Origin of the sequence: Streptomyces sp. NBC_01283, assembly GCF_041435335.1 — a bacterium.
Taxonomy (GTDB): Bacteria; Actinomycetota; Actinomycetes; order Streptomycetales; family Streptomycetaceae; genus Streptomyces.
In genome coordinates this window covers 9,036,851-9,262,891 of record NZ_CP108430.1, presented here as the reverse complement: position 1 = coordinate 9,262,891, position 226,041 = coordinate 9,036,851, and the positions used below count along the sequence as shown (strand labels likewise).

The 226,041-nt window shown below is 68.5% G+C and carries 216 protein-coding genes and 14 pseudogenes (1 of these 230 running past the window's edge); 114 read left to right on the top strand and 116 right to left on the bottom strand.

Going from position 1 to position 226,041, the window contains the following annotated elements:
- Positions 1 to 319: 319 nt before the first annotated feature.
- Both OG302_RS41990 and OG302_RS41985 read right to left on the bottom strand, forming a co-directional pair.
- The gene (locus OG302_RS41990; protein ID WP_371524699.1) at positions 320 to 922 is read right to left on the bottom strand and encodes a response regulator transcription factor; all 603 of its coding nucleotides are present in this window, start codon (positions 920 to 922) and stop codon (positions 320 to 322) included.
- 219 nt (positions 923 to 1,141) lie between these two features.
- Positions 1,142 to 2,590 (bottom strand): MFS transporter, encoded by a 1,449-nt coding sequence (locus OG302_RS41985; protein ID WP_371524701.1) that lies wholly within the window; start codon positions 2,588 to 2,590, stop codon positions 1,142 to 1,144.
- A gap of 130 nt (positions 2,591 to 2,720) precedes the next feature.
- Between OG302_RS41985 and OG302_RS41980 the strand changes: the two genes are divergently transcribed.
- The 8 genes and pseudogenes from OG302_RS41980 to OG302_RS41945 all read left to right on the top strand — a co-directional run bounded on the left by OG302_RS41980 (position 2,721) and on the right by OG302_RS41945 (position 12,360).
- A complete protein-coding gene (locus tag OG302_RS41980; RefSeq protein ID WP_371524703.1) occupies positions 2,721 to 3,443 on the top strand; it encodes a TetR/AcrR family transcriptional regulator in 723 nt (240 codons plus the stop codon).
- A gap of 218 nt (positions 3,444 to 3,661) precedes the next feature.
- Complete coding sequence (locus OG302_RS41975) at positions 3,662 to 5,263, top strand: acyl-CoA carboxylase subunit beta (RefSeq protein WP_371524705.1); 1,602 nt, start codon at positions 3,662 to 3,664, stop codon at positions 5,261 to 5,263.
- A gap of 185 nt (positions 5,264 to 5,448) precedes the next feature.
- On the top strand, positions 5,449 to 6,516 hold the full coding sequence (locus tag OG302_RS41970; protein ID WP_371524707.1) for a ketoacyl-ACP synthase III family protein: 1,068 nt from the start codon (positions 5,449 to 5,451) through the stop codon (positions 6,514 to 6,516).
- Between the two features lie 8 nt (positions 6,517 to 6,524).
- Complete coding sequence (locus OG302_RS41965; protein ID WP_371524709.1) at positions 6,525 to 7,520, top strand: 3-oxoacyl-ACP synthase III family protein; 996 nt, start codon at positions 6,525 to 6,527, stop codon at positions 7,518 to 7,520.
- Between the two features lie 28 nt (positions 7,521 to 7,548).
- Entirely contained in the window at positions 7,549 to 8,583 is a 1,035-nt protein-coding gene (locus OG302_RS41960) for an aldo/keto reductase (protein WP_371524711.1), read from the top strand.
- 93 nt (positions 8,584 to 8,676) lie between these two features.
- The gene (locus tag OG302_RS41955; RefSeq protein ID WP_371749976.1) at positions 8,677 to 9,534 is read left to right on the top strand and encodes an alpha/beta hydrolase; all 858 of its coding nucleotides are present in this window, start codon (positions 8,677 to 8,679) and stop codon (positions 9,532 to 9,534) included.
- 54 nt (positions 9,535 to 9,588) lie between these two features.
- Positions 9,589 to 11,361 carry a fatty acyl-AMP ligase gene (locus OG302_RS41950; protein ID WP_371524715.1) on the top strand — a complete coding sequence of 591 codons (1,773 nt, stop codon included), beginning with the start codon at positions 9,589 to 9,591 and terminating at the stop codon, positions 11,359 to 11,361.
- A pseudogene (locus OG302_RS41945) lies at positions 11,361 to 12,360 on the top strand (beta-ketoacyl-ACP synthase III). Before OG302_RS41950 ends, OG302_RS41945 begins: the two are co-directional and overlap by 1 nt.
- A gap of 5 nt (positions 12,361 to 12,365) precedes the next feature.
- On the opposite strand, the gene OG302_RS41940 reads toward OG302_RS41945, so the two are convergent.
- The 19 genes from OG302_RS41940 to OG302_RS41850 form a co-directional block, all read right to left on the bottom strand.
- A complete protein-coding gene (locus tag OG302_RS41940) occupies positions 12,366 to 13,322 on the bottom strand; it encodes a chlorinating enzyme (protein WP_371524717.1) in 957 nt (318 codons plus the stop codon).
- A 68-nt stretch (positions 13,323 to 13,390) separates the two neighbouring features.
- Entirely contained in the window at positions 13,391 to 15,076 is a 1,686-nt protein-coding gene (locus tag OG302_RS41935; protein ID WP_371524719.1) for a pyridoxal-dependent decarboxylase, read from the bottom strand.
- A 44-nt stretch (positions 15,077 to 15,120) separates the two neighbouring features.
- The gene (locus tag OG302_RS41930; RefSeq protein ID WP_371524721.1) at positions 15,121 to 16,659 is read right to left on the bottom strand and encodes an APC family permease; all 1,539 of its coding nucleotides are present in this window, start codon (positions 16,657 to 16,659) and stop codon (positions 15,121 to 15,123) included.
- Between the two features lie 100 nt (positions 16,660 to 16,759).
- Entirely contained in the window at positions 16,760 to 17,278 is a 519-nt protein-coding gene (locus OG302_RS41925; protein ID WP_371524723.1) for a 4'-phosphopantetheinyl transferase superfamily protein, read from the bottom strand.
- A 58-nt stretch (positions 17,279 to 17,336) separates the two neighbouring features.
- Positions 17,337 to 17,591, bottom strand: a complete 255-nt coding sequence (locus tag OG302_RS41920) for a hypothetical protein (RefSeq protein ID WP_371524725.1) — start codon at positions 17,589 to 17,591, stop codon at positions 17,337 to 17,339.
- Positions 17,584 to 18,453 carry an alpha/beta fold hydrolase gene (locus tag OG302_RS41915; protein ID WP_371524727.1) on the bottom strand — a complete coding sequence of 290 codons (870 nt, stop codon included), beginning with the start codon at positions 18,451 to 18,453 and terminating at the stop codon, positions 17,584 to 17,586. Before OG302_RS41915 ends, OG302_RS41920 begins: the two co-directional genes overlap by 8 nt.
- Positions 18,443 to 19,444 carry an NAD(P)H-dependent flavin oxidoreductase gene (locus OG302_RS41910; RefSeq protein WP_371524729.1) on the bottom strand — a complete coding sequence of 334 codons (1,002 nt, stop codon included), beginning with the start codon at positions 19,442 to 19,444 and terminating at the stop codon, positions 18,443 to 18,445. The genes OG302_RS41915 and OG302_RS41910 overlap by 11 nt, the downstream gene beginning before the upstream one ends.
- On the bottom strand, positions 19,444 to 20,274 hold the full coding sequence (locus tag OG302_RS41905) for a hypothetical protein (RefSeq protein ID WP_371524731.1): 831 nt from the start codon (positions 20,272 to 20,274) through the stop codon (positions 19,444 to 19,446). The genes OG302_RS41910 and OG302_RS41905 overlap by 1 nt, the downstream gene beginning before the upstream one ends.
- A complete protein-coding gene (locus tag OG302_RS41900; RefSeq protein ID WP_371524733.1) occupies positions 20,268 to 20,513 on the bottom strand; it encodes a phosphopantetheine-binding protein in 246 nt (81 codons plus the stop codon). Before OG302_RS41900 ends, OG302_RS41905 begins: the two co-directional genes overlap by 7 nt.
- Positions 20,513 to 21,391 (bottom strand): diiron oxygenase, encoded by an 879-nt coding sequence (locus tag OG302_RS41895; protein WP_371524735.1) that lies wholly within the window; start codon positions 21,389 to 21,391, stop codon positions 20,513 to 20,515. Before OG302_RS41895 ends, OG302_RS41900 begins: the two co-directional genes overlap by 1 nt.
- Before the next feature lie 41 nt (positions 21,392 to 21,432).
- A complete protein-coding gene (locus OG302_RS41890) occupies positions 21,433 to 22,395 on the bottom strand; it encodes a hypothetical protein (protein WP_371524737.1) in 963 nt (320 codons plus the stop codon).
- Between the two features lie 471 nt (positions 22,396 to 22,866).
- Positions 22,867 to 22,995, bottom strand: a complete 129-nt coding sequence (locus OG302_RS41885) for a hypothetical protein (RefSeq protein WP_371524738.1) — start codon at positions 22,993 to 22,995, stop codon at positions 22,867 to 22,869.
- A gap of 42 nt (positions 22,996 to 23,037) precedes the next feature.
- Positions 23,038 to 23,919: a 3-oxoacyl-[acyl-carrier-protein] synthase III C-terminal domain-containing protein gene (locus OG302_RS41880; protein WP_371524740.1), complete on the bottom strand. Its 882-nt coding sequence runs from the start codon at positions 23,917 to 23,919 to the stop codon at positions 23,038 to 23,040.
- Between the two features lie 303 nt (positions 23,920 to 24,222).
- Entirely contained in the window at positions 24,223 to 25,056 is an 834-nt protein-coding gene (locus OG302_RS41875; protein ID WP_371524742.1) for a BTAD domain-containing putative transcriptional regulator, read from the bottom strand.
- Positions 25,057 to 25,326: 270 nt separating this feature from the next.
- The gene (locus OG302_RS41870; protein ID WP_371524744.1) at positions 25,327 to 25,947 is read right to left on the bottom strand and encodes a ScbR family autoregulator-binding transcription factor; all 621 of its coding nucleotides are present in this window, start codon (positions 25,945 to 25,947) and stop codon (positions 25,327 to 25,329) included.
- A gap of 240 nt (positions 25,948 to 26,187) precedes the next feature.
- Positions 26,188 to 27,672, bottom strand: a complete 1,485-nt coding sequence (locus OG302_RS41865) for an FAD-dependent monooxygenase (RefSeq protein WP_371524746.1) — start codon at positions 27,670 to 27,672, stop codon at positions 26,188 to 26,190.
- 41 nt (positions 27,673 to 27,713) lie between these two features.
- Positions 27,714 to 28,550, bottom strand: coding sequence for an NAD(P)H-binding protein (locus tag OG302_RS41860; RefSeq protein ID WP_371749975.1), 837 nt, complete (start codon positions 28,548 to 28,550; stop codon positions 27,714 to 27,716).
- 5 nt (positions 28,551 to 28,555) lie between these two features.
- Complete coding sequence (locus OG302_RS41855) at positions 28,556 to 29,800, bottom strand: cytochrome P450 (RefSeq protein WP_371524750.1); 1,245 nt, start codon at positions 29,798 to 29,800, stop codon at positions 28,556 to 28,558.
- Positions 29,801 to 29,912: 112 nt separating this feature from the next.
- Positions 29,913 to 30,632 carry a ScbR family autoregulator-binding transcription factor gene (locus tag OG302_RS41850; RefSeq protein ID WP_371524753.1) on the bottom strand — a complete coding sequence of 240 codons (720 nt, stop codon included), beginning with the start codon at positions 30,630 to 30,632 and terminating at the stop codon, positions 29,913 to 29,915.
- Positions 30,633 to 30,927: 295 nt separating this feature from the next.
- Between OG302_RS41850 and OG302_RS41845 the strand changes: the two genes are divergently transcribed.
- The gene (locus OG302_RS41845) at positions 30,928 to 31,890 is read left to right on the top strand and encodes a ScbA/BarX family gamma-butyrolactone biosynthesis protein (RefSeq protein ID WP_371524755.1); all 963 of its coding nucleotides are present in this window, start codon (positions 30,928 to 30,930) and stop codon (positions 31,888 to 31,890) included.
- 1,058 nt (positions 31,891 to 32,948) lie between these two features.
- On the opposite strand, the gene OG302_RS41840 is transcribed toward OG302_RS41845, so the two are convergent.
- Positions 32,949 to 33,326 carry a nuclear transport factor 2 family protein gene (locus tag OG302_RS41840; RefSeq protein ID WP_371524757.1) on the bottom strand — a complete coding sequence of 126 codons (378 nt, stop codon included), beginning with the start codon at positions 33,324 to 33,326 and terminating at the stop codon, positions 32,949 to 32,951.
- Positions 33,327 to 33,429: 103 nt separating this feature from the next.
- On the opposite strand from OG302_RS41840, the gene OG302_RS41835 reads away from it, so the two are divergent.
- A complete protein-coding gene (locus tag OG302_RS41835) occupies positions 33,430 to 33,774 on the top strand; it encodes a DUF6009 family protein (protein ID WP_371750391.1) in 345 nt (114 codons plus the stop codon).
- A 51-nt stretch (positions 33,775 to 33,825) separates the two neighbouring features.
- Here OG302_RS41835 and OG302_RS41830 read toward each other — a convergent pair whose 3' ends face one another.
- The 3 genes from OG302_RS41830 to OG302_RS41820 form a co-directional block, all read right to left on the bottom strand.
- Positions 33,826 to 34,026, bottom strand: a complete 201-nt coding sequence (locus tag OG302_RS41830) for a ferredoxin (RefSeq protein WP_371524759.1) — start codon at positions 34,024 to 34,026, stop codon at positions 33,826 to 33,828.
- Between the two features lie 5 nt (positions 34,027 to 34,031).
- Complete coding sequence (locus OG302_RS41825) at positions 34,032 to 35,261, bottom strand: cytochrome P450 (RefSeq protein WP_371524761.1); 1,230 nt, start codon at positions 35,259 to 35,261, stop codon at positions 34,032 to 34,034.
- 603 nt (positions 35,262 to 35,864) lie between these two features.
- Positions 35,865 to 36,536, bottom strand: a complete 672-nt coding sequence (locus OG302_RS41820; protein WP_371524763.1) for an HNH endonuclease family protein — start codon at positions 36,534 to 36,536, stop codon at positions 35,865 to 35,867.
- A 613-nt stretch (positions 36,537 to 37,149) separates the two neighbouring features.
- On the opposite strand from OG302_RS41820, the gene OG302_RS41815 reads away from it, so the two are divergent.
- On the top strand, positions 37,150 to 37,557 hold the full coding sequence (locus OG302_RS41815; RefSeq protein WP_371524765.1) for an NUDIX domain-containing protein: 408 nt from the start codon (positions 37,150 to 37,152) through the stop codon (positions 37,555 to 37,557).
- A 276-nt stretch (positions 37,558 to 37,833) separates the two neighbouring features.
- Here OG302_RS41815 and OG302_RS41810 read toward each other — a convergent pair whose 3' ends face one another.
- The gene (locus tag OG302_RS41810) at positions 37,834 to 38,811 is read right to left on the bottom strand and encodes a TetR/AcrR family transcriptional regulator C-terminal domain-containing protein (protein ID WP_371524767.1); all 978 of its coding nucleotides are present in this window, start codon (positions 38,809 to 38,811) and stop codon (positions 37,834 to 37,836) included.
- 164 nt (positions 38,812 to 38,975) lie between these two features.
- On the opposite strand from OG302_RS41810, the gene OG302_RS41805 reads away from it, so the two are divergent.
- Complete coding sequence (locus OG302_RS41805) at positions 38,976 to 39,341, top strand: FAD-dependent monooxygenase (protein ID WP_371749974.1); 366 nt, start codon at positions 38,976 to 38,978, stop codon at positions 39,339 to 39,341.
- A gap of 21 nt (positions 39,342 to 39,362) precedes the next feature.
- Here the strand turns inward: OG302_RS41805 and OG302_RS41800 are convergent, their stop codons facing one another.
- Positions 39,363 to 40,607, bottom strand: a complete 1,245-nt coding sequence (locus tag OG302_RS41800; protein ID WP_371749973.1) for a pentapeptide repeat-containing protein — start codon at positions 40,605 to 40,607, stop codon at positions 39,363 to 39,365.
- Positions 40,608 to 40,722: 115 nt separating this feature from the next.
- Here OG302_RS41800 and OG302_RS41795 point away from each other — a divergent pair, with 115 nt between their 5' ends.
- The 3 genes from OG302_RS41795 (at position 40,723) to OG302_RS41785 (ending at position 43,363) form a co-directional block, all read left to right on the top strand.
- On the top strand, positions 40,723 to 40,848 hold the full coding sequence (locus OG302_RS41795) for a hypothetical protein (protein ID WP_371749972.1): 126 nt from the start codon (positions 40,723 to 40,725) through the stop codon (positions 40,846 to 40,848).
- A gap of 107 nt (positions 40,849 to 40,955) precedes the next feature.
- On the top strand, positions 40,956 to 41,987 hold the full coding sequence (locus OG302_RS41790; protein ID WP_371749971.1) for an IS481 family transposase: 1,032 nt from the start codon (positions 40,956 to 40,958) through the stop codon (positions 41,985 to 41,987).
- 767 nt (positions 41,988 to 42,754) lie between these two features.
- On the top strand, positions 42,755 to 43,363 hold the full coding sequence (locus OG302_RS41785) for a hypothetical protein (RefSeq protein ID WP_371749970.1): 609 nt from the start codon (positions 42,755 to 42,757) through the stop codon (positions 43,361 to 43,363).
- A gap of 99 nt (positions 43,364 to 43,462) precedes the next feature.
- On the opposite strand, the gene OG302_RS41780 is transcribed toward OG302_RS41785, so the two are convergent.
- The 12 genes and pseudogenes from OG302_RS41780 to mobF form a co-directional block, all read right to left on the bottom strand.
- A complete protein-coding gene (locus OG302_RS41780; RefSeq protein ID WP_371749969.1) occupies positions 43,463 to 44,212 on the bottom strand; it encodes a transposase family protein in 750 nt (249 codons plus the stop codon).
- 125 nt (positions 44,213 to 44,337) lie between these two features.
- Entirely contained in the window at positions 44,338 to 45,714 is a 1,377-nt protein-coding gene (locus tag OG302_RS41775) for a PQQ-binding-like beta-propeller repeat protein (protein ID WP_371749968.1), read from the bottom strand.
- Positions 45,711 to 46,262 (bottom strand): SigE family RNA polymerase sigma factor, encoded by a 552-nt coding sequence (locus tag OG302_RS41770; protein ID WP_371749967.1) that lies wholly within the window; start codon positions 46,260 to 46,262, stop codon positions 45,711 to 45,713. The genes OG302_RS41775 and OG302_RS41770 overlap by 4 nt, the downstream gene beginning before the upstream one ends.
- 235 nt (positions 46,263 to 46,497) lie before the next feature.
- Positions 46,498 to 47,019 (bottom strand): HAD domain-containing protein, encoded by a 522-nt coding sequence (locus OG302_RS41765; RefSeq protein ID WP_371749966.1) that lies wholly within the window; start codon positions 47,017 to 47,019, stop codon positions 46,498 to 46,500.
- A gap of 37 nt (positions 47,020 to 47,056) precedes the next feature.
- Entirely contained in the window at positions 47,057 to 47,995 is a 939-nt protein-coding gene (locus OG302_RS41760) for an IS630 family transposase (protein WP_371749965.1), read from the bottom strand.
- A 669-nt stretch (positions 47,996 to 48,664) separates the two neighbouring features.
- Positions 48,665 to 48,786, bottom strand: a pseudogene (locus OG302_RS41755) (ATP-binding protein); the annotation flags it as partial.
- 99 nt (positions 48,787 to 48,885) lie between these two features.
- Positions 48,886 to 49,284 (bottom strand): DUF3592 domain-containing protein, encoded by a 399-nt coding sequence (locus OG302_RS41750; RefSeq protein ID WP_371749964.1) that lies wholly within the window; start codon positions 49,282 to 49,284, stop codon positions 48,886 to 48,888.
- 405 nt (positions 49,285 to 49,689) lie between these two features.
- Positions 49,690 to 50,067 (bottom strand): toxin Doc, encoded by a 378-nt coding sequence (locus OG302_RS41745; protein WP_371749963.1) that lies wholly within the window; start codon positions 50,065 to 50,067, stop codon positions 49,690 to 49,692.
- 3 nt (positions 50,068 to 50,070) lie between these two features.
- Positions 50,071 to 50,322 carry a ribbon-helix-helix protein, CopG family gene (locus OG302_RS41740; RefSeq protein ID WP_371749962.1) on the bottom strand — a complete coding sequence of 84 codons (252 nt, stop codon included), beginning with the start codon at positions 50,320 to 50,322 and terminating at the stop codon, positions 50,071 to 50,073.
- A gap of 389 nt (positions 50,323 to 50,711) precedes the next feature.
- Complete coding sequence (locus OG302_RS41735) at positions 50,712 to 52,298, bottom strand: oxidoreductase (RefSeq protein WP_371749961.1); 1,587 nt, start codon at positions 52,296 to 52,298, stop codon at positions 50,712 to 50,714.
- A 272-nt stretch (positions 52,299 to 52,570) separates the two neighbouring features.
- On the bottom strand, positions 52,571 to 53,245 hold the full coding sequence (locus OG302_RS41730; protein ID WP_371749960.1) for a hypothetical protein: 675 nt from the start codon (positions 53,243 to 53,245) through the stop codon (positions 52,571 to 52,573).
- Positions 53,242 to 54,087: a MobF family relaxase gene (gene mobF / locus OG302_RS41725; protein ID WP_371749959.1), complete on the bottom strand. Its 846-nt coding sequence runs from the start codon at positions 54,085 to 54,087 to the stop codon at positions 53,242 to 53,244. The genes OG302_RS41730 and mobF overlap by 4 nt, the downstream gene beginning before the upstream one ends.
- A gap of 307 nt (positions 54,088 to 54,394) precedes the next feature.
- Here mobF and OG302_RS41720 point away from each other — a divergent pair, with 307 nt between their 5' ends.
- The 14 genes from OG302_RS41720 to OG302_RS41655 all read left to right on the top strand — a co-directional run bounded on the left by OG302_RS41720 (position 54,395) and on the right by OG302_RS41655 (position 72,152).
- A complete protein-coding gene (locus OG302_RS41720; RefSeq protein ID WP_371749958.1) occupies positions 54,395 to 54,985 on the top strand; it encodes a carbonic anhydrase in 591 nt (196 codons plus the stop codon).
- Complete coding sequence (locus tag OG302_RS41715; protein WP_371749957.1) at positions 54,982 to 56,481, top strand: SulP family inorganic anion transporter; 1,500 nt, start codon at positions 54,982 to 54,984, stop codon at positions 56,479 to 56,481. Before OG302_RS41720 ends, OG302_RS41715 begins: the two co-directional genes overlap by 4 nt.
- 2,304 nt (positions 56,482 to 58,785) lie before the next feature.
- On the top strand, positions 58,786 to 59,943 hold the full coding sequence (locus OG302_RS41710; RefSeq protein WP_371749956.1) for a pyridoxal-phosphate dependent enzyme: 1,158 nt from the start codon (positions 58,786 to 58,788) through the stop codon (positions 59,941 to 59,943).
- A 25-nt stretch (positions 59,944 to 59,968) separates the two neighbouring features.
- A complete protein-coding gene (locus OG302_RS41705) occupies positions 59,969 to 60,655 on the top strand; it encodes a transcriptional regulator (RefSeq protein WP_371749955.1) in 687 nt (228 codons plus the stop codon).
- Between the two features lie 714 nt (positions 60,656 to 61,369).
- Entirely contained in the window at positions 61,370 to 62,569 is a 1,200-nt protein-coding gene (locus OG302_RS41700; RefSeq protein WP_371749954.1) for an ATP-binding protein, read from the top strand.
- Positions 62,566 to 62,964, top strand: coding sequence for a roadblock/LC7 domain-containing protein (locus tag OG302_RS41695; RefSeq protein ID WP_371749953.1), 399 nt, complete (start codon positions 62,566 to 62,568; stop codon positions 62,962 to 62,964). The genes OG302_RS41700 and OG302_RS41695 overlap by 4 nt, the downstream gene beginning before the upstream one ends.
- Positions 62,961 to 63,350, top strand: a complete 390-nt coding sequence (locus tag OG302_RS41690; protein WP_371749952.1) for a DUF742 domain-containing protein — start codon at positions 62,961 to 62,963, stop codon at positions 63,348 to 63,350. The genes OG302_RS41695 and OG302_RS41690 overlap by 4 nt, the downstream gene beginning before the upstream one ends.
- Positions 63,325 to 63,930, top strand: coding sequence for an ATP/GTP-binding protein (locus tag OG302_RS41685; protein ID WP_363213270.1), 606 nt, complete (start codon positions 63,325 to 63,327; stop codon positions 63,928 to 63,930). Before OG302_RS41690 ends, OG302_RS41685 begins: the two co-directional genes overlap by 26 nt.
- Positions 63,927 to 65,279: a cytochrome P450 gene (locus OG302_RS41680; protein WP_371749951.1), complete on the top strand. Its 1,353-nt coding sequence runs from the start codon at positions 63,927 to 63,929 to the stop codon at positions 65,277 to 65,279. The genes OG302_RS41685 and OG302_RS41680 overlap by 4 nt, the downstream gene beginning before the upstream one ends.
- Before the next feature lie 348 nt (positions 65,280 to 65,627).
- Complete coding sequence (locus OG302_RS41675) at positions 65,628 to 66,884, top strand: tryptophan dimethylallyltransferase family protein (protein WP_371749950.1); 1,257 nt, start codon at positions 65,628 to 65,630, stop codon at positions 66,882 to 66,884.
- Positions 66,857 to 68,230 carry a tryptophanase gene (locus OG302_RS41670; protein WP_371749949.1) on the top strand — a complete coding sequence of 458 codons (1,374 nt, stop codon included), beginning with the start codon at positions 66,857 to 66,859 and terminating at the stop codon, positions 68,228 to 68,230. The genes OG302_RS41675 and OG302_RS41670 overlap by 28 nt, the downstream gene beginning before the upstream one ends.
- 1,326 nt (positions 68,231 to 69,556) lie before the next feature.
- The gene (locus tag OG302_RS41665) at positions 69,557 to 69,835 is read left to right on the top strand and encodes a polyprenyl synthetase (RefSeq protein WP_371749948.1); all 279 of its coding nucleotides are present in this window, start codon (positions 69,557 to 69,559) and stop codon (positions 69,833 to 69,835) included.
- Positions 69,825 to 70,880, top strand: coding sequence for a polyprenyl synthetase family protein (locus tag OG302_RS41660; RefSeq protein WP_371749947.1), 1,056 nt, complete (start codon positions 69,825 to 69,827; stop codon positions 70,878 to 70,880). The genes OG302_RS41665 and OG302_RS41660 overlap by 11 nt, the downstream gene beginning before the upstream one ends.
- A 111-nt stretch (positions 70,881 to 70,991) precedes the next feature.
- On the top strand, positions 70,992 to 72,152 hold the full coding sequence (locus OG302_RS41655) for an oxygenase MpaB family protein (protein WP_371749946.1): 1,161 nt from the start codon (positions 70,992 to 70,994) through the stop codon (positions 72,150 to 72,152).
- Between the two features lie 408 nt (positions 72,153 to 72,560).
- On the opposite strand, the gene OG302_RS41650 is transcribed toward OG302_RS41655, so the two are convergent.
- Positions 72,561 to 73,613, bottom strand: a complete 1,053-nt coding sequence (locus OG302_RS41650) for a hypothetical protein (RefSeq protein WP_371749945.1) — start codon at positions 73,611 to 73,613, stop codon at positions 72,561 to 72,563.
- A 561-nt stretch (positions 73,614 to 74,174) separates the two neighbouring features.
- Complete coding sequence (locus tag OG302_RS41645) at positions 74,175 to 74,753, bottom strand: TetR/AcrR family transcriptional regulator (protein WP_371749944.1); 579 nt, start codon at positions 74,751 to 74,753, stop codon at positions 74,175 to 74,177.
- A 90-nt stretch (positions 74,754 to 74,843) separates the two neighbouring features.
- On the opposite strand from OG302_RS41645, the gene OG302_RS41640 reads away from it, so the two are divergent.
- Positions 74,844 to 75,725 carry an SDR family oxidoreductase gene (locus OG302_RS41640; RefSeq protein WP_371749943.1) on the top strand — a complete coding sequence of 294 codons (882 nt, stop codon included), beginning with the start codon at positions 74,844 to 74,846 and terminating at the stop codon, positions 75,723 to 75,725.
- A 528-nt stretch (positions 75,726 to 76,253) separates the two neighbouring features.
- On the opposite strand, the pseudogene OG302_RS41635 reads toward OG302_RS41640, so the two are convergent.
- Positions 76,254 to 76,619 (bottom strand): annotated as a pseudogene (locus OG302_RS41635) (transposase); the annotation flags it as partial.
- Positions 76,620 to 77,056: 437 nt separating this feature from the next.
- Here OG302_RS41635 and OG302_RS41630 point away from each other — a divergent pair.
- Genes OG302_RS41630 through OG302_RS41620 form a run of 3 tightly spaced genes read left to right on the top strand, consistent with a single transcriptional unit; the run spans position 77,057 to position 80,288 of the window.
- Positions 77,057 to 77,806, top strand: coding sequence for a methyltransferase (locus tag OG302_RS41630; RefSeq protein WP_371749942.1), 750 nt, complete (start codon positions 77,057 to 77,059; stop codon positions 77,804 to 77,806).
- Positions 77,803 to 78,765 carry a UbiA family prenyltransferase gene (locus OG302_RS41625; RefSeq protein WP_371749941.1) on the top strand — a complete coding sequence of 321 codons (963 nt, stop codon included), beginning with the start codon at positions 77,803 to 77,805 and terminating at the stop codon, positions 78,763 to 78,765. Before OG302_RS41630 ends, OG302_RS41625 begins: the two co-directional genes overlap by 4 nt.
- Positions 78,762 to 80,288: an NAD(P)/FAD-dependent oxidoreductase gene (locus OG302_RS41620; protein WP_371749940.1), complete on the top strand. Its 1,527-nt coding sequence runs from the start codon at positions 78,762 to 78,764 to the stop codon at positions 80,286 to 80,288. Before OG302_RS41625 ends, OG302_RS41620 begins: the two co-directional genes overlap by 4 nt.
- Positions 80,289 to 80,681: 393 nt before the next feature.
- On the opposite strand, the gene OG302_RS41615 is transcribed toward OG302_RS41620, so the two are convergent.
- Positions 80,682 to 81,428, bottom strand: a complete 747-nt coding sequence (locus tag OG302_RS41615; protein WP_371749939.1) for an SDR family oxidoreductase — start codon at positions 81,426 to 81,428, stop codon at positions 80,682 to 80,684.
- A 98-nt stretch (positions 81,429 to 81,526) separates the two neighbouring features.
- Here OG302_RS41615 and OG302_RS41610 point away from each other — a divergent pair, with 98 nt between their 5' ends.
- Positions 81,527 to 82,429: a LysR family transcriptional regulator gene (locus OG302_RS41610; RefSeq protein WP_371749938.1), complete on the top strand. Its 903-nt coding sequence runs from the start codon at positions 81,527 to 81,529 to the stop codon at positions 82,427 to 82,429.
- Between the two features lie 332 nt (positions 82,430 to 82,761).
- Here OG302_RS41610 and OG302_RS41605 read toward each other — a convergent pair whose 3' ends face one another.
- The 3 genes and pseudogenes from OG302_RS41605 to OG302_RS41595 all read right to left on the bottom strand — a co-directional run bounded on the left by OG302_RS41605 (position 82,762) and on the right by OG302_RS41595 (position 84,807).
- Positions 82,762 to 83,211, bottom strand: coding sequence for a spore-associated protein (locus tag OG302_RS41605; RefSeq protein ID WP_371524866.1), 450 nt, complete (start codon positions 83,209 to 83,211; stop codon positions 82,762 to 82,764).
- Positions 83,212 to 83,471: 260 nt separating this feature from the next.
- Positions 83,472 to 83,846 (bottom strand): annotated as a pseudogene (locus tag OG302_RS41600) (transposase); the annotation flags it as partial.
- Between the two features lie 367 nt (positions 83,847 to 84,213).
- Entirely contained in the window at positions 84,214 to 84,807 is a 594-nt protein-coding gene (locus tag OG302_RS41595; protein WP_371749937.1) for a dihydrofolate reductase family protein, read from the bottom strand.
- Between the two features lie 194 nt (positions 84,808 to 85,001).
- On the opposite strand from OG302_RS41595, the gene OG302_RS41590 reads away from it, so the two are divergent.
- Complete coding sequence (locus tag OG302_RS41590) at positions 85,002 to 85,586, top strand: TetR/AcrR family transcriptional regulator (protein WP_371749936.1); 585 nt, start codon at positions 85,002 to 85,004, stop codon at positions 85,584 to 85,586.
- A 1,346-nt stretch (positions 85,587 to 86,932) separates the two neighbouring features.
- On the opposite strand, the gene OG302_RS41585 is transcribed toward OG302_RS41590, so the two are convergent.
- Positions 86,933 to 88,162 carry a glycosyltransferase gene (locus tag OG302_RS41585; RefSeq protein ID WP_371749935.1) on the bottom strand — a complete coding sequence of 410 codons (1,230 nt, stop codon included), beginning with the start codon at positions 88,160 to 88,162 and terminating at the stop codon, positions 86,933 to 86,935.
- Between the two features lie 154 nt (positions 88,163 to 88,316).
- Between OG302_RS41585 and OG302_RS41580 the strand changes: the two genes are divergently transcribed.
- The 8 genes and pseudogenes from OG302_RS41580 (at position 88,317) to OG302_RS41545 (ending at position 96,266) form a co-directional block, all read left to right on the top strand.
- The gene (locus OG302_RS41580) at positions 88,317 to 89,210 is read left to right on the top strand and encodes an alpha/beta fold hydrolase (protein ID WP_371749934.1); all 894 of its coding nucleotides are present in this window, start codon (positions 88,317 to 88,319) and stop codon (positions 89,208 to 89,210) included.
- Between the two features lie 66 nt (positions 89,211 to 89,276).
- Entirely contained in the window at positions 89,277 to 89,696 is a 420-nt protein-coding gene (locus tag OG302_RS41575) for a hypothetical protein (protein WP_371749933.1), read from the top strand.
- Positions 89,693 to 90,349, top strand: a complete 657-nt coding sequence (locus tag OG302_RS41570; protein ID WP_371749932.1) for a TetR/AcrR family transcriptional regulator — start codon at positions 89,693 to 89,695, stop codon at positions 90,347 to 90,349. Before OG302_RS41575 ends, OG302_RS41570 begins: the two co-directional genes overlap by 4 nt.
- Positions 90,346 to 91,773, top strand: a complete 1,428-nt coding sequence (locus tag OG302_RS41565; RefSeq protein WP_371749931.1) for an MFS transporter — start codon at positions 90,346 to 90,348, stop codon at positions 91,771 to 91,773. The genes OG302_RS41570 and OG302_RS41565 overlap by 4 nt, the downstream gene beginning before the upstream one ends.
- Before the next feature lie 155 nt (positions 91,774 to 91,928).
- Positions 91,929 to 92,099 (top strand): annotated as a pseudogene (locus OG302_RS41560) (recombinase family protein); the annotation flags it as partial.
- A gap of 405 nt (positions 92,100 to 92,504) precedes the next feature.
- Positions 92,505 to 93,935: a non-reducing end alpha-L-arabinofuranosidase family hydrolase gene (locus tag OG302_RS41555; protein ID WP_371750390.1), complete on the top strand. Its 1,431-nt coding sequence runs from the start codon at positions 92,505 to 92,507 to the stop codon at positions 93,933 to 93,935.
- A gap of 144 nt (positions 93,936 to 94,079) precedes the next feature.
- Positions 94,080 to 94,370: a hypothetical protein gene (locus tag OG302_RS41550; protein ID WP_371749930.1), complete on the top strand. Its 291-nt coding sequence runs from the start codon at positions 94,080 to 94,082 to the stop codon at positions 94,368 to 94,370.
- A gap of 177 nt (positions 94,371 to 94,547) precedes the next feature.
- Positions 94,548 to 96,266, top strand: coding sequence for a cellulose-binding protein (locus OG302_RS41545; protein ID WP_371749929.1), 1,719 nt, complete (start codon positions 94,548 to 94,550; stop codon positions 96,264 to 96,266).
- An 82-nt stretch (positions 96,267 to 96,348) separates the two neighbouring features.
- On the opposite strand, the gene OG302_RS41540 is transcribed toward OG302_RS41545, so the two are convergent.
- The 7 genes and pseudogenes from OG302_RS41540 to OG302_RS41510 all read right to left on the bottom strand — a co-directional run bounded on the left by OG302_RS41540 (position 96,349) and on the right by OG302_RS41510 (position 104,097).
- A complete protein-coding gene (locus tag OG302_RS41540; RefSeq protein ID WP_371749928.1) occupies positions 96,349 to 96,579 on the bottom strand; it encodes a hypothetical protein in 231 nt (76 codons plus the stop codon).
- Positions 96,580 to 96,789: 210 nt separating this feature from the next.
- Positions 96,790 to 97,092 (bottom strand): RICIN domain-containing protein, encoded by a 303-nt coding sequence (locus tag OG302_RS41535; protein ID WP_371749927.1) that lies wholly within the window; start codon positions 97,090 to 97,092, stop codon positions 96,790 to 96,792.
- Between the two features lie 1,430 nt (positions 97,093 to 98,522).
- Positions 98,523 to 98,942 (bottom strand): annotated as a pseudogene (locus OG302_RS41530) (putative PEP-binding protein); the annotation flags it as partial.
- 119 nt (positions 98,943 to 99,061) lie between these two features.
- Positions 99,062 to 100,540: an amidase gene (locus tag OG302_RS41525; protein ID WP_371749926.1), complete on the bottom strand. Its 1,479-nt coding sequence runs from the start codon at positions 100,538 to 100,540 to the stop codon at positions 99,062 to 99,064.
- A 53-nt stretch (positions 100,541 to 100,593) separates the two neighbouring features.
- A complete protein-coding gene (locus tag OG302_RS41520; protein WP_371749925.1) occupies positions 100,594 to 101,541 on the bottom strand; it encodes an alpha/beta hydrolase in 948 nt (315 codons plus the stop codon).
- Between the two features lies 1 nt (position 101,542).
- Positions 101,543 to 102,850 carry an amidohydrolase gene (locus OG302_RS41515; protein WP_371749924.1) on the bottom strand — a complete coding sequence of 436 codons (1,308 nt, stop codon included), beginning with the start codon at positions 102,848 to 102,850 and terminating at the stop codon, positions 101,543 to 101,545.
- Positions 102,847 to 104,097, bottom strand: a complete 1,251-nt coding sequence (locus OG302_RS41510) for an MFS transporter (protein ID WP_371749923.1) — start codon at positions 104,095 to 104,097, stop codon at positions 102,847 to 102,849. Before OG302_RS41510 ends, OG302_RS41515 begins: the two co-directional genes overlap by 4 nt.
- A 95-nt stretch (positions 104,098 to 104,192) precedes the next feature.
- Between OG302_RS41510 and OG302_RS41505 the strand changes: the two genes are divergently transcribed.
- Positions 104,193 to 105,263 (top strand): Lrp/AsnC family transcriptional regulator, encoded by a 1,071-nt coding sequence (locus OG302_RS41505; RefSeq protein WP_371749922.1) that lies wholly within the window; start codon positions 104,193 to 104,195, stop codon positions 105,261 to 105,263.
- Between the two features lie 319 nt (positions 105,264 to 105,582).
- On the opposite strand, the gene OG302_RS41500 is transcribed toward OG302_RS41505, so the two are convergent.
- The 4 genes from OG302_RS41500 to OG302_RS41485 form a co-directional block, all read right to left on the bottom strand.
- Positions 105,583 to 107,109 carry an FAD/NAD(P)-binding protein gene (locus OG302_RS41500; protein ID WP_371749921.1) on the bottom strand — a complete coding sequence of 509 codons (1,527 nt, stop codon included), beginning with the start codon at positions 107,107 to 107,109 and terminating at the stop codon, positions 105,583 to 105,585.
- Positions 107,110 to 107,118: 9 nt separating this feature from the next.
- Positions 107,119 to 107,946, bottom strand: a complete 828-nt coding sequence (locus OG302_RS41495) for a methyltransferase domain-containing protein (protein WP_371749920.1) — start codon at positions 107,944 to 107,946, stop codon at positions 107,119 to 107,121.
- Positions 107,943 to 109,193 carry an ATP-grasp domain-containing protein gene (locus OG302_RS41490; protein ID WP_371749919.1) on the bottom strand — a complete coding sequence of 417 codons (1,251 nt, stop codon included), beginning with the start codon at positions 109,191 to 109,193 and terminating at the stop codon, positions 107,943 to 107,945. Before OG302_RS41490 ends, OG302_RS41495 begins: the two co-directional genes overlap by 4 nt.
- A gap of 289 nt (positions 109,194 to 109,482) precedes the next feature.
- Positions 109,483 to 110,034 carry a hypothetical protein gene (locus tag OG302_RS41485; protein ID WP_371749918.1) on the bottom strand — a complete coding sequence of 184 codons (552 nt, stop codon included), beginning with the start codon at positions 110,032 to 110,034 and terminating at the stop codon, positions 109,483 to 109,485.
- Between the two features lie 553 nt (positions 110,035 to 110,587).
- Between OG302_RS41485 and OG302_RS41480 the strand changes: the two genes are divergently transcribed.
- Both OG302_RS41480 and OG302_RS41475 read left to right on the top strand, forming a co-directional pair.
- Positions 110,588 to 110,818 (top strand): hypothetical protein, encoded by a 231-nt coding sequence (locus tag OG302_RS41480; protein WP_371749917.1) that lies wholly within the window; start codon positions 110,588 to 110,590, stop codon positions 110,816 to 110,818.
- 153 nt (positions 110,819 to 110,971) lie between these two features.
- Positions 110,972 to 111,133, top strand: a pseudogene (locus OG302_RS41475) (zinc-binding dehydrogenase); the annotation flags it as partial.
- Between the two features lie 465 nt (positions 111,134 to 111,598).
- On the opposite strand, the gene OG302_RS41470 reads toward OG302_RS41475, so the two are convergent.
- Both OG302_RS41470 and OG302_RS41465 read right to left on the bottom strand, forming a co-directional pair.
- The gene (locus OG302_RS41470) at positions 111,599 to 113,134 is read right to left on the bottom strand and encodes an aldehyde dehydrogenase family protein (RefSeq protein WP_371749916.1); all 1,536 of its coding nucleotides are present in this window, start codon (positions 113,132 to 113,134) and stop codon (positions 111,599 to 111,601) included.
- Positions 113,135 to 113,422: 288 nt separating this feature from the next.
- Positions 113,423 to 114,214: an SDR family NAD(P)-dependent oxidoreductase gene (locus OG302_RS41465; protein WP_371749915.1), complete on the bottom strand. Its 792-nt coding sequence runs from the start codon at positions 114,212 to 114,214 to the stop codon at positions 113,423 to 113,425.
- Positions 114,215 to 114,286: 72 nt separating this feature from the next.
- Between OG302_RS41465 and OG302_RS41460 the strand changes: the two genes are divergently transcribed.
- Entirely contained in the window at positions 114,287 to 114,742 is a 456-nt protein-coding gene (locus OG302_RS41460; protein WP_371749914.1) for a MarR family winged helix-turn-helix transcriptional regulator, read from the top strand.
- Positions 114,743 to 115,103: 361 nt separating this feature from the next.
- Here the strand turns inward: OG302_RS41460 and OG302_RS41455 are convergent, their stop codons facing one another.
- The 4 genes from OG302_RS41455 to OG302_RS41440 form a co-directional block, all read right to left on the bottom strand.
- Positions 115,104 to 115,418: a zinc-binding dehydrogenase gene (locus OG302_RS41455; RefSeq protein WP_371749913.1), complete on the bottom strand. Its 315-nt coding sequence runs from the start codon at positions 115,416 to 115,418 to the stop codon at positions 115,104 to 115,106.
- A gap of 2 nt (positions 115,419 to 115,420) precedes the next feature.
- Positions 115,421 to 115,639, bottom strand: a complete 219-nt coding sequence (locus OG302_RS41450) for a hypothetical protein (protein ID WP_371749912.1) — start codon at positions 115,637 to 115,639, stop codon at positions 115,421 to 115,423.
- A 1,515-nt stretch (positions 115,640 to 117,154) separates the two neighbouring features.
- Complete coding sequence (locus tag OG302_RS41445) at positions 117,155 to 117,550, bottom strand: MBL fold metallo-hydrolase (protein ID WP_371749911.1); 396 nt, start codon at positions 117,548 to 117,550, stop codon at positions 117,155 to 117,157.
- The gene (locus OG302_RS41440; protein ID WP_371749910.1) at positions 117,433 to 118,812 is read right to left on the bottom strand and encodes an MATE family efflux transporter; all 1,380 of its coding nucleotides are present in this window, start codon (positions 118,810 to 118,812) and stop codon (positions 117,433 to 117,435) included. The genes OG302_RS41445 and OG302_RS41440 overlap by 118 nt, the downstream gene beginning before the upstream one ends.
- 109 nt (positions 118,813 to 118,921) lie before the next feature.
- Between OG302_RS41440 and OG302_RS41435 the strand changes: the two genes are divergently transcribed.
- Together OG302_RS41435 and OG302_RS41430 are read left to right on the top strand one after the other, a co-directional pair.
- A complete protein-coding gene (locus OG302_RS41435) occupies positions 118,922 to 119,446 on the top strand; it encodes a PadR family transcriptional regulator (RefSeq protein ID WP_371749909.1) in 525 nt (174 codons plus the stop codon).
- A 195-nt stretch (positions 119,447 to 119,641) separates the two neighbouring features.
- Positions 119,642 to 119,971 (top strand): annotated as a pseudogene (locus tag OG302_RS41430) (transposase); the annotation flags it as partial.
- A 27-nt stretch (positions 119,972 to 119,998) separates the two neighbouring features.
- On the opposite strand, the gene OG302_RS41425 reads toward OG302_RS41430, so the two are convergent.
- Positions 119,999 to 120,568 carry a TetR/AcrR family transcriptional regulator gene (locus OG302_RS41425; protein ID WP_371749908.1) on the bottom strand — a complete coding sequence of 190 codons (570 nt, stop codon included), beginning with the start codon at positions 120,566 to 120,568 and terminating at the stop codon, positions 119,999 to 120,001.
- Between the two features lie 83 nt (positions 120,569 to 120,651).
- Here OG302_RS41425 and OG302_RS41420 point away from each other — a divergent pair, with 83 nt between their 5' ends.
- Positions 120,652 to 121,572, top strand: a complete 921-nt coding sequence (locus OG302_RS41420; RefSeq protein ID WP_371749907.1) for an NADP-dependent oxidoreductase — start codon at positions 120,652 to 120,654, stop codon at positions 121,570 to 121,572.
- A gap of 101 nt (positions 121,573 to 121,673) precedes the next feature.
- Here OG302_RS41420 and OG302_RS41415 read toward each other — a convergent pair whose 3' ends face one another.
- The gene (locus tag OG302_RS41415; protein WP_371750389.1) at positions 121,674 to 122,003 is read right to left on the bottom strand and encodes an SH3 domain-containing protein; all 330 of its coding nucleotides are present in this window, start codon (positions 122,001 to 122,003) and stop codon (positions 121,674 to 121,676) included.
- Between the two features lie 217 nt (positions 122,004 to 122,220).
- Here OG302_RS41415 and OG302_RS41410 point away from each other — a divergent pair, with 217 nt between their 5' ends.
- Positions 122,221 to 122,505 carry an ATP-binding protein gene (locus tag OG302_RS41410; RefSeq protein ID WP_371749906.1) on the top strand — a complete coding sequence of 95 codons (285 nt, stop codon included), beginning with the start codon at positions 122,221 to 122,223 and terminating at the stop codon, positions 122,503 to 122,505.
- Positions 122,506 to 123,145: 640 nt separating this feature from the next.
- On the opposite strand, the gene OG302_RS41405 is transcribed toward OG302_RS41410, so the two are convergent.
- The 5 genes from OG302_RS41405 to OG302_RS41385 form a co-directional block, all read right to left on the bottom strand.
- The gene (locus tag OG302_RS41405; RefSeq protein ID WP_371749905.1) at positions 123,146 to 123,493 is read right to left on the bottom strand and encodes an STAS domain-containing protein; all 348 of its coding nucleotides are present in this window, start codon (positions 123,491 to 123,493) and stop codon (positions 123,146 to 123,148) included.
- A gap of 316 nt (positions 123,494 to 123,809) precedes the next feature.
- Positions 123,810 to 124,646 (bottom strand): DUF1206 domain-containing protein, encoded by an 837-nt coding sequence (locus tag OG302_RS41400; RefSeq protein WP_371750388.1) that lies wholly within the window; start codon positions 124,644 to 124,646, stop codon positions 123,810 to 123,812.
- Between the two features lie 67 nt (positions 124,647 to 124,713).
- Entirely contained in the window at positions 124,714 to 125,070 is a 357-nt protein-coding gene (locus OG302_RS41395; RefSeq protein WP_371749904.1) for a PRC-barrel domain-containing protein, read from the bottom strand.
- Between the two features lie 41 nt (positions 125,071 to 125,111).
- Positions 125,112 to 125,453, bottom strand: a complete 342-nt coding sequence (locus OG302_RS41390) for an ANTAR domain-containing protein (protein ID WP_371749903.1) — start codon at positions 125,451 to 125,453, stop codon at positions 125,112 to 125,114.
- 47 nt (positions 125,454 to 125,500) lie between these two features.
- Positions 125,501 to 125,767 (bottom strand): hypothetical protein, encoded by a 267-nt coding sequence (locus OG302_RS41385; protein ID WP_371749902.1) that lies wholly within the window; start codon positions 125,765 to 125,767, stop codon positions 125,501 to 125,503.
- A gap of 402 nt (positions 125,768 to 126,169) precedes the next feature.
- On the opposite strand from OG302_RS41385, the gene OG302_RS41380 reads away from it, so the two are divergent.
- From OG302_RS41380 to OG302_RS41360, 5 genes are all read left to right on the top strand, one after another.
- Positions 126,170 to 126,349: a hypothetical protein gene (locus tag OG302_RS41380; RefSeq protein WP_371749901.1), complete on the top strand. Its 180-nt coding sequence runs from the start codon at positions 126,170 to 126,172 to the stop codon at positions 126,347 to 126,349.
- Positions 126,350 to 126,492: 143 nt separating this feature from the next.
- The gene (locus OG302_RS41375; RefSeq protein WP_371749900.1) at positions 126,493 to 126,663 is read left to right on the top strand and encodes a hydrophobic protein; all 171 of its coding nucleotides are present in this window, start codon (positions 126,493 to 126,495) and stop codon (positions 126,661 to 126,663) included.
- Positions 126,664 to 126,701: 38 nt separating this feature from the next.
- Positions 126,702 to 126,875 carry a CsbD family protein gene (locus tag OG302_RS41370; protein WP_371749899.1) on the top strand — a complete coding sequence of 58 codons (174 nt, stop codon included), beginning with the start codon at positions 126,702 to 126,704 and terminating at the stop codon, positions 126,873 to 126,875.
- A 131-nt stretch (positions 126,876 to 127,006) separates the two neighbouring features.
- Positions 127,007 to 127,633, top strand: coding sequence for a hypothetical protein (locus tag OG302_RS41365; RefSeq protein ID WP_371749898.1), 627 nt, complete (start codon positions 127,007 to 127,009; stop codon positions 127,631 to 127,633).
- Between the two features lie 35 nt (positions 127,634 to 127,668).
- Complete coding sequence (locus tag OG302_RS41360; RefSeq protein ID WP_371749897.1) at positions 127,669 to 128,049, top strand: hypothetical protein; 381 nt, start codon at positions 127,669 to 127,671, stop codon at positions 128,047 to 128,049.
- Positions 128,050 to 128,107: 58 nt separating this feature from the next.
- Here the strand turns inward: OG302_RS41360 and OG302_RS41355 are convergent, their stop codons facing one another.
- A complete protein-coding gene (locus OG302_RS41355; RefSeq protein ID WP_371749896.1) occupies positions 128,108 to 128,533 on the bottom strand; it encodes a hypothetical protein in 426 nt (141 codons plus the stop codon).
- Between the two features lie 385 nt (positions 128,534 to 128,918).
- On the opposite strand from OG302_RS41355, the gene OG302_RS41350 reads away from it, so the two are divergent.
- Positions 128,919 to 129,101, top strand: a complete 183-nt coding sequence (locus OG302_RS41350; RefSeq protein ID WP_160502375.1) for a hypothetical protein — start codon at positions 128,919 to 128,921, stop codon at positions 129,099 to 129,101.
- A gap of 113 nt (positions 129,102 to 129,214) precedes the next feature.
- Here the strand turns inward: OG302_RS41350 and OG302_RS41345 are convergent, their stop codons facing one another.
- Positions 129,215 to 129,688: an Asp23/Gls24 family envelope stress response protein gene (locus OG302_RS41345; RefSeq protein WP_371750387.1), complete on the bottom strand. Its 474-nt coding sequence runs from the start codon at positions 129,686 to 129,688 to the stop codon at positions 129,215 to 129,217.
- 460 nt (positions 129,689 to 130,148) lie between these two features.
- On the opposite strand from OG302_RS41345, the gene OG302_RS41340 reads away from it, so the two are divergent.
- The 6 genes from OG302_RS41340 to OG302_RS41315 all read left to right on the top strand — a co-directional run bounded on the left by OG302_RS41340 (position 130,149) and on the right by OG302_RS41315 (position 134,374).
- A complete protein-coding gene (locus OG302_RS41340; RefSeq protein ID WP_371749895.1) occupies positions 130,149 to 130,586 on the top strand; it encodes an STAS domain-containing protein in 438 nt (145 codons plus the stop codon).
- Complete coding sequence (locus OG302_RS41335; RefSeq protein WP_371749894.1) at positions 130,583 to 131,248, top strand: hypothetical protein; 666 nt, start codon at positions 130,583 to 130,585, stop codon at positions 131,246 to 131,248. The genes OG302_RS41340 and OG302_RS41335 overlap by 4 nt, the downstream gene beginning before the upstream one ends.
- The gene (locus OG302_RS41330; protein ID WP_371749893.1) at positions 131,245 to 132,006 is read left to right on the top strand and encodes an ANTAR domain-containing protein; all 762 of its coding nucleotides are present in this window, start codon (positions 131,245 to 131,247) and stop codon (positions 132,004 to 132,006) included. Before OG302_RS41335 ends, OG302_RS41330 begins: the two co-directional genes overlap by 4 nt.
- 85 nt (positions 132,007 to 132,091) lie before the next feature.
- Entirely contained in the window at positions 132,092 to 132,808 is a 717-nt protein-coding gene (locus OG302_RS41325) for an ANTAR domain-containing protein (RefSeq protein ID WP_371749892.1), read from the top strand.
- Between the two features lie 209 nt (positions 132,809 to 133,017).
- Complete coding sequence (locus tag OG302_RS41320; RefSeq protein WP_371749891.1) at positions 133,018 to 133,707, top strand: hypothetical protein; 690 nt, start codon at positions 133,018 to 133,020, stop codon at positions 133,705 to 133,707.
- 64 nt (positions 133,708 to 133,771) lie between these two features.
- A complete protein-coding gene (locus OG302_RS41315) occupies positions 133,772 to 134,374 on the top strand; it encodes a hypothetical protein (RefSeq protein WP_371749890.1) in 603 nt (200 codons plus the stop codon).
- Between the two features lie 210 nt (positions 134,375 to 134,584).
- Here OG302_RS41315 and OG302_RS41310 read toward each other — a convergent pair whose 3' ends face one another.
- The 5 genes from OG302_RS41310 to OG302_RS41290 form a co-directional block, all read right to left on the bottom strand.
- Entirely contained in the window at positions 134,585 to 134,752 is a 168-nt protein-coding gene (locus tag OG302_RS41310; protein WP_371749889.1) for an ANTAR domain-containing protein, read from the bottom strand.
- A 207-nt stretch (positions 134,753 to 134,959) separates the two neighbouring features.
- Positions 134,960 to 135,415 carry a GNAT family N-acetyltransferase gene (locus OG302_RS41305; protein WP_371749888.1) on the bottom strand — a complete coding sequence of 152 codons (456 nt, stop codon included), beginning with the start codon at positions 135,413 to 135,415 and terminating at the stop codon, positions 134,960 to 134,962.
- Between the two features lie 537 nt (positions 135,416 to 135,952).
- Positions 135,953 to 136,840, bottom strand: coding sequence for a slipin family protein (locus OG302_RS41300; RefSeq protein ID WP_371749887.1), 888 nt, complete (start codon positions 136,838 to 136,840; stop codon positions 135,953 to 135,955).
- Between the two features lie 72 nt (positions 136,841 to 136,912).
- Positions 136,913 to 137,197 carry a hypothetical protein gene (locus OG302_RS41295; RefSeq protein ID WP_371749886.1) on the bottom strand — a complete coding sequence of 95 codons (285 nt, stop codon included), beginning with the start codon at positions 137,195 to 137,197 and terminating at the stop codon, positions 136,913 to 136,915.
- Positions 137,194 to 137,772 (bottom strand): DUF5994 family protein, encoded by a 579-nt coding sequence (locus tag OG302_RS41290; protein WP_371749885.1) that lies wholly within the window; start codon positions 137,770 to 137,772, stop codon positions 137,194 to 137,196. The genes OG302_RS41295 and OG302_RS41290 overlap by 4 nt, the downstream gene beginning before the upstream one ends.
- A 440-nt stretch (positions 137,773 to 138,212) precedes the next feature.
- On the opposite strand from OG302_RS41290, the gene OG302_RS41285 reads away from it, so the two are divergent.
- Positions 138,213 to 138,464, top strand: a complete 252-nt coding sequence (locus tag OG302_RS41285) for a DUF6233 domain-containing protein (protein ID WP_371749884.1) — start codon at positions 138,213 to 138,215, stop codon at positions 138,462 to 138,464.
- Between the two features lie 15 nt (positions 138,465 to 138,479).
- On the opposite strand, the gene OG302_RS41280 is transcribed toward OG302_RS41285, so the two are convergent.
- The 3 genes from OG302_RS41280 to OG302_RS41270 form a co-directional block, all read right to left on the bottom strand.
- Complete coding sequence (locus OG302_RS41280; protein ID WP_371749883.1) at positions 138,480 to 138,782, bottom strand: hypothetical protein; 303 nt, start codon at positions 138,780 to 138,782, stop codon at positions 138,480 to 138,482.
- A gap of 255 nt (positions 138,783 to 139,037) precedes the next feature.
- On the bottom strand, positions 139,038 to 139,901 hold the full coding sequence (locus tag OG302_RS41275) for a hypothetical protein (RefSeq protein ID WP_371749882.1): 864 nt from the start codon (positions 139,899 to 139,901) through the stop codon (positions 139,038 to 139,040).
- Entirely contained in the window at positions 139,898 to 140,614 is a 717-nt protein-coding gene (locus tag OG302_RS41270) for a GntR family transcriptional regulator (protein WP_371749881.1), read from the bottom strand. The genes OG302_RS41275 and OG302_RS41270 overlap by 4 nt, the downstream gene beginning before the upstream one ends.
- Positions 140,615 to 140,775: 161 nt before the next feature.
- Here OG302_RS41270 and OG302_RS41265 point away from each other — a divergent pair, with 161 nt between their 5' ends.
- The 4 genes from OG302_RS41265 (at position 140,776) to OG302_RS41250 (ending at position 144,422) form a co-directional block, all read left to right on the top strand.
- A complete protein-coding gene (locus OG302_RS41265; protein ID WP_371749880.1) occupies positions 140,776 to 141,315 on the top strand; it encodes a YbhB/YbcL family Raf kinase inhibitor-like protein in 540 nt (179 codons plus the stop codon).
- An 830-nt stretch (positions 141,316 to 142,145) separates the two neighbouring features.
- On the top strand, positions 142,146 to 143,135 hold the full coding sequence (locus OG302_RS41260) for a hypothetical protein (RefSeq protein WP_371749879.1): 990 nt from the start codon (positions 142,146 to 142,148) through the stop codon (positions 143,133 to 143,135).
- A gap of 41 nt (positions 143,136 to 143,176) precedes the next feature.
- Positions 143,177 to 144,187: a TauD/TfdA family dioxygenase gene (locus OG302_RS41255; RefSeq protein ID WP_371749878.1), complete on the top strand. Its 1,011-nt coding sequence runs from the start codon at positions 143,177 to 143,179 to the stop codon at positions 144,185 to 144,187.
- A gap of 106 nt (positions 144,188 to 144,293) precedes the next feature.
- Positions 144,294 to 144,422, top strand: coding sequence for a hypothetical protein (locus OG302_RS41250; RefSeq protein WP_371749877.1), 129 nt, complete (start codon positions 144,294 to 144,296; stop codon positions 144,420 to 144,422).
- Between the two features lie 246 nt (positions 144,423 to 144,668).
- Here the strand turns inward: OG302_RS41250 and OG302_RS41245 are convergent.
- Positions 144,669 to 145,019: pseudogene (locus OG302_RS41245) on the bottom strand (ester cyclase); the annotation flags it as partial.
- Positions 145,020 to 145,218: 199 nt separating this feature from the next.
- Positions 145,219 to 146,010 (bottom strand): MBL fold metallo-hydrolase, encoded by a 792-nt coding sequence (locus OG302_RS41240; protein WP_371749876.1) that lies wholly within the window; start codon positions 146,008 to 146,010, stop codon positions 145,219 to 145,221.
- Positions 146,011 to 146,103: 93 nt separating this feature from the next.
- On the opposite strand from OG302_RS41240, the gene OG302_RS41235 reads away from it, so the two are divergent.
- The 3 genes from OG302_RS41235 to OG302_RS41225 all read left to right on the top strand — a co-directional run bounded on the left by OG302_RS41235 (position 146,104) and on the right by OG302_RS41225 (position 147,809).
- Positions 146,104 to 146,712 carry an ABATE domain-containing protein gene (locus OG302_RS41235; protein WP_371749875.1) on the top strand — a complete coding sequence of 203 codons (609 nt, stop codon included), beginning with the start codon at positions 146,104 to 146,106 and terminating at the stop codon, positions 146,710 to 146,712.
- Positions 146,713 to 147,276: 564 nt separating this feature from the next.
- Complete coding sequence (locus OG302_RS41230; RefSeq protein WP_371749874.1) at positions 147,277 to 147,672, top strand: hypothetical protein; 396 nt, start codon at positions 147,277 to 147,279, stop codon at positions 147,670 to 147,672.
- Positions 147,597 to 147,809 carry a hypothetical protein gene (locus OG302_RS41225; protein WP_371750405.1) on the top strand — a complete coding sequence of 71 codons (213 nt, stop codon included), beginning with the start codon at positions 147,597 to 147,599 and terminating at the stop codon, positions 147,807 to 147,809. Before OG302_RS41230 ends, OG302_RS41225 begins: the two co-directional genes overlap by 76 nt.
- Here the strand turns inward: OG302_RS41225 and OG302_RS41220 are convergent, their stop codons facing one another.
- The gene (locus tag OG302_RS41220) at positions 147,810 to 148,352 is read right to left on the bottom strand and encodes a hypothetical protein (RefSeq protein ID WP_371749873.1); all 543 of its coding nucleotides are present in this window, start codon (positions 148,350 to 148,352) and stop codon (positions 147,810 to 147,812) included.
- Between the two features lie 208 nt (positions 148,353 to 148,560).
- Here OG302_RS41220 and OG302_RS41215 point away from each other — a divergent pair, with 208 nt between their 5' ends.
- Positions 148,561 to 148,878, top strand: a complete 318-nt coding sequence (locus OG302_RS41215) for a hypothetical protein (protein WP_371749872.1) — start codon at positions 148,561 to 148,563, stop codon at positions 148,876 to 148,878.
- Positions 148,879 to 149,125: 247 nt separating this feature from the next.
- Here OG302_RS41215 and OG302_RS41210 read toward each other — a convergent pair whose 3' ends face one another.
- Positions 149,126 to 149,962 (bottom strand): hypothetical protein, encoded by an 837-nt coding sequence (locus tag OG302_RS41210; protein ID WP_371749871.1) that lies wholly within the window; start codon positions 149,960 to 149,962, stop codon positions 149,126 to 149,128.
- A gap of 77 nt (positions 149,963 to 150,039) precedes the next feature.
- On the bottom strand, positions 150,040 to 150,684 hold the full coding sequence (locus OG302_RS41205; protein WP_371749870.1) for an RNA polymerase sigma factor: 645 nt from the start codon (positions 150,682 to 150,684) through the stop codon (positions 150,040 to 150,042).
- Between the two features lie 296 nt (positions 150,685 to 150,980).
- Between OG302_RS41205 and OG302_RS41200 the strand changes: the two genes are divergently transcribed.
- Positions 150,981 to 151,565 (top strand): GNAT family N-acetyltransferase, encoded by a 585-nt coding sequence (locus OG302_RS41200; RefSeq protein ID WP_371749869.1) that lies wholly within the window; start codon positions 150,981 to 150,983, stop codon positions 151,563 to 151,565.
- Positions 151,566 to 152,474: 909 nt separating this feature from the next.
- Complete coding sequence (locus tag OG302_RS41195) at positions 152,475 to 152,891, top strand: hypothetical protein (protein ID WP_371749868.1); 417 nt, start codon at positions 152,475 to 152,477, stop codon at positions 152,889 to 152,891.
- 7 nt (positions 152,892 to 152,898) lie between these two features.
- Here OG302_RS41195 and OG302_RS41190 read toward each other — a convergent pair whose 3' ends face one another.
- On the bottom strand, positions 152,899 to 153,165 hold the full coding sequence (locus OG302_RS41190) for a pentapeptide repeat-containing protein (RefSeq protein WP_371749867.1): 267 nt from the start codon (positions 153,163 to 153,165) through the stop codon (positions 152,899 to 152,901).
- A 375-nt stretch (positions 153,166 to 153,540) separates the two neighbouring features.
- Here OG302_RS41190 and OG302_RS41185 point away from each other — a divergent pair, with 375 nt between their 5' ends.
- Both OG302_RS41185 and OG302_RS41180 read left to right on the top strand, forming a co-directional pair.
- On the top strand, positions 153,541 to 154,176 hold the full coding sequence (locus OG302_RS41185; protein WP_371749866.1) for a DUF4386 domain-containing protein: 636 nt from the start codon (positions 153,541 to 153,543) through the stop codon (positions 154,174 to 154,176).
- A complete protein-coding gene (locus tag OG302_RS41180) occupies positions 154,173 to 154,895 on the top strand; it encodes a DUF4386 domain-containing protein (RefSeq protein ID WP_371749865.1) in 723 nt (240 codons plus the stop codon). Before OG302_RS41185 ends, OG302_RS41180 begins: the two co-directional genes overlap by 4 nt.
- A gap of 28 nt (positions 154,896 to 154,923) precedes the next feature.
- On the opposite strand, the gene OG302_RS41175 is transcribed toward OG302_RS41180, so the two are convergent.
- Complete coding sequence (locus OG302_RS41175; RefSeq protein ID WP_371750386.1) at positions 154,924 to 155,586, bottom strand: Type 1 glutamine amidotransferase-like domain-containing protein; 663 nt, start codon at positions 155,584 to 155,586, stop codon at positions 154,924 to 154,926.
- 115 nt (positions 155,587 to 155,701) lie between these two features.
- Positions 155,702 to 155,878 (bottom strand): hypothetical protein, encoded by a 177-nt coding sequence (locus OG302_RS41170; protein ID WP_371749864.1) that lies wholly within the window; start codon positions 155,876 to 155,878, stop codon positions 155,702 to 155,704.
- Between the two features lie 335 nt (positions 155,879 to 156,213).
- Here OG302_RS41170 and OG302_RS41165 point away from each other — a divergent pair, with 335 nt between their 5' ends.
- Positions 156,214 to 156,594 carry a hypothetical protein gene (locus OG302_RS41165; protein ID WP_371749863.1) on the top strand — a complete coding sequence of 127 codons (381 nt, stop codon included), beginning with the start codon at positions 156,214 to 156,216 and terminating at the stop codon, positions 156,592 to 156,594.
- 216 nt (positions 156,595 to 156,810) lie between these two features.
- Here the strand turns inward: OG302_RS41165 and OG302_RS41160 are convergent, their stop codons facing one another.
- The 3 genes and pseudogenes from OG302_RS41160 to OG302_RS41150 form a co-directional block, all read right to left on the bottom strand.
- On the bottom strand, positions 156,811 to 158,076 hold the full coding sequence (locus tag OG302_RS41160; RefSeq protein ID WP_371749862.1) for an IS110 family transposase: 1,266 nt from the start codon (positions 158,074 to 158,076) through the stop codon (positions 156,811 to 156,813).
- Positions 158,077 to 158,390: 314 nt separating this feature from the next.
- Positions 158,391 to 158,595, bottom strand: a pseudogene (locus tag OG302_RS41155) (transposase); the annotation flags it as partial.
- A gap of 87 nt (positions 158,596 to 158,682) precedes the next feature.
- The gene (locus tag OG302_RS41150) at positions 158,683 to 158,886 is read right to left on the bottom strand and encodes a CGNR zinc finger domain-containing protein (protein WP_371750385.1); all 204 of its coding nucleotides are present in this window, start codon (positions 158,884 to 158,886) and stop codon (positions 158,683 to 158,685) included.
- 426 nt (positions 158,887 to 159,312) lie between these two features.
- Between OG302_RS41150 and OG302_RS41145 the strand changes: the two genes are divergently transcribed.
- The 3 genes from OG302_RS41145 to OG302_RS41135 all read left to right on the top strand — a co-directional run bounded on the left by OG302_RS41145 (position 159,313) and on the right by OG302_RS41135 (position 161,077).
- Complete coding sequence (locus OG302_RS41145; RefSeq protein ID WP_371749861.1) at positions 159,313 to 159,510, top strand: hypothetical protein; 198 nt, start codon at positions 159,313 to 159,315, stop codon at positions 159,508 to 159,510.
- The gene (locus tag OG302_RS41140; protein ID WP_371749860.1) at positions 159,511 to 160,302 is read left to right on the top strand and encodes a teichoic acid biosynthesis protein C; all 792 of its coding nucleotides are present in this window, start codon (positions 159,511 to 159,513) and stop codon (positions 160,300 to 160,302) included.
- A 508-nt stretch (positions 160,303 to 160,810) separates the two neighbouring features.
- On the top strand, positions 160,811 to 161,077 hold the full coding sequence (locus OG302_RS41135) for a hypothetical protein (protein WP_371749859.1): 267 nt from the start codon (positions 160,811 to 160,813) through the stop codon (positions 161,075 to 161,077).
- Positions 161,078 to 161,424: 347 nt separating this feature from the next.
- On the opposite strand, the gene OG302_RS41130 is transcribed toward OG302_RS41135, so the two are convergent.
- Together OG302_RS41130 and OG302_RS41125 are read right to left on the bottom strand one after the other, a co-directional pair.
- On the bottom strand, positions 161,425 to 161,823 hold the full coding sequence (locus OG302_RS41130) for a hypothetical protein (RefSeq protein ID WP_371749858.1): 399 nt from the start codon (positions 161,821 to 161,823) through the stop codon (positions 161,425 to 161,427).
- A gap of 396 nt (positions 161,824 to 162,219) precedes the next feature.
- Positions 162,220 to 162,612 (bottom strand): hypothetical protein, encoded by a 393-nt coding sequence (locus OG302_RS41125; protein WP_371749857.1) that lies wholly within the window; start codon positions 162,610 to 162,612, stop codon positions 162,220 to 162,222.
- Between the two features lie 243 nt (positions 162,613 to 162,855).
- On the opposite strand from OG302_RS41125, the gene OG302_RS41120 reads away from it, so the two are divergent.
- From OG302_RS41120 to OG302_RS41105, 4 genes are all read left to right on the top strand, one after another.
- Complete coding sequence (locus OG302_RS41120) at positions 162,856 to 163,839, top strand: winged helix-turn-helix domain-containing protein (RefSeq protein WP_371749856.1); 984 nt, start codon at positions 162,856 to 162,858, stop codon at positions 163,837 to 163,839.
- 523 nt (positions 163,840 to 164,362) lie between these two features.
- Positions 164,363 to 165,397, top strand: a complete 1,035-nt coding sequence (locus OG302_RS41115) for a LacI family DNA-binding transcriptional regulator (protein ID WP_371749855.1) — start codon at positions 164,363 to 164,365, stop codon at positions 165,395 to 165,397.
- Positions 165,398 to 165,746: 349 nt separating this feature from the next.
- Entirely contained in the window at positions 165,747 to 166,403 is a 657-nt protein-coding gene (locus OG302_RS41110; RefSeq protein ID WP_371750384.1) for a glycoside hydrolase family 11 protein, read from the top strand.
- 133 nt (positions 166,404 to 166,536) lie between these two features.
- Positions 166,537 to 167,223, top strand: a complete 687-nt coding sequence (locus tag OG302_RS41105) for a polysaccharide deacetylase family protein (RefSeq protein WP_371749854.1) — start codon at positions 166,537 to 166,539, stop codon at positions 167,221 to 167,223.
- A gap of 44 nt (positions 167,224 to 167,267) precedes the next feature.
- Here OG302_RS41105 and OG302_RS41100 read toward each other — a convergent pair whose 3' ends face one another.
- Positions 167,268 to 168,386 carry a Gfo/Idh/MocA family protein gene (locus OG302_RS41100; protein ID WP_371749853.1) on the bottom strand — a complete coding sequence of 373 codons (1,119 nt, stop codon included), beginning with the start codon at positions 168,384 to 168,386 and terminating at the stop codon, positions 167,268 to 167,270.
- Positions 168,371 to 169,048: a ThuA domain-containing protein gene (locus tag OG302_RS41095; RefSeq protein WP_371749852.1), complete on the bottom strand. Its 678-nt coding sequence runs from the start codon at positions 169,046 to 169,048 to the stop codon at positions 168,371 to 168,373. Before OG302_RS41095 ends, OG302_RS41100 begins: the two co-directional genes overlap by 16 nt.
- A 476-nt stretch (positions 169,049 to 169,524) precedes the next feature.
- Here OG302_RS41095 and OG302_RS41090 point away from each other — a divergent pair, with 476 nt between their 5' ends.
- From OG302_RS41090 to OG302_RS41050, 9 genes and pseudogenes are all read left to right on the top strand, one after another.
- Complete coding sequence (locus tag OG302_RS41090; RefSeq protein ID WP_371749851.1) at positions 169,525 to 170,583, top strand: LacI family DNA-binding transcriptional regulator; 1,059 nt, start codon at positions 169,525 to 169,527, stop codon at positions 170,581 to 170,583.
- Positions 170,584 to 170,711: 128 nt separating this feature from the next.
- Positions 170,712 to 172,010 (top strand): extracellular solute-binding protein, encoded by a 1,299-nt coding sequence (locus OG302_RS41085; RefSeq protein ID WP_371749850.1) that lies wholly within the window; start codon positions 170,712 to 170,714, stop codon positions 172,008 to 172,010.
- Between the two features lie 6 nt (positions 172,011 to 172,016).
- The gene (locus OG302_RS41080; protein ID WP_371749849.1) at positions 172,017 to 173,006 is read left to right on the top strand and encodes a carbohydrate ABC transporter permease; all 990 of its coding nucleotides are present in this window, start codon (positions 172,017 to 172,019) and stop codon (positions 173,004 to 173,006) included.
- The gene (locus tag OG302_RS41075; RefSeq protein WP_371749848.1) at positions 173,003 to 173,848 is read left to right on the top strand and encodes a carbohydrate ABC transporter permease; all 846 of its coding nucleotides are present in this window, start codon (positions 173,003 to 173,005) and stop codon (positions 173,846 to 173,848) included. The genes OG302_RS41080 and OG302_RS41075 overlap by 4 nt, the downstream gene beginning before the upstream one ends.
- Before the next feature lie 91 nt (positions 173,849 to 173,939).
- Complete coding sequence (locus OG302_RS41070; protein WP_371749847.1) at positions 173,940 to 176,207, top strand: glycoside hydrolase family 3 N-terminal domain-containing protein; 2,268 nt, start codon at positions 173,940 to 173,942, stop codon at positions 176,205 to 176,207.
- A gap of 69 nt (positions 176,208 to 176,276) precedes the next feature.
- The gene (locus OG302_RS41065) at positions 176,277 to 177,410 is read left to right on the top strand and encodes an endo-1,4-beta-xylanase (protein WP_371749846.1); all 1,134 of its coding nucleotides are present in this window, start codon (positions 176,277 to 176,279) and stop codon (positions 177,408 to 177,410) included.
- A gap of 374 nt (positions 177,411 to 177,784) precedes the next feature.
- Positions 177,785 to 178,750, top strand: coding sequence for a glycoside hydrolase family 6 protein (locus OG302_RS41060; RefSeq protein WP_371749845.1), 966 nt, complete (start codon positions 177,785 to 177,787; stop codon positions 178,748 to 178,750).
- A gap of 138 nt (positions 178,751 to 178,888) precedes the next feature.
- The gene (locus OG302_RS41055) at positions 178,889 to 180,199 is read left to right on the top strand and encodes a glycoside hydrolase family 6 protein (protein ID WP_371749844.1); all 1,311 of its coding nucleotides are present in this window, start codon (positions 178,889 to 178,891) and stop codon (positions 180,197 to 180,199) included.
- 75 nt (positions 180,200 to 180,274) lie between these two features.
- A pseudogene (locus OG302_RS41050) lies at positions 180,275 to 180,466 on the top strand (LacI family DNA-binding transcriptional regulator); the annotation flags it as partial.
- A 195-nt stretch (positions 180,467 to 180,661) separates the two neighbouring features.
- Here the strand turns inward: OG302_RS41050 and OG302_RS41045 are convergent.
- Positions 180,662 to 181,978: a hypothetical protein gene (locus tag OG302_RS41045; RefSeq protein ID WP_371749843.1), complete on the bottom strand. Its 1,317-nt coding sequence runs from the start codon at positions 181,976 to 181,978 to the stop codon at positions 180,662 to 180,664.
- A 639-nt stretch (positions 181,979 to 182,617) separates the two neighbouring features.
- Entirely contained in the window at positions 182,618 to 183,571 is a 954-nt protein-coding gene (locus OG302_RS41040) for a threonine/serine dehydratase (protein ID WP_371749842.1), read from the bottom strand.
- A gap of 247 nt (positions 183,572 to 183,818) precedes the next feature.
- On the opposite strand from OG302_RS41040, the gene OG302_RS41035 reads away from it, so the two are divergent.
- On the top strand, positions 183,819 to 184,685 hold the full coding sequence (locus OG302_RS41035) for a GNAT family N-acetyltransferase (RefSeq protein WP_371749841.1): 867 nt from the start codon (positions 183,819 to 183,821) through the stop codon (positions 184,683 to 184,685).
- A gap of 102 nt (positions 184,686 to 184,787) precedes the next feature.
- Positions 184,788 to 185,188 (top strand): annotated as a pseudogene (locus OG302_RS41030) (IS5 family transposase); the annotation flags it as partial.
- Positions 185,189 to 185,283: 95 nt separating this feature from the next.
- On the opposite strand, the gene OG302_RS41025 reads toward OG302_RS41030, so the two are convergent.
- From OG302_RS41025 to OG302_RS41005, 5 genes are all read right to left on the bottom strand, one after another.
- Positions 185,284 to 185,919: a maleylpyruvate isomerase N-terminal domain-containing protein gene (locus OG302_RS41025; protein WP_371749840.1), complete on the bottom strand. Its 636-nt coding sequence runs from the start codon at positions 185,917 to 185,919 to the stop codon at positions 185,284 to 185,286.
- A 215-nt stretch (positions 185,920 to 186,134) separates the two neighbouring features.
- Positions 186,135 to 186,533: a hypothetical protein gene (locus OG302_RS41020; RefSeq protein WP_371749839.1), complete on the bottom strand. Its 399-nt coding sequence runs from the start codon at positions 186,531 to 186,533 to the stop codon at positions 186,135 to 186,137.
- Between the two features lie 293 nt (positions 186,534 to 186,826).
- Positions 186,827 to 187,486, bottom strand: coding sequence for a TetR/AcrR family transcriptional regulator (locus OG302_RS41015; protein ID WP_371749838.1), 660 nt, complete (start codon positions 187,484 to 187,486; stop codon positions 186,827 to 186,829).
- 4 nt (positions 187,487 to 187,490) lie between these two features.
- The gene (locus tag OG302_RS41010; RefSeq protein ID WP_371749837.1) at positions 187,491 to 188,618 is read right to left on the bottom strand and encodes a hypothetical protein; all 1,128 of its coding nucleotides are present in this window, start codon (positions 188,616 to 188,618) and stop codon (positions 187,491 to 187,493) included.
- A 15-nt stretch (positions 188,619 to 188,633) separates the two neighbouring features.
- The gene (locus OG302_RS41005) at positions 188,634 to 190,142 is read right to left on the bottom strand and encodes an FAD-dependent oxidoreductase (RefSeq protein ID WP_371749836.1); all 1,509 of its coding nucleotides are present in this window, start codon (positions 190,140 to 190,142) and stop codon (positions 188,634 to 188,636) included.
- Positions 190,143 to 190,645: 503 nt separating this feature from the next.
- On the opposite strand from OG302_RS41005, the gene OG302_RS41000 reads away from it, so the two are divergent.
- From OG302_RS41000 to OG302_RS40990, 3 genes are all read left to right on the top strand, one after another.
- The gene (locus OG302_RS41000; RefSeq protein WP_371749835.1) at positions 190,646 to 191,863 is read left to right on the top strand and encodes a hypothetical protein; all 1,218 of its coding nucleotides are present in this window, start codon (positions 190,646 to 190,648) and stop codon (positions 191,861 to 191,863) included.
- 190 nt (positions 191,864 to 192,053) lie between these two features.
- The gene (locus tag OG302_RS40995; RefSeq protein WP_371749834.1) at positions 192,054 to 192,791 is read left to right on the top strand and encodes a dienelactone hydrolase family protein; all 738 of its coding nucleotides are present in this window, start codon (positions 192,054 to 192,056) and stop codon (positions 192,789 to 192,791) included.
- Between the two features lie 282 nt (positions 192,792 to 193,073).
- A complete protein-coding gene (locus tag OG302_RS40990) occupies positions 193,074 to 193,502 on the top strand; it encodes an FKBP-type peptidyl-prolyl cis-trans isomerase (RefSeq protein WP_371749833.1) in 429 nt (142 codons plus the stop codon).
- A gap of 339 nt (positions 193,503 to 193,841) precedes the next feature.
- On the opposite strand, the gene snpA is transcribed toward OG302_RS40990, so the two are convergent.
- The 3 genes from snpA to OG302_RS40975 form a co-directional block, all read right to left on the bottom strand.
- Positions 193,842 to 194,522 carry a snapalysin gene (gene snpA / locus OG302_RS40985; protein ID WP_371749832.1) on the bottom strand — a complete coding sequence of 227 codons (681 nt, stop codon included), beginning with the start codon at positions 194,520 to 194,522 and terminating at the stop codon, positions 193,842 to 193,844.
- A 1,395-nt stretch (positions 194,523 to 195,917) separates the two neighbouring features.
- Positions 195,918 to 196,904, bottom strand: coding sequence for a CU044_5270 family protein (locus tag OG302_RS40980; RefSeq protein WP_371749831.1), 987 nt, complete (start codon positions 196,902 to 196,904; stop codon positions 195,918 to 195,920).
- Entirely contained in the window at positions 196,897 to 197,514 is a 618-nt protein-coding gene (locus OG302_RS40975; RefSeq protein ID WP_371749830.1) for an RNA polymerase sigma factor, read from the bottom strand. Before OG302_RS40975 ends, OG302_RS40980 begins: the two co-directional genes overlap by 8 nt.
- Positions 197,515 to 197,884: 370 nt before the next feature.
- Between OG302_RS40975 and OG302_RS40970 the strand changes: the two genes are divergently transcribed.
- Positions 197,885 to 198,277: a hypothetical protein gene (locus OG302_RS40970; protein WP_371749829.1), complete on the top strand. Its 393-nt coding sequence runs from the start codon at positions 197,885 to 197,887 to the stop codon at positions 198,275 to 198,277.
- Between the two features lie 28 nt (positions 198,278 to 198,305).
- Entirely contained in the window at positions 198,306 to 198,917 is a 612-nt protein-coding gene (locus tag OG302_RS40965) for a VanZ family protein (protein WP_371749828.1), read from the top strand.
- A 132-nt stretch (positions 198,918 to 199,049) separates the two neighbouring features.
- On the opposite strand, the pseudogene OG302_RS40960 reads toward OG302_RS40965, so the two are convergent.
- Positions 199,050 to 199,384, bottom strand: a pseudogene (locus OG302_RS40960) (transposase); the annotation flags it as partial.
- A gap of 502 nt (positions 199,385 to 199,886) precedes the next feature.
- Positions 199,887 to 200,528, bottom strand: coding sequence for a peptidase inhibitor family I36 protein (locus OG302_RS40955; protein ID WP_371749827.1), 642 nt, complete (start codon positions 200,526 to 200,528; stop codon positions 199,887 to 199,889).
- A 511-nt stretch (positions 200,529 to 201,039) separates the two neighbouring features.
- Between OG302_RS40955 and OG302_RS40950 the strand changes: the two are divergent.
- Positions 201,040 to 201,723 (top strand): annotated as a pseudogene (locus OG302_RS40950) (substrate-binding domain-containing protein); the annotation flags it as partial.
- Between the two features lie 246 nt (positions 201,724 to 201,969).
- On the opposite strand, the gene OG302_RS40945 reads toward OG302_RS40950, so the two are convergent.
- Both OG302_RS40945 and OG302_RS40940 read right to left on the bottom strand, forming a co-directional pair.
- Positions 201,970 to 202,917 (bottom strand): hypothetical protein, encoded by a 948-nt coding sequence (locus tag OG302_RS40945; protein WP_371749826.1) that lies wholly within the window; start codon positions 202,915 to 202,917, stop codon positions 201,970 to 201,972.
- Positions 202,917 to 203,351, bottom strand: coding sequence for a peptidase inhibitor family I36 protein (locus OG302_RS40940; RefSeq protein WP_371749825.1), 435 nt, complete (start codon positions 203,349 to 203,351; stop codon positions 202,917 to 202,919). Before OG302_RS40940 ends, OG302_RS40945 begins: the two co-directional genes overlap by 1 nt.
- A gap of 528 nt (positions 203,352 to 203,879) precedes the next feature.
- On the opposite strand from OG302_RS40940, the gene OG302_RS40935 reads away from it, so the two are divergent.
- Positions 203,880 to 204,854 carry an ArsR/SmtB family transcription factor gene (locus tag OG302_RS40935; RefSeq protein ID WP_371749824.1) on the top strand — a complete coding sequence of 325 codons (975 nt, stop codon included), beginning with the start codon at positions 203,880 to 203,882 and terminating at the stop codon, positions 204,852 to 204,854.
- Between the two features lie 109 nt (positions 204,855 to 204,963).
- Here OG302_RS40935 and OG302_RS40930 read toward each other — a convergent pair whose 3' ends face one another.
- From OG302_RS40930 to OG302_RS40920, 3 genes are all read right to left on the bottom strand, one after another.
- Positions 204,964 to 205,263 carry a hypothetical protein gene (locus OG302_RS40930; protein WP_371750383.1) on the bottom strand — a complete coding sequence of 100 codons (300 nt, stop codon included), beginning with the start codon at positions 205,261 to 205,263 and terminating at the stop codon, positions 204,964 to 204,966.
- 173 nt (positions 205,264 to 205,436) lie between these two features.
- A complete protein-coding gene (locus OG302_RS40925) occupies positions 205,437 to 206,912 on the bottom strand; it encodes an FG-GAP and VCBS repeat-containing protein (RefSeq protein WP_371749823.1) in 1,476 nt (491 codons plus the stop codon).
- A 64-nt stretch (positions 206,913 to 206,976) separates the two neighbouring features.
- Positions 206,977 to 208,413 carry an FG-GAP repeat protein gene (locus OG302_RS40920; protein WP_371749822.1) on the bottom strand — a complete coding sequence of 479 codons (1,437 nt, stop codon included), beginning with the start codon at positions 208,411 to 208,413 and terminating at the stop codon, positions 206,977 to 206,979.
- Positions 208,414 to 208,955: 542 nt separating this feature from the next.
- On the opposite strand from OG302_RS40920, the gene OG302_RS40915 reads away from it, so the two are divergent.
- The 8 genes from OG302_RS40915 (at position 208,956) to OG302_RS40880 (ending at position 219,135) form a co-directional block, all read left to right on the top strand.
- Positions 208,956 to 210,932, top strand: a complete 1,977-nt coding sequence (locus OG302_RS40915) for a hypothetical protein (RefSeq protein ID WP_371749821.1) — start codon at positions 208,956 to 208,958, stop codon at positions 210,930 to 210,932.
- A 1,340-nt stretch (positions 210,933 to 212,272) separates the two neighbouring features.
- Entirely contained in the window at positions 212,273 to 212,707 is a 435-nt protein-coding gene (locus tag OG302_RS40910; protein WP_371749820.1) for an SMI1/KNR4 family protein, read from the top strand.
- A gap of 572 nt (positions 212,708 to 213,279) precedes the next feature.
- Positions 213,280 to 214,062 carry an MHYT domain-containing protein gene (locus OG302_RS40905; RefSeq protein ID WP_371749819.1) on the top strand — a complete coding sequence of 261 codons (783 nt, stop codon included), beginning with the start codon at positions 213,280 to 213,282 and terminating at the stop codon, positions 214,060 to 214,062.
- A gap of 167 nt (positions 214,063 to 214,229) precedes the next feature.
- Positions 214,230 to 216,692 carry a nitrate- and nitrite sensing domain-containing protein gene (locus OG302_RS40900; protein ID WP_371749818.1) on the top strand — a complete coding sequence of 821 codons (2,463 nt, stop codon included), beginning with the start codon at positions 214,230 to 214,232 and terminating at the stop codon, positions 216,690 to 216,692.
- Positions 216,689 to 217,156 (top strand): roadblock/LC7 domain-containing protein, encoded by a 468-nt coding sequence (locus tag OG302_RS40895; protein WP_371749817.1) that lies wholly within the window; start codon positions 216,689 to 216,691, stop codon positions 217,154 to 217,156. Before OG302_RS40900 ends, OG302_RS40895 begins: the two co-directional genes overlap by 4 nt.
- On the top strand, positions 217,153 to 217,611 hold the full coding sequence (locus OG302_RS40890; RefSeq protein ID WP_371749816.1) for a DUF742 domain-containing protein: 459 nt from the start codon (positions 217,153 to 217,155) through the stop codon (positions 217,609 to 217,611). Before OG302_RS40895 ends, OG302_RS40890 begins: the two co-directional genes overlap by 4 nt.
- A complete protein-coding gene (locus tag OG302_RS40885; RefSeq protein WP_371749815.1) occupies positions 217,592 to 218,188 on the top strand; it encodes an ATP/GTP-binding protein in 597 nt (198 codons plus the stop codon). The genes OG302_RS40890 and OG302_RS40885 overlap by 20 nt, the downstream gene beginning before the upstream one ends.
- Before the next feature lie 149 nt (positions 218,189 to 218,337).
- On the top strand, positions 218,338 to 219,135 hold the full coding sequence (locus OG302_RS40880; RefSeq protein WP_371749814.1) for an SDR family oxidoreductase: 798 nt from the start codon (positions 218,338 to 218,340) through the stop codon (positions 219,133 to 219,135).
- Positions 219,136 to 219,180: 45 nt separating this feature from the next.
- On the opposite strand, the gene OG302_RS40875 is transcribed toward OG302_RS40880, so the two are convergent.
- Genes OG302_RS40875 through OG302_RS40865 form a run of 3 tightly spaced genes read right to left on the bottom strand, consistent with a single transcriptional unit; the run spans position 219,181 to position 223,351 of the window.
- On the bottom strand, positions 219,181 to 220,323 hold the full coding sequence (locus OG302_RS40875; RefSeq protein ID WP_371749813.1) for a M20 family metallopeptidase: 1,143 nt from the start codon (positions 220,321 to 220,323) through the stop codon (positions 219,181 to 219,183).
- A complete protein-coding gene (locus OG302_RS40870; protein WP_371749812.1) occupies positions 220,323 to 221,741 on the bottom strand; it encodes an aldehyde dehydrogenase in 1,419 nt (472 codons plus the stop codon). The genes OG302_RS40875 and OG302_RS40870 overlap by 1 nt, the downstream gene beginning before the upstream one ends.
- 47 nt (positions 221,742 to 221,788) lie before the next feature.
- Entirely contained in the window at positions 221,789 to 223,351 is a 1,563-nt protein-coding gene (locus tag OG302_RS40865; protein ID WP_371749811.1) for a GMC family oxidoreductase, read from the bottom strand.
- 158 nt (positions 223,352 to 223,509) lie between these two features.
- On the opposite strand from OG302_RS40865, the gene OG302_RS40860 reads away from it, so the two are divergent.
- From OG302_RS40860 to OG302_RS40845, 4 genes are all read left to right on the top strand, one after another.
- A complete protein-coding gene (locus tag OG302_RS40860; protein ID WP_371749810.1) occupies positions 223,510 to 224,022 on the top strand; it encodes a GbsR/MarR family transcriptional regulator in 513 nt (170 codons plus the stop codon).
- Positions 224,023 to 224,108: 86 nt separating this feature from the next.
- Entirely contained in the window at positions 224,109 to 224,834 is a 726-nt protein-coding gene (locus tag OG302_RS40855) for a pentapeptide repeat-containing protein (RefSeq protein WP_371749809.1), read from the top strand.
- Positions 224,810 to 225,475 carry a D-alanyl-D-alanine carboxypeptidase family protein gene (locus tag OG302_RS40850; protein WP_371749808.1) on the top strand — a complete coding sequence of 222 codons (666 nt, stop codon included), beginning with the start codon at positions 224,810 to 224,812 and terminating at the stop codon, positions 225,473 to 225,475. Before OG302_RS40855 ends, OG302_RS40850 begins: the two co-directional genes overlap by 25 nt.
- Before the next feature lie 323 nt (positions 225,476 to 225,798).
- On the top strand, positions 225,799 to 226,041 hold the 5' portion of the coding sequence (locus tag OG302_RS40845; protein WP_371749807.1) for a YeeE/YedE family protein. 1,038 nt of this gene lie beyond the right edge of the window; only the first 243 of its 1,281 coding nucleotides appear in the window; its start codon is at positions 225,799 to 225,801; the stop codon falls past the right edge of the window.

The following is a 226,041-nucleotide window of genomic DNA, read 5'->3' as shown; positions in this document are numbered from 1 at the left end:
AATGCGTCGCAGGGGTCGGGGAGCCGTACGAGTCGATTCACCGAGCCGGCGCGCATTCAGCAGGAAATCGCCCTGCGCGGCGCGGTCCCCCGGGATTAACAAACCGGTTCGGCGCTATGTTTTTGCCGCCGTGTCTCTGTAAAGTGCGCACCCATTAGAAACACACACCACGTGGCTTCAACCAGCCCCCTCGCACGGGCCGTAAGAGGGCGGACGTTCAACTGCTTCTTCATGAGCAGTTGAACGTCCATGGGATTCAACAGAGCGCGAGTCAGGGGGAGTTGTCATCCATCCCGGCACCCGGTTTTCTTTCTGTTGGTCAGATCCAGCGCGAGTCCCGTGCGATGCGCAACGCGTCGATTCGGTTGCGTGCCCCCAGCTTTGTCACCATGGAGGAGAGGTAGTTGCGCACGGTGCCTTGCGAGAGATGCATCCGGGCCGCTATCTCGGGGACCGTGTCCCCCCGGGCGACGTGCTCGAGCACGGAGAACTCGCGCGCGCTGAGCGGGCAGTCGCTGTTGCTCAGCGCCGCCACGGTCAGCTCCGCGTCGAAGACCCTCTCGCCCTGATGCACGCGGTGGATGGCATCGACGAACTGGCGTGGTGACACGCTGCGCTCGACGATGCCGGCGATGCCGCCCGCGAAGGCCTGGCGGACGATCGACCGCGTCACCGCCGTGGCCAGCAGCATGCTCCGACAGCCCAGATTCGCGATCTTCTCGGCGACAGAGACCGCGTCGCTGTCCTCACCCTCGAAGCTGATGACCGCCACATCCGGCCGATAGGTCTCGGCGAACTGCAGCGCGGCAAAGTTGCTTTCCACCGGGCCGACGACGCGGACTTCCTCGTCCCGGTCGAGCAGTGCGGCCAGCGCGAAGCCGGACAGATGCAGGTCATCAGACACCAGAACATCGATTCCCATGCAAGCCCCCTGAGTAGTTCCTCGGACAACTCGTCATTGTGGGCAGCGCGACTGGGTGAACTCTGCATGCCGTCTATAGAGACGCCTGGATTCCTTTCGGCAAGGCACGAAAACGGCCCCTGTTCACGATCGGGGCGGGGAAGAACCCGATCGCCAGGGGCCGCGTTCACCGTATTCATCGAGCAAGTACCGGACGAGTGGCGCTCGCTGGTCGTCACGTCACGACTTCTGCGCTCCCGCGGCGGTGGTTTGGCCGGGCCGTGGCAGGACGAAGACCGCGATGAGGACGGCGCAGACGAGGAGGCCGGCGCCTGCGAACATGCCGAGCGCGTACCCGTCGGTGAGGCTGGCGGGCGTGACCACTTCTCCGGTGCGGGCATTGGCCGCGGTTCCGAGGGCAGCGAGGCCCAGCGAGGCACCGATCTGGCGTGTGCTGTTCAGCACGCCGGAGGCGGCACCCGCCTCGTGGGGCGCGACGCCACCGGTGGCGATGGAGACAGCCGGCGCGAGGCACAGCCCGATGCCGACACTGGCGAGGATCGACGGACCGAGGGCGTCGACCAGGAACGAACCGTCCGCGCGGAACAGGCCGAACCAGGCGAAGCCCAGCGCGGCCAGCGTGCCGCCGGTGATCAGGACGGACCGCGGGGCGAACTTGTAGCCCAGCTTCACCGCGAGGGTGGAGCCGACGACGACGCCCAGCGTGAACGGCAGGAACTCGACTCCGGTCCGGGCCGGGCTGCTGGAGAGCACCCGCTGGAGATAGAGGGAGACGAAGTACAGGGCCGAGGCCATGGCGCCGCCGAACAGGAGCGCGTAGAGGTTGGCGCCCGCCACCGAGCGGTTGGCGAGCAGGCCGAGGCGGATCAGCGGGTCACGCTTGGTGGTCCGCTCGACCTGGACGAACGCGGCCAGGAGGGCGACGGCGATCGTCAGGGTGGTCAGGGTGGTCGCCGAGGTCCACGCGTTCTGATCGGTGCGGACCACACCGAACACGAGCAGGGCCGCCCCCGAGGTGGCCAGCACGGCGCCCAGCACGTCCGGACGGCCGCGGCGCCCGGCCGGGCCGTCCTGGGCGATGCCGCGCCAGGCCAGGGCCAGCGCGAGGGCGGCGATCGGCAGGTTGATGTACATCACCCACTGCCAGCCCGCGTACTGGGTGAGCAGGCCGCCGGCCAGGACGCCGACGGCGCCGCCGGCGGCGTTCACCGCGCTCCAGATGCCGAAGGCCTTCACCCGCTCCTTGCCACCGGGGAAGGTCGAGGCCAGCAGCGCCAGCGCGGCCGGCGCCAGTGCGGCGGCACCGACGCCCTGCGCGGCACGGGCGGCCACCAGCTGGCCGGGGGCCTGCGCGAGGCCGCCGACGAGCGAGGCGAGGCCGAACAGGCCGAGCCCGAACAGCATCACGCGCTTGTGCCCGTACCGGTCGGCGATCTTGCCGCCCAGCAGGAGCAGGCCACCGAAGGTCAGGGCGTAGGCGTGGATCACCCAGGTCAGGCCCACCTCGCTGAAGCCGAGCCCGCTGCCGATGCGAGGGAGCCCGACGTTCACCACCGTCAGGTCCAGCGACACCATGAACTGCACGACGGAGACGGCGGCGAGGGTGGTCCCCGGCCGCGCGCCGCTCGCGACGATTGTCTTCCCACTCGCTACTTGCGTACTTGCCACCGCACCCAGCCCCTCTTTGTCCGGTCGTGCCAGTCGAATTTCCGAATGCGTTCTGAAATTAGCAGCGGTGGCCGCTGGGTGTCGACCGCGCAGGTCATACACGGGGTGTCGCGGCGGGCATGATGGGGCGATGCCCCGATCGAACGAACCACGCCGGCCCGTCGGCCGCCCCCCGCTGACCTCCCGCAAGCAGATCCTGGCCGCGGCGCGTGGGCTCATCGACGAGTACGGCTGGGAGAAGCTCACGATCCGCCGGCTCTCGGCCGAGATCGGTGTCGCGCCGACGACCCTGTACTCGCATGTGCGGGCCAAGGACGACCTGCTGTTCCTGCTGATCCACGAGTACGCGGAGCAGATTCCGCATCCCGAGATGCCGAGCGAACCGCGGGAGCGGATCATCACGGCCGGCGTCGCGATCCACGACGGTCTGGCGGCGTGGCCCTGGGCGGCGGAGGTTCTCACCACCGACGGGTTCATCGCCCGGCTCGGCGACTCGTTCCTGTCGCTGGTCGAGGCGGTCCTGGCCGGAGTCGTCGACGCCGGATGCACCCCCGAGCAGTCCGTCCAGATCTTTCGCAGCATCTGGTACTACACGGTCGGCGAGATCCTGGTGCGCACGCACACCCGCCACCGCGAGATGGACGAGCGGGACCCTGCCGGCCTCAACGCCTACTTCGGCAACACCGACAGCCCGGCCCGGCTCCCGCACCTGGCCGCCATCGCCGACCGGTGGGGGGCGCTGGCCGGACAGGACACCTTCGCGCAGGGGCTTCGGGCCTTCGTCGACGGCCTGCTCGCACAGGCCCTGGAGACATCGGGAACACCGAAAACATCGGATGCGGAGCCGAACTGACCGTTCAACTGTTTTTCAATGGGCAGTTGAACGTCCGAGCACGGCCGTCGCGAGCGTAACGAATCCACTCCTCGAATTCCGCCCGCCCGCACCCCGCATGCATCCTGCACAGAATTTTATGAATTCCTCAGACATCTGTATTGGTAATTCATTTTCGCGTGCCCGCGCCCGACCCCGAGATATATCATCCAAATCCCCATCAGGACCGGGGGCCATTGATGAACCGGTGGAGGGCCAAAATGGGCAGCATGCGGGATGCGATCGACGACCTGCATCGACGCCGTGAAGCCATTGCCGCACGCTCGGTCCGGATGGCCGAGAAGCAGCATTCAAAGGGGAGGCTGACCGCTCAGGAGCGCATAGATCTCCTCATGGATCCCGGTTCCTTCGTCGAGATCGACCGGTTCGCCCGCCCCGAGTCCGAGGCGGACACGGACGGCGAGTACGGCGACGGCGTCATCACCGGATACGGGGACGTCGACGGCCGCACCGTCTGTGTCTTCAGCCAGGACGCGAGCTACAAGGGAGGCTCGCTCGGCAAGGTGCACGGCCGCCGGATCCTGAAGATCATGGAACTGGCGATGAAGTCGGGACGGCCGCTCATCGGCATCAACGACGGGGGCGGTGCCCGCATCCAGGAGGGTGTGGAGTCCCAGGCGATGTACGGGGAGATCTTCCAGCGCAACGTGCAGGCGTCGGGCCAGATCCCGCAGATCTCGCTGATCATGGGGTACTGCGCGGGCGGCGCCTCGTACTCCCCCGCGCTCACCGACTTCGTGGTCATGGTCGACCAGACCTCGCACATGTTCATCACGGGCCCCGACGTGGTGAAGACGGTCACCGGCGAGGACGTCGGCTTCGAGGACCTCGGCGGCGGCAGGACGCACAGCACGAAGTCGGGAAACGTGCACTACCTGGGCGAGGACGAGGAGGACGCCATCTCCTACGTCAGGGTGCTGCTGTCCCACCTGCCCGACAACAACGCCACCGAGGCCCCGGTCTTCGACGCCATGGACAGGACGGGCAAGCCGCTGGTCGACCGCGCGCCGCAGGACCTCGAGAAGAGGCTGAACTCGCTGATCCCGGACTCCCCCACCGAGCCGTACGACATGCACGAGGCGATCGAAGGCGTGGTGGACGACGGTGAGTTCCTGGAGGTCCAGGAGCTGTTCGCGCGCAACATCCTCGTGGGCTTCGCCCGCATCGAGGGGCGTAGCGTCGGCGTCGTCGCCAACCAGCCGCTGCACTTCGCCGGCTGCCTGGACATCGACGCCGCCGAGAAGGCGGCGCGCTTCGTGCGGACCTGCAACGCGTTCAACGTGCCGATCCTGACGTTCGTGGACGTGCCCGGTTTCCTGCCCGGCACCACCCAGGAGTGGAGCGGGATCATCCGGCGCGGCGCAAAGCTGATCTACGCCTATGCGGAGGCGACGGTCCCCATGGTCACCGTGATCACGCGCAAGGCGTACGGCGCCGGGTACGACGTGCTGGGCTCCAAGCACCTCGGCGCCGACGTCAACCTGGCCTGGCCCACCGCGGAGATCGCGATCATGGGGGCGCAGGGCGCGACGAGCATCGTGCACCGCCGCCACCTCGCACAGGTGCAGGCCGAGGGCGGCGACATCGAGGCGGTCCGCGCGGAGCTGGAGCGGGAGTACCAGGACCGCTACTGCACGCCGTACGTGGCGGCCGACCTCGGCTTCATCGACGCGGTCATCACCCCTTCGTCCACGCGCACGCACATCGCCGGGGCTCTGCGCGCGCTGCGCAACGAATCGGCTCTCGCCCCGCGGACGCTGCGGGGCAACATCCCCCTGTGATCCGCCCGGCGAGATCAATTGCTCACCCATCGATAACGCGGTCGGCCGCCATATCACGACTGTGCAATATCGAGCACAAGGCGTGAGGATTTAATATGCGGACCATCGGGGCGGCGCTGGTAGCGTGAATTTCATTCCGGCGGAGGAATTCTATCCGCGGGCATCGAACTCGGAGGAAGTGAAGAATGACCGCTCCTGTCTACATCGCGTCGGCAGCCGCCTGGATTCCGCCCGCCGAATCGGCAAGGGAAGCAGTGGCCGCAGGCAAGTACGCTGCCGAGGATTTCGAAGAGAACAAGATGGTCTGTCTGCCCGTCGTCGCGGACGAGACCTCGGTCCCCGACATGGCGGCATTCGCGGCGCGGCGCGCGCTCGACCGTGCCGCGCACGTGGCCGGCGGCCGGCTCGACGTGCTCGTACACGCGTCGGTGTATCACCAGGGCCGTGACTACTGCTGGACCTCCGCCCCCTACATCCAGCGGGAGCTGGGCGTCACCAACGCCTTCGCGGTGAACGTGCAGCAGTTGTCGAACGGCGGCATGGTCGCGATGGACCTGGCCATGTCGCAGCTCCAGGCCGGCCGCGGCACGAGCGCCATGATCACCACGTCGGACCGGTTCTGCCTGCCCGGCATGGACCGGTGGCGGGGCGCGTACGGCATCGTCGTCGGTGACGGGGCCACGGCCATGGTTCTGTCCACCGCCGGCGGTTTCGCCCGCATCCACGCCGTCGAGTCGTACACCGACGCCTCGCTGGAGCCGCTGCACCGCGGGAACCATCCCTTCACCACTGCCCCGCAGCCCAAGGTCGACGATCTGCGCGCGCCCAAGAAGTCCTACCTGGCCAAGGTCGGCAAGGAGTCGGTGATGCAGCGCGCCGAGGTGGCGCTGCAGGACATCGTCCGCTCGGTGCTCGACAAGACCGGGCACAAGCTGGACGACTTCGCCAAGATCCTGATGCCCAACATGGGGCACGGCCTGATGGACGCCCAGTTCCTCCAGCCGCTGGGCATCACGGCCGACCGCTCGCTGATGGACTGGGGCCGCTACACCGGGCACCTGGGCGCGGGCGACCTGCTCGCGGGCGTGGCACGGCTCGTGGAGAAGAAGCACGTCCATGAGGGCGATCTGGTGCTCCTGGTCAGTGCCGGCGGCGGCTACTCGCTGACTGTGGCGGTGCTGGAGATCGATTCGGTACCCGAGTGGCCCGAGGCCACCACGGACTTCGCCCTGCCCGCCGACGTCACGGAATGAGTTCGCCCATGCCTGTGCCTTCAGCACCTGTCGCGATACTCGGCACCGGGTCGTACGTCCCGGACCGTGTGGTGTCCAACACCGAGGTCGGTACGCCCGCCGGGGTCGACGACGCCTGGATCGTACGGAAGACCGCCATCCACGAGCGCCGCTGGGCCGAACCGGGGCAGGCCACCTCCGACCTGGCCACCGGCGCCGCGCGCAGAGCCCTAGAGGCCGCGGGAATCACGGCTGACCAGCTGTCCACCATCGTCGTCGCCACCTCGACCCCGGACCACAAGCAGCCGGCCACCGCGGTGTTCGTGCACCAGAACCTGGGCGGGGCCACGCCCGGCGTCTCGGCTTTCGACGTCAACGCGGTCTGCGCCGGCTTCTCCTTCGCCCTGGACGTGGCCCACGGGATCATCGCCAAGTCCGGCGGCTACGGTCTGGTCATCGGCGCCGACCTGTACTCGCAGATCCTCGACCCGGCGGACAAGAAGACCGTGATCCTCTTCGGCGACGGCGCCGGCGCCGCGGTCATCGGGCCGGGCGATGGTGACCGTGCGATCCGTACAACGGCGTTCCACATGTACAGCGACATGTCCGACCTCGTCGTCGTACCGGCGGGCGGCAGCCGGCAGCCCTACGATCCGGCAGCGCACGACGCGGGTCTGCAGTACTTCTCGATGGAGGGACGCACCGTCCGGGACTTCATCATCAATACGGTGCCCGGCCTCGTGAAGCAGTTCCTGCACGACTGTGAGGTGCTGCCTGCCGACATCGCCCATGTCGTCCCGCACCAGGCCAACGGAGTCATGCTCGACGACCTGTGGTCGAAGCTCGACCTGCCGGGCGCCACGCTGCACCGCACGGTCGGCGAGTTCGGCAACGTCGGTTCCGCGTCGGTCCCGCTCACCCTCGACCAGGCGGCCCGCTCCGGGGCGCTGCGCCGGGGCGATCGCGTCCTGATGCTCGGCATGGGCGGCGGGTTCGCCGTCTCCCTCACGCTGATCGACTGGTGACCGCGGAGTCGCTGGAGAGGAGACGGTCATGGAATACCGACGGCTCGGAGCCTCCGGACTGCACGTCCCGGTACTGAGTCTGGGCGCGGCCACCTTCGGCGGCCGCGGCAGCCTGTTCAGCGCCTGGGGCGACACCGACGAGCAGCAGGCGCGGGGCATGGTCGACATCTGTCTGGACGCCGGTGTGACGATGTTCGACACCGCGGACGTGTACTCGGAGGGCAAGTCGGAGGAGTTGCTCGGTGCGGCGATCGCCGGGCGCCGGGACCGGGTGCTGCTGTCGACCAAGACGGGCACGCCCACCGGCTCCGGTCCCCATGAGATGGGTACGGGGCGGTCTCGGCTGATCAAGGCGGTCGAGGGTTCGCTGCGCAGGCTGCGCGTCGACCACATCGACCTGTTCCAGTTGCACGTCTTCGACTCCGGCACCCCGGTCGAGGAGACACTCGCGGCGCTGGACGACCTGGTCCGCTCGGGCAAGATCCGCTACGTGGGGGCGTCGAACTTCGCCGGCTGGCAGCTGATGAAATCGCTGGCCGCCGCCGACCGGCACGGATTCTCCAAGTACGTCGCGCACCAGGTCTTCTACTCGCTCGCCGGCCGTGACTACGAGTGGGAGCTCATGCCGCTCGCCCACGACCAGGGCATCGGCGCGGTGGTCTGGAGCCCGCTGGGCTGGGGCCGCCTGACCGGGAAGATCCGCCGGGGCCAGCCGCTGCCGGAGGCAAGCCGGCTGCATCGGACCGCCGCGGCCGCTCCGCCCATCGACGACGAACGGCTCTACGACCTGGTCGACGTGCTCGATGACATCGCCGCCGAGACGGACCGGACCGTTCCTCAAGTGGCTCTGAACTGGCTGCTGACCCGGCCGACAGTGGCGACGGTCATCATCGGTGCGCGCAACGAACAGCAGCTGCGGGACAACCTGGGCGCGATCGGCTGGCAGTTGGACGCCGAGCAGTTGTCCCGGCTCGACAAGGTCAGCTCGGTCACCGCGCCGTACCCGTACCACATGTACAGCCGGCTACGCGGATTCAAACCGTTGAATCCTCCGCTGGTGTGACTCAAGGAGAGCCCTCTTGGCCATGGACCGTTTCGTCCGCGCCTTGATCCAATGGCAGGCCGGCAGCCGACCCGAACCGGCGAGCGCGCTCCCTTGGCACAGCTGCGCGAGCGCTATGCCGCGCAGGCGGCGCATGTGCGCCGCGCGACCGCGCGGCATGCGGGCATCGAGACGAAGGACCAGCTGATCGACGCCGGCGACGGTGAGTTCGGCGTCCGGACGTATCTGCCGCCCACCGACCGGGGGCGTCTGGTGACGTACCTGCACGGGGGCGGCTGGACGGTCGGTGACGTCGACACGCACGACCCGGTGTGCCGTGCCATCGCCTCCGTCCTCGGCGCGGTCGTCGTCTCCGTCGACTACCGGCGCGCGCCCGAGCATCCCCACCCCGGTCCACTGCGGGACGGCATCGCCGCGTCCGAGTGGGCGGAGCGCGCCTTCCCCGGCCGCCACCATGTGATCGCCGGGGACAGCGCGGGCGGGGCCCTGGCCATGGGGATCGCCATGCACCACCGTGACCACGGCGGCATCGGTTTCGCCGCTCAGCTGCTGGTGTACCCGCCGGCCGATCCTCAGCTGCGGTCGGAGTCCGCCCGCAAGTACGGCTCGGGGTACCTCTCGCAGGTCGAGGACCTGCACTGGTACTACGACCAGTACGTGCCGGACCCGGCGCACCGCACCGATCCGGAGATCGATCTGCTCAGTGCCGATCACCGCGGGCTGCCGCCCGCGGTGATCGGCACGGCCGAGTTCGACCCGCTGCACGACGAGGGTGTCGAGCTTGCGGTGCGGCTGGCTGCCGACGGCGTCGAGGTGCACCATGTGCCCGCTCCGGGCCTGGTGCACGGATATCTCCTCATGGCCGACATCGTCCCGGCAGCCGCGGTGGCGACGAGGAATGTGCTGGCGGCGGTGGAACACATGCTGGCCTCGATGCCCATGGCGCAGTAGCCCCGACGACCTCACCCCGCTCGAAGTCCCTGCACGCATGAGGAGATCTGACCCGTGACCAGCACAGGACCGTATTCGACCGTGGACGTGCACACCTTGGCGGACGCCCTGCGATTGCGCGGCGAGAAGCAGCCCGACCGGACCGCTTATGTCTTCCTGCTCAACGGCGAGGACCCCCAGGAGACCTTGACCTACGGCCGCCTGCACGGCGATGCCCGCATGCGAGCGGCTGCGTTCGCGGCCGAGGGCCTCTCGGGAGCCAGCGCCGTGCTGCTCTACCCCTCCGGCCTGGAGTTCGTCCGGACACTGCTGGGGTGCATGTACGCGCGCATGGCCAGCGCTCCGGTGCAGGTGCCCCGGCGGCGCGAGGAGGTCGAGCGGCTGCGCCGGATCGCCGACGACGCCGGGACCTCGACCGTCCTGACCACCGCGGAGGTCGCGCGCGAGATGCGTGAACGCTTCGGTGACATGGCGGAGTTGAGCGGTCTGAGGCTCATCGCCACCGACGCGCTGCACTATGACCCGGACGCCGTCGGGCCGACCCTTCCGGGCCCCGAGGACATCGCGCTGCTGCAGTACACGTCCGGCTCCACCGGCGACCCCAAGGGCGTCATGGTCACTCACGCCAACTTCCTTGCCAATGTGGTGGAGAGCGACGAGCTGTGGCCGTGCGAGCCGGGCGGCACCGTCGTCAACTGGCTGCCGCTCTTCCATGACATGGGCATGCTGTTCGGCGTCGTCATGCCGCTGTGGGCGGGCATACCCTCGTACCTGATGGCCCCGGAGTCATTCATCCGCCGCCCGGCCCGCTGGCTGGAGGCCCTGGCCCGGTTCGGCGGCACGCACGCCGCCGCGCCCAGCTTCGCCTACGAGTTGTGCGTACGGGCGGCCGCGGAGGGCAAGACCGCTGCCGTGGGCGATCTCTCCCGCTGGCGCGTGGCCGCCAACGGCGCCGAGCCGGTGCGCTGGACCACCCTGCGCGCGTTCACCGACGCGTTCGCGCCGCACGGCTTCGACCCGCGTGCCATGTGCCCCGGTTACGGCCTGGCGGAGAACACCCTCAAGGCCACCGGCTCCCGCCAGGACCAGGAGCCCACCGTCCTGTGGCTGTCCGCCGAGGCGCTGCGCAACGGCACCGCGCAGCCCGTCGGTGACGGCGCCGCCGACGCCGTCCCCTTGGTCGGCAGCGGCAGCGTGGTCGGCCGCACCCGGGTGGGCATCGTCGACCCCGCCACGCACCGCCTCCTGGCCGACGGGCAGGTCGGCGAGATCTGGATCAACGGCCCCTGTGTGGCGCGGGGTTACCACGGGCGCGCCGAGGCGACCGAGGAGACGTTCCAGGCCCGGGTCACCAACCCGGAGCTGTCCGGCATACCCCAGCTGCGCACCGGGGACCTCGGGTTTCTGCACGAGGGGGAACTGTTTGTGACCGGGCGCCTGAAAGACGTCATCATCCGCAAGGGACGCAACCACTATCCGCAGGACATCGAGCTCTCCGCCGAGCTGGCGATCCCGGGCGCCCATCCCAACTGCGCGGCCGCCTTCTCCAGCGAGGACGGTGAGCGTGAGCGGCTCGTCGTGCTCGTCGAGGCCGATGGCCGGCTGCTGAACTCCCTGGGCGCCGAGGAGATATGCCGGCGGGTGCACGAGGCCGTACGGGGGCGCAATCGGATCACCCCGGACGAGGTGCTCGTCGTGCGGCGCGGGACCGTGCCGAAGACCTCCAGCGGGAAAGTACAGCGCCGGGCGTGCAAGCGGCGCTACGAGAACGGCGACCTGCCCGTCGTGAGCGTGCCCGCAGCGGCGGCCGCCGGGGCGGGAACGTGATGGGCGCCCTGCGTCCGGCCGAGCGCCCGCCCGGGGCGCGCATCCTGGGTGTCGGCGTGTACCGGCCGACCCGCGTGGTGGGCAACGACGAGATCTGCGCCCGCATCGACTCCAGCGACGAGTGGATCCGCCGCCGTTGCGGGATCACTTCCCGGCGGTTCGCGGGACCGGACGAGACAGTCGTCACGATGGCCGCGGAGGCGGCCCGCAAGGCGGTGGCCCAGGCGGGCATCCAGCCCGCCGAGGTCGGCATGGTGCTGGTGGCGACCATGTCCTTCCTGGAGCAGGCGCCGGCCGCCGCGCCCCGAGTGGCCGGGCTGTTGGGCGCCCGCGGCGCAGGCAGCCTGGATGTCAGTGCCGCCTGCTCGGGCTTCTCCTACGCTCTGGGGCTGGCCGATGCGCTGGTGCGCTCCGGCGATGCGCGCCACGTCGTGGTGGTCGGCTCCGAGAAGATGAGCGACATCGTCGATCCGAGGGACCGCGGCACCGCGTTCCTCTTCGGGGACGGCGCGGGCGCGGTCGTGGTGGGCCCGTCCGGCTCCCCCGGCTTCGGCCCGGTGGTCTGGGGGGGCGGACGGCGAGCGGCACCACATGATCGCCCACGACCGCAGCTGGCTGGATGTCCGCAGCGCGCGGGCCCCGTGGCCGTATCTGCGGATGGCCGGTCCCGAGGTGTTCCGCTGGGCGACCCGGACCGTGCCGGAAATCTCCCGGCAGGCCCTCGATGAAGCGGGTGTGGAGGTCGCCGACCTCGACGCGTTCGTCCCCCACCAGGCCAATGGCCGCATCATCGACGCCGCCGCCACGTCGTTGGGCCTCGCCCCGCACACGGTCGTCGCCAAGGATGTCGTCACCGCCGGGAACACCTCGGCCGCGTCGATCCCGCTGGCCCTCGACCAGCTGATGTCCCAGGGGGCCGTCCCCAGCGGCGGCCTGGCCCTGCTCGTCGGATTCGGCGCGGGCCTGACCCACGCCGCCCAGGTCGTGGTCCTGCCCTGACGGCCTCAGCTGACGGGCACGCCACGGCGGCGGAAGGCACGGCCGGTGGTGGTGCTCGCGGCGATGCGGTTGTGGCCGAAGCGGTCCTCGCCGCTGACCAGGACCGTCCCATACCGTTCGAGGCTCGCCCGTCCGCCGTACTCCTCGACCTCCGAGGCGCCGGGGTAGACCCGTACGGACGTGGGGACATAGCGCGCCGAGAAGCCCATGCGCATCCGCCTGGTCCGGCCGCTGTGCGGGTGGGAGGCGTGCAGGAGACGCGACGAGAAGATGACGAACTGCCCGGCCCGCATGTCCACGGACACGGCCCTGGACTCGTCCGGCTGCCAGGCCGGGTCGATCTGGAGTTCGCGGTAGTCGTAGCCGAAGAAGCCGCGCCGGACCCCGTGCTTGAGCACGGAGATGTTCCGGTCGGGGTCGTAGCGCATCGGCTTGGTCTCGTCGTAGTACATGGTGCGGTGCGTGCCGGGGATGAACTGCAGGCCGCCCATGTCGGCGGTGGCGTCGCTGAACGCGCACCACACGGTGAGCGAGCCGCCCGGCTCGGATCCCTGCGGCCACTGGACCTGGGGCCGGCCGCAGGCGTTGGCGAAGGTGGCGGCCTGGTGCCAGTCCGTGCCCTCGTTCCCCGGGTACTTGGGGAAGAAGTCCGAGCGCCAGCACAGCACGTCCGGGCCGAGCACGGAGGCGACCCGGTCCACGATGTGCGGCTGGGTGATGTGGTCGGCGAGGAAGGCGTTGTCGAGGTGCCGGTCGTAGTTGGACAGGTTCGCCGTCCCCGGGCCATCGGATTCCTCCCGGTACACCGCGCCGCTGCGGTCGGTGAGGTCCTGGCGGGTTTGGGCCCACTCCCGCTCGATCTCCTCGGGTGCGTAGAGGGTGAAGGGGCCCGCGTATCCGTTGCGGTGGAACTGCGCCACCTCGTCGGCGGTGAGCCGGAAGTCGTGCTGTTGAGCGGACATGTTCCTCCTCGGTGTGGGCTCAAGACACGCTCCGGGGCCGGGCGCTCAGGCCCGTCCCCGTCTCGAGGTCATTGCGGCAGTCGTTGGCCGGCGGTGCTGTCCGCGGGCGGGGCCAGGGGGAAGGCGCCCGGCTGGCGCAGCTCGCCGATGAGCTCGTCGACGCGTTGCCTGGTGAGGTGGCGCATCGCGTACAGGTGGACGTAGGCGCGTGCGGCGCCCTGGACGTGCACGGTTTCGCTGGAAAGGGAGTAGCGGCGGACGATGTCCGCGTGCGGCTGGCGAAACCGCACCGTCAGCGACTGCGGGCTGCGGGCCACCCATAGGTCGTGGCCCAACTGCTGTTGCAGCAGCAGTAGTTGCTCATGCGTGTAGGCGGCGAGGCCGTCGCACTCGGCCGCCAGCCGGGCCTGGTCGTCGTAGGAGTGACGGGCCAGATAGTCCCACATCAGCAGCGAGGAGAAGCCGTTGCGGGAGCCCGCGAAGGTGGTGTCGGCCGCGCCGATGTACTCCGATGACCTCGGCGGGGCCATCTGCAGTCCGGTGCGGGTCATGAACACTCCGCACGCCCACGGTGTCCCCATCCATTTGTGGCCGCTCATGGTCAGTGAGTGCACGTCGGGGATCCTGAAGTCGAAAGCCGGCGGTGCCTGCTCCACCATGCCGGCGTCCCGGGCCATCTCCAGGTAGGGCGCGTAGCCGGCCCCCAGTGCCCCGTCGACGTGCAGCCAGAACCCCGACCGCTGGTCACCGTCGCTGTCCGTGCCGCGGTCGCGGTCGCGGGGGACGCTGCGGTTGTCCAGCCCGTATTCGGCGCAGATGGCGCGCACCGTGTCGGCCACCGTCTCGACGTCGTCGTACGCGCCCTTGAAGGTGGACCCGTAGTTGAGGCTGACCAGGATCGGGTAGCCACGGCTGGCGAAGAACCGCACCAGGAGGGCGAGCTGCTCGATGTCGATGGCGCCGTGCTCGGTGGAGGGCACCTCCCGCGGCCAGGGGGTTCCTGGTGCGAGGGGGTTCTCGTCGGGGTAGCGCGTGGAGCCCAGGGCGTGGAAGGTGTCGATGTCCAGCGCGCGTACGGCTTTGGTCAGCGAGTAGTGGGTGTCTTCGGAGAAGAACGCCACCGGATGGTAGGCATGCGGGCCTTCGCCGCGCCGTGCCTGCTCGAAGGCCGCCCGGTCGGGCCGGCCGGGGTGCGTGCGCAGGGGCTTGCCCGACAGGTAGTCCCGTGCGTTCCACAGGCCGTACAGGTTCCCTTCGCTGGAGCCCATGGTCAGGACGTAGCCCCAGTACGACTCGGGGTCCTGTGGATCGTGCGGCCACTTCGCGTGCCACAGTGAGGCGAAGTAGTCGAGTACGGCCCGCTCCAGGACCTTGGAGTTGAGCGTGTACGAGCTGGACTGGTAGGGGTCTCCGACGTTGTTCAGGTGCCGGTTGAGGTAGTGCCCCAGGCGTGCTTCGTAGTCGAGGGCGCTGGTGACCTGGTAGCCGGCGAAGTTGCGCGTCTGGGTGTCTATGTGGCGGCGGAACAGCTCCTCGGCTTCGGTGTACTGCTCCGGGTCCAGTCCGGTGGGCGGCAACTGCACCTTGTGGTGCGGCACTTCGGGAACGCCGATGTAGGCCGTACGGGGGTCGGAGGACGGGGGCGTGCCGTAGGGGCGGCCGCCGACGACCCGCAGGCCGCTGAAGGTCTTTTGCCACGGCGTGTCTTCGGGACCGAAGGGGATGTCTGCATGCGTCTCGGTTTCACGAGGCATTGGAGCTGGTCCTTTCACTGCGCGGCTCCCCGATCCGGTGGGAGTCACGGCGCGGCTTGGGAGAGGCTGCCGGAAGGGTCCCCGGCCGGGGCGGTGGGGGCCGGGGCGGTGGGGGCCGGGGCGGTGGGGGCCGGGACGGCGGTGGGGGGCGCCGCCGGCTCGGCTGCGCCGCCCAGGCGTGCGTACCGGTCCGGGTGGGCCCGGCGCAGCCAGGAGGCATGGGCGACGCCGAGGCCGCCGGCCACCAGCAGGAGCCACGGCAGGGCGGTGACGGCGGGTTCGGTGGTGCCGGTCAGCACGTCGAAGTTCGACACCACCAGAACCGCTGCGGTGATCAGCCCCAGGGCCCCCAGGGCGGGCGCGATGACCGTCGCCCAGCGTCCCTCACGCCGATTGCGGAAGTAGCCGATCACGGCCACCGAGGCCACGGCCTGCAGCAGGATGATGCCGAGGGTGCCAAGGCCCAGCATGCTGGTCGACATGTTCACGTACGGGTCGAGACCCGCGAGCGCGAACAAGGCGACCACCACGGCACTGATGAGGGACTGGACCAGACTGGCCCGGTGCACGGAGCCGTGCCCCGCGTGCGTGGAGTGGAGGGCGGAGGGCAGCAGCCCGTCGCGGCTGAGGGCGTACATGTACCGGTTGGCGGCGTTGTGCAGCGCCAGCCAGGCGGCGAACAGGCTGGTGCACAGCAGGACCTGCATGGTGACGGTGGCCGGATGGCCCAGGTAGCTGTCGCTGAGCAGGAAGAACAGGTCGCCGAGGTGTCCCTGGGCCTGGGCGGCCACCCGCTCGGGTCCCAGAGCGCCGACTGCGACCCAGCTGGTCAGGGCGTAGAACGAGGCGACCGTCAGCACGGCGATGACGGTGGCGCGGGGCACGCTGCGGTGCGGCGCCTTGGCCTCCTCGCCGTACAGGGCGGCCGATTCGAAGCCGAGGAACGAAGCGAAGCCGAACATCACGGAGACCCCGAGCCCGGGGGCGAACACCTCGTGCGGGACGAAGGAGGCGGAAGGCAGAGCCGCGCCGCCGTGACGGACCAGGACGGCGATGTCCAGTGCGACCAGGATGGCGATCTCGCACACCATGCAGATGGACAGCAGCCGGGCGCTGAGGTTGGCCTCGCGGTGGCCGAGCATGGCGACCAGGAGCAAGCCGAGTCCCGCCCACAGCTGCCAGGGCAGGTCGAGGCCGTGCGCCGCGGCCACGCTCTGGGTGAAGTAGGCGAAGGCGCCGAGCACCCCGACCGTGGCGGCGTTGTAGGCGAGGACCGCGAGCAGTCCCGACCCGGCCGCCGCCCGGCGGCCGAGGCCGTGCGCGATATGGGTGTAGAAGCCGCCCATGTGGCTGATCCGCCGTGCGATGGCGGCATATCCGGCGGAGAAGCACAGCAGGGTCAGGCCCGCGAAGAGGAACATGGCCGGCACACCGGGGCCGGTGCCGATGGCGAAGGCGAGCGGGACGGTGAACACCATCGCGGCCAGGGGGGCGGCCGCGGCGATGATGATGAACACGATCTTCGGAGTGGTCAGCGTGCGCTGAAAGCGTGCGCCCCCCTCGGGCAGAGGTGTGCTGGTCATGAAGGTCTCCAGATGAGGACAACGGCATGGAACCGAGCGGAGGATCACGCTCGTAGGAGGATCACGCGCGTATGAGGGCGAGTGGGCAGATCCATGGGCTTCAGCGCCGTATCGCCACGGCGAACGAGAGATCCGCCTCCGCGCGCGTCCACAGGGGCACCGATTCGCCGCGGTACGTCGCGATCAACGCGCCGTCGGACTGCTTGAGGTCGATCTGCCAGAACAGGAACTCCTCCAGCGTGTCGATGCCGTTCATCGCCTTGAAGGCGGCCTCCTTGGCGGCGAACAGGTCGCGCGCGGTGTAGGGCCCGATCGGGGCGAGCAGCAGACGCCGCTCCTGTTCCCGCAGGAGGAACGCGGCCATGCGCGGGGTGATGACCGCGGACTCGATGTCGACGCCGACGGCCTCGGCACCGGGGACCACCGCGGCGATCGCGAGCCGGTCGGTGTGGGAGATCGAACCGGCGAACCCCCGGGGGAAGAGTGGTCTGCCGTCTCGGGCCCGTGGCACCGTCCGCTGGAGCGATCCGGCTGCGGCCAGTGCCGCGGCGGCCGCACGACGTCCGGCCACGAACTGCTCGGCCGGTCCGTGGGGCGCCGGCACCGGAGACGTCTCCATTGACATCTCCGGTGCCACGCCCCGGGGCACGGCCGGCTCAACGGTCACCGTGTGGCCCTCAGTTGCGCAGCGCCACGACGTGGCCTGCCAGCGAGTCGATCGAACGCAACGCTTCCGGCCGGACGTCGTCGTCCCATTCAAAACCGAACGCGTCCTCCATCGCGACCAGCAGGGCGACCAGCGCGGTGGAGGGGACCCCCGCCTCGCGGAGCGACACGGCGTCGTGCACTCCGCTGACGAAGGAGGGGCCGCCGAACACGTCGACCAGCAGCTCGCGAATCCGCTGCCGTACCTCCACCGCCGTATCAGACATGCGCTTCCGCTTCGCCGATGAACTTCCGGACGAGCTCCTGGAAGCCCACCGGGTCGTCGAGGAAGGGCACATGGCCGGCCTTCGGCATGATCGCGCAGCGGCCGTTGGGGAACATGGCGGCCAGCTCGTGGCCCGCCGTCGGGCCCAGCAGGATGTCGTCGTCGCCGAGGGCGATCAGCGTGGGCGCCTGAATGCGGGTCAGCAACTCGGAACTGGCGTCGCCCTGCTGAGCGAGCGTCAGGCCGTTGTTGAGCTCCTCGGGCGTCGACATGGCCAGGAAACTCTCCCGCAGGCCGAGGAAGCCCGGAACGCCGTACTCCTCGATCATCTCCGTGCTGACGAACTCGGGGTACATGTGGGCGAACAGCACGGGGATGTCGTGGCTGTTCAGCGTCCGCAGCCAGGCCCGCTGGAGCATCCGGTGGCGCCGCATCTGCGGGCCGATGACGGGTCCGGCGAGCACGAGGCCCCGGACCCGGTCCGGGTAGGCCAGGGCCACGTCACGGGCGAGCTGGGTGGAGGCCGACGAGGCGAGCAGATACGTCGAGTCGATCTCCAGCGCGTCGAGCAGCCCGACCAGGTCGGCCGCGTGCTCCTCCCAGGTCGGTTCCTCCGGCATCCGTGTGGAGTGGCCGTGGTTGCAGAGGTCGTAGCTCACCACGCGGTGGTGCTTGGCGAGTTCGTCGGTGTAGTCCCGCCAGAACGGAGCGGTGAAGAAGAAGTTGTTGAGCGTCGTGATGGCAATGCCCTCACCTGTGGACTCGCAGTAGAGTTCCACGCCCTCCCTGGTGGGTATCGGTGCTGTGTCCTCGCGGTAACTCAGGTCGTGGTAGTAGTCGCCCTGCGCTGCGTCAGCCGACATGACTTTCCGCCCTCTCTTTGGTCTTGACGAATGCGGCCCCCGAAAGGACCTGTGCGAATGTGGCGACGACACCGGCCGCCGGGACTTCGCCGGAGATCGCGCCGCAGGATTGGCCGCAGTACAGCGCCATCTCTTCGATACGACCGCTGGTCGCCTCTGTGGGCACCGCCGAGCTGAAGCGCGGCACCAGGTACGGCTTGCCCTCGACCACCGTTTTGCCGATGAACTTCGTGGGCTGCTCCGGATCGGCGGTGACGCTCGTGGCGAGCACGCGGTGCCGTCGGCCCGGCCATCCGATCTCGTACACATCGGTGATCACGGTGTCGGCCTCGTCGGCACCGGTCACCGCCGACTTGAACCGGGCGTGGGCCCGCGATTCGTGGGCGACGACGAAGGCGGTGCCGAGCAGCACCCCGTCGGCGCCGGCGGCCAGGGCCCGTTCGGCCTCCTCGGGCGAGCCGATCCCGCCCGAGGCGACCAGGCAGGCGTCGGGCACCAGTGCGCGCAGCGTGCCCACCAGGTCGTCGCGTCGCGACGTGCCAAGGAGGTGACCGCCCGCCTCGGTTCCCTGGACCACCACCACCGCGCCCCGGGCGGCCGCGTGCATTCCGTCGTCGGCGGTCCCGATCTGGACCACCGTCTGCCGCCCCGCCGCGGCGACCCGGTCCAGGACCGCGTCGTCGGGCATTCCGAAGAAGGACAGGTGTACGCGCTGCGGTGTCTCCTCGAGCACCTGCGCCACCTGCCGGTCGAGCTCGGCCGGCCCGACCACCTCCGGGATCAGGTTCACGCCGACCGGCCGGTCGGTGCCCGTGACCAACCGGTCGAGCATGGCCGACAGCGCGCCGCCGGCCAGTTTGTAGCCGCCCACGCAGCCGGCCGCCCCGGCGTTGGACACCGCGCAGGCCAGTTCCGTGCCTGCGACGCCGCCCATGCCCGACTGCAGCAGGCTCACCTCCAGGCCGAGCACCCCGGCCGCGGTGGCACGCATCAATTCAGGCTCTCGACCACGGACGCCGCGGCGTCCGCGCCGCCGAACCGGTCCGTCAGGGCGTGCACCCAGCGCTCCAGGCCGAAGGCCAGGCAGCTCGTGTGCGCGGTGTCGTCGCCGGCCCTGATGCCGCACCGGTCACCGAAGAAGTTCCGGTGGTAGTTGACGGAGCCGATCGCCAGGCCGCCCACGACGAACTCCTCCTTCACCGGGAAGAGCCGCTGCATCTTGGCCTTGCCGCTGTTCTTGTCGAAGAACGGGTCGGTGGCGACCTCGATGCGAAGGTCGAGCCCGAGCTCGCTGCACAGGGCCACCACGGCTTCCTTCGCACGGATCAGATGGCTCTTGGCCGCCTCCTCCGGTCCGACACAGACGATCTCGCGCATGGAGAAGCCGAGCAGGCGCTGCAGGCCCTCGTAGTGGTCCTCGTTGCGAAAGCACGTGCCGACCGTGGTGCGCAGTACGCCGTCGGCGGGCAGTACGGACCCGGCCAGGTCTACGTAGATGGAGTAGCAGGAAGCCGAGGGAAGGGCGAAGGCGGTCGACTCCATCACCTCGGCCGGCATCCGCTCGACCGGTCGCGAGGTGGTGGCCAGCTCGCCGGCCAGGAGCCCGGGATCGAGCCGGGTCGCGGCGAGACCCAGATGCGGGAAGTTGTCGTAGTAGTCGAAGGTGTCGAGGTCCTGGCACCGCATCAGGAACGGGAACCGGAACTCGGGAGCCTGCCAGTCTGCGGCCAGGCGCAGGAACACCGCGTCGATGGCCCGCAGCAACCTGAGCTGGCTGCCGTCGAGAACTCCCAGGCCGTTGTCGGTTGTTGTCGTCAGCATGCCGCTTCCTTCATGAAGAATCGGGTTTCGAGTGCCTTGAGGGTGCGGAAGTCGTCGAGGTTCAGGTCCTCCGGGTCGATCGGTTCACCGGTCAGCTCTTCGAGCAGGAAGATGAACTCGACGAACGCGAGCGAGTCGATGGCGCGGCTGTCGATCAGGTCCAGGTCTTCGGTGAGCGGCCCGATCTTGGAGTTGCGGCCCTGGATGAATGCGCGGATGGCCTGCATCGGTTCCGACATCACGCGATCACTTCCCGTCCCACGCCGGCCTTGGTGAGGAACTTCCTGGTGCGCTTGAGTACCTGGTCGTGTGCCTCCACCCGGGCGGGGTGCTCCAGGGCCTTGCGCCGCAGGGCCAGCGCGTCCGGGATGCCCGCGTCGCGGTAGGCGGCCGGGTTGTAGAGGGTGCCGATGCTGTACTGCAGGTAGTTCTCGAGGTACTCGGCGACCAACGGCACCTCGTCCGGGTCCCGCTTGGCCACCTGGCCGAGGAGATGGGTGAAGATCATCCGGCCGAACGCGACGTGCCGGCTCTCGTCCTGGTGATGCACCCGGTTGATCTCGCGGGCGATGTGCGGCAGCGACTGATCCGTGGCCATGCTCGCGTTGAAGTAGTCGACGAGCTCCTCGAATATCAGGATCCGCGCGAACACGATCAGCTCACGGGCCACCGATGAGAGGTGCTCCACCGAGTCGGCCTTCAGCGTCGGCTGGGCCGGGTAGAGCTTTCCGCCGTAGCGCAGGCAGAACTGCGCGAAGAACCACATGTGCTCGTTCTCTTCACCGATGAAGTGGTGCAAGAACTCCGAGACGTCCGCGTACGTTCGCTCGTGGATACGCATCACGACTTCACTCATCAGTTCACGGATACCGTGAATATTGAGGCTGAAGAAATTGATCGCCTCGTACCGGGTGAGGGCGATCTGCTGTTCCCTGGTGAGTTCGTCCCACATCGGGGTACCGGCGAGCGTGGTCAGCCCCTCGGACATCCACGGCAGATCCGGCTCGATGGATTCAGGCCAGTCGAACATCGTGTACGGGTTGTAGTAGCCGGTTTCGGCGAGATTCTCCAAACGATCCAGGTCCAGTACGACCGGTTCTATCTCACGTACCGCCATTACACTCGTCCTCCCAAACTGAATGGCGCGGGAAATTGATGTCAGCGCAGCGAGCGGATGTCCGCGCGCACGTGCACCGGCATCCGCGATCCGCATTCGTGGGTTGCAAAGGGCGCGTTTCCGGACGCGGTGGACGGGATCACCTTGTTGTAGATCGAGCCGAGGCACAGCTCCTGGAAGGCCTTGGTGTCCGACGACAGGCGGGCGGCGAGTTGCGCCTTGGCGATGTCCACCGTCTTGAGCACACCGTCGTCGTCCTCGACCTCCACGCTGGCGTGCGGGAGGTCGAGCGCGCCGCCGAGGACACCGCAGAACCAGCCGCGTTTCGCCTCGGCCCGGTGGCCGGCCGCACGAAAGCGCTCGGCCAGCAGCAGGCTCGCCGCGATGCAGCTGGTCGATCCCAGCCTGTGCACCAGCTGGTAGTCGGCCTGCATGGCGACCGGGATCATCTGCCAGCGGTATCCGGCCTCGAGGTAGTCGCGGGTGAGGCGCCTCAGTTCGGTGGAGACCAGGGGGGTGCGCACGCCCGTCGTGGTGACGGTGGCCGTGTACTCGGCTGTTCCCTCGCTCACTCGCGTCGGCGCCACCACATCGGTGACGGCCCCTCCGAACCGGACGGCATCGGGTGCCTCGAAGTGCCAGGGCGCTGCTCCGCCGCACTCGGCGCAGTCCAACCGGACCTGGAAGTCCCATGACTTGGGGTGCAGCAGGTCCTCGACCGGGCGGCCCGCGAAGCGGAACAGCATCCGAAAGGCGAGCTCAGGCTGCGTGTTTGACCTACCGGAATACATTCCGAGGTTGTACAGATCGTTCACGTCGAAGTGCCGCACGCCCGACTGCACATCGAACGGCAGACCTGCGGCGACCAGCGTCTCGATATCACCCGGACCGCACCTCAGCATTTCCTGCGCCGCTGACTCCGGCCGGGTCTTGCTTGAGTACGCGGCAGGAACGAATTCGATGGAATCCGCTACTTCTTCCCAGGCGCGAGCATCTATTTTCACGGCTTGAGGTGACACAGACCGTCCTTTCAAGCAAATACCGAGCCGACTGCCCGGCGCCGACTGTCCCGAAGTTAGCAGTCGTGGATTGCGATGAGGAACGGTGTTTCCACATGGATGCTCGTGCATTTCCCATGGGTGGCCTGGAGGAATCAAGCCCCGGTCATTAACAATCTCCCGTGGCGGCGCGGAGCGAAGAACCCGCCCCCGCCCGGCGACGTGCGGTGACCCGTGGCCGGGCGGGCGCCCGCCGCGATCGGGCCGAAGTGCGGGGCGGTGCCGGGCTGTTCAGCGGCCGGCGGACGCGCGGCGACCGGGGCGGGCCGCGCCCAGCGGCGTGGATGAGCGGCGCGGCGCGGTGCGTCTGTCGGGCCTCGGCCCGCCTTTGCGGGCCCGGGCGGCCGTTGGCCGGCTGCCCGGGCCCGCCCGGCGAGCGCCGCTCCGTACTGTGCTGTGCTGTGCTGTGCTGTGCTGTCAGTCCATTCCTCGCACGAGCTGGGGTTCGTCGTTGCTTTCGTCCTCCTCACCAGGCAGCAGCAGTGGGGGCGCGATCAGGGCGTCGTGGTGCAGCGTGTACACCTCTTGCTCGTCGATCACATCCATGCGGTCGCTCCTCTTCATAGGGTTCACGGTTCGCAGGTTCTGTCAGGGGAGGCGGACCACCTGGGCCGCGAGGCTGAGTTCGGCGCCGAAGCCGACCAGGAGGGCCAACTCGCCCGACAGCGCGGGAAACTCGGCCAGCAGCGTCGCGATGGCCATGGGGATCGATGCGATCGAGGCGCTGCCCGACAGGCAGGCGTCATGGGCCACCGTCACATCGCGCGCCAGCGACAGGAGGGTTGCCGCCTCCCGGCGTACGCGTCCGTCAGGATGACGGTGCGAGACGAGCGCGCGGATGTCCTGCGTGCGCAGCCCCGCACGCTTCACCGCCGCCCTTGCCACCTGAGCCGGCGTCGCGCCCTCACCCCAGGCGGGAGTGCAGATACCGGGCTCGTCGCCGGCCTCCAGGAGGACGGCTCCCCCGCCGGCGGCGCTGTGGAGTCCCGTGGTGCCGGCCGCCTCGGCGGTGCCCGTGTCGTGCGCGCGCTCGGCGCCGACGACAAGGACACGGTCGTAGGTGCTCGCCGATACCAGGCAGCGCCCCAGTTCCAGTGCCGAGCAAAACCCCCCGGAGGTGGCATCCACGTCAAGTGCGGCGCGCGGGGTGCCCTCGAGCCGGTCGGCGACGGCATGCGCCAGGTGCTGGCGCTGGTCGCGCTTGCTCAGCGAGGCAACGAGCACGCAGTCCACGTCGTCGGTGTCGACACCGACGCGGGCAGCCGCGTCGGCGGCCGCGCGGGCGCCCATGGATGCCAGGCTCTCCTCGGTGCCGGGCGGGGGCCCATCGGTGCCGGCCGCGGGCCGGCGTGCCTGATCGCCTTGGGCGGCGTAGGCACCGCTCAGGGCGGCGGGGACGATCGCACGGTGGGGGTGGTATCCGGCGACCGACCGGATCTGGGCATGGCGTGATCCCCATCCCACGAACATGTCTCCCCCTAGGGCATGCGAGGTCGTGAGCCGACTGTTGCGCGGCCGCTTCGCACGAGGACGCTGCTGACACGCGTCAGGAGTGCGAATCTAGGTTCGCCTCGTGCAGGGGAGCAAGGGTCGCGCACCGGTCTGCACTGCCCTGCGAGTCACCTTCGAGAGGATGTGGATGCAGACTTCAACGAAAATGAAGTCGCGCTGGGGCAGGAAGAGTGTCGTGCCTGGTGGGGCGTGGTGCCGCCACGGTGAGTACTCGTGGTGCATGGCCGGCCGTGGTGGTGGACCGGCCGGCCACGGCTGCGCTCAGCTGACCGGTGCGGGCGCCGTGCGGCCGTCGAGCAGTGCGTCCTGCGTGATGTCGGAGGACGCCTTGAGGATCGAGCGCTGCAGCCGTCGCACCGGAGCGCTGGGCTCGAGCCCGAGGTTGCGTACCAGAGTGCCGCGCAGCCGCTGGTAGACGTTCAGCGCGTCGCCGCCCCGGCCCGAGCGGTACAGCGCGAGCATGAACTGGCTGTGCAGGCTCTCGTGCATGCTGTGGCGCTCGACCAGGACGGTGAGCTCGGGGAGCAGTTCGCGGTAGCGTCCCAGGCAGAGGTCGGCCTCGATGCGCTGGTCGAGGGCGCACAGGCGGGCTTCTTCCAGCCTGCGCGTCTCCATGTCGAGGTGGCTTCCCGCGTTCACATCGGCCAGCGCGGGCCCCTGCCACAGGGCGAGCGCGTCGCGCAGGGTGCGTGCCGCGCCCGCGTAGTCCTCGTTGTCCATGGCCCGGTAGCCCTCGTTGCTCAGGCGCGCGAACTCGCTGTAGTCGCGGGTGCCGCCGCCGGTCTCAAGCCGGTAGCCGCCCGGCGAAGTGACCAGTAAGTCCTTGCCGGTGCGGCCCTCGGACCGAAGGCCGTCGACGCCGATGAGGGCCTCGCCGATGAGTTCACGCAGCTGAAGGATGTAGGTCTGCAGCGTGGCTCGCGAGCTGCGCGGCGGCTGCGCGCCCCACAGCTCCTCGGCCAGGGTGCGCGTGGGCACGGCCCGGCCGGCGTTGAGGGCCAGGAGAGCCAGGACCTGGCGCGGCTTGGGGGCTGTGGGAACTACCTGCATGCCGTTCAGTCGTACGGTAAAACCGCCGAGCACTTCAATGTCCATGTCCGTCTCCCGGTCCGCACAGAGCCTGCACGCGCTGCTTCCTGACGTGCCGCCGGGTGTGGGATCCGACGCAAGGCCCCCGAATACAAACAGCATAGTCGGTTTCTTAGTGGGTGCCAAGGGAGTCTGGAGCGGGGCGCGACGGCGGGAAGGCTGCACCTGGAGGGCCCATCCAGGAAGGCCCAGCTCACAGGGCACGAAAAAAACCGCCTGACTGGTACTTTCCGGGGGATGGTGCACCAGCCAGGCGGCGTACAGGTGGCGGAGGTGTCAGGAGCCCGCGAACTGCAGTGGAACGCTCGTCCCCGCGGGGGCCACCTGCGGCAGCACCAGGCGCCAGAACGTGGTGAGAGTGGGGTGCGCCAGCCACCGGGGGTCCCGCCGGCCGAGTTCCTCCAGGCCCGCGGTCACCGCGACCACGAGGCCGGCCACGTGGCCGGGCACCACCTCCGAGCGCAGCCCTCCGGCCCCCTGGGCATGCTCGAGCACCGAGGCGACCCAGCGCTGCCACAGATCGCAGACTCTTCCGCTGCTGCCCATTTCCACGGTATGGCCTCCCAGTTCGAAGCCGGCCCGCAGCACAGGGTCGGCCGCCAACTGTTCGACCACCTGGTAGCTGGCGTCCACCACCAGCCGTATGGGCCCTTCCGGCTGCTCGAATTTTTCGCAGCGCTCGACGATGACGCGCAGGCGGTCGGCGGCCGCTTCCTCCACCGCCAGGGCGAGCGCCGACTTGGTCGGGAAGTGGAAGTGCAGTGCCCCACTACTGACTCCCGCAAGCCGGCTGATCACCGTGAGTGAGGCCGTGCGGTACCCCTCCCGGCTGAAGACCTCAGCGGCAGCGGTGATCAGGGCCTTGCGAGTGCGTACAGCGCGTTCCTGTTTGGCCATCGAGGTGCTCCATCGCTCCAGGCGGCCGTCGCTCGCGAGATGACGCGGGCGACGGAGACGACACCCCCGTCATCGGCACACCCCAAAGGGGGAACCGACGCCCATGCGAAGAACACTAACAAACCGCACAGGCGGTTTGTACCGCCTGAGGGCTACGCGCTGTCTATTTGGCGCAAAGAAGCCGCACCTCAGAAGGGTGCGCCTCTCACTTGTACCACCTCGCCGAGAGCGACAGAGACCTCAGCGCGGATCACCGAACCATTGCCGCAGGACTCCCCCGAGATCCCCATCATCGGATACCCACAGCACATAGCCGTCAGGCCGGATCACCGCGGATTCTGTTATTCCGCTAGGGAGTTGGCCTGCGGCGCGGGCGGTGTGCAGGACATGCGCCCACCCTTGGGCGGGGCGGGGAGGCCGCAGGGCGCCGCTGCTGAGCAGCAGCACGGCACGGCCCCTGGCCAGCAGCCCCACGAGGTCTGCCTCTTGCTGTCCGGCCAGTGCGATATTTGGCAGAAACCGGCCCCGCCAGCCGGAGTCCCTCCGCGCCGTGTCGCCGTCGCCGTAACGGGTGTCCTGCGCGCTGAGCATGCCGCCGAGGTAGGCACCGACATCGGGCAACGGCAGCAGATCGGCCATCAGGGCGCGCAGGGGATCGAGTTGCGGGTCCGGGCGCATGAGAGCCAGCTGGGCTCGGGTGTTGTCGAGGACTCGCTGTCCCGACGGTCTGCGCTCCTGGTCGTAGGTGTCCAGCAGGTCCTTTCCTGCCGTGCCGCGCAGGGTGTGAGCGAGTTTCCACCCCAGGTTCAGGGCATCGAGCAGACCGGTGTTGAGCCCCTGGCCCCCGACGGGGAAGTGCACGTGCGCGCTGTCGCCGGCGAGGAAGACCCTGCCCTGGCGGTAGTTGCCGACCAGCCGGGAGAAGTCGTTGAACCGGGACAGGTGCGTAGGTTCGGCCAGAGGGACGGGGTGGCCGACGATCCGCGCGGCCTCCAGACTCAGTTCCTCGACGGTGAGCGGGCTGCCGCGGTCGGGGTGCGGGCCCCGGCAGTCCAGCGTCATCAGCCTGCCGTACCCGTGCGCGTCGAACCTGGCGGTGGTCCAGCCGCGCTCGGTGCGCTGCCAGCCCGGCGCCAGCGCCGCCGGGTCCATCAGACGCACCTGCCCCATCAGGGCGGAGACGGTCGCGGGATGGACTTTCGCGACGAACCCGCACAGGTCGCGCACCGTGCTGCGGGCGCCGTCCGCCCCGATGAGGTACTCGGCGCGCACCTGCCCAGGACCTTGCGGACTCTTCGTCGTCACCTCGACGCCGTCCGGGTCCTGGGCGATCCGCACGGCCTGGCTGTCACGCAGGACGGTGACACCGCGGCTTTGTGCGACAGCCTCGAACTGCCTTTCCAGATCAGCCTGGGGGCACTTGACCAGGATGGGAGGTTCGGTGGCCGGGGCGGTGATGCTCAGATGCGGCAGACCGGCGAAGTGAAACGGTTCGCGATCGTGGCCCGCACGCTGCGCGCGGCCCGCTTGGACCTGCATGAGGCCTCGGCGGGCCAGACTCTGCACAGTCCGGGCGTGCAGGGTTCCTGCCCTGGGCTCGTCGGTCGTCCGCGGCTTCGACTCGACGACACAGGCCTCGACGCCGTACGCCCCCAGTTCGGCGGCCAGCAACATGCCGACCGGGCCCCCTCCGACAATCACCACTTCGGCGTGCCGTGTCAGCACGTCCGCCCCCCTTTCGATGTCCCGGGCCCTGGCCCGGGCAGTCAGCTGAAGCGATGTGCGTGATCTGTGGCCCAGGCCCGGTACGTGGTGGCCGGGCGCCCCAGAAGTCTGGCAAGGGTGGGGTCCACACCTTGCTTGGCCCCATCACCCTGGCGGCGGGCGCTGTCCAGCAGGGCCCGCGCGATGGGCTGGGGGTAGTGCTGTGCCCAGGCGGTGTAGGCACGCTCCAAAGAGATCTCGACACAGCGCACGGGACGTGCCAGGACCTGGGCGAGGTGCTCGCACTGCTCGGCAGGCGAGATCGCTTGAGGGCCGGTGAGGGCGTACTCCTGCTGCTCGTGACCGGCAGTGGTGAGGGCGATGACGGCGGCTTCGGCGACGTCGCGGGGATCGACCGATGCGTTGCGGGACTGCGGCTGTGGCGTCGCGACGGTGTGGTGGGCGCGGACCGAGCGGGCCCAGGAGAGGGTGTTGGACATGAAGGAGCGAGGACGGAGCAGCGTCCAGGCAAGGCCGCTGGCACGGACCCGGTCCTCGTTCTCGCGCTGCCAGTTGGTGATCAGGTCGTCGGCCCGGTCGTCGGTGACCGCGAGCGCGGAGAGTTTCACCACGTGCTGAACGCCTGCCGTGCGGGCGGCCGCGAGCAGATGTGCGTCGTGGGCGGGCTCCAACGGGTTCGCAGTGACCGCGAACAGGGCCCGGGCGCCCTCCAGGGCGCGCTCCAGCGAGCTCTGGTCGGCGAAATCGGCGGTGACGACGTCGGCGGCGGGTACCACTGCGCGCAGCCGGGAGAGGGAGCGGCCCAGCAGTCTTGTGGGGTGATCGGCGCACAGAAGGCGCGCCACGTGGCCCCCTACGGTGCCCGTGGCACCCGTCACGACAATCACCGGGCGCTCTCCGGGTCCAGCAGTATGGGGATCTCGCGGAAACCGTTGGTGATGAAGGACGGCGTCGGATCGAGATCTTGGACCGCGCGCGCCAGGCGCATCCGGGGAAAGCGGGCGAACAACGCGGGCAGGGCCACCGCCGCCTCCAGCCTCGCGAGCGAGGCCCCGGGGCAGTGGTGCACGCCGTGCCCGAAGGCCAGGTGGTCGTGGCGGTTCGGGCGGTCGGCCTTGAACTCGTGTGCGTCCGGGCCGTGCTGCTGCGGATCGAGGCCGGCCGCGGCGAAGGAGATGAGCACCGGATCGCCCTGGCGGATGACGACGTGCTCCCCCAGGTCGATGTCCCGCACGGCGAACCTCAGCGGCACGTAGGCCGCGGGGCCACGTGCCCTGAGGGTCTCTTCGATCACGGCGTCCCACCCGGTGGCGCCGTTGCTGACCTGCTCCAGCTGCTCTGGATGGGACAAGAGTTCCACGATGGCGTTCCCCAGCAGGTTCACGGTCGTTTCGTGCCCCGCGCCGATCATCAGCAGCAGGGTGTCGACCAGCTCCTGCTCGGTCAGCCGTGCGCCGTCGGTCTCCCGGGTCCAGACGAGGGCGGACGCGAGGTCGTCGGCCGGCGCCAGGCGTTTGGCCGCCACGAGTTCGGCGAGCACCTGGTGCAGGCTCTCCTGGGCCGCACGGACCTCATCGGCCGTGGCAGAGGTGCGGAAGGACTCACTGAGCCCGTGCCTGAGCAGGGGGCGTTCGGCCTGCGAGACACCGAACAGTTCACAGATCACCTGGATCGGCAGCTCCAGTGCGAAGTGTGCGATGAGGTCCACGGGCTCGTCACCGGGGCGCTGCGCCAGGGACTTGAGGAGGGTGGTGGTGTACTGCACCACCTGCGGGCGCAGGGCCTCGCTGCGCCGGTGGGTGAAAGCCCCCGCGATGAGGCGACGCAGCCGGCTGTGTTCGCCGCCGTAGGCGGAGAGCATGTTCTTGGCCGTGACCCAGTGGTGGAGCGGCCAGGCGTCGTCGATGCGGCCCTCTTGCAGCGACGGCCAGTGCTGGAAGGCGTCCTTGGACACGGCCGGGTCGCTCAGCAGCCGCTTCGCGGTGTCGTGCCGCGTGATGGCCCAGGCCATGACCCCGCCGGGAAGCAGCACCCGGCAGGCGGGGCCGTCCCCTCGCAGCAGGGCCGCTTCGCCGGCGAGGTCGCTGCCCGTCAGGTCTATCGCATAAGGGCATACAGAAGTGGCCATGTGGTGCACTCCGTCCTGGGGGGGTGACGTCTGCTGGGTACGTGGCTGTACGTTCCGGCATGCGGCGGGGCTTCACATACTCGTGGGCCGCACCTTGCGGTGCGGCCCACGTTCAGCCCTGGCCTACGAGAAAGGGCCGGTCGCCCCGCGGGTCTGGCGCCTCCCGCTGTGGCTCTGGTGTCTCCCGCAGGAGCTGATCGACCAGTGCCTGGACTTTGGCCCCTCGGTCGGCGGTGACGTCCAGTTGGACCAGCGCACTGGGCACGGCGGCACCTGCCATCAAAACGCGGTACAGCACGGCGATGCGGTCGCACAGGTCCTGCCGGTCGGTCATGGCCTGGGACATCAGCTGAACACCGGCGAACGCCCCGACGAACACCCCGGCCAGCTCTTTGGTGTCCACGTGCGGCTGCAGCTCGCCTGCCAGCCGGGCCTGTTCGAGGAGGCCTTCGCTCTCGCGCGTCCACGCCTCGAAGGGGATCTTGCGGTCCAGGTTGTCGTTGCCCGACCTCTCCAGGGCCAGCCGCACACTGCCCCGCAGCAGAGGGTCGACGCCCATCTGGTAGGCGAGCAGCATGCCTCGGTCGACCGCCTCCTGCAGTTTCAGGCGCTGGGACGGGACCGGGGGGACAACCTGGGCGTTCGCCTGGAGGACGCCTTGCGCGAGCTGCTCCTTGGACGCGAAGTGGAAGTAGAGGGCACCTTTGGTCACCCCCGACCGTGTGAGGATCTCTGACACGGTGGCCGCTTCATAGCCGACCTCGTCGAAGACCTGGGCGGCAGCCGCGAGAATCGCCTGCCGCGTTCTGACCGCGCGCTCCTGCTGGGCCATGCGACTCACCTCCAGGAACTGGCTGGGCAGAGCCCCTTGCTCCATCCCAAAAAAACCGGCAAGCCCGTATTCTATCACTCGCCCTCTGGCGCGCCCAGGTGTGCACGGGCTTCTCCGGGCCGGAAATGTGCCCCAGTTGCCCTGAAACGGGTTCAGAGCTCTGGTTTCTCGCGGTTTATTCGAACGCACAGTTGTCGAGAACCGCTTGAACAAAACCGGTGGGTACGTATCTTAGTGGTTCCAGCGCCATCTGCCCTGCCGGCCCCACCCTTCGAACAGCCGCCATGGAGACGCCATGACTGTGCTCGCCCACCAGACAGAGGCAGCAATACCGGCCCCCCGGCCCGCCGCCGGGGTCCTTTCCCCCCAACTCACCACCACCGTGCCACGCGAGTACGTACACCGCGCCTGCCTGGCCGAGGTGTTCCTCACCGGATGCCGCCAGGTGGACGGCACGCGGTTCGCTCTCACCGGCCAATGGCCCCGCGCCCACACGTTCTTCACCAGCACGGACGGACTCCGCCACGACCCGCTGCAGGCGGCCGAAACGATCCGCCAGGTCGGGATGTTCCTCGCTCACTCGGAGTGGGACGTTCCGCTCAGTCATCACTTCCTGCTCCACGACATGCAGTACGCGACCCATCCCGACCACCTCCTGATCAAGGACTATCCGAGCAACCTCGACCTGGAGGCCGACTGCACGGATCTGGTGTGGAAGGGCAACCGTCTCGCGCAGTTCGCCATGCACGTCACGATCACGCGCGAAGGACAGCCGACCGCGCACGGCAGCGGGCACTTCACCTGCATCGCACCCGCTACCTACCGTCGGCTGCGCGGTGAACAGAGTGCGGCCACGCCGTCCACCGTCCGGCCGCCCCTCCTCGCACCCCATCTCGTGGGCCGGATGTTCTCCCGCGATGTGGTCCTCTCCGAGGCCGACCGCCCCCAACGCTGGCTGCTGAGCACCGACGCCCGCCACCCGGTCCTCTTCGACCACATCGGCGACCACGTCCCCGGCATGGTCCTCATCGAAGCAGCACGCCAGGCTGCGTTCGCCCTGCTGTCCCCCCGCGCCTTCGCCGCCTGCGGGGCAACCACTGTCTTTCACCGGTACGTGGAATACGACGCCCCCTGCTGGATCGACGCCGAGGCTGTACCCGGCGCCGACGACGGGACGGCCCGCGTCGCCGTCACCGGATGGCAGAACGACAAACCGGTCTTCCGCACAGAACTCTCCGGCCAACTCGCCCCGGCCTGACCAGGGGAGCCTCCCCGCCCCAACCAGCACCCCAACCAGCACCCAGACCAACACCCCAACACCCAGCCTCGACACCCGGCCTCGACCCGACGACAGAACGACCCACACCACCAAGCACCAAGCACCGACCGGGCACCGGGCAGCAGCCGGGCAGCGGGCAGCGGGCAGCGGCCGGGCATGTCGGCGGACAAGTGAACGCGGCCCTGGCAGGATTTTCGTGAAGTGGGAGTGTGCCACCGTGCGCCGGTGACACTCCGTCACGGGTAGCGGCGTCGGAGTCCGGCCATGAGGACGACACGGTGACGCAGGAGTGGAACTCCGGCATGGCCGGCCATGATCCTCTTCTGGAGTTCAGGCCGGTGATCCGGCCTTCGTTGACGCCGGAGTTGAACGGGTGGTGATTCCCTCAACGACTGCGTGTCGGTCCTCGCCGATGGCTCTGGCCAGGCTGGCCAGGGTGGGAGAGGGCAGGCCGCGAGGTGTTCGAGCCAGTCCGGCAGCGGGCCGGCGTCGCGGGCGGCGAGCATCGCCGCGAACTGCCGCACCAGGTCATGGGTTCGGTCCAGCTCGGGGCAGTTCTGAAGCAGCCGCCGGAGTGCTTCGGTGGCGTGCAGGCCGCGTCGGGACGGTGTGGAGTATCTCGAACAAGCCCAGCACGCTCGCGTGAGTGCGGCGCAGTCTCCCCCAGGCCTGCGTCACCTCAGGACATCCACGCGGAGGCTGCCCCAGTTTCGTGAGCGTGAGCTTGGTCAGGTTCCCGATCTCTTCAGGAGCTCGCGCTACCTCGGCCGCGTCGGCGGTGCACACCACCCCAGGGCTCGGGAGGTGACCCGGGTCGCTAAGAGCAGCGACAGCGACTGGACGGCCGACGCATTGCTGCGCGTCTTCCGGGGAGACCGAGTCCACGGCCGAGCCCCCTTTAGGCCAGGAATGTGCCGTTCTGGTCCTTGTCCAGCTCCAGGTCCGATGACACATCTCGTGGCCGATGGGCTCATCCGCGTCGCTCCGTGGAGGTGTAGTTCACCGCTTCACGAGAAGGACGGCGACAGACGGACGACTCAGGAGGCGGACGGCTCGATCTCCCCAGCAAAGACGATGACCTGGTCAATGAGGTTCAGCCGCAGATGGACGACGTCCGTTCCCGCCAGACGGGGGCCTCCATCCGGCATGGTGAAGACCCACTGGTACCGGGCCCACTCGTCAGGCATGTCCACCGCTGAGCAGCGCACCATCGTGCCGGTCCCCGCTGGGTGGCGCCGGATGTCCAGCACGAACCGCTCGACCGCCGCGATTCCTTCGCTGCGACCCAACGGCCCCCAGAAGACCACATCTGAGGTCAGGGCCTGGGAGAGCAGGGCAGTCACATAACTGTCGTCCGAGGCGTTAAACGCGGAGATGAACGTGTCGATCGCGGAGCATGCCGTCTCTTCCTGCATACCCCAGTAATACCAGCCGTTGCGCGGGCGCTCGTCCCGCGAGCCGCCTTCCGATCACGGTGGGGACGCCACCTCATAAGCTCCCTGATCACTCAAGGGCGAGATCAGCCACGAGACCGCCCTCGTCTGGCCCACGGACATCGACCGGCTCGACTACCTCCGCCAGAGCCTGGACCGCCTTCCCACCCGCACGGGAAAGCCCGCCCACCGTGAGCGGCGCATGGCCGGCTCTGCCGTGCCCGGCCCCACCGCCCAAGCATCCCGGGCACCGGGCACCTTCCGGCGCCGTGTGTTCTGGCTGCTGCCCCACGACCGCGACAGCCAGCCCGAAGGCCTCTATGCCATCGCAGCCCCTGGGCGAAGCAGTGGATCCCCCTCCCCTCACGCCGTGCGTCAAGGAGTACCAGACCCACGTGCTCGAAGGGCGGCCCGCCGTCCACGGCGCTGAAGGAAAGGGGGATAACGCTCCCGCTGTGACGGCCCTCCTGCACGAGAGGCGTCAGTCCTCGTGCAGGAGCGATACCGCGCTGACGGGGCAGGCCCGTGCGGCTTCCCTCGCCATCGGAGGCACGTCGGCCGCCGTGTCCTGGCCGGCAAGCACCACACTGAACCCGTCGTCGTCCTGCGTGAACACCGCCGGCGCCGTCAGGGCACACATGCCCGCCCCCACGCAGCGGTCCAGATCGACCTCGATCCTCATCTTGTTCACCACCCCACCGGCAGCTCGAGCAGACCCTCAACCCTCAAGGCCGCGGGCCTGGAACGGATCTCCTTGGCCCGGCCGGCAAGCCGCAGCCCGGGAAGCCGTTCGAACAGACGCCCAAGCGCGATCTCGAGTTGAACGCGCGCGAGATCCTGACCCGGGCACGGACGGGCGCCGAAGCCAAAAGCCAGGTGCCGGCCTACGAAACCGTCCCGGTCGAGCGGGGCGGGCTGCGCGAAACCCGAGCCGTCCCGGTCGATGACCGCCGTCATGAAGAGGACGCCCTCGCCGGCCCGGATCGTGTGGCCCGCCACCTCAATATCCTCGACAGCGACCCGCAGCAGCCCGTCCGGCACCGGCCGATGCCCAAGGAGTTCCCCCACCACAGCGTCCATGGTTGTTTCCCCTGCCCGCACAGCCGCCAACTGCTCGGGATGACGCAGCAGCGTGAAGACCCCGCGCGAGATCATGCCGGCCGTCGTCTCGTGGCCCGCCCACAGCATCCCCGCCAGCGCGGTCAGTTCCTCCCGGCTCAACGGGCCACTCGGAGTGTCAGGGCGCATCAGATCACCGAGCAGCCCCTCGCCCGCCACGCGCCGCCTGTGGCCGGTCAACTCGCCCAGGTACTTCTCCAGTTCCGCACGGGCAAGGGCGGCCTCCTGCACGCTCTGGCCGCTCAGCAGCCGTTCGGTGCGTTCTTCGAAGAACTCGTGATCAATCTCCGGCACGCCCAGCACCGTGCAGATCACCCTCGACGACACGGGCAGCGCGAAGGTGGACGCCAACTCCGCCGGCGGGCCCTGCCGCTCCATGGAATCCAGCAACTGATCCACGATCCGCAGGATCCGCGGCCGCATCAACGCGGCCCGCCGCGCTGTGAAGAGCGGGCTCAGCAGCCGACACCGAGCCTCGCACTCCGCGCCCTCGACGCAGACCAGCGGCACTCCCCGCGCCCCGGCCGCGGCGAACTGCCCACCGGGCGCCGCAAATCCAGGCCATGTGCGCTCGCAGGACAGCCGTGCGTCGGTGAGCAGTTCACGGGCCAGCCCAGGCCCGGTGACGGCCCACACCGGCCTGCCGTCATGCCACGTCACCCGGCCCAGCGGTGAAAAGCCACGCAGCCGAGCGTGGCCCGCAGGCACCTGGCGGGGGCAACCGCGCCCCTGCGGGAGGAAGAACTGCGTGTCCTGCGGGTCCGCCGGATGGGGATCCCGAACGCTCAACTCGTCCATGATGCACCTCATGCGCCCAACAGCCTCGCAATCCCTCAACAACGGCGACCAAGCCACGGGTTCCAGGTTCTTCGGCACCCGCCGATGCGCCAACGCGCGGCACACCCACCCCGGGACACCGAAAAGACCGGCAACTCCGCACGGTCACAGGGCCGCGACCGCAACCCACAACCGACTATGACGCCACAACGCCCACACCGCACACCCCACCAACACCCCCCTGCAGCAGGCATCCAGCACACATCCAGCAAGCCTCCAGCACACGTCCAGCAAACCCCACACGCCCCACAGGCCGACTCCGCACCGGCACACACCCCAGCACGCCACGCGGTGCCAGCGACCCGCAAGACCGCCGCCCCGCCAAGGACGCGAAGGCCCCCCACCCGACAGAGCCCGCAGCCGGCCAAAGCGGACCACCGGACAGCATCCCCACACACCGGCAGTTCCCAAGTAGGGTTCCGAGTCGCCTCAAGCAGACAACGCTGCACAGAGGCTGAAGTAAGCAGGCGCGGCCACCCGACCGGCCACCAGAGAGCCACCACCACCCCCCGCTCCGAGGCACAACTCCCCCCCCACCACCAGGCACGGACCCGGCCGTGCGTGCTACGAAGCGGCGGTGTAGGTGACGGGGGTGTCCTTGCAGTGGCCGGAGGCAAAGACCGCGAGGGCGTCGAGTTCGGCCGGATCGGCCGCCAGGTCCCAGCGCAGCTTGGTGGCCGCCCACTCCGAAACGTAGCGGCAGTACGCGGCGGGCAGCGGCGGCAGCCACTGGGAGGGGTCCTGGTCGGCCTTGGCGCGTTTGGTGCGGGCGGTGACCGCGACCAGGGAGGCCGGAGCGGCCAGGTCGTTGGCGTAGGCCTCGCGGCGGGCCGGGCTCCAGGCGGAGGCACCCGAATCCCAGGCCTCGGCGAGCGGGACCATGTGGTCGACGTCGAGCGCCCTGGCGTCCTCGACTTCCTGAGCGTCGTAGTAGGACAGCCATTCACCACCGGTGATCTTGCAGCGCGCGCCGACGGACGGTGCTTCGCCGGCCTCGGCGATCAGTACCTCGGCGCGGGTGTTGCAGCCGTCGGACTTCACCGCACCGGCGCTCCAGTGCCTGAACGCGGTACGGGTGTAGCCCTCGCGGTGTTCGTCGGCGACCGGAATGCGGTGCACGGCGTCGGCCAGCGTCGTGGTCTCGGTGGGACCCACCGCCTGCACCGGCGACAGCGCGAGGAGAGGGGTCAGGGACAGGCTGAGCGCGGCAAGGCCGCGAACAAAGTTCTTGATCACCCCGGCAGACTGACCGCCGGCGCGCGCGGACACCGGGCACTCGACAGGAGCCTCAGCCGGGTGGGCGAAAAGGTTCACCGCAGAAACGTTGAGCCGCCCAGCACCGGGTGGCCCACCCTCATGGACGCCACGGCGCGGCGGCCGTCCCACCTGCCGTCTCTGCCCCTGCTTCCGCCGTGGGGGCGTGATGTACACACCCCTCACGTCAGCGACCGCTCTTCCTTGACACCCGATCAGGAAAGGGGGCCTGACCTGTCGTCTCTGACAGCCAAACGGGCACGTCGCAGATGCCTTTTTGCAGGAAGGCCCGGCAGGAAGGCCCGGCGGGAAGGCCTCGCGAGGCGCGGGGGCAGCGGGTCAAGGAGTGTTCTGGCGCCGCTTGGTGCGGTGCCAGAACGGTGAGCTCCTCCCCCGGCAACGAGGCAGCTCGGTCTCCTGGGTATCTGTGTTGCCGTTCTGAGCAACCTTCAAAGACTCGGGCATTTCCACCACCGTGCCGAACGGCACACCCACTGCGGCGTACGCACACCCAGCCCGCCCACAAAACCCTCCCAGAAGCTCAGTGTGCGGTCGGTGCTGACGCAGACGATGCCCTCCGATACGGTCCCAAGCCATGGCGAATGGCAACGGCGTGCCACAGAAGGTGGCGTGGATCCTGCTTCGGAACGAGCGGGTATTGGTGACGCGTAGTCATGGCAGAGATCGCTTCTACTTCCCGGGCGGGCATCGTGAGCCGGGTGAGTCCGACGGCCAGACCCTGGTGCGGGAGATCGATGAGGAACTGCAGGCGACGATCGACCCCGCTTCCATGGTGCACTTCGGCACGTTCGAGATCGGCGAGGGCCACCCGGATCACGGCCCCTTCCGGATGATCTGTTACACCGCCGACCACCGCGGTGGGCTGACCCCGTCGCGGGAGATCGCCGAGCACGCATGGTTCCGTTACGCCGATCGGGACCGAGTCTCGGCCGTGGACGAGATGGCCCTCCACGCGCTTCACGAGGCCGGGCGGCTTTCTTGATCCCGTGACCGCGGCCTTACGGTCGTTGCTGCGGTCTTCTCCTGCGGTACGGCCGCACCACAACCGCACGGTGGGCGAGGAGCGCAGAACCAGCGCACGGGCCGGACACCGCGAGGATCCGGCTGGATGGCCCATCGCACGCTCAGACACAGGCAGAACGATCATCGATCTCGTGAAACCGGCACGAACCCAAGGGCCACCAGCCACAACTGGGCCGGATCCGATTTGGAGCCGCTTCTTTTGGTGTCGGTGGCCGGAGGGCCTTGAGTTCTGCGTTCAGTGGGCGCAGCCCTCGTTGAGGAGTGAGGCAAGGCCGTCGAGGAGGCGCTGGAGGCCGAACTCGAAGAGGGCGTCGAGGTCGAGGGCGTAACCGGCCGTGGCAAGGCGTGAGAGCGCGGGGAAGCGGCCGGTGGCCAAAATCGCCAGGAGCGCGGGCCCCTGAGTGGCCATCCACTCCTCGCTGTCCAGGCCGCTGTGCGCCTCGGCCTCCTGCTCTGATTCCAGGTGGACTGCGACACCACGGGCGTAATTGAGCAACATGAGGTGCGCGGTGAAGGCGGACTGCAGGTCGAGTCCGTGGGCATGCAGGGTGGCAAGCGTCCACTCGCTGTACGGCAGCGCTGAAGTGATCATCTGAGGGCGGGTCATCGACAGGGCCGGCGCGAACCACGGGTGGCGGCGGAACAGGTCCCAGAGCCGCCGGGCCGCTAGCTCGATCGCCCCGCGCCAGCCCTCCGGCGGGTCGGCGGGCAACGGGTACTTCGCGATGACCGTGTCCATCATCCGCGTCAGCAGATCGTCCTTGTCGGCCACGTGCCGGTACAGCGACATGGTCGCCACCCCGAGCTCGGCGGCCACCCGGCGCATCGAGACCGCAGCCAGCCCCTCCGTGTCGGCGACCGCGACGGCGGCACCGACGATCCGTCCAAGCGTGAGAGCCGCCTGGCCCGATGACGCATCAGACGGCCCGCCCGGGCGTGAGGCGGCCGCGGGGCGGGCGGCCCGCACCGGGCGGCTCGGGGCCGCCACAACCGTCCCGACGCCAGGGACGGCACGGACCATCCCCTCCTGGCGCAGCTCGGTGAGTACCTTGGTCGCGGTCGCCATCGCGACGCCCCACTGCTTGGTGATCTCGCGGGTCGAGGGCACGCGATCGCCCGGCGCCAGTTCACCCGTCTCGATCCGCTGCCGCAGTTCGCCGACGATCTGGCTGTAGCGCGGCACCGCCTGCCCGCCCACCGACACCCCCTGCACTAGTGCACCTGCATGAGTGTCATCCTAGCGCCCGACTCCGGGCGATCCCCGCGCACGAGCACCCTCCCCCGCCCCTCAGCACTAGTGCAGTACTGCTCAACACCCCACTCTGATAAGGGATTTCATGCTTGCGCACTCTCTTGCGTACGGCGTACGTTCCCATCATGCCGAACAACGAGACACTCATCTGCGGGGCTGGCATCGCCGGGCCCGCGCTGGCGTACTGGCTACGCAAGGCAGGCTCCAGAGTCACGATCGTGGAACGCGCGCCGCACCCCCGGCCGGGCGGGCAGACCGTGGATCTGCGCGGCGCCGGCCGCACCGTGATCGAGCGAATGGGTCTGATGGACCGGGCCAGGGCACAGAGCGTGGACCAACGCGGCCTCGCACTCGTCGACGCCTGCGGCCGGACCACCGCCCAGATGCCCGCCGACAGCTTCGGCGGCCAGGGAATCGTCTCCGAGATCGAGATCCTCCGCGGCGATCTCGCTCACCTGCTGCACGAGGCCAGCCTGCCGGACACCGAGTAACCTGACACCAAACCGAAGAGATCAGTAAGCCCCCTCAGGTAGCCACGCGGAAGCAAGGACGACCGTCGCGGGAGCAGGAGTACCGACGGCCGTGAGAAGCCCCTGGGGGACCGGCCCCGTCGCACCTAAGAAGTTCACCGCGCCGCCAGAGAACATCGCTCCGCGGAAGTTCACCGCAGTGCCAGAGAGCACCACATCGCGGAAGTTCACCGTGCCGCCGGTGAACACCGTTCCGCGGAAGTACACAGCGCCGCCAGAGAACATGGCGTCGCTGAAGTGGACCGTCCCGCCAGAGAACATGGCGTCACTAAAGTGCACCGTTCCGCCAGAGAACACCGCGTCCCTGAAGTGCACCGTTCCGCCAGAGAACACCGCTCCGCTGAAGTACACCGCACCGCCAGAGAACACCGCGTCACTAAAGTGCACCGTCCCGTAAGAGAACACCGCTCCGCTGAAGTACACCGTCCCGCCAGAGAACACCGCGTCGCCGAAGTACACCGCACCGCCAGAGAACATCGCACGGTTGAAGTGCACCGCACCGCCAGAGAACACCGCTCCGCTGAAGTTCACCGTGCCGCCAGAGAACACCGCTCCGCTGAAGTCCATGTTGCAGTCGATGATGACGCCGGTGAGGTCAAGGTCGCAGCCCTGCCAGGATCGGTGGGTTCCCATGGGGCGTCGGTAGTGGTCACCAATGAGGCGCAGGATCGTATGCCGGACTTTGCGAAGGGCCAGATACCGATGGCGTGCCTCCTGGTGGGCCGGGTCGCCGTTGCCGGGATCGAGCGTGAAGGGGAGCTGGAGGTAGGCACACAGGACGTCGATGCAGGTCTGACGCAAGTCCTGCGTGGGAGCGTCGTCGGCGAGGCCAGCCAGTGCGTGAACCCCACCGAGCCGAACTGCGGGTGAGTCCGATCCGAGTCTGTCGACTGCTTGGGAAAAGCGTTCGGTGTGCAGGCGCGTGGCTTCACGGTGGGCGCCGGCCTCGTCGACGCGTTGGCGACGGTAGGCGACAACCAGAGCGACGAGCGCGCCAGCCCCGGCGACCACCCCAAAGGAAAGCTTCACCAGGTCGAACAGCGTCTTGGCATCGAGCTTGGCGGCGGTGTCAATCTCCCTGAAGCCAAGCAGCGCTACCAGCCCGTAGAAGATGCCGCCCGAGACCAGAACAGCCGCAGCGAAGGCCCAGGTCAGTGCCCGACCAACTCTCCACAACCGCAACTCCCGATCATTCGGGGCCAAACGCGACCTTCGGTTGGCTGTCATGACGATGAAGACAAGGCGCGGAAGTCAGCGGTTGCACGAGAATCCAGGGCCTGTCGTCCTTCCACAGCGCCAACCGGGTCCTGAACAACGACCCGTACTGGGTGGAGGTCCCCCGATGAGCACCACCACGGCAACCGCCACCGTGTGGGCCAGCGATCACCAGTACTACGTGTACGGCGATCAGTTCGACAGCGAGGGCTTCTCCTACACCGGCTTCAACGGGCTTGTCACACCGCTCTAGCTGTGCTGTTCGGGCACGTTGGTGACGCGAGTGCGGACTTGCATGGGTGAGGGCCTTCTGGTTTCGGTGGCGACTGCGACATCTACCGCCGAGTGCAGGAGGCCCTCATGCGCCACCGTAACGCCCCGCTCACTCCCACCGGCAGACTGCGCCTAGCCTGGTGCATCGTGGAGGACGGCCGGCCACTGCGGCGGGCCGCCGAACGGTTCCAGGTCAGTCACACCACCCCCAAACGCTGGGCCGACCGATACCGCCTCCAGGGCTGGAGGGGCATGCACGACCGCTCCAGCCGCCCGCACCACTCACCGCATAAAACCTCCGCCAGTGTCGAAGAACAGGTGGTACGACTACGCCAGGAACACCGCATCGGCCCCCAACGGATCGCGGTACGCAGCCACATTGCCGCCTCGACCGTTCACCGCATCCTGCGTGACCATCACCTACCACCGCTGGCCACGCTGGACCGGGCCACCGGCCGGCCCATCCGCCGCTACGAACGCAAACGGCCCGGCGAACTGCTCCACATCGACGTCAAGAAGCTGGGCCGCATCCCCGACGGCGGCGGCCACCGCGTGCTGGGACGGGCCGCAGGCCGCAAGAACCGTGACAGGGCCGGACTGGCCTACCTGCACACGGCGTTGGACGACCGCTCCCGGCTCGCCTACACCGAGGACCTGCCCGACGAGAAGGCGGCCACCTGCGCGGGCTTCCTACAGCGGGCCGCCGCCTGGTTCACCGGCCACGGCATCACCGTCGAACGAGTGCTGACCGACAATGCCTGGGCCTCCACGAAAACCACCTGGCACGAGACCTGCCGGCAGCTGGGCATCCAGCCGCGCCGGACGCGGCCCTGGCGTCCGCAGACCAATGGCAAGGTCGAACGCTTCCACCGCACCCTGCTCGACGAATGGGCCTACCACCGGCCCTACACCAGCGGTGCCGAACGCCAAGCAGCGTTCACTCGCCCCGGACCCACGTGCACGCCCTGTCTCACGACACCCACGCCTTTGTTCCTCCGGAACCCGCGTAGGCGATACGTCCTCAGACCGGGCACCCCACCCGTAGCCGCGCTGCGCGATCGTCCTGTACATCTGACCACGAGCGGCTATCCGCCGCCGCTATCTGGCGCGGAGGTCTAGGCTCCCACTGTGGCCGATGCATTTGTCAGCGGGGAGGTGCACCACCTCGCGTGTGGTGTCTGCCTCTCGCGCCGCCTGCCCGTCGGCGAGTTCGACGTGCACGAAAGGCCCAGCCGAGACGCCCCTTCGATCCCCGTGCGGCACGGGGCCGAGTAGGCACCACTCGACCGCCATCGTCTCCACGTTCACGCTGACGTGCTCGTGGGTGCCCGTGCCGCGGGCGCAGAAGGTCCAGGTCATCGACTTCACCGGCGTCCTGAGACGCAGTCGGCCGTGCGGCGCCACCCTTTCCAGGGCGGGCAGCACCGGGTTCCGCTCGAAGCGGGAATCATCTGCTCGTACAGCGCGCGGGCGCGTTCAGGGGTGGTCTCGGGGGGTATCGGCAACGTCCCCTCTGGTCTGGCTGGTTGGAGGCGGCTCGTGGACCGGAAGGCCCAGGCGGCGGATTCTTGGGGTCCTCGCAACACCTGATGGCCTACGTCGTCGTCAGTAGATTACGCAGCGCTCGGCCGGACTTCTCCAGCCGAGCGTTTTGCGTGGTCGGCCGTTGAGTTGTTGGGCGACGTGTTCGAGGTCTTCGGGACTCTGCACGGAGGCGTGGTTGCTAGCGTAGCCAGAAATGGTGATTAGTAGCCAAAGTTTGCTGATTTAGTCTATTTAAGGACAGTTGATAAGCATTCGGGGTATGTGGCACGTTCCATCTCCCCTACGTTGAAAAGTGTCAGGCGGAGTACCTCTCCGCCTGAACAATCGAAGGAAGTCACACCATGCGCACCATGCGCACAACCACCGCCAGGACCTTCCTGATCGCCACGATCGCGGTAGCCGGCCTTACCGTGACGCCCGCTCTCGCCGCCGCCCAGCAGGGTACGGGCAGCGCCCGGGCCCACAGCGCCGCCGGGGCACCCGGCAGTAACGGGGCCAACGGCGTTGGGGTCCTTGGTGGTATCGGTGGCCTCGGCGGCACCGGTGGCGCCGCGGGTGCCAACGGCAACGGAGGCAACGGAGGGACTGGAGGCAATGCCAGCGGCATCGCGAGCGTCGGTGGCCTGGGCGGCACAGGCGGGGCCGGCGGCGCCAACGGCAACGGCGGCAACGGCGGCTCCGGCGGCGAGGCCAAGCTTGGCGGTACCGGCGGCAAGGGCGGCGTAGGCGGCGTCGGCGACGACGGGACCGGCATCAACGGCGGTATGGGCGGCAACGGCGGCGCCGCCGTCGTCAGCGGCGGCCACACGGGCGGTACGGGTGGCGCCGGCGGCGCGGCCAGCCCGGTGTGCCCGGGTAAGCCCGGCGGCAACGGAACCGCCGCCACAATGTTCGCGAACGGCACCACCGGCGCCACCGGTGCTGCTGGCAAGACCACGCTCCCCTGCTGATCATGTTGGGTGAGCGGATCGCAGTGGCATGAGGAGAAGCATCCGCCCGGGACATCACCGCACCCCGTCACTGCTGAGTGCTGTCAAGCAGTGAGCGTTTCAGCGTTGCTTCTCCAGGGTGAGGACGGCTTGGGTGATGACGCTCATGCGGTTGGGGCTGATGCGGGATCTGCGGAAGATCTGCCAGGACTTCAGCCGTGCCATGCCTCGTTCGACAGGTGCCCGGGCCGCTGACAGGGCCCGGTTCTCGGTCCGCTCGGTGAGGGTGAGTTCACCGCCGGGCGGGCGGCGCTTGGCGGTGGTGACCCAGTCGCCCGCCCCGATGTAGGCCATGTCGGCGAGGATCGGAACACCCTGGCGCGCGCAGATTCGGAGGATCTTGTGGGTGCGGGCGGCCGTCAGATCGTGGGCGCGGCCCGGCAGTGCCGGCGACAGCCACAGAATCTCACCGGCCGGGTCTGTGACGACCTGCACGTTCACCCCGTGCCGCTTGTGTTTCGAGGAGTAGTCGGCCCCGCCGTCGCCGACACGGTCGCACTCTGTGAGCGTGCCGTCCAGGAGGACGAAGTCCGGGTCGTGCGCGCGCAGCGTCTTCAGCAGGCCCGGCGCTTGCTCGGCGAGCAGACCGGTGACCGCGGTGTCGTAGGCGTGGGTGGTGGCGACGGATATCCCGAAGGCTCTGGCGATACGGGCGAGAGTGTCATGGCGACGCAGGTACACGAGTGCGACCAGCGCACGGCCGTGCGGCGGGAGTTTGCACCGCCGACCCCCCTCGCGGGTGACGATGAGCATCGTGACCCACTCGACCAAGGCGTGGGGCAGGTCGAGTGCGGCAGGATACGGAACCAACAGGGCTCCTGTGCTGCTGAGTTGAGACGTCGAACACCTCACTCAACGGCACGGGAGCCCTGTCCGTTGCGTACCTCGACCTCACACCGCCCCCGCCACCCGATCAGTGGCCGCACTGAAAACGCTCAGTGGCCGACCCCCGGCAGCAGGGAGACGATCTCGCCGCCCTTCCGTACGATCAACGCGTCCTTGTAGAGGATGAGTTGTGCCGACCTCCAGAAGCCGGCACCCGGCTTCGGCTCACCGAAGTCCACGTGTTCACGCCAGACCCGCTGACCCGTCCTCAGATCGAGGCCGGCCAGATCCCCGCGCTCGCCGAGGAAGTACACGACCCCCTGCGCCATCGACACCACGGGAGACGCGACATCGTGCATGGAGTCCTCGTCGGGCAGCTCGACGCCGACCGAGCCCGTCCACAGGGTCTTTCCCGTGGTCAGCGAATAGGCCGAGGCCTTGCCTTTCCAGTTCACGGTGATCAGGCGGTCACCGACCAGATCCAAGGAGGCCAACGCTCCCCCGACCCGGTAGGAATGCGAGGTCTGCTTGCCGGTACCGCTGATGGTGGTCAGCCGCAGGTCCTTGCGGGCGTTCGTGTCCAAGCCGACTGCCGGCTCGTTCGCCGCGGTCAGGACCATGCGGTCTCCGGAGGTACCGACGAGCTGCTGCCCGCCGGGGAGCGTGGCGACCTTCCTGGCATCTCCGGTGGCGGGATCGAGTCGCAGGATGTCGGTGCTTTCCGGCTTCTCGACGTCCGGCGTGCACGCCAGATGGGGCACACCACCCAGCACCGCACGCTGGCACGCGGCCCCCTTGTCCCAGGTGTGGCGCCACTTCTCCTTGCCGGTCCGCGGATCGAGGGCCGACATCGTACGAAGGTTCGGCGTGTTGGCGAGGACCGCGCCGTCGATGAGCATCGCGGCCTGGTCGGTGCGGTCGTCCTGCGGCATCTCGACCGTCCACAACACGTCGCCGTCGTCGGCGTCCACCGCCATCAGATCGGTGCCGCCGGCGTAGTCGCCGTTCGGTTCGTTCTGCGCGGTGTGGTTGCGGTAGGCGTAGACCACGCCGTCGCGCACGGCGAACGGGTGGTCGATCCCGTCGCCTTCACGATTGACCTTGACCGTCCACAGCCGCTCGCCGGTGTTCGCGTCGAACTTGGCGGCGTCGTACTTGGACCCGCTGCAGTACAGCGCCGAGCCGTCCACCAGACAGCCCCGTCCGGCGGCACCCGCCGTGTCCTTCTCCCACGGCTGCCAGCCCTCCGGCGACACCGCGGGCCGTGCGGGACGGTCGTCGTCGGTCACACCCGCACCGCCGAAACCGAACAACGCCCCTACGGTGATCGCGGCGACAGCCACCGCCGCCCCCGCGACCTGCGAGAAGCGGCGCCGACTGCGCCGCCGCTCCACCTGTTCGACCAGGTCCCCGGGCGCGCGCACCTGATCCAGGGCGACCGCGTGCAGCGTCTCGCGGACCTTCTCCTCCACCCGCTCCGTCGTCATCCCTGCATCTCCTTCGGCGTGTAGCTGAGCGACTGAGCCTGTTCCACGGGCCTTTCGGGCCCGAGCTCCGGGACGAGCGCACGGAGCTTGGCGAGCGAGCGGTGCGCAGTACTGCGCACCGTGCCGACCGGGCACCTCAACAGCTCCGCGACCTCGCCCTCCGGCAGATCCTCGAAGTAGCGCAGCACGACCACGGCCCGCTGCCGCTTGGTCAGCCGACGCAGCGCGGCCCACAGCGCGACCCGCAGCTCGGTGTCCGACTCGGGACCTGCCGCGCCGCCGGACTCGGGCAGTACGGGCACCGTCGTCTCGGCGCGATGACCGCGCAGCCGCCAGCGGCTGACCTGCTGGCGGTACAGGACTTGGCGGACATACGCCTCGGGCTGCTCGATGTGCGCCCAGCGTCCGTAGGCCTTCATCAGCGCAATCTGCAGCAGATCCTCCGCCGCATACCGGTCCCCGCCGGTGAGCAGCACCGCCAGCCGCAGCAGCGCGGTGGAGCGCATCGCTACGAACTCCCGGAACTCGTCGTGACTTGAGGCCTCCATCGACCCTCCCCTTCTTCGCAACCATCACGACGCGATGGGCCGCCCCCAGCTATCCTTCGACGGACGAGATTATGTGCGCACAAAATCTTGGTGCGGTCCCGGCGGGCGCTGGTTAGGGGCCGGGCATGCGCATGTACCTCTCCTCGTTCGACGGTCCGCCGCCCTCACGGGCGGCGGACCGCCCCACCAGCGCCACCAGGTCGTTCCCGCGGCCTCTTGATGTTCTCCAGCTGTGTCAGACCGGCTGTCGCAGCCACGACTCGAGAGCCGCGTAGTCGCTGTCAGCCAGGCCACGGCGGGGATCGACACGATGGAGCAGGGCTTGCCCCTGATGATGGGCAGCGACCCAGGCCCGATCGGTGTTCGTGATCTCGTCGTCGACCCAGGCGAACGGGCGCCCCGCAGCCCATTCGACAAGGGCACGGGTCTTCCAGTGCAGGCCGTTCCCTTCGTCCTGGTCATCGATATCGGACGGCTCCGGCCAGACCACCACCGCCAACTGCGGCAGACCAATGCGGGGCGCGATGCACTCGTTCGCGTCCGCCATCCATGTCGTCGCCCAGACCACCTCGCACGGAAGCGCCGCCAGCCGGGGCCCGTGCTCGGGATTAATCCTGGTCAGGAGCGGATTCGCGTCCGCATCGGGCAGTTCAGGACCTGTCGCATAGAACGGATACGACTGGGACACCGCGCCGAACGGGATGAGTGGCCCATCGACATCGAGAAACAGCAGGGCCCGCTGCACGGAACCAGTCACGGGAGCACGATACTGACCATTTCGCTTTGGGGTGACATTACGGCGTGGTCAGGGGCAGTCCCGTTTCGGCGATGAATCCGTCGAGGAGCCCAGGGCGATACTGCATCCGTACGGTCAGCCAGGACCGCTTAGCGATCAACTCCTGCATGGTGGCATCGACATGGTGGGTGTAGTTGTCCCACAGCAGCACGATGTTGCCGCCGAGCTGCTGGTGGGCGGCGTCCAGCAGGCGGGCTGAGTCGCGTTCCCTGAAGCCCTTCTTCTCGCCCTTGCGCCCGTGGTGGGAAAGGATCCGGAAGACGAGCCGGGTGCGGTGGCCGGGCTTTTGGCCCACGAGTGCGGCCAGCGAGATCCGGCCGGATCCCTTGGCGCAGGTCCGGATGAAGGGTGGGTGGCCGCGCCGCGACCAGGTACGTGCCTTCGGCGGCCGCAGGGTGTGGCCGGACTCGTCGGCGAAGCACAGCCACGCATCCTGATCCCTTGCCGCCTGTTCCACCCGCGGCCAGGTCTCCTCATACCACCGGGCGGTGGCGTGCGGCTCGCGTTCGGCGGCCCGGTGCACCGGGACTTGTGCTGTGAAGCCCATCTGCCGCAGGATCCGCCAGACCCGAGCCGGACTGAAGCGGACATGGAAACGCCGCGCGGTCACGGTGGCCACCCGGGCCAGCGTCCACCGCTGATCCTCCCGCCATCCGTGGGCCGCCGGGCCTCGGTCCAGCTCCGTGGCCAGCCAGGCGCGCCAAGCTGGCCGCATCCGGGAGAGGCGTCCGCTGGGCCCTTTCGAGCGCAGCGCCGCCCTGCCGCCGGTCCGCCAGCGCGCACGCCAGGCATAGGCCGCCTTGCGGGAGACCCGCAGGCGCCTGGCCACCTGCCGGGCCGTGAGCCCCCGGGTGAATAGGTCGGCGGCCTCATTGCGTACCCGCTCCCGCCGTATGCGTTGCGTGGCGGTCAGGCCGCCACCGTCGGGATATCGCATCCCGCCGGGATACACCCGCCCGCGCCACCCCGCTCGGCTCGCGGCGGTGCCCGGCCAACCGGCCGGGCACCGCCGCGAGCTGTATAGGTCAGCTGAACTTGAAGTGGGCGGAGTGGTCGCTGTTGTCGGCCATTTTCAGGTCGAAGGTGCGGCAGGTGTCCTTCCAGGGCGCTGTCGGTCTTCCACACGTAGTTGTGCGTGTCGGTGGCCGGGTCGCAGGAGAGGCTGGACCCGTCGGCTCCGGTGGTCTGCTCGACCGGGTCGATGGGCGCGCCGGTGTCGCAGGTGGCCCCCGGCACCGACCAGATGGACTTTGCGCATGTATCCCGCCTATGCCACCGAGACGGTGCGTATGGGGTGGGCCCAGGCTTCCTGACGCCTGATCTCGGCCTGTTCGCCACACCAGGTGCCAACTCGCGCGCTCAGTCACAACACCCCACGTGCCGCCAGCGACGCTGTGACCTCAAGCGATAGGTGGCCAGAGCAGTGCGCGAGACAGCAGTTCGCGGGCCTACGCTCAACCACAGTTGGCCAGCCTGCTCAGGGCCAACTGGCCGACTGGCCCCTGGAGTCGCCGACCCCAACAAGCGCAGATGCGGGTGGAGTCTGGTGGGCGCATGGACCAGGGCCGACGGCTAACCAGCTCGGCGCCGAACCGCCCGCTCTTCGATGCCAAAGCATCTCTCCGACCTTCTCGGCATCGAAGAGCCTTGACTCTGGGATACGCGAGGCAGCTCTTTCGCGGTGGTGGTCTTACCGGCGCCGAAGGTGCCATTCAGCCAGATGATCACGTATCCCACCCTATGCGGGCCGTCCTGCTACTCAGAAGGACACTTCCAGACACCCCTTATCGCAACCAGGAGATGCAGCGCTTTCTCAGCCGGGAACCTCTAGAAGGCATACGCGAAAAGCAAGAGCACAAGACAGACCGTCACTACAACCGTCGACCCGATCGCGAACGCGAGTGCGGTTCTCCCGCTGCTCATCCGATCCGGGGTGGCAGAATTCGCCGGATCCCGGGGGTCGTAAACGATCTCAAGCTCCTCGCCTCGGCCTGCTGGGGGATACCGAAAAGGGCCGACACTCACTTGCACGGCCGTCCCGGAGGTTTCCTCGAACTGCACCAGAAGGGAAACCGATCCGTTATTTTCTCGCGCTTCATTGACGCATGCGGCGGAAACGCGGATCCCCCGGGACCACAACGCACGGTCCCTCTTGTAGATGCCAGCGGAGAAATAGAGAACAAAGATCGCAATAACGGCAATCGGTATCACCGCGCCACTGAACATCGCCCCTCCTTGACGGTTCCGCCCCTTCTACCACGACAGCAACTACCGGTCAAGGAGTAATACCGTAGCCAATCATTCCACCGATGACGTCTACCAGCAGGTAAGCAGGATAGAAAAATCCCTCGACGCAGGAAAGGCGTAGGTTCGAAGGAATGCATCGACGAAGAATTCAAGGACGCCAAAGAGAATCCGACACAACTGGAGAGCTGGTCCAAAACACTCGGCCTGGGCCTGGAAAACATCGTAATGAGCATTCAGGACTTCAAAATAAATTCCTTGGCCGCCTGGCCGGCGGTGGCCTCCCGCACGTAGCCGCGGCCGTCGGGGAGTTGAGTGAGAGTCGCGCCTCCGTCGGCCAGCTCCAGCTCCAGCTCCAGCTGGACGGGGCGGGTCTCACCGGGGTTCCTAAATCCTCCAGGAGCGGATCTGGTCGGCTGCGGCAAAGATGCCTGCTTTGGCGGTCATCAACTGCTGGGTGAGATCGACGAGTTCCCCGAAGGGGGCGTCCAGGCCCTGTCCGGAGGCGTGCATGTAGGCGACCACGGTGGCGCAGGCGAAGCGGACGTTGTGGGCCGGCAGGGGCCGCAGCAGGGCGAGGGTCTGCAGGAGCGCCGCGGCACGCCAGGAGGGGTCGGAGTCGTAGCCCAGACGGGGCGGGTCGACGCGGTGGCGGGCCACGGCCGCGACGAGGGCGGAGAAGTCGGCGACCATCGGCTGGTCGGGCAGGGCTGCTTCGTGCTGTTGCAGCAGCCAGGGCACGTCAATGTGCAGGACGGGTGCCATGGGTCAGGCGGCCTGTCCTGTCGCGCGGGGGGCTGGCCCGTCGTCGATGCCGGCGGCCGCGATGGCGGCGGCCAGGTCGGGGTTGCGGAACGTGGCCTGGAAGATCTCGGAGGCTTCCCGCAGGGCCCGGTGGCGGGTGATCTGGTCTGCGGTTGCCTCACGGATGAGGGCCTTCATGCTGGTGCCGCGTTCCTGGGCGAGGGCGCGCAGCTCCTCGAGCTCCTGGTCGCTGAATTCCACATTGAGAGCGGGCATGCCCCAAACGGTACCGCGCAGGTACCGAGGCGTAAATATATGCAGGTCAACGGCTATCAAGAGCGGTACCGGACGAACTCGCCCGCACTGCGCTGGCGGGGTTGCCGAACGGCTGCCGCAACCGGAATCCGGGGTGCAGGGCCAGATGCCGCGCTGGCGCGCAAGACCTCCTGGCCGTCGGCGAGGTCGACGTGCTGTTCGACGTCATCGTCGGAGAGATTCTGGAGCACTCCACCACGCTGGTCCGCCCGATGGTTCTGTAAGTGGGAGCGGGCAACGTTTGTCGACGGCTCTTCGCAGCACTTAGCGATCACAGGGCCCGACAATCTCCATGAGAACTGGCAACGCTCTGAACGTGAATACCGAGTCACGTCGTGGCTGTTGGTTCGTTACTGGCGGTTGATCGCCCGTGAGATGCCAGCGGCGACGGTCGTGGCCAGGATCCACCCGGCAGCGGTCAGTGCGTAGGCGAGCCACTGCCCAGTGCTTCGTGGTGCGAAGGCGACGTCCTGTCCGAAGATGGTGATCGGGACGAGCAGGTCGAGCGTGTAGACGACGGCGTTGAATGGTGGCGCCTTCTCCGCTTCGAGAGGTGCGGGAGGATGGGCTCTGAAGAAGAGTGCGCCGCAGGCGAGCAGAGCGGTGAGCCATAGGCCGGCGCGGAGTGGCCGGTAGCCGTAGCCGACGGTCGCGTCCTGGATGTAACCCCAGACGCGGGTATGCAGAGGGAGCATGGCACGGCGATGGCGTTGCTTGGCGAGGAGCACCGTGCGTGCTTCGTCCTCGTGTCCGAGCCGTCGGTAGGCGGCTGCGAGCTGCTCGTACGGCTGGGGGAGGTAGGCGTCGGTGCTGCGCCGGAGCCAGTCAAGCCGTTCGGCGGCTGTCAGGGGGATGGCGAGGGCGTCGTAGGTGGTCTCGGCCAGTCGGAGGTCGGCTGGCCAGGTGCCGGGGGTGTCGTACAGGGTGCCCAGTTGGGCATTGCTCGCGTCGACGGTGCCGTCGATCGGCTGCTGGGTGCGCAGATCGGTCTCCCGGGCCCGGGCCAGCCGCAGGGACAGGGCTGTTCCGCCGGGGTTCGTCAGCGTGGCATCGCGGAAGCTGAGCTGCGTGCCGATGCTGCTGCCGTCGAGTTTGATGCCGCCGTCGACGCGGAGCCCTTGGCCGAGGTCGAAGTTGCGGGCGACTGTGACGTCAATGGCCTCCAGCGCAACGTCGCCGACGTTGTTCAGCCGAGCCCCACAGAACCCGATCGCCGCCGCGACCGTGGCACCGGAGAGGATGATCCGCCCTTCGGCGCTGAAGCCCGGGTGGAAGGTGAAGTCCTCGGTGATCTGGACGTGGTAGGCGTCCAGGGCGTGGCCGTCGGGGTTGCGCAGGGAGGCGCCCTCAAGGTCGAACTCGCCGGAGATGGCGGCGCCGGAGCAGCGGAATGTTCCCCGGACCGCCAGGTTGGTGCACAGCACGTCGCCGCCCGCGATGAGGTGGACAGCGGATATCGCCTCGGCCCCGGGCGCGGTGATCACGGTGTCCCGGAGGTCCAGGTCACTGTGGATCTGGGAGCGGGTGAGTACGAGGGGCCCGGTCAGGTGGCAGCGGGACAGGACCAGCCGGCCGTCGATCTGGGCTGCGTCGGCGGCGAGACCTGGCAGGGCGCATCCGGTCAGGGCCAGCTCGCGGATTCTCGCGCCCCGGAGCAGGGGCACTTCGTCGAAGCGACATTCGTCCAGGACGACCGGCACGGGGATCTCGGCAAATTGCAGATCCAGCCTGCCCATGATGCGGGCGCCGGTCAGGCGCAGTGCCGGGCGGTCGCCGGGGGCGGGATCGGTGCCGGCACCCAGCAGCAGCGCCGCAATGACCTCGGCCCGCACCTCAAGTTCCGCCGTTTCCGGGGCGTCGCGGACATCGACAGCGCCGCCCTGGGCGAAGGAGTTCCACAACTGACGTTCACCAGCGTTGAGTTCGTCGAGACGCATGATCGACGATCTTTCCGGTTCGGGCCCGCCCATGACAAGACCCGATGAACCCCGGCCCCGCGGACGAGGCAGCCATGAGCATGTCGACACCCACCAGCGTCCCTGCACCGTGCAGGCGAGCACTCCGATACGCCAGCCGCAAGCCCCTGGGTGTTGCCGGAACTCACAGACATCGCGCTGCGGCGAAACGAGGCGTTCTCGGCCCTGAGCGACAAGCGGTGTCGGATCCCGTCGATAACACCACCGGTGGGGGACGCCATCGCACTCGGCATTCAGCGGCCGGCTTCTGGCCCGCGGTGTCGATCCGGCTGCTGGGGGCGGTGCGCGCGCTGGTCGTCCTCGCGCACCGGGTGGGGTGCGGGAGCGTCCTGTGGGTCGGTGTACTTCTTCGTCCTGGCGACGGCTCCGTCGCCGGCCTTCGTGAAGACCTCCGTCACACGGCGCAGCTGTTCGGCGGTGAAGCCCAGGGCCTCCACGTCCGTACGCGATGCCTTCATGGCCCGCAGCTCCTTGAAGTCGATCGCCTCCTGGGCCCCGGCCTCCGGTTCCTGGTGGTCCCGTTCGGGGTCGGCGTCCCGATGCCCGAGCAGCAACTCGGGCATCGCCGCCTGTTGGTGCCGGGCAACGTCGTACCCCCGGCCCCGCACGACGGTGGTGCGCAGCTTCTCCCGCACCACCGCGCCGGCGAGGACAGCTCGCTCGTACTGCAACGGGATCCGGGGGATCTCCCACTCCCCCGCGTCCTGGCCCGGGGGCCGGGGCGCGGCCGGCTCGCTGGGATCGGCCGGGGGTTGCCGGTCCGAGCCGGGTGCGGGGGTGGGTGGGCGGCGGGCGGGGAGGTCGGACAGGGCCCATCGGGCGGTGTAGAGGCGGTAGCCGGGCTCCAGGCCGCGCGTGGTCTTCGGCTCGCTGATGTCCAGGCAGTGGGTGGAGATGGCGGCGGTCACGATTCTGTCGTCCAGGCCGGGGTCGCGGCGGCGGGCCGCGCAGGACAAGGGGCGAGGTGACGGCGGGTTTCGGCGAGCAGGTGCCGGCGGTGGAAGCGGCCGCCGTCGTTCATCACGAACACCGTCGCGGCGACATCGACGGCCGCCAGGGCGACGTCGACCACGGCGGCGACCCGAGACCGGATCGCCGCGGCTGCGGCGCGGGCGTACTCGAGGAGGGAGTCGATGACGTCGACGGCCACCCCGGAGTTGAGGATCGCGCTCGTCTTCCACCACGCGCGCAGCTGCGCTAGCGGCCTGGTCTTCTGCTTGGACGGGCGGGTCTTGTGGGCGGCCATCTGGTTCATCTTGGCGCGGGCCCGCTCGGAGACCACGGGCAGGAACTTCAGCTCGCCGTCGTCGTCGACGGCGATGACGTACTCGTGCTCCAAGTCGGCCAGGCAGGCGGCGATCTGGTCACTGCGCCGGGAAGTCCAGCGGATCAGCTCGTGCGGCACCCCGGCAATCTCCTTCACCGGGCGGCGCCCCGGGGTGACGGTGCGCGGCTCGGTCGCCAGCCCCAGCGCCTCGCAGACCTCAGCGGCCACGAGCTCGTTGTAGAGCGCGGAGACTGCAACCGTGTTCTCGTGCAGGGCCAGGGTGTGGATCGACCCCCACTTCCCGTCCAGGCGCTGCCCCTTCATGGACAGCAGCAGGTGGTCGCGGAGCAAGGGCCTGCCGGAGCGTGCCTCGTAGTGGCGGAAGCGGGCGGCGACCAGACCGCCGGGCGGCCGCGCGGTCCTGGAGGGCGGTGAAGTCCAGCCGCCCGTCACGCGGCACGACGAGCTCGCCGTCGAGAACAACGTCCTTGCCCAGCTCTGCCACGGCGTCGGCGAGGTCGGGGAAGCCAAGCCCGGCGCGGGCAACGGAGCGCGGAGCCCGCTGGAGCGACGCGGACGGGCACGGGATTCCGGCGCCGTGGTGTGAGCGGAAGGTTGGGGGGCGACGAGCGGTGAGTCGGACCCCACCCTGCCACCGGCCACCTGAAGGCGGGTTCAGGTGGCTTCAGGTTGTCTTCAGGATCACTCCGCCACTGTGGATCTTGTCGAGCCCACCGCTTCGCACCAACCGACGCGCCGTCAATTGGTGTGCCAGGAGGAACTTTCCGATATGCAGCCCCTCATCGATCACGCCCGGTCCTTCCACCTACAGTCCGCGGCACGACCCGAGGAGTTTGCCCGACTGGCCGAGGGCCAGTCCCCGCAGGTTCTGTTCATCACCTGTTCCGACTCCCGGGTCGTCCCCTCATTGATCACCGGGGCCCGTCCTGGTGAGCTCTTCGAGCTGCGGACCGCGGGCAACATCGTCCCTCCGTACGCCTCCGAGCAGCCCACGGGCGAGGCGGCCACCATCGAGTACGCGGTGGAGGTGCTCGGAGTCCAGGACATCGTCGTCTGCGGCCACTCGCACTGCGGCGCGGTGGGCGCGCTGCTACGCGGTGACGACCTGACCTCCGTCCCCGCAGTGCGCGACTGGCTCGCGCACGCGACGCCCCGGCCCGACGGGGTGGTGGAAGACCCGGCCGTCGCCCAGGCCGTGCAGAACCACGTGCTGACACAGCTGTTGCGACTTCGTTCCCATCCTTACGTCGAAAGCCGCCTCGCGCAGAACCAACTCCGCCTGCACGGTTGGTTCTACGAAGTGCACACGGGGTCCGTACTGGCCCATGACGTGCACGACGACACCTTCCAGGCCCTGTGAGCGCGACCGTGGACCACCGGACGAAATTCCCTCATCTGCGGCAGGACTTCGCCGCCTCGCTCGTCGTGTTCCTGGTCGCCCTGCCGCTGTGCGTGGGCGTCGCCGTGGCCTCCGGTGTGCCGGCCGAACTGGGCCTGATCACCGGCATCGTGGGCGGTCTGGTCACCGGCATGATGCGCGGCAGCAGCTTCCAGGTCTCGGGCCCTGCCGCCGGACTGACCGTTCTGGTCTTCGAGGCCGTGCAGGAATTCGGGCTGCCCGCGCTCGGGGTGATCGTGCTCGCTTCCGGTCTTCTCCAACTGGCCATGGGAGCCTTCAGACTGGGGAGCTGGTTCCGGGCCATCTCGGTCTCGGTCGTCGAGGGCATGCTCGCCGGCATCGGACTCGTGATCATCGCGGGCCAGTTGTACGCGGCGGCCGGCATGACGGCCCCGGCCTCCGGCCTGGGTAAGATCTCCGGGCTGCCCCGGGCACTGGTCGATGCCGCCGGGAGCACTACTGCCCTCGCATCCCTCGCTCTCGGCGCCGGCACCATCGCCGTCATGCTGGTGTGGAAGCGGCTGCCGCGGCCCGTACGGTCCGTTCCGGCGGCGCTCGCCGCGGTCGCGCTGGCCACACTGGCGTCTCTGGCATTCGCCATGCCGGTCGACACGGTCGAGGTGCAAGGGCTGGCCGGCTCCATTCAACTGCCTGGGCTCGACGCCATCGGTGGGCTCGCCGACGTGAGCGTGCTCGGGACAGTTCTGGCCTTCACCCTGATCGCGTCGGCCGAGAGCCTGTTCAGCGCGGCGGCCGTGGACCGGCTGCACGACGGGCCGCGCACCGAGTACGACAAGGAGCTCATCGCCCAGGGCACAGGCAACGTCGTGAGCGGGTTCCTCGGCGCGCTGCCGATGACCGCGGTCATCGTGCGCAGCTCCGCCAACGTCCAGGCAGGCGCGCGGACCAAGGCCTCGCGCGTCCTTCATGGCGTATGGCTGCTGCTGTTCACGGCGTTGCTCCCCTTCGCACTGGCGCTCATCCCGATCCCGGCCCTCGCGGGCATCCTCGTCCACGCGGGGTGGAAGCTCATCCCGCTGCGTTCGACAGTGACGCTGTGGCGCGCGCACCGGGGCGAGGCGCTGATCCTGGTGGTCACCGCGGTGGCGATCGTCGCGGTGAACATGTTCGAAGGTGTTCTGATCGGCCTGGCGCTGTCCGTGGCGAAGACCGCCTGGCAGGCCTCGCACATCAGGCTGGAGGTCACCGACAAGGGCGCCGGCCCCATCGAGGCGCGCCTGACAGGCAATGCGACCTTCCTGCGGCTGCCGAAAATCCTCGACAACCTGGAGGCGCTGCCTCAAGACCGTCCCATCCGGCTGGATCTCTCGGGCCTGCACCACCTCGACCACGCGTGCGGGACGGCGCTGGAGAACTGGTCGGCGCGGCACAGTGCAGCCGGGACCGAGCCGGTGAAGGTCACTGAGCTGCCGTTGGAGCGGGCAACGTCCGGCTGACGCGCCCTCTCGCGGGAGCATAGCGTCCCTCTCTCGGGCCCCTGTCTGACGTGGCGGGGCCCGAGAGAGGGACGCTGGTCGGCGATCGGGGCTCAGGTTCCGGGCGCCGCGGAGTGTCCTGGTCTCGCCGCTCCCCCCTGGCTATGGCGGTGAGTTTCGGTTCTGGTCCACTTCGTAGGCTCTGTCGCTGATTTGGGGGTGCACTCGATCGCGGGCGGGTGGGCATCACCTGTTGTGTGAAAAATGCAGTGAGCGTCGCTGACGTACTTCTGCCGGGTATGAGGGTGGAGGTCGAGAGGGTTGTCCTAGAGGGATCTGAGGTCCGGCTCGTCGTGCGGTCTCCGGCAGGCTCGGCCGCCTGCCCGGGGTGCGGGCGGAGATCTTCACGGGTGCAGTGCTACTAGGCCAACCGGGGGAAGCTGGAGCGGTCTCCATCAATGTGGGTCCGCCAGCTGCGGAATGATGCATTCCATGCGAATCATGAAACGCGTTCTCTTCGCGGCTGCGGCTGCGTCGCTGCTGGTGGCGAGCCACGGCGCAACTGCCGCGGCTTCCGCGCCCGTACAGTCCACGCCCGTACAGTCGCCGGCAGCCGGGCCAGGCTGGCATCACGTGGCCGACTTTCCTCCAGCCGAGGAGAACCGCTGTCATGAGCGCGGCCGGTGGTACTTGGAGAACGGCGTACGCGCCTACGAGTGCCGGGCCGCCGGAGTCTGGGAGTTGTGGGTTCTCACCGAGCCCTCCTGACCTGGGTCGGGGCCGGATCGTTGCTCTCACGGCGGTGCCTGCCCGGCAGCAGGGGGTGGTGCGGTATGGCTCGGCGCCGACCGACCGGCGAATGAGCCCCGGCAGCTACCCGCAGCCCAGCCAGACGGCCCGTTGCGCAGCAGTCCTGCTCCGCGCAGCTGCATGCGCAGAGCGCAGCGATGCCCGACACCGCGATGACCGCCCGACCGCTCAACGCCGACAAAGCAGCCGCATCGCCCGGCACCGGCCAACCGATACGGCTGCACAGCGGGTTGCGCAGCGGCCGCCCGCAGCCATCCCAACTCCGGCACAAGCCCGGTGGCAGGCACCGACCACCCTCCGCGACCACCACGCCGCCAGCCCCGACCACTGCAGGTCAGCGCGCTGCGCACCCCGCATCGCCTGGCACCGGCCCTTACAACTGCACCAGGCGCACACCCATCAGCGAGCAACAGATCCACGCTGCACAGCCGCCGAGGCGCAGCCACACATCATCAACCACGAGACGTTCACCGTCAGGCGGCGGCCCACAGCGATGAGCGATGACCGACGGATGCCGAGCAACGCCCCATAGACGACGTCCGGCCGACGATGAGCGACGGGCAGCAGGCGACGGGCGACCGACTATGAGCAATGAGCTACTGCCCGCAGGCGACGTCAGCCACCGATGAGCACTACCGACGGCCCGCCGCCATCAGCGCGGAACGCCCCCGCCTCCCCCGGGTATCGAGCCTCACCACCCACGCCGAGCCGGGGTGATGGTAGATACCGACCACCGTCCTGGCCTTCACCCCGACCACCGCGCTACCAGCCCGACCAGACAGGCCAGCGCCCTGTACCGGCCGCGGTCCCGTACCGAGCGCTGCCGGGGTCCGCCATCCGCGGGCTCACGCCCCACGTACTTCGCCTCACCCTGCTGTCGACGGCAGCGACGGCGGGGCACTGCAGCCCCCGCCCCGACACCGGACCGGGCCTCTGGAGCCCTGCGTCCGACGCGCCCAGAGGGCGCGATCGGCGTGGCCGGGGTGGTGGGAGCTCCTGCCACCCTCCCGACCACGCATTTCGTGACCCTTTCGTCACCGTGGTCGGGGGTCAGTGGTCGGCAGTCCGGTCGGGGCCTGCGGGTTGTCTCAAGGCATCAACCCCACACCGTCCTTGGGGAGTTTGCGCATGCTCCGATCCACAGCGTCACCAGGTACCGGCCCGAGGCCGGCGGCCGCCGGCCTCGCGCTGACCCAGATGCGGCGCCGCGTACAGATCGGCCGCGCCGAGGTACGGGCCGCCCTGGCCGCCGGCCCCCTCGCCCTGGCCGTCACCGTCGGCCCACCCTCACCCACCATCGCGGCCACCCCCAACCCGCCAAGCAGCACACCGCGCAGACAACATCGGCGACCGACCCCTCGGGCTACGTCGCCCAGTTCGTGGGATGCGGCACGACTAACGATTAGACTCATTGTTTAAATCTGGACACCACCTCTAGCATGCGGATGGCAGCGTGCCTGCCGGGTCGCAGGACCCCACGACCGCACGTCGAGCGAGGAGAAGCCGGAACCGTCCATGAATGCCGAACAGCACCCAGCCGCCACTGCCCCCGACCTGTACGACCGGTCCGGACAGCGCTACCCCCTGGACGAGCCCCGCTGGCGGGGCAAGGACGGCAGCCCTCTCGCCGTCAGTGCACTGCCGGGCCTGCGGCCCGAGCAGATCGACACCGCCGAACGGTCCCTGTGGCGCTACCACGCGGCCCTGCCCGTCGACGCCGCCCGCCGGGTGAGCCTGGGAGAAGGGTGTACGCCGATGGTCCCGGTCGACTGGGCCGGCCGACGCGTGCACTTCAAGCTGGAGTGGTTCAACCCGACCTCCAGCTTCAAGGACCGGGGCGTATCGGTGATGATGTCCCACCTCGTGGCGCACGGCGCCGATCGCGTCCTCGAGGACAGTTCGGGCAACGGCGGTTCTGCGGTGGCCGCCTACGCCGCCGCTGCCGGCATCCGCGCCAAGGTGATCGTTCCCGCCCTCACCTCGGAGGCCAAGATCCTCCAAACCCGCGCCTACGGAGCGGAGGTCGAGCTGGTGGGCGGTACCCGCGACGAGGTCGCGGATGAGGCGATCCGCCAGTCGGAGCAGATCCCCTACGCCAGCCACAACTGGCACCCCATGTTCCTCCAGGGCACCAAGACCATCGCCTACGAGATGTGGGAGTCCCTCGGCTTCACCGCACCCGACAACGTCGTCCTGGTGGCCGGCGCGGGCAGCAACATCCTCGGGTGCGACCTCGCCTTCGGCGAGCTGCTCGAGGCGGGCCAGATCGACCGGCGCCCGCGCCTGTTCGTCGGGCAGCCCGAGCACTGGGCGACCATTGCCGACACGTTCAACGGCATCTCCCCCTCCAGCCGCGGCGAGCGGGTACCGACGATCGCCGAGGGCGCGTCGATCGCCCGCCCGATCCGGCTGCCGGAGGCCGTGGCGGCCATCCGCCGCTCCGATGGCGCCGCCTACGCCGTCCCGGAGGCGGAGATTCACACCGCGGTCCGCGCGCTGAGCGCGCGAGGCCTGTACGCCGAGCCGACCAGCAGCGTTGCCGCGGCAGCCCTCGACCACTTCCTCGCGACGGGCGACATCGCGCCGGGCGAGACGACCGTGGTCGTCCTCACCGGTGCGGGGCTGAAGTCCGCAGAGCAGCTGGCCTCGGTCTTCGCCGGGCCCAGCGACTGAGCCGATACCAGCAAAGGAAAGCGCGATGGCACACCCCTCCCCAGACGATCTCACCGACGCCCACCCCGTGCCGAAGGATGCATCCCTCGTAGCGGAGGACGAGCACCTGGTACAGGAAGCTGAGCGCATCGCCGTCGCCATCGGCCGCATGTTCCCGGGCCTGTGCGAAGTCGTCCTGCACGATTTGCGCCAACCCGACAGCGCCATCCGCGCCATCGAGAACAACCTCTCCGGGCGGCAGGTCGGCGACTCCGCCACTGAGCTGGGGCTGCGCCGCATCGCTGACCCCGACTACCCCAGCGTCATCCAGAACTACAGCAACCAGTTCCCCGACGGACGCCCGGCCAAGAGCACCTCGATCGGCATCAAGAACGCCGACGGGCGTTACGTCGCGGCACTCTGCCTGAACCTGGACATCAGCACGCTGTCCCCGCTGGCACTGACCCTGGCCAACCTCGTCGCCACGGACAACGAATATACGGGTGAGGCGTTGGAGACGCTGCGCGACCGCACGGGACGCGAACTGCGGTCGGCCATCGACTCCTTCGCGGCCCAGCGCTCCAGCACCCCCCGCAGCCTTAACCGCAGCCAGAAGCGCGAACTGGTCCGGCATCTGCATCACGAGGGATTCTTTGAGGCCCGCAGTTCCGCACAGCACATCGCCGACCGGCTCGGCGTCTCCCGGGCAACTGTCTACAACTACACGAAATAACCACCCCACCTAACCGGATGGTGCCCCATCGAGTGGTGTAGGCGGGCAGGGCGTTGGAACGCGCGTATTTGCTCGGGGCGTGCGCCTGCTGTTGAGGGTCAGCCTCGGCGAAGGGGCCCTGATCGGCAAAGAGCGCGAACCGCCCTCCGCCCCCGTGCCTGATCCTGCTCCTCGACAGTTCATCTGACGGCACGGGTTCCGAATCCCAGGCCACGAGGGCGTCAAGGTCGGCCAGGGCGTGGTGACTTGATGCCCCGATGCGCGCACGCCTGCGTCGACGCCTCGCACTCCCCCAGCCGCGCCCAAATTAGCCATCTTGCGCTGAGCGGACGCCTCTCGTCCGTGCTTCGCCTTGCCGGCCCGTGTTCCGGTGCGGGCATCCGGTCACAAGGTGAGGGCTCTCTGCGCTGCGAAAACTCGGACAGCGCACTGCTGGGCGACTCAGTGCGCGGCCGGCTGCTGTGAGTCTCCACGTCGCGCTCACATCTTCTCCACTGACCTGAGCATGGCTTTTTCGCCAACGTGGCCCCGGCGTGGCGTACTTGACAAAGTGTCATGATCGTTTGGTGTTACGATCTCGGGCACATGCCACGTGGACTTTTTCCTCGGCTTGGCTACAGCCAGGGGGCTCTCCGGGTGGTGAAGGCTGCCCACGTCGAGAGTCCGCATGGATAGATTCCGAGAGCTGGACTCCAGCCGCTCAAAGAGAGTCACATGACAATTTTGCAGGATCCGACGGTCTGGGCGCTTGCTGCCGGCGTCCCTGTCGCCACCATGGTGGTCGTTCGCCAGCGAAAAACGAGTGAGTCGTTGCGCCGTCAGAAGCGGGGACTCGAAAGCGATCTGACCGAACTTCAGGGCAGCCACGCTGACCTCCAATCCACCATCGCAGAGCTCCGCAGGGGCTACGACGAGGTGGTCCGACAGGCAAAGGAAGAGGCGGAGAACGCCACCAATACCGTACTGAAGTCTGCGATGCAGACCCTTCAGGGCCTCGCGGCGGAACAGCAGCGGGCCATCTCCGGGCTGCAGAAGAAGTACGGCGATTCGGCCGTGCTGCGAGATCTGCTGGACGTCGACCACATGAACTCGCAGTTCAACCGGCGTGCACAGTCCATTGCCGTGCTCTGCGGCGGGTGGCTGGGCCGGCAGCGGGATGCGGCATCCATCTACGACGTGATCCGCGCAGCTCAGGGCCGTATCCGGCACTACCAGCGCATCGACATCGCCTCGCGGGTGGACATCGCGGTGACCAGCCGCGCCGTCGAGCCGGTCGCGCTGACGGTGGCCGAACTGCTCGACAACGCCACCAGCTATTCGGCGCCGTCCTCCATGGTCGACGTCGAGGTGCGGACGGTACCCAAGGGCATGTGCATCGTGATCGACGATGCAGGCGTCGGGATGAGCGAGGAAGAGAAGACGGCCGCCACAGCTCTGCTGTCCAGTGGGTCCGCGGTGAGCGTCTCCGAACTCGGCAATCCTCCCGCGTTCGGTTTCGCGGTGATCGGTGCGCTGTGTGCGCGCTTCGGGTTCACGGTCACCATCGACAGCACTTCTCCCTACGGCGGCGTCCGAGCGGTGGTGATGGTGCCGAAGGAGTTGCTGACCGACATGCCGGAACCCGCGAGGCCCGCCGCAACGCAAGGAGCCAACGCGGGCACAGTGGAAAGCGGTTCGGCTCCCGCGACGACAGCGGGCGACCTGCCCCGGCGACAGAACAAGCGCCGCGCCATGGCACTCGTGCCGGACAACCAGCCCGATGAAGCGACTGCGCCGCCGGCCCGGTCGGCGGAGGCACGGGTGGCGGCCATGGGCGCATTTCAGCGCGGCACTCTCAGCGGCCGAAGTGCGGGGGTACCGGCCGCCGAACGCGACACTCCTGCCGATACACACGAAGGATTCGATGCCCCGTGAGCGACGACCTGTCCTGGATGCTCGAGGACGCGCTGGCGATTCCCCATGCCCTGCACGCGGTCCTGATCTCTGCTGACGGCCTGCAGATGTCCCGCACCGCGGAGATCGGCCGGGACGACGCCGACAAGGTGGCCGCCGCCGTGAGCGGACTGCAGTCGCTCAGCCGGTCCGTCGGATTCTTCTGTGGTGACGACGGCACGACCTGGCGCCAGACGCTCATCGAGTTCGACGGTGGCTGGGTGTTCCTGAATGCCGCAGGAGGTGGCTCCTACCTCGCCGTGGCAGCGTCCGCCGAGGTCGACATGGGAGACATCACGTATCGGATGCAGCAGCTGGTCAGCCGACTGGGCAAGGCCATGTCGACCGGCCGCCGCACCGACACGGTCATCTCATGACGGATCCGGACCGTTCCGAGCCCGAGCTCGTGTCCGAGGCCGGAGAATTAGTCCGGCCCTATGTCATCACCCGTGGGCGTGACCTGCTCGACGAGGGCGCGTTCGCGCTCATCACTCTCGTCACGTCATCCACCGATGATCAGCAGCGCCCCCAGCGGCTCTCGCCCGAGGAGCAGCAGATCCTGGAGATGTGCTCCAGCGGCTACCTCTCGGTCGCTGAGATCGCCGCCCATTCTCAGCTGCCTCTGGGTGTCGTCAAGGTGCTGCTCAGTTCCCTCGCCGAGGGGGGCTATCTGGTCACCCGTGCGCCGGTGCCCTCGGCTCGTCTCGCCAACAAGGCCTTGCTTCAGGAGGTGCTCGATGGTCTCAAGGCTCTCTCTGTCTGAGGACGCCTACGTGCGCAGCGGTGCACAGCAGACTGCGGTGAAAATCCTGGTCGTCGGGCACTTCGCCGTCGGCAAGACCACTTTGATCGGCTCGCTCTCCGAGATCGCGCCGCTGTCCACCGAGGAGCAGATGACGAGCCTCTCGGAGAGAGTCGACGACCTCAAGGGAGTGCAGGGGAAGACCACGACTACGGTCGCCCTGGACTTCGGTCGCCTGACCCTCAGCGAGCGCATCGTGCTGTATCTGTTCGGGTCACCGGGCCAGCAGCGGTTCGTCAATCTGTGGGACGACATGGCCCGCGGAGCGCTGGGCGCCCTGGTCCTGGTGGACCCCGAGCGACTGGCCGACAGCTTCGAGGTCATGGATCTGGTCGAGAGCTACGGCCTCGACTTCGCCGTGGCCCTCAACCAGTTCGACGGCAGCGCGGTACACACCCCCGAAGCAGTCCGGGAGGCGCTCGACCTGCTGCCCGACACCCCGGTCGTCACCATCGACGCGCGCGACAAAGCGTCGTCCGTCAACGCCCTGATCACCATGGTCCGCTATCTGCAAGAGCGCGCCGCCCTGGAGCACGCATGACAACCCCTCCCGTACCTCCGCCCGGCTGCCCCGCACACGGCAGTGGGCAGCGCATATCCCTTGACACCCCGGAGTTCGCCGCCAACCCGCACGCGTACTACCGTTACATGCATCAGCTCGGCCCCACGGCGCCGGTCACCATCGCGCCCGGCGTGGAGGCGACCTTGGTGACCAACTACAACGCGGCTCTTGAGCTGTTGCAGGATCCCACTACCTTCCGCAAGGACGCGCGCCGCTGGCGTGCGCTGAACGAGGGCCTCATCCGCCCCGACAGCCCGGTCCTGCCGTTGCTGGCCTACCGGCCGAACTGCATGTTCACCGACGGCGCCGAGCACGTGCGACTGCGGCAGGCCATCACCGAGAGCTTCGCCCGCGTCAGCAACAGCCGGCTGAGCCGCATCGTCAACCAGGCCGCCCAGTTCCTCATCAACCAGTTCAGCGCTCGCGGCAGTGCCGACCTTCTCAGGGACTACGCGCAACAGCTCCCCCTGTACGTCTTCAACGAACTCTTCGGCTGCCCGGCGGAGATCGGCGACCGGGTCCTGTTCGGCATCTCCGGCATGTTCGACGGCGTCAATGCCGAGCAGGCCAGCCAGGTCCTGCTCCAGGCGGTGGGCGAGCTGGTGGCACTCAAGCGCGTCCATCCCGGGCAGGACATCACGTCCTACCTGATGCAGCACCCGGCACAGCTGACCGACGAGGAACTGGCGCACACGCTGGTGCTGCTCCTCGGCGCGGGCGGCGAGCCGGAAGGCAACCTCATCGGCAACGCCTTCTACACGATGCTGACCGTTGAGGAGTACGCGCGCAACGGGCAGTTCGACAAGGCCCTCGATGACACCCTGTGGCGCAACGCGCCCATGTCCAACTACGCGCCGCACTACCCGGTCTCCGACACAGACGTGGCCGGCGACAAGGTCCGCGCCGGTGAGCTGGTCCTGGTGTCCTTCGGTGCCGCCAATACGGCGCTCGCGGACCAGGGGGCCGACACCCGCGGTCACCTGGCCTGGAGCGCAGGCCCGCACGCCTGCCCGTCCAAGGAACCGGCCAGGCTCATCGCCCTGACCGGCCTGGAGGCTCTGTTCAACGCACTGCCGGACGTTGAACTCGCGGTCCCCGCGGACAGCCTCGCCTGGCGGCCCGGCCCCTTCAACCGAGCTCTGGCCAGCCTGCCCGTCCGCTTCGGTGCGGTCACCCCGCGCCCCGCGGCCGCGCCTGAGCCGACGGACGCGTCCCCTCGCCACCAGGCGCACCCTCCCCTGGCGCCCACGCCCGCGCCCGCGGAGCCGCAGGCCACCGGCAAGCCGGCGCGCTGGAGCAGCTTCGTGAGGTGGCTGACGGGCCAGTAGCCGGTGCACCGCCTGTGATGCAGGCGACACGGGCAGTTGTTGTAGCCTGCATGAAAGATCAACTGCTGGGGTAGGACAGCGCGGAGTGTCTGGAGTGACACGAGATGAAGGAGAGGCAGTGAACCTCGCAACCTCCGCGCCCCGTTCCGCAGGCAACCGGCCGGGCCAACGGCGCACCACATCCAGCAGCAGGAACTCGTGCGGGTGCGACGACCCCGAAAAGGCGCAGGGCCGAATACCCGTGGCTTACGACGGATCGGCCCTCGTCTCCCGCCTCGTTGGCGCAGCACGTCCCCGTACCTCCGCGCCGTACAGACGCTTCTTGCGGCGTGCCGTGCGAGGAACGCGATGACGTCCCTGCCGGAGGCGGGCATACCGGCAGACGAACCCGGTAATGCCACGCTCGGCGATCACGTGCTGGGTCAACTACAGCGCCTGGGCGCCGTGGTGGGCCTGAGCGAGGCGGACACCGCGCTGTACGGGCAGGTCCTGCTCGACTCCCTCGCGGACTCCGCCCGGCGACCGTTGTCTCTGCCCCCGGCGTCGCCCAGCTTCCTCTCCGACGACCACACCCCCGTCGAGTTCTCCCTGGCCGGCACGTCGGACGCCGCCCCGGCACTGCGGGTGCTCGTGGAGCCCGGATGCACCCACGAGGACATGGGCGACAGCGGCCGCGCCGGACTCGAGGCCATCCACGCGATGGCCGCCCGCTGGAACTTTTCCACCCATCAACTCGACGCCCTGCACGACTTGTTCCTCCCCGCTACGGCCCAGGGGCCGCTGTCACTGTGGTACGCGCTCGATCTGCGCGTGGGAGGGGTCCCCGGCGTCAAGGTCTATCTGAACCCCTCCGCCGCCGGACCCGAGCACGCCGCACACACCGTGCAAGAGGCGTTACGCCGACTTGGCTACGACAAGGCCTTCGCGCAGCTTCCCTCCGCGGCGGGCTATCCGTTCCTCGCCCTGGACCTGGGCTCCTGGGAGTCACCTCGCGTCAAGGTCTACGTGAAGCACCCGCGTATGTCGGCCGACGACGCCTGCGCGCTCAGCCATGCCTCCGGGGCCGCAGCGGCAGACATCCGCCACTTCTTCCACACGGCCGCCGGCCCCCTCCCGCCATCCGGGCAGCAAGAAAACGGTACGCCGCGCCTGCTGCGGCGGTCCGCGCTCACCTGCCATTCCTTCACCGAAGGCGACAGCGACCCCAGCGGCTTCACGCTCCACATCCCCGTCCGTGACTACGTGCGCGACGACGAGGAGGCCCTCGATCGGGCAACCGCCCTGCTGACCCGGTTCGGCATGGATCCCACGGTCCTGCGCCGGAGCCTGCGCGCTCTCACACAGCGACAGCTCACCGATGGTGTGGGGCTGATCGCCTACCTCGCTCTCGTGTACGAGCGAAACCGGCAGCCCCGCATCACGGCCTATCTGTCCTCTGAGGCCTATCTGACCAGGGCGCCGACAGAGCAGTACGCGCAAGTCGGTCTGTTAGCTGCGCAACGCACCCAGAGCGCTCTGAACTCCGGTCGCAAGGCCGCCGGTCATGCCATCCCGCACACCGCACCAAAGGAAGTCTCGTGGAACCGTATCGCATCAAAGTTGTAGAACCGATCGCGTTCACCACCCGAGCGGAGCGCCAGGCCGCGCTGAAGCGGGTCGCCTACAACCCCTTCGATCTGCGTGCCGACGAGGTCACCATCGACCTGCTGAGCGACTCGGGGACCGGTGCCATCTCCGCGGACCAGCTCGCCGCTGGCATGCACGGCGACGAGTCCTACGCCGGCAGCCGCAGCTACTACCGGTGGCACGAGGTCGTCTCCGAACTCACCGGTTATCCCCACATCCTGCCGACACACCAGGGCCGTGCCGCCGAGCGCATCCTGTTCTCCGCCCTGCTCAAGCCCGGCACGAGCGTGCTGTCCAACACCCACTTCGACACCACCCGCGCCAACGTCGAACTGACCGGCTGCCAGGCCTACGACTTGCCCTGCGCCGAGGCGAAGGACCTCGACAGCGATTACCCGTTCAAGGGCAACATCGACCTGATCGCCCTTGAGCAGGCGTTGGAGAACGCGCATCAAGCGCCCGTGGCGGCCGTGCTGATGACCATCACCAACAATGGTGGCGGTGGCCAGCCGGTCAGCATGGAGAACCTGTACCGGACCGCCGAACTGTGCCGCCGCCACGACGTCCCCCTGATCCTGGATGCCGCGCGTTTCGCGGAGAACGCCTGGCTGGTGATCCAGCGCGAGCCCGGCTACGCCAACCGCACCCCCCGGCAGGTCGCCGAGGAAGCCTTCCGCCTTGCGGACGGCTGCGTCATGAGCGCGAAGAAGGACGGCATCGTCCACATCGGCGGCTTCATCGGTCTCAAGGACCCTGAACTCGCCGAGAAGTGCGCGGGCCTGCTCATCGCCACCGAGGGCTTCACCACCTACGGCGGCCTGGCCGGCCGTGACCTCGACATGATGGCCCGCGGACTTGTGGAAGTCACCGAATCGGCCTACCTCGCCGAACGCGCCGACATAGCCGCCTACCTCGCCGCGCGCATCCGCGAGGCCGGAGTCGACATCGTGGAGCCTGCAGGCCTGCACGCCCTCTACGTCAACGCCGGGCGGCTGTTGCCCCACATCCCCCCGCACCAGTACCCGGGCACCGCACTGGTCTGTGAGCTCTACCTACGCGGAGGCATCCGCTCGGCGGAGCTGGGCAGCCTGTACCTCGGGGAAGAGGACGAACAAGGCAACTCCATCAAGACCGCACCTTATGAACTCGTGCGGCTGGCACTCCCCCGTCGGGTCTACACCCGCAGCCATTACGACCATGTCGCCGCCACCCTGGCCGACATAGCCAAAAACCCCGAATCGGTGCACGGCTACCGCATCGTGGGTCAGTCGCCGATCCTTCGCCATTTCAGCATCAAGCTGGAGCCCGTGCAGTCCGGCGGCTGATCTCTACTCGACACGTCGCGTCGCAAGAGTGGGGCCGGCAGCGCCGGCTCCCACTTCTTGAGCTCGACTCTGTCGGGGATCTTGGAGTTTCCCGGTGCGGCAGCGTGGTCAACGGGCATGCTCGGGACCCCTACCGGTGGATCAGCAAGCTGTCCGAAGCCGCCCGGCTGCTGGATGAGGGTGCCGTGCCCATCCTGCGGCCCACCGAGTCGGAACGCACCGAACGCTGGTCTCGTATCCTGTACACCGACCTCGCCCCCGACCCCGGCCTCCGTCCGAGCCCGCCGCCCGGAGCGAGGGTGGCGAGCCTGGCCAGGCACTAGGACGCGGGCGAGTTCGCCGCCCGCGTGCTCGGCCGCCCCCACCACGTCCTCGACCCCGAAGCGCTCCAGGAGCCCAACGTCCTCCGGCTCCACGGCGGAAGCGCCCTGATCGTGGCGCGGGACCTCGCGCTGACCTTCGGTGTCCTGATGCCGCGGCTGACCGCCCTGGCACAGCAGAAAACGCTGGATGAGGAAGCAGCCCCGCCACCAACCGCCGCGATGAACAATCGTGCTGAGGACGACAGGTCGCTTCGGCACACGACTTCCTGTCGAAGATCACGGCGCGGATCACCGAGCCGGTCACGTCATGGTGCTCAACTCCAAGGGTTGCGCGCCTTGTGTCCACGTGCAGCCGGACCACCTCTCTGCGGCCCGGCTGCTGCCTCACGTGGCGCAACGCTCCACCAACGCCCGCCACTTGGTACGCGGTCACTCAGATGCGCGGCGCAATACCTCGTGCTGCTTGCTGGCTGCTGAGCCTGGCATGGCGCGCGGCCGGCCCTCCAGGAGGTAGCTGGCGAGCGCTCCTCCGGTCCGCACCACGGTAATGCTGTTGCCCTTTCGTTCCCGTACGCCGCAAGGGCGGCGACGGCAGCCGCAGCACAGGAGACGACAAGGTGGGCCGCCCAGGTGTCCTTCTCGAGGGCCCGCTGACCGTCCGCCAGAGCTCCCGAATCATGCGCGTCCCTCGGTACCATCCGAACTTCATCGACCGCTGACCAGTCGGGTCACTGCCACTGCTTCACGGGGCGAACGTGTCACACCTCCAAGAGTGCTGGGCCCCAAGTCTTTCGGGCCATGACCGACGGCTCAGCGCAGGGCATGTGCGCCTCGCCGAATACACCGGCCTCTCCAGCGTCATCCGTACCGTCGCGTGATCCGTACTGTCGAGCGATGTGATCACTCGATCGTGAGTTCTTCCGTTCTCCGGCCGACAACGGCGGGATGCTCGCAAGGGCGGCGCGTGACCAGCGCCGTCCGGATGTCCACTGGGGGGCGTGGCATGAAACAGTCAGCGGAACGGCGCGGAAGCCTGGACGGCCAGACGGTACTGCTGGTGGCCGGACTGGCCGATCTGACGGTGAGCACGCTGGAGTCGGCGTGGGGGACGGTTCGCGGGATGCTGCGACGCTCCGACGCCGCCGAGCTGGCGACGGAGGCCGAGCGTGAACTTCTGGCGCGCGGCCGCCTGGTGATCGACCGGTACGCGACCGTGCCCCCGGCTCACCTGGAGGTGCTGGCCCAGCGGGCACTGGCTCGACAGGCCGCCGATGACGTCTGAGGCGTGGGAGCCGGACGCGTTCAAGGCCCGCGTCGACGAGACGCTGCGCCGGTTCGTCGCTGAGGAGGCAGACCAATTCGTGGCCATCGATCCGCTCCTGGGCCCGGTGGCCGGGCAACTGGAGGCGGCGGTCGCGGACGGCAAACGGCTGCGGGCGGCCTTTTGCTACTGGGGCTGGCGCGCGGTGGGACAGCCCGACAACGACGCCTTGGTGCGGGCAGCGGCCTCCATGGAGCTCGTGCACGCCGCGGCCGTCGTGCACGACGACCTCATCGACGACAGCCCGCTGCGGCACGGGCGGCCCACAGCACACCGCGCCCTGCGCGGCGCCGTACGCCGTCGCCCGCGCGCCGACGCCGCGGCGAGGTCGTTGGCGATGCTGGTGGGAGACCTGCTGATGGCGCTGGCCGGAGATCTCTTCACCACCAGCGGGCTGCCCGCCGCCTACCTGGCCCGAGCCCGCCCGGTTTGGTCGGTGATGGCCCGCGAGCTGATCGCGGGAGAGTGTATGGAGATCCTGCGCACCGGAGCTGGTCCGGACATCACGGCGTCGCTGAAAGTGATCCGCTACAAGACCGCAAAGTACACCGTCGAGCAACCCCTGCTCATCGGCGGGGCCCTGGCCGGCGCTGGGCCCCGCCTGCGCGAGGGCTACGAAGCGTATGGGCTGCCGCTGGGCGAGGCGTTCCAGCTCCGGGACGACCTGCTCGGTCTCTTCGGAAACCCGGATCTGACCGGTAAGGCCAACGCCGACGACGTGCGTGGCCACCGGCCGACAGCCCTGCTCGCGGAGACTTGGCGCGTGGCCGGCGACGACGAACGGGAGCGGCTGCGTGCCCTTCTCGGCAAGCGCGACCTGGGCGCGGAGGGCCTGCAAGAGGTGCGCCAAGTGATGGACAGCCTTGGGGCGCCTGCCCGCATCGAAGCCATGATCAACACGCGGGTCGAGGAAGCGCTCGACGCCCTGCACGCCCTGGATGTGCCGACGCACGCCACAACCGCCCTGACCGTGTTGGCGCGTTCGGCGGCCCTCCGTCTGTCCTGACTCTCGCACCGGGACGGGGTGAACCTGCGCCTTCCTGGCCCGCCGGTGTCGGCCGACCCCGCAGCAGACATATGTATAGACGCAGCAGATGCAGAAAACGAGGGCCCCGCCATGATCTACACCGAGGCATCGATGGACTCCTTGCGGCAGACGGGGGACGCGCTCGCCGACGCCACTGTCGCCGAACTCTTCGAACGCGGGCAGGTCGGCACGTTCAACACCCTGATGCGATACGTCTCCACCGCCGGTTCACCCCTGCCGGACGGGCTTCCGGACGTCGCTCGCGAGTACCTCGAAGCGACCCGTACCCCGCCGGCGTGGGTGGACTGGGGAGAGATGGAGAAGGCTCGGCTGTTCTTCATCGACAACAACGTGCACATCTCCACCGCGCTGTCCTTCGCCTCCATGCCCGCCTGCTACGTCGTCCCGCACGTGGCGAAGCTGCTGTCGACCACCCATGGACTGAAGTACCCGTCCAAACGGATGGCGGAGACCGGGCAGTTCACCGTCTACCTCATGCAGCCCGACGCCTTCGAGAGCGGCAGCCGCTTCATTCCAGCCGCCCAGAAGGTCCGCCTGCTGCACGCCTCCATTCGCCACCACCTCACCCGCGAGAACCGGTGGGAAACCAGCGTGCTCGGGACGCCGATCTGTCAGGAGGACATGATCGGCGGACAGATGTTCTTCTCGATGCTCGTGCTGGACAGCCTCCACCGCCTGGGCATCCACATGTCGACAGAAGGCGCGGAAGCGTACTACTACGCCTGGCGCGTGGTCGGCGCCATGCTCGGCGTCGACCAGGAAGCCGTCCCCACGACCGTCGACGACGCCCGCCGCTTCCTCGACCTGTACATGGTCCGGCACCTGGGGCCCTCCGAGGAGGGCGCGCATCTGACCCGGCAACTCATCGACCTCTACGAGGAAGTGGTGCCCGGGACCGTGCTCGACCCGATCGTCTCCGCCCTCATCCGCTTCCTCGTCGGAGACACCTGCGCCGACTGGCTGGCAGTTCCCCGCACCCCGTGGGACACCGTCGTCAAGACCGTGCCCCATCTCCTGGGCGTACTGGAGACGATCGAGGACCGCTCCCCCCTCGGCGCCTGGGCGCTGGACCGCCTCGGCCATCTGACCAGCGTTCTCGAACTGTCCTCCCTCACCCGCGGACGCGTCATGCACTACGCCATCCCCGAGCAGCTCAAAAAGGATTTCGGCGTCTCCACCACGGTCCCCCGCACCCACCGGTGGACCCCACCAGCCACCACGGTCCACTGACCGCCAGTCTCTCACCGGCGCAGAGGGGGACACGTAGACGGTCGCCGACCTCGCTGGCCAAACACCCGCGGTCCAAGCCGCACTTCACCCCGACCGGATCCTCCTGGATCAACCAGGTCGAGCGGTGGTTCCAGGGCACGTCTCGTACCGTCAGCGGTGACCGAGCCGCCGTGGTCCAGGTGGAGGCGCAGCGACGGGCGGTGGGCGGCGGGTGAGCGAGCCCCGGGCGCACCGGGCGCGCGCAGCGAGGGTTCGGGGGCGAGGATGCCGATGTGCAGGAGATGTTGCGCGGCAGCGTCGGGGGCGGGAGGGTTCCAGCGCAGCCAGCCCCATGCCGTGGGTCCGCGGGTGGGCGGCCGCTTCATGCCGGGCTGGTGGTGCGCGGGCAGTGCGGGTAGGGCCGGGCGGTCATGGGTTCGTCGATCCGGTGGGCGGTGACGCGGACGCAGGGCAGCTGCCGGAAGTGCGGGCAGCGGCCGGGGCGGCGCAGACGGTGCAGCGGCCGTCCCCGGCGGGTTCGGCGCGGCGGGGTGTGGGTCCGGTGCACAGGGGCCAGTTGAGGCAGGCTGGACAGAGATCCTGGCCCTGGGCGCGGGGGGGGCTGCCGCAGCCGGCCCACTCCACCAGCACCCGGCGGGCCACCGTCTCGGCAACCGTGCGGTCCGCGGCGCCCGTTGAAGGCGGCGGCGCGTCGGCGGGCGTGGCGGCGTCGGGCGGGGTGGTCTGTGCGGCGCGCAGCCGGGCGACGACCGTGCCGACCGTGTGGTGCAGGGTCATGGGCAGTGGCCGGTCGGCGATGACGTAGCGCAACTGCTTCGGCGTCCACCCTTCATCCAGCAGGCCCTGCACGATACGGCCCTGATCGGCCAGGGCCTGCCCGGTCAGCAGCAGTTCGGGCTGCCTCGCGCCGATCGCCCGCAGCAGCCGCTCCCCCGCCGACAGCATCGCGGAGCGGGTCTGCTCCCCCGGCTCCCAGGGCGGTGCGCCCAACACGCGCGCCCGCGCGATACGGACGGACGGGGTTGGTCTTCTGGTTTCTGGTCTTCTTAAGACTGGTCTTCTTTGGTGGGCGATTACCGACGTCGGTTTACCCGACGTCGGAAAATCGGACTCTGGTTGCGACCTGCGGCTTTGCACGATGAGCGCCGGTGCAGGGGCGCCATCGCCCAGCAGCTCGTACAGGTGGGTCGGGGCGTCGGTGAGGGCGTAGAGGACCTCGCCCAGCGTGCCGTCCTCACGCCGCTGCTGCTCGCGGGTCAGGTAGCCGTACGCCTCCAGCTCCTGAAGGCCCGAGCGCACCGCGCTGCGGTCGTCAGGGCCCCACCGTGCAAGCTCCGTTACCGTCACGCGCCAGCCGTCGCGGTGTGTCGAGACCAGCCCGAAGAGTCCCTTGGCCTTGAAGGAGATCCGACGATCCCTGAAGAGCGCGTTGACGATCTGCGTGAAGCGGTCGGCGGCCATCCCACCGCGCCTAATCCCGGCGCCGTACCCGCTCACCACTGCCTGCCGGGCACAGCGGCACAGGTGCATACCGGGCGACGGACGGCGCCATGCAACGCCGGCAGGGCCTCATGCGGTGGGCTGCCGGGGAACCGGGGGTGTTCGTGATTCATGCCCCCGAGGCAACCCGCCAGCCCCGACCAGTCTGTCGACCACTGATCCCCGACCCCGGTAACGGAGCGGTCACAACCACCCGGAACACGGTGGTCAGGCCCGACCACCGGCCACCCGGCGGGATTTCCCGCCCGGGGGGGCGGGAGTCTGCTCAACGTCCGGGCACGGTGTGCACGGTGGCAGTCCTCCTGCCGCTGCTGCGCACTTGAGCCTCCGCCAACTTGAGATCACAGCTCAAAGGGCTGGGGTGACCGGCTCTGGGCGTACTCACGCCGGTGCCGGGTGACTGTCTGTGCAGCAGGCTATCTGTCAGCGATCGGTTTGGAGGTCTGTCAGGAAGAGCAGGGCGTCTCGTGGGCAGTCGACGGGCGCCACAGTGCCCGTGCGCCGACAGCCGGGCGGCATGGCTCAGCCCAGCGTTGCAGTTGCCGCACGCAGGTCTTCCAGGGCTGCCAGTGCATGTGGCGCGAGCCCTTCTGTGTCATCACGATCGCTTTCAGACCACTGGGCGTATCCCTGCTTGAACGCGAGGACTCCCAGCTCGGCGGCGAGGTGCGCGGTCGGGTCGGGGATGCCGCGGGCGATGAGCGCGGCTGTCATGGCGGCCGCGAGACCGACGCTCTTGAGGGCGTCGCGCTCTTGCAGTTCGGTGCTGGCTGCCACGGCTGCTCTGAGGCGGGGGCCGAGTTCGCGGTTCGTGGGTCCCATGGCGCTCGATGCGCGCTTCAGACCGGCTGCCACCGCCTGGAGCGGGCTGGCGCTCGCAGGGGCCTCGGTAATGCCGTCGGCGAGCAGCCTGCTGAGCGTCTCCTGGCCGGCGACCAGCAGCTCGCGCTTGTCGGAGAAGTGCCGGAAGAAGGTGCTTTTGGTGACGCCGGCGCGCTCGGCGATCTGCGTCACCGTGGTGGCGTCGTAGCCCTGCTCCGTGAACAGGTCGACGGCCGCAACGACGAGTCGCTGGGTCGCCCCCGGTTGCCATCTAGCCATGAGACCAGGATAGGCGATGGGACACCTGTCCCATCACTCGGTGTATGGTCAGTGATGGGACAATGGTCCCATCACTTTCAGGGAGAGCCCATGCATGTCTTCGTCACCGGCGGTACCGGCACCATCGGCTCCGCCGTCGTCGCCGAACTCCTCGGCAACGGCCACACCGTTCTCGCACTGGCTCGCTCGGACGGCTCCGCGCAGGCCCTTGAAAGCGCTGGTGCCAAGGTGCTGCGGGGAGACCTGGCCGACCTCGACGTCCTGAGGTCCGGCGCTGCGCAGTGCGACGGCGTGATCAGTCTGGCGTTCGGACGCGACTACAGCAGTGCGGACAATCTCGCGCAGGCCATCGCCGAGGAGAGCGCCGCGCTCACCGCGCTGGGGCAGGAACTCACCGGAAGCGACCGCCCGATCGTCACGGTCTCCGGGACGCCCCAGGTGCCCGGACGCGCCTCCACCGAGGCCGATCCGCTGCCGACCGACGGACCGGTGGGCGGCCGGGGCCGTTCGGTCAATGCGCTGCTGGACCTCGCCTCGCGCGGTGTGCGCAGCACGGCTGTCCGCATGCCGCGCACGGTCCACAACGAGGGCCGGGGCGGATTCGCCGGCCTGTTGACCGAGCAAGCGCGCCGCACCGGGGTGGCCGGCTACCCGGGCGAGGGCACCCAGCGCTGGCCGGCCGTGCACGCACTCGACGCAGCCGTCCTGTTCCGTCTGGCCCTTGAGTCCGCACCGGCCGCAACGGCCTGGCACGCCGTAGCCGACGAGGGCGACGCGGTGCGGGACATCGCCACAGTCATCGGCCGGCGACTGGGCCTGCCGGTCGAGGAGGTCCCGCAGGAGAACTTCGGCCCGATCGGCCCGATCTTCGCCATGGACCAGCCGGCGTCCAGCGCCCGTACCCGCGATGCCCTCGGGTGGCAGCCTACCCACTCCAGCCTCCTCGAGGACCTGGAAAACATTCAGCCCTGACGCACACCGGTTCCGAGGCACCGAACGGGGTCCTTTCAGGTGACGCCGCAGATCGGCGAGGTGGCAGACGGTCCGCGTGGACAGCGGCAGACGGCACCTGCAGACAAACGGACAGGTGCCCTCGGCGTGCTTTTTGGCTTTCGTCACACCATTCCAACGGCCTTCGAGGGAACGTCAGTTACGCCCGCGCCGCGCTGCCGCGGGCAGCAGATCAGATCACAGGCTGATGGTGAAGCGACCCCCGGGCAGTTTGCACAACCCACTGCGGTCGACCAGTTGGACCAACTCCCCGCGCACAGGCACCAGCTCGTCCCGCACGCTGACATCGATTCCCCGGGGCGCCGCCGACCTGCCGGGCCATGACCGGTCCGGCAGCCCGCCGCACGGTGGCGAGAATGCGCCGGCAGTCCGGCGGGAACACGGTCTCCTCCATGTCCGGCCTCCGGTGCGCGACCAGCATCGCCCCTCGTCCGCCCGCCTGCCCGGGCACCGGTGCGGCCGAGGCGCGTTCGTCGGCAAGCTGTTCGCTCACCCGCTCAACAACCCTCTCCGCGACGGCGAACTCGTCCCACCCGGCCCGCACCTCCCCCAACTCCCTGGCGAGCGCTTCCTCACGTTCATCCAGCTCCGCACGCCGCGCGGTGATTCGTTCCAGCAGCCCAGGAACCATCCTTCGTCTTGCATGGGTATCCCCGGCTTCAGCCGCATCTCAGGACCGCTCTGACCCGCAGATAACAGCGGACCCTCTTGCTGCCCGATGTACTGACGGATCACCGTAAGTGGTGCGCCGCCGCACGAGGCAGCGAAGTAGGAGCGCGACCAGAAGACGCAGCCCATCCCGGTCCGGTTGATCCGGCCGGTGTACCCGGAGCGCAGGTACCGGGATCTGACGCCTTTGAGGGAGTTTGATCAGCGTCGACAGGGCGATCTTCGGCGGGTAGTGCACGGGACGACGTGGCCGGTCTCACCGTTGAACTCCCGCAGTTAAACCTCGAACTTGGGGCCGTCCGCGACGTCCGCACCGCACTGCCTCACGGTCACGTCGTCCCGGGCTTCGGGCGAAGTGAACCTGCGGAAGTAACCGGGCCGCTGCGCGCTCGTTCCCCATGCGTGCGAAACGGAGACAGACACGTTCGACACAGCAAACCGTGGGATGTTCGAAATAGGGTCATGGACCTCGATGCGGCCTCCCGTAGGTGCGCCCGTAATGCGACAGCCTGCCTATCCCCGGGCGTCCGCTGGCCTCTGTTCCAGCTGTCTGTCCCTTGGGCGGGGGCTTCCCGTGGCCGCCTGCCGTTGTCCCAGTTCTGCCCCGACAAGGAATCGTCGCCATGCCGTCCCGCTGCTGCACCTCACGAACTGAGCCGGCCTGCGCGCCGGTAGACGAGACCCGTGTCGAGGTCGGTCACCGTTTGGTGGACCGGCACGGCCAGACAGGCGAGCCGGGGGAATTCGAGCTGCTCGGCCTTGACTGGGCGTTGTTGCCGCAGGTGTTCGCTCCGACTCATACCGACTCTACCGAGCTGTTCACCCGGTGGCTGCCTTTCCCGGTGGGCGGGAGGTTTCTTGAGGTGGGGTGTGGGGCGGGGGTGACGGCGGTGACGGCGGCGCTGGCCGGGTGCACGCACGTCACAGCCGTGGACATCACCCATGAGGCAGTGTGCAATACCGCCCTCAACGCCGAGCGTCACAAGGTGGCGGACCGGGTGGAGACCGTGCGCAGCGACCTGTACGACGCCCTGGACCCCGGTGCGCGTTTCGATGCGATCTTCTGGAACTCCAACGTCGTTCGTGCCCCCCAGGAGTTCGTCTACACCCGGCCTTTACAGCATGCGATCTTCGATCGTGGCTACGCCGCTCACCGCCGCTACCTGCGCGAGGGCCTGGAACGGCTCACCGGATCGGGCCGTCTGTTTTTGGGATTCAACAGCCTCGGTGATACCTCCGCACTGCAGACTCTGGCCGCCGAGTCGGGTGTACTGCTGGTGGGGCGGGAACGGAGCGTGCACCATGCCGGTGACGTGCCGGTGGAGTTCCAGCTCCTTGAAGCCGTCCCCGCGGGCGACCGGCAGATGCCATGAGTGGCGCCCAAGCCGTCACGGCCGCAGCACCCCCGACGTCCGGCCCCAAGATCGCCAGCTACCTGCGGCTGGGCAAGGCCCGGGTCTATCACTACGTCTACGGCTGGGCCCTGGGCGTGCTGCTCCTGCACGCGGACGACCTCACGGCTCCGGGGGTGTTGCCGTCCTTGGTCTGTGTGCTCGCGGGCACGTTGGCGGTGCAGTGGAGCGCGTCGGCGGCCGATGACGTGAGCGGCTTCCTCAACGGCCACGACGCCCGCAACTACCAGGGGCGGCCGCTGGTCACCAGGATCCGCAAACCCCTGCTCACCGGAGCCCTCACCGTCAGGGAAGCGAAGACGTTCACCGCCGCCACGTTCACCTTCGGGATGCTCGCCCTCACCGCGGCCGCCCTCCTGCCGCCCGGGCCCGTGTCCTGGCCGGCCGTTGTGGTCGCCTTGGGTGTGCCGGTGCTGGGTGTTCAGTACTCCTGCGGCATCAAGCTCAGCTACCGGCCCCTGGGCCTTGAAGCGACGATCCTGATCACCGGCGCGTACACCGTCCTGATGCCCTACTGGTGCGCCAGCGGAACCCTCACCCGCGAGGTACTGCTGGTGAGTGCGGTCTTCGGCCTGTGGCTGCTGCTCGTGGTCTCCTACGGCAATGCCTCCGACCGGGTAGGCGACGCAGCCGTCCGACGGCGAACCCTCGCCGTCCTGCTGCCGCCTCGGTGGTTCGCCTTTCTGCTCCACCTCCTTGTGGTCGGCCACGCGGGGCTGCTCGTCGTGCTGTTCGCCGCCACACGCATGGACCCCGCCTACCTGGTGTGCAGCGCTCCTGTGGTCGCGCTGCAGCTGGCCCAGGTGTATTACGGGGTGTATCGGGGTGAGGTGCGCAAGGCGCGCTTCTTGGTTCTGCTGTCCATCGATGCGGGCACTGCCGCGCTCGCCGCGGCGATCCTCCTCGGACTGTCTCAGTGAGCCGACGCGACGGCGGCCGGGCCGCCCACCGGCTCGTCGAAGACCGCACCGCCGGGGCGCGCGTTGTCGGGGACCGGGCTCTCGTGCTGGGCGCGAGCATCGCCGGAACCCTCGCCGCCCGGGTGCTGGCCGACTTCTACCGCGAGGTCATCGTCATCGACCGCGACCACGTCATCGACGTGGAAGATCCGCGTCGCGGCGCCCCTCACGCCGCGCACGCGCACGGGCTCCATGCCCGCGGCTGCCTGATCCTGCAGGAGTTCTTCCCGAACCTGCTCAAGGACATGCGGCGCGCACACCAGCCGATCGGAGACCTGGGCGAGCAGCGCTGGTACTTCAACGGCCGCCCCTTCACACCGACAAGGACCGGCCTGCTCTCCTTGACCGCACCGCGTCCCGTCCTGGAGGGATATCTGCGCGGCCAGGTCGCCGCGCGGGCCAACGTCACCTATCGCCAGGGCACCGCCCTGCAGGGTCTCCTGGCCACTGCGGACGGCGCCCGGGTCACCGGCGCCCGGCTGCAGTCCACGACACCGGGCGCCGCCTGCTTCGACCTGGAAGCCGATCTGCTCGTCGACGCGAGCGGACGCGGGTCGCGCACCCCGGTGTGGCTGCAACAGCTGGGCTACCAGCGGCCCGTCGAGCAGCGGATGCCGATCGGCCTGGCCTATACCACCCGTCTCTACCGCAGCCCGCACGCGCGCAGCGGCCCGCAGTTCGTCAACTGCCTTGCCTCACCCGCCTCACCCCGCGGTGCGTTCTTCGGCCAGGCAGGCGACGACAGGCACATCCTGTCGCTGACCGGTCTCTTGGGTGACCACCCGCCGACCGACCCCGACGGCTTCACCGCCTTCGCCCAAGGCCTGCCCGCCGCCGAGATCCACGACCGGATCCACGACGCCACCCCGCTCACCGACCCCGTCACCTTCCGCTTTCCCGCCAGTGTCCGCCGTCACTACGAACGCCTGTCCCGCCTCCCCGAGCGACTACTCGTCCTGGGAGATGCGGTGTGCAGCCTCAACCCGAACTACAGCCAGGGAATGACCGTCGCCGCCATGCAAGCCAGCGCCCTCCACCAATACCTCCAGCGCCGCGGAACCCCGGACAGCGCGGTCTTCATGCGACAGGTCGGGCGCATCCTCGACAAACCCTGGTACCTCTCCACCACCAGCGACCTCAAATTCACCGGTGCCACCGGCCGCCGTCAGCTCACCGCACCCGTGCTCAACGCCTACGTCACCCGCCTCCACCACGCAGCGACACACGACCCCGCCGCCACCGATGCCCTCATGCGCGTAGCCAGCCTCATCGACCACCCCGCCACCCTGCTGCGCCCACGCCTCGTCCTGACCGCGCTGTCCGCTCCCGCTGCCCGCCTCCACCACGACCACGCCAGCGCTGTCAAAGCCGCCCCGGCCCCTGATCAGCAGCAACCCGCACCCTCGCCGCCTCTCCCGCCCCCGACTACTGGGGACGCAACAGATGACCGCCCTGTCCGGAAGCAGGACACCCGGGCCCACTAACGTGGGCACCCCGCCGCCCCAGCCTTGACGCCCGACTGCCTCGTGCAGCTGGCCACCGGCTTCACGGCCGACAGAACGCTTGTGAGCGCCGTGGAACTGGGCGTCTTCACCAACTTGGCCGCTCGCGGCCCCAGGACGGGGCTGCCAGCCCCGACCACACAGGTCAGCGCATCGCGCAGCGCTAGCCGCAAGGACACGGCGCCGGATCTCCGCCCGCCTGGGGACCTGTCCGGGTGAGGCCTGGTGGTAGATACCGATCACCGTCCTCCGGCGCTACCCCGACCACTGGCCTTGCAGCCTCGACCACACAGGTCTGCGCGCCGCGCAGCGTCAGGGCCTGTCTTCAAGGCCCCGCCTGCCCTTCGGGCGACGACGCGACTTTGCGCAAACGGCCTAGAGCTGCGACGCTCCTCCGTCGACAGGGAACTCCGTTCCCGTCGAGAAGGTCGCGCCGAACGCCAAGTACGCCACCGCGGCGGCCACTTCCTCGGACGTCCCCAGCCGCTGCATCGGAATGGTGCTCCGGTAGGTGTCCTTCGTCGCCTCGACGACATCGGCGGGCAGCGTTGAGCGGTCCAGGATGCCCGAGTCGATCGGGCCGGGGCTCACGGCATTGACGCGCACCTTGCGTGGCAGCAGCTCGCGGGCCAGGGTGCGCGTCATCGACCGCAGGGCCGCCTTGCTCGCCGAGTAGACACTGAGTGCGTCGAGGCCCAGGACGTTCACCACCGACGTGGTCAGGACCACGCCGCTTCCCTCGCGCAACAGCGGCGCCAACGCCTGCACCGTGAAGTACGGGCCCTTGGCGTTGATGCCGAACAGCGTGTCGTACATCTCCTCCGTCGTCGAGTCGAACGGCGCGGACTCGGTGACGCCGGCGTTGACGAACAGCGCGTCCACCTCACCGAACCGCTCCTGGACCGTGCCGGCCAGCGCCTTGATGTCCTTCAGGGACGCGGCGTCGCTACGGACGCCGACCGCCTTGTCCCCCAGCTGCTCAAGCGCGGCGTCCAGAGTGGATCGGGTGCGGCCGGTAATCAGTACGTGCGCCCCACCGTCCGCGAACAACCGGGCCGCAGCCAGGCCAATACCGCTGCTTCCGCCCGTGATCACGATCTTCTTGCCGTCATAAGTGGTCATGCCCTCAAGCCAATATCCACCCGCACACCCTGTCCAAGACCTGTTCCGTATGCCGTCATGCCCCGGGCGTATGACGACGCGCGACGTACCCTGAGCGCATGGACGTCGATCTGCGGCTCGTGCGCTATTTCACGGTCGTGGCGGAGTACGGCAACTTCGGCCGGGCCGCCACCAAGCTGCACCTGGCGCAGCCGTCGCTGAGCCGCCAGATCCAGCGACTTGAGGCTCAGCTCGGTGTCCGGCTTTTCGACCGCTCGCCGCAGGGCAGCAGCCTCACCGACGCCGGTCAGGCATTCCTTCCCGGGGCCCGGATACTGCTCCAGGAGGCCGAGCAAGCCGCTCGCACGGCCAGAGCCGCCGTGCAGCCCCGTACCGTCACTGTCGGCTGCGCCGAAGGACTGGTCCTCACCGCCTGTGTGCAGGAACTGCGCCGCCGGCACCCCGACGGCCAGGTCCGCACCCGGCACCTCGACTGGCGGGACACCGGCGCCCTCGCCGAGCGGCGGGTCGACGCCCTCGTCGCATACAAACCCCTGCCCTGGCCCACGGACGGCCTCCGGGTGACCACGCTCCATCAGGAATCGCGGGTACTCGCCACATCGGCAAGTCATCATCTGGCGAACGAGAAAGCCGTCAACCTGCGGGCTCTGTCGGACGAGGAACTGGTGGCCTGCGTCAGCACTCCGGTCGTCTGGAGCACGCCCAAGCCGGTCGATGACCGCCCGGCACCACCCCCGCCTGCAATCGACGACAGCTACGAGGACAAGCTGGAAATCATCGCCACCGGCCACTGTGTCGCGATCTTCCCTGCCAGCGATCGACGCGCTGCTGTGCGCGAGGACATCGCCCTGGTGCCTGTCATCGACATCGAACCCTGCGAGCTCGTGCTCGTCACGCGCGCCGGCGACCCCAACCCGCTGCTCCAATCCCTGGAAGACGTCGCACGTACAGTGCTCGGCACAGCCTCCCGACAGGAGAACAGCACGCGGGCGATCAGCTGACCCCTCGCGGCGGCGCCTACAAATGATCTTGCTTGGTGAATCATGGTCAGGTGATGCGTCGCCATGAACTGTCCTATGCCGAACGGGAGTTCGCCCACCCTCTGTTGCCTCGGCCGGAGCGAGGGCGGAAGCGGTCGGATGACCGGACAGTCCTGGCCGCATCCAACAAGACGATGCCTGTTTTCGGGCCGTTCGCCGCGAAGATGAGGTTCTTCCGGCCGGATCCACCGCTCGGGCGGACGCAGCCCCGGTGGTAGCGGCTGCTGGGAGGTGGGATCAGTCCGGACCGGGGCCGAGCACCGTGCCGGGAAGGCCGAACCCGCCGCAAGGCCTCAGCGGATGGAGGTGACCCGCTTCTCCTTCAGTGCGGCACAGTTGGAGCCGTAGACGGAGACGTAAACGTTCTTGATGTTGCCGCCCCAGTCGACGCAGTGGCCCTTGCCGTAGACGGTGGCCGGCCCGGCGTAGGACGTGTAGTTGCCGGAGTCAGAGGCCCCCTGGTCGGTGTCGGCGACGTAGATCCACGTCCCCGTGTCCACGGCCGTTCCGGGCGTGCTGCGGATGGTGGCCACGCAGTTGCGGCCGGTGGAGGCGTTGTACGTCAGGTAGACGGTGCCCAGCGAGCCCACCGGTGCGGAGTTGACGGTCTTGTAGCTGCTTCCGCAGACCTTCTGCGGGGTAGTGTTCGCCGCCGCAGACGCCGGTGACGACAGGACCACCGTGGAGCCGGCCGCCAGCGCAGTCACCGCAGCTACGGACAACATGGCACGCTTAAGTTCCATATCTCCCCCTTGTGTCGCTTGAAGCGTTTCTTCCTGCTAGGTGTGACACGTCCGCTGGGGGAAGGGTTGTCCTGCGTTCTGCGGTGTGGCTGATAGCCGATTCATTGTCCGAAAACCGTGCCCCCTGTATGCGCTTGGCAGGGTATAGATCGCACACGGACAGTGCCGATCGTGACGGTGGACTGGCCCTCCTCTCTCACCCACGCCAACTGCACGGCCGGGGGTGCTTCTATCTGTTCGGTCGAGGCCTGTGGGCTTGGTCAGGCTGTTTGTTCGTGCCGGGGCTTGTAGAGGGTGCAGTGCTTGAGCATGGCGTGCAGGACGTCGACGCGGCAGTGGGTGAGGCAGATGAGAGCGGCGTTGTGGCGCTTCCTTTCCGCTCGTTTCCTGTCGTGGTAGGCGCGGGATTCGGGGCTGCCGAGAGAGGCGCACGCGGCGAGGAACCGAGCGCGTTTGAGCTGTTTGTTGCCGCCGCGGGGTGGTCCTTCGCCGCCGATCGAGGTCCCGGAGCGGTGGATGGCGGGGGTCAGTCCCGCATAAGAAGCCAGGTGGGCGGCGGTGGGGAACGGCTGGCGTCGCCGACCTCGGCCAGGATGCGGGCACCGGTCCTGACCGCGACCCGGCATGGAGGTCACCGCGCATCATGCCAGCGGTAAACGGCAGCTGGCTGCGGTGCGACGGCTCACGCTTGGTTGGAGAGCAAGAGCTCGCTCTGTCCGGCTTGGCAGGCTCGACCTTGCCGAGCGCCCTCCAGTACGCACCGCGGCACGGCGGCCTCGTACCGGGCCTGTCGCTGCGCCGCAACGGCGTGGTCCTCACCGATTTCGCGGCAATCGAGCTATGCGCGGAGACAGCGGTGAGCTCACCGGCCGGTGCGGCCGACGCCCCTGCTCCCCGAACACCGTCGCTTCACGGCGACCTTGCGGTCCTTGGCGGCACATCGAGAGGACTCAGCGTCACTGCAGGGGGCGTGTGCCTGGTGGGCCTATTTCGCGCATGTACTCATTTCTTCTTGTATGTGAGGAAGACAGTGCCGCTCTCCAGGATCTTACTGTCGGCCACGGTGAAGAACGTCGGGTCAAACGGCCTCTTCTGCCCGAACAGCGGCGTCCCTGAGCCGATCGTCATCGGCGCTAGCTTGATGACCAGTTGGTCGATCTCCGAGAAGAGCACCCCGGCCAGCTCACCTCCCCCGCACAGCCAGATGTCCTTACCATCCTCCTCCTTGAGCTTGCGCACCGTGGCCACGGGGTCACCGCCGACGAGCTCGACACCCGGGTCTGGGGACTCGGCGAGGGACCGGGAGAAGACGAGGTGCCTCAAGTGGGGCCAGGCGTTGGTGATTCCGGCGTCCACGCCGTTTTGATACGTCCTGCGTCCCTCGATGACGGTGTCGAAGTGCGCACCATTCCCGGTGATTCCGAACGCGTTCCGCGCTGGGCCCGGCAGTGTCTCGGGGTAGTGGGCGACGAGGTGTTCGACGTAGTCCTGCCCGATCGGCCAGAAGGCGTCCGGCCCCGAGGTGGGATCGGAGCCGTCGGGGCCCGCGATGTATCCGTCGAGGCTGACAGCAATGAAGTAGATGAGCTTTCGCATGGGGGTCTCCTCGTGGTCGGATCCGGGGCCGCATCCTGCTTCGGCGCGGTGATCTTTGGTGAAGTGCGTGATGGGGTCTGTCATCTGGCCTTTCAGCGGCAGGTGCCCGGCTTGGTGCGGTACTCTGAGTGAAGTGGTTAGAACGTAGTACTGCATCCGCAGTGGCGTCAACGGGATTCCGGAAGGAAAATGTCATGCGTCAAAACCCCGCACGACGAGCCGCCCTGCTCGACGGCGCGATCGAGGTCCTGGCCCGCGAGGGCTCACGCGGCCTGACCCTGCGCGCGGTCGACACTCAGGCCGAGGTTCCCAAGGGCACCACTACCAACTACTTCGCCAATCGCGCCGAGTTGCTGGCCCAGGTCATGACCCGCATCCAGGAACGTCTAACGCCCGAGGAATCCCAACTGGCCGACACCATGAGCGAAAAGGCCTCCGCCGAACTGGTCGCCACCCTTCTCAAGCAGCTCCTCGGCCGCATGCGCGCGGACCGCAGCAGCTGGCTCGCCCTGATGGAGCTGCGCCTGGAGGCCACCCGCCGCCCCGAACTGCACGCCGAGCTCACCCGGTTCTTCACCGCCCAGCTCGACGGCAACATCAGCTTCCATCTGGACGCTGGCCTACCGGGCGACCGGACCGCCGTGATCCTGATGTATCTCGCCATGGTCGGCCTGATCGTGGACGACCTGACCGTGCCGGACCTGCTCGCGCCGCACTCCGTCGACAAACTGATCGACGAACTGGCATGGCGCCTCGTGGGCACAGGTGCGGACACCTGAGACCGAACGCCCCTCCGGGTAAAGCCCAGCAGCGCCACGCTGCAGCGGCACACCAGAGCGAGGCGCCAACTGGCACCGCCGTTCGGGGCGTTGACGTCCGCAGCCGACCGCACCATCGGCCAGCTCGGACCCGCGCTCCCCGTCGGCAACACAGGCGGCTTCGCAAGGACGCCGCGCTGATCGTGGATGGCACGCTGGTGAACTCGCCCTGCTACGCACCCGGTGTCGAACACCTCGTCTGGGCCCTGCACCAACTCAGCACGGGAAACTCCCAGTTCTCCTGGACCACGGCTGCGGCCGTGGCGCCCACGTCGCCCAATACCGCTCGGTGGACCTGGCCGCCGAGGGCTTCGACCCGCCCGAGGACGTGGGGTGCCGGTTTTGGCGGCGATTACGCCGAGGGAGTCGCCTTGGGATTTGAGGTGCCGGGCGTATTCGATCCTATCGACGGGGTGGGCGACCGGCCGGCCGACGTGCCGGTCGCGCGCTTCGGCGACGGTGCGGCGCACACGGCTACGGGGTCAGCCGCGGCGCCATCCGCACGGGGCGGCCGACCCGTGTTCCGTGTCTTCGCCGCCGTGGGGCGTTCTGGTAACCGCCGTCGGCCCAGCCCTTGGACACGCTGGGATGTGCACGATCCCGCGAAACCGATGCCGGCGATGACGACCGCACCGGCCACGACCACACCGATCAGGATCCGCTGCGTCCTACTTAAAACAACAGGCACCTCTTCCCGCCTCCACTGGCATAAGACACCCCTGCCCCAACACGCTTACATGGAAAGCAAATCACATACGCACACGGTGGGTCAGCACGTCAGGACAGTGGAATACCCCAATGCTCACAACCAGGACCGCCTGGAGCGCCCATGGCCAGAATCTGGTCAGCGTTGCGAGCACCCATCGACCGATCCCATGGTCACCATCGGAAAGATGATCGGGTTCAAACGGGGCCTCTGAAGCAAGGTGTCTGTTGCTGAACTGCCGCAGCGTCTCTCGCTCAACACGCCGTCTAGGCCTGCTTCCCGGCCCCGTACGAGGCCCGGACGATCACGCGTTCTGGGCGCGGTGTCTGATCAGGGTTGCGGGCAGCCAGGACAAGCGTCTCGGCGCCGTGCTCGCAGTGGCGCGCCCTTGAGCAGCGAGCAAGATCGCGAAGTGTTACGCGAGCGCATTCCCTGAGTTCAGGGGAACGAGGTCCGCGGCGCTCTTGCCGAAGCCGTCCCGCACGCAGCCTCGGTCACCTGTATGCCGCTGTGACCTTCTCCGACCTTCTCTACTGACATGCGTAGTCGCGCGCACGGCGGGGCGTCCTTCAGTTGTGAATCCCGTCAGCGGAGCCCTCGGCTACCGCCGACGGGTGGAGAGCGATGCGGCAGTGGCTGCCGCTCCGTCTTCGGTGCCGATGATCCTTGAGAGTTCCAAGCACCGGTTGCGATACCGCTCGTCATGCAGGGTGGTGTGCAGAGCCTCGGCCAGTTTCCGTGCGGTCAGACGGCGTGCGTTGAGGAAGGTGGGGGCCAGGCCCAGGGCAGTCAGACGGCGAGCCCAGAAGGGCTGGTCGAGTGCGAGGGGCACCGGTAGGGCCGGGACTCCGGCGCGTAGGCCGGCCCCCACGGTTCCGGGCCCGGCGTGGTGGACCAGGGCGGACATGCGGGGAAAGAGCCAGTGGTGGGGGCATTCGCCGATGGTCAGGATGTCAGTGCCGGAGACGTCCAGGCCCTGCCAGCCAGTTTGCACCACCGCGCGGATCCCGAGGCTGCGGACAGTCTGTTTGATCGTGGCGCTCAGCTGCTGTGCGGAGCCCGGTGAGACGCTGCCGAACCCGAAGTACACAGGGGCGGGTCCCGCGGCAAGGAAGTCAGCCAGGGGTTGCTCGGGACGCCAGCCAGGCTCTGGGGCCGGCCACCAGTACCCCACGCATGTGTGGCCCTCGGGCAGAGCGGTGTCCTGGGGCAGCAATGCGCTGCTGTATCCGTGCAGCACGCGCTGGGCGCGCAGGACGGAGGCGAGGGTGCCGCTCTTGTGCTGCCGCATCCCGAGCTCGCGTCTGATCCAGGAAAGGGCGGGAGCGTACAGCGGGCTCATGGCTGTTTGGGCCAGGCGCTCGGCGAGCCGGTAGCTGTGGGCAGGCATCGCGCTGCCGACGCCGAGCCGGGGCAGGAGCATCCCGGGGGCCGCCGTGTAGATTCCGGTACAGGGCAGGCCGGTTCCCGCGCCGATCACGGCACACAAGGGGTGGGCCAGCGGGTGCGCGAGGATCGCATCCACGCCCTGCCCGGCAGCGTCGAGGACTCCACGGGCGATCACGTGGGCGATGTCCTGGGCGTTGTGCATCCGGCGCCGGAGCCGGGCCGGGCTCTGCCACCGGTCGCACCGGTCGGCGGCCAGCGCGGACTGCTCCTGCCGGGCCAGCGCAAGCACGTGCACCGGCATGCCGTGGCGGCGGAAGGCGGCTGCGTGGCGCGCGGAGGTGGCGGCCACGACCTCCTGCCCCGCGGCCTTCAGCCGCACGCCCAGGCCGATGTAGGGGACCACGTCCCCCGTCGTGCCCCATGTGACCAGCAGTGTCCGCATGCGGCCGAGTATGCAGGCACCGGCCCGGCGGCAGCGGCGCGGCACCCCTGCCTCGCCTAGAAGAGCGGACAGGCGAGGCGGGGTTGACGCCCGCACGGATGAACCGGCCCGGAGAACGCCCTCGGCGAGCGGCCGCCGACGGTATACAGGCGGGATGTCTCACAGCACCGACATTCAGACAACAGAGCACGAACTGGCCTTTGAGGGTTTCCGGTTCGTGGCCCGCACCGCCTCGGCGGGCAGCTCGGCCACCGAGCCCGTCGTGGTCCTCGGCGGTTCCTCGCAAGACCGGTTCTCCTGGCTGCGCTACGAGAGGTGGCTGCTGCCGCACGCCACCGTGCTGACCCTGGAGCTGCCCGGTTACGGCTGCGCGGACCCTCTGCCGGTCGAGTACGGCATGGACTTCCTCGCCGACACCGTCTGCCATGCCACCGACACGCTGGCCCTGGGGCGCGTCAACGTCTTCGGCGCCTGCTTCGGCGCCTCCATCGCCCTGCGCTGCGCCCAACGACACCCGGACAAAATCGCCCGGCTGATGCTGGGCGGCACCGCGACGGAGGTCTCCCCCGAGTACGTCGCGTCGGCCAGACGATGGCGCCGCATGGCCGACGACGGGCTGTTCGACGCCATGGCCCAGGACATGGTCCAGCAGTTCATGGCCCCGCCCGGCAACGGAGTCGTGCGACGGCGGGCCGCGGTAGCCCGCCTCATGGGGCAGAGGTTCGCCAGCCTCACCGAGCGCGAGCTGGCCATGGACATCACCCACCACGAACGTCTCCTGACACACCCATGGAGCCTGCCCCACCCGGCCATCACCGCCCCTGCCCTGGTATTCACCGGCGAACACGACACCATCACCCCACCCGCCGTGGGACGAGGTGTCGCCGAGGGCCTCGCAGCCCGCTTCACCACCATCAAGGAGTCCGACCACCTGGTCCAGATCGAACGGGACAGCGACCTCGCCGACCTGATGACCCGCTTCTTCACCGACCAGTCCCTCGACGACCTCCCCTACCTCAACCCCGTCGAACACTTCGTCAGCGCCTGACGCAGGCCGACCTGCCAAACCCCCAGCCCCGGCCTCCGCCGGGAGGTCCACGGCGGGCTCCAGGTTGTGGAGAACTGGAACAGCGCGAGCACCGTCCCGCACTACGGCAAGGACGGCGCCCTGAGCGGCCCGGACAAGGAACACGCCGAGACCTCGATCCTCGCCCTGCACCTGCTCCAGAGCGGTCTCGTACATATCAACACCCTGCTTGCTTCAGCGGGTACTCGCCGAGCCGGCCTAGGCGAAGAAGCTGAGCGACGAGGACCGGCGTGGGCTGACCGCGCGGTTCTGGTCGAACATCAACCCGTACGGCACGTTCCGCCTCGGCATGAACAAGCGCCTCGACCTATCAGGCGTGACCATTCCCGGTCAGCGTGCCGCCGTGAGCGAGCGAGCCGAGGCGGACCCCGCCACCCGCTGAGCATAATGACCACTCACTCAATGAGTAGACAGTGTCTACGAATGCATAGTAGACACTGTCTATGACTGATGAGAGCTCCCTTCGGGAGCGGTTGATCGATGCCGGGGTCGACCTTGTGCTGACCGAGGGCTCCGCGTCCGTGGGCCTGCGGGAAATAGCCCGGCGAGCGGGGGTGTCGCACGGGGCGCCGCGTCGGTACTTCCCCACGCACCACGCGCTGCTCTCGGCTATCGGCCGTCGCGGCTTCGAGGATCTAGCAGCCATGTTCGAGGCCGCGGTCGTCGGCACGACCACACCGCGCGGCCAGTTGGAGGCTCTCGCGCGGGCGTACGTCGGGTACGCACTGGAACGCCGCGGCATGTTCGAACTCATGTGGCGGCACGACCTGCTCGACGGCGCGGCGCAGGCATCGGACCAACCGAGGCTGCGCGAGTCGACCCTCCCGCTGTTCGGACACTTCACCGGACTCGTCGCCCGATGCCGATCAGAGCGGGATGCCGCGCGACGCGCCGACGGGCCGAACGAGGCCGGACCGCCGCCTGCGGTGACCGCCGCCGCGCTGTGGTCAAACCTGCACGGCATCGCCCAGCTGTGGGCCTGGGGCAGCTTGCAACTCGCCCTCGGCGCCCCACCGCTGGACGGTGACCCCGACGACAACCAACGCGACCGGCTCATCGCGGCAGTTCTGGACGCCCACCTCGGCCCGGTGACCTCATGACCGCACCCGCACAGCGGCAGATTGCATTTCTGGTCAGCGTGGTCGGCGCGATGATCGTCGCACTGGACGGAACCATCCTGCTCATGGCGCAACCCGGCATGCAGCGTGATCTCGGCGCGAGCGTGGCGCAGATCCAGTGGACGAGCACCAGCTATCTGGTCGCCGTGGCCGCGTTACTCGTGATCGCCGGGCGCCTCGGGGATCGGTACGGGCACCCGCGCATCCTGTTCGTCGGCGTCCTCGGTTTCGGGGCTGCCTCGGCCGGGATCGCGCTCGCGCCGGCCGTCGGTTGGGTGATCGTCCTGCGCGCGGTGCAGGGCGGGTTCGCCGCGTTCCTACAACCTGCGACGCTCGCGCTGCTACGGCTGGCGTATCCCGCGGACCGGCTCGGCAAGCCGATCGCCATCCGCACCAGTGCGATCGCGGTAGCGGCAGGGGCCGGTCCGCTCCTGGGCGGTGTTCTCGTGGCTCATCTGGGATGGCGCGCCGCCTTCTGGGTCAACGTGCCCCTCGCGTTCGTCATCGCCGTTCTCGCCGTCGCCGTACGGACGCCGGCACCTCAACGTGCCAACTCTCCACGGCTCAACCTCACCAGCGCGGGCCTGCTAGCGGTCGCGCTCGCAATCCTGGTCCACGCCTTGTCCGATGTACCCGCGCGGGGATGGACCGCCGCGCCGACCCTGCTCGAATTCCTCGCCGTCATCGGCGTCGCAACGGTGCTCACCTGGCACGAACGCCGCACCACGCACCCGATCGTTCCACCGGCCGTAGTGCGGTCCGTATCGGTGACGGCGTCGATGGCGATCCTGCTGGTCACCACCGCTGGCGTGTTCGGCGCGCTGTTCAGGGCCACGTTCTACCTCCAGGACGTACTTCGCCTCGACCCACTCGCCAGCGGTCTGCGCGTGCTCCCGCTGACTGTGCTCATGGTCCTCGGCTCACCCGCCGCGGTCACCGCACTGCGCCGGTACGGTGCGCGCCGCACCGCGACCGCCGGTACGGTCCTCGTCGTGGTCGGCATCGCGGGGCTGTCCCGGCTCGGTCCCGCCAGCACATGGATGGCCATGGCTGCAGTCTTTGCCGCCATCGGTGCCGGGTTCGCCACCGTGATGGTCACCGCCACCGGGACCGTCGTCGGTGACGCGCCGCCCGGGTACGCCGGAGTCGTCGGCGGGCTCAAGCAGACCGCCATGAACATCGGGCCGACCTTCGGCATCGCCATCGCGGCCAGCGCAACCGGCTCGGCTGTTACAACCATGAGTTCCACTCTGCTGATCCTGGCCTCACTCGCCGCTCTCGGCCTGCTGCCCGCGTCGCGGCTGCCCCGGCGGTCAGCCCACCAGGAAGGAGACGACACGACCGCCTCACGCCTGGCTCAAGCACCAACACCACAGGCGGCACCCTCTCGACACACAAACAGTTGAGCACCGCCGAACACACCCAGGCTGATTCGGTCATGTACCAGACCGCTCTTCGCCGACTCAGCAGGATGAGATCTGGAGACGCTGGCGCGAGGGGCAGTCGTTCAGCTTGATCGGGCGGGCCTCGGGGCACCGATGCAGAGCGCCCGCAGGTTCCTGTGCCAGAGCGGCGGCGTCCGCCTCGCCTCGCAGCAGCGAGCGGCGCGAAGGCGTCCCGGCCGAAGCTCGACCTCGTGCTCCAGTTGTTGCGCAAGGGCGACACGTTGAAGGTCACCCGGCTCGACCGGCTCTCCCGCTCCGTGCTCCATCTGGTGACGCTCGGCGCCGACTTGCGCGAGCGCGACATCGGGCTGCACGTGATCGAGCAGGGCATCGACACGTCCACGATGGAGGCCCTGGCGAGCGACGCCTCAAGGCAGAGCGGCGACATGCGGTGCAGCGTGGCCGCCCCCCCTGTCGACGGCTGTTGGTGCGCCCGCACCGCTACCTGGCCCTCACGGCAAAGGCCCGTACAACCATGGGACTTGAAGCCGCCTGGTTTCAGCCTGCGAACGTTTCTGCCCGCGGATCTTGCGAGAAGTATTGACGTCATTCATGGGATGTCTAGCATTCTCTCGATCGGTACTTCGACCATCGTTCGATATGTCGAACAACCAGAGTTCCGCCACACCCGCATCCGGGCAGCCCGTGAAGGGCCAGACCGGAGTCGCTTGCTCAAGGATGACGAGGTCCTTATGCGCAGACGTAGTTTCAGCCTCAGGCGGCCGTCCGCGGTGCTCGCCGCCGTGGTCGCGGCCCTGGCCGCGTTAGCGGCGCTGCTCGTCGCCGGTCCGGCTCAGGCGGCCACCACCAGCGACGTACGCGGTGCTGATTCCGGCCGCTGTCTCGATGTGGCGGGCACCAGCCAGACCGACGGCGCGAACGTGCATCTCTGGGACTGCCACGGCGGAACCAACCAGCAGTGGACGTTGACGGACAGCGACCAGCTGACCGTCTACGGCAACAAGTGCCTGGATGTCCGGGGCGGCGCCACCAAGGCCGGGACCCCGGTGCAGATCTGGACGTGCAACGGCAGTGACAACCAGCAGTGGCGGGTGAACCCCGACGGCACGATCGTCGGTGTGCGGTCCGGGCTGTGCCTGGAAGCCTCGAGCTGGGGCAAGGCCAACGGCACGGAGGCGCGGCTCTGGTCGTGCCACGGCGGCGCCAACCAGAAGTGGACCGGCCTGTCCCGGGCGAGCAACGCATGTGCTCTCCCGTCGACCTACCGGTGGACCTCGACCGGCCCGCTGGCGGAACCGACGAACGGGCAGCTCGCGCTGAAGGACTTCACCACCACCACGTACAACGGCAAGCACCTGGTCTACTCGACCACCTCCAACGGAACGAAGTGGGGCTCGACGGGGTTCAGTACCTTCACTAACTGGTCGGACATGGGGGCGGCCACCCAGACCCAGATGAACGACGACGCGGTGGCGCCCGAACTGTTCTACTTCGCGCCCAAGAACATCTGGGTGATGGTGTCCCAGTGGGGTCAGTGGCCGCTCCACTACCGCACGTCCAGCGACCCCACCAACCCCAACGGCTGGTCCGCCCGGCAGCCACTGTTCACCGGCAGCCTCCCCGACGGCCCCGACGCGAACCAGAAGAACGCCCCGATCGACCCGACCATGATCGCCGACGACCAGAACATGTACCTGTTCTTCGCCGCTGACAACGGCAAGATCTACCGGGCGAGCATGCCGATCGGGAACTTCCCGGGCAACTTCGGCTCCTCCTACACGACGGTCATGAGCGACGCACGGGACCTTCTGTTCGAGGCGCCGGAGGTCTACAAGGTCCAGGGGCAGAACCAGTACCTCATGATCGTTGAGGCGCAAGGGACGAAGCGCTACTTCCGCTCGTTCACCGCCTCCAGCCTGAACGGTCCGTGGACCGTCCAGGCCGGCAGCGAGAGCAGCCCCTTCGCGGGCCAGGCCAACAGCGGTTCCACCTGGGCCCAGGGCGTCAGCCACGGTGACCTGATCCGCAACAACCCCGACCAGACCATGACCATCGATCCCTGCAACCTGCAGTTCCTCTACCAGGGCCTTCCAAACAACACACAGGAACCCGACTACCTGAAACTGCCGTACCGGCCGGGCCTGCTCACCCTGCAGCGCTGACCCGCCTGATCCACGGTGATCGCGACGGGTGCGGTCCGCCGCCGCGTGGACGAGCTGTCTACGGCATGGGTAACTCCACCTGCTGACCGATACTCACCGCCTTGAGGAACCCCAGCCACGCGTCGGCTGGGGTTCCTCTCTTTCGTGGACTCTCATCATCTGGACGTAGATGAGGAAAACCTCGCGGCTGCGGCAGACATTCAGCTCAAGGTCTCCGTAAGCGAAGAGCCGCGGCCGCTTCTCGCGATGATCAACCTCATGACCCGCCGGCTTCAGCCGCTCGGCCACCGCGGGGCGGTGTGCGGCCGGAAGCATGTGGTGGTTCGCGCCGTCGAGGTGGGAAGGGAGCCCGGACGTGTCACCGGGGCACCGGGGCACGGGATCACCGGGTCCGGTGAGACGGTGCGACCGCGTCTCGGCGAAAAGAACGATTGAGACGGCAACCTTTCCGCTCTGAGTGGCCACTTAGGGGCGTACCGACGAGGGCGAGCCGTGGTCAGCGGCGTTACGCCCTCTGAGTTAACACCCTGATCGGAGCATTACGTGTCATCAGACGACCCGAGACCCGCCGAGCAGCCGATGCCTTGGGATCGCACGCCCCGCCGTAGCCGGATGCGCCGGCGCCTTGCCGCGGGGGCGGTGGCGGCGCTCGCCGCCTCGGTCGGCGTCGGCGCCCTGGCGCCCAGTGCGGGCGCCGCGCCGACCGTCGACATCCGTGTGGATGCCGGTACCTCCTTGGGCACGGTCCCCAGCAGTGGTGTGGGCCTCAACACGGGCTACGGCGACGAGCACATGGGGGACGCCAAGGTGACATCGCTGATGAAGGCCGCGGGAGTTCGGCAGCTGCGCTTTCCCGGCGGCTCCGGCGCGGACGACTACCACTGGAAGACCCACACCTACGGCGACGGCAGCGGCTGGATCCCCTCCAACACCGACTTCGACCACTTCATGGCCACCGCGAAGAAGGTCGGCGCCCAGCCGATCCTGACCGCGAACTACGGTTCCGGCACCCCCCAGGAGGCCGCCGACTGGGTCAAGTACGCCAACGTCGACAAGGGTTACGGCGTGAAGTACTGGGAGATCGGCAACGAGGTCTACGGCAACGGGCACTACGGCAACGGCAAGGGCTGGGAAAACGACACGCACGCCGACAAGAGCCCGAAGGAGTACGCGAAGAACCTGGTCGCCTACGCGAAGGCGATGAAGGCCGTGGACCCGAAGGTGAAGATCGGAGCGGTGCTCACCACCCCCGGCTACTGGCCGGACAAGGAGAAGGCCCCCGGCGACAGCGCCGACTGGAACAACACGGTGCTCTCCATCGCGGCAAAGTCGATCGACTTCACCATCGTCCACTGGTATCCGGGCGGCACCACCACGGCCGACCTGCTGAACACCCCCTCCCGGATCGCCGGTGTCACGTCCTCGCTGCGCTCACTGATCGCCAAGTACGCGGGCTCGCGCGCCGCTTCGATGGAGATCGCGGTCACCGAGAACGGCGCCGTCGGCTCGCCCGCCCAGACCAGCCAGGCCGCAGCCCTGTTCGCGCCGGACACCTACATGACCTGGTTCGAGCAGGGTGCCACCCATGTGGACTGGTGGAACCTGCACAACGGCACGGACCAAGCACCCACCACCGTCCACGGCCAGACCGACTACCAGGACGGGGGTGTGCTCTCCGCCGGAACCTGCGTCGGGGGGAAGTGCGAACCGCCGCGCGACACGCCCTTCCCCACCTACTGGGGCATCCGCTCACTGACCGCACTGGCGAAGCCCGGCGACACCATGGTCAAGTCGTCCTCGCGCAACTCGTCGGTTGCTGTGCACGCGGTGCGGAACAGCACCGGCCGTCTGAACGTCATGCTGACCAACAAGAGCCCGCAGAACGCGGCGCAGGTGTCGCTCTCGTACGCCGGATACACCCCGGCGGCAGGGGCGGTCACGACCGTTTCGTATGCCAAGGGAGACACCGCCCTGACGACGGCGAAGCGGGGCACGGCGGCCGCACAGACGCTGCCGCCGTACTCGATCACGACTCTTCAGCTGAAGCCCGCGTCGGGGACCGCAGGCGCTCACAAGCCGACGCCCGCCCCCACGCCGACCGCCCCCACGCCGGTTGTCTCCGCCTCCGGCACTACCGGCACCCGTGCGCAGGGGGAGATCGGCGCACGCGTCGGCCGGCCGACCCCGCACAGCACGTCCGGCGACCTGGCTTCCACCGGGGCGAGCAACGCTGTCGCCACGTACAGCGCCATCGGTGGCCTGCTGGTCATCGCTGCCGGCGGCGTGCTGGTGCTTCGCGGACGTCGCCGCAGGGGTTTGCACGGGAAGTGAGACCGCGTGAGTGACTGACGGCCCGGCAGCAACGCCACCCACCCGTGGCGTACGCGCCGGGCCGTCGGCCTCCGCGCCGGCGTCAGCGGTCGGAAAACAGACAAGCGGCAGATCGGCTCCGGGCGCCGGCCGCGCCGATCCTCGACGTCACCTCGGCCTCGATCAGCTCCTGGAGCATCCGCTCGGCCACGGACCGGACGAGTTCGAGTCCGTCCGCCGAACGCAGTGATTCAAGCAGCCGAAGTAGGTCATGCTGGGCCAGGTCATCATGCACCGCCTGGTTGAACTGCCCGTTCACCAGGGAGAGTTGCATGGTGGTCCACCTGCCAGGCAAGGAGCGGAATCCCCACCGACACAGCCCCCGGGAGGTACTCCCCCAGGTCGAGCGGCTGCACCACGAAGCGGGACGCCATCCCCTATCGACGGGCCGGACCTCTCTCAGCCGTGACCTGAGCAGAAGGTGAGCGTGAGCGTCGTAGGCACTCAAGTTCGGAGAGATCTGACCCGCGTGGCACACACCTAGTTACTGGTGCCCGGTCCAAGTCTTTTCGGACCTCGCTGTCGGCCGTACGACCTCGGGCGCGCGCAGACCGAAACTCCCCTTGCCCAGCGGGCAAGGGGAGTTTCGGTGGGCTTGAGTCGACCAGCTGGAGACGTCCAGCAGCTTGCCGGAGTGCCTCGCCTTCAACCGGTAGTAGCCGTCACCGGAGTCCACGAACGGGAACTGCTGGATGGTCCCGTCGTGCCGGGCCCACTGCGTGACCGCAGGGCCGTCCGCCGAGCTCCGCCCGCCCCGATTACGCAGCTGAGCTGCTTCTTTGCGCACTTCATACAGTCCGCCGGAGTCAGGACGCCCTCCAGAGTCGCTCTCGAGCTCCGGCACGGGTGTGGCCTCTTGACATAGCGGAAATCCGCAGAGCTGAAACTGATCCAGGGGTGTCCAGGGCAGAGCTGGGGTTGCGCAGTACCGGCCGCGACGAGCTCCCCTCCACGGCCGGACCAGCCTCAACCCGAGGCACCGTTACCACGGGAATGCGTCGGCGCCCTGGGAACAGAGGCCGACGGGTTCACCGCCACTGGATCAGACGAGAACTTCCCCCTACCTCAGATACGCAACGCGACGATGTCCGGCATGAATAGAACCTCTCGATGATTCAGGGCATCAACGGCGCGTGCCGGGTCGAAACGCCAGAGTTGCTTGTGTCGGCGCCCTCTTCGGCGTGGAGCTGTCTGAGCGAGCAACTATCCAGCCTACGACTACCTGCCCCCTGCACCCAGCCCCCGCAGCACTCCTCACCTGGTGGTGCTTGCCCCGTTTCCTCCCCCGCCGCACGTACGGCCGGCCGGCCGCTGCGGGCAGGCTCCCCGGAAGCTGGCGACGAATCTTGAACCGCAGGTCAGCTCAGCCGCGGTGGAACAGGTCCGCACCTGCCGCCCGGTGTCTTCCTTTTGGCGCGGTTCCTTCACCGTCGGGAACCTCCCGGCCTGCCTGGCGCCACTGCCGCTCGAGGGCGTCGTAGATCGGAGAATCCGACACCCGCCCCCCGCCCGCCCGCACGTCGGCGGAACTTCTCTGCGCTGGAACGTTCCTGTGGTCCATAGACAGCCCAACGGCCCCACACCGGGCGCCGTGGCGGCCCGTATCCCGACCGTCACCAGGAGACCGGCAACGGGGTCCCGGGTATGCCTGCCTTGGGTGACGGCGGTTGAGGGCCAGGATCCGAGGACGAGCAGCACGCGGGGTGCGTCGGGCAGGTCTTCAGGGACGGTGGCGGTGCCGGTATCCCTCATTCACCTACAGCTGAAACGATCCGGCAGCCTCCACGTCAACCCTCCAAAAGAGAGTGGGGCCGCCGGCCGAGCACCCTGTCGGAGCCGGTACCGCGCAGCGGACTGCGACCATCACCAGCGAAGGTAGGGGCCCCGCCCCGGACAGAAGGACCCATACCCCGGCAGAGGACGGCACTTGGCCTGGGATTCCGCGGCACATGAGACGGCCTCAGTAACTGATGAGCTCCACCTCTGGCCATCAAGTGGGCTGCGGTCTCACTTTGCCCCCCCCCGCCCCCACTGCCCCGGCCCAAGGGAGCGCGGCCGAAACGTTGCCCCGGCCCCACGTTGGGCAGCGCCAGAGCGAACGTCCCGGCCTCGGGCATGTCCAGGCCATAGGCCTTGCCTGCCTTCCCCGCCCCCGCCGGGCCGAGAGCAGCACATCGCTCCCGCCGGGCCGCCGCCCCGTCGACAGCCACGGCACCGTCACCTGGTGTCGGACTCAGCCACCGTATTCAGTGCCGCCCGGCCGGCCTCCAGCCGGGACGCGGGGATCCGGAACGGCGAACAGGAGACGTAGTCCAAGCCCGCCCCGTGAAAGAAGTGGATCGAGTCGGGGTCGCCGCCGTGCTCGCCGCACACCCCGGTCGCCAGACCCGGCTTGGCGGCTCGGCCCTCCTCGACGGCAAGGGTCACCAGACGGCCCACTCCCTCGCGGTCGATGGTCTCGAACGGCGAGACGGGGAAGATTCCTTGGGCCAGATAGGTGGGGAAGAAGGAAGCCTCCGCGTCGTCACGCGACAATCCCCAGGCCGTCTGGGTGAGGTCGTTGGTGCCGAAGGAGAAGAAGTCGGCGGCCTCGGCGATGCGGCCGGCGGTCAGCGCGGCGCGTGGCAGTTCGATCATGGGGTGGCCTTGAGGTCGTTGGGCACCGCGAGGACTGGCTTCTGCACATTGTCAGCCCAACGACCAGCTCGGAGGGCAGGTTGGAACAGGCTCCGTGCCTGGTCAGGACAGCCCGACGATCAATCAGTGGCTGACTGTACGAGAGGCGTCGGCTGGACGGTCGGCCGGTGGTTCGGGGTGTAGGCCCAGGGGCGGAGCTGTTCCAGGGCCTTGCCGATACGGAAGACGGTCGGGTCGTCGTAGGTGTGGCCGACGATCTGGACGCCTGTCGGCAGGCCCCAACTGGAGTGGCCACTGGGCACGTTGAGGACAGGGCAGCGGTTGCTGATGTTGAAGGGCAGGGTCATCGCCGCCCACAGCGGCTCGCCGTGGTCCTCGCCGCTCACGACCAGGCGGCCCAGGAGATCGTCTCCGGCTGGCAGCCCCGGAACGGCTGTGGTCGGGCAGATGAGAGCGTTGAAGGGAGCCATCGCTTCGCCCAGTTCGCGCTGCAGCCGGGTCTCGACACGCAGGCCGTCGAAGTAGGTGACCTGCTCCCGGGCAACGGCCATGGTGTCGGCGAAGGCTGCCGCGTACGGCGACATCCGGTCGCGGTGCTCGGCTTCGATCTCGCGGACCAGGGCGCCGAAGATGGCGGAGAAATGTGCGGCGGCACTGATGAGCAGGTCGTCCTTGGTCCACGGGAGTTCGATCTCCTCGACGATCGCGCCCGCGTCGGTGAGGGCGCCGGCGACAGCGCGGGTGTTGGCCTCGATCTCCGGGTGGACGTCGTAGGCGCCCAGGCGCAGGCACACGGCGATGCGCATCCCGGCGACCGCGTCGTACTCGGCCGGCAGGACGAGTTTCGGGCGCAGCGACGCGTGGTCGCGCGGGTCGGGCCCTGCCAGGACGTTGGCGAAGGTGACGCAGTCGTCGACAGTGCGTGCCATGGGGCCGTCGCCGCGGTAGTGGTCGGCGGACAGCGGTGCCACGCCGGGAATCCGGCCGTACGGGGCTTTGTAGCCGACTGTGCCGGTGAAGGCGGCGGGGATACGGGTCGAGCCGCCGATGTCGGACGCGGAGGCGAGCACTGCGGTACCGGCGGCGAGGGAGGCGCCGGCGCCGCCGGACGAGCCGCCAGGGGTGAAGTCGGGGTTCCAGGGATTGCGGGTGATGCCCCACAAGCGGCTGTGGGTGAAGGTGGCGATGGAGAACTCGGGGGTGGCGGTGCGGGCGTGGATGATGCCGCCGGCGTCCAGGATCCGGTCGATGACCGGGGCGTTTTCGGTCGCGGTGTTGCCGACGTTGACGAGAGAGCCCTCGGTGAGGGAGCGCCCGGCGATGGCGTGCTTCTCCTTGGTGGCGACCGGGATGCCTTCGAGTGGGCGTGGTGTCAGGCCGCCCTTGCCGAGGAAGCGGTCCTCGGCGTGCCGGGCCTGTTGGAGTGCCTCGTCGTAGAGCTGCTCGGTGAAGGCGTTGACGACCGGTTCGGTCTGTTCCGCGCGGTCGATGACGACGCGCATCAGCTCCACCGGGGAGAGTTCGCGGGCGTCGAAAAGCTGTCGCGCCTCGGTGGCGCTGAGGTAGGCGAGATCGACTCCGGCGTCGTTCGGGTACATGCGGACTTCCTTACGGCTAAAGGGACTTCACGGACGAGGGTGGGTAGGGGCTGTCAGCCGAGCAATCGTTTGAGCGCGGTGTGGATCCAGGCCGTCGCCTCCCCTGCGGCAGGGCTGATGTGGTCCATTCCGTAGAAGCCGTGGACCAGGCCGTCGAACCGCCGGTGTTCGACGCGTACGCCGGAACGCCGCAGCGCTTCGGCGTACGCATCTCCCTCGTCGCGCAGCGGGTCGTACTCCGCGGTGGCCACGACGGCTGGCGCGAGCCCGGTCAGGTCCTTCCCGCGCAGGGGTGCGACCCGCGGGTCGCCGCCGAATGCGGCGGAGGCGGGATCGGAGCGGCTGACGCCGAGGTACTGCTCGAAGAACCAGTGCAGTTCCGTGGTGGTGAGCAAGTAGCCTTCGCCGTTCTCGGTCCGCGACGGGTACGCGCCGGCCATGTCCGTGCTGGGGTATACGAGCAGTTGGGCAGCCAGAGAGAGACCGCCGGCGTGGGCCTGCTGTGCGCACACGGCGGACAGCGTCGCTCCCGCGCTGTCGCCGCCGACCGCCAGCCGGGCAGGGTCGCCGCCGAACGCCTCCACGTGCCGTGCGACCCAGGTCAGGGCGGTGTACGCATCCTCGAGGGCGGCGGGGAAGGGATGTTCGGGCGCGAGCCGGTAGTCGACGCTCACCACGACGGCGTCGAGGTCGCGGCACAGGGTCCGGGCGTGCACATCGTGCGTGTCCAGGTCGCCCGCTATCCAGCCGCCGCCGTGCAGGTACACCACTGTCGGCGCGGGCGTTGTGGCCTGCGGCCGGTAGACGCGGGCGGGGACGGAACCGGCCAGCACAGTGGAGGCCGCCTCCGCGGCCTCGGGCTCTGTGGCCTGGTCGAGCTGGTCGATGGTCAGGGCCCGCAGCCGGGCTCTGGCCCGTGTCACAGGGGTCTCCCCCGGCTCGAGGGCGTCGCGTTGCTGGAGGCTTCGCAAGAACGCGGCGATGTCCGGGTCCAGAGGCACGTCACTGCTCCTTTCGGCCGCGGGCGCGCTCGTCCTCAGCGCACAGCCAGTGCGCGGCTGCCGCGAGCAGCGCCGTCACACCAGTGTGGATCGTGGGTTCGGGTACGGGAGCGAAGTACGGGGAGTGGTTGGCCGGGACCGTGTTGGGCAGGCCATCCATCAGCAAGGTGTCGGGGTCGATGTGCTCGAAGAGGGCCGGGTCGCCGCCGCCGAAGTGCCAGAAGACCGAGGGGACACCGAGGGCGGTGCCGAAGGTGCCGAAGTCCTCGCTGCCGGTGAGGGGTTCGGGCAGGGTGAACACCCGCTCCCCGCCCATGACTTCGGCGATCGCGGTCAGTACGGTGCCGGTGGCCGCGGTGTCGTTGACCGTGACGGGGAAGGCGTTGAGAGCGATGATCTCGGGCTCCTTGGGCGCGCCGGACGCGGCCGCCTCGGCGCGGACGATCCGTTCGACGGCCGCCAGGACCCGCTCCCGTACGGCGGGAGTCGTGGAGCGGATGTTGATCCGCAGGTCCGCTGTGTCGGGAATGATGTTCTCCTTGGTGCCCGCGTGCAGCGAGCCGACGGTCACCACGGCGGTCTGCGCCGCTCCCACCTCACGGGAGACGACCGTCTGCAGCCGCATGACGACTGCGGCGGCCATGACGATCGGATCGACGGTCGTCTCGGGCGTGGAGCCGTGTCCGCCGCGGCCGTGAAGGCGGACCCGCATGCTGTCTGAGGCGGCCATCACCGTGCCCGGGCGGGTGCCGACGAGCCCGATGGGGGCCGGGGACACGTGCTGGCCGAGGCAGACATCGGCGCGCGGGAAGCGGTCCAGGAAGCCGTCCTCGATCATGGCCGGTGCCCCGCCGACCTCCTCCGCCGGCTGGAACACTGCGACGACCGTGCCGCGCCATTCCCCACGGGCGGCCGCGAGTTGGGCGCTTGCGCCGAGCAGGCAGGTGACGTGCATGTCGTGGCCGCAGGCGTGCATGACGGGGACCTTGGTGCCCTCGCTGTCGACGCCCATCTCCTGCGAGGCGTACGGCAGTTGCGTGCGCTCCTTGACCGGGAGCCCGTCCATGTCGGCGCGGAGCAGGACCACCGGGCCCTCTCCATTGGCCAGGACCCCGACGACGCCGGTCCCGCCGACGCCCTCGGTGACCTCCCAGCCCTGCTTGTGCAGCCTTTCGGCGACGACTGCTGCCGTGCGGACCTCCTGGAAGGACAGCTCGGGGTGGGCGTGCAGGTCCTCGTAGAGGGCGAGCAGGCCGGGCAGCCGGTCCGGGAAGCCGGACAGCAGGCGCGCGGCGGAGGCGGCGGTCATGAGTGCTCCTTTGCGGGTGTGGGCAGGTCGGACGCGCCGGAGGCGGCCCGGAAGGAGGCGGCGTCCTGCGGGGTGAGAAGCGCCATCACAAGAGCGATGGCCGCACCGAGCACCAGGGACGCGAAGGCCACCTTGAACGAGAAGGCGTCGGCGAGCGCGCCGATGACGGGCGGGGCGACCATGCCGGCCACCTGGCCGCCGAAGATGATCGCTCCGCTGCCCACGCCGACGTCCTCGGCCGCAAGGCCGCTCAGCGGCACGGCGAGGATCGGCATGTAGCAGAGGGAGACGGCGGTGGTGGCGAGCGTGCCGAAGACGATGAAGCCGATGAGCGACGGCGAGAAGACCATGAACAGCAGCGTGACGGCGGCCACCGTCATGCTGGGCACGATCACCCTGCGGTGGTGGCCGCCCAGCCGGTCCGCGAGCCTGCCGCCGACGACGATCGCGCCGGTCGCGGCGAGGCCGGGAATCGCCACGAGGGCCCCGGTCGAGGCGAGCGAGACGCCGTACTCCTCGCTCACGTAGGACGGGATCCATGTGCTGAGACCCCACACGATCAGGCTGTAGCCGAACATCATGGTGCTGAAGCGCCAGATCACGCCCTTGCCCAGGACACCTCCGGCGCGTCGCCGGTCGACGCGGGGTTCCGGTTCCACCACCGGAAGCGGCGCGGGGAGCCACACCCGTATCGCCACCACGACGAAGACGCCGAGCGCCGCCGTCGAGAAGAACGCCGAGCGCCAGCCGAAAGCGGCGATCAGAGGCGCGACGAGGAGCGGGGTGAGGACCCCGGCGAGGGCGTTCGAGCTCATGATCACGCCATTGGCGCCCATCCGCTCGGCCGGTGTCGTCCGCTCCACGAGGACCTTCATCGAAGCGGGCGGGAAGACGCCTTCGGCCGCGCCGAACGCGAACCGCATCAGCAGCAGGACGCCGAACGACCAGGCGAAGCCGGTCAGCGCGGTGAACACGGACCAGGACAGCAGGGCCCAGAGCATGACCCGCTGGGCGCCGTGCCGGTCGGCGAGCAGGCCGCCGGGTATCTGGCACAGGGCGTAGGCGAGGAAGAACGCCGAGACGATCAGGCCCTGTTCCCCGCGGCCCACGTCGAACTCGTCGCCGATGGAGGGCAGGGCCAGGTTGATGACGAGCCGGTCGGCGTAGTCGACCAGCCAGGCGGTGAACAGCAGCACGATCGTGATCCGGACGGTTCTGCGGACGGGCTGCGGGGGCGGAGCAGACACGCGGTACTCCTTCGACTCCGGGTGGCCGAAGCCGGGGCTGGGAATCGGCCGGAAGTGCCCCTACGATCCGGTCTGTGACAGGAATCCCTGGAAAATTGCAGGAAAACATCTCGGGACGAGCCCCGTTCCCTGATTCCCGCGCCGCGGACGAGCGTGCCCCCTTCTCCGAGTTGGACCTGGCCCTCGTCGACGCGCTCCAGGCCGCTCCCCGGGCGCCGTGGTCCCGGATCGGCCGGGCCCTCGGCGTGGACGCGACCACGGCGGCCCGCCGCTGGGAACGGCTGCGCACGGGCGGGCTGGCCTGGGTCAGCGCGTACGACTCCGCGAAAGCGTCGACCGTCGCCTACGTCGAGGTCAGGTGCCGGCCCCGGGCCGTGGAATCCGCCGGCGTCGCCCTGGCCGACATGCCCTGGGTCTTCAGCGTCGACGAGACGGCCGGCGACTTCGATCTACTGGCGTCGGTCGTCGCGGCCGACCTGCCCTCCCTCGGCCGCTCGGTGCACGGCCTGATCGGCGGCCTGAAAGGCGTACGGTCCACCCGCACGCACCTCGGCATCACCCTGTACAGCGAAGGCGGCGACTGGCGCATGCGGGCCATGGGACCGTCCGGCGACGCGGAACTCTCCGCCCCGCGCACCTCGCACCCGACTCCGTACAGCGCCCACATGCACCACCGGCCGCCGCCCGAGGACCAGGCCCTGCTCGAAGCCCTCGGCCGTGACGGACGCCTCGGCTACACCGACCTGGGCGCCGCGACCGGCATGAGCGAACACACCGCCCGCCGCCGGCTCCAGCGGATGATCCGGGACCGGGACATCACCTTCCGCTGCGACCTGGCCCACCCCCTCGCCGGGCTGTCGACCGTCGTGCTCTACCGCACCGCGGTCCCCCACACCCACCTCGAGGCCACGGGCAACGCGCTGGCCCGAAGGGAAGAGGTGCGCCTGGCCGTGTCCGTCAGCGGCTCCGACAACCTCCTCGTCATGGTCTGGCTGCGCGGCCTGCACGCCATCGATCCCTTCGAGGCGCACCTCACGGAACGCTTCCCGCACCTGAAGGTCAGCGACCGCACCGTTTTCCTCCACACCCGCAAACGCATGGGCCGACTCCTCGACACCACGGGCCGTGCCGTCGGGCACGTCCCCTTCTCCCTGCCGCAGGTCTGACCCCGGCACCCGACACGCCTCGTACTCTCCCCGGCCTGATGAATATGTTCGGATGAACATAGGTGGGGTGTCGATGGAGACGACCCCGACGACCGGGAGGACCAGAGCGGGGATGAGCGATTCCCGCGGCCCCGCGCGCTGCTGCATGCCGACCCGGGCCCCCTGCTCGATGGGACGCGATGAATTCCCAGCTGTATTGGCGTGTTGAAGCGGATCGAGCAGGGCTGGGGTCGTGCCTGGGTGGCGTACGTACTGGGTGCTGCGGGACCGGAGCGTGGAGGCGGAACGGCTGCCCGTTCCGTGAAGCTGCATTGTGCGGTCAGGGGGCAAGTAGACCTGGTGCGGCCGATGTCACGCCGGTCGAGGCATCAGCGGCTATCGCCGCGGCGACTGCTTCACCGCGCCAAACGAGCATGGGTATACCGGACATGTAGTAGTGGGTGCCACTGGTGAGGTGACCCAGGGCAAGAAGCGAATGCTGGGGCCTGCCGTTCCGGTCGACGAGTCGTCCGGTGTCCGGCTGCACGCGCAAGCCGCCGTCCGGGTGCCGCTGTCCACACCCGTTATGGATCAGTGAGTCCATCAGCTCATGTGCGCCCGTAGGCGTGGCTGAATGGCCCGTCGGTGCCGCGGTCGCGGCGGCGATCACGACGTCGGCTTCCACCGTGTGGTGCTGCGCCACGACCAGGAATCCTTGCTGCGTGGCCTTGACGCCCTCAAGGCCACGCACCACCTCCAACTGACCGCTGTCGGCCATTTCGACGAGCGTGGTGGCTGTTGCGGCGGGCATGGGAGAAGTGAAACTGTTCCACAGCCGGTGGTAGCGGCGGAAGAACTGCTGCCGGTCCCTGCGGGGCAGGGTCGGCCACCATAGGTGCACGGTGGTGATCAGGGCCCAGGTGGTGACCTGTAGCCAGTCGACGTCCCGTACATGTTCTCGGTCGGCGAGCTGTCGGCGTACACGGCTCAACCCCCAGTCCGCCAGGGACATTTCGGCGGCGATCTGCTCCGGCGTGGCCCCGGCGAGAAGCGCTTCCGCCCGGGTCAGAGCGGCCAAGGTCGACAACCGCAGGGGGGACGCCGAGCGATCGAGCCGCTCCTGGACGCTTTCCGGGGTCATCACTGTCGGCCGCCCCACCTGCAAGGGGCGGCGCACGGCGGCCAGGATGCCGTCCCGGGAAAGCAATGTGATCCGCCCCTGATGTCCCTGGGCCCGTAGTCCCAGGATGGTGTCGACGGCGGTGAGCCCGCACCCGACGACGGCCACGGAGGCCGACGGATCAACGGTGGCAAGGGCAGATGCCACGGGATAGGGCCGGCTGATGTAGGACGGGTGACCGGCCAGTCCGTAGGGGTCGTAACCGGACGGGCCTCCGACGCACAGCACCGCGTAGTCGCACGGGACGGTCGCTCCGCCCTCCAGGCCGACCAGCGCCTTGTCACCGTCGGGCGCGACACTCACGGCACGTCGGCGCAGCCACGTAACACGCCAGTCTGCGGCCATCAGGCCGTCCAGGGTCTGGGAAAGGCTTTCCTCCAGGTAGCGGCCGTAGATGTGCCGCGGTGGGAAGACTTCCTGCGTCCATGACTGGTGAGCACCACCCCCGTTGTGGTGACGGGCGAGCCACCGGCGTGCATGCTCCGGATCGTTCGGGTCCAGCGTCATCATGGTGTGTGGGGCGTTCACCACGATCTCATCACGGTCCGTCCGGTACGCCCTGCCGCGCCACAGCTGGTCCGAGGGCTCCACGATCACGAGGTCGACGTCTCGTGAGCCGAATGTGCGGGCGAGGGCCATGACGAGACATGCCGCGGCCGTGCCCCCGCCCACAATGCAGATACGCATGCGCAGCTCCTAGCCTTGCGGGGGCGTCGTATTGGCGGACGGGTGCCTGCGAGCCAGTGCGAAGCGGTAGGTGATGCTGCCGACGAACCCCTCGTCGTGTGCCCTGCGCCGCGCTTCGTCCTTCAGCGAGCGGGCGAGGTCCTTGCCTATCGTCCCGCTGTCGAGCATCGTGTCCACGCCTCGGTCGATGATGCTGTACGCGTAGGCCGAGTCCGCAGCCGTGTAGTTGTGGGAACCTGCCTGCACGAGCTGGAAGCCGGCCGCCTCCAGCAGGCGCGGGAGGGATCGCAGGTTGTGCGTGTTCACGACGTACTGTGCACGCCAGGCGGCCACGCAAGCGCTCAGCGGATCGTGCGGGCCCAGCGAGAAGTCCGCCGATGCGTAGTCGCCGTCCAGTACGACGATCTGCCCTCCCTGGCGGCACACCCTGTGGGCCTCTTTGAGCACCGAGCCGATGTCCGGTGTGTGGCTGAGCAGCGTGTACATGAGGACCGTCGGGAATGACTCGGCGGTGAACGGCAGCCGATGCGCGTCGGCTGCCAGGAGCCTGAGGTTGCCCGCTGTTGCGTTCGACTGGGCGGCCATCCTCAACAGGTCGACGCTGTGGTCGACCCCGACGAGCGTGGCGGTGGGCGCCCGGTCGCAGAGGGCGGTGAGAAGTCCCCCGGAACCGCAGCCGATCTCCAGCAGCGGTCCGGCGGTGACGTCGACGGCCGCGAGGAAACGCTGCAGCATCCGGTTCTGATCCGGGTCCTGACTGCGGGAGTGCAGCACTGATGCGATCTGCTGCGTGGTCTCGCTGTCACCCGTGGCCAGCGAGGAGAACACGTCGTTCATCGACAGCCACTTCCCGTGGTCGGTGCGGGCGTGACGCGGAACAGGGCCCTGTCGTCCTCCAGCCTGCTGAGTGCCTCAAGGGACTTCCGGACCACGGACTCCTGGGGATGGACGAAGTAGACAATCCCAGTCCTGCCCTTGGTCAGCATGCTCTTCCGGACCGTGCGCCCGACGCGCGGGAGTCCCTGAACGCTGTGGAAACCCGGGAGTTGACGTACGGACGGCAGACCTGGCAACGCCGTCAGGACTCCGGAATCCCAACAGCGCACGAATGCCTTGCCCATCACCTGCGGTGGAGCGTAGGTGCGGGAGAAGTGGGCCTTGAACGACGCGGGGTCGTCGAGGCTCTCTGCCAGTAGGTGCTGCTGGCTGCTGCCGAACGCGGCGAAGTACGGATCGGGGTGGAGCACGGGCCCCAGGATGCGCGCATTGACCTCGATGAGGCGCGGACCGTCACAGGTGAGGCGCACGTCCGCATTGGCCGCGCCGTCGCGAATGCCCAGAGCATCCAGGCAGTCGAGGGTGTAGGACACCACTTCCTGCTCGGCTGCCCCGAGGCTTGGGCAGCTGACGTTGTACCGGCGGACCGGAAGGCCGTCGAGCTCCTCAATGACATTTCGGGCCACCTCACACACCACGTGCCGACCGTCCAGGCTCACCGTTGTCACCACGTACTGCTCACCTTGCAGATACTCCTGGACGAAGACCTTGTCGTTCGGCAGGCCCACGAGGTTCGTCTGCTGGTGAATGTCCAGGAAGTGCGTCACCGCGTCTGCTTCCGACCAGCACACTCGGCAGCCGTCGCTGCCGGAGCTCTGGCTGGGCTTCACGACCACCGGAAGCCCAAGGCGCCGTAGTGCCCCGGTGAGTTCGTTCACCGTTCCCACCGTGGCCTGCCCCGCGCAGGGCACGCCGGCTCTCCGCAGAGCTTCGCCCATCAGTGCCTTGTCCCGCCGCGCGGCGGCCGTATCGTCCTCGTTGCGCGGCAGGTCCAGGGCCGCTGCAAGGTCATGGGCCAACGCGACGCCGAACTCGCTGGCGGGAACCACGTGCCGGACACCCCGTTTGCGTAGTTCGGCGACGGTGTCCGCCAAGTTTTCACTCGCGATCAGGACGGGCGCGCTCATGTCGCTCCGGGCTGTCCTGGCGAAGCGTTCCTCGTACAGGTGCACACAGTCCTGGCCGCGTTCCCTGAGTGCGGAGGAGAGGAAGACGCCGCTGGATAGGGGGTCGACCAAAGCGATCATGGTGGTCCTTCTGCTAACAGGGTCGTGGAGGCAATATTCGTCTCAGCACTGGCTGTCCAGGAGAGGTGTGTGGATGCGTCCTTGTCCGGGATATGGCCGACAACCGGAGACGTTGAAGACCCCAGGCTGCCGCCCGCACGCCACGGCACATCTGAAGAGCGCGGCGCGTGGCGCTCGACCCCACACAGTTCGCATAGGGCGCTGCCGTGGCTGAGGCAGGGGGCGGCGCTGTCATCGGTGGCCGAGTCGCCTGGCGGGGGAAACTCCTGGCGGCCCGACGCCGCGGTGGCTAGACGGGCTGAACCTGGTCTGTCACGTCCTCGCTCATCGCGGAATCGTCCGCCAACGCGGTCATGATGCAGCCGCGCAGCGAGATCGTCCCGTCGTCATTCTGGCGTACGCGCGGGCTCGTGAAGCGGGCCATCGCCGCGGCGCCTGACAGCAGCGTCTCGGTTACCTCCGGCATGACCGGTGCCTGCCGGGAGACAATCACGTCCCGGAGGGCACCTTCTGCTCCCGGCGCCGTGACGGTTCCGCTGAAACGCCCGACTTCCAGATGCTCTGCCACCCGGAAGAAGGCGACGAAGTCCCCCTCCAGGACGCGCAGGACGGGCCGGGCTTCCAACCACACGGCGTAACCGGGCGCGATGGTCACCTCCAGGGAGTCGGTGAACGCCTTCTCGCTGGTCCACGTCTCGGCGAAAGCAGCCGTGACCGACGCCGAGACCACGTTGAACAGCTCGGCCTCCACGCGCGAGTTGACCGGGAACGACGCCCAGGTCCCGACGGACTCGGACGCGGTGAGCTTCCTGGTGACCGGACTCGACGTCGGATTGCTCACGGCAGCGGAGATCGGCCTCTGCTCCCCGTAGACGTATCGCATCACCCGGTGCCGCCCAACGACTCCCCAAGCACCCGCACCCACGTCCGTAAGCGCCCACATCTCCGCAGGGATCTCAGAGGGATTCCGCACGGGCAGACCGCTGATACTCGACGGCTCGATTCCATGCTTGCGAAGCTCCGCGTCGATGGCCGAGTTGTCAGGCTGGCGCTCCAGTAGTGCCACACGATCTCCCTCAGTCAGCGGGCGAGCCCGCAGGCCAGGCCATTGCGACAGCCGGGCACCAGGCCCAACTGCCGCTCACAAACTGTCAGCTAGCGGAACCGCTGAGTAGTCACAATGTGGCCAAAGATCACGACCTGCCGACATCCGCCCTGCTCGCCGACCTCCGCCCTGCTCGCCGACCTCGGCTCGCGAAACCTCAGCCAATGCTGGACCCAGCTGATCAGCAGCAACGAGTACAAGGTCGAACCCACATGTGCAAGGTCAGCCGCTATGGGCATTCTCGTAGAGCTCCCCCAGGGAGAGACGGGGCGGGCGGAGACCGGTCGGAGTGGTCAGATCGACGGCCAGCGCACCGGCCGCACGCTCCCTGCTCGACGTACGCCGGGCACGAGCCAGCGCCGTGCTCCAGGACCGCTCGGGAACACAACGCGCCCTGGCATCAGCGGAGAAGGAACTGGAGCGCGCCACCCTCAAGGACACGCCCCCGGCGGTCTCCTGGATGTCGACGGCGGATGTCAACGCCGGCGCCGACCGACGGCTGGCACCGCGAGATCTCTGACGGCCTCGTCACCGCCCACCCCCTCAACAGTCACGCTGACGAGCCTGAACCACCTGCCACTGTCTGGCGCAGCTTCAAGAACGACCGCTCCTGCCTCTACGACCTCAGGACCCTTGACCCCGAAGCATGATCCGGAGGACAGGACCCAGCGGACCCGAGCAGCTGGTCGCCGACCTCACCGACGGACTCGGAGCAGATGTCGTCATCGAAGCGGTAGGGGTGCCCGAGAGCTTCGAAATGTGCACGCGCATGGTGCGGCCCGGAGGTCACGTGGCCAACGTCGGCGTGCACAGCAAGCCCGCGACACTGCACCTGCGGCCGAAACCGACGCGCTCAAGGTGGTCCTCGGCGGGCAGTCCCATACCGCCCTGGCCCGCACGGCGCCCTCTTCTCCCAAGGAGTGATCTCCCATGACCAGAGAGCAGCCGTCGAACGCCGAGTCGGCACCGGGCCGGAAACCCGCGGGGCGACATGGGCCGCTGTCGTCACCCGACTTGCGCAGCGGCGCGAGCAACTCGGCCTCACCCCTAAGCTGTTCACCAACGCGGTGCAGCATGCGGGCGGGGTGACCGGGTCCCAGATGGACGCCGGGCCGGGAACAGTGACACTGACGGAACAGCAGCTCTCCCATGCGTCTCGACATCGGCACACGTCCGGGACCCGGGTCCAGGACAGTGCAGCGTCTCGAAGCCGGGTGCCGGACAGATGGCCTTGCTGGTGAGCGCACGTACGGCGGGCCGGGCTCGGCCCGGAAAGTTCCGTCGGCGCCCGTGAATTGAATCAGTCCGACTTCTCGCCGTTCTCGGCCAGGATCCTGTTACGGACGCCGACGAGGGCTCCCGCCATGGCACCCGCGGGCCTGCCGAAGGTCGAGGCGGAGAACCGGGCGGGACCGGTCTTGGCGGTGAAGGAGTGCGCGTAGGCGAACTCCCGCAGTCCCTCCTCACCCTGCTTGCGCCCGTAACCACTGTCACCGCGACCGCCGAAAGGCACCGCGGGGTTCATGGAGAACACCAGTGCATCGTTGATGCTGGTCATTCCCACGCGGAGGCGACGGGCGATGGCTTCGCCACGATCGCGGCTGAAGACGGCGCTGCCCAGTCCGTACCGGCCGGAGTTGATGTGAGCGACGGCCTCATCGGCGTCGGCGACCTTGATGACCGCCAGCGTCGGCCCGAACGTCTCCTCCGTCGCCGCGAGGGCGTCGGGGGCCACTCCGATCAGGATGGTGGGCGCGACACAGCGGTCACCCACCGCGTCGAGGCCGCCGACGGTGGCTGTCGCGCCGCGCTCCAGAGCGTCCCTGATGTGTTCCCGGATGATCGAGGTCTGACTCGGCAGCGGAACCGGCCCGATCTCCGCCTCCTCGTCGCTGCCGACGCGTACCTGCCCGGCAAGCTCACTGATCCTCTCCACGAACTCGTCGTGCACCGACTCGACGACGTAGGCCACTTCGAGACTGATGCAACCGTGACCGGTGTTCTGCATGGCGCCCCACACGATGTGAGCGGCGGCTTCGTCCAGGTCGGCGTCCTCGGCGACGATGACGCCGTCCTTGCCGCCGAGTTCCAGCAGAACGGGGGTCAAGGTCTGCGCGCATTGGGCGGCCACCGTCCTGCCCGTGGCGACGCTGCCCGTGAACGCGAGCTTGTCGAGGCCGGCCTCGATGAGCGCCTGACCCGTGGCTCCGTATCCGTTCAGGTTCTGCAGGACGTCCGGCAACTGCGGAACGGCACGCTGCCAAGTTCGGATGAGCCAGTCAGCGACGCCGGGCGTGATCTGGCTGGGCTTGAGGACGACGGCGTTCCCGGCCGCGAGTGCATCGGCGAGGATGGCCGCGGGTGTCAGCAGAGGGAAATTCCACGGGCCGATGACGCCGACCACGCCGTAGGGCTGGTACTCGACCCACGCCCGCTGGTTGGGCGTGGTGGGGCTGGCCGGGGCCTCCCGGCGTCCCAGGACGCGCGCGGCGTTGTCAGCGGCGTACTGCAGGTGCTCGAGAGTCCCGAGCACCTCCACACGGGCGTCGTCGAGGGGCTTGCCGTTCTCGGCGTGAATGAGTGCGGCGCCCTCCTCACCGCTCAAAGCTATCTGCCGCCGCCACGCGCGCAGCCCCTCCGCACGGCCCTCGAAGCCGAGGTCCCACCATGCGCCGGCGACCGAGCGTGCGGCGGCGACGGCCACGACCGCCTCTTCCTCGCCGGCCACGGGGTATCGCGCGAACTCGGCGCCGGTGGCCTGGTCGATGGTGACGATCTCGGTCGCGTCGTGTCCGATGACGCCGTCACGTGTGATCGTCGGAATGTTGTCGGCCATAGGTCTTCCCCTGCTTTCTTGCGGCCGCCCGCGTGAGCCGCACCCATGGGCAAGGGCAGGCGGCGGACGTGGTCTTCGGCACGAGTGGCCGCTGGACTGCGGTCGGTGCGGGCCGACGTGAAGGACTGCGCGGACGAGATCATTTGAGAACGTGTGCCATGCCGAAGGTTTGGCAGATGGGCACGGGTAGCCGCATATCCGGAAGCGCCCTCGGCGGGCGGCCGTGGCGCGACCGTCAGAAGGCGCCCCACGGCCCGGTCGGGGGCAGCACTGAGGAGGCGCCCGCTGCTACGCCTGCGGGCCGCGGTATCGAGCCGCGGGGATGGGCTGGTTGCCGCCGGTGAGCAGAGCGGACTCCGCGGCCAGCAGGGCGTCAAGGGCTGCGTCCTGGTCCTCCAGACCAGGTGTGCACACGGCCTCCCCCAGGCGCAGGCCGGCAAGGCTGGCCGAGGCGACGTCCTGCGGCGTCATCGCCCAGGGGATGTCGCGGCCGGCGCCTTCGTTCCACTGCGTGGCCACGACGCCGGGCAGCAGCAGCTGTGTACGGATGGGCGTGTCGGCGAGCTCACCTGCGAGGGTCCGGGTGAAGGCGACGGTGGCGGCCTTCGCCGCCGTGTAGAGAGTGCGTCGGGGGGCGCGGGGATCGTTGAGGCCCCCGCTGAAGGCCAGCAGCGAAGCCACCGTGATGATCGCGCCTTCTCCGGCGGCGAGCATTCCGGGAAGCGCGGCACGGACCAGCTGAACGGGGGCCACTGCGTTGAGGGTGAGCAGGCGGTCGATGTCTGCGGGGTCGACGTCGACGAGCGGGGCATATCCGCCGGCGCCGGCATTGCTGACCAGCAGGCGCACGTCCCCCGCGCCGAGGCGGCCGGCGACGGCGGCGATGCCCTCGTGCATGCCGAGATCGGCGGGCAGCACCTCCACGGCTGCACCCCGGGCGCGGAGCTGCCCGGCGAGGTCACCGAGCCGGTCCGCGCGGCGCGCCACCAGGACGAGGTCGTGGTCGTCCGCCAGGAGACGGGCGTATTCGGCGCCGATGCCGGAGGAAGCGCCAGTGATGAGAGCGATAGAACGAGGCATGCCACGAGCATGCCTCAAGCGCTAGAACAGTGTCAAACGTTTGATGCTTATGAAGTGTCGTACCCTTGTCAGGTGATACGTGATGACGAGGAGCCTGTCGGGCTCGGCGCGCTCGACCGGGTGACCTGGGCCTTGCGCCGTGCGGAACTGGCGGTGCAGACACTCAAGGAACAGCGGCTGCGCCCGCTGGGCATGGCCGCCGCGCACTACACCTTGCTGATGTCGGTGCACAGCGAACCAGGGCTGGCCGGCGCCGAGTTGGCACGCCGCCTCAACGTGACCCCCCAGGCCGTCGCCTCGCTGGTGGCGCGCCTGGAAGGCCGTGGGCAGCTGGAGAGGCGCGAGCATCCGCGACACCGTCACGTACAGGAGCTGCACCTCACCGACGTCGGACGAGAAGCGCTGCGCGCCGCCGACCAGGTGATCGCCGACATAGAGCGCCACATCACCGAGGGGCTGGGACCGGACCAGAGCGCGCAGCTGCGGACGCTGCTCGACCAGGTGAGCGAGACGGTACGCAACGCCTGAGCCCGTCGGCCGGTCAAGCGTCGGGGGCCTTGGCGCGGCGCACGCTGCCCTCTCCCCCGCTCTCGGCGCATCGCATGCCGCCGCCAGAGGGATTCCGTCCGACCGCCCGGCCGGTCCGTGCACGACGGCACGAACCCTGAACGGGGTGCCCTGCCACCTCAAAAAAAGGGGTTGTTGCGGATCCGAGCCCCCCACCACCGCAAGCAAGGGAGGCCGGGCTTCTTTGCCCACCCCTTCCGCCTGGGACACTCCCTCGTCTCTGCCCACTGCGTCGCGACGTCACCGGTACACCACCATCGGGAGACGTACGTCGGCCGGCCACGGTCATCCGGACGATGCTGCCGGTGCAGTCGGGGCCGGCTCACGGCACGAGGACGATCTTCCCCGTCGTATGCCCGGTCATGATCTGCCGATGCGCCGCGGCGGCTTCGCGCAGCGGATATCGCTCCACCCAGGCGGAGCTGATCAACGACGCCAGCCAGTCCGGGGCAGCTGCGGCCAGCGCCTCCAGCGCCGCCCGCAGCGTCTCGCCGACGACCTCCATCCGGTTCAGCGTGCGCACCGCAGCCAGCACATGAGTGGAATCGGTCCGCTGCCGGCCACCGGCCCTCAGCAGCCCGGCCTCCGAGAGCCGGGCCAGCATCGCCTCCAGCACCCGCTCTTCCAACCCGTGCATGATCAGACGACAGCGGAAATCCCCCAGGACGGTGAAGTCGAAGCCTGCAACACCGACACCAGCGCCAGAGCCCCTGGCGAGATCGCGGGCCGGCCGCGATCAGCAAAGGCCCCGGCGAAATCCTCGTCCGTGAACACCGGACCGAGCACTTCCCTGATCCGGATGGCCAAAGTCCCCTTGGGAAACGAAGCCCGCACCACCCGAGCCGTCAGCTCAGGCACTCCCTCATCCGACCGCGACTCCAACGACATCCCGCTCTCCCCATCCCGCCAACGAGCATGGCCATCAGCAAGACGAACGACACAGCACCGCCCGAATCACGACTTTCCCAACGGAGTCATGAATGAGGGGGCTTCTCGCTATACCGGTTGGGCTTCGCGACGGACCAGCCCGGCCCGTAGGACGTTGAGTGCCCCAACGTGGTCGGCGTGCGCCTGGAGGCCGCAACTGACGCAGTGGAAACGCACCCTCCCGCTCGCGAAAGATGCCTCTACTGCCACATCGTTTTGATGGGCGCGAGTACTATTTGCGTACTTCCTTTCACGGCTAAATCTATCATCCAAGGGCCTTTCCCCTTGTTATTCGGCAAACCGACTAGATATCCATTGACGTCACCGTCGTTGTCCAAGCACTCGTAAATCACATCCCTACCGAGGACCGTAGACCTAGTACCGCCCGCGGCAACGCATCCGTACAATCGGCGCGAGGAGTTCGGCTCCTGCACTTCCAACGCCCATGGGTGCGTCCACGTGCCATGAGCACGCCGGTCCGGCGCCTTGAGCGGTGAGCTGATATTTACTCGCCAGACCTTCGTCGACCAAGGAGTTCCTGGGCAAAGGAGATATGTAGTCTTCACCTCGGTCACGACCTCTGGCGCAAAGCAAGGGTCGTCTACCCTGTCTCCGCTAAAGCAGCGCCATGCAGCTGTGGTTTCGCTCTGAAAGCTGCTAAACGGGCACTCCCCCTCTGCCTCACCCTCTACTTTCAGCCCATTAACCGGTCGCCCTGTCAAATCAAACAGGCGAAAATTACGAAGGTCTGTACCTGATACAATCGATGGCTTTTCATCTTCAAATAGGCTGGCACTCCATGATGTGAAACTGTCGGAGAGGCTAGCCGCCAACGCCCCAGCTACTGCCAGGAAGAACGCAACAGAAAACGTCCCTGCGTGCCGGCGTATTGCCGACTGCTGAGGCTGCTGGGGCTCCTCGGCTTGATGCGCCTGTTGCGGCGTTGGGTCAGGTCCTAGGCTGCTCATCTATCCAGCATGCTTCTCCCGTCTACAACCAGATAGAGAGCCGACACAAAAAGGCATGGGCACAGTGGCCCGCAGGCTTGGTCGCCACAGGGCCGCTACCCCTACTCTTCACAGGCTTCTTCATGCACCATCGCGTCCCGCGCAAATGTAACCCAGTGATCTCCCAGCACTTCGGGAAGTTACGACGGTTCGTCGCTGCAGCTCGGATGTAAGTCAGATCTCCGCCGCGGCGGATGCCAAGGACGGTCGCGCGGGCTCAGACGTCGATCGGGCGCCAGGTGGGCCCGTTGTCGTCCTGGCGGGTGTGGCCGAAGACCATGTCGGCGAAGTGGATCTCGTAGGCAGTATGGCCGGGGTGTGGCCTGTCATGAGCCCGACCCTCACACCGGGGGAGATCTCCTGGCCGTCTGTCACGGTGCGGACCTTGGCAGCTATCGCGTCGATCTCTGCCTTGCCCGCGCCGTGCGCTTCCATGTGGTCACGCGCAGCCCACTCCGGTTCCGTGAGCAGGTATTTGGCCCGCAGGAAGGCAGGCAGACCGCTGCCGGGGAGGGGGGTGGGAGAGCCAGCCGACGTGGTCGCCGTGCAGGTGGGTGATGGCCACCGCCTCGATGTCCTGGGGACGGCGGCCGACGCGGGCCAGGTTGTCGAGCAGCTCTCCCCCGTGGAGAGCCCCGATGGGGCTGCCGGGCTCGGCTTCAAGTGTCTGGGGTCCGAACCCTGCATCGATCAGCAGCGCGCGCTCGCCGTGCTCGATCAGCAGGGCGCCGATGGACTGTCGGGTTCTGTGACGGAGATTTTCAGACCACTGTGGTCGCAGTCGGCAGCTGTCCGTTGTTCCGTGCGCCGATACATCCGGGCGATGGCTGCGCACTGGAGCGCCATGGCCAATGCCATGGCCAGGCAGATGCCCGGCAGGCCCAAACCCGACAGGCTGTACGCGAGCGCGAGTTGGAGTGCCACGCCACACATGGTGATCCATGCGAGGGCCGGGCTGCCACCGCTGCCCTCGAACACGCCGCCCAGCGCAATGAAGCACGCAAGAAGCGTCAAGTACGGCCCTAGGCAGCGCAGATAAAGTGCCCCTGCCTCGGCCACCTCTCCCTCGCCGCCGAAGGCTCGCATGATCCACGGCGCGGCAGCGAGCAGTACCAGCGCGGCCGTGAGCCCGAGTGCGCCGGCAAGGACCAGCACCTGTCGCCCAACGGCCCGCCGCTCGTCGCGTCCGGCGCCGAGCAGGTGGGCGGTACGAATGGAGGCAGCCTGGCGTATCGCGTAGAAGGCCATGGTCGCGACGTACATCGCCTTCGTCGCGATTCCGTACGCGGCGACCTCGCTGACGCCGATCCGGGCGACGATGGCGACGAGTGCGAGCGCCCCCGCCATCCGTACGACGAAGTCGGCCGACATAGGGAGCCCGGTCGCAGCCGTCTTGCGCGCATCGGCGGTGAGTGAACCGGCCCTCTGCGGGGCCGCCTGGGTGGCCTGTCGCAGTACGCCATTGCGGTGCAGCGCCACGAAACCGCAAATGAGCGCGACCGTCCGGCCCAGCACTGTGGCGATCGCCGCTCCACGCACTCCGAGGTCGAATCCCAAGATGAACAAGGGATCCAGTCCGAGGATCAGTCCGTTCGCGAGGATCGCGAGCTTCATCGGGGTGCGGGTGTCGCCCGCACCCTTGAGGATGCCGTCGACGACGTTGGTGGCGAAGAACACCGCGATTCCTGGCAATGCGATCGAGAAATAGCCAGTGGCGAGCGGCAACGAGTCACCGCCGCTACCGCCGAGTACGAGGTGGGCGAGCGGTTCGCGGCACAGGTATCCACCGATGGCGACCAAGGGTGTGACGAGCGCCCACAGGACCCATCCGCCGCGCACGGCGGAGCGCATCGCTGCCGAATCCTCCGCTCCTCTGGCTCGCGCGACGAGCACAGTCGTACCCGAGCCGGCGACGAGGATGACGCCAAGTAGCAGGTTCTCGACATTCGTGGCGACAGCCACTGCGGCGACAGCGCCCCCGCCGAGCCGCGCCACCCAGACCATGTTGATAATCCCGGCAGTAACCCCGGCGAGAAGCTCGAAGTAGACCGGATACGCGAGTGACACCAGCCTGCACCGGTGTTCTGCTGCCCCCATGCTGAACCCCTCTTTTCGCTGTACCTCGAATCGAGGTACAGCGAAAAGAGATAGCATGACCGGACTGGACGGGCAAACGCGCTGACAGGCGCAGGAAGGAGCTCGGAGCATGCTGGAGCTGTCGATTCTGGGTTTCCTCTTCGAGGAGTCCCTGCACGGATACGAGGTGAAAGCCCGCATCCAGAGCCTCAGCGGCCACATCCGCCCGGTGAGCGACGGAGCGCTCTATCCGGCCATCTCCCGGCTCGTGAAAGCGGGTCTGATTGAGCAGCACACCGAGCCTGGAAGCGGTGCCGCACCCCGCCGGATCCTGTCCCTCACCGAGGCGGGCCGCTCCGAACTACTGGCTCGATTGAGGCACCCCAAGGAAGCCGAAATCACCGATGGGCAGCGCTTCTTCACTCTGCTCGCCTTCCTGCACCATCTCCCGACCCGCGCCGAGCAGGCCGCGGTCCTGCGTCGTCGACAGACCTTCCTCAACATCCCGGCGAGCTTCTTCTACCGCGATGGCGAGCCCGTGCGAGCCGAGGAAGCGCCCAGCCTCTTCCAGCAGGGCATGCTGCGCATCGCTCGCGCCACCGGCACTGAAGAAAAGAAGTGGCTGGCCGAGGCCATCGGCAGCCTGGAAGGTTGAACACTGGCCGATGGAGGCGCTACCCCGCCGACAGTCCGTTGTCACCCCGCGCCACCATGGGATGGGATGTCCCCATCTTCAGCCGGGCATTCGTCCAGTTCCTCTCGGGCCCGGAAGCCGGGTGACCTCCTAAGCCTCCGCGCCCTCCAGCGCGAACCTCCCGGAGGCATCGCCGCCGAGCCGGACGATCATGGACTCGGACGCTCCCGAGGCGGTCTGACCACGAAGATCCACCTCGTGACCGAGCAGGGGCAGAAGCCGCTGTCGCTGCTGATCACAGCTGGCCACCGGCACGACAGCCCGCAGTTCCAGCCCGTCCTGGAGCGCATCCGGGTCCCCCGCACAGGGCCGGGACGGCCACGGACCACGCCCGACAAGGTCCGAGCCGACAAAGCCTACGGCTCCCGTGCGAACCGCTCCTACCTGCGCAGACGCAGGATCGAATGCACCATCCCGGGGAAGGCCGATCAGGTCCGCAACCGCAAGAAGCTCGGCTTCCGAGGTGGCCGACCACCGACCTTCGACGAGTGACCAGCACTTTCGCGCCGGACCCTAGTGCACGGCTCCGGCCGCGCGTACGTCGGCGAGCGCCTGCCGTGCCAGCGGGCCGAAGCCCTCACTGTTGTCGGTGCCGATCCACTGGTCGTAGGCGATCTCCCAGGCGAGCGCGCCCAGTTGCGCGGCCACGCGCGCGGTCAGGCTCGGGACTCCGCGGCGGTTGAGGGCCTCGATCATCGAGGCGGTGAGCTCGATCCTTTTCAGGGCTTCACGCTCGCGCAGTTCCGTATTGGCGTTCAGCACGGCCTGGCGCCGACCGCTGAACTCACGGCGGTCGGCGGTGAAGAACGTCCGGCCGAGCGCATCGAGGGCCTCCGCCACCGCGTCGAGCGGCCCGGACTCCCGCGGCGCCAAGGCGATCCCTTCCACGAGCAGACCGGCCACCGTGCCCCCACCGAAGAGCACCTCGCGCTTGTCCGGGAAGTGCCGGAAGAACGTGCTCTTGGTGAGCCCGGCGTGCTCCGCGATCTCAATCACAGTCGTGTTCTCGTAGCCCTGTTCCTCGAAGAGGTCGAGGGCAGCGGCGGCGAGTCGTCCTGGTGCGTCGGGTTGCCAGCGAGCCATGGGAACAGTGTACGGGACTTGGTCCCATCACTGGTGTACGGTCGATAAGACCAAGTCCCATCACTGACCAGGAGACGTCACCGATGAGTAGAGCTGTCCGTTACACGCGATTTGGCGGTCCCGAAGTGCTCAAACTGCAGGAGATACCCGAGCCGCATGCCGCACCGGACGAGGTTCGCGTCCGGGTCACGGCCGCCGGGCTGAATCCGATGGATTGGCAGATCACCACCCAGCCCGACATGGCGGCGCGGTTCGGCCTCACGCTGCCGGCCGGGTTCGGCAGCGACTTCGCCGGAGTGGTGGACGAGGTGGGTGCCGAAGCCACCGGATTCGCGACCGGCGACCGGGTGTTCGGGGCGGCGATTGGCCAGTCCGTCGCCGATTTCGTGCTGGTCAAGACCCCCGCTGCAGGGCTGTGGCCCACCCCGGATGGCATCGGCGACGAGGTGGCGGCCACGCTTCCGGTGTCCGGCCTGACGGCCTCCGCCGCGCTCGCCGCGATCGGACTCCGCGCCGGGGACACCGTTTTGATCGGTGGAGCGGCGGGTGGCGTGGGCATCTTTGCCGTGCAGCTGGCGAAGCTTGCGGGTGCCCGAGTGATCGGCACCGCATCCGAGGGCACGTTCGGATTCCTGCGCGGCCTCGGCGCCGAACCCGCGGCGTACGGCCCTGGCCTGGCGGACCGGGTGCGGGCCTTGGCGCCCGAGGGGATCACCGCCGCAACCGACCTGTTCGGAAGGGAGGCGGCCGAGACCGCCCTCAAGCTCGGCGTGGCACCCGAGCGGATCTCCGTCGTGGCCGACGGCCCCGCTCCGCCGCCCGGTGTGCGCAAGGCGGGCGCCCTCGATGCAGGTCCGGGCGCCATGGAACGGATCGCCGAGTCGATCCATGCCGGCGAGATCACGGTTCCGATCGCGGCAACCTTCCCGGTCGAGCAGATCCGCGAAGCCGTGACGACGCAGGCCGAAAGGCACGTTCACGGCAAAATCGTGATCGCCCTGTGAACCGGCACCAGGTGGACTCGGCGACCAGGATCCACTTTCGCAACAAGCCCTCTAGAACTCAAGGCACAGACGACAGCGCCTGGCCGTCAGAGCCATCCGCCTCAGTTGCTGATGAGCACCGGGCGCAGAGTACGCGCGTAGGCGCCGCTGACCCATCCCCCTCGCCCCTCCAGCCGGTACCAGGTACGGGTGTTGCCGATTCTCTGGCCCGCCTGGCTGCCAGTGACAGCGATGACAGCGCAGGGCGGCAGGGTCCCCAGTACACGGCTGCGGGTAGTGGGGTGCTCCCGAATGCGCAGGTGCACGCGCGCGGTCTGCACCCATCCGGTGTTGGCATCCGCATCGACCTCAACTCGCGGGCAACCGGTCGGCGGGCGGCCTGCAGCGCCCCCCGCAACGGCAGGCCCGGCGGAAACTCCGCCCAGGATCATGAGTGAGGCAACCAGCAGAGAGAGGAACAGACGTGATCTCGGCACGCGGCGAATCCTTCGCATGAGACAAAACAGTGCCTCACCCTTGCTGAACCGTTTCTGTAGAGCCAGCTGCGTCACCCTCCAGAGTGGGCTCCTCCCCCCGAACCGCTGAACAGCACGCCCTGTGGCTGACGCCGCTCCGGGGCTGCACGCCAGCCCCACTCGACCGTAGATCGTGGACGATGAGTCGTGGGCGTTGATCGAGCCGTTGTTGCCTTCGTGGCTGTCCTTCGACTCGGCCCTTTCATTCCGGCTGGGGACGCTGACGGTGCATGACGCCAGCACAGCCCCGCCGCGGGCCCTGCCCCTGGACGCCAGCAAGTTGGGCGGGCTCGGATGGCAGCTGATTCACGAGCTGTCGGACGACGTGCAGATCCACATCCATGCGACGGGAATGACGGTCACGGCGGTCGTGCCGTGTTCCACCGGCGTCATGCCCGGCACATCTATCCACCGCTGACCCCACTCCCCCCTTGACCAAAGCCATAGGGCCCCCGTTGACCTGGTCCAGGGGGATCCCCAGACCCACCGGATCGGCTCGCCCTGAACAACTTCTGCGGATTCGGCAGGCAGAACACCACGTTCGCGTCGCAGCACGACCGGGCCTGATGTCCTGCGGGAGCAACAGCTCCCATCGTGTCAACTGGCTTTTCGCCACCCCGCCCCGCGGCGCCTTCGCCCGACTCACGTCACCCTGCTGTGCAGCACAGAGTGGACGGCCGCTTCTGTATCCGCGGACCAGTCCTCATCAGCGGTCGTGCGGCACAGTTCCTCGACTGCCCCGTTCTCGTCGCTAGCACCGAACGTCCAGCGCGGTTCACGGACGAAGGGATCGTTCACGGCACTTCCTACGCCTTGCACCCGCAGACAGGATTCAGCTTCCGCCGTGGTCCGATAGCAGGTGCGCGCCCACTGGCAGGCACAGCCCCTCTACTCCCGTGCGGGCACAGGCGGGTGACAGCCTCGCCCGCTATTGCGACGGCCGGCGCGGCTCGGAGTTCACCGGCGGCACACTCGCCAACAAGTAGCACGGCCGGTAGCTTCTCGCGCCAGACCTCGCCTGAACGGCTCTCCCCTGGTACACATCGCGCCGGGGCGTCTCAATGTCCGGTGTGAAACAGTCGGTGATCCTCGACAGATGGCACGAGCGCATGCAACCTGGCCCGGTCGAGAGCCCCCTGGACATACATGCTCGCCACGGAGAGTGCGAGGCTGCCGCCGACGTGGCTCGCCGCGTGCCGTATTCCCAGGAGTGTGTAGAGGCTTCCGTTGTCGCACCATGTGACCCCGGTAAGGTCGAGCAGTGGATGCCGTCGGCCTGCCTCGAACTCGCAGACGATGGTGTCACTGAGTTTGCCGACGTTGAAGACGTCCAGCTCACCGGTGAGTACGAGCGTGAGAAACGGGGGGTTGCCGGACAGGGCTTCTCGAATGGCTAGCCGATCCATGGCCTCACCTCGCGACCAGACGAGCCAGACAGGGGCGCCAATCGAGTTGTGTCCTGATGAGCCTGTAGCCCTTGGGACACCCCTCCAGCGAAATCCTGGCCAGCGATTAGCTGTAATGCGCAATCAACGGACAGATCGTCCAACTTCGCACGCCATGCCGACCACTGGCGCGGCCCGGAGTTCACTGGCGGCACACGCTCAACGCCAAAGTCACCCGCTCCGCAGGCCCTCGCGATCGACCCCGCCCGACGCGGTGACGATGCTCTCTCATCGGGCTACGGTCAACAACACAATCGTTGTGGGTGCCAGCCAGCGTTCACAGTCGGCGCCAGCGTGCGGAGGCAAAAGAGAAGACGCCGAAAAGGATCAGGCCGATGGCGACAGCGACCAGCAGCCACGGCCCCATCGGGGTGTCGGTGAAGCTGCGGAGCGTGCCGTCCACACCCTTGGCTTCGTCGGCATCGAATCGGATGGCCGCTATCAGGACGAAGCCCCCGGCCGCGGCGAACACCATTCCGCGTGCCACGCCACCGCTGACGCCGAGGCCGGTGACGATTTGTTGCGTGCGGGGGCTCATGGCGGCGGTGTCCAGCTGGCGCAGGAACTTGCGCATGGCTGCCCGGATCGCGAGCACCGAGCCGATCCCGATCAGGAAGCATCCTCCGGCGGCCACGAGGATCTGCCCGTAGGGCAGTTTCAGTACGGATGCCGTCCAGTCCTTGGACTGCGTGTTGCCGCTGGATCCCTGGCCGCCGCCGGCGGCATAGGTGGCGGTGGCCCAGCAGATGAATCCGTAGAACAGTGCCCGGCCGCCATCAAGCAGGCGGGAGGGAGTCTTGCGGTCGGGGCCGCGGGTCAGCACCGCACGGGAGGCACGCCACAGGGCCATGCAGCCAAATCCCGCGACCAGCACCCACAGCATGATCTTCCCGAAGGGCTGTTCCGCGATCTGCGCCAGCGCACCCTGCCGGTCGGCTGACTTCCCACCGCTGCCGAGCGCCATCTGGATGGCCAAGGCGCCGATGAGGACGTAGACGACTCCCCGCGCGCAAAAGCCCGCCCGACCCGCCGTGGACAGCGTCTGGTTCTCCGCCGAGCGCCGGGTCGCGGCACCGCCGGTCCGCCTTTGACCGGATACTTGGGATGACGTCACGATGTCTCTCCTTGCAGCATTGGCCGACGGTGAGTGTCTGGGCCCGCCGAGTGGCCGCTTGGTGGAATCAGCGGCGGGCGAGTTGTCGCTCGCCGCGGGTGCCGGGCTCATAGGTCAGGCCGTAATGCTGGAAGACCGCGGCTTCCTGCTCGGCCGGGAGCACGTCGTCGGTTCCGATCGAAGGAGCCTTGCGCACCAGCGACTTGGCATAGCGGATCTTGAGGTAGCCGGGTCCGGCGATCGCCTCGTCCAGGGGGACGAAGAGCAGCCGGTGGCGGGTCGGCAGCCCGGTGCGCACCGTGGCCATGGCCGGCTCGTCGGTGGTGGTGTCGACGTATACCGCTTCAAGGATGCCGATCTTGTGGCCTTCGATGTCCAGGACATTCTGGTCGCGCCACTCACGGACATCTGCAGACTGGATCATGTTCTTGCCTCCTCTGGGTACTTGGTTGCCGGTGCGGGAAGTCACCGCCGGTTCTCCGCATGAAGTCGCCGCAGGGCGCGGCGCAACTCCTTGTGCAGCGGCTCGGGGAACGCTTCGCCGTCGGCGGTGGCGACCAGAGCGGCAGACAGCTCGCGGAGTTTCACGTTGCTGTGCTGCGCTCTTTCCACCAGTGGACTTCTGGCCGTCCCGTTCGAACATGGAGCCAGGACCATCACCATGCCAATCGCCTGGTCAATCACCACCCGGACGGCCAGCGCCCGCAGTAACTGGTCATTGGCGGCACGTAGTTCGACGATGACCGGCTCTAGTGCCACGTCACCCCAGGCCACCTCTTCTGCCTGGCCTCTGGCCGTCTGGCCCATGAAGCCTGCCTCACTACGAAACGCTGGGTATCGGATGCCTGAGTCGGTTACCGGTGGTGCTGTTCGTCCCACCGGTCCTGGCGGTTCCAGCGCCCCTGGCGCCGGCGTCGGTAGCGGCGGGCCCAGCGGTTTTGGCGGTCCCGGTAGTCCCGATAGTCGCGGTACTCGAAATTGCCGCCCTGATCCCGGCTCCCCCCACCCCGGCCGTAGTGGACAACTCCGAAGATCAGCACGGCTGCGGCCGCCCACCACATGGGATTGAGAAATCCGAAGCCGAGCAGGGCCACGACAAGGATGGCGAACAAGACGATCACGGCGGGGCCTCCCGGGGCGGAACAGATCATCGCTGCCGGGGTCCCGGGCCTTGCTTCACAGCTTAGCCCTGTCCAGAGGTCGCGGATACGTTTCGACCCAGCCGCATAGCACCCAGCGCACCCGCCGCATATTCCGTGCACACGTGCCCACTTGACAGCTTGTCAGGAAATGAGGCGGCGATTAACGTCTGCCGTGCCGCCCCGGCCCCCGGCAGCATCGATTGGTTGCCGCGCCCCTCACAGGCGCCACTCGCGCACCGCAGACGGCACCGCCGCATCACGTACACTGCCGCCTTCGCCCTTGCCTCCCCCACAGCGACCACGGCAACGGCTCGATGCGCTCCACGCGGGCATCCCACCTCTGCCCACCTCACCGCACATGCCCCCAAGCAGGCGGTATTCATGTACGCGCTGGTCGCTCTCGTCCCCTTCATCCTGCTCGCCACCGTGATGAGCCTGTCCTGGTGGGAGGACCGCATCCTGCCGACGCCGGCCGACCCGACCGACCCTTCCCGCACGGCTCCGACAACCCCAGTGGGCCCGCACCCCACGCCTGACCCCACGCGGCTCAACGGCCGTTGACAGAAGTCATGAGCAGGCGTTGACTGGCGGCACGGCGTAGGACCGTGCCACTCCGGACCCTTCGGGTGCGGCATTTGACCTTCCCGCTTCGCCCGGACCCCGCGGATATCAGGAACCTCTCCGCGCGCTCTGGAGGCCCGGCGATGCTGTTCCGGACTCTTCTCCTTCTGCTCATCCTGGTGATCTTCGGGTTCGGCTTCACCATGCAGGTCCTCTGGTACGTCGCGGCGGTACTGCTGGCGGTCTGGCTCATCGCATTCGTCATGCGCGGCCGCAGCGGTGGCCTAAGTCGGTTCAGCCGCAGCCGCGGATAGCCCGGACCCCACCCGACAACGTCAGGCAAAGGACAGCCATGAGTACCGGAAACACGATCCGGAACAAAGTGCAGGCGTTCAAGGGCCGGATCACTCAGCGCGTCGGCCGCGGCACCCGCAACAAGCGGCTTGAGCGCGAGGGCAGGACCGACCGGATGTCCGGAAACCTCAAGCAGGCCGGCGACAAAGCCAAGAACGCCTTCCGACGCTGACCCCAAACACCCCGGGTGGCACACACGCCACGTGGACACCACCCGACCGGCGCCAACAGGGCACAACTCAATAGAGGTTGATGGGAAATGAAGCAGAGCACCGAACAGAGCACGAGGCGGAGAAGGCAGCCATGTTCATCATCGTGATCATCGCTGTGGTCGTCATCGCGGCGACCGTCCTCTTCTTCATCAAACGCACGCGGACTCCCGGCGGCGGCAAGCACGGACTGCAGAGCCGCTTCGGACCCGAGTACCAGCGCGCGATCACTGACCACGACGGTGACGTCAAAGCAGCCGAACGGGAACTCGGCGAGCGGGTGAAGCGGCACGGCTCGCTCCAGGAGCAGCCGCTGTCACCCGAGGAGCGCGAGTACTACGTGGCTCAGTGGGCCGACGTTCAGGAACAGTTCGTCACCTCGCCGCAGAAGGCGGTCGCTGAGGCCGACACGCTGTTGGCGCGGCTGGCCGCCGACCGGGGATACCCCGTCGGGGAGCAGTTCGAGGAGCGGATCGCCGCCCTCTCCGTCCACCACGCCCCCTACGTGCAGGGCTATCGCAGCATGCACATCGCGGCTCGCGGTCAGAGCGGCACCGAGGAGATGCGAGAGGCCATGGTCGAGGCCCGCAGACTCTTCGAAGCACTGGTCACCGCACAACCCACCCACAACGACCGGCACCATACCCAGTCCCCCGAAGACCACGGCCACCCGTCGTGGACACCCGGAAGGCGGCACGCCAAGGGAAGCGGCACATCATGAGGTACGACCAAGAACGCGCCCAGCAGCCTGCAACCGTGAGCCCGGAATCCGCGAAGCGGCGCACCCCACAGGCGCCTGGGGCCCAACCGGCCCGCGCACCGCACGAGTCCGGCATCAGCGCCGTCAATTCTGGTCAGACCCCGACGGAGATGCTGATCACGCAGGGCGACCGGGACAAGATGACCATGCGCCTCCAGCAGGCCCTGAGCCATTTCGTCGAGAACCCGCACCAGGCGGTCCAAGAGGCCGACAGCGTCTTCGAGGAAGCCGCCACCCACCTCACCAACGTGCTCACCGAACGACGCCACACCCTGCGCGCGAGCTGGCAGGACCCGGACACCGAAACACAGACCGAGGAACTACGCCTCGCGCTGCGCCAGTACCAGGAGACCACCGAGCGGCTGCTGCGCATCTGAACCAGGACGGGGCCAGTGGCACATCCTTTTCATGCGGGCCCAGCGCGGGCTGCGCGTGTCACGGCCCCTCGTCCACCGGCCGCACGGTCCAGCAGGTACCGCAGGAGGCCCCTGCCCGACCGGCGGCCGCGATGAGGAACTGCGGAGGGTTCGTCAGCGGATCCTCCGCCTCGATCCAAAGATCGTGGCCCGCCAGCCGCAGAGCGACACCATCCCCGTTCGGCACAGCGGTCCAGGTCGTATGCCCCGTACCGCTCGACAGCGTCGTCACGACCGCCCCGAACTCTGCGGCCGGCACCCCCAACAGCCTGCCGGTCGCCGCGTTCTTCAACTGCACTCCGGCCCCGAAGACATCCACACTCCAGCGCTCACGAGGGTCGCGAGCAGGAACGAGCAGCGCGGCAAAGCCGTCACCGACATCGACCGTCCCCAGCACCAGGCCCGCATCCGACTCCAGCGTCACGGTGCCAACCAGCACGACCATCGCCCCCCGGCTTCACCGAAACCTGTGACCGAACGCTGGCAGCCTCACACGCCTACGCCCGCGCCACAACCACACCGAGGCAGGTATCCCACTCACCCTGGCGGGATGGGTGCTACGCGGACTTCGAGGTTCCACAGTCAGCGCAGGGTGGCCATGCGGATCGTCGTCGGCACCGGCGCGGTACTTCCACGCCACGGCCTCGATCACCGTGCGGTGGCTGTGCCACCCGCGCCCCGTGCAGGCTGGCGTGAGAGCAGGTCCTTGATCCGCTTCCACGCTGTGTCGGTCACTGCGCACGCGTGATCAGTGTTGGGTGGGGCACTCGTCTGTCGGCGTAGCCACCGGAATCGCCTGTGGTTCGCCGCTCATCGGCAGGAAAAGACAGATGCTGGCATTCGTGGCGGCCGTGCTCTTCGTCATCGCCTTCGTCATCCACGCAACCGAGACGTCGACCGAGGCAGTCTTCAGCCCGACGAGTCTCATGCTCGTCGGGCTCGCCCTCCTCGCCCTGCACTCGGGCGGCCTGGGGTCCGGATGGTCCCCCCGCAGCCGCGGTCGCCGGCGCTGAGTGTTCTCGCTCTCCGACTGGACTGCCGAACGCGTGGCACGCCCGTCGCCGTCCGGCACACGTGCGGCGCCCGGTGATTCCGGGCCGCCGCACGTGTCGACTTGAGTGTGGTGTTACTGCACCCGACCCTCGACAGTCTCTGATGAGTTCTCTTCGGGCAGGTGCACGTCGTTGACGGAGATATTCACCTCGACGACTTCGAGGCCAGTCATTCGTTCCACCGCTCCGATCACGTTCTCGCGTATGTCCGCGGCGACCTCGGTGATGTTCACTCCATACTCCACGACCACTTCCAGGTCGATGGCGGTCTGCTTCTCGCCGACCTCAACCTTGACGCCGCGTCCCGCGCTGGAGCGTCCGCCGGGCACGCGATCGCGCATCGCGCCCACGGTGCGGCTGAATCCGCCTCCCAGTGCGTGGATTCCAGGCGCTTCGCGTGCGGCGATCCCGGCAATCTTCTCCACGACTCCATCCGCGATGGTCGTCTTGCCTCGGGTCGCCGCCAGCTCCCTCGCTCCGGTCTCCAGCGTCGTGCCGACGGCGGTGTGGGGGTCGTCGGGTCGGATCTTGTGCTGGGTCTGGCCGATCGGCTCCGTCACGCGAAGCCACCTCCTCGGAGTTCACGGACTTCCGTACGCAGACAGCCGTGGGTCACCACATTTCGCACCCGTCTCCAAGTTCCTTGTGGCACAACGGATATGCACACCAGATACCGCTGAACCCGGCTGATGACCAGCCCCTGAGAATGGGCAGCTTCCGGACACCTGCTCGGGCGGGATGGGGACTATCCTGAAGTACGGACGTCCTAGACCCCGGCGGACCTGTTGCTGCTCGACACAGATGGCTGCGGGGAGCGGACCACATCGTCCGGTCCCCCGGTGCATCCCTTGGAGGGGCTGAGCGACTCGTCCATGTGGACAGATTGTTGGACCGCCTGTTCGCCTACCTCCGCCGAATGTGTGCCTCTGCCAGGCGCATCCCGAGAGGAACCGGGAGTCCAATTCCTCTCCGTGGCTCTGCCCGGCGGATCTCTGGAGCTGAGGCGTCATGCCCTTACCGCAGTTGAACATCTACCGGCACGACAGAAGGACCCGGGCTCTGCTCACTCCGGCCGGTGAGATCGATCTTGAGACGGTGCCGCTGATGCGCGCGACGTTTGAGCGGTGCCTCCAGGACGGCGTGCGCATCACCGACGTCGATCTCACCCCTGTCACCTTCTGCGACTGCAGCGGCCTCAACACCTTTATCGAGGCGTTCCTGCACTCCAACGCGGCTGGGGGGACGCTACGGCTGCATTACCCGCCTCCCATGCCGGCACGGATGATCGCCCAAGCCGGTTGCGGCTACGCGCTCATGGGGCCACCTGCTGTTCCAGGACCAGCACCCCTCCAGGAACCCCCCTCCGCTGCCCCGGTTCCACTCCCCGTGACGTGTTTCGAGGCAGTGCGTCAGCTCACTCCCGCTGTCTCGGGCGGTGTGCTGTGACGGCCCGGCCCCGGCGGCAACAGCCACCGAAGCCCTCAGGCGACGAGTCGTCCGACATCGGCGGGGTGCGGCTGCGCCGGGTGAACCGCTGGCTGGTGGAAGACCTGCTGGAGGATCTGGCGGATCTGTACGTGGAGTCCTGCGAAAAGGAGCCGAGCGAGGACTACCGCAGTCGCAGTCGGCAGGACTTCCTGAAACGTCTGGCCGGTGACATCCGTCGACCGGGGTTCGCCATGGTGATCGCGGAGACGGACGGCTTGGTGGGATATGCCTACGGCTTCCCGGTGCGCAGCGACGGGTTCTGGTGGTTGGGGTTCGACGGCGAGTTGCCGCGCAGCATTGAGCAACTCACCGAGGCCGACCGGGTCTTCGCAATCACCAACATCCTGGTCCGCCCGCACCCTCAGGACCAGGCCCTGGCCTGCCGTCTGCAGGAGCGACTGTTGGGCGACCACCAGGCTTCACTGGGCGCCACCTTGGTGGATCAGGCCGATCATCCGGCCCTGTCTGCCTTCCGGGCCTGGGGGTGGCAGGACATCGGAGAGAGCTGGAAGCCGGCCGGCGCCACGGTCTTCCGTGTGTTGGTCCTCCCCCTCGGAGAGCGGACCAAGGCGAGGCTGGAAGGACTGGCCCATCACGCCTGGACTCGGTGGCCCGGATGATGCCCACCAGCCGGTCCTCCCGGATCCGCCTGCTGGTCGCCGAGCAGGCGGCCCTACGTGGTGCCCGGGTCGGGGTGATGGACGTCTGTACCGCGGCGGTGGCCGCGCTGCCGGTCGGTGGGGCCGGGGTGTCGGCGATGTCCCGGACCGGGGTGAGTCATCCTCTGTGCAGCACCGATGACATCTGTGAGCAGTTGGAAGAACTGCAGCTCATGCTGGGCGAAGGGCCGTGTGTGGATGCCTTCACACACGGTGCGGCCGTTCTGACGCCCGACCTGCGGATAGGTGCACTGGAGGACTGCTGGCCCGTTTTCGCCGACACGGCCTTGGAGACCGGGGCACGCGCTGTCTTCGCACTCCCGTTGCAGGTAGGGGCGATCAGCCCCGGGGTTCTGGACCTGTACGCCCAGGTCCCGGTCCGGTTGGACACCGAGGAGCTGGCCGACGCACTGGCCTTCGCCGATCTCGCGACATTGGTCCTGCTCGACGCCCGGATAGACGCGACGGGCGCACCGCCCAGCGACGGCGCAGCGAAGGGACGGAGCGAGGACCTGGACGGGTACCGGGCAGAGATCTCTCAGGCCACCGGCATGCTCACCGTCCAGCTCGGCGTCGGCATCGACGAAGCCTTCATGCGGCTGCGCGCCCACGCCTATGCCCACGGGCGTCGGCTCACCGTCGTGTCCGCCGACGTGGTCGCCCATCGGCTCCGCTTCTCCCCCGACACGGAGCCGCCCCGGAGCGACGACGACATATGACGCCCTCGACCGGGCCAGTGAACGCATAATGCGCCGCGCTTTCCTCCCCATTCGGGCGGGCTAGTCTCCATAGAGGATTTAGATGATGGATGAGCGACTCCTGGCCAAGACCTTCGTCGAGTTGGCAGACACGTTGGTCGCCGACTTCGACCTGATCGACTTCCTCCGCCTGCTGACCGACCGCTGTGTAGGGATGCTCGGCGCGAGCGCCGCCGGCGTGCTGCTCGCCGACCGCGACGGCGAACTGCGGGTGATGGCCGCCTCCGACGAACAGGTGCGCCTGCTGGAGCTCTTCCAGCTCCAGAACGACGAGGGCCCCTGCCTGGACTGCTACCGCACCGGGACGCCCGTGGCCGTCCCGGACCTGCGGACGGAGACCGCCCGCTGGCCCCGATTCACCGCCCGGGCCCAGCTTCACGGCTTCAGCGCGGTCCAGACCCTGCCCATGCGGCTGCGGGACGAGGTCGTCGGCGCACTGAACCTCTTCCGCGCCACCCCCGGCCCCTTCGATCCGCTGGGCACACCCATCGCCCAGGCCCTGGCCGACGTCGCCACCATCAGCCTCCTGCAACAGCGCACCACCCAACGCACCACGGTCCTCAATGAGCAATTGCAGACCGCGCTGAACAGCCGCGTACTGATCGAACAGGCCAAGGGAAAACTCGCCGAACGCCAGGGCATCGACATGGAACAGGCCTTCACCGCCCTGCGCAGCTACGCCCGCGCCCACAACCGCCGTCTCTCCGACGTGGCCCGCGCCTTCATCGACGACACCGAACCCCTCACTGATCTGATGTCCTGACCCCATGCCACAAAGAGTGACGGCCGCCCCTGGGACATCGCCAGCGCCCTCAGAAGACCGTTGTGGTCGACGCATCTTTCGCCGGGCTGCCCAGCAATGTCGCTCCGGGTACGGGCAGGGTCTCGGTGCCGGGAGCACCGGATCTGGGTCCGGCCCTCCTGAAGGAGCCGCGGCGGGCTGATCCCCACCGGCAGAGGTACCCGCCCGGCATGCGAACCCTCGAACCGCGTCCCGGCGAACGCACGAAGCTCGCTTCCTCGGCCACGAAAGGCCTGACCGGCAACCGCAGCGCACGCCGGGCCACCCTGCGCGGTACCGGCTCGCTGGCCCTTGCCTCCACCGCCATCCAGGCCACCACCAAGGCGCTCGGCAATCGCCGACCGCTCCGGCATCCGCCGAGCGGGGCAGCGACCTCTTACCGCACGGCCGGAGCCGCCGCCCTCGCAACGGCTGCCACCCTGGAGACACCCCGGCTGGGGGCCGCCGTCATTCCCCTCGCCGCGGGCATCGCCTTCTGCCGCCTCCGTTCCGGAGCACACACACCCGGCCGCGTCCTGGTGGACGCCTCGTTCGGCGTGGGGATCGCCGTGGCGACCTGCCGCTGGTGGCCGCTGTACCGCGACGAGCCCGCCGACAGCGCACGGCCCGTGGTCCCTGTTCCCGCTCTTCCGTCCGGCGAGGGTCTTGTCGTGGTCGCCTACAGCGACGCCGGTGGCGAAGCCCCGGCCGACATCGAACTACGCACTCTGCTACCTGTCCGCTCCCCAGTGATCCTGTGCCATCAGCGGACAGCAACGCAGTACCGATCCAGGACTATGCTGCGAAGCAGGCGCCCCAGACCCCGGCCGCGCACCGCCAATTGGACACGATGCCGTCCTGCGTGTCTTCCGGTCTTCTGAACCGAGGCGCCCCATGCACACCCCGCAGCACCCACACAAACCCGACAGCTCAGAGCCGTCCCCCATGGATGCCGTGCGTCTGCGCCGGCTGAACCGCTGGCAGGCCGAGGAACTACGAGAGGACCTCGCGGACCTATACGTGGAATCCTCCACAGTTGACTCCGGTGAGGAGTTCCACGGCCGACAGGAGTTCCTGCACCGCCTGGCGCACGACGTACAACAGCCAGGATTCGACATGCTGGTCGCCGAGGCGAAAACACTGACCGGCTGCGCGTACGGACTCCCCGTGGCGCGCGACGGCTCCTGGTGGCAAGGGTTTGACGGTCCTCTGCCCCAGAACCTCGAGCAACTCACCGCGTCCGGACACGTCTTCGCTATCACCGAAACCCTCGTCCATCCGCACGAGCAGGCCCGCGGACTCGCCCGCCGTCTGCAGGAACGGCTGCTCGCCGACCACCAGGCATCCCTCGGCGTCACCCTGACCGACCAAGCCGATCACCCGACGCTCGCCGCCTTCGAAGCCTGGGGCTGGCAGGAGATCGGACAGATCCGCCGGCGGCCACCTGCCCCGACAACGCTGCGCGTACTGGTCCTTCGACTCGGAGCGCGCACGACAGAGCACCCTGACGGTCTGGCTCACAATGCCCAGACCCAGCGGCCCGAGTAGCCCCGCATCCGGCAACCGCACGCGAAGCGTGCGGGGGTAGTGCAGGGCCCTTGTTTGGGATCCGCACGGCTGGCTACCCGAGCGGGGCGTCCGACGGTCGACCCGGGCGAAGGCACCGGAGAGTTGGGGACACAGCTCCTGGTGCCGCCCGCAGCACGCGCACGCCGTCACCGCCTGTCTCAAAAGCGCCTCAGCCCGCGGCGCGCCCGCTTACGTCTGCTCAGGGTTCGGCTCGGCCTGTGCCGTGGCGACCGGGGCCGCGGCCACGTCCCGGAGTCTGACGTTGCCATGCTGCGACACGTCCACCGGCAGGCCCCAGGCCCGCTCGCTGGAGCACGGCGCCAGGGCCATGATCATGCCGCGCGCCTGGTCAATCACCGCACGGCTCGACAGCGCCCTGCCCTCGACGCACAACTGCCGCTTGGCCCGCCGAGGCAAGGATGCTGAGGTGATCCCATCGGCCGTAGCACTCGTGTCGCCGCCGCCTGCCTCCCCCTCATAGGAAAGCGACAAACCGAGCACTACCGAGCCCGCACCTAACATCGGCGGCAAGAGTAATCGTCAAGACCTGTGGATCGAGATCTTTCAGAGGGTCTTCGTCATGAACGTACTGTTCGGGTCGGGTCGGTAGTCCGCGAACGGCTCGCACTGGACAAACCCGAACTTCCCATACAGCTTCCTGGCGGGCAGGAAGAACTCGGCTGCGCCGGTCTCCAGGCTCAGCCGAGTGAACCCCATAGCCTTGGCCTCGGTGATGATGTGCTCCAGCAGTTGGGATGCGATCCCGCTTCGCTTGTGCGTCGCCGTGGTGCGCATCGACTTCAGCTCCGCGTGCCCCACGTCGAGCTTCTTGATCGCACCGCAGCCCACTACGGTGTCACCGTCCACGATCGACCAGAACGTGACCTCGGGCTTGCGAAGCTCATCGAGATCGAGGGCGTGCTTGCTCTCCAGGGGCGTGATGGATCGCATCTGCTGGACGTGCTCGTTGAGGAACCTGGCGATCTCTGCCCCGGACAAGTCGTCCACCATGATCTTCATTTGCTCGCCCTTCTTAGCGGCTCTCGATGCCGCGGGTGCTGTGTCACGCCCCGGACTGCTGAGGTTCGGGATGTTCGATGAGCTTGCCATCCCCTCAGAAATCTACCGAGTGCCACGCGGAGCTTCTCGGAGGTGTGCAGGATGCCGCCCGTCTACGCATGTACGAGCGCTCGCTGAACTTCGCGGGCTGGAGCAGCTGATCGCTGTGGCACGGACGGGAAGCATCACGCACTGGCTCTTGTCGTCCGGTGGCAAGAGCACCCCTCAGGACGGCGCTCGCCGCGAACGGAATCGTCTCTGGACCGGGGCCGTCCGGCGCGTGAGACCGGTGGGGCTGTGGGAGCCTCGGCTCAGGACGGGGGCGGCTGATCCGTCGGGGCCGACAGGAGGCCCCACAGGATATTAAGGTCGCGCTGCTGCGTGCGCGCCTGCTTCGGCACCAACGGCCGCGGTGGAAGCCGACCGGTACGTCGATGCCTGCGCAGTAGGCGGGAGTTGACCCTGGTCGAGGTGCAGGCTGGGACCGAGGGCTCGGGGTCAGACCTGTTGCGGGACCGGGTCGGGCCTGTGGTTCGGTCCAGGATCGTGACCCGGCTCAGCGAGGTCGGCCGGGCTCGCAGGCGTGGGTAGGGCCGGTGCCGGCATCGCCGTGGCAGATGCGGATTCCCTGCTGAGGAAGGCACCCAGTTCTCCGATGGTGCTCATCAGCGGGGCGGGGAAGACAACGGTGGTGTTCTTGTCGACACCGATCTCCACGAGGCTTTGCAGGTTGCGGAGTTGGAGTGCCAGGGGGTGCGCCATCATGGTGTCCGAGGCGTCTCCGAGTGCCGCGGCGGCGAGCGATTCGCCTTCCGCGTTGATGATCTTCGCCCTCTTCTCCCGTTCCGCCTCGGCCTGCCTGGCCATCGCGCGCTTCATGCTGTCGGGCAGCTGGATGTCCTTGAGTTCGACCAGGGTGACCTCCACGCCGCACTCGGCGGTGGCGACGTCGAGGATCGCACGGATGTCGAGGTTGATGCGGTCGGTCTCCGACAGGGTCTCGTCCAGCGTGTGGCGGCCGACGACCTTGCGCAGGGTGGTCTGGGCGATCTGGTTGGTGGCGGCGTGGACGTTCTCGATGGCCACGACCGACTTCACCGCGTCCACGACGCGGAAGTACGCGACGGCCGATACATCGACGCTGACGTTGTCGCGGGTGATGATGCCCTGCGACTGAATCGGCATCGTGACGATGCGCAGCGACACCCGGTGCAGGACGTCGACGATCGGAACGATGGTGCGAAGACCGGGAGTTCGCGTTCCGGCCAGGCGTCCGAGCCGGAAGAGGACCCCTTCCTCGTACTGCTTGACAATCTTGAGGGCCATCGCGAGCCCCAGCAGGGCGAGCAGGCCGATGGCGACGATGAGAATGATCAGGAGCTGCATGTGCGCCTCTATTCGGCGGGGGCCGTGCAATCGAGCGGTCAACTGCACGTCCCAGGAAGGAAATGCGTCGGGTCAGCGCTGCCCGTATGTCCGGCGGATGCGGCGCCGTGGGCGCAGGCGCCCTCGGCCCCCGCCCACATGATCGCGGCGCTCGGGAGCGGAGCGCGACTCGAAGGGGCTCGGGAGCGGCCGTTCGGTGCTGCCGCGAACGCCTCGGCCAGTGGGCTGAGAGTGGCTGTAACGGTGCCGTGCGATCCTGTCGGCACGCTGGGCGGTAAGCCGCTGGATCACGTACGCCGCTCCAATGATCAGGATCATCAGGACACCGACGGTCAGGTACGTGTCCGTGGCGGTCACGTCCCTGCTCCCGGACGGCCGGCCAGGGCCATGGCGGCCGCAAGGGCCGAGGACGCGCTGCCCTCGTACTCCCACACCTCCTCCGGGTCTTGTAGCCGGCGGGCGGACAAGTCGCCGTGGCGGGCTTCCTCCGCGGCCAGCAGCGCGCTCGCGGTCAGCGGCGTCCCCGTGGGATCGCTCGCGGCGGCCATCAGCCGTGCGGCGGCCGCAGGACGGGTCTCCGGTGGGATCACCAGCAGGTCCCAGCGTCCGACACTGTAGGAGAGCAGCAGGAGCTTGTGCGGGTCGAGCTCCGGGGTGAACCAGCCGACCTTCACCACGTGCCCGTGGACGGGCACCTTGCGCGGGATCACGGGCCAGTGGGTTGGATTGACGGCGATGCGGGTGATGCGCCCCCAGTGCGGGTCCAGCACGTCGGTCAGATCGGGCAGTTCACGCAGCAGGTCGTGCGAGCGGGGCCACCACGCGCCATCCAGCAGTCCACGGAGGGCTTCCGGGGGTTTCAGCGAGAGGCGGGCGGCCAGTACGCCGGGGTCCGTGGGCGGCGGAGGGAGAAGGCTGATGGTCGCGGACATGGCGCGAACCCGTCTCCAGCCAGCTGTCCGAGGGCAGCTGGCTGGTGTATTTGCTCGCCGAGAACGACTAGGGCGCGATGGCCGGTGTACGACATGCTCTCGGTATCTGCAGGTTACTCCCCGGTCAGGCGCAACGGACCACGCGAGGCCACCGGTATGGGACAGCCGCGGCATCTGGTCGAGATGGCCGCGAAGAAGGCGGTGCGCCATGCGGCGGAGGATCCGGTCGAATAACTGCCGTGCATGCGTGCATCCAGCCTCATGGCGTAGCAAAGATGCGCGGCCGTTCACTCTTTCGAGGGCGGGCGACGGAGGAGGGTGGAGGCAGGGCGTACCGCCCGCGATGAGCTCCCCTCCACGGTCGGTGCTGCCCGACTGCGGGTGTCGGCGTTGGGAATGCGTCGGCGCCCGCAGGATACCGAGGATCTAGACGCGAACATGTGAACGATCCGGCTCCGCTTACCCGCGTCGACCTGCTGCACTTCCTGGCGCGTCCAAGGAACGGGAGCTCGTGCATCGAGCAGGGCCTCGACGGCAGGGCGGCGGCGTACGTGCACGTCGGCGGATGCCACATGGCGGGCAAGCGATCGAAGGGCATCACCCAGGACCAGGCGCGCCGAGCCCTGAATGAGGGGGTAGACGACTGCCCGCAATGCCGACCCGACGCGGAACTCGGCGTGCTTGAGGGGTAGCCAAGTTCCCGGTGCCTACCCGTGCTTGATCCACGGCCACTTCACTGCCACGGCGATAAAGGGAGCGAAGAACATGGCTGGCAGCCACAGCCAGGCGCTGAAGACCTCGGCGAGCCCTCTCCCCTCCAGGTCCTCTCGCCGTTCAAGAACAATCTCACCGATACCGGCTGTTCCATTGACCCTCATGGCCGAGATCCGCGCGCAGGACTTCGCGACGCCCGCACCGGTGAGGTAGCGCTCGACCGCCGCGGTGTACGACCGCAGGCGGGGCGGACAGAGGTACGACCCGAGCGCGCGGCGCCCGAAGTGCGCCGCCACTCCCGAGCTCGGTCACCGGTTCGATCATCACGCCGCCCCGCCCCTTGACACTGCCGCAGTAGATGCGTACACCTCGCCCGGAGGTCGGAAGCCCTCGCCGCTGGTCGTGGTGATCACCGTAGGGGCCCTGACGCGGTAGATCCGGCATGTACTGCGGCGGAGCCACCGGCTGTCACAACAACCGCGGAACTGAGCGTCATGTAGCGCTGTACGCCACCTGACCGTATCCACTGAGAGGGCTCCCGGCCCCGACCCTCAGCCCTTGCCGAAGTGCACCGCAGGGAAGGCGCCCGCTGCCCTGAGGGTTTTGGTGAAGCTGCCGGCCAGTTCGGTGAGGCGTGCGGTGGCGGCCGGGCCGAGGTGGTTGTACGGGGCGGCATCGAGGCGGTCGGTGAGCGCCTCGATCTCGCCGCGCAGGGCCGTGCCCTCCTGCGTGAGGTCGCCTGCCTCGTCCAGCAGGCCGCGCCCGCGCAACTGGCCCCGGGCGGTGTCCCATTGCTGTGCGGACCACCCGCGGGTCCGCATGAACAGCGCCGATGTCGGTGCCGTGCCGGTGGCGTTGTGCAGGACCAGCGCCTCGATGCCGGCCAAGCCGGCGATCGCCAGGGCGGCGAGGTGACCGTCACCCCGGTGTTCGCGCAGCAGTGTCGCGGCGTGCCACAGGGCCAGATGCGGTTCCTCGGGTATGGGGAGATCAGCGTTGGCGGCGTACAGCGGCCGCGCCTCCCGACGGCAGGCTTCGGTGGCGTGCAGCGCCAGTTCGGCCGCCTCGGTCATTTCCGTGGATGTGAGGGCTTCCTTGCCTAGCAGCCGCTGCAGCGTCCGGTCCGCGCCGCGCAGCCGTGCCGTGAGCACCTTCCGCGGTGTGGTGACGGTCCACGCAGCGGGGATGTACCGCCGTACGTGCTCGTGGTTGAAGTTGTAGAACGTCGCTGTGACGGTACCTGCGTCGACAGTGCCGAGAGGTGCGGCGCGGCCCGCGAGGTAGACCATGGGGCCGCGCTCAAGACCTAGTGCGGTGAGTTCTTCCTCCGGCTCCGGCGCGAAGTACATGGCCACGTGCAGGGGGCTGACGGCGTTGTGACAGCGGCGGCCTGTGCTCGCCTCGATGGACGTCATGCTGTGGCTCCGGTTTCGTCGTTGGGTTCGTGGTGGGGGCAGTCGGTCAGTCCGGCCACGGTCTGGGTGAGGTGCTGGGTCAGGACCTCGGCTGCGGTGTCGGCGTCGCGGGCGAGCGCGGCCTCCTCCAGTCGGCGATGTTCCAGGGCGCCGTCCCGGTCCGGGTTGCGGTGTGCCGACCAGCGGCGGGCCAGCTCGCTCGCGGTCCACAGCCGGTCGAAGGTCTCCAGCAGGACGGGGTTGGCGCACCCCTCAAGGAGGGTGCGGTGGAAGAGGCGGTGAGCTTCGGCCCATGTGCTGCTGTAGTGCTCGCCCTCCTCCGGCACGAAGGCCGGGGTGCGGGTCAGGCGGTGGTGGGCGGCCCGCACCCGGGCTTCCCAGTCGACGTCGCCGCGTTCGACGGACATGCGCAGCATGGCCGGTTCGATGGTCCGGCGGGCCTCTGCGATCTCCTGCCAGCGGCGGTCGGAGTAGGCGGGGACGGCGAAGCCGCGGTTGGGCAGCCGGTCGGCGAGGCCCTCGCCGACCACCCGCACGAGCGCTTCACGCACGACGGCCAGGCTCACGCCCTGCTCTTTCGCGAGGTCCTGGGGTTTGAGGGCGTCACCGGGGGCGTGGTCTCCGCGCATGATCGCGTCCCGCAGGTGTGTGTAGACCTGCTCGGAGAGCATCTGCTTCCCCGCCGGGGGTGAAGTGTGAGTCGTCTGGGTCATGCCTACACAATAGACGATCTGCGTGATAATCGATTATCAGTGTTATGGTCGATCTCGGTAGTGGGGGGAAGCGCGACCACGTCACCTCTTGGCGCCGCCACGGCGGAACCCCCGCCGACCGCATCACCACCACCCACAGCACACCTGAGAGGCACGACACCATGAGTTCCAACGACCCCTTTGCCCGTCTCCCCGAGGCGGCCTCTTTCACCGTTGCCAGCACCACCGTCACCGACGGCAGCCCCTGGTCGATCGAGCAGTACTCCGGCCTCTCCGGCGTCCCCGGCGGGAAGGACATCTCCCCGCAACTTTCTTGGAGCGGCGCCCCAGAAGGCACCAGAAGCTACGCCGTCACGGTCTACGACCCCGACGCCCCCACCGGGTCCGGGTTCTGGCACTGGGCGGTCGCCGACATCCCTGCCACCGTCACCGAGTTGCCCGAAGGCGCCGGCGACGACACCGGCTCAAGCCTGCCCGGGGGCGCGTACCAGCTGCCCAACGACGCCCGCGCGGCCCGTTTCATCGGCGCCGCCCCGCCGGCCGGACACGGGCCGCACCGCTACTTCACCGTGGTGCACGCCCTCGACGTCGAGTCCATAGGCGTCCCCGCCGACGCCACCCCGGCCGCTCTCGGCTTCACCATGGCCGGGCACATCCTCGGCCGCGCGGTCCTGACAGCCACCGCTGAGACTCTCGCCTGAAGAACAGCCATAAGGCCCGCGCCGAGCGCGACCGGGCCCTCCTGGCCCGGGGCACGGAACTGCTGGAGGAGTTCCTCCCCGGCCTGAGAGCCGAACTCCTCGCGCGCGGCTGCGCGGTGGCCGATGTCGCCGAGGCCACCCGCTTCTTGTTCCCCACCGGCTGGGCACCCCGCGAACACCGTGGGCTTCGATGTCCAGCTGGTGGGCCGGCCCTTCCCGGAGCAGCCACTGCGCGAGCGCGTCGCTACCCTCGATCCCCCGACACCAAGCTGGCTGCTCCTGCCCAGGAGACACCACATAAAGGGCACAGACCTTCCCCTGCAAAGCCAGCACCCCCGCCCGGCCGACGCAGCTGCGCAAAAGTCGGACTTTGCCACGGCCGCCGACAGTGGGCACGTGTGCGGCGTGGGCCGACAAAGTGCGTCGGCCACGACGGCGTCGGTACTGGTGAGCTCGCGTATTCAACGGTCGCGGGCCGCCGCACCCGATAGCTAGGGAGAGTGACATTTGCCCTTCTGTGGTGGGAGCATTAGCGACAGTTGGATACGCGACCTCACCACTACGGACCTCGGACCGGAGTCCGTGGTGCATGCGGGGCCCGCCGCTGCGGACATCGCCAGCCAACTCCCGCGCACCGCACAGGAATGAACTTGCGGATCAGGTTTCGTGTGGAGTGTTCTTGGCGAAGTACTTCCACCATGGGCTTATCGCCGGTTGCCGGTCATCCTGCTGTCGCTGTTTTCCGTGAGCCCCGAGGCGGGCGGTCCGTCCCTGTACTGGGCACGCGGGTCGATGCTGAGGCGAAGCGCACCGCGGGCGTGCTGGCCGGGTTGGCGACCCATGCCAGACCTGTCGAACGGTCCCTCGCGCTACGGCAGGCCGCGGCGGCTGCCGGTGAGTTGGTGGCCGCCCTGTCGTCCCTGGCTCCGGCCCTGGCCGGTGAGGGACTACCGGCTGAGTCGACCAGTCAGTCGTTCTTCCGGGTCCGTGAAAGGGAACTGTCGGATCAGCAGGCCGCCCTGCACGGCGTCCTGGTCGTCCACCGCGCTCTGGAAGACCTGTGTGAGGCTCCGCTGTCGGGCGCCGACCTGGCGCTGGAGGCGGCCGGGATGGGGCAGGCGGTGCTCGACCTCACCGGCGCAGCGCCGGACGCCGACCCTGACTCCATACCGTTGGTGGCCGTCCCCGAGGAGGCTGTGGCGGGGGTGTCGATGGAGAGTGTGTGGAGTGCTCGGTGGCTCATTGGTCACCAGGTCCATGTCCTGTTCAACATCTGCGCCGCGGTCGCCGTGGCCGACGCCACCCGCCATCTGCAGAACGGCGACGGTGATGCCGCGCTACCGCGGCTGGCAGATGCGACGGTGTACGTGCGGGGCTTCCCGGCGGCCATGACCCACGCCAGTACGGTCCCAGCCGATTACTACATGGCGGCGATACGCCAAACTATGGCGCCCCCGTCGGTGGACGTTCCGCTGAGCGGGCGCCAGCATCGCGGATACAAGCTGTTCCGGTCGGCGATGAAGGACCTACTGTCCGTGGTTCCCGACTCCTACGAGCAGTTGGCGGCCCGATCCCCGGAGCTGGCCGCGGCACGGGGCGCGCTCTTGGAAGCCGACATCGTGGACGGTGAACGGCACGTCACCCTCGCCTACTCGATGGTGCATCTGCATCGTTCCATCGCTCAGAGACCAGAAGGCCCCGACAACGCCGTCGCCGAACTACGGCACATGCGCCATCGCCGCGCAGCCCAGTACGCCTCCCTGATCCGATTCGGGGACCACTACATCGCCGACGCCGTGGCCGGCCTGCGCCACTCGTGAGTCCGCGTGCCCGCCGCCCACACCTCCGGCAGGAGACTCTGATGCCCGAGACGACGCCCGGCACCACCCAAATCTCAACCGACGCCGCCGACTGGGCACTTGACCCGGCCGATGCCGACGCGTGCGAGCGGCTGGCCCGCACCCTGTACGCCGGCGGGCACGACCAGGTCGACAATCCCGAGTGGGTGGCACGGGCCCGGGACGCCTGGGAGGAGCTTCCGTTCCCGCTGCGCCGTGGGGTGCGCCGGTTTCGAAGGCACTCCGGCCCCCATGGCACCTTGGTGATCGGCGGCCTTCCCGTCGACCAAGAGGCCCTGCCCGCGACACCGTCCGTACCCGGCTCAGTCCAGCGCCGGGCCACCGTCTCGGCCGCGGTGCTCACCATGGTGGCCTGCGGGCTCGGCGAGCCTCTCGCCTACCTGGCTGAGAAATCCGGCGCCCTCGTGCAGGACGTCGTGCCCGTGCCCGGCCAGGAGAGCTTCCACGGCAACGCCGGATCGGTGCCGCTGTCCTTCCACACCGAGAACGGCTTCCACCCCCACCCACCCGACTATGTGATCTTCCTGTGCCTGCGCGCCGACCACGACCGACACGCCGGCATGCGCGTCGCCGGCATCCGCCAAGCGCTGCCGCTCCTCACTCCAGACAGCCGCCAGGCCCTGTTCGCACCGGAGTTCATCACCGCACCACCCCCTTCCTTCGGCCCCGACGCCGCCACGAGTGAGCCAGACGTCAAGCCCCGAGGGGTGCTGTCGGGAGCAGTCGAGGACCCCGACATACGGATGGCCCAACTCGTCACCACCCCGCTCACCCCCCGGGCCACTACGGCACTGACCGACTTCGGCCACGCCTGCGAGGCGACCGCCCGCACCCTGTGCCTGACCCCCGGCGACCTGGTCATCATCGACAACCGCGTCACCGTCCACGGCCGCACCGCTTTCCACCCCCGCTACGACGGAGCAGACCGCTGGCTGCAACGCACCTACGTCACCACCGATCTGCGCCGCTCCCGCGACCACCGCCCCCACGACGGCCACATACTCGCCCGCTGACCAGCATCCAGTCCCACGGGCAGGTGTTCACGTACGCGGTGAACCCCTTCCCTGCGTTCTCCCGGCCTTCCACGGTCCTACGGGCCGGGTTCCGCGCCAGCTGCCGATGGGTGAACCCGTCAGCATCGCCGTGAAGATCACGGTTCGACGGGGCCTGCACATCCACATCGTCTATCTCGACGGCCTGAGCACCCGGCTCGTGGCCGACTGGCTGCGCGAACGCCGCACGTGCTGACCCCAGGCCACCAAGGCTCCTGCCCCGCCAACTGTGGACTGACCGCGTTCTCGACGAAGCCCGTGAGACGGCGGACCCGATCAGTCTCGTCCGGCTCTTCGGTATCCATCCCAGAGTTGCCGTGAAGTACGTGCACGCGGCGCATCCCGACAAGGTTCTGATTCGAATCCGTTGACGAGGCGAAGGGCGCCGTCGGTGTGCGGCGGTGGAGGGGTGCAGGGCGTGGCCCTGTCGAGGCCCGTGTCGTCAGGCGGCGGAGCCGGCCGTGAGCTGGTCCATGATGTCGGCCAGGTTGTAGTGGGCCGGATTCTCGATGATCTTCCCGTCCTTGAACGTGAACAGGTTGAACATGGAAAAACGTACGTGCGTTCCGCGCGGAGGGATGCCGTAGCAGTCGCCGCCCTGGTCTCCTTCGACCACGGCATAGGCGCCGGCCTTGTCTCCTTCGGCGACGGTGTCGAGGACCGTCAGGCGGTTGCCGGGGAAGGCGTCGAGGTGCTTCTTCTCCGCGTCGATGAACCCTGCAGTGCCGGGCCGGGGGCTGTCGATCTGGGGGTAGAAGACGAAGTCCGGGTGGAACATGCCGGTGAGCTGTCGTAGTCGCCCTGCTGAAGGGCCTGATAAAAGCGGTGCACGAGGTCGACATTGGTTCCGGTGGGCATGTGATCAGGTCCTTCTCTGTCGTTCGGGCACGGCGCAGGGACGCCGCGAGGGGTTGCTCCCGGGGTCGGGGCTCGGCGTGCGGGAAGCCCCGACCCGGGTACGAGGTCGCGGTTCCTTAAGTGGCGGTCCGGGCTCAGGCGCGCTGCGCCCAGTCCTGGTCCAGGCGGTCGGTCAGGCTCGCGGCGGCGAAGGCTGCCTCCAGCTCGTCGCGGCCCTCGGTGAAGTGGGCCCAGCTGTCATGGTGGACCGGGACGACACGGCGGGCGTCAAGAATCCGAGTGGCCTCGGCCGCCTGCGCACTGTCCAGGACGATCAGGTTGCCGTCGAAGAGCATGGGGAAGCGGGGTGCTCCGGCGAACAGGAGGGCGGTGTCGATCGGGGCGAAGCGTTCGGCGATCTCCCTGACCGCGTCGAGTGAGGCGTTGTCGCCGCTGACGTAGACCGTCGGGAGGCCCTCGCCGGTCAGGACGAAGCCGACGACCTGGCCGGCGAAGGGCTCGATCTCTGCACGCGCGCCGGGGCCGTGGATGGCGGGGACTCCGGTCACGGTGATGGTGCCGCCGCCCGGGCGCTCCAGCTCGATCGACTCCCAGTCGGCCAGGCCCTTGGCCTTCTCCCCGAGGCGGTCGCCGCCGCCGGGGGTGGTGAGGGTGAGGGGGACGTCGGCGAGCAGGGCGCGGCCGGAGGTGTCGAGGTTGTCGGCGTGCTCGTCGTGGGAGAGCATGACCACGTCGATGGGGCCGAGGTCGGCGGGTGTGGTGGTGGAAGGGGCGGTCTTGGTCAGGGTCGGGCCACCGGGCGCGGGGTAGTCGCCGGGGCCGTCGAAGGTCGGGTCGGTCAGGAAGCGCAAGCCGCCGTACTCGAACAGGGCGGTCGGGCCGCCGAACGTACGGACTGGGAACTGGTTGGCATTGAGCTGGGACATCACATCTCCGTTTCTCACGAAAAACACCTGCGGTTAACGTGATGCCAGGCTAGGCGGGTGTCACGGAAAAACGCAAGCGCTACCATGAGAGGCATGGATGACCTCCTGGCCACCGGCGTGGCACCGACCGCTCTGCCCCCGGCACCGGGTGCCGACCGGTACCGCTCCCTGGACTTCGCCGACACCGCCGCCACCCTGCCCGCCGGCCAGGGTTACGACCTGCTCGCCGCCCCGGAATCCGCCATGCGCTGGCTCGCCGCTCACGACCTGACCACCCCGGACGTGCAGCTGTACGAGGTGTGCGCCCAGCGGATGCGCACGCTGCGCGCACACATTCGCGCCCTGTTCGCCGCCCGCGTCGACACCACCACCCCACCCGAGGAATCCCTGCACGCCGTGAACGAGGCCCTGACCGCCGTGCCCACCGCACCTCTGCTCGCCTGGGACGGTGCCCAAGAGCTGCGCCGCGTCCAGGCCCACCCCACAGACCAGGCCGTCAACCACGCGCTCGCGACCCTCGCCGCCGACGCCGCCGACCTGCTCACCGGCCCCGACGCCGGCATCCTCGCTTCCTGTGGATCAGCCCCCTGCGACCGGTTCCTCCTGCGCACCCACGGTCGGCGCCACTGGTGCTCCACACGCTGCGGCGACCGTGTCCGCGCCGCCCGCGCCTACGCCCGGCGCAGCGGCGCCTCGGGCTGACGCATCGCCCCCGGGGCCCTCTTACTGACTGTCCGGCAGCAACGCGAAACACCTTCAGCTGGTCCTGGAGATGCTCGCCGGACCCCTGGACCGGCATCTACGGCCCCACTGGGCTGGGGGAACTGCCGTTCGCGTTCTTCGCCACGATGGCGGAAACCGAGCAGGAGAACATCCGCGAGTCGACGCTGGCGGGGCTCAACACCGCGGCCCGCAAGGGCAAGCACGGCGGTCGGCCGGCCGTCATCACCGACGACATGCTTCACACCGTGCTCCGCCGCCGCGCGGGCGGCGAGTCCGGCGAGCAGATCCAGCACGACCTGATCCTCCCCACCGGCAAACGCAAGAGATGCAACCCTTGTCGCCAGCATCGGCGTTTGCCCCCTCGCCGTAGCTGTACGAGAACAGGGCCTTCTCCACCCGATGCGGAGACCATGGACAGACGTGGGGTCCGCAGCAGCGCGGTGCCCCTGCATGTCGGCACGGCGAACCCGCTCCGAACTTCCTCCCAAGGTGATCCGGTGAGCGGGTTCGCAGTCTTAGTACTCCGAGAATCTGCGAACCCGCGTGCTTCGGGTGTGGGACTGCCTCATGGCCGACGGTGAGGATCTACGCGGGCACCCGTACACGGAGCGTCGGGCTGCCCGCCTCGAGGTGCTCGCCGGCGTGCCACCACCGATCCAGGCGACCGCAGCAACCGACGACACCGACGTGGCGCTCGCTTGGTACGCGCACCTGCCGGCTCAGGGCCTTGAGGGCGTCGTCCCGAAGTCGACGTCCAGCACGTACAGGCCTCCGAGAAACTGGCGGAAGATCCGGCATGCAGAAACGGTCGACGCCGAGGTGGTCGGCTACGTCGGGCCCGCCGGCCGACCGGCCGCGTCGCCGTGCGCCTGCCTGACGGGCGGCGTGTCCTCTCGCAGGCCCTTGCCGCGCCCATCGCGGCCGAGGTTGCGCGCCTGATCGCCGAGTCGGGTCCAGGCAGGCGGGCGCGGACCGATGACGGGGAGGTATACACGACCACCGCCGTCGAGCTCATCGTGGAGGTCGCCGCCGACACCACACGGCACGCAACCGTCGGCATCACCCGGATCCCCTGATCACGACGATAGATCAGCAACCTTCGCCTTCTTCGCCACGAAGCCGCTGCCCTGCCTCACCGTCTTGCGAAGCCGCTCAAGGGCCTCCGTGAACTTGCCCGGCTCCTCGACGAACCGCGCCCCATCCGGGCCGGCGGCCTGCTCGAAGTCCATGAACGCCCCCCGCAGCACGTCGATCCACTCCGCTAGAGCACGGCCGGGCTTGGCCATGTCCAGGTACTCGCTGAGCGTTTCGCGGCACCGTCGAGCTGACGCGAGGCAGTACTCGATCTCAATCGGCTCTCGCTCGCGGCCGTAGTCACGTAGCACTCGCCGCCCCCGCAGGAAGTTCATCACTAGCACTGCAACCTCGCGGTCCGAGCGCGTCCACTGTCCTGTGATCCCGAAGAAGGGTGTGGTGAAGCCCGTCGGTTGATAGCCCATCGTCGCGCCTGCTTTCGAGCTCTCTCCTCCAGGATGCGCTTCGCTCAGCGTCGACGCGCGACCAACGGGCACAGCGGGACGGTCAGTGCCGTGATCCATGATTGCCGTCACGGCGATCACGATGAAGAACTACGGGCTCACCTGGACCGACGCGAACGGCATGCCGCGCGCGTCCGTCTGCAGCTACGACAAGGGCAGCGCTGACGACCCGAAGAGGAAGCTCGAAGCTGGCGGGTGTACGAAGGCCGCATTGAGGAGATCAAGCCGCGGCAGCCGCTCGCCCCAAAGCCCTGACCGAGGACTGTAGAGCGTGGCAGAGTCTTCGCTCATGACCGCAGCAGACTTCGCATTCGCCGCAGCACCGGACGGGTGGCGGCTCGCCTTCAAGTGGCCAGACGTCAAGACCATCATGGTCGTGCCGATCGTGGGCTGGGCCACCCCCAACCGCAACCTGCGACGGACCGAGCACAGCCTCGCCGTCGAGCCGGTCGTCCTCTTCGACAACGTCGACGAACCGCTGGTCACCACCGTCGCCGACGCCCTGCACGACTGGACCGAGGGCGAGACTCTGCATCAGATCATGGCGCCAGGGTTCCCTGTACGGGACGTGCCTGACGGCTGGAAGGTCCAGGAGTACGGCGACTGACGCACATGCGCCCGCCATCACGGAAAGGCGGGCGCAAGGCTGGACAGTGGATTGGCTTGCCGGCCTCGGCCACGATCCGCACAGCACCCTCACGGAACTTCGCGTCGAACTTTCGCCTCTTGCCCGCCATGACCTTCAACTTCCCCTGCAGTCACGGTCTCTGCGCTACGAGGGGAAGGCCAAGTGAAGCTTGCTGGTAAACCCGCCGCACGAGTGGCCAACCCTCACCACCTGCACCGCGGCCGGCTCACTGCTTGCCGGTGAACTTCGGGTCCTTGGCCTGGTTGTAGATCTCCTTGCCCGCTGCGTCGTAGGCATGGACGTAGGGACTCGGGCCCATGTAGCGCGGGCCGGGTGGCGTGTCCGGGGAGAGGGCCGCCCCATAGACGAACGCGCCGCCCGCCATGCGAGCCGGGTACTCTTTCGGGTCGTCGCCGTAACTGATGGTGATCTTGGAGACGTCGGACGTGTAGTGCCCGGCGCCCAGCATGAGGTACTTACCCGTGCCGACGGGCTCGAGCATGGAGTCGAAGTACTCGACCACACGACCGGTCCCCCACAGGCGGTCGTTGATGAACGTCGGCGGGGAGTCCTGGCTGGTGCCCTTGTCGCCCTTCGACTGGCACTGCACGTACTGGTCTGCGGAGTTGACGGCGACGACCACGCCGTCCCAGTCCCGTGAGGCGACGGGCGTGCGGACCGCGATCACGGCATGGTACTGCGACGCCTCCGGCCCCAGACAAGCAGAAAGAATCTTGGTGACGGTTCCGGCGTCGATCGGGGTCGTCGTCGCGTCGGTGATGGCGAAGGCGGCCTCGGGCGACGTCCCACGGCGCGAAGACGGTACGGAACCGTCTCCCCCCGACGTGGCACCGTGCGACGCGCTCGGACTCGGTGCCGGAGTGGGCTTCACCGGGCTGCCGCCGCTGTGCGCGGGGTCGGCGGCACTCGGTCCGGCGTCCTCTGTCCCCCCGAGGACGACCACAGCCGCGACGCTCAATGCCGTCACTCCGGTGGCGACGCTGAGCGGTACTCCCCATCTGCGTCGCAGCGAAGCCCCGTTGTCCTGTGGACCGATCTTCATCAGTATTTCCTCTCGGGTCCGCCGGTGGTTCGGCAGATCACGATCGGAAGGAGCCGCCGGAATGCCCTGCGAGTCATTCATCGTGCGATCTCCTTCGTGGTGACGGGATTCTTCGAACTGAACGGCGCTGGAGCCGCGGCTCCGCCGAGGTCGGCCCCCAGCCTCTGCCGCGCCCGGTGCAACCGGGACTTCACGGTTCCGACGGCCACCTTCAACACCGCCGCAGCCGCCTGCTGGTCAAGGCCCGACCAGACGCAGAGCTCAAGGACCTCACGTTCGTGACGTGGCAGCCGGGCAAGCGCCCGGTGGATCTCCGACATACGGCGCTCGTCGTCGATCTGGACGGCGACGCTGTCCGCGTGGTCGCCCACCGACTCGTCATGCGAGACAAGCCGGTGCAACAACGCCTCGACCCGTCTCAGCCGCCGCCTGGTGTTCGACAACTGGCCATTGGCGATGCCCAGCAGCCACGGCAGAGCCGAGTCCCGGTCGAGTACCGTCTCCGATCGCCGTCGCCAGGCGTGCAAGAACACGCTCGACGTGAGGTCCTCGGCCTCGGACCAGTCGGCCGTCCGCCGGAACAGATGGTTGTAGACGGCCTTCCCATGACGGTCGAAGATCCGACCGAACGCCTCGCGATCGCCGTCGACGGCCCTCGCCCACAGCTCCCGGTCAGATATCCCGCCGACCGGCGTGGCGGGACCAGCGTCGTTCAGTTCCATGCCCTATCCGTGTCCGGCACCCCGCCGAAGGTTCCCACCAAGCCAAATCCGCTCCGAGAGACAGCTGTGACCTGCCGCGACGTCATGTCCTTGCCGGCGTGTCACTGCTTGTGCCTATGTGCATGCTCGCTGCCCACTGCAGGACGTTGCCGAGCAGGCGCGCGATATTAGCCTGCCCACCCACGCTCGGCGACGCCGACGTCACAACAGTGCGGTCAGGGTTTGCTGCTGGCCAGCTGGGCCGGAGTCGGATATTCGGTGTTCTGCCCGCCCCATGAGGACACAAGATGGGGCGCATGACTTTGACCACCCCCGTACTGCACACCGCGCGCCTGCGACTGCGGCCCTTCACCGACGCTGAAGCGGACCTTCTCTTCGCGCTGCATAGCAGCACCTACGTGATGCGCTACTGGGACTCCCCGCCGTGGACCGAACATGCCCGTGCCGAGCGTTTCATCGCAACGTGCCGAAAGATGGCGGACGAGGGCACCGGGGCGCGGGTGGCCATCGACCGTGCTTCTGACGGGGCCTTCGTCGGCTGGTGCGGTCTGACCGGATGGGACCCGGACTACCGCAGTGCGTCGTTGGGCTACGTCCTCGATGATGCGATGTGGGGCCACGGCTTCGCGACGGAGGCCGCGCACGCCGTGCTGGAGTGGGCATTCGACACGCTGGACCTGAATCGAGTTCAGGCCGAGGCCGATACGCGCAACGTGGCATCTGCCCGGGTCCTGGAGAAGATCGGTTTCGTGCGGGAAGGGACGTTGCGGGAAGACTGCGTGGTGAACGGCGAGGTATCCGACTCGTGGGTGTTCGGGTTGCTCAGGCGGGAGTGGCGGCCGTCGGCTGTGCCGATTCCAGCCCGTGAAGTGCAGCGTTAAGTCCGTTTCTGGTAGCGGCCTCGTCCGGGTTGGGTGAGAAAGCCTTGGCGTGTGAGGCGTCCGAGGCGGCTGCAGGTGATGTTGACGGTCGCCTCGTCGGTGGGCATGCCGAGGAGTTCGTGCGGCTCACGGGCTCTGAATGCCTGGCCGGGGTGCTACGAAACGGCCTAGTGCTGGATTCCTCAAACGACGTGCGTATATCGGCCTCGTAGCATGCGGGTTGGTGGTGCGAGTCTGCCCCAGACCCAGAATTTGGCACGGGAGTTGAGCTGGTCGGTCGCCAGGGTGGTGGCGTATTCGATGTCGCCCCGGTTGGCGAATGACTGGCCGCCGAGCGCGGCTTTGCGGAAGATGCGCCACCGGCCTTCCTGGAGGTTGAGCCAGCACGCGCCGACGGGGATGAAGGCGTGGTGGATGCGGGGTGGTCCTCGAGCCAGCTGCGGGTGGACAGGCTGTTGTGGCTGGACAGGTTGTCGGTGACGATCCAGATCCCCCCGTCCAGGTTGGCGTCCTCGAGCGGCTGCAGGAACTGCTGGTAGAACACGCTGTTGCGGGAGGACGCGGTCATGGTCAGGGCTTGGCCGTCGGCGGGTCGCAGGCCGCCGTAGACCCAGGTCTTCTCCGGTCCGCAGCTGTAGTCGAGTTCTGCTTTGATCCGGTGCCCGTCGGGTGACCAGGCTGGTGCGGGCGGCAAGGTCCGTGGGATCAGCGGCCCCAGCTCGTCGGCGCAGATCACCGTCGCGTCGCGGGGCGGGTGGGTGTGGAGGCCGATTTCTCTCCGCTTCGGTTGCCGGGCTTCCGATGCAGACTGCCATCAGCGCACCGGTGGCACCCTCCCGAGCTGCCCGATCGACCGGGACTAGTGCCGCATCAGGCAATGTTCGCCCTTCCGATGGCTACTCTGGCGATGTGGCCGATGAAGAGGACAGCGGGAGCGGCTCGATCCCACCCCCCTCGTGGGACCACCCGGTGGTGGCCACCGTCGCGCTGGAACTGGTCGGCCTCGCTGTCTCCGGGTTGGTCGCTCTGGTGGGGTGGCCGTTCGGGTGGCTGCCCGACACCGATCTCGTCGGCCTCGTGTCGGTCCTGATCGCTATCGGACCTGCGGCTGAGTTGTATCGCGGAGCGGGCCCGCCGCGTCGACTTGCTGCTGTCGCCGCTCTCCTTGTGCTGGCAACGGTGAGACTGCTCGTGGCTGCAGCAGTGAACTGGGCCTTTCCTGCGCTGGCTGATCCGGGCGTCGCTATCCTCGTCGGCTACCTTGTTGCGTTGCCCATCGGCGTGGCTGTGTTGGCTTGGTTCCTCACCAGGGCGAACGTTGCCTGATGCGGCACTAGCCTGCGACGAACGCCGTACTGGAGGTCCACCAGACACTCCCTAAGCCCCTGCAGGGACTGGAAACGGCCCCCCACGTGAACTCGGTTCCGGAGAAAATCGCGTCGCTGAAGGTGACCGTACTGCCGGAGAGCAGAGCCTCGTGAAAGTTGACCCTGCCGCCAGAGAACCGCACGCCGTCGAAGTTGACCGTGCCGCCAGCCAAGGCCGTTCCGCTGAAGTACACCGCACCGCCAGAGAACACCGCGCCACTGAAGTTCACCATCCGTCAGCGGGTGAGGACGTTCACGTGTACGCCAACACCCGGCCGACCGGGACGGGCCGCAGCCGCACGTCGAGGAGTTCCGGGAGGCACCCGGTCCTTTCCGCTGGCCGCGGCGCACGCCACGGACGGGGTGCGGTGGTCGGCAGCCGTGCATCGGCCGGCCCCATTGGAGTTCCGCATGCGGAGTCCGGGTGTTTCCTCCCGCACGGGCGGCGCGTATGCCCGCAAAGGGAGGATAGTGGGGGCCCAGGAGCACACTCCTCGGGTAGCAAGCCGTCGCTCGATGGCCCGGCGGCGCCCGACTCGTGGCCCGGGCGCAGCCAGGCTCACGTTCCAGGCTCCCCCGGGTGGGCTGGGGGCGGAAGGGGCGAGAGCATGCCGTACAGGAAGACCGCTGTGCTGGTGGGGTTGCTGTTCCTCTCATCGACGCTCACCTTCTCTGTTGGCAGCTCGCTCCTGGAGGACTATTTCTCCGGGACGGACTCCGCAGAGGGAGGGCTCCTCGCGGGCGTGCTGCTGGAGAGTTACACAGCTCTTGCGGTCGCCGGGATCGGCGTCGCACTGTTCCCCGTACTGAAGCCGCACGGAATGCGCCTCTCGGTCGCGTATCTGGCCCTCAGGTGCGCGGAAGGCGCTGCCATCATTGCGGTCGGGTGCTATCTCCTCGTGAGCAGGAACGAGTTGACGGATTACGAACTGCTGGTCTACGCGTTCTCCGGCGCCGGTGGTCTGGTCCTGTCGTGCCTCCTGCTGCGTTCCGGGCTCGTCGCACGGTGGCTTTCGGTACTCGGACTCGTGGGCTACGCCGTCCTGTTGGCGGGGGTGGTGAGCGACCTGCTGGGGCTCGTGGACATCAACTCCGGCGCGGGGACGGCGTTCTACGTTCCTGGTGGCCTGTTCGAAGCAGTGCTTCCGCTGCTGCTGATCTTCAAGGGATTCCGCCTCATCGTGCCGGCGCCCGGCACGAGCGATCGTGATGAGCGGCCGATGCCCAAAGGGGCCCGCGGATGACCCCGACCGGCGTGACCTCGCGGGCGGTCCGCGACGCCGCTCTAGTCGCGGGAACGGGAATCCTGGCCATGGCCCCTTTGGCGGTCTTCGCCAATTTCGGCGTGCTGGAGAACCTTGTCACCGAGGACGACGCGGCACGAACCGCCCAGGACATCCGCGGTTCCGAGGCACTGTTCCGCTTCGGCGCCGTCGCCCTGTTCCTGGTCGCTGTCCTGGACGTGGTGGTGGCCTGGGCACTGAGGGTCTTCTTCCAGCCGGCGCACGAAGGAATCGCGACGCTCGCGGCCTGGTTCAGGCTCGCCTACGCCGCAGTGCTCCTCGTCGCCGTCGCCCAACTCGTCGGGGCGTTGCCCCCGGCCAAGGGCGCCGAGTCCCTGGGGGCGTACAGCGCGGAGCAACTGGACGCCGAAGCACTCATGCGCGTCGATGCCTTCCACGACATCTGGGACGCCGGGCTCATCTTCTTCGGCGTCCACCTGCTGCTGCTGGGGCTGCTCGCCTTCAGGTCGGGCTACGTACCGCGGATGCTGGGCGTCCTGCTGGCCCTCGCGGGGCTCGGCTATCTCGTGGACAGCCTCGGCACCTTCCTCTCCTCCGGGTACTCGGCCGAAGCGTCCGTGTTCACCGGCGTAGGCGAACTCATCCTCATGATCTGGCTTCTGGCCAAAGGCCGGAACATCGGCTCACGGCTTCCGATACAGGCCGGGACAGCGCCCTGAGAAGGGATTCTGTACAGTCTTAGGACCCCTAAAACAACTCCCAATGGCCCTCGGAGACCACTTCGACGGCACCGTCGGTCACCTTGATAGCGGTCTGCTCGTCAATCGCATACGCCGGACCCGCGATCCTGGCCGCCCATCGAGCTGCCTCAGCCATGGTGTTCTCCGGACAAGCCGGTTGATCCAGGTGCGGAAAGATCGAGAAATCGACCAGGCCCAGCGTGCTGTCACCTCCGGTGGTCGGCTTCCAGCCCACGAAGTCCTGCCCGATGCGGGGGGTCATCACCATGCTCCCGGCGCTGATTCCCACGTAGACCGTGTGCGGCAGCGACGGCAGGAGGTCAGCGAGCCCGGATTCCCGCATCCAGTGGGCCAGGTACAGCGCGTCACCGCCGTTGACCAGCAGGGCGTCGGCTTCCCGGACCCAGGAGACCCAGCGCGCTTCGTCGATGCTGGGCAACGCGGTGAGCTCCAACACGCCCACCGACTTCCATCCCAGCCCCGTCATGGGGTAGATGGATCGTCCGCTGATGAATCGCCATGGCCCGCCCGGATCAGCGTTGGGGGCCCCGTACCCCGCAGTGGGGATACACAGGGCGCTGGACTCGGTGATCGGCTTACCCAGGAGGTCGACCAGCGCATCCTGGATGCTCGCGTTCGTGATACCGGAGTCGGTGAGGAGGAGCTTCATCATGTCCTTACCGAGGAACGCCGCTTGCGTCAACAACTAGCCCGTTCGCCTACGCGTCACAGCCACCACCATGTCATGGCTACATTCGGATGAATCCTCAGGCGCCCGCAAACCCTCACCGATCCCGGCTGCTCGTGACGTCCCTGGGCGCCTTCCCCTTCAGCTCCACGCTCGTGGTCATCGCCGCGGCGGCCCGTGCGCTCATGCTGCTCACCCCGGTCAGCCTGCACGTGGAGATCGGGAGCCTGCCCGGTCCGGAGCGGCGGCTGCGGCTGCGGCTGCGGCTGTTCACGGTCGACTCGGTACTCCCTCGGGCGGCTTTCGCCGCAGGCGGAGCGTCGGCAGCAGCGGCCGGCGTCTCGCCTGGGCGGCGGCCAGGATCTGGCGGAGCGCCCCCGCGAAGGTACTTCTTCGGGTCCCGCGATCGGCAGTACCTCTGTGCTGACAGCGACGCCGCGCTCGGCGACAAGGCGTCGCCAGGCCTCGGAAGCGTGGGAACGACCCCAAGTCGCCGCCAGTCGCGAGAGTTTGACGGTGTGGGGGCGCTGGCTTGATCTTGTCTCGGCGCCGATGAAAGAGTGTTCTTGTAGGTTGCATCCCGCACTTCCGCAGACAGGAATGTTTGTCATGAGCACTCTCGGGTTCGCCGGAAAGTCATCCGTCGCCCTCGCACTGGCCTGCGCGGCCACGCTGTTGATGCCGGCCACTCCGGCCGCCGCCTCGGACTGGGACCGGAACTGCTACAGCATCTCGGCCCCCTACAAGGGCATCAGTGAGATCATCGGCAAGGCTGGCAAGACCCGCAGCGGCTGCACGGACGCCACGATATCCCTGCAGCGTCACCGCTGGTACGGCTGGGAGGAGGTCGACTGGACCCCGCTCGAGAGCGGCACCAAGATGGCGTGGTGGACCTGCACGGGGTCTGGCACCTACACCTACAAGACGGTCGTGGGCGTCGACTCCAACCTCGCCTCCTACGAGAGCGCCGAACGTCGCTTGAGCTGCTGAGGGCGAGGCCCGGATTCGGTGAGAGGGTCGCCCACTACCACCGTCTTGCTGCCTGTGGTGAACGGCTGTTGAGCAGAACACCTCGACCCTCACCGCCCGGGCCAACCTCGCCGCCTCCTGCCGCAGGCAGGGCGCACGGCAGAGGCAATCACGCTCGAGGACGGGGAGACCCGCGCAGTATCGGGACTGACACGAAAATAGAGTCAGTCGTGCAGGTCAGCCGGCTGTGATGGGTTCGAAGCGGATGGTCAGTCCGAGGCTGTTGGCTTCTTTGAGCATGCGGCGCATGGCACGTTCGGGATTGCGTTTGGAGAAGTAGTCGGCGCCGAGTTCGTGGTAGGGAGCCTTGTCGTGCAGGACGTGCCAGATGGCGATGGCGAGCTTGTGCATGACGGCGACCAGGGCACGTCTGCCGCCCCGCCGGGCTGCGATACGGCGGTAGAAGACCGCCAGGTAAGAGTCTTTGTTCCTGATCGCCGTCATGGCAGCGGTTCCGAGCAGGCGTTTGAGGTTGCTGTTGCCGGGTCGGGTGCGGCCGGACTTGCTCACGCCGGCCGACTCGTTCTGCCCCGGGCAGACCCCGATCCACGAGGCCAACTGCTGGGCGGTAGCGAACTGGGCCATGTCCCCACCGGTCTCGGCAATGATGATCTCGGCTGCCAGGCGGCCGATCCCGGGCATCGTGTCGAGGTTGTCCAGGTCCGGCTGGTGAGCCGCGAGGAGTTCGGCGATCCGCACGTCGAATGCGGCGATCACGCTGTTCCAGCGGTCGATCTCGTCGAGGTAGTGCCGAACCATGAAAACGTGATGGTCGGTGAACTCGCCGTCCAACGCCTCAATCAAAGCCGGGATCTTGTTGCGGGCCTTGCCGTAAGTCAGGTCAGCCAGTTTCCCGGGATCCCGTTCGCCGGCGATGAGGGCTTCCAGGATCGCGCGGCCGCTGGCCCCGACGACGTTGCTCAGAACGGAGGACAGCTTCATGCCGGTGTCCTCGAGTTCCTTCTCCAGCCGTTGGGCTTCCCAGCCCGCGGCTCGCACCAGCTCAGTCCGACGGCGAGTCAGATCCCGCAGCTCACGAATCTCCCGCTGCGGCACGAAGGAGGCCCTCACCATTCCGGACGAGGCGGCCCGCGCCAGGAACGCCGCGTCGCTCGGGTCGGTTTTGCGTCCCCGAATGCCTTTCAGGTGAGCGGGGTTGACCAGCATCGTGTTCAGGTGTGGCTGCAGAGCGTAGTAGACGGTCCGCCAGTAATCTGAGGTCGCCTCCATGATCACGACCTCGACTCGCCGTTCTACCAGCCAAGCCCGCAGACGGCGGACTTCGGCGGTGGTGGTGCCGAACCGTTCGGTCTCAAGCAGCCAACTTCCCTGCCGATTCGGGCTCGGCGTGCGGGCGCACGCCAGCTGAAATCGCTTGCCCAGATCCACTCCCGCGGACCGCAGATGGATGACCTCGTCCTTCACACTCTGCTGCCGGGCCATGTCTCTCTCTCCCTCCCGTACCAGACACCGGAGACCAGTGGGTGTCCCGGAGGAGTCAAGGGAAGAGGTGGAATCTGACACGCGTGCTCCGGGCGGCCGACGGTCGTCCTGGCAACAATTCGTGGTCCCCTGATCGACCCCCATCGCCATCCTGTCCAACGAGCTCACCGGCATCGCAGTCCCATCGGCTGACCGGGACACCCGGCCCCATTTTCCTCTACTCGAGGTGATCAGCGCAGCGATCTCGCCCACCTGTCCAATCATCAACGGGTCTTCCCAGCTCTTCGTAGCCGGTGATCGGCGTTGCCCTGTGGTCAGTTGAGCAGGGCGCGCTGACGCAGGAGAGCGTGTGCTGCGTCCGTAGGTCTGGCGTTTGAGGAGCTTGATCTTGTTGTTGACGCCTTCGGTCCGGCCGTTGTGGTGGGGCAGGGTGAGGGCGGCGTTGACGGCGGCTCGGGCGAGTTCGAGGCCATGGGCGAAGGAGTGCAGGAAGGGCAGTTCGGCTGTGCGGGCTGGTGCTGTCTGCCTCCCGCTGTCCGATCTCCGGTCGCCGTTCTTCTGCCGCGCGTCGCCGTAGCGCAGGCACACCAATGCTTCAGCCGCGGCTTACGCGCCTGCGGCCCTACGCGCCCGGTGGGCAACTGCCTTGACACGGCTCTGGCAGGCCGGGGAGCACAACTGCTTGGCGCCGTTGCGCGAGGTGTCAACGTCCCGGCAAGCTCCGTCCGGGATGGTCGGCCCGCCGGTCGAGGTGCCGGTCCTGGTCGCGCTTGTGCATGTGTCGCCGGCCTGGCGGCGGAAGTTCCGCACCACCTGGCCCGCGCTGACAGCAGGCGCCGCCCGGAACCTGCACCCGTGATTTGCATGCGTACGGGCAGCGTGGCGTTTGGGACAAGTGGCGCGCCGACTGCGGATGCCGATCGGCCCCACCGCGGGCTCGGGCTGGGCCGACGCCCATTACCGGGGCGTGGCGATTTGAGCTGACCTGCGGCGGCTGAATTGGATGCCAACGAGTCTGCTGGTATTCCCGACCTTGACGCTACTGCTGCCCTCCGGGGTTCGGCCGTATCCGGGCACAGCGAATGGCTGAACTTCACGGCACCGCCGCGCGCCCGTTCCCCACGCAGGTGTACGGGCGTTGAAAGTGCTGCAATGCAACTTCGACAGGTTACCGATTCATCGACAGCGCCTCGTTTCACGTCGCCAAGCCGCAGAACGGTGCTCGGCCTCAGCGGTATGGTGCTGGCGACAGCAGCGCTGGGCATCCCAAAGGCCCTTGCCGCCGGCCGGGACAGCGCCCCGGACGCGCCGGGTGATCGCTTCGACCTGGCCGACTCCGGCACCCGCCTGATCCACGAGAAGACGCTGCACCACGCGACGGTGATGCAGTCCTTCGCCTTCGACGAGCTCCACGGGCACGTCTACGCGCTTTAGGTGATCCCCGGCGGGGTCCAGCTCCCGGGCGAATCGCGCACATACACCCATGCGCAGCGGCACAATGCCGGTGACCTTTGCCTGAACCGGCTGTCGATGCGCGGCAAGGTGATGGGCCGGATGTACCTCAAGGGCTTCGGCCACGGCACCGCGATCAGCGTGGACAGCTCCCGCAGCAGCGAGGGCGGAGCCGTCACGCTGTGGGTCGAGTGCGACGCCAACCCGGCCTCCGGGTACGGGCGTGCGATCGGCCGCTTCCCGTACGCCGAGAACACCGTGCTGCACAGCGCTGACCGCCGTGTGACCGTCTACCGCCCGCACCCCGGCTCGGCCGCAAACTGCGCCGCCCTTGACCTGAACAACCGCCGTCTGCTGCTGCGCTACGCGCTCCCCGAGCGCCGTCGCTACGCGCTCTACAACCTGGACACCTTCACTGCCGGGATCTTCACGCCGCTGATCGACTTCGCTCAGCCGGGCCTGGACCTCGGCCTGCCCTTTCAGGGCATGACACTGGACGGCGATTACGCGTACCAGTTGATGGGCTCCGGCCGCGCCGCCAACAGCCCCTCAGAGCCGGACAACACGGTGCTGCTGCACTGCATCGACCTGCGCACGGGGGCGGTAGTGCAGGAGCACAAGTCCCAGGCCGGCCACCGGCTCACGCACCGCGAGCCCGAAGGCCTTTCCGTGCTGCACGGGCCTCAGGCGAAGGAACCGCAGCTGTGCATGGGCTTCGCCTCGGGCCCGGTCGGCGGACGAAAGTTCTCCCTCTACGGCCTGCCCACCCTGTAGCAAACCCCTACGACACCACCGACAGCGACGACCCCGACATCGCCCGTAAGATCGCCGAACTTCACGAGCGCCGCTACGCGGCCGACCCGGTCCTCACCAAGCTGGTGGCCGACCTGCCCTCCTACAGCGGCAGCAGCGCACCGACTCCGCCCCGGTAGCCGACCGTTGAAGTCGACACGCCGCGCTGGATGGCGCGATCATGCCACCGTTGCAGGTGCCGACTGCAATCCCAGCTTCCTCACCAGGAAGAGCGACCTGCGGTCAGGCCCTGGACGTACCGCCGGTCCAGGGCATGCGCCCAGGCGTGCGTCCGACCTCGCGGAAGCACGGAACAGAAGTGGGTGTCCTGGGATGAGACAGGCGCAAGTCGGCCTCACCCCAGACACCACAACATCCCCCGCACCACGTCGGCTGCTGGTGCGTCAGTTCCCCGCTTCCCGGCCGAGCAGCTGGAGGGTCTGGCGGACGAGCCGAGGCCGGGCCGGCCGCCCACCGTCAGCGTCGCCAGGTGGAAACCGTCGTGGTCACCACGCTGGAACAGCTGCCCAAGAACGCCACCCACTGGTCGCGTCTGTCGAAGTCGACGGTGGGCCGGATCTGGCGGCAGTTCCAGCTCGAGCCGCACCTGGCGGGCACCTTCAAGCTCTCGACGGACCCGTTGTTCGTGGAGAAGGTCTACGACGTGGTGGGCCTGTATTTCAACCCGCCCGAGCGTGCGGTGGTGTGCTCGGTGGATGAGACAAGGAGATGCCCGCTCATCTGCAGGTCCACTTGATCGTGGACAACTACGGCACGCACAAGCTCCCGCCATCAAGTCATGGCCGGCCAAACACCCGCGGTTCAAGGCGCACTTCACCCCGACCGGCTCTTCCTGGATCAATCAGGTCGAGCGGTGGTTCGGCTACCTGGCCCACGAGATGATCCGCCGCGGAGCGCACAAGAAACAGGCCCGCGAAGCTGACATCCGGACCTGGTTCAAAGACTGGAACCAGGACCCCAAACCGTTCATCTGGACCAATTCGCCAAAGAAACCCTCGACTCCCTCACCCGCTTCTGCCTCCGGGTCTCAGGCGCAGGACACTAGCGGCCGACAGCCTTGCGCCGCCCGGCCCATCGGATGGATCAGGGCCGGTTGTACCACCCGCACTTGAGGGCGTTCGCATTGCTAAGACAGATCTTGACGGACGCCGCCCCGCCGGTCACATTGGCAGGAAGCCCGGTACTGAACTGGTATGTCACGTCGCACTGAGTGCTGCTGCTCCGGGAGCCGAGCTCGTTGCCAGAGGCGCCGTACGTGCTGAACCCCACCCTGTTGCAGCCGACGGCCCGGAGGTTTCCACTGACCCCGACCGACCGGTCGTACCAAGTCAGGGTGCCGCGGACGTAGCTGGCACCGAGCGTGACGTCGAAAGGGGTGCTCGGGTAGGGGGCGCTCTGCGCGCCGACGGCGGTGGGAGCTCCCAGCAAGGTGCCCGCGGTCAGCACGACGGAACCGAGAGCGGCGGCGAGATGAGTCTTCATGCGATCTCCAGGATGGGGACGACAGGGCCGGACACGCGGTGGCGTGCGGCATCAGCCGGGTGAAGCGGAACAGGGCGGCGGCCCCGGTTCGGCGAACTCGCGGCCTGTTGCGAAGCGACGATTCTCATCGATGTGATCAACGCACGGCAGTGGCCTGCCGGATGTGTCAGACCCGCAGGTCATGGTGGCCGCGATCAGGTCATCGGGGGCAGGGGCGACAGGGCCAGTGGGAGCTGCACGCCTGACGCTCTGGGTGGGCCGACCCGCGACCTCCCCGGACGGCACACCCAGAACACCAGCAACGTCCTGGACGACTGCCAGATCCGCCGCTGTCCCGGCTGGCACCGCCACCTGACGCTCAACTGGCAAACCATCACCAGAGAGACCGCAGCTGTACTAGTGCAGGCCGTCTATGCAGTAGCCGGCGCGGTAGCAGGTCTGTCCCTTGAGGTAGTTCTGGTTCTCGTCGGTCATGTAGACCCAGATGTTGTCGGACCCACCGACGACGTTCGCGTCAAGGGTGAAATCTGCCGGCCCGGATCGATTGCACCAGGTGCTGCTGCTCTTGAAGTCCAGTGAGGTGCTACCGGCGAACGCCCGCGCGTAGACGCGTCGGCAATTGCTGGCCTTGAACGCTGCGTCGATGCCGACCGACCGGTTGGACCAGCTGGCCGTGCCTTTGTAGTAGCTCGCCCCATACTCAATCGAGACGGTGGCGGAACCGGCGGCACTCGCGGGTGTCGCCGCGAAGGCCATCGTGGCAACCGACGCGGCTGCGGTCACGGCCACGCCGACCTTCCTCGTGCGGCTCTTCCCCTTCGCGGGATCCTTCAATCTCACCATGACAACCACTCCCAGGTTCTTCGGGTGACGGGTGCACAACCTCACCGTCGTGCGGAGGCGACCGCCTCAGGTCGGGCAGTGAACGTTGCTGCCGCTGTTCGGCAACACGACTCCACCACGCGGGGACCTCGCGACGGAAAGCATTCGAGCCCGTTCAAATCCAACGCGACCACTGCTAGCGTCGGGACGGTGCTCACCCTGCGTGTAGACGCCAATACCGTGTCCAGGACACGGCTGGCCCCCTCCCCCGCTTCGGAATCCATCGCGTGGCTGAAACTCACCGCCGCGTCGGGACGGCACCCGGTCTTCGGAGATCCTGGGCCACTGGCCCGCGCGTCACTTGCCCATCCGGACGTTGCCCTGCTCGCAGACCTGTTGCCGCAAAACGGCGACACCTACAGACCCGACCTGCTCACCCCGCAGCCAGGCACGGACACACAGCACCGCGACCTGATCGACGAGCAGATCGCGCACATCGAGGCCGCAGCGCAGGGCGACCTCGAAACCCAGGTCTTCACCCTCACCCGGACCCACTGGAACAGGCCGCTGCTGGCCACCACCCGCCGGATCGCGGAGTCGGGGCATATGCAGCGACGTCTCGCCAACGGTCTCGCCCGGTTCTGGCGCGATACCTTAGCCGAGGGCTGGCCCGCACTGCGCTCGATCATCCATCAGGACATCGCCCACCGCGCGACAGCCATCGCCACCCACGGCGTCGGCCGGACGCTTGAAACACTCCACCCCGACATGGCCTGGGCAGGCGACGCGATCACCCTCGCCAAGCCGTGGAATGCCGAAATCGATGTCACCGGCCGGGATTTGGTCCTCAGCCCCAGCGTGCTCAACTGGCCCGACGTCACCATCCAGGTCGATACCCCCGGTCAGTTCGTCTTCTACTACCCCGCCCAGCGGATCGGAGCCGACCGGGATCGCAGGTCCGGAAAGATCGCGCAAGTGGTCGGCAACGCCCGCGCCACCTTGCTGGCGGACCTCGAAACCGCCCGGTCCACCGCGGAACTGGCCGCCCGAACCGGATACACCCCGGGCACCGTCTCCTACCACCTCAGCGCCCTGCACCGCGCACGCCTCGTCACCAAGGTCAGAGACGGGCGCTACGTCTTGTACCAGCGGACCGCGCATGCGGCAGGTCTGCTGGAAGAGGCCCGCGGCTAGTGCGGTGACCGCGAACGTCAGCCGGGTCTGGTGTCATGCCGGTGATTGTGTCTGGTGTCGGGGTTTGAGGGCCTCACTCTCGGCGGTGCACGGTGTGGGAATCCTGGTCCGGTAGAAGGCGTCGACGTGCGCCACGTTCACCGTCAGGTCTTCGACCTGCCGTTTGCCGATCACCGGTCCGCAGCGGCGGGGGATCGCCTCGGTCGCGCGGTGTCGAAGGAGGCACGTACCGATTCCGGGACGGCCAGCCGCGCCAGCGAGTACGAGTGCCGCCACCTGGGCAGCGACAGGGCCGTATCGGCCGCGTCGATGTCGGCGACCATGGGGCTTCGCCATGCGCACCGGCGCACGACCACAGTTCCGAACAGCGTGGTCAGCCGGCGCTCCTGGCCCTGGTGGAGGCCGGTGCGGGCCAGGAGGTCGGGGCCGATCGTTTTGAGGGCGGCGACGGTGGGCGCGCAGGACGGTCGCAGGCGGATGAGCGGTCAACACTGCGTCGGATGAGGTCGGTTGACCGTGCCTTATGCTCCTGAGCATGCGAGATGACGAGGGATTGGGTCGCATCACCCTGGCGCAGGTGGCCCAGGAGGCGGGGGTCTCCATTTCGACTGTTTCGAAGGTCCTCAACGGGCGGCGCGACGTGGCGACTCCGACCCGCGTGAAGGTGGAGCGCATCCTGGACGAGAACGCCTACCGACGCACCACCCGGGCCGCTCGCGAGGCGCCGCTCATCGAGCTCGTCTTCCACGAGTTGGAGAGCGTGTGGGCACTGGAGCTCATCCGCGGGGTGGAGAAGGTGGCGAAGGCCAGCGGTGCGAGTGTGGTGCTCACCGAGAGTGGTACGCGGCATGCGCCGGGGCCCGAATGGATCGAGGGTGTGCTGCGGCGCAGGCCGCGCGGTGTGGTCCTGGTCTTCTCGAGTCTCCCCAGCGAGGTGAAGCAGCAGTTGCGGTCGCGCACCATCCCGTTCGTCGTCATCGACCCGGCCGGAGACCCCGACCCGGACGTGCCCTCGGTGGGCTCGGCGAACTGGAACGGCGGCCTGGCCGCCACGCGGCATCTGGTCCAGCTCGGCCACCGGCGCATCGGCATCATCACTGGCCCCGAGGACATGCTCTGCTCGCTGGCCCGGCTCGACGGGTACCGTTCGGCGCTCAGCATGGCCGGACTGCCGGCAGACCCCGAACTCGTCCGGTACGGCGACTTCCACGTCGAGGGCGGTCGTGAGCGGGCGGCCGAACTGCTCGGTCTGGACGATCCGCCGACCGCGATCTTCGCGGGCAGCGACCTTCAGGCCCTTGGGGTGCTGGAGGCGGCCCGGCTGCGGGACCTGCGTGTCCCGCACGATCTGTCCGTGGTCGGCTATGACGACGTGCCCTTGGCCCAGTGGTCGAGTCCCCCGCTCACGACGGTGCACCAACCCCTGCGACAGATGGCCGAGGGGGCGGCGCAGATGCTGATGCGCCTGCGGTCGGAGGAGCCAGTGGCGACCAGGGTGGAGCTGGCGACGAGTCTGGTCGTGCGCGAGAGCACGGCGGAGTGCCGACAAGGCCGATGACGGCCATGTCGTCCCGTTGCGGGCTGGTAGCAGCACAGCGCGTCTCGTGACTCTCCGAAAAACTTTCGCAGAGCCTATTGAGGTGATTACCCGTCACCTGGCCGAATCTCACCTCGGGGCGTCACATCTGTTTCTGTATAGCCCAGTTATGCCTGTGGCCTGGTGCGATGGTGCGCAGTGGAGGGTGATCGCGGGACTAAAGTTTCGCTCGCTTTGCCGAAACAGTTGACAGTGTGTAGGCCCGCCACCAACCTATCGACGTCGACACGCACCTCAATGGCTGTGCAGCCTCTCGCTGGCCCCACCAGGAGGAAGCATGAACATGAGCGACCAACCCCCCGTACCCCCGATGAGCCGCCGCGCTTTCGTCGGCACCGCCGGCGCCCTGGCACTCGGCGCCTCCGCGCTGACGCTGCCGGGTACCGCGTACGCGGACACGACCATCACGACCAACCAGACCGGCACCAACAACGGTTACTACTACTCGTTCTGGACCGACGCCCCCGGGACGGTCTCCATGACCCTGTCCTCCGGCGGCAGGTACAGCACCTCATGGCGCAACACCGGGAACTTCGTGGCCGGCAAGGGCTGGGCCAACGGCTCCCGCAGGACCGTGAACTACTCGGGCACCTTCTCCCCGTCCGGCAACGCCTATCTGACGCTCTACGGCTGGACGTCGAACCCGCTCGTCGAGTACTACATCGTCGACAACTGGGGCACCTACCGGCCCACCGGCACGTACAAGGGCACCGTCACCAGTGACGGCGGCACCTACGACATCTACCGGACGACCCGGTACAACGCCCCGTCCGTCGAGGGCACGCGCACCTTCGACCAGTACTGGAGCGTTCGGCAGGCGAAGCGCACGGGCGGAAGCATCACCAGCGGCAACCACTTCGACGCCTGGAGCCGCGCCGGGATGCCCTTGGGCAGCTTCAAGTACTACATGATCCTGGCGACCGAGGGCTATCAGAGCAGCGGCAGCTCCAACATCACGGTGTACTGAGCGAGTTGGGAAGCCCTTTTGGTGATGGTTGCGGCGGTCGCACCGCGAGCCCGCCCATGGACCGGCAGCGCGCGACCGCCGCAATCTCCAGGTGTCGCAACAGATTCCCGAGCTGGAGGACCCACTGATGAGAATGCGCACACCTCACTCGTTGCGTTCCCTGACAGCAGGGCTGGCCGTCGCCACCATGGCCGGCGCGTTCAGCCTCACCGTCAATAGCGCCGCCCCGGCGCAGGCTGCCGCCTGCACCGGTTACGTAGGCCTCACCTTCGACGACGGCCCGTCCGGCAGCACGTCGGCCCTGCTCGACGTGCTCAAGCGGAACGGGTTGCGCGCCACGATGTTCAACGAGGGGCAGTACGCCGCCGCCAACCCCTCCCAGGTCCGCGCGCAGGTCGCCGCCGGCATGTGGGTCGGCAACCACAGTTACACCCACCCTCACCTGACCGGGCTCAGCCAGTCACAGATCGACTCGGAGATCTCCCGCACCCAGCAGGCCATCGCCAACGGCGGAGGGGGCACACCCCGGCTGTTCCGTCCGCCGTACGGCGAGACCAATGCGACGGTGCAGTCCGTCGCGGCCAAGTACGGCCTGACCCAGATCATCTGGGACGTCGACTCACAGGACTGGAACGGCGCCAGTACCGATGCGATCGTGCAGGCCGCCGCTCGGCTCACCAACGGCCAGATCATCCTCATGCACGACTGGCCCGCCAACACGCGCGCCGCGATCCCGCGCATCGCGCAGGGGCTGGCGGCTCGCGGTCTGTGCACCGGCATGATCTCTGCGCGGACCGGCCGCGCAACGGCTCCGGCCTGACCGCCGCACGCCCGGCGCTGCGTCGCCAGGTGGCCGACATCGGCCTACTCGGCCTCGGGCCGCGCGTGGGCGGGGACGGCGGTGGGCCGCTCACCCGCACTCGTGACGGTGATGCTCCGCCCGGTGTCGGACGCGGTGAGCAGCGACTCCATGATTTCCAGTACGTGGTAGGCGAGGTGGCCGCTCGCGCGGTGCGGGGTGCCGGTGGCGAGGGAGCGGGCGAGATCCGCGATGCCGTAGCCGCGGCCGGCTCCCGCGTAGCCACCCCGTACGGGGACGTCCTCCCAGGGTCCGGCCCCGGCCCTGAACAGGCGCACCGGCCCGTCGAAGCCGTTGGGGTCGGGAACGGACAGGGAGCCGTCGGTGCCGTACACCTCGATGCGCGGCAGGACGCCGGCCCAGACGTCGAAGGACATCACCAGCGTGGTCAGCGCCCCGCACTCGTGCTCCAGGACGCCCGTGACGTGGGTGGCCACCTCCACCGGGAACGCGGTGCCGGCCCGCGGGCCGCTGGCGACGGTGCGCACCGGACGCGAGGTGGATGCCATGGCGACCACTCTGCGTACCGGACCGAGCAGCGTGACCAGGGCGGTGAGGTAGTAGGGACCCATGTCGAACAGGGGGCCGCCACCGGGCCGGTAGTAGAACTCCGGGGCGGGGTGCCAGAGTTCATGGCCCGGCGTGACCATGAAGGCGGTGGCGGCGACGGGCGTGCCGAGCTGCCCCGCGTCCAGGACGGCGCGGGCGGACTGCACCCCGGTACCCAGGACCGTGTCCGGAGCACAGCCCACGAGCACGCCCGCGCTGTCGGCCGCGGCCAGCACCGCCCGGGCCTCGGTGGTGGTCGCGGCCAGCGGCTTCTCGCCGTACACGTGCTTGCCCGCGGCGATCGCGGCATGGGCGACGTCGGCGTGCGCGGCGGGGACGGTCAGGTTGAGGACGAGGTCGACGTCCTCGGCCGCGTACAGCTCCTTCGGGGTGGTGGCACGAGCACCGGGGACCGTGGCCGCGACGGTGGAGGCGCGGGTCTCGTCCAGGTCGGCGACCGCGGTGACGGACAGGTTCGGCAGGGCCGCGAGCGTACGCAGATACGCCCCGCTGATCTGCCCGGCGCCGACCACCCCGATGTGCAGGGGTGAGCGGGCCGTCAACGCGTCGCCCATGCCATGCCCTTCCTTATCATCGCGTCGGTCTGGGGTACCTCCAGGTCGGCGAGGCTGTGTCCGAGGGTGGTGACGAAGACCCGGCCCTCGCCCCAGCGCCGCGTCCAGGTCACCGGTACCGGTGTGCCCAGGAGTTCAGGGTGGTCGGGGTCGTGCCCGTACAGGGAGGTTGCGAGCACCTCGATCGCCGGGTCGACGTGCAGGTAGTACTGCTCGGTGGTGACGGTGAAGGCATCGATGCCGTCCAGCACGGGGTGGTCCGTCTTGCCCGGCGCGGGGACCACCTCGAAGGTCATGAACTCCGCTGCGTGGTGGACAAACTGACCGCCGGTCATCAGGTGGTAGCGCGTCTGGGTGCGGAAGGCGTCGATGATGCCGCCGTGCCAGCCGGCCAGACCGGTGCCCGCGCGGACGGCCCGGCTCAGGCCTTCCGCCTGGGGGCCTGTGATCTCGCCCATGGTCCAGCACTGCACAACGAGATCGGTCGCGGTGAGCAGGTCCGCGTCGAGGTAACTGTCGAGGGTGTCGGAGACCGTCACCGCGTAGCCGTCCTCCTGGAGGGCGGTGACATGACGGTCCGTTGCGGCGACGGGGTCGTGCCCGTCCCAGCCGCCGCGGACCACCAGCGCCCGCTTGCAGGCCGTGGTGCGGGAAGGGGCCATGGGTCGTCCTCCGTGGGGGTGTCGGATGCGGCGGCGAGGAGGCCTGCGCCACGCAGGGGCTTGCATCACGCACGCGGGCAGAGGTCCTTGCACGGTCGAGGAATGGTGCGCCGAGAACTTCCCGGAAACTTCCGGCAACGTCGCCGCAACTTAAGGCCGCTCCCCACCCCTGTCAACGGGGCCGCCGCCTGCCTCGCGCCTGCCCCCGCTACGGCGAACCGGCCGGGACCGTCCCGGCCCGGGAGATCCACGCGCATCCGTACGACAGTCACGAACAGGGCGCCGTCGTGTCAGTGGGGCGCCAACTTGCCTGGCTGGTCGACATTCTGGAGGCCGGTCGCACAGAGGTCCAGGGCAGTGCGTGCAGCCGATCGTACGGACCGGGGGCTTGACCGGCGCGTGGTCGACGGCATGTCCTACGGTTTCCGGAAGGCATCCGGAGATTTTCGGATGACGAGTCGACGGAGGTGGGGAACGTGGCCGGGGAAGGCGCTCAGCGCAAGGCGACCACGCGGAGCCCGGACGGGCCGGCCAGGGTGACGATCGCCGAGATCGCACGGGAGGCCGGGGTCTCGGTCCCGACCGTCTCGCGGGTCGTGAACGGACGTTCCGACGTGTCACCGGCCACCCGCGCCCGGGTGGAGGAACTGTTGCGGCGGCACGGCTACCGGCGAAGGCCGCCCGCGCCCGGAGACCGTGCGGCCCTGCTCGATCTGGTCTTCAACGACCTGGACAGTCCTTGGGCCGTGGAGATCATCCGCGGTGTGGAGGAGGTCGCGCACGAGGCGGAGGTGGGCACGGTGGTCTCCGCGATCCATGACCGGGCGGGCGCGGCGCGGCAGTGGATGACCAATCTGCGGGCCCGCGCCTCCGATGGCGTGATCCTGGTGACGTCGGTCCTGGAGCCCGGGCTGCACGAGGAACTGCAGCGCCTGGGCGTCCCGTTGGTGGTGATCGACCCGGCAGGATCGCCCGCGACCGAGGCGCCGACGGTGGGCGCCACCAACTGGGCGGGCGGGATGGCGGCGACCGAGCACCTGCTCGGCCTGGGGCACCGGCGGATCGGGTTCATTGAGGGCCCGCCACGGCTGCTGTGCTCGCGGGCCAGGCTGGATGGTTACCGGGCCGCGCTCGACGTGGCGGGTGTGCGGGTCGACGACGAGCTGATCGTGCCCGGCGACTTCTACCACGCGTCCGGATTCACCGGCTGCAACCGGCTGTTGGACCTCGCCGAGCCGCCCACCGCCGTTTTCGCCTCCAGTGACCAGATGGCGCTGGGTGCCATCGAGGCGCTGCGCCGGCGCGGCCTGCGGGTGCCCGAGGACATGAGCGTGGTCGGTTTCGACGACCTGCCTGAGGTGCGCTGGAGCGCGCCGCCGCTGACCACGGTGCGCCAACCTTTGTCCGACATGGGCAAGTTGGCGGCCCGCGCCGTCCTCCATCTCGCGCGCTCGGTCGCACCGGCATCGCCGCGCATCGAGCTGGCGACGGAACTCGTGGTCAGGGCCAGTACGGCGGCCCCGCGCGACCGGTAGCCCGACAGGCACCCGAACCGGGGGTGTCAACGGCCTTTTTTGTTAAGGCCGTTGACACCCCCGCTCCGTGTCCGTAACTTCCGTGGCCATCTACCGATAGTTTTCGGATCACTTCCGGAAGGTGCGTCATGTCAGCCTCCGATTTCTCCCGCCGACGCTTCCTCGGCGCTGCCTCCGCCGCCGGTCTCGGGGCAGCCGCGCTGACCGCGTGCGGCGGCTCCGACTCCGGCGGCGGGAAGGACAGTTCGGGCCGGACCATCGTGGAATGGTGGAACATCCAGACCACTGAGCCGTCGAAGACCGTCTGGCCCGAGCGGGCGAAGGCGTTCGAGGCCGAGAACCCCGACGTGCGGATCAAGCTCGTCACGCTGGAGAACGACGCCTACAAGTCGAAGATGACGGCGCTGACCAGCTCCGGGAAACTTCCGGACATCTACCACACGTGGGGCGGCGGTGTTCTGCGGCAGCAGGTCGACGCGGGCCTCGTCGAGGACCTCACCTCGTCCATCGAGCCGTGGGCCGACACGCTCGTGCCCGCGTCGGTCAAGGCCTACCAGTTCGACAGCAAGACGTACGCGGTGCCCTTCGACATCGGCGCCGTGGGCTTCTGGTACAACAAGGCGCTCTTCAAGAAGGCCGGCATCAGCGCCCCGCCCACCACCTGGGACGACTACCTGGACACGGTCAGGAAGCTCAAGGCCGCGGGCATCACACCCATCGCCCTCGCGGGCAAGGAGAAATGGCCCGGCATGTACTTCTGGGCGTATCTGTCGATGCGGATCGCCGGGGTCGAGGGCATGCAGAAGGCCGCCGACGCCAAGGACTTCACCGGCGACGACTTCGTCAAGGCGGGCGAGCACCTCAAGGACCTGGTGGCGCTCAAGCCGTTCCAGAAGGGCTTCCTCGGCGATGCCTACTCCACCCCCACCGGAGAGGCCGCCGCCATGGGCAACGGAAAGGCGGGCATGGAGCTGATGGGCCAGTGGGCACCCGTCGTGCAGGCCGACGCGGGCAAGGGCATCGGCAAGGACCTCGGCTTCTTCGCCTTTCCCTCGGTGGCCGGCGGCAAGGGCGCGCTCACCGACGTGTTCGGCGGAGGCGGCGGCTACGCGGTCCGCAAGGGCGCGCCGAAGGCCGCCACGGACTTCCTGAAGTTCTTCATGACCGCCAAGTCCGACCGCATCCTCGTCTCCAAGGCCGACACGATCCCCGTCGTCAAGGACGCCACCAGCGCATTGACCGACCCCAACCTCACGGCGGTCTCCGACATGCTCGGCAAGTCCACCGGCTTCCAGCTCTACCTCGACCAGGCCTACCCACCGGCCGTCGGCCAGGAGGTCAACGACTCCGTCGCCGCCCTCATCGCCGGCTCCAAGTCCCCCGATCAGGTGACCCGGTCCATCACCCAGGTCGCCAAGAGCCAGTGACAGACGATGACTTCGACCTACGTAAAGGACGCACCCGCAGCCGTCGCCGAGCCGTCGCGGCCCGGCCCCACCAACCGGCGTCCGCTCGCCCGGCGCGTCACCGACTGGCTGACGGCCGTCTCCTTCACCCTGCCCGCCCTCATCCTGTTCGGCGCGCTCGTGCTCGCCCCGATCCTGTACGCCCTCTACGTCAGCCTCTTCAACTGGGGCGGATTCGGGTCCCCTTCAAACTACATAGGACTCGACAACTACAGCCGCCTCGCCAAGGACCCGGTCTTCCTCGGCGACCTGTGGCGCGGCCTGCTCCTCGTCGGCTTCTCGGTGCTCGTGCAACTGCCGTTCGCGCTCGCCATGGCGGTCCTGCTCAACCAGAAGCTGCGCGGCCGGGCCGTCTACCGGATGCTGTTCTTCGCCCCGTACGTCCTGTCCGAGGTGATCACCGGCGTCCTGTTCTCCATGATCTTCGCGCCGGACGCCGGGCTCGCCGACAAAGTGCTCGGCGCGGTCGGCCTCGACGGGCTCGGCGGGCTGTGGTTCGCCGACCAGTCGACGGTCATGCCGACCCTGTTCCTCGTGATGACCTGGAAGTACTTCGGCTTCCACATGATGCTCTACCTGGCAGGCCTGCAGGGCATCCCGGCCGAACTGCACGAGGCAGCCCGCATCGACGGGGCAAGCGCCTGGCAGCGCTTCCGCTACATCACCCTGCCCCTGCTCGGACCGACCGTCCGCATCAGCGCGTTCCTGTCCGTCATCGGCGCCATCCAGCTGTTCGACCTGGTGTGGGTGATCTCGCAGGGCGGCCCCGACCACGCCTCCGAGACGATGGCCATCACCTTGTTCCAGTTCGGGTTCAAGCGCTACGAGATCGGCTATGCCAGCGCGATCAGCATCGCGCTGTTCCTCATCAGCCTCGTCTTCGCCCTCGCCTACCAGCGCTTCGTGCTGCGTCGGGACACCGAAGGAGCCCTCACCAACATGCGAGCCACCCGATGACCGCGCCCGACGTGCCCGGGCGTCGCCGCTTCGGCAAGGCACCCCTGTACGTGATCGTGTGGCTGGTCGGCATCGGCATGGTGACACCGCTGCTGTACGCCCTCGTATCCGGCTTCAAGTCCACCGACCAGCTGTCGAGCAACCCCTTCGGCCTCCCCTCGCCCTGGGTGACCTCCAACTACACGGACATCCTTGCCTCGGGACCCTTCTGGCGGATGCTCGGCGCGTCCACCCTGGTCGCCATCGGGACGACCCTGCTGACGGTCGGAGCGGCGGCCCTCGCCGCGTTCTCCCTGGCCCGCTTCGCCTACCGCGGGCGGGAGGTGCTCTTCACGCTCTTCACGATGGGGCTGATGTTCCCCTTCGCCGTGGCGATCCTGCCGCTGTTCATCCTGCTGCGCACCTTTGGACTCCTGGACAACCCGTGGGGCGTGATCCTGCCGCAGGCCGCGTTCGGGCTGCCCATCACCATCGTCATCCTGCGCGGCTTCTTCCGGCAGATCCCCGGTGAACTGGAGGAGGCGGCCACCCTCGACGGGTGCTCCCCCTTCGGCTTCTTCTGGCGGATCCTGCTGCCGATGGCGCGCCCGGCACTCGGCACCGTCTCCGTCCTCGCCGTGGTGAGCAGCTGGAACAACTTCCTGCTGCCGCTGCTCGTGTTCAGCAACGAGACCTGGTGGACCATCCCCGTCGGCGTCCAGCAGTTCCAGGGGCAGTACGCCACCGACATCGCCCGCGTCTTCGCCTACCTCGTCCTGGCCATGGTGCCCGCGCTCGCCTTCTACGCCGTCGCCGAACGGCAGCTGGTCGGCGGCATCACAGTGGGCGCGACCAAGGGCTGACACCGCAACCAAGGGCTGACACCGCACCGCCGCACACCGCACCGCCAGGCCCCGCCACCACCGCCTGCACACATCGCACTTGAGGAGTTCCATGGTCAAGCCCTGGCAGGACACCACCCTGCCCGCCAAGGTCCGGGCGGCGGACCTGCTCGCCCGGATGACCACCGAGGAGAAGACTGCCCAGTTGTCCAGCGTGTGGCTGGGGGCCGACATCGACACCGACAGCGCCGCCGTCGCGCCGGGGCAGCACGCGTACGTCGCCGAGAGCGCGGTCCTGGACGCCCTGCTGCCGCACGGCCTCGGCCATCTGACCCGGCCCTTCGGCACCGTCCCGGTCGAGCCCGCGGTGGGCGCGGCACGCCTCGCGGACCTGCAGCGCCGGGTCCGTTCCGCGAACCGCTTCGGGCTGCCCGCGCTCGCCCACGAGGAGTGCCTGACCGGCTTCGCCGCCTGGCAGGCCACGATCTTCCCGACGCCGCTCGCCTGGGGCGCCACCTTCGACCCGGCCCTGATCACCGAGATGGCCGAATCCATCGGCACATCGATGCGCACGGTCGGCATCCACCAGGGCCTCGCCCCCGTCCTCGACGTCGTCCGCGACCCCCGCTGGGGCCGCACCGAGGAGTCCATCGGCGAGGACCCGTACCTGGTCGGCACCATCGGCAGCGCCTACGTGCGCGGCCTGGAGGCCGCAGGGATCGTCGCCACCCTCAAGCACTTCGCCGGGTACTCGGCCTCGCGCGGCGCCCGCAACCACGCGCCCGCCCCCATCGGACCCCGCGAACTCGCGGACGTCTTCCTGCCCCCGTTCGAGATGGCGCTGCGCGAGGGTGGCGCCCGCTCCGTGATGGCCTCCTACAACGACATCGACGGACTTCCCGGACACGCCCACACCGGCCTGCTCACCCACCTCCTGCGCGACACATGGCAGTTCACCGGCACCGTCGTCGCCGACTACTTCGGCATCGCGTTCCTGGAGTCCGCCCACCAGGTGGCCGCGACGGAGGGGGACGCCGCGCGGATCGCCCTCGCGGCCGGCGTCGACGTAGAACTGCCCGCCGCGCGCTGCCTGCCCGTGGCCGAACACCTTCCCGAAGACCTGATCGACCGCGCCGCGTTGCGCGTCCTCACGCAAAAGTGCGAGCTGGGCCTTCTCGACCAGGACTGGGAGCCGGTCATGGGATCTACGGGAATTACTGGAACCGCCGTAGACGCACAAGACGCGCTCATCGACCTGAACCCCCCTCAGATGCGGGACCTGGCGCGGGCTGTGGCGCAGGAGTCGGTCGTCCTGCTCGCCAACGACGCGGGGCTGCTGCCGCTGGCCGCCCACGGGCTGCGCATCGCCCTGGTCGGCCCCCTCGCCCACGAACAGGCCGCCATGCTCGGCTGCTACACGTTCCCGCGGCACGTCGGCGTCAACCACCCAGGACTCCCTGCGGGCGTCGACGTACCGACGCTCGCCGAGGCGCTCCGCGCCGAACTGCCCGGCGCGGTCTTCGTCGACGACCCGGCGCAGGCCGACGTCTGCCTCGCCGTGGTCGGCGACCGCTCGGGCCTCTTCGGGCGCGGCTCCTCCGGCGAGGGCTGCGACGTCGAGGACCTTGAACTGCCCTACGGGCAAGGCGCGCTGCTGGACACGGTGTTCGACACCGGGACACCGGCCATCGTCGTCGTCCTCAGCGGACGGCCCTACGCCCTCGGTCGCTGGGCCGATCGGGCCGCCGCCGTCGTCCAGGCCTTCTTCCCGGGGCAGGAGGGCGGCGCCGCCGTCGCCGGAGTCCTGTCGGGACGCGTCGAGCCCTCAGGGCGCCTTCCCGTCGGCGTGCCGCGCGGCCCCGGCGGCCAGCCCGCCCCCTATCTCGCGCCGCCGCTCGGCCGCCTAGGCGACGCCAGCAGCGTGGACCCCACCGCCCTCTACCCGTTCGGGCACGGCCTGTCCTACACCACGTTCACCTGGGACGCCCCACAGTGCGACACCCCCGAGCTGCCCACCGACGGCGATACCACCCTGCGCCTCACCGTCCACAACACCGGAGAGCGGCCCGGCACCGAGGTCGTCCAGCTCTACCTCCACGACCCGGTCGGCACTGTCGCACGCCCCGAGGTCCGGCTCGTCGGCTACGCCCGCGTCCCGCTCGAGGCCGGGGCGTCCGCCGAGGTCCACGCCACCTTCCCGGCGGACCTCGCCGCGTACACCGGAGCCGACGGCCGCCGCGTCGTGGAACCCGGCGCCCTTGAACTACGTGTCTCCGCGTCCAGCGAACGCGTCCACCACACCGTGCCGCTCACCCTGACGGGTGCGGAACGGGAGGTCGGGCACGAGCGGCGGATGCGGTGCGAGATACGCGTCAAGTAACGCGTGGAAACAGCACAGCGCACGATCAACCAACCCGCCTTCGCCACCCATGAGTTGAGGAGTAGCACCATGCGCACACTCACCTCCCGCACCCCTGCCCGTACCCGCGTCAGAGCCGCCGCCTTCGCATCGGCGACGGCCCTGCTGCTCGGCCTGGCCGGTGTACCCGACGCACACGCCTACGCCGACACACACCTCCAGAGCGACACACACGCCGACGCCGGTACCCGGCACCGCCCCGCCACGCTCGACAGCCTGGCCGAGCGCACCGGCCGCTACTACGGCTCCGCCGTCGACAACCCCGAACTCGCTGACACCTCGTACGCCGACCTGCTCGGCACCGAGTTCGGCAGCACCACACCCGGCAACGGCATGAAGTGGTACGCCACCGAACCCCAGCGAGGGGTCTTCGACTTCACGGCGGGCGACGAGATCGTCGCGTACGCGCGGGCCCACAAGCTGAAGGTCCGCGGCCACACCCTCGTATGGCACAGCCAGCTGCCGGGCTGGCTGGAGAACGGCACCTGGAGTGCCGACGAGCTGCGCGCCATCCTCAAGAAGCACATCACGACCGAGGTGCGGCACTACAAGGGCAAGGTCTTCGCCTGGGACGTCGCCAACGAGATCATGAACGAGGACGGCACGTACCGCGAGAACATCTTCTACAAGACCCTCGGCCCCGGTTACATCACCGACGCCCTGCGCTGGGCCCGCGCCGCCGACCCCGGCGTGAAGCTCTATCTCAACGACTACAACGTCGAGGGAATCGGCGCGAAGTCGGACGCGTACTACAAACTCATCAAGAAGCTCAAGGCCGACGGCGTGCCGATCGACGGATTCGGCATGCAGGCCCACCTCGCCCTGCAGTACGGCTTCCCGAATGACATGAAGGGCAACATCCAGCGCTTCGCCGACCTCGGCCTCGATGTCGCCATCACCGAGCTCGACATCCGCATGATCCTCCCGTCGGACGCGGCCAAACTGGCCCAGCAGGCCGACTGGTACGGGCAGGTGACCAAGGCTTGCCTCGACGTCCGCCGCTGCGTCGGCATCACGCTGTGGGGCTACTCCGACCGCCACTCGTGGATTCCGTCGGTCTTCGAGGGCCAGGGCGCGGCGCTGCCCTGGGACGAGAATCTCCGGCGCAAGCCCGCCTACGACGCGATCGCGAAGGTGCTCGCGGCGGCGAAGCGGGGGAAATGACGGTGACGGTGGCGCGCGGGCGAAGAGCGCACGTCGCCGTTCTCACCGTCCCACCGCCTCGTCGAGCTCGGGATGCCGACTTCCCGGTCGCAGGGCCTTCTTTCCGTCACTTGACGCGAAGTTGACCGAGAACTCTTGACACGTTCCGCCCACCGGCAACACCATGCCGCCCATACCCAAGGGCTTCGGACGCACTTGGGGGACGCTTCCGATTGGGAGCGCTCCCATGATTCTCCGAGCCCGACGGTCTGCGTCCCGGGCCCCGGAGCCACCGTCGCCCGGAGGCGTCGCACCTCGTACTTCCTCAGCGCGCCGCACGCACACGTTCAGATCGAAGCGCGTGCGGTGCGTCCCCCGTCAGGAAGAGGTTCCCCATGTTCAGATACAGGCGTGCCCTGCTCGCGCTGCTGCTCGCCTTCCCGCTCGCCCTGGCAGCCCCCGGACTCGCCCACGCCGACAGTCCGGTGGCGATGACCAGTGGTTTCTACGTCGACCCCCACTCCACCCCCGCGGCGTGGGCCGCCGCCAACCCGGGTGACGGCCGCGCCACCGCGATCAGGGACAACATCGCGGCCAAGCCGATGGCCCGCTGGTTCGGCAACTGGAGCGGCGCCATCGGCACGGCCACGGGTGCGTTCGTCGGCGCGGCCGATGCCGTGGACAAGCTGCCGCTCCTGGTCGCCTACAACATCCCCAACCGCGACATCTGCGGCGGACACTCAGGCGGCGGCGCGGGCTCGGCAGACGCGTACAAGACGTGGATCGCAGCCTTCGCCAGTGGCATCGGCAGCCGTCCGGCCGTCGTCATCCTGGAGCCGGACGCCCTGGGAGACACGAGCTGCATGACACCTGCGCAGATCGCCGAGCGCAACGCGCTGCTCAACAACGCCATCGACCAGTTCAACCAGAAGGCCCCCAACACCTGGGTCTACCTGGACGCCGGCAACCCGGCCTGGCTGGCGGCCGCCACCATGGCGCAGCACCTCGCCGACGCGGGAGTGCGCAAGGCCCACGGCTTCTCGCTGAACGTCTCGAACTACCTGACCACCGGTGAGAACAGCGCATACGGCAACGCGATCAACGCGAAGCTGAGCTCGTCCTACGGCTACACCAAGCCCTACGCCATCGACACCAGCCGCAACGGAAACGGCTCCAACGGCGCATGGTGCAACCCGGCAGGACGCAAGCTCGGCACCCCGACCCAACTCGGCGGCGGAGCCGAAATGCTGCTGTGGGTCAAAACACCCGGTGAATCCGACGGCAACTGCGGGGTGGGCGCCGGATCGGTGGCAGGCCAGTTCCTTCCCGAGGCCGCCTACAAGATGATCTACGGCTACTGACATCCCCGTCCGGGCTACCGCCCCTTGAGCTCCCGTGGCCGTGCCCGTCGGTGCACCCCGTCCTCGTCTCTCCCTCCCCCGGCCCGTTCCTGTCCCCCGCCCCGTTCCTGTCCCCGTCCGTCCCGACCAGGAGCACACATGAGATCCGGTATCCGGCCCATCAGACGCATGGCCCTGCTCGCCTCGGCCGCCCTGATTGCCTGCGCGGCGGCCCCGGCCGCACAGGCACAGGGAGCACCCGCCGAACAGGCACAACCGGTCGAACAGGCACAACAGAAGGTCATCAGCCCGACCACGCGCTTCTATGTTGACCCGCGCAGCAAGGCCGCCAAGCAGGCGATCACCGACCTCCGCAAGGGAGACCGGGCCAACGCCCTGAACATGGCCAAGCTGGCCAGCCAGCCGCAGGCCGAGTGGTTCACCGAAGGCACGCCCGCCCAGGTCAGAAGAGAGGTGCGCAAGCTCGTCCACGCCGCCGCGATCACCCGGCGTGTGCCGGTCCTCGTCGCGTACAACGTCCCCGGCCGCGACTGCAGCCTCTACTCCGGCGGTGGAGCCGCCTCCTCGGCCGCGTACCGTCAGTGGATCGACGCCTTCGCCGACGGCATCGGCGACCGTAAGGCCGCCGTCGTCCTGGAGCCCGACGGCCTTGCGGCCCTTCCCAAGGACTGCGCCGGCGACATCGACCCCACCGGCGAACTCACCGCCCACCGCATGGCGGACCTCGCCTACGCCGTGCGCACGCTGAAAAGCGAGCCGAACACCGCTGTATATCTCGACGCGGGCAACAGCCAGTGGAAGTCGGTCGGTGACATCACGCGGCGACTCCTGGACGCCGGCCTTGAGCAGAGCGACGGCTTTTCCCTCAACGTGTCCAATTACCAGCCCACCGACCAGACTTCGCGCTACGGAACCTGGATCGCGAAGTGCGCGTGGTACGCCACCAAGGGACCGGAGCCGGCTCGCGGCCCCGCCGACTCGTGCGCCAGTCAGTACTACTCCCCCGCCGCGCCCAACGACGGCGCCCCGGGCAACTCCGTCTCCCCCACCGACCCATCGACCTGGCACTGGACCGACGACTGGTTCGACCAGAACACGGGCGGCGCGTCCACCGATGAACTGGCGCGCTTCGTGGTGGACACCAGCCGCAACGGGCTGGGGGCCTGGACGCCGCCCCCGGGCAAGTACACCGGCGACCCGGAGACGTGGTGCAACCCACCCGGCCGCGGCATGGGCCCCCGCCCCACCGCCGATACCAAGGCCCCGCTCGTCGACGCCTACCTGTACGTGAAGACCATCGGCGAATCCGACGGCAGCTGCACACGCAACACCGGCGGCACCATCGACCCCGAGTACGGCATCGTCGACCCGGCCGCCGGCGTCTGGTGGCCCGAACAGGCCCACACCCTCGCCCGCAACGCCGTACCCGGTCTGGAATTCCCCCGGTGACTCCCGGCATCCCCCGAGCTTCGCCTTCCGCTGTCGACCGGGCGATTCTGTAGTTCCTCGCGGGAAAGAGCCGTAGTGGCGGACAGCCGTGAGGGAGCGCCGGTGGGCAGCGGGAAGGCCGTACGCAGTGGTGGGCCGACGTCGGTGAGGATCGCGCAGACAGCCAAGTTGGCGGGTGTATCCGTGCCCACGGTGTCCAAGGCGCTCGACGGCCGACCAGGGGTGCCGGGCGAGAGCCGGTCCCGGGTCGAGGAACTGATCAACGAGTACGGATACCGCAAGCCCTCGGACCACAAGCAGAAGTTCGTGGAGCTGATCTTCCGCGAGCTGGAGGACGAGCGACTCAAGGCCAAAGGTATTCCCTGCGTCGTCTTCGATCCGGTGGACGATGTTCCCGAAGGTGCTCCCTACATCGGCGCCACCAACTTAAACGGAGGTCAGTCCGCGACGCGCCACCGTGTGCTAGGTGAGGATGCGCACCATGGCGGCCGCCACCGACCCCAGATAGACGGAGGCCGTGGCAACAACCTCCTTCACCCGGAACAAACGGATGCGACCGTCCCGAACCACCGCGATCTCTCGCCGCTCGACGTTCCCTATCTCGAACCGTTCCAGTGAGTCCGCGCTCGCGCGCCCCCGCAGGTCAGCGAAGCAGCCCTGCAGTCGTGCGATCTCCCGCTCCCGGAAACCCCGCATCGCCCGCCGGATGAGAAGCAGTGGACCGACGAAGTATGTGGGAACGCCAAGCAGGAAGAGCAACAGCAGCGGGGTCGTCCAGCGGACCTGGTGCACCGAAAGGGAAAGGAAGAGCGAGCCAAACGCGACCAGGCTGATCAGAACGGACACGATGACCCCTTGGACGAGCGCCCGCGCGTCCTTCCAGCCGTGGAAACCATCGGCATCGGTCATGTCGAAGACGTAGTGAACGTCCTTCCGTATGGCGATGAAGAAGGACATCAGACAGGCGCCCATGAGGATGTGCTTGATCATCACGTACGAGACCGCCGCCGCGACCAGTCCATAGGTAAGGGGCCCGGCCAGCCCCCCGGCCTCTGGCGACGCCCACCAGGACTGGTAGGCCGCGGCGCTCCACGTACGTCGGGACGCGGTATCCCCGTCGGGCGCCAGCCAGGAGAACACCCCGCCCTGACGGAAGGCTCCCATGAGGAGCAGGGCGATCGCGGCGGAGAGCAGCGCCACGGCCCAGGAATGCCGACCGCACGCGGCGAATCTCCGGTTCGCCCGCAGGACGGCCAGACGGACGACGGTTCGGCTCTGCGGAGGAACCTGCAGCATGCCCTGAGCATGGAGGCCGGCGGCGAATTCGGCCGCACGCCGACAGTTGCCGAAGGCGAGGCGGAGAGTGACCGCCGCGATCACGACATTGATCAGCGAGGGGTAGTCCCTGACCAGTGGAACCGAGAAATCCGAGGTTCCCTTTCCCAGCCTCACCATTCGAAGAAGGTCCGCTTGCGCGACCTCCAAGATTTCCGGATGCATCAGATTCCCGGCCAGTGCAGTACTGGCGATCAGCGGCAGGAACAGAAGCAGTAGCGCGGGCCGGAGATGACGGGCGTGAAACCACCGGAACAGGGGTTCGACGTCGTAGGACCTGACATGCAGCTCGTCCGAGGTGATGTCACCGTCGGGCATGAGCGGGTCGAGAGCTCGGCGCTTGAGAAACGCGGGCCACACCAGTGGACAGAACATTTCCCCTCCCCCGTCCGCCACCGCATTCCTCGATTCGAGGACCACGGGCCACAGCGCCAGAAAGCGCAAGGGGCAAGCCTAGCGGGAAAGCTGGGAAACGCATCCGGGCAACCCGAAATACGCCTACGTTCCGGACAGTTGCACCCTGACTCCTACTCGGACGTTTCTCGATACCTCTCGACCAATTTCGAATCAATGCGCGAATCCCCGCGGCCACAGGCCCTTGGCCCGTAAAGCCGGTGGGCCATCCGGCGTGGATGCGCGATGCGTGCCCTGCTTCTGGGGCTGCCCATAGCAGCACTTCAGCAGGTCTCGGAACCCGAGCAGGCCGGATCATCCGATACGTGACAATCCCGAGACAACCACGGCGCACACCTCGGCATACCGGGAGCCGGCCAAAAGCGCCGTACGACGCGGCACGGACCCCGCAGACAGCTGCAATGTCTCCGGGCCCACTGCGGGAGAACGCCTTGTCATCGGGACACACCGGCTGGCTGCGTACGCAACTACCGGAGTCGTTGACAAACGACACCCGAACTCAGGCTCTGGTCCACTCTGTGGATGCCTTTGGTGATGTTCAGTTGGGCAGGGTTCGGCAAAGGCAGTGGGAGCGGCCCTCCGGACGAGGCGGGTGTGGTGGAGGATCGCCGGGTGGGAGGTATCCGCTCAGTCTGATGATGTTTGTTCCAGCGGCAGTGAGAACCCGACTCAGAAGGCCGCTCCCGTGTATGCGGTCACGTCCTCCACCGTCGCGTTGCCGCCGCAGATCACCAGGCCGAGCCGAGTCGACTCACCGGTCTTGGCCAGGATGCGGCGGGCCGCCGGGAGCAGACAGCCCGCCGCCGGCTCCGCCCATACCCGGGCGTGCTCGGCCAGCTCGAGCACGCCCGCGTACGCCTCCGCCTCGGGCACGACGAGCACCTCGTCGACCAGGTCACGCACCATCGTGTACGTCAGTGGGGACACCGTGGGCGCACTCAGCGTGCTGATGCGTGAGTCCACATCCACCTGGACCGGCCCACCACATGCCAACGCCCTGGACATCGCCTCGGCGCCGGTCGTCTCCACGCCCCACACGCGCACCCCCGGCCGCCGTGCCCGCAGTGCCGCCGCCACACCAGCGATCAGACCACCACCACCGATGGAGACCAGAACGTCCGTCAATTCCCCCGCGTCGGCGGCGAGTTCGAGCCCCACTGTGCCCTGCCCCGCAATGACCACCGGATCGGAGAACGGGTGCAGCAGCGTGAGCCCCTCCCCCTCCAGCCGGTCCATCATCGCGAAGGCCTCGGCCATGGTGGCGGTCAGCCGTACATCGGCTCCGGCGGCCCGGGCAGCCCGCACCGAGCGTGCCGGTGCGGTGCGCGGCATCACCACGGTGGCGCGCACACCCAGCGCGGCCGACATCTCCGCCACGGCGACACCATGGTTGCCGCCGGACACCGCGACCACGCCGGCCGCGCGTTGCTCACCGGTCATCGCCAGCAGCTTGGCGACCGCTCCCCGAGCCTTGAACGAACCCGTGCGCTGCAGCAGCTCGAGCTTGACCGTGACCGGTACCCCCAGCAACGCGGTCAACCCCGGGCTGGGCAACGTGGGGGTGCGCACCACATGCCCGGCTATCCGCGCTGCCGCGCTCTCCACATCCTCAACACCGACCATGGCGCCCCTCCGGGATCTCTCACACGCCGTATCCCTCTGCACACTACGCGGGCGACCGGTCCCTGTGACCATGAACATCGGGTACGGGAATGCGTGATCCGATTGCGCCCGATCGGGCAACAGGTGGGTGTGCACAGGAGAATACGCTCGCGGCCGGAGGCCGCCTGACTACGGCGTGTCCTGTCGATCCGACTGGCTGAGTAAAACCAGGTGCGGCCGGTCGCCGCGACGGTGTGAGATGCGGGACATGACGATCGTTTTGAACGAGCCGGGTGCTGACGGGTTGACCGGGGCCGTGGGTGCCCTCCGGGAATGGCAGGACGACCGTACGCCGCTGCAACTCCATCCGGGAGACCTCGGCTGGGCCTGGGCGCTGGGTGCAGAGAAGCTGGCCTCGGAGGTCCGCACCTGGAGCGTGGACGGGCGGATCGTTGCCGTCGGATTCCTGGACGGCCCTGATGTGCTGCGCCTGACGACCGCGCCGGATCTGCGACAGGACGGTGAGCTGGCGCGCCAGCTGCTGGCGGACCTCGATGATCCGGAGCGCGGGGTCCTGCCGCCCGGGAAGGTCGGCCTCGAACTCCCCAACGGCGCCCTGCTCCGCGAGGTCCTCCTGGAGGCGGGCTGGATTCTGGACGAGGCGTGGACGCCGCTGCGCCGCGACCTCGCCGAGCCGGTGAAGGACTCCGGCCTGCGCATCGAGGTGACCGGTCCCGAAACGGCGGGGGTGCGGACCGCAGTGCACCGCTCGGCCTTCGGCGGCCAGAAGTTCACCGAGGAGGTCTGGCACGTCCTCGCGGCCGGGCCGGTCTACGCCGACGCCCGCTGTCTGATCGGCTACGACGACCAGGACAACGCGGTGGCCGCGGCGACGGTCTGGTCGGCCGGGCCCGGCAAGCCCGGTCTGCTGGAGCCGATGGGCGTGCACGCCGACCATCGCGGTCACGGCTACGGGACGGCGATCAGCGTCGCCGCTGCGGCGGCGCTGCGTGAAATGGGTGCGTCAAGCGCACTCGTCAGCGCAGAGAGCTCGAACACTGCCGCCGTCGCCACCTACAAGGCAGCTGGATACCAGCCGTCGTCCGAACGGCTGGACGTCAGCCGAGCCGCCTGAAAATGAACAGGCGGCGGTGCCGGGCAGGCCGCGTCGCTGACCCTGGCTGGGCCCGAACGCCCTTTGAGGACGTGGGGTAGGTCGGGGTTCGATGATGGTCGGATGATGCGTCGTGGTGAATTGACCGATGCGGCCTGGCGCGGATCATGCCGCTGTTGCCGCGCTCCAACGGGCGTCGTGGGCGGTGGCGGGATCACCGCCAGGTCATCGACGGGCTCTTGTGGAAGGTACGCACGGCTGCGCCGTGGCGGGATCTGCCGGAGCGGTATGGGCCGTGGAAGATCTGCCATGAGCGGCTGTGCCGGTGGACGGCGGATGCGACCTGGGATCGGGATCCTTCCGCAGATCCAGGCGCACGATGACGCGGTCGGGGCGATCGAGTGACGGTGTCGGTCGACTCCACTATCGCCCGGGCCCGTCAGCATGCGGCAGGGGCCCGGAAAAGAAGGGGGGCTGCAGCGCATTCTCAGGTGCAGCGTCCGCTGGGCCGGAGGGCCGGTCAGTGACCATGCGCCAACGTCCAGACCGGCACGGAGTCCAATCGCCTGGCCCTCACCAAAGCTCAGGCCGAGCCGGCTGACGCCGGTTGAAGCACCGTTCAGAACACGTTGATCGCAGCGGGTGCCCGCTCCACGCGTGTCAACGCTCGCAACAACGCTGCCTGGCCATGCCGTCGGGCGGAAAGCTCAGCCAACAGCGCAACCACGGGAGCGAAAGCAGTACGGGGAAGCTCTGCCACCCGGCCACCCACACTGACTGCCAAGTCATCTATGTGCACAGCCAGTTCCACCATCCGCGTCACGAGGAAGTCATCGAGAGTCAGCGCCCACCCCGTCTGCGGCAGGAAGACGACGCGGTCCCCGCGCAGTTGCGCGAGACCAGTTCGCTGCTCGTCGAGTGCGGCACGGGCACGCTCCCGCAACGGCTGCACCCCCTCGGACGAAATGCCCTCACCCTGCGCACGGATGCCAGAGTTGGCCTCCCCGTCAAGCGGAGCGTCGATCCACACGGCACGTGCGTAGTGGTCCAGCAAAGAGATCGGATCGCGCTCAGACTCAGGTTCATGAAGCACGGGAGCCACGCTGAAGATCTGGTAGATGAGGTGACCTGCCAGACCACCGACAGTCCACTCCGCCAACGCGCTGGGCTTCCCCCACAAGGCGGCCACTTCCGGCGTGTCCAGCAAAGCCACGGCCTGCGCCGCGGTCTCCAAGTAAGCGTTCTTCAGACTCACGAGCCCCCCCATGATCCGGTGCCCCCAGATGACGCAGTGCCGCTGGGAGCCGCAGCCCTATGCCGTACGGCAATCAGCACAACCATAGTTGACCGGCCCTTGCGGGCAGGAGAGCCGGCTCCCGCCCTGCCGGAGGGCCGCATGTGAAGGGGATGCGGTCGGCTGCGTCGTGCCTGTCGGCGCGGCCGGCGAGCACGGCCACCTGCGATCGTCTGCTACGGGGCCAGGAGCGGGACAGTGATGGTGAGGTGGCCCTCACGGCCTGGTCGAGGGGCGCCCAGGGCGTTCATACGCGTGGCCAGGTGCCCCATCACCCTGCTGGTCAGTGACTCGTCCGGGGCGGCCGTGCCGTCGGGAGGCAGCCGGGTTTCCGCATCGCCCGCAGGGTTGCTGCCGAAATACCGGGCTGTGTCCATGTTGGCGGTCCAGCAAGCGAGCGAGACGTCGGCCTGTCCGGATGAGGCCGGGCAGAGACGCACGTGCGCGTACATGGTGAAGCCGTCTCCGCCGAAGCTCACCGTCGTGGAGCGCTCCTGGCCGTCGGTGCACTGGTGCGTCAACTCGTGCACGGCCGACTCCACGACGGCTCGCGCCATCGGCTCTGTGTAGACCATCTGATCCCCCCTCAGGCACTGAAGTGACCCGGGCGGGCTCCCTCAACGACCACGCATACCAGAGCAGCGGGCGGGTGCATCCAGTGCCGGTGACACCGGCCCATCCGGCGGCCGGGCATTCTGCGAGCGCGCGGAGCCACCGGGTTGCGGCCCGGGCGCAGGGAGTCGGTGGCGCAGGAGACGTCCGGCCCAACTCCCTGCGCCTGATCCGCCGCATCATCTGCTGAGCGGCATCCACGAGGGCTTCGCCTCGGCCTACTCCACGATGCCCGGGGGTGTCGGTGGCGGCTGGATCATGATGGTGTCGGAGCTGACGACGATCCTCGACGAGGTGTGCCCCGCTTCTTGGCGGGCTCGGTCCGGGACAGCGCCGGGGCGAGCCAGCGGCTGAGGAACGTGCGGAGTTGGTCTTCGTCGTGCGGCGGTTCGCTCGGGTGCTGCAGCAGCGACGCCAGAAGGCGCATGATGATCTCGGCGAGCCCTTGGAGCTCTTCCTCTTCGATGCCGACGGCGGCCCAGTCGACAGGAAAGCGCTGCAGCATCTTGGCGCCGTAGGCGATGGTGTCCTGGGTGGTGGTGCCGCGGCCGAAAGCGGTGGTGTCTTTGAGCTGCAGCAGCAGGCTCAGGCGGGGCTCGGCAGGGATGGTCCGTATACAGAAAACCATGCCTTCGACCACGGCTTCGGCCGGGTCGGTGATGCCGTGCAGGTGCGCGATCATCAGGTCGACGAACGACTCGGCGCCCTGGGCCGCCACTTCGCCGATGATGTCGCTGATACGACCGAAGTGACGGTAAACGGTCTGGCGGGTGACGCCGAGCTCGCCGGCGACGTCGGACAGGGTGGTTTTCGTGACGCCGTGCCGGTCGATGCAGCGGGCGGTCGCGTCAACGATGCGCTGTCGGGCCTCCGCGTCCGATGCGGGAGGCCTGCCTCCCCAGCCGTGGTGCCCCATCACCCTAGGATCGCACAGGCTCCTCGGTTCTTCGGGAAGTGGTCGCGCGGAGTACGGCCGCGATGAGCCCGGCCGCGGCGATGGTGCACAGCACGGTGTACCAGAGGCTGCCGATCGGAGTGCCCTCCTCGGTGATGCCGTCGGCCGCCGCCAAGTAGGCCGGCAAGGCGATCAGCCACAGAGCGATGTGGACGCCGAGGTACAGCACCGGATAGATCCGCGCGAACTGCGGTGAGGTAAGCGGAGGTTGACCGGCCCGCGGCGCGCGCCAGGCGTCCGCGAGGAGACTGAGGCCCACCATCCACACCAGGGCCAGTTCGGTGGTGAGGATGGCCTGTTGTATGCCGAGCTGATCCCCGCCGCGAAAGAGATTGCTCGGCACGCCCGCGATCGCCATCGCCAAGGGGGTAAGGGCACCGGCCGCGACGGTGCGCAGGCTGATCTGCCGGCCGGTCAGCGGGCCCCGTCCTGGCTTCGCGCCGGTCAGCAGGACGATGAGGTAGGTCATCGCGCCGAATGACACTGAGGCGAACAGGAACATGCTGTTCATCGGGACCGAGGCGAGGGCAGGAGCGTTGATCATCTCGTTGCCGGGGTTCCAGGCCCACCACTTCAGCTGGGGCCCGACCTGATCGAAGATCTCGTAGAACGCCTGGCAGGTGAACGCGACCGCCAGGGACCCGGCCAGCGGCCCGCGCCGCGTGAAGACGCCGAGGGCGCGGATCATCTCGTAGGCGAGTTGGGACAGCGCCGGATAGAACGCCACGATGTAGAGAGGCAGCCGGTCGTACATGAACTGCACGGTGAACACGTTGTGGGAGAAGATGAGCCCGACGTGCTCCTGCAGGCCGAACCAGCTCGGGAAGTAGAGCGGCGGCTCGATCACCGCCAGGTAGACGATCGAGGCGAACCACAGCGAGATGTTGATCGGGTCGCCGTCGCGGCGCCACCGCCGCCACGCATGGACGAGGGCGAACACCGCGCCGCCGATGATGAGCAGCTCGAGGAACGGCATGGTGGCGTTCTCGAGGCCGAACGGGTTGCGGAAGTCCACGATGGGGTCGGCGTTGTGACAGGAGTGGCCAAGCCTCTCGGCCAGGCGCTCGGCCGCTGCGTCGCAGGAGTAACCCATTGCCAGCTCCTCGGGTCAGTGGTCGACGAGTCCGGTCGCGGCGGACGGCTCGGTGCCGGTCCGGGTGCGGTTGCTGTAGTCGGTGCCGGGCGGGTCCTGCTGATCGTCGAACCCGCCGGGCACGACCGTGCGCCCGAGGCGCTGACGCACCTTGTGGCGCACGATGCCGAACCAGAACCGCGGGTCGGTGGCCATCTCCTTTAGTGACTTGTCGAGGTTGAAGACCTGGGCGAACGTCCGCTCGACGTACGCGTCCTCGCGGCTCGCGGCGGTGATGGCGTTGAAGACCGGCCAGCTGAACCGCGCAGCCAGCCTGCGGCGCCAGGCGGAGACGACCTCACTCCCGGTCGCGAAGTCATAGGCCTGGTCACGGGCCATCGCGAGCATCCACGGCACGTCGAGGGACTTCTTCTGCCGGGCCAGGAACTCGCGGAAGAAGGCGACATCGAGGGCGTCACGGCTCTGCAGCAAGTCGGCGAGAATGAGGGCGGAACGGGCTGCCGAGCTCATTCCCTGGGCGTAGAAGGGGTTGAACGCGCAGATCGAGTCACCGACGCAGACCAGCCCGAGCGGGGGCTGTTCGAGCAGGTCGAAGCGGCGCCACTTGTTGCCGGTCGAACGGGTGAGGTGCACTTCGGAGGTCGGAGTGCAGGCACGCGTCGCGGCGCCGAAGGCCGTGGCACGCACGCGGCCCACCGAGGCTTCGAAGGTGGTGACTTCGCGCGGCATCCGGATGCCCCACGACCCCATGCACACGATGGCGCGGTCCCCCTCGATCGGGAAGAAGTTGCTGAGGAACTCGTGCTCCTCGGGCTGTTCGCGGGTGTCCTGTGCCGGAGTGACGACCAGGTGCTTCCACCACCACGACTGCGGACGCCGGTCGGCGGGGGGCAGGTCGTACCATCGCGAGGTGTAGGTGACCTTGGCGTCGAGGGTCTTCTCCGGCGGTGTCGGCCACCCGGCCGTGTGCAGCCACTCGGCGACGGAGGAGCCACGCCCGAGGGCGTCGACGACCAGGTCGGCGGAGAGGTGCACCGAGTCGTCGCCCATGCGGAACTCGACTCCTTCGACGCGACCGAACGCGGTGCCGCCCGCGGTGGAACGAAGTCCGGTGACCGTCACGCCTTCGCGGATCTCGATGGCCGGGATCCCACGCACGTTGTCGCGCAGGACCCGCTCGATGAGCACGCGGGAGCTGTAGACCATCGTCATCGACCCGGTTTTGCGCGGGGCCCAGCCATCGTTCTCGCAGTACGCCGCGTCCATCGACGGCATCAGGTGCATCCCGCCCGCTGCGATCAGTCCTTCCTCGAACCCAGGGAAGATTTCGCCGATCGCACGACGCCCGGAGTTGAGCAGGAAGTGCGGGTGCTTGCTCTGCGGCACACCCCGCCGATGCTGCGCGTCGGGCGGGAGCCGGTCCCGCTCCAGGACGATCACCTCGTCGAAATGCCTGGTGAGCACTCCCGCGGCGCACAGCCCCGCCACGCTTCCGCCGAGCACCACGGCTCTCTGTCCCCGCATGCTTCCTCCATTCATACACATATCGCGTGAATGTATGATCAGTGGGTGGGGAGGCTAACAGGGGCGGCCTCAACGAGCCAGACTTCGCACGAGATGAACCACTGGACGCCCGGCGGCCGTTGGACTGGGAGCGGCGCGAGTTCCGGGTCCGCCCGCAGGGCTGTCTGCCGGAGTGGTCCAAGTCCCCCAGCACTTCGAGAGGGTGGTCTCCACTCGCCGCGGTTGATGTGCTGCCCCTGCACCGGAGCTGTTCTTTGTTCCATGCCTCGCGGGCAGACGCTGGACGATCGAGCGGAGTATCCGGGGCCCATGCGTCACCGACGCCCCGCCCGCGACTACGCAACCCATCCGCACCGGCCCGAAGCCATGGTCCACCGCACCATGTTGTCGACGACCGATGGGCCCGGCCGGGCCGGGCCTGGCCGACGATGGCGCTCAGGCGCACCCCCTCTAACCTCGGTGATCGACGCGGTGGCCGCCGCAGAGAGTGACGGGGGAAGACCATGATGGGTGCGGGCCGGCGCCGGCTGTGGCTGACGATGGCGGTGGGCGGGATCGGGCTGAGCTTGTACGCGCTCTGGCTGACCTTCGACGACTTCCGCGACCGGGCCTCCAGCGAACGCGACATAGCCGCGGCCTGCGACCACTTGGTGTCGGGGGCGCAGGTGATGGATCTGCAGGGCGGCATGGTCCGAGCACGGTCCGACGACGATGACGATTACCGGCTCGATGCGCGGCATCTGCCCAGCGCCTGCACCATCTACAGGATGAGTGGCTCACGCGAGACCGATCTGTTCCGGCTGATCGTCGAGAGCAGCGATGATGCCGAGCCGGTGAACATGATCGGCAACGGCTCTCCTTTCTTCACCCGCGACGGCTCCTACCCGAAGGCCAACGTCACCGCGGCCGCCGACCGCGAGCCTGAAGCATGGCCACTGGGCGACGGCACGCTGGGCTCCTACACGAACATCCGCACCACCGTCCGTGCCGAGTGCCGGCCCGGCAGTGGCAAAGCGGTGCCGAGGCTGCTGCACGTGACTGCCGTGGGCCGGTACCCGGAAGTCTCCGCAGAGGACCGCCAGCGCCTGGCCCGCCTCGCCCGCTCGGCCATGCAGCAACTCACCCAACGGATCGGCTGCCGGCCCCAACTCCCCTCCCTGCCCGCTCAGATGACCGCGATCCCCTTGAATCTGCGCCCGGCCGCCTCGGCCACCGGCTCCTGCCGCTGGGCCGGCCAACTGGGCAAGGAGCACGGCCCAGGCCGACTGCCCGACCGCGCTCTGACGATCCCCGCCCGTGAGGCGAACCCCGTCGAAGGCTGCCTGCTGGCGGTCGGCCCCGTCCGGGTCCGAGCCATCGCCGGCGGCCTGGACGACGATCAGCGCGACTACGCCGAGGGAGCGCTCACCTACTCGCCCTGGTGGCTGCGCACGGTGTCCTATTTCGGCGCCGACGCCAACTCCGTGGGCTACGACGCGACGGGCGACGACGTAAGGCTCAAGCCGGGTACGGCAGGAGGCGGCGACGGCATCTGGTGGGCGTCCTCGATCTGCGACGGCAAGCCCGCACTGCACGCCCTCACGGCCGACCGCCTCTACAGCGACGTCCTCGGCTACAAGGCGCGCCGCTCCCTGTTCCGCGCCTACGTCGACGACATCACCACCCGACGCGGCTGTACCCACATCACCTACCCCGCCGCCAAGGACTTCCACGACCTGTGAGCGCCCCGCGCCGGTGAGGGGCCTGACCGAGTTACGGGTGCAAGGGGCAACGGGGTGGATAGCTGCCGTGGGAACGAGGGCTGTGACGGTTCTTGTGAGCCTTCGCCGTATTTCAGGGGATGTCCGCGCTGCTCTGCCAGCGGCAGAACAGCGGCTGGACCGGGCTCGACGGTCACTACAGTCCCGTCTCATGACGACGATTACGACGCGTACGGTCGCGTATCCGGCCGACGGTCTGACGATGATCGGGCACCTCGCGCTCCCGGCCGGTGTCGACCGCCGGCCCGCAGTGCTGCTCGGACCAGAGGGCACGGGGCTCAGCGACGTCGAGCGCCGCCGGGCCGATGCTCTTGCCGAGCTGGGATACGTAGCGCTGGCCTTCGACCTCCACGGCGGGCGCTATTTGAGCGACCCCGAGGAGATGCTGGCCCGTTGCCTGCCACTGCTCTCTGATCCCGACCGGATGCGCAGCATCGGGCATTCCGCGCTCGACGTGCTGCGCGCCGAACCGCGGACCGAATCCGACCGGATCGCCGCCGTCGGCTACGGCACCGGGGGCGCCATCGGGCTGGAACTCGGGCGCGACGGCGCCAACCTGCGCGCGATCGGCACAGTCAACGCAACGACCACCGGCCGACCGGGCGAGGCGGCACGTATTCGCTGCCCGGTGTGGGCCGGGGTCGGGTCACAAGACCCGATCATGTCGCCCGCGCAACGCAACGCGTTCACCACTGAGATGCAGGCCGCGGGCGTCGACTGGCGCCTCACGGTCTACGGCGGCGCCTTGCACGCCTTCCACCACCCGCCGGTCGATCACCCCACGGTCCCCGGCGTCGGCTACCACCCACAGCACGCGCAGCGCGCCTGGCGTGACGTCGTCGACCTGCTCGCCGAGTGCCTGCCCGTGACGGAGGATCTGGGGACATGACCCAGGCGAACATCGAACAGCGCAGGCCAGCAGTGCTGTTCTCCCTCCACGCCCGCCGTCACCGCTCAACCGAACGGACACTCACGCGAGGATCCTTCGCGATCATCGAGTTCTTCTCGCCCTGCTCAAAACGCCCGAGCGCCGTGTCCCGTGGCACGGGGGCACCTGACAGCCAGGCGTAGCCGGTAGCGTGATCACCTAACGCGTGGAAAGCGAACGCAGCCGGCCGGCCCCGGACAAAGGACTTGGGTGGCGGTGGCAGTGGCGAGCGATGGGACCGAGATGAGCGAACCGACCAAGCCGACCATCACAGTTCCGGAAGGTGAAGCACCCGCCGAACTGACCACCCGGGACCTCGTGATGGGAGACGGGCCCCAGGCCAAGCCGGGCGCAGTCGTGCGAGTGCACTACGTAGGAGCCACCTTCGCCTCCGGAAAGGAATTCGACTCCTCCTGGGAAGAGGGCCGGCCATTCAAGTTCGCCCTGGGCGGCGGCAGGGCCATTAAGGGCTGGGACCGGGGAATCCGAGGAATGAAAGCCGGCGGCCGACGCGAGATCATCATCCCCCCGCGCCTCGCCTACGGCCAGCAATCACCCTCCACGCTGATCCCCGCAGGCTCAACACTGATCTTCATCGTGGACCTGCTCTCGGTCGCCGACGGCACCACCCCAGCACGCCCCGGCCCGACCCGCGCGCCCGGCTCGGCCTGAATCCGACGCCCCGGTGTCAGCAGCCTCGATCATCTGGCCGCGGCCCTTCGAGCACCGCTGAACAGGCGCAGGCGAAGGAGCACCGGCAGCCAGCACTCCCGCCCGCTGCCCGCGCAACCGACCCTGCCATCCCAGGCACCCATGCCTGCATCCCCACTTTGCCCGAGCGCCGATCGGCGGCACACGGACAGTCCACGAACCTCCGCCGACCGCGCGGCACGACCTCCTCCCCCGAGTATGCGTACCCAAGTGGCGAGGAGAGCACGCCGCACGCGGCCGGGGTCGGCACGCAGGCCGTCTGCGGTAGGTGACTGGGCGCCTGGCGGTGGTGTGCGGGGGTCAGCGGACCTTGGTCAGCTCACCCTTGTCCTGGAGGGTGGCAACCCCCTGGGCCCACAGGCTGTTGACCCGCTGGCGCTCCGTCGCGTTGGGATAGGCGTTGGTGCAGGACGTGCCGGGGCCGCCGCCCGACATCAGCTCGCTGCACGGGCCCGAGTAGTGATCGGGCAGACCCAGCACGTGACCCGTCTCGTGGGCCGTCACTCGCGTGGAGTTGTACTGCTGGTTCTGCCGGTAGTCCAGGAAGATGTACCCGTGCCCGCGCCCGTCGGTGGAAGCGTACGAGCCGCGCGAGTCGTTGCCCTCGCGGTACTCGAAGTCCGCGCTCGAGCTGGTCTCCTGCAGCTTCACGTTGCTGACCGAAGAGTTCCATATCTGCGTGCTCTGCGATATCTGGCTGCGGAAGCTCGGCGCCCGCGACGTGCGGTAGCGCACGGTGACGACCTGGATGCCCGGCTGCGCCGCCTGCTTCTTCAGCGCCGACTTCATGACGGCGTCGAAGAACTCCCGGTTGGCGGCCTGCTCCTCGGCCGAACCCGCGTAGGCCGATGTGGCGTTCACGGAGGCGGCCTTGACCGCTTCGGGCGCGGGCGCGGCGAACGCCGAGGGCGCGGCGGCCAGTGAACCGACCATGGCGGCGGCGCCGAGGATGGCGAGGAGGCTGGTGCGGGATCTGTTCATGGGGGTGTGTCCCTTCCGGATGTCCGGTGGCCGGGATGGCCAGTGGCCTTGGGGGGCCGGGGTGTCCGGGAACCTCGGGAGCACGAAGGCGCCCCGGATCCCGGGACCGGAGGCACGCGGGTGCGGCCTGTGGTCGGGACGAGTATCGAGAAGGCAGGGCTCGTTCGCACCGATACCATCCGGCGATAGCAGCAGAGCATCAACTGGTATGCGCCATCGGCGACTTGCCACCCCGCATGCCCGGCGCTGCGCCTGTCAGAGACACCCGGTCCGGTGGATGCCGCGCACGCAGAAGCGGCACAGACGCCCAGGACAGTGGCGGCGATGGGTGTCACAGATTTCGATCCCCTGGGTGTGGTGGGGCATGAAGCGCGATGGTGCCGCCGTGAGATATCCGACGCGATCGTCACCGACGGCGGCATCAGGCAGCGGCCCCCTGCCCGCCGACGACCTCAATGGTGGCGTGTACGGAAAACGAGCTCTGTCCCTGATCTGTGCCAGCCAGTCGGGCATGAACGCTGAGCTACTTCGCTCCCTGCTGGGTGGGCCTCGCCGGCTCACGGCGCAGAAGCTCCTCGGTGGAACAGCCCGAGTCATCGTCAACTACCAGGCAGAGGTTGAGCCCTTGCCCGTCCCGCCGGACCTGATACGACAACAGGCAGGTGTCCTCCGCCCCGTCGATGTTCAGCGCGACATGCTGCCGTCGGCGCCCAGGCGAAGACGTTCGCCGCCCGCATTACTCCGCCCTCCCGCAAGCAGCGACCGATCAACGCGGGCCGCCTCTCCGCCGCGTGGGCGCAAGCAACGCCACCCCATGCCAAAACGGCGACCAGAAACAACCATCGCCTCACTGAAGCGTTCCCTCATATCCCCACCCCCGGGCCAGTCAGAACACGCTCACCATAGAGAGCGCTCACAGGCCCTTACACAGCAGCCGGTGGTCTCACCAAATGAGAGCGAGCGCATCCCTTCCTCGGGACCACTGAGCCGTCGAACAAGCACGTCTCTGGACCCTGCATGACAAGAACCCCGGGGCCCGCTCAGGGCAGTCGACCAGAGAAGTCGCAGACAGCCGGACGCTGGCGACGAGCAGTGACCCCGCACAGCACCGCCAAAACACACCGGCACGCAAGCTCATCAGACCAGGCGCGGCCATTGCCTGGTGAGCGGCGCGGGCCCGCTCACGCTGGACACCGGGCACGGTGGCCATCGTGCTGACGACCGGGAGCTGGAGGCCAGTGTCTGTGATGCTGTTGTCGGCGGCCACCGGCCAAGCATCACCGTGTCGCCGCTCGCTCCCCTCCCAGCACTGCGTCGAGAGGGGCCGGCCCGCTGTCCGGTAACCGTTGGCCGGCATAACCCGCCTACGCCGGCCAACGGTTACGGGACAGCTCTTCAGGGGAGCTGCTTCAACCGGTCGACGATCGCCCAGTCCACCACGTGCGACAACTGGATGTACGTCTCGTCGCCGGAGGCTGAAGTCCGCTCGTCACGGAAGCCCAGGAATGCGTAGGATTTCGCGTCGAAGATGAGGTACCTGCCCTTCCCCAACGGACTCTTGGGGAAGGAGATCCCCACCCCCATGCGCCCGGCGGAGTCCTTCACCCCCGCAATCGCCTTGACCCCGGGGACCAGGGCCAGCGCCTCGTACGCGGCCGGACGCAGCCCCTGGGGCAGCACCGGCGACTTCAGGAGCTCACCGAGCATGAAGTAGGCGTCGAACCATTCATGTGCGGTGAAGTCACTGAGCGGCATGCTGGACGTTCCGACACCGACGATGGCCGGGATGAGCTTCTTCGGGTCGGTGGGCAGCTTCTTCAGCTTGCTCCACTCCCGAGGGGGCCACACGCCTTCGCCCTTCTTCAGTGGCTCTTCCCAGATCATCCGGCCGAGCTCCATGGTCAAGGAGCGCTTGGAGCCGTCCACCGAGTCCCAGTTGACATCCTCGTACGTCTTGACCTCGCCGGTCTTGCGCTCCGTCTCCTTGATGATCCGCTTCGAGTAGATGAACTGGTCGTCGCGCGGCGCCACGGTCTTCTCGTCCTCACCCGTCTGCGCTGCTGCACCGTTCAGTACCGTTGCGGCACTGACGTTGCCCATCCGCGGGCTCGCCGCGCCCGGTGCGCGGTCAGCACGGTCGGGGCGATCACCCTCGCCGGCACCGTCCTCGGTCATCAGCACCGCCGTTCCCGTCACCGCCACGGCGACCACTGCGGCGGTCGCGAGGCGCAGCGCGTGGCGGCGGCTGGGGGCACTGTCGGGGCGGCGCTGCACGTGCGCCATCGTGTTGAGCAGCCGGTGGCGGGCCTTCGCCCGCGCCGCTTCGCTCAGCGGGGCCGTGTCCGCGTCCCAGTCCCGCAGGAGTTCGAGTTCGTCAGTCATGGCCGGGTACCTCTCGCAGTAGTGTCGGATCGGATCCGCCCAACGCTTCGCGGAGCTTGCCGCGAGCCCGGTGCAGCCGTGATCTGACGGTGCCGATGGGGACATCGAGGGCCTGGGCAGCCTCCTCATAGCCGAGACCGCCCCACGCCACCAGCAGCAACACATCCCGGTGCCGCGCGGGCAGCGCGGCCAGCGCCCCCGCCAACTCCTGGCGCAGGGCCTGTGCCCCCACCCGGGCCGCGGCCCGGTCGGCCAGCGGCTCCTCATGGTCGGCAGGAGCCGGGATACGGGCCATGGCTCCGAAGCGCCGGGCCTCGGCCCGCCGGTGCCGGCCGACCAGGTTGGTGGCTATGCCGAACAGCCAGGGCCGGGCACCCTCGCCCGTGGCCCGCGACGGGTCATACCGATGCCTTTGCTGAAAGGCGGTGGTGAAGGTCTCCGCCATGAGGTCATCGGCCGGCTCGCCGCCGAGCCTGCGGGCCAGATAGCGGTGTACCGCATCCGCGTACCGATCGAAGAGCACGGCGAACACCTCGGGCTCATCCCGGGACCGCGCAATCACCGAGGCATCACTCTCCACCTCCGCGCGGACACCTGGCTCGACGGTCATCGGGCTCCTCTCATCCACCACAACACGCTCCGAATGCTTGGGCTTACACCTCTCCTTCGCCGCTCGCCCCCATCGAGTTCCCTCCAGAGCCCTGACGCCTCAAGGCCGCCCCGAAAACAGTGCGGCGATCGATACATCAGCCTGGTCGGCGCCGCTAGATGCGGGTACCGCCCGCGCCATCCACCTGTCGTCGGTCACTTACCGCGGTACAGGGCCGGCTTCGGCGGCGGTGGGTGTAGCGGATCGTTCCTGCTGGCCGTTGATGCACTCGGCAGGGTGAATACCGTGGCATGGCGGCACACGCCCCCGCATTTCGGCCCCAAGCTGTGATCAGCAACAGCCGGTGATCAAACACAAGGGGATGGTGCCCGTGAAGCGACAGCTCGGCACCGTGTGCACAGTCATCATCCTCGTGGCATGCACACTCGGCATGGCCCCGGCCCGCATCCAGGATCCCGACGGCTGCGGCAAGACGGACAGGGGACGGCTGTGCATGTCCAGCCCGGCAGGCGGACACCGCCCAGGCGTGTACAAGGCCCATTATGCGCGCTACCGGGGTGGGGAGATCACCGTCAAGCTCGGCTATCAGATCCGTATGAAGCGCACCGGGATCATCGCGGAATCCAAGTGGCTGGGCACCAAGAAGACCCGCAACGGATACGCGGCCTTCAGCAAGCGGCTCCCGATGGGCAACGACGCGTGTATCCGCGCCAAGATGAAGCACGGCAGCAAGTACTACATCTCCAAGTACCTCGACTGCTGACGCATCCGAACGGTCAGGGGAGCTCAGAGTGTGGCGCATCGTCTTCTACGTGAACGCGTGGACGGTGTCCCTGTTCGTTGCCGTCGTCGCTGCGGTGGCTGTCGGGCTGGGGGCGTGGCGCCGCACGTCGCCTCGCCGTCAACGCCGGGCGGCTCGGGTGCTGTGGGGGGTTTGCCTGGTAGCGGCACTGGCGGCCACCGTGATCCCGGACCGGCCGATCGGCTCCGGTGTCCCCTACATGGCGATGATCCCCGGTGAAGGATTGTGGGGGAGCGCCGCCGACTACATGTACCCCAGCGAACGGCACATGATCCTCGTGCTGCAGGTCGCCAACGCAGCCATGTTCGTGCCGCTCGGCCTGTTCGCCCATGCGGCGGCTCGCCGCCCGTCGCCCCTCGGGATCGTGCTGGGCTGCCTCGCATTGAGCGTCGTGATCGAGGCGGTCCAGCTGGCGATGAACGCCGGCCGGGTCGTCGATGTCGACGACGTCATCTTCAATACCGTCGGGGGGCTGGTCGGCTGCCTGCTGGCCCGGGTGGCCTGGGCGGCCACAGGGCGAGGCGCCGACAGCGACGTGGGGCGGCATGCCGGGCAGGCGCATCCTCTCCGTGCATGGCTACTGGACCAGTTCAGAGGCTGATGGGCCAGGCTCTACGACAGCCGCAGGAACAGCTCGCGCCAGCCATCGGTCATCGGTGATCTTCCGCAGGTACAGGGCGGGCTCTAACCCGAGCTGCATGCACAGGAGTTCTAAGGCGTGTTTGAGATGTGGTCACAGTGCTTGCCGTATCAGGGCGAGCTGGACGATGGCTTCGTAGCGGACGGCGAGTTTGCCGTAGCGCGTTGCGGTGCTTCTGGCCTGTTTCAGGAGGCCGATCCGGTTCTCGACCGTGTGCCTGGCCTTGTATTTCTCGCGATCGAAGCGGGGCGGGCGCCCGCCCCGCTTCCGCGGCGGCGCCGGTGTCCGACCTGGTCTCGTTTCTCCGGGATGGTGTGCGGAATCTGCCGCCGACGCAGGTACTCGCGGATCTCACGGGAGGAATAGGCCCGGTCGGCCAGTACGTGAACGGGCCTGGTCCTGGGGCGGCCGCCGCCACGGCGGGGCATGCAGACGCACCCACTGTGCGTCAGTCAGATCTCCACGAGCCATCCGCAGATCGTGACACATGTAGACATACGTGAGGTCAGTACCTCAAACACACCTTAATGTGGCTGCTGCAGGGCTCGTTGACCTCCGCCTGCTGGTCCTGGCCACTCAGCACCGATGTGCGGACAGGAGTCATCGACGGGCCATCGTACGAGACATACGGAGGGCCTGAGCCCGTTCCGGGAGCCAAGAAGGGCTGAGCCGTCACACTGCAAGTACGCGCCGGGGGCCCGGCATGAGGCCCCGCCGCGCTACCCCCAGTCGCGACGGGCCTCTTCACTAAACGCCTGGATACCTCAGCGGTTATCCAAGTAGCTACCCACAGAGTGAGATGTGGCGCCAGGCTCCGGCGCCCACAACAAGCCGTAAACACCGAAAGCCATGGCAGCGACGCTGGATACAGCGATAGCAATTCGCAGCTTAGACATAGGGGTTCCTCCTTCTACCTTCTACCAGCTCAGGTCAGCTGCAACCAGGCCAGTTCTTGACGTGCTGGGCCTTCCAGGCCGTGAGCTTGTTGTCCACCCTGGAGTCCACTGCCGAGGACTTGCCGTGTCCCATGACGAACATGGAGTCCTTCCCCCGGCACTTCGAGTCAAGGATACGGTAGGTGTCGATAACCCAGTCGGAGCGGTTATTCACCCACGAAGACGTTTTGTTGTCGAAACCCCAGTTCGCTGCATAGCCAACGCTGGTGTCCTTGAACTGCCATCGCTTTCCCTTGAAATTCTTGTACTGGTAGAAGCAGAACCAGTCCGAGTTGGGGGTCCAGCCCGAGGGGCAGCCCTGTACTGCGGATCGCAGACCGATGTTGTCGTTCGGGTTGGTATCCAGGTCATAGCTCTGCGCCTGGGCGGTACGAGTTCCCGTTCCGAGGTTGTCTGGGGCCTCGCCAGTCACCGGGTTGGGGAACACGACAACGGCGCCGTCATCGTAGGCAACGGCGTAGTCCGAGACTTGCGTTCCGCCGTACTCGGCTATCTGCTCATCGATCGACTTCTGTAGGCGCTCGCTGGCCGCGTCGGCTTGGGCCGAGGAAGTGGTCAGGGCACTGAGGGCGAGTACGGCAACTGCCGTGGCACTGGCGGCCAGCGAGCGATTCACTTGAGGAACTCCGAGCGGTTGATCTTGAATGAACAGGCACGGACGCTACCAGCGGTGAACTTATAGAACTTTCATGAGTATCTAGTAACCAAGAGCCCCTAAAGGGGCAGATACCCGCAGATCCGTCGCCAACTTCTCCTCGTCGGCGTGCCGTTGCCGCAGCTGCGACCTTCGCGCGGCGCGAGCGATGACAGAGATGTCCGTTATTGGATCTTTATGGGTGCGGCAGCTAAGGCGTCCACACCTCGAACCCGAACCACAGAGCTGGCGCGCACCTCGGCGCGCCCACGATGTGGTGGGGCCTTCACTGTTTCCGCACTCGTCGGCATCCCGCACCGCTGCGCTCCGCCTCACACACCCCGGGGAAAACCATAGTCCGCACCATCGTCGCCCTGCTCGCCACCTGCCTGCTGCTCGCCGTGAGCGCGGTCGGCTGCGCGAAGTCCTACGAGGAGAAAGTCAAGGAATGTGCAGGCGGGGAGCTCCGGCCGGAGGCGTGCGAGCCACTCTTGATGTGTGGTCCAACGTGGCTCTCGACGGCACGGTCGTCATCGACCCTTCCGGCCAGGGTCCCGTCGTCAGTGAACTGATGCGGCAGGGACTTCCGGTCGTTTCCGTAGGCCGTCCGGCCGGTACACCCCAGGTCACCGCCTGGGTCGACAACGACCACGAGGCCGCCGTACTCGGCGTCCTCGACCACCTGGCCGACGCCGGCGCCCGCCGCATCGGCATGCTCACCGGGACGACCACGGACACGTACACCGGCCTGTCCACGACCACATGCCTGCGCTGGTGCGAGCGTGTGGGCCCGGATCCGGTCTACAAGTCCTATCCCGCACACGATCCGTGCGCAGGCGCAGGCGCAGGCGCCGTCGCCGCCGACCGGCTCCTGGCTCGCCCCGACCGGCCCGACGCCGTCTACGGGCTCTTCGACCCGAACGGCACCGATGTCCTCGCCGCCGCCCGCCGGTACGGCCTGCGCGTCCCGGACGACCTGCTGCTCGTGTGCTGCAGCGAGTCCACCGCGTACGCCACCACCGAACCGCCCATCACCACACCCTCCCTCAAACCGAAGCGCATCGGCACGACCGCGATCCAGCTCCTCATCGATGCCATCGAGGGGATCGAGTCACACCAACCGGTCGAACACGTGATACCGACCGAACTCATGGTGCGCCATTCGTCGCGACGTTGAACTTGCCCCACCTTCCAACGGTCGAGCTCCGCGTCCTCGGGTCCGCTTGGCCTGCAGGCACCTCGGCTTGACGGCGAGCGGGGAAAGCGGGCGCCGAGGACCAAGCCGACGGGCCGGGGCTCACTCAGCACCCTGCCGAGCAGGGGGTCACTGGACTCCCGGCCCTCGCCGCGGCGGACCGAGTCCTCCTCGTTGATTCGTTGGCCCAGGCATCTTTCGAGGACCGCACGCTGCCGCGGGCCCGAGTCACCGGCCGAGGAGCGTCTCTGCCCGTTTCACCGCTTCGCTCTGGTAGCTCGCCAACTCGGCCAAGGCTGCTTGGTCCTTCTTGGGAAGAGTGGCGATGAGTCCGCGTCGCACCCGCACAGCTGCTCCGGGGACATCAGCCTCGATGGCGCATTCTCCGTCTGCTACGGCGACCTGTTTCTCGCGCTTCCGGAATTCTTCCTTCGACGCACCCTTTCGGTCTTTGTTCTCCAGGAAGCGCCGGTTGAGTGAATCTCGCGCCTCCTCTGGAGTCCGGTATGCGTGTCCGCGTGCCGCCATGCACGAACGCCAGGCAGACATCGCGGCTGTGTACTCCCGGGCTTTGGGTACCTTGGCGTCGAGGCGGCCGTTGAGGGCTTCGGGTGTGTAGTACATGCGGGCCCACACCGTGACGTCGCCGGTCAGAGCGCGGCGGGCCTCGGCGTCGCAGCCCTGCCGCCGTACTCGTACGGTCCCGGCGCCCGTCGAGACGTCGTCGCCAGAATCCGCCGGGCCGGAGAAGGCCAGGTCGAAGGAGCGCTTCCGGTCCGGTGGCAGGGCGGTGTAGTACGGGGCCGGCGGCGGTCCCGACTGCCGGGGAGTGGTGGCGATGGCGTAGCCGTGCCTCCTGCGGCCGGGGAGGTCCACGACTGCGGCGGTGTCGTCGAGCGATGTGGGGAGCGGGGCCCGTTTTGCGGGGTAGGTGAAGCCCTTGTCTTTCATACACCGGTGGACGAGCTTGTTGACCGCCGTATCCAGTGTCTGCTGGGCTCGCGGCCAACTCCCCGACCGGGTAACCATGTCGAGCGCCTCGGGACTCAACCGCCCGCTGAACGCGGGCGGCTTCGGCAGCGGTGTTGCCGCGGTGTCCGGCTGCGCCGAGGCGCAGCCGGACACCGCGGCAAGGGCGGCCATGGTGAGCCACAGCACCCTTGGGGGGCGCCTCATCACTTCGGCTTGCACCAGTGGTTGGAGCTGATCGTGTCGTTGAACGCCGGGTCGTTGTATCCGACGGGCGGCGCCGCCCCGAAGTCAGGAACCTGGTCGTTCCTGCCGAGGCTGTGATAGCGGCCGTTGTAACCGGCGTCCGTCCAGTAGTAGACCGTGCAGTCCCTGCCGCGGTTGGCGATGGAACTGATGCAGTCGTTCCAGGTGCCGCCAGGGCACTGACTCTGCGTGAAGCTCCTGAAGTTGGGGTTGTCGCCCGCGACGCGGCCCCGGGCCCCGCCGTAGTTGCTGTTCACCCAGAAGCACGTATCTCCGGCCGCACAGGTGATGAGCGGCTCCGCGCTTTCGTCGGAGTTCGCTGTGGCGGGCGCTGCGGTGAGACCGCCGAGCACCAGCAGCGTGGATCCTGCGGCTGCGGCCAGCGTCTTTCGCATGGCTGTCCTCTTTTCTTTTGTGGAAGCTTGGAGTTGTGCACGCTTTCTGCCCGCAAGGAACGAAGGGTGACTGCGGCCACTCCCTGGATTGCTGGTAGGGATATGCAGCTGGACGCCATGACCCTTCGAGGGCGGGGTTCTCGTGTGGCAGGCTCCGCCTTCGCGCAACCGGCCAGCGCGGCCAGGAACAGCAAGAACAAGATCGCGCGTGCCCCTGGCCGACCGTCGCCCGGAGGCCTGAGCGGCGAGCACGGTGCCTGAGCCCGGCACCATGGCGCCGATACGGGCAGCCAGCCTCTTCGGCATGTGTCCTCCTTGAAGTCGGCAAGCGGCGCCCGGTGGATCGGCTCTTTCGTGCCCGCAATCTGGCTGGGCAGCCCCTTTTGGCATGCCGGGGCCACCGAGAACATCGGTCGTGTTCGTGCGCTCCATGCTCGCCACTTCGCATCGGAGGCCGCGATGGTTTCGGCGGTAGCCGAACTGTCCTAGGCGGAAAGGACGTTGAATGTCGCGCGGCCCGTTTGACCAATGAGGGGAGGACGTTTGCTGCGGCTGCACTTCACTGCCGAAGACCTGCTACGAGTGACGTTCGCGGCCGATCCCGCGCCGCTGATGGAACTGGGCTTCGCCGTGGCATTGCTCCAGCGAGGTGCGGTTGCGCAGTTCGCGCGCTGGCAGCGGAAAACACGGGAGGCCTTTCCCCGGGAGGCGACCGCCCTGTTCGGTCTGGTGCCTCCCACGGCGCGGGGCCCGATGTTCCTCGACCCGCTCAGCGAAGGGCTCGAGGACGGGCTCTACCGGATCCGAGCGACACCCCCCGCCCGTGTGCGGGCCGAACTCGACCGGGTGTACCCCGCGCACCGGCCGGTCACCCCGTGGATCAAGGATCTCGCCGCTCAGGAGCGGGATGCCTGGCAGATCCTCGAACACGCTCTACGTACGGCCCACTCAGCGCTGATCAACGAGTCCTGGAGCCGTATCGAGGCGGGCTTTCAGGCTGAACGCGCCTGGCGTACACGGCTTCTGGCCAGAGACGGCATCCGTACGACGCTGGCCGGACTCGCGGGCGGCGGCAGATGGGAAGGAACGACGCTCGTCTTCCCCCGACCCGATGACACCGCCGTCGCCCTATCGGGTCATGGCGTGGTGCTGCTGCCGTCCGTTCTGTGGTCCAGGCCGATGGTGGCTCTCCACGACGACGCGCCCAGCATCCTGATCTACCCGGGCGTCACCGCGCTTCCGTTGCTGGAAGAGGGCCCTGCCGATCCCCTGCGTGTCCTGCTGGGCCGCACTCGGGCAGCAATCCTGGACCTTCTCCCGCGCGAACACAGTACGTCGGACATCGCCAAGGAGCTGGGCATCAGCAAGTCCTCCGCCTCCGAGCACACCAAGATCCTCCGGGACGCCCGCCTCATCGTCACTCAGCGCGACGGCAAGGCCGTCTGGCATTCCTGCACACCGCTCGGCCTGGAACTGCTGCGGGGAGCAGGCAGCGCCGGGTAAGAGGGTGGCCGCTCCCAGTGGCAGCCCCGAGAAGCCCCAGGCTCGGAACAGGTACGTGCATGAGTCCAACGGCCCGCGTCCGTAGAGGCGTGGGAACAGGGATGAGCGGTCAGTGTTCGATGACCTCGAAGATGTCGGTGTACGTCTCGCGCTGCCACGGGGGCAGATCGTCGTAGGCCAAGACGTCGGCAGGCTCGGGCGCGCCGAAGTACTTGTACAACTGCGCGGTCCACGCGATGTCGACGAACCGGCTCTTCTCCTCCTTCGTCAGCCACAGAGTGGCGCCGTCCGAGACGGAAATGAACTGGACGATCTGCTCGTACACGGCACCGGCAGCCGCACGCTCCCACTCCGGAGTCTCCGCCCACGGCGCCACGAACGACGGCTCCGGCTCCCCCGGATGGTGCATTTTCACGGCACCGATCCACGCCTCACGGAACACACGGGCACCATCCACGGCGCGCTCCCCCATCGTCAGCTTCCGGTCAGGACGCCGATCTCAGCTAGCAGGCCGATCACTCGCCCATCGCCAACGATGGGCGAGGTCCTCCCATGCGGTGTGCCATCCGCGTCACCGGAGTCTTATCGGCCCAGTGTGTGCCCGTAGTACAGCGCCCCCCGCAGGCCGAACAACCGTGCCGTCAGCGCCTTGGAGCCCGCGCCGGCACCGTTCGGCAGGGTCCACACACCGCCCGTGCTCCGGTTCTGGTCGTACTCCGCGCTGTCCTCGTTGTAGACGCCGACCGTGACATCGCCGTCCCCGTCACCGTCATAGTCCCCCAGGGCCAGCGCCGAGCCGAACTCGTCGTTGACCTCCGCCGCGCCCGGGATGCCGGTCGAGTCCTGGTGCCAGGCCGCCGACCTGGCGGTGCCCGAGGCGTCGAGCAGACCGTCCGGGCCCGAGGTCAGGACGGTCGCCGAACCGGCACGATCCGCCGTGCCGACGGCCTCGGCGGGCGTGCCCGCCACCAGGTCGTCCCGGCCGTCCCCCGTCAGATCGCCCGCGGCCAGTTTGATGCCGAAGTTGTCCGCGTCCTCCGCCGTGCCCGCGACGCCCGCGGTGTCCTGGCTGAACGTGTGGGTGCGGGTGCCGAAGCCCTCGGCACCCCCGCCTCCGTAGAACACCCGCACCTTGCCGCCCTTGGCCAGCGCGTCGGGGCCGCAGGCTCCGGTGGGCCGGTCGGCCTCGGCGGTGATCAGGCAGTGCCCGAGCGCCAGGTCGTCCACGCCGTTGCCGTCGAAGTCGCCCGCGGCGATGCCGTAGCCGGTGGCCGGGGACTTCCAGTACTCCTGCAGGGCCGAGCCGTTCCAACGCCACAGGGTGGTGCGCGAGTAGTCGTTGGAGTACGAGGAAATCGCCAGGTCCGTCTTGCCGTTCCCGTCGAAGTCCCCGGCCGCCAACCGGCCCGCGGTACCGCCGAAGCCGGTGTGCAGCAGGCTCGTCAGCGGCTTGTCCTCGGTGAGCGGGCCCGGCCGCAGGGTGACCTCGCCGAACTCTCCGTGGGGCAGGCCCACCGCCACGTCCACGGCGCCGTCCTGGGTGAAGTCGCCCACGGCGAGCGAGGCCCCGGCGCCGCTGCCCGCCGGGCCCTGCGCGATCGTCCTGCCGCGCTCGAAGCGGCCGCTGGACGAACCGTACAGAACGACCACAGCGCCGTGGCCCCTCGCCGCCGGGTCGCTGCCGACATCCTCGCCGCTCACCCCGACGACGACGTCGGTGAAGCCGTCGCCGTCCACATCTGCCGTCGCGACGGAACCGCCGAACCCGTCGTTGTCCTCACTGGTGCCCGGCACGCCCGGGCTGTCCTGGCTGACCGAGGCAGTAGAGGTGCCAGCCCCGCTCGATCCGCCGTACAGCACGTGCAGGAAGCCCGCGGCCTTCTTGCCGTCGACGTCCCCGCGGGACACGCCGACCACGGCGTCCGCGTACCCGTCACCGTTGAAGTCGGGCCCCTGGACGGCCGCCGACGGCGCCGCGCCCGCCGGAGTGGTGAGCCCTGCCGACACCAGGACGGTGGCGGCGCCGAACAGGGCGGCCGAGAGTCTCTTACTGCGCACAGGTACTCCACATCACGAAGCGGGACGATGAGTTCAGGCACTGGAGGGCAGGGTCGGCGGACCCTTAACTGCCCATCACTTCGCCGTACTTGATGGCCCCGTGGGGAAGCGCGAAGCCGAACGGCGTCAGCGACTTGCTCAGCGGATACGTCTCCTCGGTGCTGCTCGGCGCGAACCAGACGCCACCCGACCTGGGCTCACCGTCGTTCTCCCCGGGTGCGCTCACCGCGGTGTCCCACAGTCCGTCGCGGTTGTAGTCGCCGACGGCCACCTGGGCGCCGAAGCGGTCGCCGGACTCGGCCGTGCCGGGCATGTTCTGGGTGCTCTGGCTGCGGGCCAGACCGCCGTGGAGGCCGTGCTCCGTGCCGTTCATGGTGACGTATCCGCCCGCGTCCTTCACGGTGCCGACGTCCTCGCTGGGCACGCCCACCACCAGCTCGGGGTGGCTGTCGCCGTTCAGGTCGCCCGCGCTCAGCGCGGCGCCGAAGTCGTCGTCCCCCTCGGCGGTGCCGCCGACCTCCGGGCTGGACTGGGTGATGCACTCGTTCTCGGTGCCGAACGGCGCGGTCTTCGAGCCGCCCAGCACGAGCACCGCGCCGCCGTATCGGTCCTCGCAGTGCGTGCCGTCCGACTCGGGGTTGGGCTGTACGAGGCCGACCGCGAGGTCGTCCGTGCCGTCCTGGTCGAAGTCGGCGGCGGCGAGCGCGCTGCCGCGGTCGGCGTCGGCGTACCACTGGGCGGGCTCGGCCCGGTCGTCCCAGCGCGTGATGAAGGTGCCGGAGTCCTCCATGGCCTTCCAGGTGGTGGCCAGGTCGTCCCGGCCGTCGCCGTCGAAGTCGCCCGTGGCCAGGTCGCGGGTGCCGCCGCCCATGCCGTAGTGGTGCAGGGTGGTGGTGGCCACCGGGTCGGCGGTGAGCGGGCCCGGGCGGAACCGGAGTGAGCCGCTCTCCTCGCCGCTCTCACCGTACGCGAGGTCGGTATCGCCGTCGCCGTCGTAGTCGCCCGTGGCGATGGTGCGGCCGATGCTGCTGAACTCGCCCGTGCCTCTGGCCACGGTGGTGCCCTTGATGTTCCACTCCGAGTTGTCCAGGACGGTGATGGTGCCCTCGTCCCTGGACTGCTCGGAGGTGAGCGATTCGCCGCTCGCGCCGACCGCCAGCTCGAAGACGCCGTCGCCGTTCACGTCGACGGGTGCCACGGAGGAGCCGAAGCGGTCACCCGCCTCGGGCGTGCCGGGTATGCCGGCCTCGGCTTGGCTGATGACGCCGGTGGACTGGCTCGGGCTCTGCGGCCCGCCATAGATGACGCTGACGTAGCCGGCCTTGGCCTTGCCGTCCACCGTGGCGTTGGGCATGCCGACCGCGATGTCCGCGTATCCGTCACCGTTGAAGTCGAACCGCGCAGTCGTGACGGCCGCGGCACTCCCGGCGAGCGGCAGGGTCAGACCGGCGGCGGTCAGTGCCGCCACGGTGGCGGTGGCGGCCAGGGTACGTACACGCACAGGGGAACTCCGGTGATCGCAGGGGGAAATGAGTGGGAGGTGATGAGGAAGTGAGGGGGAAGGGCTTGCGGAGGTGTGACCCACGAGGCGCACGAAAGGTTGTGCGAGAGTGGCCGCGCGGTGAACACGGCCTACTTCAGGGCGAGTGCGACTTTTCGAGATAGATGGCACTTGGCCGAGCTAGTTGTCACCAGGGAGATGCGCTCGTCCGCCACAGCTCGAGGCAGTTCTCGGACGGAGGGTGGCGGCGCCCAGGAGGAGAGCGGGCAGCACGAACGCAACGGCAGCCGCGATGTCAGCGAGAAGGGTGGTGGTCGTGCTTTTGACGGCATGGCGAGGCGATCCAACGGAGGGCTGCGGGCATCGCGTCGAGGGGGACGAAGAGCCCGCAGAGGAGGAACTGGGGGCGAGGTCCGGCCCGCCTATAGGTGTCAGATTTTCAGCCAGCGACCGGATCAACGTCGATGACAGAACGCTTATGCGCTCCTACGCTCCGTTGCCTGTGCCTGTGTATCGCAGGCGCGTGACAGGGGAGGATCACCATGTCGGACAGCGCACCGCCGGTCGCCGAGGGGCCCAGCACGACGCGGGAGGAGCGGGTCGCACGCCTGCAGGAGCTGTTGTCGGGGGCCCGCACGGACTCGCGCTGGGCGCGACGGCTGCGGGCGAACCGGAGCAGCAACATCCTGATCGAGACGGCGCTGCATGCCGCGGCCCGGCTCAGTGAGGGGTTGGTGCTCTCGGACCTGGAGCAGCAGTTGGTCGATCAGATGACCCAGGTGGTGACGCTGGAGGAGGTCGCGGAGTACGGCAAGCTCTACAAAGACGCCTCCGGTGGCGGGGAGTTCTTCCCTGCGGGGGTGTCGCGGCTGCCGCTTGAACGTTCCTACGCGCTGGCGGACTACGTAGCCGATCAGGAGGTCCTGGTCCGTGACGTGCTGGCCCAGCCCAATGTGAGCATCATTGATCTGGGGGCCCTGCCAGAGGGCGGGCAGCTGGACAGTGAGGAATTCATCGCCGCGATGGGGGAGTACGGCTCCGCCCTCACGCTGGTGACCGGACCACCCCTGGGCGCACAGGCCCGCACACCGGGCGTCTTCATGATGAAGGCGCACAAGTTCGTGAGTGTGAATGACTCCGACGAGGTGGACTCCGACGAGATCTACTGGGCCTCAGGGGCGGGCAGTGACGAGGCGGCCCGACGCGAGTACCGGTCTGATGTCTTCGGGAGTCTCAACAAGGGCCACATCCGCAACTTCGCTGACTCGGCTGTTCTCTTCCAAGGGCGCGTGGACAAGTTCCTCCACCTGGACGTCGAGTGCTGGGAGGAAGACAGCGGCGGCATCTTCGAGGAGATCAGCAAGCACCTGTACAAGATCTCCGATGCGGCGCTGGAAGCCGCCGAGAAGGGGCAAGCCTCCGGCAACCCGGACGACAACGCCCAGGCTGCCGCCGGCGCCCTCGCCCTGTTCGGGTTCGCCACCAAGTTCGTCGGCTGGCTCTTCTCCCTCTTCGAGAACAAGGACGACTTCGTCGCCAACCGCTCCTACGGATTCACCCGCGCCGGGTTGGTCGCGCTCAGCAAGACCCCCGCGGGGCCGGACGGGCCCGCCGGACTGGCCGCCTACGACTTCAACGGCGGTAACGAGGGCCACTTCCGGCTGTGGCTCCGTACCGTCCAAGAGCCCCTCGACATCGCCCTGGTCACCCACCGCGGGTCCTGGAGCGTCCCCGTGCTGCCCTGGCCCGGATCACAGACCCCCGACGCGCCCGCCCTGGCCCTGCACGGCGGCACCCTTTACTGCGCGGTCCGCGGCAACGGCGACCAGGTCTTCGTCAGCCAGCGGGAAACCAACGGCCAGTGGGGCAACTTCATCCAGGTTCCCGGAGCCGTCACCCGGCATGCTCCGGCCCTGGCCTCGCACTTGGGCACCCTCTATGTGGCGTACACCGGAACGGATGGCCAGGGCAATGTGGCCCATTCTGTTCAGGGCAGCGACTGGTCCGCCCCGCGGACCCTGGGCGGCGGCAAGTGCACCTCCGGCCCGGCTCTGGCCGCCAATAACGGCCTGCTGTGGTACGCGGCCACCGGCACCGACGGGCAACTGCTCATGGTCAGTTACCTCAGCATCCTGGGCTGGTTCCCTCTCGCCAACCTCAACCACCCCCACAGATCCCCCAGCGCCCCGGCCCTGGTCTCGTTCAGGGGCAGCGTGCACCTGGCCTACCGTGGCACGGACAACGGAATCCGCCTCACCACCCGCGACACCGCAGGCTGGTCCAATCCGGTAAGCCTGTCGGGGACCACCACTGGGTCGCCGGCCCTGGCCGCACGCGGCACCACCCTGTACTGCGCCGTCCGCGGCACGGACGACCGGATTTACCTCGGCAACCGCACCGGCTCCACCTGGAATGGTTTCGAGCTCGTGCCCACCGCCGGGACAACCGGATCCGGCCCCGGCCTTGCCGCCCCCGGCACCATCGACCTCTGCCTCGTCTACCGCTCCGGCGATCTCTAACCGCTGGCGAACCACAGCGCCTCCCGCACGCCTCAGGCCTTGCGGGAGGCGTGCATCTGTGAAGGGGAAGCCCCCGGCTGGGTGCGGCGGCTGAACCCATCCGTCATGCGGTCACCTTTCAGCTTTCTGATCTTCAACTGCCGTGAAGCCGGGCCGCCGGTGTGGGCGGCGCGGGCGGCACGGCCTCGTCGGCATCCTGGTGGCAGACACCTCGGAAACTCGGCCCTGGTGCCAACTGCGGTGGCCATCTGGTGCCAAGTAGCCCGAAAGCGTCAGCTCGTGAGCCCTGGCCAGCCTGTGAACCAGATGGGTGTGGCTCTTCTGGAGGGACGACCGCCTAGGTTCGGGCATGATCCCCATATCGGCGGCGATGCCATGTCACCGCGGGGGACGCAAGGGCGAGGACCAGCGCGATACTCGCTGTGATCATGGACGGCCTCGTCTGTCCTTGGGCGAGCACGTACGTCCCACCAGCAATGCCGCCCAGGGCTACGCCGAGTGCGGGCGGCCAATGGCGAGTGGTCAGTCCCGTGATCGCCACCAGGTACGTAGGCACCGCGGCGAGAAACACCACCCAAAACATCCACTCGATGCCGTTGCGCGCAACGCAGTCGCCCCTGAGGCCAGGCTCGCAACGAGCTATGAACCCGGCGATCCCCCAGCTCATGGTCAGCAGGACAAGGGCACTGAGCGGAATCCACCAGAGGCTCGTTTCCTCGAGCGATCGAGTTCCCGACGAGCGCCTCGCGCGCCTCTTGTGCTCTCCGCCACGTCTCATACCGGTGTGACCATAGGGGCGTGGCACCGTTCCAGGGAAGGCCCGGGGCTGCACGGGCCGGCCGGCCTCCTGTCCAGGTGAGTCCGGCGCTCTCGGAGTTTGGTGGTTGGTCAGGCTGTGAGCTTGAAGTTGGCCTGGTCGGTGGCGGGATGGAGCCGGTGTTGTTCGGCGCGGACGTGGAAGTCCCCGTACTGACCCTCCCGGCTCCGCCGTCCGGGCCGTCGCCGGGGGCGCTCCCGGAAAGAGATCAGCAGCGATCCAGTTCAGGAAGGCTCACTGCGGGAGAGCTACACCCGAACCAGATGCCGTGTAGCTCGAAAAGTCGCAGCGAGTCCGCCCCCGAGGTCTGCTCGCGAGAAGCGCCAGCGCGCCGCAGGCGCATAAGCACAGGCAGAGGCAGGTCGGCGACCCAGCCGGTGTCCTTTCCACTCAGCTCCGAAACGGGCTTTGCCACACTGACTATGCCGGTTTCGGTGAGTTTCGATGTCGCTCCGGACTCGGTGCGCGCCTCAGCGGCGTGATCGTACTGTCGCGATCTTCGAGGTCCTGAGATGCTCGCGGAATGTGGCGTGAACGGATCCTGGAAGTGATGGCAGATGCGGAGCTCGCTGAGCCGGCGACCAGTGAGGCATTGGCCGACGTCGAGCGTGCGCTGGGGCAGCCGCTTCCCGAGGATCTCGCCCTCTTGCTCCGTGAGTGCAATGGGGTGCGCGGGCACTACGCCACCGACGTGGTGTGGAGCGCTGAGCGGATCGCCAAAGAGAACGCGGCCTTCCGCGCCTCTGCAGATTTCACCGGGCTCTATATGCCCTTTGAGCCGCTGATGTTCTTCGGTGACAACAGCGGTGGTGATCAGTTCGCCTTCGTCAGAGTCCCGCTGCGTGATGATGTGTTCGTCTGGGATCACGAGACGGACGGGCGTTCCATGGCGGCGAACGACATGGAGGACTACCTGCGTCGCGCTTTGGAAGACTCCGGGGACTGGTGGCGGGACTGAGTACCAGTTTTCGGGGGTTTCGTCCCTGCGATCCTGGGTGTGGGCGAGGCGGTGGGACGTGCTGCCTGTCGCGAACCGGAGGCGAGACGACGCCGACGCCTGTGCCGTTGCTGTCGCCGTCCGTGGTCCGGGCGAGCGAAGCCCGCCGCCGGTCCCGCAGCTTGTCTGATCCGGTGCGCTGGCACCAGCGGCACCACCCCATGAATGGGGGCACGAAGCCCGTGCCCCCGTTCCTTTCCTGGATGGCCAGTTCAGGACACTTCGCAGACCTGAACGATCTGAACCCGCACCGCGGCGAACCTTCCCAGTGGAGACTGCACCGCCATGTCCCGGATATCCGGAACTGGGCGTCTCGCCCCCGGTGTCGCGAGGGGTTCGATACGCGGCGTGACAAGAGTCGCAGCGATGTGTGCAATCAGTGAGGGACCTATGGGCGTGCAGGCCTGTGAACTCGGGCTCTACTGTTCAGTAACCCTCACAAGAAGCAGATTTCGCGCCCCCTGGCTGGAGATCCACTGCGTGCTAGCGTCCCGGGTCGCCGGGGGGCCGACACAGCTAGTGAGAGGAATCCCGTGGGTCACATGCACCACATGGCAGGAGGCTGGGCCACTCCGGTCCTGTCGTACGTCATGGCCGTCGTCGGTGCCGCGCTGGGACTGCGCTGCACCGTGCGTGCTCTGGCAGCCGGGGGGCGGTCCAAGCGGAACTGGCTGATCAGTGCCTCCGTCGCCATCGGCGCCGGCATCTGGACCATGCACTTCATCGCGATGCTCGGCTACACCGTCGAGGGCACCGCGATCCGCTACGACATCCCACTGACCCTGCTCAGCCTGGTCGTCGCCATCGCCGTCGTCGGCGCGGGCGTCTTCACCGCCGGCTACGGCAGCTCCCGGGTGCGCTCCATCGCACTGGGCGGCGTCGGCACCGGGCTCGGTGTCGCCGCGATGCACTACATCGGCATGGCCGCCGTCCAGCTCAACGGCTCGATCTCGTACGACCCCGCGCTCGTCGCGCTCTCCGTCGTCATCGCGATCGCCGCCGCATCCGCCGCCCTGTGGGCCGCGCTGTCCGTGCGCGGGCCCGCCGTCGCAGCCATCGCCTCGCTCGTCATGGGGCTCGCGGTGAGCAGCATGCACTACACGGGCATGGCCGCCGTCACGCTGGACGTGCACGCCAGCACCGCACCCCTGCAGGGCGCGAGTGCGACCGCTTTCATCCTGCCGCTCGCCGTGGTGCTCGGCTCCTTCCTCTTCCTTACCTGCGCGTTCGTCGCGCTGTCCCCCACGGCGCGTGAGCGCGCCGAGAGCGAGGCCGCGGCCCGCCCGTTGCACGAGGTCGAGCTCCCGGTCGCCTGACCGCCGCCGAGGGGCCACCCGACGCCTTCAGGCCGACCCGGCCCGTTCCCTCCCGCTGCCCACTTGCGGCACGCCCTCCCCCACGTGCGCCGAAGCGCTGCGTTTTCCGGGGTTCGACGCAGCCCGCGCGTCCCCACACTCCTGCACCGCCAAGGAGACCCATCGTCATGCCCGTACGCCCTCTGGTGCCCGAACGCTGGCGCCCCAAATCGATCCGCGCGAAGGTCGTCACCCTGCTGACCGTGCCGGTCCTCTCGCTGATGGCGCTGTGGGGACACGCGGCCGTCACCACCGCCTCCCAGGTCTCCTCCACCGAGCAACTGCGCCAGATCAACTCGACCTTGGTGCGGCCCGTCGCGCACTTCACCTCCGCCGTACAGGACGAGCGGGCCGCGGCCCTGAAGTACCAGGCCACGCCGGGCGGCAGCGCCCGCCACGACTTCGACGCCGCGCAGGCCCGTACGGACAAGGCCGTCACGGCGCTGCGTGCGGGTGTCCGTTCCAGCAGCACCGACCTCGCGGCCCTCGACGCCGCGCTGCCCGGCCGAGTCCGCTCCCTGCTCGCCAGCGCCGGGGCGCTCAGTGAGCGGCGCGACAGCGCCCGCGGCGCCTCCGCCGTACTCTCCGACTACGGCACGGCCATCGACCGGGCCTTCGCGGTCCGCTCCAAGCTCGCGGGCGCCGACCAGCCAGACCGCGCCTCCGACACCCGTACCGTGCTCGAACTGGCCCGCTCCCGCGAGGCGTTGAGCCGTCAGGACGCGGAGATCGGCGCCGCACAGGCGAGCGGGACCATGTCCGCGGCCCAGCACCGTACGTTCGTCGGCGACGTCGCCGAGCAGCGCGCCTTCGCCCGCGCAGCGGTGTCCGACCTGCGGGCCGAGGACGCCGCCGCCTATCGCAAGGTGCTCGGCTCCCGCGCCGCCGCCGACCTCGCCACCGCCCAGGACGACGTCCTCGCCGCCGGTCCCTCCGGCGCCGCCACCGCGGTGAGCGCCGAGCAGTGGGACTCCCTCGCCGGTCCCACCCTGTCCGGGCTCGCCACCGCGGAGCGCGGCGCGATCGACACAGGCGCCGACGCGCAGCCGTACTCCCTGTCGAACCTGGGGAGTTCCGGTCTCGCCGTACTCCTCGGCCTGTTCGGTGTGATCCTCTCGCTCCTGCTCTCCGTACGCATCGGACGCGGCCTCGTCGACGACCTGACCGGACTGCGCAACTCCGCACTCGACCTCGCCGCCCAGCGGCTGCCGGCCGCCATCCGCCGCATTCACGGCGGCGACGGGCTCGACCTGGAGAAGGAAGCCCCGCTCTCCCACGACCCGGTCCGGGACGAGATCGGCCAGGTCGGCGCGGCGCTGACCACGGTGCAGCGGGCCGCGCTGCGCGCCGTGGCGGGCCGCGCCGCCGTGCTGACAGGTGTATCCGGCGTGTACGTCAGCCTCGCCCGCCGGAGCCAGGTGCTGTTGCACCGGCAGCTGGAACTCCTCGACACCATGGAGCGCCGTACCGAGAACCCCACGGACCTGGAGGACCTCTTCCGCCTGGACCACCTGACGACGCGGATGCGCCGCCACGCCGAGTCCCTGCTGATCCTCTCCGGCTCCGCGCCCGGCCGTGCCTGGCGCAACCCGGTCCCGCTCATCGACACCGTGCGCGCGGGCATCGCGGAGACCGCGGACATCCAGCGGGTCCAGCTGCACGACATCCCCGACCTGCGGCTGGCCGGCACGGCGGTCGCCGACCTCATCCACCTCATCGCCGAACTCACCGAGAACGCCGCCGCGTACTCGCCGCCCCACACCCCCGTGGTGGTGCGCGGCGAAGAGGTCGGGGCGGGCGCCGTCCTGGAGATCGAGGACCGCGGTCTCGGCATGGGCGACGAGGCACTCGCCGCGGCCAACGAGAAGATCCAGGCCGCGGACATCGACCTGCTCGACTCACGGCAGCTCGGCCTGTTCGTCATCAACCGCCTCGCCGAACGCCTGCACGTCGACGTGACTCTGCGCCGTTCGGTGTACGGCGGCATCACCGCGGTCGTCTTCCTCCCCCAGCAGCTCCTGGAGGCCCCGCACCCCGGCCTGCGGCCCCTGCCGGAACAGGAGCCGCCACGGGCGGTGGAGCCCGGACGCGAACCGGCCCCCGAGCCGACCGTCACGCGCATTCCCGCCCAGCGGCGCCGCGGCCAGGAACCGGCGACCGCACCCGAGGCACAACCGCGCCCGTCGGACGGTGACCCGGCACCCCGCCAACTCCCCGCCCGCGCCCGGCACGCCGCACCCCAGCTGCCCGTGACTGCGCCCGCACCCACCGCGCGGCCCACGCCCGTACCGGACGAAGAAGACGGCCTGCCGCGCCGGGTGCGCCAGGCCAGCCTCGCGCCCGAACTGCGCAACGACGAAGACGCGAGCGCGGGCGGCCCGCACCCTGCCCAGGGTCCGGCCATCCGCTCCCCCGAAGCCGCCCGCGCCACGATGGCGTCGCTGCGCTCCGGCCGGCGCCGCGCCTCCTCCACCCGCGACTCCCCCACCCGGACCTCCCCCACCCGCGACGAGCCAGCCGCCGCACCCGGCGCCCCCGACACCCCGCCCGGCCACCACACAGCGAACGACGAAGGGTCCCAAGACCGATGACGCCGACCTACTCCGTCACCACCCTGGGCAACCAGAGCGACGACCACGGCGCAGGCCGCATCGACTGGCTCCTCGACGACCTCGTGGACCGCGTCGCGGAAGTGCGGTACGCGGTCATGCTGTCCACCGACGGTCTGTGCGTCGGCGCCTCGCGCGGGATGGGCCGCGACGAGTCCGAGCGCTTCGCCGCCATCGCCTCCGGCTTCCACTCCCTCGCCAAGGGGGCGGGCCGGCACTTCGAGGCGGGCGGCGTCGTGCAGACGATGGTCGAGCTGCAGGGCGGCTTCCTTTTCGTGGTCGCCGCCGGTGACGGCTCCTGCATCGCCGTGTTCACCGACGGCCACGCCGACATCGGCCTGGTGGCGTACGAGATGGCCCTGCTGGTGGACCGGGTGCGCGAACACCTCAGTGTGCCCGTGCGGACGGACGCCGCGCAGGCGCCGGACGACGGCGAGGACTCATGACGGACCGGCCACCCAACCGCCACCCCGGCGGCCCGGACGCCCGCTCCGCCGAGGCCTGGACCGACCGCTACGACGAAGAGGCCGGGCCTCTGGTCAGGCTCTACGCCATGACCGCCGGCCGCGCCCGTACGGACAACGGCGCCGAGCGCGTCGACCTGATGGCGATCGTCCGGCCCACCGCGGCCACCCCTCGCGGCCCGCTCCCGCCCGAGCGGCGCGCACTGCTCGCCTTGTGTGCCCATGGGGCGCGCCCTGTCGCGGACCTCGCGTCGGACTCGGGGCTGCCCCTTGGTGTTGTCCGGGTCCTGCTCGGCGACCTCACGGCGCAGGGCCTGATCCACATCAGCCCGCCCGAGTTCACCGCAACAGGTGCCTCAACCGATGCCGGCACCGGGAAACAACGTCCGCCCGCCCACCTCCTGCGAGAAGTGATCAATGGCCTCCGCGCACTCTGACCGCACGCGGCATTCGGCGCCCGCCGACTTCACCGCGCTCAAGCTCCTGATCGCCGGCGGCTTCGGCGTCGGGAAGACCACGCTGGTGGAGTCGGTCAGCGAGATCCGTCCTCTGCGCACCGAAGAACCCCTCACCGAGGCGTCACGCCCGGTGGACAGCCTGCAGGGAGTGGCCACCAAGTCCACGACCACGGTCGCCATGGACTTCGGCCGCATCACCCTGCGCGACGACCTCGCCCTGTACCTGTTCGGTACGCCCGGCCAGGACCGGTTCTGGTTCGTCTGGGACGAGTTGGCCACGGGGTCGCTCGGCGCGGTCGTTCTCGCCGACACCCGCCGGCTCGCGGACTCCTTCCCGGCCGTGGACTACTTCGAGAGCCGCGGCATCCCCTTCATCGTCGCGGTGAACTGCTTCGACGGGATCCGCAGCCACACCCCGCAGGCAGTGGCCCGCGCGCTCGACCTGAACCGGGACACGCCCGTCCTGCTCTGCGACGTGCGTGACCGGGAGTCCGGCAAGGAGGTCCTGATCTCCCTGGTCGAACACGTCCTGAGCCGGGAGCTTGTCGCCCGCTGATTCCTCAGGCGATCAGCACCGCGGTGTCTTCGTCCTCGGACTCGGGCGTCCGCCTCGCGGAAGGGTGCGTATGTCTCAAGGGGTGTGAACGTGGCAGGGCCCGGGAAAACCGGGTGCCTTGTGACGGGCTGACCCCCAGGATGAGGAACATGACTGGTGAGACGGGCGTGGGGAGTCGACAGGACGTGGGAGGGGCGGGGCGACCGCTTGCCTTGGTCACGGGGGCGGGACGGTCTGCGGGGATCGCGGCGTCCGTGGTGCTGGAGCTGGCCCGGGCCGGTTGGGACGTGGCCTTCACGTACTGGACTCCGTATGACGCGCGCATGCAGTGGGGGAAGGAGGCGGGTGCGCCCGAAGAGTTGCGGAAGCAGGTGGCTTCCCTTGGGTCGAGCACGCTTGCGGTCGAGGCGGACCTGAGCGACCCGGCCGTTCCGGCTCAGCTCTTCGACGGTGTCGAGCGTGCGCTGGGGAACGTCACCGCGCTGGTGCTCTGCCACTGCGAGTCGGTCGACTCCGGTCTGCTGGACACCACGGTGGAGAGCTTCGACCTGCACTTCGCGGTCAATGCGCGGGCGACCTGGCTGCTGATCCGGGAGTACGGGCTGCGGTTTCGCGGACAGCATGGCAGCGGGCGCATCGTCAGCCTGACCAGCGATCACACCGCGGGCAATCTCCCGTACGGGGCGAGCAAGGGAGCGATGGACCGGATCACGTTGGCCGCCGCCCATGAGCTCGCCCACCTGGGAGTGACCTGCAATGCGGTCAATCCCGGACCGACCGACACCGGGTGGATGACTGAGGAGCAGAAGGCGGACATGATCCGCTTCACGCCCCTGGGGCGCCTCGGTGTGCCGCAGGACTGCGCGAATCTCGTCTCGTTTCTCTGTTCAGCAGAGGGCGGGTGGATCAACGGCCAGCTTCTCCAGAGCAATGGCGGTCTGGGGTGAGTCCAGTTCGTAGGACATGGGTCATGTCACCCGTCACCAGCCCACCTAGCGCCTCCCCGTGGCCAGATCCGCGGCCGTCCAGGCCAGTGCCGTCGCCCCGTCGAGTACCGCCCGGTCGGCCGCGGGGGTGATGCAGGCGGCGGTGAACCCGGGCTGGTGGTTGACGGTGCCGGGGCAGTCGAGGCCGAGCATGGGGTGGATGCTCGGCACGACGTGGGACACGTTGCCCATGTCGGTCGCGGCGCCGACGGCGCCACCCGGCGGGAGCGGCGGGAAGCTGCGGCCGAGCGCCTCGGCGTTGGCCCGGTACAGCGAGAGCAGTGCTGGATCGGGGCGCAGGTCCGCGTAGTCGGGGCCGCCGGAGCGGATGGTCAGGTCGCATCCCGTGGCGAGTGCGCCCGCCTCGAAGCAGCGGTGGACGCGCGGGGTCAGCCGGTCCAGGGCCTCCCGGGTCGCGGAGCGCACGATCCACCGGCCGCCGGTGCGGTCGGGGATGATGTTCGCCGCGCTGCCGCCGTCGGTGACGATGCCGTGGATGCGGTCGTCGGCGCGCGTCTGCTGGCGCAGCAGTCCGATGCCGACCTGGGCGAGTGTCAGCGCGTCGAGTGCGTTGACCCCCTCCTCGGGCCAGGCCCCGGCATGGGCGGGTCGGCCTTGGTAGGAGATGTCGAACTGGGAGACGGCCAGGCCGGGCATGGCCGCCATCTCGGTGGCCGCGGGGTGGACCATCATCGCGGCGTCCAGGCCGTCGAAGGCGCCGCGCTCCAGCATGAGGACCTTGCCACCGCCGCCTTCCTCGGCGGGCGTACCGAACACGGAGACGGTGAGTCCGAGGTCGTCCGCCACGTCGGCAAGGCCCACGGCGGCGCCGACGGCCGCGGCGGCGATGATGTTGTGCCCGCAGGCGTGGCCGATCTCTGGCAGGGCGTCGTACTCCGCGCAGATCCCCACGTGGACCGGGCCGCTGCCGATCGTCGCGTGCACGGCGGTGGGCAGGTCGTAGCAGCCGTGCCGGACCTCGAAACCCGCGCCGTCCAGTGCCTCGGCGACCCACCGGCTGGCCAGGGTCTCCTCGAAGGCGAGCTCGGGATGGGCGTGGATGCGGTGGGACAGGGACACCAACTCCGCGCTGCGGCTTTGGATCTGGGTCCCCACGTGGTCCTTGGTCGGCGTGAGCGCAGCGGCCATCAGACGGCCTCGGCGATGTGTACGGAAGCGGGACGGGTGGCGGCGTCGTAGGCAGCGTGGGCCCCGGTGGCGCCCATGCCGCTGATGCCCGCCGGTTCGTACAGCCGCTCAGGGCCGCCGCCCTGCCACTGGTTCACCCACACCACGCCCACGGGCAGCCGTTCGGCTGCCGCTATGTGGTCGGCGTTCTCGGTATAGACCGTGGCGGCCAGGCCGAACCGGGACCGGGCGGCGCGGTCGAGGCCCTCTTCGAAGGAGTCGACCACGACGACCGGGGCGAGCGGGCCGAAGGTCTCCTCGCTCAGTACGGCCATCGATTCGTCCACGCCGGTCAGCACGGTGGCCGGATAGAAGAAGCCGGGGCCTTCAGGGACGGTGCCGCCCGTACGGATGGTGGCGCCGCGTGCCACGGCGTCGACGACGTGCCCGTGCACGAGGTCGCGCTGGCGTCGGTCGACCAGCGGGCCCAGCGTGGTCCTCTCGTCGCGGCCGTCGCCGAGCACGTGTCCTGCGGCCTGCGCTACAAGAGCCTCGATGAAGGGTTCCGCGATGGCGCGGTGGACGTAGATGCGCTCCATGGACGTGCAGATCTGGCCGGAGTTGACGAACGCGCCGAAGGCGACCGCCACCGCGGTCCCTACCGGGTCGACGTCGGCGTCGATCACGACCGGGTCCTTGCCGCCGAGTTCGAGGACGCTGCGATGCAGCCGAGCGCCGGCGGCGGCACCGACGGCACGTCCGGCCGCGACGGAGCCGGTGAAGTGCACGAGGTGTACGTCCTCGTGCTCGGCCAGCGGGATCCCGGCACGGGCGTCGCCGAGGACCAGGTTCAGCACGCCCGGTGGTGGATCGAGCAGCTCGCACAGTCGGACCACGGACAGCGGGGCGCGCTCCGACGGCTTGACCACCACCGTGTTGCCCGCGGCCAGCAGGGGGCCGATCGCGCCGAGCACCATCGGCACGGGGAAGTTCCACGGGGTGATCACAGCGGCGGCGCCGAGCGGCCGCCGCACGATCCGGGTGGTGCTCCCGCCGGGACCCGGGACGCTCTGCTCGAACGCGTAGGAGTGGGCCTGGTCGGCGGCGGCGCGCAGTCCAAGGGCCGCGCCCTCGATGAACGTCCGGCCGAGACCGACCGGCTTGCCCATCTCCCGGCACTCCAACTCGGCGAGTTCGAGGGCGTGTTCGGTGATCGTGTCGGCCCAGCGGTGCAGCAGTTCGGTCCGTTCGGACAGTGCCCGCGCGACCCACTTGGGCTGCGCGTCGACGGCGGCGCGCACGGCGTCGTCGACGTCCTTGGCCGATCCACCGGGCCGGTGGGCGACGAGCTCTTCAGTGGCGGGATCGATGAGCGCGTGGAGGGTCTTGTCGGCCGATTCCTGCCACGTTCCCGCTATCAGGTTCTGCAAGGTCCGCATGGAACTGGTGCTCCTTCGTGAGCCGTCGAGGAGGTCGGTGGAGGCGGTCAGGCGAGGCGGCCCGCCATGAGTTCCCCAACCATGATCGCGGCGAGGTTCGTGTTGGCCCGGGGGACGGACGGGAAGATGGAGGCGTCGACCACGCGCAGCCCTTCGAGGCCGTGAACGCGGCAGGCCGGATCGACCACCGTCGTCGCGTCATCCGCGGATCCCATGCGGCACGTGCTCGTACCGTGTTGCGCGTCGACCACATGGGTCAGCAGGTGGTCGTCCAGACGTCCGTCGTCGTCGAGCGCGGCGAACAAGGCGGCGTTGTGCTCCGGGACGGGGGCCCGGACGACCGACGCCACTTCCGTGCCTGCGGCGAGCGCCGCCAACTCCCGTACTCCTTCGCGCAGTCGAGTCAGATCACGAGGGTCGGACAGCATGCGCTCGTGGACCAGGGGCTGCACGGTGGGGTCTGCGGAGACGAGCCCGAGGTGACCGCGGGAGAACGTCTGGTTCAGCCACACCCCGACCCCGCCCGCGGGCAGGTCGGTGTCGGCCGCGGCCATGGACAGCACGTTCTGGTTGAGTGACACGAACATCATGTCGTTCACGTGCGCGCCGGGCCCGCTCGTGTAGCGGACGCAGACGTTGGTGTGCCGGTCGTCGGGCGTCTTGATGGCAGCTTCCCGGGTGAGCGGAAGTTCCACGACGATCATGGGGTGGTCCTGCAGACCGCTGCCGACGGGCAGGTCAGCCCGTACGGCGATGTCCAGCGCACGCAGCCGGGCGGACGGGCCGACGCCGGAGCGCAACAGCACGGCGGGAGAGTGGATCACCCCGGCGCTCAGCACGATCTCGTCGGCGTACTCGGTCACCGTCGCCCCGTCGGCCAGTACGCGGACCCCGACCGCGCGGTTGCCCGAGAACACGACGCGGTCCACCAGGGATCCGCCGCGGACCGTCAGGGTCGCGAGGTCGCGGGCGGGCTCCAGATAGGCATCGTTGACCGAGACCCGGCGCCCGGCCCGGGAGTTGATCGGGTAGGGCGATACCCCCGTCGCGCCGGGGGCGTTCACATCCGGTGCCCAGGCGTGCCCCGCGGCGCGTGCCGCCTGGTGGAGTACGCGGTCAGCGCCGCCCCAACGGGCTTGCGGCGTACGGAAGATAGGGGTGGGCCCGTCCTGCCCGTGGTACGTCTCGGAGCCGAACTCCGCGTCGTTCTCCAGTTTCGCGAAGTACGGCAGCACGTCTTCGCGGGACCAGCCGGTGCAGCCCGCGGCGGCCCAGTCGTCGAAGTCCTCCATCGGCGGGCGAATCGCGATCTGCCCGTTGACCGACGAACTCCCGCCGACGCCGCGGCCGCGCCAGTACGGGATCTGCGGTTGCCGGTCGGTCCTGGTGGCGTTCAGGCCGGGCCACACCAGGTCCTGCGCGGCGGTCGGGTCAAGAAGGGCCCGGACCGGATTCGGGGAGCGCCAGACCTCCGGCATCGCGGCGGAGCGGTAGTCGGATCCCGCCTCGAGCAGCAGCACGCGCCGCCCGGCGGCGGCCGACCGGGCGGCCAGCACGGCCCCCGCCGACCCGGCACCCACGACAATCAGATCCCAGCCTGTTTCGGGCATACGGCACCTCCGGCAGTCAGATGAGCGAGATCCGCGACAGACTCGGATCGCCGTGAAAGGTAGACTGCAACCAGCTCAAAGTTCAGTCAAGAGTGAACGTTCGATCCACATTGATCGATGGAGTGGACCGATCTCATCGATCCATCGACGACCGATCCGTGGACCATCGATCCGAGGAGGCGCAGGTGTCGGCAGCGGGGGACGCGGGATCCGGTGGCGCGGCCGCACTCATCGAGGACTTCGGCCTGCACATCGGCCAGGCCATGGGGTGGCCCCGGATGGCCGGGCGCACCGCGGGAGTCCTGATGACGAGCGAGACCCCTCTGACGCTCGCGCAGCTCATGGACGCGCTCGGCGCCAGCAAGGGCTCGATGTCGGAGACGACGCGCCTGCTCATCACCAACGGCACGGTGGAGCGGTACAAGCCCGCGGGGTCACGCCAGTTCGTCTTCCGCTGGCGCGACGACGCCTGGGTGGGCTGCTTGCAGCATCAGCTCGAACAGACCGCTCAACTGCGTGCCCTGGCCGAGCGGGCCCAAGGGCGGGCCGAGGGACTCCCACCTGAGCAGCAGCAGCGCGTGCGGCGGATGGTCGAGTACTACGCCTTCATGACGCAGCGGCTCGAAGTGCTCCTTGCGGAGTTCACCGCGAGCCAGGCGCCGGGGGCGTGACGGCGCGTACCTCCCGTAACTCTGCATTAGCATCCAGGCATGGCTGACACCCCTGCGAGCGACACAGTCGAGGGCGTACCGCGGTCATGACTGTCGACGAGCAGGACGCTCGCCGGATCCACCGACTGCCGGTGGACCGAAAGGCAGCCGCCGCCCTGAGTACCTGGGCTGCCGCCACGAACGAGAGCACCCTGGACGCCACTTACCTGGACCTCTCGGGCGCCGATCTCTCCGGCACCGATCTCGGCCTGACCCTGTTCTGCCCATCCGTGGCGCGCGGCATCCGTCTGCGGGACGCGGACCTGTACCGGGCGAACCTCGGGTGGGCCGATATGGAAGGCGCGGATCTGACGCGGGCTGTGCTGGTCAAGGCCGAGCTCACCGAGACCATCCTGCGCGACGCGGATCTGACCGGCGCCAACCTGGGCAGCGCGGAACTGTACGACGTCGACGCGCGCGGAGCCCGCTTCCGCGCGGCCCGGCTGAACGGTGCGTCGCTGCTCGGCAACACCCGCCTGGAAGGCGCCGACTTGACCGACGTCTCCGTCGCGGACACCAGCTTCCAGGCCACCCTCGACGACGAGACGCGCGTGGCCGGTATGAGCGGCACCGTCTTCGGGCCTGCCCATGCCACCGCCCCGGACGGCACCCGGCACGAGCTGGCCGGCCTCGCGCTCGAACTGTGGCTGACCGAGCGCGGCGCAGCCGTCCAGGTCCTCAACTCCCTCGCCGACACCACGGCAGCCAGGAGCGGGAGATGTGGGCCGGGGCTGACGAGAGTGTGTCGATGGCCAGTACCACCAAGGTCATGACTGCCTTGGTGGTGCTCAAGCATCCGGAGTGGCTGGACCGGCAGATCACGGTGAAACAGGAGTACCGAGACTACGTAACGGAGACCGGCGCCAGTACGGCCGACCTCCAGACCGGCGACAAACTGACCGTCAAGCAGTTGCTGCACGCCATGCTGATCCCGTCCGGGGCGGACGCCGCGATGGCCCTGGCCGACAACTTCGGCTCCGGGAACACCACGGAGGCGCGGATCGCCGACTTCGAGAACCAGATGAACACCGAAGCGCAGCAGCTGGGCATGACCGGCACGCACTTCGACTCCTTCGACGGCATCTCGCACGGCGACAACCGCAGCACCGCCCGCGACCTGGCCAAGCTCGGCCAGCGAGCGATGCTGCAGCCGGTGTTCGCCGACGTCGTGAAGAACAAGCAGTTCAAGGCCGAGGCTCCAGCGGCCAACGGCCACACCCGGTACTACACCTGGGACAACACCAACGAACTGCTGAGCACATACGACGGCGCCCTGGGCATCAGGACCGGCAGCGGCGCGGAGGCCGGCCACTCCCTCGTCTTCGCCGCCGAGCGGGACAACCGCACCCTGGTCGGCGCGATCATCGAAGCCGACAAGGACCGCTTCGACGACGCCACCAAGATGCTCGACTGAGGCTTCGCCCACTGACCGGATGGCCCCCGGCCTGCTCGTTCCGGCGCCCGCCCCGACAGCGGGAGCTGGAGCGCAGCCCGCCTACCGGGTGGATCGATACCGCCGTCTCATTGTCGTGTTCTCTATGTGAGACGGCGCTCCGGGATCTCTGCGGGGATGCCTATGGTGGTGCGCATGTTCGGACCCGCCCGTCAGCTTGCTCTCGCGCTCTTCGCGGCCACGCCGTGGAGCGTTGACGACGCGCTCTGTCGCCGCTGACGTCTCGCGCTCTGCGCTCACGCGATCACCGCCTGTCCGATCCCCTCCCGTTCCCGGAGACCTCCTTGACCACCGCTCCCGCTGCCGGGGTGCCGTCCCGGACCGCCCTGCTCACCCCTGCTCCCACCTCCGCTCCCTCCCCAGCGACCGAGGCCGCGCCGCCGGTCCGGCGAGTGCCGCTGGCGGTCGCCGGTGCCATCGGGGTCGCCCTCGCCGGGTATGTCTTCGCGGAGCACGGGGCCAAGCCCGGCGTCCTGCTGCTGCTCGGCATCGGCCTCGGGTTCGCCCTGTTCCACTCCCGGTTCGGC

Bases quoted from the DNA above. Each gene is read 5' to 3' on its own strand.
- OG302_RS41545 (WP_371749929.1), top strand. From the start codon at position 94,548: ATGCGCCGGCGCCTTGCCGCGGGGGCGGTGGCGGCGCTCGCCGCCTCG.
- OG302_RS41035 (WP_371749841.1), top strand. From the start codon at position 183,819: ATGACGATCGTTTTGAACGAGCCGGGTGCTGACGGGTTGACCGGGGCC.
- OG302_RS41105 (WP_371749854.1), top strand. From the start codon at position 166,537: ATGCGCACACCTCACTCGTTGCGTTCCCTGACAGCAGGGCTGGCCGTC.
- OG302_RS41355 (WP_371749896.1), bottom strand. From the start codon at position 128,533: ATGGTCGTGCTGGTTGGCACCGTGACGCTGGAGTCGGATGCGGGCCTG.
- OG302_RS41735 (WP_371749961.1), bottom strand. From the start codon at position 52,298: ATGCGTCTCGACGAACTCAACGCTGGTGAACGTCAGTTGTGGAACTCC.
- OG302_RS41350 (WP_160502375.1), top strand. From the start codon at position 128,919: ATGCTGGCATTCGTGGCGGCCGTGCTCTTCGTCATCGCCTTCGTCATC.
- OG302_RS41930 (WP_371524721.1), bottom strand. From the start codon at position 16,659: ATGACCAGCACACCTCTGCCCGAGGGGGGCGCACGCTTTCAGCGCACG.
- OG302_RS41205 (WP_371749870.1), bottom strand. From the start codon at position 150,684: ATGGAACTGAACGACGCTGGTCCCGCCACGCCGGTCGGCGGGATATCT.
- OG302_RS40945 (WP_371749826.1), bottom strand. From the start codon at position 202,917: ATGAGGCGCCCCCCAAGGGTGCTGTGGCTCACCATGGCCGCCCTTGCC.
- OG302_RS40895 (WP_371749817.1), top strand. From the start codon at position 216,689: ATGACGCCGACCTACTCCGTCACCACCCTGGGCAACCAGAGCGACGAC.
- snpA (WP_371749832.1), bottom strand. From the start codon at position 194,522: ATGAACAGATCCCGCACCAGCCTCCTCGCCATCCTCGGCGCCGCCGCC.
- OG302_RS41465 (WP_371749915.1), bottom strand. From the start codon at position 114,214: ATGCCTCGTTCTATCGCTCTCATCACTGGCGCTTCCTCCGGCATCGGC.
- OG302_RS41990 (WP_371524699.1), bottom strand. From the start codon at position 922: ATGGGAATCGATGTTCTGGTGTCTGATGACCTGCATCTGTCCGGCTTC.
- OG302_RS41650 (WP_371749945.1), bottom strand. From the start codon at position 73,613: ATGGCCGCCGACCGCTTCACGCAGATCGTCAACGCGCTCTTCAGGGAT.
- OG302_RS41440 (WP_371749910.1), bottom strand. From the start codon at position 118,812: ATGGGGGCAGCAGAACACCGGTGCAGGCTGGTGTCACTCGCGTATCCG.
- OG302_RS41870 (WP_371524744.1), bottom strand. From the start codon at position 25,947: ATGGCCAAACAGGAACGCGCTGTACGCACTCGCAAGGCCCTGATCACC.
- OG302_RS41660 (WP_371749947.1), top strand. From the start codon at position 69,825: ATGACGTCTGAGGCGTGGGAGCCGGACGCGTTCAAGGCCCGCGTCGAC.
- OG302_RS40890 (WP_371749816.1), top strand. From the start codon at position 217,153: ATGACGGACCGGCCACCCAACCGCCACCCCGGCGGCCCGGACGCCCGC.
- OG302_RS41815 (WP_371524765.1), top strand. From the start codon at position 37,150: ATGGCGAATGGCAACGGCGTGCCACAGAAGGTGGCGTGGATCCTGCTT.
- OG302_RS41655 (WP_371749946.1), top strand. From the start codon at position 70,992: ATGATCTACACCGAGGCATCGATGGACTCCTTGCGGCAGACGGGGGAC.
- OG302_RS40940 (WP_371749825.1), bottom strand. From the start codon at position 203,351: ATGCGAAAGACGCTGGCCGCAGCCGCAGGATCCACGCTGCTGGTGCTC.
- OG302_RS40900 (WP_371749818.1), top strand. From the start codon at position 214,230: ATGCCCGTACGCCCTCTGGTGCCCGAACGCTGGCGCCCCAAATCGATC.
- OG302_RS41720 (WP_371749958.1), top strand. From the start codon at position 54,395: ATGCAGCCCCTCATCGATCACGCCCGGTCCTTCCACCTACAGTCCGCG.
- OG302_RS41935 (WP_371524719.1), bottom strand. From the start codon at position 15,076: ATGCCTCGTGAAACCGAGACGCATGCAGACATCCCCTTCGGTCCCGAA.
- OG302_RS41015 (WP_371749838.1), bottom strand. From the start codon at position 187,486: ATGGGGCACCACGGCTGGGGAGGCAGGCCTCCCGCATCGGACGCGGAG.
- OG302_RS41740 (WP_371749962.1), bottom strand. From the start codon at position 50,322: ATGCCCGCTCTCAATGTGGAATTCAGCGACCAGGAGCTCGAGGAGCTG.
- OG302_RS41415 (WP_371750389.1), bottom strand. From the start codon at position 122,003: ATGATCCTGGGCGGAGTTTCCGCCGGGCCTGCCGTTGCGGGGGGCGCT.
- OG302_RS41405 (WP_371749905.1), bottom strand. From the start codon at position 123,493: ATGGATCGGCTAGCCATTCGAGAAGCCCTGTCCGGCAACCCCCCGTTT.
- OG302_RS41060 (WP_371749845.1), top strand. From the start codon at position 177,785: ATGTTCAGATACAGGCGTGCCCTGCTCGCGCTGCTGCTCGCCTTCCCG.
- OG302_RS40975 (WP_371749830.1), bottom strand. From the start codon at position 197,514: ATGACCGTCGAGCCAGGTGTCCGCGCGGAGGTGGAGAGTGATGCCTCG.
- OG302_RS41895 (WP_371524735.1), bottom strand. From the start codon at position 21,391: ATGGCGGTACGTGAGATAGAACCGGTCGTACTGGACCTGGATCGTTTG.
- OG302_RS41640 (WP_371749943.1), top strand. From the start codon at position 74,844: ATGCATGTCTTCGTCACCGGCGGTACCGGCACCATCGGCTCCGCCGTC.
- OG302_RS41665 (WP_371749948.1), top strand. From the start codon at position 69,557: ATGAAACAGTCAGCGGAACGGCGCGGAAGCCTGGACGGCCAGACGGTA.
- OG302_RS41390 (WP_371749903.1), bottom strand. From the start codon at position 125,453: ATGGGCCAGACGGCCAGAGGCCAGGCAGAAGAGGTGGCCTGGGGTGAC.
- OG302_RS41100 (WP_371749853.1), bottom strand. From the start codon at position 168,386: ATGGGCGACGCGTTGACGGCCCGCTCACCCCTGCACATCGGGGTGGTC.
- OG302_RS41455 (WP_371749913.1), bottom strand. From the start codon at position 115,418: ATGCACGGGTTGGAAGAGCGGGTGCTGGAGGCGATGCTGGCCCGGCTC.
- OG302_RS41040 (WP_371749842.1), bottom strand. From the start codon at position 183,571: ATGGTCGGTGTTGAGGATGTGGAGAGCGCGGCAGCGCGGATAGCCGGG.
- OG302_RS41630 (WP_371749942.1), top strand. From the start codon at position 77,057: ATGCCGTCCCGCTGCTGCACCTCACGAACTGAGCCGGCCTGCGCGCCG.
- OG302_RS41250 (WP_371749877.1), top strand. From the start codon at position 144,294: ATGGGTGAACCCGTCAGCATCGCCGTGAAGATCACGGTTCGACGGGGC.
- OG302_RS41845 (WP_371524755.1), top strand. From the start codon at position 30,928: ATGACTGTGCTCGCCCACCAGACAGAGGCAGCAATACCGGCCCCCCGG.
- OG302_RS41490 (WP_371749919.1), bottom strand. From the start codon at position 109,193: ATGATCGCTTTGGTCGACCCCCTATCCAGCGGCGTCTTCCTCTCCTCC.
- OG302_RS40855 (WP_371749809.1), top strand. From the start codon at position 224,109: ATGACTGTCGACGAGCAGGACGCTCGCCGGATCCACCGACTGCCGGTG.
- OG302_RS41775 (WP_371749968.1), bottom strand. From the start codon at position 45,714: ATGACGACGGAGCGGGTGGAGGAGAAGGTCCGCGAGACGCTGCACGCG.
- OG302_RS41315 (WP_371749890.1), top strand. From the start codon at position 133,772: ATGGATGCCGTGCGTCTGCGCCGGCTGAACCGCTGGCAGGCCGAGGAA.
- OG302_RS41110 (WP_371750384.1), top strand. From the start codon at position 165,747: ATGAGCCGCCGCGCTTTCGTCGGCACCGCCGGCGCCCTGGCACTCGGC.
- OG302_RS41855 (WP_371524750.1), bottom strand. From the start codon at position 29,800: ATGGCCACTTCTGTATGCCCTTATGCGATAGACCTGACGGGCAGCGAC.
- OG302_RS41000 (WP_371749835.1), top strand. From the start codon at position 190,646: ATGATGGGTGCGGGCCGGCGCCGGCTGTGGCTGACGATGGCGGTGGGC.
- OG302_RS41330 (WP_371749893.1), top strand. From the start codon at position 131,245: ATGATGCCCACCAGCCGGTCCTCCCGGATCCGCCTGCTGGTCGCCGAG.
- OG302_RS41595 (WP_371749937.1), bottom strand. From the start codon at position 84,807: ATGCGAAAGCTCATCTACTTCATTGCTGTCAGCCTCGACGGATACATC.
- OG302_RS41420 (WP_371749907.1), top strand. From the start codon at position 120,652: ATGAGTAGAGCTGTCCGTTACACGCGATTTGGCGGTCCCGAAGTGCTC.
- OG302_RS40930 (WP_371750383.1), bottom strand. From the start codon at position 205,263: ATGCACCATCCGGGGGAGCCGGAGCCGTCGTTCGTGGCGCCGTGGGCG.
- OG302_RS41540 (WP_371749928.1), bottom strand. From the start codon at position 96,579: ATGCAACTCTCCCTGGTGAACGGGCAGTTCAACCAGGCGGTGCATGAT.
- OG302_RS41805 (WP_371749974.1), top strand. From the start codon at position 38,976: ATGCCGAACAACGAGACACTCATCTGCGGGGCTGGCATCGCCGGGCCC.
- OG302_RS41625 (WP_371749941.1), top strand. From the start codon at position 77,803: ATGAGTGGCGCCCAAGCCGTCACGGCCGCAGCACCCCCGACGTCCGGC.
- OG302_RS41165 (WP_371749863.1), top strand. From the start codon at position 156,214: ATGAGCACTCTCGGGTTCGCCGGAAAGTCATCCGTCGCCCTCGCACTG.
- OG302_RS41880 (WP_371524740.1), bottom strand. From the start codon at position 23,919: ATGTTCGTGGGATGGGGATCACGCCATGCCCAGATCCGGTCGGTCGCC.
- OG302_RS41800 (WP_371749973.1), bottom strand. From the start codon at position 40,607: ATGACAGCCAACCGAAGGTCGCGTTTGGCCCCGAATGATCGGGAGTTG.
- OG302_RS41425 (WP_371749908.1), bottom strand. From the start codon at position 120,568: ATGGCTCGCTGGCAACCCGACGCACCAGGACGACTCGCCGCCGCTGCC.
- OG302_RS41115 (WP_371749855.1), top strand. From the start codon at position 164,363: ATGCTCCTGAGCATGCGAGATGACGAGGGATTGGGTCGCATCACCCTG.
- OG302_RS40880 (WP_371749814.1), top strand. From the start codon at position 218,338: ATGACTGGTGAGACGGGCGTGGGGAGTCGACAGGACGTGGGAGGGGCG.
- OG302_RS41915 (WP_371524727.1), bottom strand. From the start codon at position 18,453: ATGTCGGCTGACGCAGCGCAGGGCGACTACTACCACGACCTGAGTTAC.
- OG302_RS41395 (WP_371749904.1), bottom strand. From the start codon at position 125,070: ATGATCCAGTCTGCAGATGTCCGTGAGTGGCGCGACCAGAATGTCCTG.
- OG302_RS41005 (WP_371749836.1), bottom strand. From the start codon at position 190,142: ATGCGGGGACAGAGAGCCGTGGTGCTCGGCGGAAGCGTGGCGGGGCTG.
- OG302_RS41940 (WP_371524717.1), bottom strand. From the start codon at position 13,322: ATGTCCGCTCAACAGCACGACTTCCGGCTCACCGCCGACGAGGTGGCG.
- OG302_RS41615 (WP_371749939.1), bottom strand. From the start codon at position 81,428: ATGACCACTTATGACGGCAAGAAGATCGTGATCACGGGCGGAAGCAGC.
- OG302_RS41055 (WP_371749844.1), top strand. From the start codon at position 178,889: ATGAGATCCGGTATCCGGCCCATCAGACGCATGGCCCTGCTCGCCTCG.
- OG302_RS41710 (WP_371749956.1), top strand. From the start codon at position 58,786: ATGAATGCCGAACAGCACCCAGCCGCCACTGCCCCCGACCTGTACGAC.
- OG302_RS41070 (WP_371749847.1), top strand. From the start codon at position 173,940: ATGGTCAAGCCCTGGCAGGACACCACCCTGCCCGCCAAGGTCCGGGCG.
- OG302_RS41565 (WP_371749931.1), top strand. From the start codon at position 90,346: ATGACCGCACCCGCACAGCGGCAGATTGCATTTCTGGTCAGCGTGGTC.
- OG302_RS41515 (WP_371749924.1), bottom strand. From the start codon at position 102,850: ATGACCGCCGCCTCCGCCGCGCGCCTGCTGTCCGGCTTCCCGGACCGG.
- OG302_RS41925 (WP_371524723.1), bottom strand. From the start codon at position 17,278: ATGGAGACGTCTCCGGTGCCGGCGCCCCACGGACCGGCCGAGCAGTTC.
- OG302_RS41850 (WP_371524753.1), bottom strand. From the start codon at position 30,632: ATGGCCCAGCAGGAGCGCGCGGTCAGAACGCGGCAGGCGATTCTCGCG.
- OG302_RS41080 (WP_371749849.1), top strand. From the start codon at position 172,017: ATGACTTCGACCTACGTAAAGGACGCACCCGCAGCCGTCGCCGAGCCG.
- OG302_RS40995 (WP_371749834.1), top strand. From the start codon at position 192,054: ATGACGACGATTACGACGCGTACGGTCGCGTATCCGGCCGACGGTCTG.
- OG302_RS41605 (WP_371524866.1), bottom strand. From the start codon at position 83,211: ATGGAACTTAAGCGTGCCATGTTGTCCGTAGCTGCGGTGACTGCGCTG.
- OG302_RS41215 (WP_371749872.1), top strand. From the start codon at position 148,561: ATGACCGCAGCAGACTTCGCATTCGCCGCAGCACCGGACGGGTGGCGG.
- OG302_RS41065 (WP_371749846.1), top strand. From the start codon at position 176,277: ATGCGCACACTCACCTCCCGCACCCCTGCCCGTACCCGCGTCAGAGCC.
- OG302_RS40935 (WP_371749824.1), top strand. From the start codon at position 203,880: ATGAGGGGAGGACGTTTGCTGCGGCTGCACTTCACTGCCGAAGACCTG.
- OG302_RS41435 (WP_371749909.1), top strand. From the start codon at position 118,922: ATGCTGGAGCTGTCGATTCTGGGTTTCCTCTTCGAGGAGTCCCTGCAC.
- OG302_RS40990 (WP_371749833.1), top strand. From the start codon at position 193,074: ATGAGCGAACCGACCAAGCCGACCATCACAGTTCCGGAAGGTGAAGCA.
- OG302_RS40850 (WP_371749808.1), top strand. From the start codon at position 224,810: ATGGCCAGTACCACCAAGGTCATGACTGCCTTGGTGGTGCTCAAGCAT.
- OG302_RS41160 (WP_371749862.1), bottom strand. From the start codon at position 158,076: ATGGCCCGGCAGCAGAGTGTGAAGGACGAGGTCATCCATCTGCGGTCC.
- OG302_RS41300 (WP_371749887.1), bottom strand. From the start codon at position 136,840: ATGCAGCTCCTGATCATTCTCATCGTCGCCATCGGCCTGCTCGCCCTG.
- OG302_RS41320 (WP_371749891.1), top strand. From the start codon at position 133,018: ATGCGAACCCTCGAACCGCGTCCCGGCGAACGCACGAAGCTCGCTTCC.
- OG302_RS41675 (WP_371749950.1), top strand. From the start codon at position 65,628: ATGACGTCCCTGCCGGAGGCGGGCATACCGGCAGACGAACCCGGTAAT.
- OG302_RS41790 (WP_371749971.1), top strand. From the start codon at position 40,956: ATGCGCCACCGTAACGCCCCGCTCACTCCCACCGGCAGACTGCGCCTA.
- OG302_RS40885 (WP_371749815.1), top strand. From the start codon at position 217,592: ATGGCCTCCGCGCACTCTGACCGCACGCGGCATTCGGCGCCCGCCGAC.
- OG302_RS40915 (WP_371749821.1), top strand. From the start codon at position 208,956: ATGTCGGACAGCGCACCGCCGGTCGCCGAGGGGCCCAGCACGACGCGG.
- OG302_RS40910 (WP_371749820.1), top strand. From the start codon at position 212,273: ATGTGGCGTGAACGGATCCTGGAAGTGATGGCAGATGCGGAGCTCGCT.
- OG302_RS41875 (WP_371524742.1), bottom strand. From the start codon at position 25,056: ATGGACATTGAAGTGCTCGGCGGTTTTACCGTACGACTGAACGGCATG.
- OG302_RS41190 (WP_371749867.1), bottom strand. From the start codon at position 153,165: ATGGTGAACTTCAGTGGCGCGGTGTTCTCTGGCGGTGCGGTGTACTTC.
- OG302_RS41235 (WP_371749875.1), top strand. From the start codon at position 146,104: ATGGATGACCTCCTGGCCACCGGCGTGGCACCGACCGCTCTGCCCCCG.
- OG302_RS41795 (WP_371749972.1), top strand. From the start codon at position 40,723: ATGAGCACCACCACGGCAACCGCCACCGTGTGGGCCAGCGATCACCAG.
- OG302_RS41375 (WP_371749900.1), top strand. From the start codon at position 126,493: ATGCTGTTCCGGACTCTTCTCCTTCTGCTCATCCTGGTGATCTTCGGG.
- OG302_RS41340 (WP_371749895.1), top strand. From the start codon at position 130,149: ATGCCCTTACCGCAGTTGAACATCTACCGGCACGACAGAAGGACCCGG.
- OG302_RS41745 (WP_371749963.1), bottom strand. From the start codon at position 50,067: ATGGCACCCGTCCTGCACATTGACGTGCCCTGGCTGCTGCAACAGCAC.
- OG302_RS41965 (WP_371524709.1), top strand. From the start codon at position 6,525: ATGCCTGTGCCTTCAGCACCTGTCGCGATACTCGGCACCGGGTCGTAC.
- OG302_RS40870 (WP_371749812.1), bottom strand. From the start codon at position 221,741: ATGCGGACCTTGCAGAACCTGATAGCGGGAACGTGGCAGGAATCGGCC.
- OG302_RS41885 (WP_371524738.1), bottom strand. From the start codon at position 22,995: ATGGATGTGATCGACGAGCAAGAGGTGTACACGCTGCACCACGACGCC.
- OG302_RS41785 (WP_371749970.1), top strand. From the start codon at position 42,755: ATGCGCACCATGCGCACAACCACCGCCAGGACCTTCCTGATCGCCACG.
- OG302_RS41275 (WP_371749882.1), bottom strand. From the start codon at position 139,901: ATGACGTCCATCGAGGCGAGCACAGGCCGCCGCTGTCACAACGCCGTC.
- OG302_RS40875 (WP_371749813.1), bottom strand. From the start codon at position 220,323: ATGGCCGCTGCGCTCACGCCGACCAAGGACCACGTGGGGACCCAGATC.
- OG302_RS41570 (WP_371749932.1), top strand. From the start codon at position 89,693: ATGACTGATGAGAGCTCCCTTCGGGAGCGGTTGATCGATGCCGGGGTC.
- OG302_RS41920 (WP_371524725.1), bottom strand. From the start codon at position 17,591: ATGTCTGATACGGCGGTGGAGGTACGGCAGCGGATTCGCGAGCTGCTG.
- OG302_RS41840 (WP_371524757.1), bottom strand. From the start codon at position 33,326: ATGCAGGAAGAGACGGCATGCTCCGCGATCGACACGTTCATCTCCGCG.
- OG302_RS41900 (WP_371524733.1), bottom strand. From the start codon at position 20,513: ATGTCGGAACCGATGCAGGCCATCCGCGCATTCATCCAGGGCCGCAAC.
- OG302_RS41680 (WP_371749951.1), top strand. From the start codon at position 63,927: ATGACAACCCCTCCCGTACCTCCGCCCGGCTGCCCCGCACACGGCAGT.
- OG302_RS41270 (WP_371749881.1), bottom strand. From the start codon at position 140,614: ATGACCCAGACGACTCACACTTCACCCCCGGCGGGGAAGCAGATGCTC.
- OG302_RS41305 (WP_371749888.1), bottom strand. From the start codon at position 135,415: ATGAAGATCATGGTGGACGACTTGTCCGGGGCAGAGATCGCCAGGTTC.
- OG302_RS41580 (WP_371749934.1), top strand. From the start codon at position 88,317: ATGTCTCACAGCACCGACATTCAGACAACAGAGCACGAACTGGCCTTT.
- OG302_RS41590 (WP_371749936.1), top strand. From the start codon at position 85,002: ATGCGTCAAAACCCCGCACGACGAGCCGCCCTGCTCGACGGCGCGATC.
- OG302_RS41095 (WP_371749852.1), bottom strand. From the start codon at position 169,048: ATGGCCCCTTCCCGCACCACGGCCTGCAAGCGGGCGCTGGTGGTCCGC.
- OG302_RS41980 (WP_371524703.1), top strand. From the start codon at position 2,721: ATGCCCCGATCGAACGAACCACGCCGGCCCGTCGGCCGCCCCCCGCTG.
- OG302_RS41960 (WP_371524711.1), top strand. From the start codon at position 7,549: ATGGAATACCGACGGCTCGGAGCCTCCGGACTGCACGTCCCGGTACTG.
- OG302_RS41180 (WP_371749865.1), top strand. From the start codon at position 154,173: ATGACCCCGACCGGCGTGACCTCGCGGGCGGTCCGCGACGCCGCTCTA.
- OG302_RS40980 (WP_371749831.1), bottom strand. From the start codon at position 196,904: ATGACTGACGAACTCGAACTCCTGCGGGACTGGGACGCGGACACGGCC.
- OG302_RS41200 (WP_371749869.1), top strand. From the start codon at position 150,981: ATGACTTTGACCACCCCCGTACTGCACACCGCGCGCCTGCGACTGCGG.
- OG302_RS41365 (WP_371749898.1), top strand. From the start codon at position 127,007: ATGTTCATCATCGTGATCATCGCTGTGGTCGTCATCGCGGCGACCGTC.
- OG302_RS41645 (WP_371749944.1), bottom strand. From the start codon at position 74,753: ATGGCTAGATGGCAACCGGGGGCGACCCAGCGACTCGTCGTTGCGGCC.
- OG302_RS41770 (WP_371749967.1), bottom strand. From the start codon at position 46,262: ATGGAGGCCTCAAGTCACGACGAGTTCCGGGAGTTCGTAGCGATGCGC.
- OG302_RS41020 (WP_371749839.1), bottom strand. From the start codon at position 186,533: ATGGTCTACACAGAGCCGATGGCGCGAGCCGTCGTGGAGTCGGCCGTG.
- OG302_RS41705 (WP_371749955.1), top strand. From the start codon at position 59,969: ATGGCACACCCCTCCCCAGACGATCTCACCGACGCCCACCCCGTGCCG.
- OG302_RS41130 (WP_371749858.1), bottom strand. From the start codon at position 161,823: ATGAAGACTCATCTCGCCGCCGCTCTCGGTTCCGTCGTGCTGACCGCG.
- OG302_RS41240 (WP_371749876.1), bottom strand. From the start codon at position 146,010: ATGTCCCAGCTCAATGCCAACCAGTTCCCAGTCCGTACGTTCGGCGGC.
- OG302_RS41255 (WP_371749878.1), top strand. From the start codon at position 143,177: ATGCCCGAGACGACGCCCGGCACCACCCAAATCTCAACCGACGCCGCC.
- OG302_RS41555 (WP_371750390.1), top strand. From the start codon at position 92,505: ATGCGCAGACGTAGTTTCAGCCTCAGGCGGCCGTCCGCGGTGCTCGCC.
- OG302_RS41760 (WP_371749965.1), bottom strand. From the start codon at position 47,995: ATGCGATATCCCGACGGTGGCGGCCTGACCGCCACGCAACGCATACGG.
- OG302_RS41685 (WP_363213270.1), top strand. From the start codon at position 63,325: ATGGTCTCAAGGCTCTCTCTGTCTGAGGACGCCTACGTGCGCAGCGGT.
- OG302_RS41145 (WP_371749861.1), top strand. From the start codon at position 159,313: ATGGTGCTGGCGACAGCAGCGCTGGGCATCCCAAAGGCCCTTGCCGCC.
- OG302_RS41830 (WP_371524759.1), bottom strand. From the start codon at position 34,026: ATGAGGATCGAGGTCGATCTGGACCGCTGCGTGGGGGCGGGCATGTGT.
- OG302_RS41370 (WP_371749899.1), top strand. From the start codon at position 126,702: ATGAGTACCGGAAACACGATCCGGAACAAAGTGCAGGCGTTCAAGGGC.
- OG302_RS41975 (WP_371524705.1), top strand. From the start codon at position 3,662: ATGAACCGGTGGAGGGCCAAAATGGGCAGCATGCGGGATGCGATCGAC.
- OG302_RS41380 (WP_371749901.1), top strand. From the start codon at position 126,170: ATGTACGCGCTGGTCGCTCTCGTCCCCTTCATCCTGCTCGCCACCGTG.
- OG302_RS41495 (WP_371749920.1), bottom strand. From the start codon at position 107,946: ATGAACGACGTGTTCTCCTCGCTGGCCACGGGTGACAGCGAGACCACG.
- OG302_RS41585 (WP_371749935.1), bottom strand. From the start codon at position 88,162: ATGCGGACACTGCTGGTCACATGGGGCACGACGGGGGACGTGGTCCCC.
- OG302_RS41910 (WP_371524729.1), bottom strand. From the start codon at position 19,444: ATGCGTGCCACCGCGGCCGGGGTGCTCGGCCTGGAGGTGAGCCTGCTG.
- OG302_RS41010 (WP_371749837.1), bottom strand. From the start codon at position 188,618: ATGGGTTACTCCTGCGACGCAGCGGCCGAGCGCCTGGCCGAGAGGCTT.
- OG302_RS41610 (WP_371749938.1), top strand. From the start codon at position 81,527: ATGGACGTCGATCTGCGGCTCGTGCGCTATTTCACGGTCGTGGCGGAG.
- OG302_RS41700 (WP_371749954.1), top strand. From the start codon at position 61,370: ATGACAATTTTGCAGGATCCGACGGTCTGGGCGCTTGCTGCCGGCGTC.
- OG302_RS41085 (WP_371749850.1), top strand. From the start codon at position 170,712: ATGTCAGCCTCCGATTTCTCCCGCCGACGCTTCCTCGGCGCTGCCTCC.
- OG302_RS41265 (WP_371749880.1), top strand. From the start codon at position 140,776: ATGAGTTCCAACGACCCCTTTGCCCGTCTCCCCGAGGCGGCCTCTTTC.
- OG302_RS41075 (WP_371749848.1), top strand. From the start codon at position 173,003: ATGACCGCGCCCGACGTGCCCGGGCGTCGCCGCTTCGGCAAGGCACCC.
- OG302_RS41175 (WP_371750386.1), bottom strand. From the start codon at position 155,586: ATGAAGCTCCTCCTCACCGACTCCGGTATCACGAACGCGAGCATCCAG.
- OG302_RS41470 (WP_371749916.1), bottom strand. From the start codon at position 113,134: ATGGCCGACAACATTCCGACGATCACACGTGACGGCGTCATCGGACAC.
- OG302_RS41210 (WP_371749871.1), bottom strand. From the start codon at position 149,962: ATGAAGATCGGTCCACAGGACAACGGGGCTTCGCTGCGACGCAGATGG.
- OG302_RS41750 (WP_371749964.1), bottom strand. From the start codon at position 49,284: ATGTTCAGTGGCGCGGTGATACCGATTGCCGTTATTGCGATCTTTGTT.
- OG302_RS41185 (WP_371749866.1), top strand. From the start codon at position 153,541: ATGCCGTACAGGAAGACCGCTGTGCTGGTGGGGTTGCTGTTCCTCTCA.
- OG302_RS41500 (WP_371749921.1), bottom strand. From the start codon at position 107,109: ATGCGTATCTGCATTGTGGGCGGGGGCACGGCCGCGGCATGTCTCGTC.
- OG302_RS41905 (WP_371524731.1), bottom strand. From the start codon at position 20,274: ATGCTGACGACAACAACCGACAACGGCCTGGGAGTTCTCGACGGCAGC.
- OG302_RS41290 (WP_371749885.1), bottom strand. From the start codon at position 137,772: ATGTCCGCGACCATCAGCCTTCTCCCTCCGCCGCCCACGGACCCCGGC.
- OG302_RS41525 (WP_371749926.1), bottom strand. From the start codon at position 100,540: ATGTACCCGAACGACGCCGGAGTCGATCTCGCCTACCTCAGCGCCACC.
- OG302_RS41325 (WP_371749892.1), top strand. From the start codon at position 132,092: ATGGATGAGCGACTCCTGGCCAAGACCTTCGTCGAGTTGGCAGACACG.
- OG302_RS41825 (WP_371524761.1), bottom strand. From the start codon at position 35,261: ATGGACGAGTTGAGCGTTCGGGATCCCCATCCGGCGGACCCGCAGGAC.
- OG302_RS40865 (WP_371749811.1), bottom strand. From the start codon at position 223,351: ATGCCCGAAACAGGCTGGGATCTGATTGTCGTGGGTGCCGGGTCGGCG.
- OG302_RS41970 (WP_371524707.1), top strand. From the start codon at position 5,449: ATGACCGCTCCTGTCTACATCGCGTCGGCAGCCGCCTGGATTCCGCCC.
- OG302_RS41690 (WP_371749952.1), top strand. From the start codon at position 62,961: ATGACGGATCCGGACCGTTCCGAGCCCGAGCTCGTGTCCGAGGCCGGA.